This window comes from Sphingomonas sp. BK069, from assembly GCF_014193405.1.
In the GTDB taxonomy this organism is placed as follows: Bacteria; Pseudomonadota; Alphaproteobacteria; order Sphingomonadales; family Sphingomonadaceae; genus Sphingomonas.
Map to the genome: position 1 here is coordinate 226,179 of NZ_JACHZH010000003.1, position 223,555 is coordinate 449,733.

General features: G+C 71.0%; 213 protein-coding genes, 3 tRNA genes and 1 riboswitch (2 of these 217 only partly in view). Of the genes, 113 read left to right on the forward strand and 103 right to left on the reverse strand.

Features of this window, described 5'->3' with window-relative positions; all coding sequences use genetic code 11:
• The 3 genes from FHY02_RS12335 to FHY02_RS12345 all read right to left on the reverse strand — a co-directional run.
• Positions 1–1,173, reverse strand: partial view of a SulP family inorganic anion transporter gene (locus tag FHY02_RS12335; RefSeq protein ID WP_183922432.1) — the 5' portion only. It extends 381 nt beyond the left edge of the window; 1,173 of the gene's 1,554 nt are visible here — the first part of the coding sequence; its start codon is at positions 1,171–1,173; its stop codon lies off the left edge, out of view.
• A gap of 213 nt (positions 1,174–1,386) precedes the next feature.
• Positions 1,387–2,700 carry an ATP-binding protein gene (locus tag FHY02_RS12340; RefSeq protein ID WP_183922434.1) on the reverse strand — a complete coding sequence of 438 codons (1,314 nt, stop codon included), beginning with the start codon at positions 2,698–2,700 and terminating at the stop codon, positions 1,387–1,389.
• A gap of 11 nt (positions 2,701–2,711) precedes the next feature.
• Complete coding sequence (locus FHY02_RS12345) at positions 2,712–3,422, reverse strand: response regulator transcription factor (protein WP_132908299.1); 711 nt, start codon at positions 3,420–3,422, stop codon at positions 2,712–2,714.
• Between the two features lie 159 nt (positions 3,423–3,581).
• Here FHY02_RS12345 and FHY02_RS12350 point away from each other — a divergent pair.
• Positions 3,582–3,656: transfer RNA gene (locus tag FHY02_RS12350), tRNA-Gly, on the forward strand.
• 224 nt (positions 3,657–3,880) lie between these two features.
• On the opposite strand, the gene FHY02_RS12355 is transcribed toward FHY02_RS12350, so the two are convergent.
• The gene (locus FHY02_RS12355; RefSeq protein WP_260172873.1) at positions 3,881–4,240 is read right to left on the reverse strand and encodes a cupin domain-containing protein; all 360 of its coding nucleotides are present in this window, start codon (positions 4,238–4,240) and stop codon (positions 3,881–3,883) included.
• Positions 4,241–4,470: 230 nt separating this feature from the next.
• On the opposite strand from FHY02_RS12355, the gene FHY02_RS12360 reads away from it, so the two are divergent.
• Both FHY02_RS12360 and FHY02_RS12365 read left to right on the forward strand, forming a co-directional pair.
• Positions 4,471–5,184, forward strand: coding sequence for an HPP family protein (locus tag FHY02_RS12360; RefSeq protein WP_183922436.1), 714 nt, complete (start codon positions 4,471–4,473; stop codon positions 5,182–5,184).
• Positions 5,181–5,990 carry a DUF72 domain-containing protein gene (locus tag FHY02_RS12365; RefSeq protein WP_183922438.1) on the forward strand — a complete coding sequence of 270 codons (810 nt, stop codon included), beginning with the start codon at positions 5,181–5,183 and terminating at the stop codon, positions 5,988–5,990. The genes FHY02_RS12360 and FHY02_RS12365 overlap by 4 nt, the downstream gene beginning before the upstream one ends.
• A 340-nt stretch (positions 5,991–6,330) precedes the next feature.
• On the opposite strand, the gene ribH is transcribed toward FHY02_RS12365, so the two are convergent.
• From ribH to FHY02_RS12395, 6 genes are all read right to left on the reverse strand, one after another.
• Entirely contained in the window at positions 6,331–6,750 is a 420-nt protein-coding gene (ribH, locus tag FHY02_RS12370) for a 6,7-dimethyl-8-ribityllumazine synthase (RefSeq protein WP_183922440.1), read from the reverse strand.
• A gap of 341 nt (positions 6,751–7,091) precedes the next feature.
• Complete coding sequence (gene ribB, locus FHY02_RS12375; protein ID WP_183922442.1) at positions 7,092–8,225, reverse strand: 3,4-dihydroxy-2-butanone-4-phosphate synthase; 1,134 nt, start codon at positions 8,223–8,225, stop codon at positions 7,092–7,094.
• Positions 8,215–8,838 carry a riboflavin synthase gene (locus FHY02_RS12380; RefSeq protein WP_183922444.1) on the reverse strand — a complete coding sequence of 208 codons (624 nt, stop codon included), beginning with the start codon at positions 8,836–8,838 and terminating at the stop codon, positions 8,215–8,217. Before FHY02_RS12380 ends, ribB begins: the two co-directional genes overlap by 11 nt.
• Before the next feature lie 9 nt (positions 8,839–8,847).
• The gene (gene ribD / locus FHY02_RS12385; protein WP_221198615.1) at positions 8,848–9,795 is read right to left on the reverse strand and encodes a bifunctional diaminohydroxyphosphoribosylaminopyrimidine deaminase/5-amino-6-(5-phosphoribosylamino)uracil reductase RibD; all 948 of its coding nucleotides are present in this window, start codon (positions 9,793–9,795) and stop codon (positions 8,848–8,850) included.
• Between the two features lie 216 nt (positions 9,796–10,011).
• Complete coding sequence (locus tag FHY02_RS12390) at positions 10,012–10,359, reverse strand: hypothetical protein (RefSeq protein WP_183922448.1); 348 nt, start codon at positions 10,357–10,359, stop codon at positions 10,012–10,014.
• 17 nt (positions 10,360–10,376) lie between these two features.
• Positions 10,377–11,741 carry a glutamate--tRNA ligase gene (locus FHY02_RS12395; protein ID WP_183922450.1) on the reverse strand — a complete coding sequence of 455 codons (1,365 nt, stop codon included), beginning with the start codon at positions 11,739–11,741 and terminating at the stop codon, positions 10,377–10,379.
• A gap of 80 nt (positions 11,742–11,821) precedes the next feature.
• Between FHY02_RS12395 and FHY02_RS12400 the strand changes: the two genes are divergently transcribed.
• Positions 11,822–12,757, forward strand: a complete 936-nt coding sequence (locus tag FHY02_RS12400; protein WP_183922452.1) for a ribose-phosphate pyrophosphokinase — start codon at positions 11,822–11,824, stop codon at positions 12,755–12,757.
• Positions 12,758–12,777: 20 nt separating this feature from the next.
• On the opposite strand, the gene FHY02_RS12405 is transcribed toward FHY02_RS12400, so the two are convergent.
• Together FHY02_RS12405 and FHY02_RS12410 are read right to left on the reverse strand one after the other, a co-directional pair.
• Complete coding sequence (locus tag FHY02_RS12405; protein WP_311731826.1) at positions 12,778–14,142, reverse strand: sugar porter family MFS transporter; 1,365 nt, start codon at positions 14,140–14,142, stop codon at positions 12,778–12,780.
• A gap of 22 nt (positions 14,143–14,164) precedes the next feature.
• Positions 14,165–15,175, reverse strand: a complete 1,011-nt coding sequence (locus tag FHY02_RS12410; protein WP_183922456.1) for a histone deacetylase family protein — start codon at positions 15,173–15,175, stop codon at positions 14,165–14,167.
• A gap of 214 nt (positions 15,176–15,389) precedes the next feature.
• Here FHY02_RS12410 and FHY02_RS12415 point away from each other — a divergent pair, with 214 nt between their 5' ends.
• The 7 genes from FHY02_RS12415 (at position 15,390) to FHY02_RS12445 (ending at position 21,509) form a co-directional block, all read left to right on the forward strand.
• Entirely contained in the window at positions 15,390–16,064 is a 675-nt protein-coding gene (locus FHY02_RS12415; RefSeq protein ID WP_183922458.1) for a hypothetical protein, read from the forward strand.
• Positions 16,065–16,152: 88 nt separating this feature from the next.
• Positions 16,153–17,127 (forward strand): DMT family transporter, encoded by a 975-nt coding sequence (locus FHY02_RS12420; protein WP_183922460.1) that lies wholly within the window; start codon positions 16,153–16,155, stop codon positions 17,125–17,127.
• A complete protein-coding gene (locus FHY02_RS12425; RefSeq protein WP_183922469.1) occupies positions 17,127–17,804 on the forward strand; it encodes a COQ9 family protein in 678 nt (225 codons plus the stop codon). Before FHY02_RS12420 ends, FHY02_RS12425 begins: the two co-directional genes overlap by 1 nt.
• A gap of 65 nt (positions 17,805–17,869) precedes the next feature.
• Positions 17,870–18,175: a FeoA family protein gene (locus tag FHY02_RS12430; protein WP_311731827.1), complete on the forward strand. Its 306-nt coding sequence runs from the start codon at positions 17,870–17,872 to the stop codon at positions 18,173–18,175.
• 13 nt (positions 18,176–18,188) lie between these two features.
• A complete protein-coding gene (locus FHY02_RS12435) occupies positions 18,189–20,060 on the forward strand; it encodes a ferrous iron transporter B (protein ID WP_183922471.1) in 1,872 nt (623 codons plus the stop codon).
• Positions 20,061–20,169: 109 nt separating this feature from the next.
• Positions 20,170–20,745 (forward strand): single-stranded DNA-binding protein, encoded by a 576-nt coding sequence (gene ssb / locus FHY02_RS12440; RefSeq protein ID WP_183922473.1) that lies wholly within the window; start codon positions 20,170–20,172, stop codon positions 20,743–20,745.
• A 182-nt stretch (positions 20,746–20,927) separates the two neighbouring features.
• The gene (locus FHY02_RS12445) at positions 20,928–21,509 is read left to right on the forward strand and encodes a DUF4142 domain-containing protein (protein ID WP_183922475.1); all 582 of its coding nucleotides are present in this window, start codon (positions 20,928–20,930) and stop codon (positions 21,507–21,509) included.
• A 231-nt stretch (positions 21,510–21,740) separates the two neighbouring features.
• Here the strand turns inward: FHY02_RS12445 and FHY02_RS12450 are convergent, their stop codons facing one another.
• Positions 21,741–22,805 (reverse strand): spore photoproduct lyase family protein, encoded by a 1,065-nt coding sequence (locus FHY02_RS12450; protein ID WP_183922477.1) that lies wholly within the window; start codon positions 22,803–22,805, stop codon positions 21,741–21,743.
• Positions 22,806–23,042: 237 nt separating this feature from the next.
• On the opposite strand from FHY02_RS12450, the gene FHY02_RS12455 reads away from it, so the two are divergent.
• From FHY02_RS12455 to FHY02_RS12470, 4 genes are all read left to right on the forward strand, one after another.
• Positions 23,043–23,603, forward strand: coding sequence for an FxDxF family PEP-CTERM protein (locus FHY02_RS12455; RefSeq protein ID WP_183922479.1), 561 nt, complete (start codon positions 23,043–23,045; stop codon positions 23,601–23,603).
• 229 nt (positions 23,604–23,832) lie between these two features.
• Positions 23,833–25,500 (forward strand): carboxylesterase/lipase family protein, encoded by a 1,668-nt coding sequence (locus tag FHY02_RS12460; RefSeq protein ID WP_183922481.1) that lies wholly within the window; start codon positions 23,833–23,835, stop codon positions 25,498–25,500.
• A gap of 93 nt (positions 25,501–25,593) precedes the next feature.
• The gene (locus FHY02_RS12465) at positions 25,594–27,528 is read left to right on the forward strand and encodes a glycoside hydrolase family 127 protein (RefSeq protein WP_183922483.1); all 1,935 of its coding nucleotides are present in this window, start codon (positions 25,594–25,596) and stop codon (positions 27,526–27,528) included.
• Between the two features lie 481 nt (positions 27,529–28,009).
• Entirely contained in the window at positions 28,010–29,491 is a 1,482-nt protein-coding gene (locus FHY02_RS12470; protein WP_311731834.1) for a PAS domain-containing protein, read from the forward strand.
• Here FHY02_RS12470 and FHY02_RS12475 read toward each other — a convergent pair.
• From FHY02_RS12475 to FHY02_RS12485, 3 genes are read right to left on the reverse strand one after another with little or no spacing between them, the layout of a single operon-like run.
• A complete protein-coding gene (locus tag FHY02_RS12475; RefSeq protein ID WP_183922485.1) occupies positions 29,469–29,870 on the reverse strand; it encodes a response regulator in 402 nt (133 codons plus the stop codon). The genes FHY02_RS12470 and FHY02_RS12475 overlap by 23 nt on opposite strands.
• Positions 29,871–29,915: 45 nt before the next feature.
• Positions 29,916–30,515, reverse strand: coding sequence for a methionine biosynthesis protein MetW (gene metW / locus FHY02_RS12480; protein ID WP_183922487.1), 600 nt, complete (start codon positions 30,513–30,515; stop codon positions 29,916–29,918).
• Positions 30,512–31,642, reverse strand: coding sequence for a homoserine O-acetyltransferase (locus tag FHY02_RS12485; protein ID WP_183922489.1), 1,131 nt, complete (start codon positions 31,640–31,642; stop codon positions 30,512–30,514). Before FHY02_RS12485 ends, metW begins: the two co-directional genes overlap by 4 nt.
• A 103-nt stretch (positions 31,643–31,745) precedes the next feature.
• Here FHY02_RS12485 and FHY02_RS12490 point away from each other — a divergent pair, with 103 nt between their 5' ends.
• From FHY02_RS12490 to FHY02_RS12500, 3 genes are all read left to right on the forward strand, one after another.
• Positions 31,746–32,579 carry a formate/nitrite transporter family protein gene (locus tag FHY02_RS12490; RefSeq protein ID WP_183922491.1) on the forward strand — a complete coding sequence of 278 codons (834 nt, stop codon included), beginning with the start codon at positions 31,746–31,748 and terminating at the stop codon, positions 32,577–32,579.
• An 81-nt stretch (positions 32,580–32,660) separates the two neighbouring features.
• Positions 32,661–33,776 carry a histidinol-phosphate transaminase gene (hisC, locus tag FHY02_RS12495; protein ID WP_221198616.1) on the forward strand — a complete coding sequence of 372 codons (1,116 nt, stop codon included), beginning with the start codon at positions 32,661–32,663 and terminating at the stop codon, positions 33,774–33,776.
• A complete protein-coding gene (locus FHY02_RS12500) occupies positions 33,776–34,684 on the forward strand; it encodes a prephenate/arogenate dehydrogenase family protein (RefSeq protein WP_183922494.1) in 909 nt (302 codons plus the stop codon). Before hisC ends, FHY02_RS12500 begins: the two co-directional genes overlap by 1 nt.
• Positions 34,685–34,824: 140 nt before the next feature.
• Here the strand turns inward: FHY02_RS12500 and FHY02_RS12505 are convergent, their stop codons facing one another.
• From FHY02_RS12505 to ftsE, 4 genes are read right to left on the reverse strand one after another with little or no spacing between them, the layout of a single operon-like run.
• Positions 34,825–35,532 (reverse strand): 1-acyl-sn-glycerol-3-phosphate acyltransferase, encoded by a 708-nt coding sequence (locus FHY02_RS12505; protein ID WP_183922496.1) that lies wholly within the window; start codon positions 35,530–35,532, stop codon positions 34,825–34,827.
• Positions 35,529–36,068 carry a YdcF family protein gene (locus FHY02_RS12510; protein ID WP_183922498.1) on the reverse strand — a complete coding sequence of 180 codons (540 nt, stop codon included), beginning with the start codon at positions 36,066–36,068 and terminating at the stop codon, positions 35,529–35,531. Before FHY02_RS12510 ends, FHY02_RS12505 begins: the two co-directional genes overlap by 4 nt.
• Positions 36,065–36,937, reverse strand: coding sequence for a permease (locus tag FHY02_RS12515; RefSeq protein WP_183922500.1), 873 nt, complete (start codon positions 36,935–36,937; stop codon positions 36,065–36,067). The genes FHY02_RS12510 and FHY02_RS12515 overlap by 4 nt, the downstream gene beginning before the upstream one ends.
• Positions 36,934–37,644: a cell division ATP-binding protein FtsE gene (gene ftsE / locus FHY02_RS12520; protein ID WP_183922969.1), complete on the reverse strand. Its 711-nt coding sequence runs from the start codon at positions 37,642–37,644 to the stop codon at positions 36,934–36,936. Before ftsE ends, FHY02_RS12515 begins: the two co-directional genes overlap by 4 nt.
• 143 nt (positions 37,645–37,787) lie before the next feature.
• Here ftsE and FHY02_RS12525 point away from each other — a divergent pair, with 143 nt between their 5' ends.
• From FHY02_RS12525 to FHY02_RS12550, 6 genes are all read left to right on the forward strand, one after another.
• A complete protein-coding gene (locus FHY02_RS12525; RefSeq protein ID WP_183922502.1) occupies positions 37,788–38,615 on the forward strand; it encodes a zinc-ribbon domain-containing protein in 828 nt (275 codons plus the stop codon).
• Positions 38,616–38,707: 92 nt separating this feature from the next.
• Positions 38,708–38,794 (forward strand) — tRNA-Leu (locus FHY02_RS12530).
• Positions 38,795–38,906: 112 nt separating this feature from the next.
• On the forward strand, positions 38,907–39,962 hold the full coding sequence (locus FHY02_RS12535; protein WP_183922504.1) for a type III polyketide synthase: 1,056 nt from the start codon (positions 38,907–38,909) through the stop codon (positions 39,960–39,962).
• Positions 39,963–40,003: 41 nt separating this feature from the next.
• Positions 40,004–40,654, forward strand: a complete 651-nt coding sequence (locus tag FHY02_RS12540) for a methyltransferase domain-containing protein (RefSeq protein ID WP_183922971.1) — start codon at positions 40,004–40,006, stop codon at positions 40,652–40,654.
• A complete protein-coding gene (locus tag FHY02_RS12545) occupies positions 40,636–41,718 on the forward strand; it encodes an FAD-dependent monooxygenase (RefSeq protein ID WP_183922506.1) in 1,083 nt (360 codons plus the stop codon). Before FHY02_RS12540 ends, FHY02_RS12545 begins: the two co-directional genes overlap by 19 nt.
• A 281-nt stretch (positions 41,719–41,999) precedes the next feature.
• A complete protein-coding gene (locus FHY02_RS12550; RefSeq protein ID WP_183922508.1) occupies positions 42,000–44,189 on the forward strand; it encodes a transglycosylase domain-containing protein in 2,190 nt (729 codons plus the stop codon).
• Here FHY02_RS12550 and FHY02_RS12555 read toward each other — a convergent pair.
• Genes FHY02_RS12555 through FHY02_RS12565 form a run of 3 tightly spaced genes read right to left on the reverse strand, consistent with a single transcriptional unit; the run spans position 44,135 to position 45,886 of the window.
• Entirely contained in the window at positions 44,135–44,857 is a 723-nt protein-coding gene (locus FHY02_RS12555; protein WP_311731828.1) for a YgjP-like metallopeptidase domain-containing protein, read from the reverse strand. The genes FHY02_RS12550 and FHY02_RS12555 overlap by 55 nt on opposite strands.
• A 7-nt stretch (positions 44,858–44,864) precedes the next feature.
• Positions 44,865–45,308, reverse strand: a complete 444-nt coding sequence (locus FHY02_RS12560) for a YcgN family cysteine cluster protein (protein WP_183922510.1) — start codon at positions 45,306–45,308, stop codon at positions 44,865–44,867.
• Complete coding sequence (locus FHY02_RS12565; protein ID WP_183922512.1) at positions 45,296–45,886, reverse strand: SCO family protein; 591 nt, start codon at positions 45,884–45,886, stop codon at positions 45,296–45,298. Before FHY02_RS12565 ends, FHY02_RS12560 begins: the two co-directional genes overlap by 13 nt.
• A 75-nt stretch (positions 45,887–45,961) precedes the next feature.
• On the opposite strand from FHY02_RS12565, the gene FHY02_RS12570 reads away from it, so the two are divergent.
• On the forward strand, positions 45,962–46,567 hold the full coding sequence (locus FHY02_RS12570) for an ankyrin repeat domain-containing protein (protein ID WP_183922514.1): 606 nt from the start codon (positions 45,962–45,964) through the stop codon (positions 46,565–46,567).
• Between the two features lie 236 nt (positions 46,568–46,803).
• Here the strand turns inward: FHY02_RS12570 and FHY02_RS12575 are convergent, their stop codons facing one another.
• The gene (locus FHY02_RS12575) at positions 46,804–47,292 is read right to left on the reverse strand and encodes an MmcB family DNA repair protein (RefSeq protein ID WP_183922516.1); all 489 of its coding nucleotides are present in this window, start codon (positions 47,290–47,292) and stop codon (positions 46,804–46,806) included.
• A 104-nt stretch (positions 47,293–47,396) separates the two neighbouring features.
• On the opposite strand from FHY02_RS12575, the gene pdeM reads away from it, so the two are divergent.
• Entirely contained in the window at positions 47,397–48,074 is a 678-nt protein-coding gene (pdeM, locus tag FHY02_RS12580; RefSeq protein ID WP_183922518.1) for a ligase-associated DNA damage response endonuclease PdeM, read from the forward strand.
• Here the strand turns inward: pdeM and FHY02_RS12585 are convergent.
• Positions 48,036–48,755 (reverse strand): HAD family phosphatase, encoded by a 720-nt coding sequence (locus FHY02_RS12585; protein ID WP_183922519.1) that lies wholly within the window; start codon positions 48,753–48,755, stop codon positions 48,036–48,038. The genes pdeM and FHY02_RS12585 overlap by 39 nt on opposite strands.
• Positions 48,752–49,432 carry a YggS family pyridoxal phosphate-dependent enzyme gene (locus FHY02_RS12590; protein ID WP_183922521.1) on the reverse strand — a complete coding sequence of 227 codons (681 nt, stop codon included), beginning with the start codon at positions 49,430–49,432 and terminating at the stop codon, positions 48,752–48,754. Before FHY02_RS12590 ends, FHY02_RS12585 begins: the two co-directional genes overlap by 4 nt.
• A 52-nt stretch (positions 49,433–49,484) precedes the next feature.
• On the opposite strand from FHY02_RS12590, the gene FHY02_RS12595 reads away from it, so the two are divergent.
• A complete protein-coding gene (locus FHY02_RS12595) occupies positions 49,485–49,979 on the forward strand; it encodes a thiamine phosphate synthase (protein ID WP_183922523.1) in 495 nt (164 codons plus the stop codon).
• 7 nt (positions 49,980–49,986) lie between these two features.
• Here FHY02_RS12595 and FHY02_RS12600 read toward each other — a convergent pair whose 3' ends face one another.
• The gene (locus FHY02_RS12600) at positions 49,987–50,679 is read right to left on the reverse strand and encodes a dienelactone hydrolase family protein (protein WP_183922525.1); all 693 of its coding nucleotides are present in this window, start codon (positions 50,677–50,679) and stop codon (positions 49,987–49,989) included.
• A 121-nt stretch (positions 50,680–50,800) separates the two neighbouring features.
• Here FHY02_RS12600 and FHY02_RS12605 point away from each other — a divergent pair, with 121 nt between their 5' ends.
• Genes FHY02_RS12605 through FHY02_RS12630 form a run of 6 tightly spaced genes read left to right on the forward strand, consistent with a single transcriptional unit; the run spans position 50,801 to position 56,336 of the window.
• On the forward strand, positions 50,801–51,034 hold the full coding sequence (locus FHY02_RS12605; protein ID WP_183922528.1) for a DUF6489 family protein: 234 nt from the start codon (positions 50,801–50,803) through the stop codon (positions 51,032–51,034).
• Positions 51,035–52,309 carry a tRNA uridine-5-carboxymethylaminomethyl(34) synthesis GTPase MnmE gene (gene mnmE, locus FHY02_RS12610; RefSeq protein ID WP_183922530.1) on the forward strand — a complete coding sequence of 425 codons (1,275 nt, stop codon included), beginning with the start codon at positions 51,035–51,037 and terminating at the stop codon, positions 52,307–52,309.
• A 10-nt stretch (positions 52,310–52,319) separates the two neighbouring features.
• Positions 52,320–54,032 (forward strand): tRNA uridine-5-carboxymethylaminomethyl(34) synthesis enzyme MnmG, encoded by a 1,713-nt coding sequence (gene mnmG / locus FHY02_RS12615; RefSeq protein WP_183922532.1) that lies wholly within the window; start codon positions 52,320–52,322, stop codon positions 54,030–54,032.
• A complete protein-coding gene (gene rsmG, locus FHY02_RS12620) occupies positions 54,029–54,637 on the forward strand; it encodes a 16S rRNA (guanine(527)-N(7))-methyltransferase RsmG (protein ID WP_183922535.1) in 609 nt (202 codons plus the stop codon). Before mnmG ends, rsmG begins: the two co-directional genes overlap by 4 nt.
• Positions 54,637–55,419, forward strand: coding sequence for a ParA family protein (locus FHY02_RS12625; protein ID WP_221198618.1), 783 nt, complete (start codon positions 54,637–54,639; stop codon positions 55,417–55,419). Before rsmG ends, FHY02_RS12625 begins: the two co-directional genes overlap by 1 nt.
• On the forward strand, positions 55,416–56,336 hold the full coding sequence (locus tag FHY02_RS12630; protein WP_183922537.1) for a ParB/RepB/Spo0J family partition protein: 921 nt from the start codon (positions 55,416–55,418) through the stop codon (positions 56,334–56,336). The genes FHY02_RS12625 and FHY02_RS12630 overlap by 4 nt, the downstream gene beginning before the upstream one ends.
• A 179-nt stretch (positions 56,337–56,515) precedes the next feature.
• Here the strand turns inward: FHY02_RS12630 and holA are convergent, their stop codons facing one another.
• Genes holA through FHY02_RS12650 form a run of 4 tightly spaced genes read right to left on the reverse strand, consistent with a single transcriptional unit; the run spans position 56,516 to position 61,003 of the window.
• Positions 56,516–57,529, reverse strand: coding sequence for a DNA polymerase III subunit delta (holA, locus tag FHY02_RS12635; RefSeq protein WP_183922539.1), 1,014 nt, complete (start codon positions 57,527–57,529; stop codon positions 56,516–56,518).
• Positions 57,526–58,056 (reverse strand): LPS assembly lipoprotein LptE, encoded by a 531-nt coding sequence (gene lptE, locus FHY02_RS12640; RefSeq protein ID WP_183922541.1) that lies wholly within the window; start codon positions 58,054–58,056, stop codon positions 57,526–57,528. Before lptE ends, holA begins: the two co-directional genes overlap by 4 nt.
• Positions 58,053–60,554: a leucine--tRNA ligase gene (gene leuS / locus FHY02_RS12645; protein WP_183922550.1), complete on the reverse strand. Its 2,502-nt coding sequence runs from the start codon at positions 60,552–60,554 to the stop codon at positions 58,053–58,055. The genes lptE and leuS overlap by 4 nt, the downstream gene beginning before the upstream one ends.
• Positions 60,555–60,568: 14 nt before the next feature.
• Positions 60,569–61,003, reverse strand: a complete 435-nt coding sequence (locus FHY02_RS12650) for a DUF3576 domain-containing protein (protein ID WP_183922552.1) — start codon at positions 61,001–61,003, stop codon at positions 60,569–60,571.
• Between the two features lie 195 nt (positions 61,004–61,198).
• On the opposite strand from FHY02_RS12650, the gene FHY02_RS12655 reads away from it, so the two are divergent.
• The gene (locus FHY02_RS12655; RefSeq protein WP_311731829.1) at positions 61,199–61,924 is read left to right on the forward strand and encodes a hypothetical protein; all 726 of its coding nucleotides are present in this window, start codon (positions 61,199–61,201) and stop codon (positions 61,922–61,924) included.
• Between the two features lie 271 nt (positions 61,925–62,195).
• Here FHY02_RS12655 and FHY02_RS12660 read toward each other — a convergent pair.
• Positions 62,196–62,269 (reverse strand) — tRNA-Gln (locus tag FHY02_RS12660).
• A gap of 149 nt (positions 62,270–62,418) precedes the next feature.
• Between FHY02_RS12660 and FHY02_RS12665 the strand changes: the two genes are divergently transcribed.
• The 3 genes from FHY02_RS12665 (at position 62,419) to FHY02_RS12675 (ending at position 66,166) form a co-directional block, all read left to right on the forward strand.
• Complete coding sequence (locus FHY02_RS12665; protein ID WP_183922554.1) at positions 62,419–63,456, forward strand: Ppx/GppA phosphatase family protein; 1,038 nt, start codon at positions 62,419–62,421, stop codon at positions 63,454–63,456.
• 25 nt (positions 63,457–63,481) lie between these two features.
• Positions 63,482–64,159, forward strand: a complete 678-nt coding sequence (locus tag FHY02_RS12670) for an RlmE family RNA methyltransferase (RefSeq protein WP_183922556.1) — start codon at positions 63,482–63,484, stop codon at positions 64,157–64,159.
• 480 nt (positions 64,160–64,639) lie between these two features.
• Entirely contained in the window at positions 64,640–66,166 is a 1,527-nt protein-coding gene (locus FHY02_RS12675) for a peptide chain release factor 3 (RefSeq protein WP_183922558.1), read from the forward strand.
• A gap of 209 nt (positions 66,167–66,375) precedes the next feature.
• On the opposite strand, the gene FHY02_RS12680 is transcribed toward FHY02_RS12675, so the two are convergent.
• A complete protein-coding gene (locus tag FHY02_RS12680; protein WP_183922560.1) occupies positions 66,376–66,990 on the reverse strand; it encodes a class I SAM-dependent methyltransferase in 615 nt (204 codons plus the stop codon).
• A 151-nt stretch (positions 66,991–67,141) separates the two neighbouring features.
• Between FHY02_RS12680 and FHY02_RS12685 the strand changes: the two genes are divergently transcribed.
• Positions 67,142–67,477, forward strand: coding sequence for an antibiotic biosynthesis monooxygenase (locus FHY02_RS12685; protein ID WP_183922562.1), 336 nt, complete (start codon positions 67,142–67,144; stop codon positions 67,475–67,477).
• Positions 67,478–67,623: 146 nt separating this feature from the next.
• Here the strand turns inward: FHY02_RS12685 and FHY02_RS12690 are convergent, their stop codons facing one another.
• A complete protein-coding gene (locus FHY02_RS12690) occupies positions 67,624–69,918 on the reverse strand; it encodes a CDC48 family AAA ATPase (protein ID WP_183922564.1) in 2,295 nt (764 codons plus the stop codon).
• Positions 69,919–70,225: 307 nt separating this feature from the next.
• Here FHY02_RS12690 and FHY02_RS12695 point away from each other — a divergent pair, with 307 nt between their 5' ends.
• Positions 70,226–71,110 (forward strand): LysR substrate-binding domain-containing protein, encoded by an 885-nt coding sequence (locus FHY02_RS12695; RefSeq protein ID WP_183922566.1) that lies wholly within the window; start codon positions 70,226–70,228, stop codon positions 71,108–71,110.
• 255 nt (positions 71,111–71,365) lie between these two features.
• On the opposite strand, the gene FHY02_RS12700 is transcribed toward FHY02_RS12695, so the two are convergent.
• Positions 71,366–71,821, reverse strand: a complete 456-nt coding sequence (locus FHY02_RS12700; RefSeq protein WP_183922568.1) for a peptidylprolyl isomerase — start codon at positions 71,819–71,821, stop codon at positions 71,366–71,368.
• A gap of 113 nt (positions 71,822–71,934) precedes the next feature.
• On the opposite strand from FHY02_RS12700, the gene mgtE reads away from it, so the two are divergent.
• Entirely contained in the window at positions 71,935–73,338 is a 1,404-nt protein-coding gene (mgtE, locus tag FHY02_RS12705) for a magnesium transporter (protein ID WP_183922571.1), read from the forward strand.
• A gap of 17 nt (positions 73,339–73,355) precedes the next feature.
• The gene (locus FHY02_RS12710) at positions 73,356–73,763 is read left to right on the forward strand and encodes a DUF1489 family protein (protein ID WP_183922573.1); all 408 of its coding nucleotides are present in this window, start codon (positions 73,356–73,358) and stop codon (positions 73,761–73,763) included.
• 1 nt (position 73,764) lies between these two features.
• On the opposite strand, the gene FHY02_RS12715 is transcribed toward FHY02_RS12710, so the two are convergent.
• The 3 genes from FHY02_RS12715 to FHY02_RS12725 all read right to left on the reverse strand — a co-directional run bounded on the left by FHY02_RS12715 (position 73,765) and on the right by FHY02_RS12725 (position 77,577).
• Positions 73,765–74,574: a S1/P1 nuclease gene (locus tag FHY02_RS12715; RefSeq protein ID WP_183922575.1), complete on the reverse strand. Its 810-nt coding sequence runs from the start codon at positions 74,572–74,574 to the stop codon at positions 73,765–73,767.
• Positions 74,575–74,799: 225 nt separating this feature from the next.
• Positions 74,800–76,443 (reverse strand): S10 family peptidase, encoded by a 1,644-nt coding sequence (locus FHY02_RS12720; RefSeq protein WP_183922577.1) that lies wholly within the window; start codon positions 76,441–76,443, stop codon positions 74,800–74,802.
• A 123-nt stretch (positions 76,444–76,566) separates the two neighbouring features.
• Positions 76,567–77,577, reverse strand: a complete 1,011-nt coding sequence (locus FHY02_RS12725) for a ligase-associated DNA damage response exonuclease (protein ID WP_183922578.1) — start codon at positions 77,575–77,577, stop codon at positions 76,567–76,569.
• Between the two features lie 79 nt (positions 77,578–77,656).
• On the opposite strand from FHY02_RS12725, the gene FHY02_RS12730 reads away from it, so the two are divergent.
• Together FHY02_RS12730 and FHY02_RS12735 are read left to right on the forward strand one after the other, a co-directional pair.
• Positions 77,657–77,836, forward strand: a complete 180-nt coding sequence (locus FHY02_RS12730) for a hypothetical protein (protein WP_183922580.1) — start codon at positions 77,657–77,659, stop codon at positions 77,834–77,836.
• A gap of 83 nt (positions 77,837–77,919) precedes the next feature.
• Positions 77,920–80,328, forward strand: coding sequence for a ligase-associated DNA damage response DEXH box helicase (locus tag FHY02_RS12735; protein ID WP_183922582.1), 2,409 nt, complete (start codon positions 77,920–77,922; stop codon positions 80,326–80,328).
• A gap of 174 nt (positions 80,329–80,502) precedes the next feature.
• On the opposite strand, the gene FHY02_RS12740 is transcribed toward FHY02_RS12735, so the two are convergent.
• Entirely contained in the window at positions 80,503–82,809 is a 2,307-nt protein-coding gene (locus FHY02_RS12740; protein ID WP_183922591.1) for a DNA translocase FtsK 4TM domain-containing protein, read from the reverse strand.
• 116 nt (positions 82,810–82,925) lie between these two features.
• Here FHY02_RS12740 and FHY02_RS12745 point away from each other — a divergent pair, with 116 nt between their 5' ends.
• Positions 82,926–84,143, forward strand: coding sequence for a UbiH/UbiF/VisC/COQ6 family ubiquinone biosynthesis hydroxylase (locus FHY02_RS12745; RefSeq protein WP_183922593.1), 1,218 nt, complete (start codon positions 82,926–82,928; stop codon positions 84,141–84,143).
• 220 nt (positions 84,144–84,363) lie between these two features.
• On the opposite strand, the gene ribA is transcribed toward FHY02_RS12745, so the two are convergent.
• The 8 genes from ribA to FHY02_RS12785 all read right to left on the reverse strand — a co-directional run bounded on the left by ribA (position 84,364) and on the right by FHY02_RS12785 (position 91,218).
• On the reverse strand, positions 84,364–85,386 hold the full coding sequence (gene ribA / locus FHY02_RS12750; protein ID WP_183922979.1) for a GTP cyclohydrolase II: 1,023 nt from the start codon (positions 85,384–85,386) through the stop codon (positions 84,364–84,366).
• Between the two features lie 47 nt (positions 85,387–85,433).
• Positions 85,434–86,216, reverse strand: coding sequence for an exodeoxyribonuclease III (locus FHY02_RS12755; RefSeq protein WP_409322498.1), 783 nt, complete (start codon positions 86,214–86,216; stop codon positions 85,434–85,436).
• Positions 86,217–86,442: 226 nt separating this feature from the next.
• Positions 86,443–87,051, reverse strand: a complete 609-nt coding sequence (locus FHY02_RS12760) for an outer membrane lipoprotein carrier protein LolA (protein ID WP_183922597.1) — start codon at positions 87,049–87,051, stop codon at positions 86,443–86,445.
• 73 nt (positions 87,052–87,124) lie between these two features.
• Positions 87,125–87,841: a TerC family protein gene (locus tag FHY02_RS12765; RefSeq protein ID WP_183922981.1), complete on the reverse strand. Its 717-nt coding sequence runs from the start codon at positions 87,839–87,841 to the stop codon at positions 87,125–87,127.
• Positions 87,842–87,995: 154 nt separating this feature from the next.
• A complete protein-coding gene (gene rho, locus FHY02_RS12770) occupies positions 87,996–89,252 on the reverse strand; it encodes a transcription termination factor Rho (protein ID WP_183922599.1) in 1,257 nt (418 codons plus the stop codon).
• A gap of 158 nt (positions 89,253–89,410) precedes the next feature.
• Positions 89,411–89,866 carry a CopD family protein gene (locus FHY02_RS12775; RefSeq protein ID WP_183922601.1) on the reverse strand — a complete coding sequence of 152 codons (456 nt, stop codon included), beginning with the start codon at positions 89,864–89,866 and terminating at the stop codon, positions 89,411–89,413.
• Between the two features lie 15 nt (positions 89,867–89,881).
• A complete protein-coding gene (hemE, locus tag FHY02_RS12780) occupies positions 89,882–90,907 on the reverse strand; it encodes a uroporphyrinogen decarboxylase (RefSeq protein ID WP_409322527.1) in 1,026 nt (341 codons plus the stop codon).
• A gap of 38 nt (positions 90,908–90,945) precedes the next feature.
• Complete coding sequence (locus FHY02_RS12785) at positions 90,946–91,218, reverse strand: hypothetical protein (protein ID WP_183922605.1); 273 nt, start codon at positions 91,216–91,218, stop codon at positions 90,946–90,948.
• Between the two features lie 24 nt (positions 91,219–91,242).
• On the opposite strand from FHY02_RS12785, the gene FHY02_RS12790 reads away from it, so the two are divergent.
• From FHY02_RS12790 to FHY02_RS12835, 10 genes are all read left to right on the forward strand, one after another.
• Positions 91,243–92,073, forward strand: coding sequence for a pyruvate, water dikinase regulatory protein (locus FHY02_RS12790; RefSeq protein WP_132908428.1), 831 nt, complete (start codon positions 91,243–91,245; stop codon positions 92,071–92,073).
• Positions 92,074–92,078: 5 nt separating this feature from the next.
• Positions 92,079–92,666, forward strand: coding sequence for a nucleoside triphosphate pyrophosphatase (locus FHY02_RS12795; RefSeq protein WP_183922607.1), 588 nt, complete (start codon positions 92,079–92,081; stop codon positions 92,664–92,666).
• A complete protein-coding gene (locus tag FHY02_RS12800; protein WP_183922609.1) occupies positions 92,663–93,478 on the forward strand; it encodes a shikimate dehydrogenase in 816 nt (271 codons plus the stop codon). Before FHY02_RS12795 ends, FHY02_RS12800 begins: the two co-directional genes overlap by 4 nt.
• Positions 93,479–93,485: 7 nt before the next feature.
• Positions 93,486–94,079: a dephospho-CoA kinase gene (gene coaE, locus FHY02_RS12805; protein ID WP_183922611.1), complete on the forward strand. Its 594-nt coding sequence runs from the start codon at positions 93,486–93,488 to the stop codon at positions 94,077–94,079.
• Positions 94,080–94,087: 8 nt separating this feature from the next.
• Complete coding sequence (gene dnaQ, locus FHY02_RS12810) at positions 94,088–94,783, forward strand: DNA polymerase III subunit epsilon (RefSeq protein ID WP_183922613.1); 696 nt, start codon at positions 94,088–94,090, stop codon at positions 94,781–94,783.
• Between the two features lie 54 nt (positions 94,784–94,837).
• A complete protein-coding gene (gene hpf, locus FHY02_RS12815) occupies positions 94,838–95,428 on the forward strand; it encodes a ribosome hibernation-promoting factor, HPF/YfiA family (protein ID WP_183922615.1) in 591 nt (196 codons plus the stop codon).
• Between the two features lie 31 nt (positions 95,429–95,459).
• Entirely contained in the window at positions 95,460–95,930 is a 471-nt protein-coding gene (locus FHY02_RS23030) for a PTS sugar transporter subunit IIA (protein ID WP_183922617.1), read from the forward strand.
• A complete protein-coding gene (locus tag FHY02_RS12825; RefSeq protein ID WP_183922619.1) occupies positions 95,917–96,378 on the forward strand; it encodes a PaaI family thioesterase in 462 nt (153 codons plus the stop codon). The genes FHY02_RS23030 and FHY02_RS12825 overlap by 14 nt, the downstream gene beginning before the upstream one ends.
• Positions 96,375–96,710, forward strand: a complete 336-nt coding sequence (locus FHY02_RS12830; RefSeq protein WP_183922622.1) for a DUF1491 family protein — start codon at positions 96,375–96,377, stop codon at positions 96,708–96,710. Before FHY02_RS12825 ends, FHY02_RS12830 begins: the two co-directional genes overlap by 4 nt.
• Positions 96,711–96,882: 172 nt before the next feature.
• Positions 96,883–97,521: a cell wall hydrolase gene (locus FHY02_RS12835; protein ID WP_183922625.1), complete on the forward strand. Its 639-nt coding sequence runs from the start codon at positions 96,883–96,885 to the stop codon at positions 97,519–97,521.
• A gap of 202 nt (positions 97,522–97,723) precedes the next feature.
• On the opposite strand, the gene FHY02_RS12840 is transcribed toward FHY02_RS12835, so the two are convergent.
• The 8 genes from FHY02_RS12840 to FHY02_RS12875 all read right to left on the reverse strand — a co-directional run bounded on the left by FHY02_RS12840 (position 97,724) and on the right by FHY02_RS12875 (position 106,897).
• On the reverse strand, positions 97,724–99,133 hold the full coding sequence (locus FHY02_RS12840; protein ID WP_409322501.1) for a M20/M25/M40 family metallo-hydrolase: 1,410 nt from the start codon (positions 99,131–99,133) through the stop codon (positions 97,724–97,726).
• 61 nt (positions 99,134–99,194) lie between these two features.
• Positions 99,195–100,169, reverse strand: coding sequence for an aspartyl protease family protein (locus FHY02_RS12845; protein WP_183922627.1), 975 nt, complete (start codon positions 100,167–100,169; stop codon positions 99,195–99,197).
• 86 nt (positions 100,170–100,255) lie between these two features.
• The gene (locus FHY02_RS12850) at positions 100,256–101,938 is read right to left on the reverse strand and encodes an ATP-binding protein (RefSeq protein WP_183922632.1); all 1,683 of its coding nucleotides are present in this window, start codon (positions 101,936–101,938) and stop codon (positions 100,256–100,258) included.
• Positions 101,939–102,016: 78 nt separating this feature from the next.
• On the reverse strand, positions 102,017–102,781 hold the full coding sequence (locus tag FHY02_RS12855) for a TIGR02186 family protein (protein ID WP_183922634.1): 765 nt from the start codon (positions 102,779–102,781) through the stop codon (positions 102,017–102,019).
• Positions 102,778–103,692 (reverse strand): sulfite exporter TauE/SafE family protein, encoded by a 915-nt coding sequence (locus FHY02_RS12860; protein ID WP_183922636.1) that lies wholly within the window; start codon positions 103,690–103,692, stop codon positions 102,778–102,780. The genes FHY02_RS12855 and FHY02_RS12860 overlap by 4 nt, the downstream gene beginning before the upstream one ends.
• Positions 103,693–103,747: 55 nt before the next feature.
• Positions 103,748–104,779 (reverse strand): hypothetical protein, encoded by a 1,032-nt coding sequence (locus FHY02_RS12865; RefSeq protein ID WP_183922638.1) that lies wholly within the window; start codon positions 104,777–104,779, stop codon positions 103,748–103,750.
• Positions 104,776–106,101 (reverse strand): glycosyl transferase family protein, encoded by a 1,326-nt coding sequence (locus tag FHY02_RS12870; RefSeq protein ID WP_183922640.1) that lies wholly within the window; start codon positions 106,099–106,101, stop codon positions 104,776–104,778. Before FHY02_RS12870 ends, FHY02_RS12865 begins: the two co-directional genes overlap by 4 nt.
• 322 nt (positions 106,102–106,423) lie before the next feature.
• On the reverse strand, positions 106,424–106,897 hold the full coding sequence (locus FHY02_RS12875) for an outer membrane protein assembly factor BamE (RefSeq protein ID WP_183922642.1): 474 nt from the start codon (positions 106,895–106,897) through the stop codon (positions 106,424–106,426).
• A 132-nt stretch (positions 106,898–107,029) separates the two neighbouring features.
• On the opposite strand from FHY02_RS12875, the gene FHY02_RS12880 reads away from it, so the two are divergent.
• Together FHY02_RS12880 and FHY02_RS12885 are read left to right on the forward strand one after the other, a co-directional pair.
• Complete coding sequence (locus FHY02_RS12880) at positions 107,030–107,551, forward strand: ubiquinol-cytochrome C chaperone family protein (RefSeq protein ID WP_409314183.1); 522 nt, start codon at positions 107,030–107,032, stop codon at positions 107,549–107,551.
• The gene (locus FHY02_RS12885; RefSeq protein WP_183922646.1) at positions 107,548–108,075 is read left to right on the forward strand and encodes a DUF177 domain-containing protein; all 528 of its coding nucleotides are present in this window, start codon (positions 107,548–107,550) and stop codon (positions 108,073–108,075) included. Before FHY02_RS12880 ends, FHY02_RS12885 begins: the two co-directional genes overlap by 4 nt.
• Before the next feature lie 14 nt (positions 108,076–108,089).
• Here FHY02_RS12885 and FHY02_RS12890 read toward each other — a convergent pair whose 3' ends face one another.
• Positions 108,090–109,553 carry a S41 family peptidase gene (locus FHY02_RS12890; RefSeq protein ID WP_183922648.1) on the reverse strand — a complete coding sequence of 488 codons (1,464 nt, stop codon included), beginning with the start codon at positions 109,551–109,553 and terminating at the stop codon, positions 108,090–108,092.
• Positions 109,554–109,682: 129 nt separating this feature from the next.
• Here FHY02_RS12890 and FHY02_RS12895 point away from each other — a divergent pair, with 129 nt between their 5' ends.
• Positions 109,683–110,039, forward strand: coding sequence for a hypothetical protein (locus FHY02_RS12895; RefSeq protein ID WP_183922650.1), 357 nt, complete (start codon positions 109,683–109,685; stop codon positions 110,037–110,039).
• 19 nt (positions 110,040–110,058) lie between these two features.
• Here the strand turns inward: FHY02_RS12895 and FHY02_RS12900 are convergent, their stop codons facing one another.
• Entirely contained in the window at positions 110,059–111,528 is a 1,470-nt protein-coding gene (locus FHY02_RS12900) for a M23 family metallopeptidase (protein WP_183922652.1), read from the reverse strand.
• A gap of 202 nt (positions 111,529–111,730) precedes the next feature.
• On the opposite strand from FHY02_RS12900, the gene FHY02_RS12905 reads away from it, so the two are divergent.
• From FHY02_RS12905 to FHY02_RS12920, 4 genes are all read left to right on the forward strand, one after another.
• A complete protein-coding gene (locus FHY02_RS12905; RefSeq protein ID WP_183922654.1) occupies positions 111,731–114,226 on the forward strand; it encodes a helicase-related protein in 2,496 nt (831 codons plus the stop codon).
• A 14-nt stretch (positions 114,227–114,240) separates the two neighbouring features.
• Positions 114,241–114,531: an RNA-binding S4 domain-containing protein gene (locus tag FHY02_RS12910; protein WP_183922985.1), complete on the forward strand. Its 291-nt coding sequence runs from the start codon at positions 114,241–114,243 to the stop codon at positions 114,529–114,531.
• A 54-nt stretch (positions 114,532–114,585) separates the two neighbouring features.
• Positions 114,586–114,927, forward strand: coding sequence for a ferredoxin FdxA (gene fdxA, locus FHY02_RS12915; protein WP_183922656.1), 342 nt, complete (start codon positions 114,586–114,588; stop codon positions 114,925–114,927).
• Between the two features lie 65 nt (positions 114,928–114,992).
• Entirely contained in the window at positions 114,993–115,793 is an 801-nt protein-coding gene (locus FHY02_RS12920; protein ID WP_183922658.1) for a glutaminyl-peptide cyclotransferase, read from the forward strand.
• Between the two features lie 37 nt (positions 115,794–115,830).
• Here the strand turns inward: FHY02_RS12920 and FHY02_RS12925 are convergent, their stop codons facing one another.
• Both FHY02_RS12925 and wecB read right to left on the reverse strand, forming a co-directional pair.
• On the reverse strand, positions 115,831–116,610 hold the full coding sequence (locus FHY02_RS12925; RefSeq protein WP_311731830.1) for a sulfite exporter TauE/SafE family protein: 780 nt from the start codon (positions 116,608–116,610) through the stop codon (positions 115,831–115,833).
• A 116-nt stretch (positions 116,611–116,726) separates the two neighbouring features.
• Positions 116,727–117,869 (reverse strand): non-hydrolyzing UDP-N-acetylglucosamine 2-epimerase, encoded by a 1,143-nt coding sequence (gene wecB / locus FHY02_RS12930; protein WP_183922662.1) that lies wholly within the window; start codon positions 117,867–117,869, stop codon positions 116,727–116,729.
• Between the two features lie 92 nt (positions 117,870–117,961).
• Here wecB and gnd point away from each other — a divergent pair, with 92 nt between their 5' ends.
• From gnd to FHY02_RS12950, 4 genes are read left to right on the forward strand one after another with little or no spacing between them, the layout of a single operon-like run.
• A complete protein-coding gene (gnd, locus tag FHY02_RS12935; protein ID WP_183922664.1) occupies positions 117,962–118,951 on the forward strand; it encodes a phosphogluconate dehydrogenase (NAD(+)-dependent, decarboxylating) in 990 nt (329 codons plus the stop codon).
• Positions 118,951–119,757, forward strand: a complete 807-nt coding sequence (locus FHY02_RS12940) for a Cof-type HAD-IIB family hydrolase (protein ID WP_183922666.1) — start codon at positions 118,951–118,953, stop codon at positions 119,755–119,757. Before gnd ends, FHY02_RS12940 begins: the two co-directional genes overlap by 1 nt.
• Positions 119,758–120,510, forward strand: coding sequence for an HAD-IIB family hydrolase (locus FHY02_RS12945; protein ID WP_183922668.1), 753 nt, complete (start codon positions 119,758–119,760; stop codon positions 120,508–120,510). It begins immediately after the preceding gene.
• 25 nt (positions 120,511–120,535) lie between these two features.
• Entirely contained in the window at positions 120,536–120,862 is a 327-nt protein-coding gene (locus tag FHY02_RS12950) for a hypothetical protein (RefSeq protein ID WP_183922670.1), read from the forward strand.
• A gap of 186 nt (positions 120,863–121,048) precedes the next feature.
• On the opposite strand, the gene FHY02_RS12955 is transcribed toward FHY02_RS12950, so the two are convergent.
• A complete protein-coding gene (locus FHY02_RS12955) occupies positions 121,049–121,843 on the reverse strand; it encodes a 3'(2'),5'-bisphosphate nucleotidase CysQ (RefSeq protein ID WP_183922672.1) in 795 nt (264 codons plus the stop codon).
• Positions 121,836–123,182 carry a TldD/PmbA family protein gene (locus FHY02_RS12960; protein ID WP_183922674.1) on the reverse strand — a complete coding sequence of 449 codons (1,347 nt, stop codon included), beginning with the start codon at positions 123,180–123,182 and terminating at the stop codon, positions 121,836–121,838. Before FHY02_RS12960 ends, FHY02_RS12955 begins: the two co-directional genes overlap by 8 nt.
• Positions 123,183–123,429: 247 nt before the next feature.
• Between FHY02_RS12960 and FHY02_RS12965 the strand changes: the two genes are divergently transcribed.
• Genes FHY02_RS12965 through FHY02_RS12975 form a run of 3 tightly spaced genes read left to right on the forward strand, consistent with a single transcriptional unit; the run spans position 123,430 to position 124,978 of the window.
• Positions 123,430–123,741 (forward strand): hypothetical protein, encoded by a 312-nt coding sequence (locus FHY02_RS12965; RefSeq protein WP_183922676.1) that lies wholly within the window; start codon positions 123,430–123,432, stop codon positions 123,739–123,741.
• 14 nt (positions 123,742–123,755) lie between these two features.
• Positions 123,756–124,607, forward strand: coding sequence for a hypothetical protein (locus FHY02_RS12970; protein WP_260172874.1), 852 nt, complete (start codon positions 123,756–123,758; stop codon positions 124,605–124,607).
• Positions 124,604–124,978 carry a Rap1a/Tai family immunity protein gene (locus FHY02_RS12975; protein WP_183922678.1) on the forward strand — a complete coding sequence of 125 codons (375 nt, stop codon included), beginning with the start codon at positions 124,604–124,606 and terminating at the stop codon, positions 124,976–124,978. The genes FHY02_RS12970 and FHY02_RS12975 overlap by 4 nt, the downstream gene beginning before the upstream one ends.
• Positions 124,979–125,000: 22 nt before the next feature.
• On the opposite strand, the gene FHY02_RS12980 is transcribed toward FHY02_RS12975, so the two are convergent.
• The 4 genes from FHY02_RS12980 to FHY02_RS12995 all read right to left on the reverse strand — a co-directional run bounded on the left by FHY02_RS12980 (position 125,001) and on the right by FHY02_RS12995 (position 127,517).
• Positions 125,001–125,384 carry a hypothetical protein gene (locus tag FHY02_RS12980; protein WP_183922680.1) on the reverse strand — a complete coding sequence of 128 codons (384 nt, stop codon included), beginning with the start codon at positions 125,382–125,384 and terminating at the stop codon, positions 125,001–125,003.
• A gap of 131 nt (positions 125,385–125,515) precedes the next feature.
• Positions 125,516–126,466, reverse strand: coding sequence for a phytoene/squalene synthase family protein (locus tag FHY02_RS12985; RefSeq protein WP_183922682.1), 951 nt, complete (start codon positions 126,464–126,466; stop codon positions 125,516–125,518).
• A 10-nt stretch (positions 126,467–126,476) separates the two neighbouring features.
• Positions 126,477–127,058, reverse strand: coding sequence for a TIGR00730 family Rossman fold protein (locus tag FHY02_RS12990; protein WP_183922684.1), 582 nt, complete (start codon positions 127,056–127,058; stop codon positions 126,477–126,479).
• A 60-nt stretch (positions 127,059–127,118) separates the two neighbouring features.
• Positions 127,119–127,517 carry a hypothetical protein gene (locus tag FHY02_RS12995; protein ID WP_183922686.1) on the reverse strand — a complete coding sequence of 133 codons (399 nt, stop codon included), beginning with the start codon at positions 127,515–127,517 and terminating at the stop codon, positions 127,119–127,121.
• A gap of 106 nt (positions 127,518–127,623) precedes the next feature.
• Here FHY02_RS12995 and FHY02_RS13000 point away from each other — a divergent pair, with 106 nt between their 5' ends.
• Entirely contained in the window at positions 127,624–127,968 is a 345-nt protein-coding gene (locus tag FHY02_RS13000; RefSeq protein ID WP_183922688.1) for a hypothetical protein, read from the forward strand.
• A gap of 279 nt (positions 127,969–128,247) precedes the next feature.
• Here the strand turns inward: FHY02_RS13000 and FHY02_RS13005 are convergent, their stop codons facing one another.
• Positions 128,248–129,720 carry a phytoene desaturase gene (locus FHY02_RS13005; RefSeq protein ID WP_183922690.1) on the reverse strand — a complete coding sequence of 491 codons (1,473 nt, stop codon included), beginning with the start codon at positions 129,718–129,720 and terminating at the stop codon, positions 128,248–128,250.
• Positions 129,717–130,877: a lycopene beta-cyclase CrtY gene (gene crtY / locus FHY02_RS13010; protein ID WP_183922692.1), complete on the reverse strand. Its 1,161-nt coding sequence runs from the start codon at positions 130,875–130,877 to the stop codon at positions 129,717–129,719. Before crtY ends, FHY02_RS13005 begins: the two co-directional genes overlap by 4 nt.
• 367 nt (positions 130,878–131,244) lie before the next feature.
• Between crtY and FHY02_RS13015 the strand changes: the two genes are divergently transcribed.
• Together FHY02_RS13015 and FHY02_RS13020 are read left to right on the forward strand one after the other, a co-directional pair.
• The gene (locus FHY02_RS13015; protein ID WP_183922694.1) at positions 131,245–131,787 is read left to right on the forward strand and encodes a peroxiredoxin; all 543 of its coding nucleotides are present in this window, start codon (positions 131,245–131,247) and stop codon (positions 131,785–131,787) included.
• 164 nt (positions 131,788–131,951) lie between these two features.
• Positions 131,952–132,986 carry a GGDEF domain-containing protein gene (locus FHY02_RS13020; protein WP_183922696.1) on the forward strand — a complete coding sequence of 345 codons (1,035 nt, stop codon included), beginning with the start codon at positions 131,952–131,954 and terminating at the stop codon, positions 132,984–132,986.
• A gap of 272 nt (positions 132,987–133,258) precedes the next feature.
• On the opposite strand, the gene FHY02_RS13025 is transcribed toward FHY02_RS13020, so the two are convergent.
• Positions 133,259–134,476 (reverse strand): argininosuccinate synthase, encoded by a 1,218-nt coding sequence (locus tag FHY02_RS13025; RefSeq protein WP_183922698.1) that lies wholly within the window; start codon positions 134,474–134,476, stop codon positions 133,259–133,261.
• 117 nt (positions 134,477–134,593) lie between these two features.
• Between FHY02_RS13025 and FHY02_RS13030 the strand changes: the two genes are divergently transcribed.
• On the forward strand, positions 134,594–135,028 hold the full coding sequence (locus FHY02_RS13030; RefSeq protein ID WP_183922700.1) for an EF-hand domain-containing protein: 435 nt from the start codon (positions 134,594–134,596) through the stop codon (positions 135,026–135,028).
• A gap of 112 nt (positions 135,029–135,140) precedes the next feature.
• On the opposite strand, the gene FHY02_RS13035 is transcribed toward FHY02_RS13030, so the two are convergent.
• On the reverse strand, positions 135,141–136,367 hold the full coding sequence (locus FHY02_RS13035) for a cyclopropane-fatty-acyl-phospholipid synthase family protein (RefSeq protein WP_183922702.1): 1,227 nt from the start codon (positions 136,365–136,367) through the stop codon (positions 135,141–135,143).
• A 97-nt stretch (positions 136,368–136,464) separates the two neighbouring features.
• On the opposite strand from FHY02_RS13035, the gene thrC reads away from it, so the two are divergent.
• Both thrC and FHY02_RS13045 read left to right on the forward strand, forming a co-directional pair.
• A complete protein-coding gene (thrC, locus tag FHY02_RS13040) occupies positions 136,465–137,862 on the forward strand; it encodes a threonine synthase (RefSeq protein ID WP_183922704.1) in 1,398 nt (465 codons plus the stop codon).
• 8 nt (positions 137,863–137,870) lie between these two features.
• A complete protein-coding gene (locus FHY02_RS13045) occupies positions 137,871–138,740 on the forward strand; it encodes a class I SAM-dependent methyltransferase (RefSeq protein ID WP_183922706.1) in 870 nt (289 codons plus the stop codon).
• Positions 138,741–139,204: 464 nt separating this feature from the next.
• On the opposite strand, the gene FHY02_RS13050 is transcribed toward FHY02_RS13045, so the two are convergent.
• From FHY02_RS13050 to FHY02_RS13070, 6 genes are all read right to left on the reverse strand, one after another.
• Complete coding sequence (locus FHY02_RS13050; protein WP_183922708.1) at positions 139,205–139,363, reverse strand: hypothetical protein; 159 nt, start codon at positions 139,361–139,363, stop codon at positions 139,205–139,207.
• A gap of 181 nt (positions 139,364–139,544) precedes the next feature.
• Entirely contained in the window at positions 139,545–139,679 is a 135-nt protein-coding gene (locus tag FHY02_RS23035) for a hypothetical protein (protein ID WP_258046665.1), read from the reverse strand.
• Positions 139,680–139,948: 269 nt separating this feature from the next.
• Complete coding sequence (locus FHY02_RS13055; protein ID WP_183922710.1) at positions 139,949–141,370, reverse strand: ammonium transporter; 1,422 nt, start codon at positions 141,368–141,370, stop codon at positions 139,949–139,951.
• An 11-nt stretch (positions 141,371–141,381) separates the two neighbouring features.
• Complete coding sequence (locus FHY02_RS13060) at positions 141,382–141,720, reverse strand: P-II family nitrogen regulator (RefSeq protein WP_132908565.1); 339 nt, start codon at positions 141,718–141,720, stop codon at positions 141,382–141,384.
• Between the two features lie 358 nt (positions 141,721–142,078).
• Positions 142,079–142,279 carry a DUF2007 domain-containing protein gene (locus FHY02_RS13065; RefSeq protein ID WP_183922712.1) on the reverse strand — a complete coding sequence of 67 codons (201 nt, stop codon included), beginning with the start codon at positions 142,277–142,279 and terminating at the stop codon, positions 142,079–142,081.
• Entirely contained in the window at positions 142,279–142,830 is a 552-nt protein-coding gene (locus FHY02_RS13070; protein ID WP_183922714.1) for a pyridoxamine 5'-phosphate oxidase family protein, read from the reverse strand. The genes FHY02_RS13065 and FHY02_RS13070 overlap by 1 nt, the downstream gene beginning before the upstream one ends.
• A 52-nt stretch (positions 142,831–142,882) precedes the next feature.
• On the opposite strand from FHY02_RS13070, the gene FHY02_RS13075 reads away from it, so the two are divergent.
• Together FHY02_RS13075 and FHY02_RS13080 are read left to right on the forward strand one after the other, a co-directional pair.
• Positions 142,883–143,128, forward strand: coding sequence for a type II toxin-antitoxin system CcdA family antitoxin (locus tag FHY02_RS13075; RefSeq protein WP_183922716.1), 246 nt, complete (start codon positions 142,883–142,885; stop codon positions 143,126–143,128).
• Positions 143,128–143,424, forward strand: coding sequence for a CcdB family protein (locus tag FHY02_RS13080; RefSeq protein WP_183922719.1), 297 nt, complete (start codon positions 143,128–143,130; stop codon positions 143,422–143,424). The genes FHY02_RS13075 and FHY02_RS13080 overlap by 1 nt, the downstream gene beginning before the upstream one ends.
• Before the next feature lie 16 nt (positions 143,425–143,440).
• Here FHY02_RS13080 and tldD read toward each other — a convergent pair whose 3' ends face one another.
• A complete protein-coding gene (gene tldD / locus FHY02_RS13085) occupies positions 143,441–144,856 on the reverse strand; it encodes a metalloprotease TldD (RefSeq protein WP_183922721.1) in 1,416 nt (471 codons plus the stop codon).
• A gap of 319 nt (positions 144,857–145,175) precedes the next feature.
• A complete protein-coding gene (locus FHY02_RS13090) occupies positions 145,176–145,412 on the reverse strand; it encodes a zinc-finger domain-containing protein (RefSeq protein WP_183922723.1) in 237 nt (78 codons plus the stop codon).
• A gap of 97 nt (positions 145,413–145,509) precedes the next feature.
• Here FHY02_RS13090 and FHY02_RS13095 point away from each other — a divergent pair, with 97 nt between their 5' ends.
• The 6 genes from FHY02_RS13095 to FHY02_RS13120 all read left to right on the forward strand — a co-directional run bounded on the left by FHY02_RS13095 (position 145,510) and on the right by FHY02_RS13120 (position 149,867).
• Positions 145,510–146,451, forward strand: coding sequence for an ABC transporter ATP-binding protein (locus FHY02_RS13095; RefSeq protein ID WP_183922725.1), 942 nt, complete (start codon positions 145,510–145,512; stop codon positions 146,449–146,451).
• Positions 146,452–146,509: 58 nt separating this feature from the next.
• On the forward strand, positions 146,510–148,081 hold the full coding sequence (purH, locus tag FHY02_RS13100) for a bifunctional phosphoribosylaminoimidazolecarboxamide formyltransferase/IMP cyclohydrolase (protein ID WP_183922727.1): 1,572 nt from the start codon (positions 146,510–146,512) through the stop codon (positions 148,079–148,081).
• Positions 148,082–148,310: 229 nt separating this feature from the next.
• The gene (locus FHY02_RS13105; protein ID WP_183922729.1) at positions 148,311–148,613 is read left to right on the forward strand and encodes an alkylphosphonate utilization protein; all 303 of its coding nucleotides are present in this window, start codon (positions 148,311–148,313) and stop codon (positions 148,611–148,613) included.
• A 1-nt stretch (position 148,614) separates the two neighbouring features.
• Positions 148,615–149,304 (forward strand): uracil-DNA glycosylase, encoded by a 690-nt coding sequence (gene ung, locus FHY02_RS13110; protein WP_183922731.1) that lies wholly within the window; start codon positions 148,615–148,617, stop codon positions 149,302–149,304.
• Positions 149,305–149,346: 42 nt separating this feature from the next.
• Positions 149,347–149,601, forward strand: a complete 255-nt coding sequence (locus tag FHY02_RS13115; RefSeq protein WP_183922733.1) for a type II toxin-antitoxin system Phd/YefM family antitoxin — start codon at positions 149,347–149,349, stop codon at positions 149,599–149,601.
• 5 nt (positions 149,602–149,606) lie between these two features.
• Positions 149,607–149,867, forward strand: coding sequence for a Txe/YoeB family addiction module toxin (locus FHY02_RS13120; RefSeq protein ID WP_311721359.1), 261 nt, complete (start codon positions 149,607–149,609; stop codon positions 149,865–149,867).
• Positions 149,868–149,908: 41 nt separating this feature from the next.
• On the opposite strand, the gene thiC is transcribed toward FHY02_RS13120, so the two are convergent.
• The 3 genes from thiC to FHY02_RS13135 form a co-directional block, all read right to left on the reverse strand.
• A complete protein-coding gene (thiC, locus tag FHY02_RS13125) occupies positions 149,909–151,834 on the reverse strand; it encodes a phosphomethylpyrimidine synthase ThiC (RefSeq protein WP_183922737.1) in 1,926 nt (641 codons plus the stop codon).
• Positions 151,835–151,873: 39 nt separating this feature from the next.
• Positions 151,874–151,985, reverse strand: a riboswitch (TPP riboswitch).
• A gap of 98 nt (positions 151,986–152,083) precedes the next feature.
• On the reverse strand, positions 152,084–153,100 hold the full coding sequence (locus FHY02_RS13130; RefSeq protein WP_183922739.1) for a ferritin-like domain-containing protein: 1,017 nt from the start codon (positions 153,098–153,100) through the stop codon (positions 152,084–152,086).
• A 58-nt stretch (positions 153,101–153,158) separates the two neighbouring features.
• Entirely contained in the window at positions 153,159–154,181 is a 1,023-nt protein-coding gene (locus tag FHY02_RS13135) for a ferritin-like domain-containing protein (protein WP_183922741.1), read from the reverse strand.
• A 132-nt stretch (positions 154,182–154,313) separates the two neighbouring features.
• On the opposite strand from FHY02_RS13135, the gene FHY02_RS13140 reads away from it, so the two are divergent.
• The 3 genes from FHY02_RS13140 (at position 154,314) to FHY02_RS13150 (ending at position 157,124) form a co-directional block, all read left to right on the forward strand.
• Positions 154,314–154,892: a sigma-70 family RNA polymerase sigma factor gene (locus FHY02_RS13140; RefSeq protein ID WP_409322510.1), complete on the forward strand. Its 579-nt coding sequence runs from the start codon at positions 154,314–154,316 to the stop codon at positions 154,890–154,892.
• Positions 154,882–155,586: an anti-sigma factor domain-containing protein gene (locus tag FHY02_RS13145; protein WP_183922743.1), complete on the forward strand. Its 705-nt coding sequence runs from the start codon at positions 154,882–154,884 to the stop codon at positions 155,584–155,586. The genes FHY02_RS13140 and FHY02_RS13145 overlap by 11 nt, the downstream gene beginning before the upstream one ends.
• Before the next feature lie 101 nt (positions 155,587–155,687).
• Positions 155,688–157,124 carry an NAD-dependent succinate-semialdehyde dehydrogenase gene (locus FHY02_RS13150; protein ID WP_183922745.1) on the forward strand — a complete coding sequence of 479 codons (1,437 nt, stop codon included), beginning with the start codon at positions 155,688–155,690 and terminating at the stop codon, positions 157,122–157,124.
• Between the two features lie 250 nt (positions 157,125–157,374).
• On the opposite strand, the gene FHY02_RS13155 is transcribed toward FHY02_RS13150, so the two are convergent.
• The 3 genes from FHY02_RS13155 to FHY02_RS13165 form a co-directional block, all read right to left on the reverse strand.
• Positions 157,375–158,259, reverse strand: a complete 885-nt coding sequence (locus FHY02_RS13155) for a MipA/OmpV family protein (RefSeq protein ID WP_311731831.1) — start codon at positions 158,257–158,259, stop codon at positions 157,375–157,377.
• Between the two features lie 73 nt (positions 158,260–158,332).
• A complete protein-coding gene (locus FHY02_RS13160; RefSeq protein ID WP_311721357.1) occupies positions 158,333–158,701 on the reverse strand; it encodes a DUF2141 domain-containing protein in 369 nt (122 codons plus the stop codon).
• Positions 158,628–159,494, reverse strand: coding sequence for a sterol desaturase family protein (locus tag FHY02_RS13165; protein ID WP_183922747.1), 867 nt, complete (start codon positions 159,492–159,494; stop codon positions 158,628–158,630). The genes FHY02_RS13160 and FHY02_RS13165 overlap by 74 nt, the downstream gene beginning before the upstream one ends.
• 47 nt (positions 159,495–159,541) lie before the next feature.
• Between FHY02_RS13165 and FHY02_RS13170 the strand changes: the two genes are divergently transcribed.
• The gene (locus FHY02_RS13170; RefSeq protein WP_183922749.1) at positions 159,542–160,381 is read left to right on the forward strand and encodes an inositol monophosphatase family protein; all 840 of its coding nucleotides are present in this window, start codon (positions 159,542–159,544) and stop codon (positions 160,379–160,381) included.
• Positions 160,382–160,660: 279 nt separating this feature from the next.
• Here the strand turns inward: FHY02_RS13170 and FHY02_RS13175 are convergent, their stop codons facing one another.
• Positions 160,661–161,632 carry an NAD(P)H-dependent glycerol-3-phosphate dehydrogenase gene (locus FHY02_RS13175; protein ID WP_183922994.1) on the reverse strand — a complete coding sequence of 324 codons (972 nt, stop codon included), beginning with the start codon at positions 161,630–161,632 and terminating at the stop codon, positions 160,661–160,663.
• A 2-nt stretch (positions 161,633–161,634) separates the two neighbouring features.
• Positions 161,635–162,660: a tRNA (adenosine(37)-N6)-threonylcarbamoyltransferase complex transferase subunit TsaD gene (gene tsaD, locus FHY02_RS13180; protein ID WP_183922751.1), complete on the reverse strand. Its 1,026-nt coding sequence runs from the start codon at positions 162,658–162,660 to the stop codon at positions 161,635–161,637.
• A gap of 149 nt (positions 162,661–162,809) precedes the next feature.
• Between tsaD and hemC the strand changes: the two genes are divergently transcribed.
• From hemC to FHY02_RS13195, 3 genes are read left to right on the forward strand one after another with little or no spacing between them, the layout of a single operon-like run.
• Entirely contained in the window at positions 162,810–163,712 is a 903-nt protein-coding gene (hemC, locus tag FHY02_RS13185) for a hydroxymethylbilane synthase (protein ID WP_183922753.1), read from the forward strand.
• 6 nt (positions 163,713–163,718) lie between these two features.
• Positions 163,719–164,378 carry a uroporphyrinogen-III synthase gene (locus FHY02_RS13190; protein ID WP_183922755.1) on the forward strand — a complete coding sequence of 220 codons (660 nt, stop codon included), beginning with the start codon at positions 163,719–163,721 and terminating at the stop codon, positions 164,376–164,378.
• Positions 164,379–164,421: 43 nt separating this feature from the next.
• Complete coding sequence (locus FHY02_RS13195) at positions 164,422–165,258, forward strand: hypothetical protein (protein ID WP_183922757.1); 837 nt, start codon at positions 164,422–164,424, stop codon at positions 165,256–165,258.
• A 12-nt stretch (positions 165,259–165,270) separates the two neighbouring features.
• On the opposite strand, the gene FHY02_RS13200 is transcribed toward FHY02_RS13195, so the two are convergent.
• A complete protein-coding gene (locus FHY02_RS13200) occupies positions 165,271–166,878 on the reverse strand; it encodes a lysine--tRNA ligase (protein WP_183922759.1) in 1,608 nt (535 codons plus the stop codon).
• 50 nt (positions 166,879–166,928) lie between these two features.
• Here FHY02_RS13200 and FHY02_RS13205 point away from each other — a divergent pair, with 50 nt between their 5' ends.
• From FHY02_RS13205 to FHY02_RS13220, 4 genes are all read left to right on the forward strand, one after another.
• Complete coding sequence (locus FHY02_RS13205; protein WP_183922769.1) at positions 166,929–167,456, forward strand: sterol desaturase family protein; 528 nt, start codon at positions 166,929–166,931, stop codon at positions 167,454–167,456.
• 426 nt (positions 167,457–167,882) lie between these two features.
• Positions 167,883–169,139 (forward strand): efflux RND transporter periplasmic adaptor subunit, encoded by a 1,257-nt coding sequence (locus FHY02_RS13210; protein WP_183922771.1) that lies wholly within the window; start codon positions 167,883–167,885, stop codon positions 169,137–169,139.
• A 142-nt stretch (positions 169,140–169,281) separates the two neighbouring features.
• The gene (locus tag FHY02_RS13215; protein WP_183922773.1) at positions 169,282–172,461 is read left to right on the forward strand and encodes an efflux RND transporter permease subunit; all 3,180 of its coding nucleotides are present in this window, start codon (positions 169,282–169,284) and stop codon (positions 172,459–172,461) included.
• 26 nt (positions 172,462–172,487) lie between these two features.
• Positions 172,488–173,885, forward strand: coding sequence for an efflux transporter outer membrane subunit (locus FHY02_RS13220; RefSeq protein WP_183922774.1), 1,398 nt, complete (start codon positions 172,488–172,490; stop codon positions 173,883–173,885).
• A gap of 7 nt (positions 173,886–173,892) precedes the next feature.
• On the opposite strand, the gene FHY02_RS13225 is transcribed toward FHY02_RS13220, so the two are convergent.
• Complete coding sequence (locus FHY02_RS13225) at positions 173,893–174,318, reverse strand: DUF1810 domain-containing protein (RefSeq protein ID WP_183922775.1); 426 nt, start codon at positions 174,316–174,318, stop codon at positions 173,893–173,895.
• Between the two features lie 1,119 nt (positions 174,319–175,437).
• Here FHY02_RS13225 and FHY02_RS13230 point away from each other — a divergent pair.
• Complete coding sequence (locus tag FHY02_RS13230; RefSeq protein WP_183922776.1) at positions 175,438–175,635, forward strand: ParD-like family protein; 198 nt, start codon at positions 175,438–175,440, stop codon at positions 175,633–175,635.
• A 1-nt stretch (position 175,636) separates the two neighbouring features.
• Complete coding sequence (map, locus tag FHY02_RS13235; protein ID WP_183922777.1) at positions 175,637–176,404, forward strand: type I methionyl aminopeptidase; 768 nt, start codon at positions 175,637–175,639, stop codon at positions 176,402–176,404.
• 330 nt (positions 176,405–176,734) lie between these two features.
• Here the strand turns inward: map and FHY02_RS13240 are convergent, their stop codons facing one another.
• Positions 176,735–178,561 carry an ABC transporter ATP-binding protein/permease gene (locus tag FHY02_RS13240; protein ID WP_183922778.1) on the reverse strand — a complete coding sequence of 609 codons (1,827 nt, stop codon included), beginning with the start codon at positions 178,559–178,561 and terminating at the stop codon, positions 176,735–176,737.
• Between the two features lie 101 nt (positions 178,562–178,662).
• On the opposite strand from FHY02_RS13240, the gene FHY02_RS13245 reads away from it, so the two are divergent.
• Entirely contained in the window at positions 178,663–178,896 is a 234-nt protein-coding gene (locus FHY02_RS13245; RefSeq protein ID WP_183922779.1) for a hypothetical protein, read from the forward strand.
• 171 nt (positions 178,897–179,067) lie between these two features.
• Here the strand turns inward: FHY02_RS13245 and ubiG are convergent, their stop codons facing one another.
• Positions 179,068–179,820: a bifunctional 2-polyprenyl-6-hydroxyphenol methylase/3-demethylubiquinol 3-O-methyltransferase UbiG gene (gene ubiG / locus FHY02_RS13250; RefSeq protein ID WP_183922780.1), complete on the reverse strand. Its 753-nt coding sequence runs from the start codon at positions 179,818–179,820 to the stop codon at positions 179,068–179,070.
• Positions 179,821–179,872: 52 nt separating this feature from the next.
• Here ubiG and FHY02_RS13255 point away from each other — a divergent pair, with 52 nt between their 5' ends.
• Positions 179,873–181,153: an aspartate kinase gene (locus tag FHY02_RS13255; protein ID WP_183922781.1), complete on the forward strand. Its 1,281-nt coding sequence runs from the start codon at positions 179,873–179,875 to the stop codon at positions 181,151–181,153.
• Between the two features lie 213 nt (positions 181,154–181,366).
• On the opposite strand, the gene FHY02_RS13260 is transcribed toward FHY02_RS13255, so the two are convergent.
• The 3 genes from FHY02_RS13260 to FHY02_RS13270 form a co-directional block, all read right to left on the reverse strand.
• Positions 181,367–182,368 (reverse strand): glycosyltransferase family 2 protein, encoded by a 1,002-nt coding sequence (locus tag FHY02_RS13260; protein WP_183922996.1) that lies wholly within the window; start codon positions 182,366–182,368, stop codon positions 181,367–181,369.
• Between the two features lie 97 nt (positions 182,369–182,465).
• Positions 182,466–183,455 carry a M48 family metalloprotease gene (locus FHY02_RS13265; RefSeq protein WP_183922783.1) on the reverse strand — a complete coding sequence of 330 codons (990 nt, stop codon included), beginning with the start codon at positions 183,453–183,455 and terminating at the stop codon, positions 182,466–182,468.
• Between the two features lie 308 nt (positions 183,456–183,763).
• Entirely contained in the window at positions 183,764–185,884 is a 2,121-nt protein-coding gene (locus FHY02_RS13270) for a bifunctional (p)ppGpp synthetase/guanosine-3',5'-bis(diphosphate) 3'-pyrophosphohydrolase (protein ID WP_183922786.1), read from the reverse strand.
• Between the two features lie 197 nt (positions 185,885–186,081).
• Here FHY02_RS13270 and FHY02_RS13275 point away from each other — a divergent pair, with 197 nt between their 5' ends.
• Positions 186,082–186,465, forward strand: a complete 384-nt coding sequence (locus FHY02_RS13275; protein WP_183922998.1) for a helix-turn-helix domain-containing protein — start codon at positions 186,082–186,084, stop codon at positions 186,463–186,465.
• A gap of 18 nt (positions 186,466–186,483) precedes the next feature.
• On the opposite strand, the gene FHY02_RS13280 is transcribed toward FHY02_RS13275, so the two are convergent.
• The 5 genes from FHY02_RS13280 to FHY02_RS13300 form a co-directional block, all read right to left on the reverse strand.
• Positions 186,484–188,007: a lipopolysaccharide biosynthesis protein gene (locus tag FHY02_RS13280; protein WP_183922788.1), complete on the reverse strand. Its 1,524-nt coding sequence runs from the start codon at positions 188,005–188,007 to the stop codon at positions 186,484–186,486.
• A 217-nt stretch (positions 188,008–188,224) separates the two neighbouring features.
• Positions 188,225–191,005, reverse strand: coding sequence for a DNA polymerase I (gene polA / locus FHY02_RS13285; RefSeq protein ID WP_183922790.1), 2,781 nt, complete (start codon positions 191,003–191,005; stop codon positions 188,225–188,227).
• Between the two features lie 285 nt (positions 191,006–191,290).
• Complete coding sequence (locus FHY02_RS13290) at positions 191,291–192,418, reverse strand: serine hydrolase (RefSeq protein ID WP_183922792.1); 1,128 nt, start codon at positions 192,416–192,418, stop codon at positions 191,291–191,293.
• Positions 192,419–192,550: 132 nt separating this feature from the next.
• On the reverse strand, positions 192,551–194,134 hold the full coding sequence (nadB, locus tag FHY02_RS13295) for an L-aspartate oxidase (RefSeq protein ID WP_183922794.1): 1,584 nt from the start codon (positions 194,132–194,134) through the stop codon (positions 192,551–192,553).
• Positions 194,135–194,547: 413 nt separating this feature from the next.
• Positions 194,548–195,501, reverse strand: coding sequence for a DUF1080 domain-containing protein (locus tag FHY02_RS13300; RefSeq protein WP_311731832.1), 954 nt, complete (start codon positions 195,499–195,501; stop codon positions 194,548–194,550).
• A gap of 444 nt (positions 195,502–195,945) precedes the next feature.
• Between FHY02_RS13300 and FHY02_RS13305 the strand changes: the two genes are divergently transcribed.
• Positions 195,946–196,689 carry a dienelactone hydrolase family protein gene (locus tag FHY02_RS13305; protein WP_183922796.1) on the forward strand — a complete coding sequence of 248 codons (744 nt, stop codon included), beginning with the start codon at positions 195,946–195,948 and terminating at the stop codon, positions 196,687–196,689.
• Positions 196,690–196,723: 34 nt separating this feature from the next.
• Here FHY02_RS13305 and FHY02_RS13310 read toward each other — a convergent pair whose 3' ends face one another.
• Both FHY02_RS13310 and FHY02_RS13315 read right to left on the reverse strand, forming a co-directional pair.
• Complete coding sequence (locus tag FHY02_RS13310; RefSeq protein WP_183922798.1) at positions 196,724–199,018, reverse strand: bifunctional diguanylate cyclase/phosphodiesterase; 2,295 nt, start codon at positions 199,016–199,018, stop codon at positions 196,724–196,726.
• A gap of 256 nt (positions 199,019–199,274) precedes the next feature.
• Positions 199,275–200,933, reverse strand: a complete 1,659-nt coding sequence (locus tag FHY02_RS13315; protein WP_183922800.1) for a ShlB/FhaC/HecB family hemolysin secretion/activation protein — start codon at positions 200,931–200,933, stop codon at positions 199,275–199,277.
• 159 nt (positions 200,934–201,092) lie between these two features.
• Here FHY02_RS13315 and FHY02_RS13320 point away from each other — a divergent pair, with 159 nt between their 5' ends.
• The 7 genes from FHY02_RS13320 (at position 201,093) to FHY02_RS13350 (ending at position 208,721) form a co-directional block, all read left to right on the forward strand.
• Positions 201,093–203,090: a FecR family protein gene (locus tag FHY02_RS13320; protein ID WP_183922802.1), complete on the forward strand. Its 1,998-nt coding sequence runs from the start codon at positions 201,093–201,095 to the stop codon at positions 203,088–203,090.
• 64 nt (positions 203,091–203,154) lie between these two features.
• Complete coding sequence (locus FHY02_RS13325; RefSeq protein ID WP_183922804.1) at positions 203,155–204,981, forward strand: DUF885 family protein; 1,827 nt, start codon at positions 203,155–203,157, stop codon at positions 204,979–204,981.
• A gap of 99 nt (positions 204,982–205,080) precedes the next feature.
• Positions 205,081–205,515, forward strand: coding sequence for a ribose 5-phosphate isomerase B (gene rpiB, locus FHY02_RS13330; RefSeq protein ID WP_183922806.1), 435 nt, complete (start codon positions 205,081–205,083; stop codon positions 205,513–205,515).
• Positions 205,512–206,819, forward strand: a complete 1,308-nt coding sequence (gene glyA, locus FHY02_RS13335; RefSeq protein ID WP_183922808.1) for a serine hydroxymethyltransferase — start codon at positions 205,512–205,514, stop codon at positions 206,817–206,819. The genes rpiB and glyA overlap by 4 nt, the downstream gene beginning before the upstream one ends.
• A gap of 12 nt (positions 206,820–206,831) precedes the next feature.
• The gene (locus tag FHY02_RS13340; protein WP_183922810.1) at positions 206,832–207,026 is read left to right on the forward strand and encodes a hypothetical protein; all 195 of its coding nucleotides are present in this window, start codon (positions 206,832–206,834) and stop codon (positions 207,024–207,026) included.
• A 32-nt stretch (positions 207,027–207,058) separates the two neighbouring features.
• Positions 207,059–207,523 carry a transcriptional regulator NrdR gene (gene nrdR, locus FHY02_RS13345; RefSeq protein ID WP_183922812.1) on the forward strand — a complete coding sequence of 155 codons (465 nt, stop codon included), beginning with the start codon at positions 207,059–207,061 and terminating at the stop codon, positions 207,521–207,523.
• Between the two features lie 118 nt (positions 207,524–207,641).
• Positions 207,642–208,721 (forward strand): TrmH family RNA methyltransferase, encoded by a 1,080-nt coding sequence (locus tag FHY02_RS13350; protein ID WP_183922814.1) that lies wholly within the window; start codon positions 207,642–207,644, stop codon positions 208,719–208,721.
• Positions 208,722–208,730: 9 nt separating this feature from the next.
• Here the strand turns inward: FHY02_RS13350 and FHY02_RS13355 are convergent, their stop codons facing one another.
• Positions 208,731–209,612 (reverse strand): hypothetical protein, encoded by an 882-nt coding sequence (locus FHY02_RS13355; RefSeq protein WP_183922816.1) that lies wholly within the window; start codon positions 209,610–209,612, stop codon positions 208,731–208,733.
• 434 nt (positions 209,613–210,046) lie between these two features.
• Complete coding sequence (locus tag FHY02_RS13360) at positions 210,047–211,369, reverse strand: dicarboxylate/amino acid:cation symporter (protein WP_183922818.1); 1,323 nt, start codon at positions 211,367–211,369, stop codon at positions 210,047–210,049.
• Between the two features lie 261 nt (positions 211,370–211,630).
• Here FHY02_RS13360 and fumC point away from each other — a divergent pair, with 261 nt between their 5' ends.
• On the forward strand, positions 211,631–213,046 hold the full coding sequence (gene fumC / locus FHY02_RS13365) for a class II fumarate hydratase (RefSeq protein WP_260172875.1): 1,416 nt from the start codon (positions 211,631–211,633) through the stop codon (positions 213,044–213,046).
• A gap of 334 nt (positions 213,047–213,380) precedes the next feature.
• Here fumC and FHY02_RS13370 read toward each other — a convergent pair whose 3' ends face one another.
• Complete coding sequence (locus tag FHY02_RS13370) at positions 213,381–213,662, reverse strand: ETC complex I subunit (RefSeq protein WP_183922820.1); 282 nt, start codon at positions 213,660–213,662, stop codon at positions 213,381–213,383.
• Between the two features lie 187 nt (positions 213,663–213,849).
• Here FHY02_RS13370 and dnaK point away from each other — a divergent pair, with 187 nt between their 5' ends.
• The 6 genes from dnaK to FHY02_RS13400 all read left to right on the forward strand — a co-directional run bounded on the left by dnaK (position 213,850) and on the right by FHY02_RS13400 (position 222,624).
• The gene (gene dnaK / locus FHY02_RS13375; protein WP_183922828.1) at positions 213,850–215,757 is read left to right on the forward strand and encodes a molecular chaperone DnaK; all 1,908 of its coding nucleotides are present in this window, start codon (positions 213,850–213,852) and stop codon (positions 215,755–215,757) included.
• A 137-nt stretch (positions 215,758–215,894) separates the two neighbouring features.
• Positions 215,895–217,010 (forward strand): molecular chaperone DnaJ, encoded by a 1,116-nt coding sequence (dnaJ, locus tag FHY02_RS13380; RefSeq protein ID WP_183922829.1) that lies wholly within the window; start codon positions 215,895–215,897, stop codon positions 217,008–217,010.
• 5 nt (positions 217,011–217,015) lie between these two features.
• Positions 217,016–217,951 (forward strand): GTPase Era, encoded by a 936-nt coding sequence (era, locus tag FHY02_RS13385; protein ID WP_409314192.1) that lies wholly within the window; start codon positions 217,016–217,018, stop codon positions 217,949–217,951.
• A gap of 181 nt (positions 217,952–218,132) precedes the next feature.
• Positions 218,133–219,785 (forward strand): MFS transporter, encoded by a 1,653-nt coding sequence (locus tag FHY02_RS13390; protein ID WP_183922833.1) that lies wholly within the window; start codon positions 218,133–218,135, stop codon positions 219,783–219,785.
• Positions 219,782–220,930: an HlyD family secretion protein gene (locus tag FHY02_RS13395; protein WP_183922835.1), complete on the forward strand. Its 1,149-nt coding sequence runs from the start codon at positions 219,782–219,784 to the stop codon at positions 220,928–220,930. The genes FHY02_RS13390 and FHY02_RS13395 overlap by 4 nt, the downstream gene beginning before the upstream one ends.
• 254 nt (positions 220,931–221,184) lie before the next feature.
• Entirely contained in the window at positions 221,185–222,624 is a 1,440-nt protein-coding gene (locus FHY02_RS13400; protein WP_183922838.1) for an efflux transporter outer membrane subunit, read from the forward strand.
• 19 nt (positions 222,625–222,643) lie between these two features.
• Here FHY02_RS13400 and FHY02_RS13405 read toward each other — a convergent pair whose 3' ends face one another.
• Positions 222,644–223,555 carry the 3' portion of a hypothetical protein gene (locus FHY02_RS13405; RefSeq protein ID WP_183922840.1) on the reverse strand. It continues 69 nt past the right edge of the window, so the window shows 912 of its 981 coding nt (coding positions 70–981); its start codon lies off the right edge, out of view; its stop codon occupies positions 222,644–222,646.

Here is a 223,555-nt window from a genome sequence, read left to right on the forward strand (position 1 = left end):
GATCAGAACCGGCAGCGCGCCATAGTCGCGGAACAGGTGGGTGGCATGCTTGACGCTCACCAGCCGCACCCCGGTCACCACCAGCACCGCGCCCAGCGCTGCCATCGGGATGGCGGTGAGCACGAACGGCAGCGCGGCGACGAAGCCGAGGATCCACACGCCGTGCAGCATCGACGACAGTCGAGTCGCCGCCTGTGCCTGGACATTGGCCGAGCTGCGCACGATCACGCCGGTCATCGGCAGCGCGCCGGCGAGCCCGCACAGCAGGTTGCCGACCCCCTGCGCGCGCAGCTCCTTGTTATAGTCGGTGCGGACGCCGTCGTGCATCTTGTCGACCGCGGCGGCGGAGAGCAACGTCTCGGCCGAGGCGATGAAGGCGATCGCCAAGGCCGCGGCGAGGATCGAGGGGTTGAGCCAGCTCGCCAGCGCCGAGGCGCTCGGCGGCGCGATCGCGCCCACGATCGAGGCGGGGACCTGGACGCGCGCGACCTCGAGCCCGAGCGTCAGCGACAGCAACGTGCCGACCACGACGCCGACTAGCGCACCCGGCAGAAGCCGCAGCGACTGCGGGCGGAACTTCTCCCAGCCGAGCATCGCCAGGATCGTCGCGACGCCGATCGCGAAGGCGAACTCGGTCGCCTGCAGGTTGCTCGACAGGCCGAACAGCCGTCCCGGCGCCGCTGCCAGATTCTGCAGACCACTCGGCAGCGGGCGATGATCGAACAGCACGTGGAACTGGCCGACGACGATCAGCACGCCGATCCCCGCGAGCATGCCGTGCACCACCGCGGGCGAGATCGCCTTGAACCAGCCGCCGAGCCGGAACACGCCGGCGACGAACTGGACCAGCCCCGCGAGGATGAGGATCGGCCCGAGCGCGCCGATCCCCTGGTCGCGCACCAGCTCGTAGACGATCACCGCGAGGCCCGCCGCGGGGCCGCTGACCTGAAGCGGCGAACCCGCGATCGCGCCGACCACGATTCCGCCGATGATGCCGGTGATCAGGCCCTTCTCGGCCGGAACGCCCGAGGCGATGGCGATCCCCATGCACAAGGGCATGGCGACGAGGAAGACGACGATCGAGGCGGTGAGGTCGCGCCCGAGGAAGCGGATCGCGGGGATCGAGACGCCGGGACGGGCGACCGCGGCGGCGGGTTGCGCGAGGCTGGCCATCACGCCGCGACCCGGCGCTGGGCGGGAGGGAAGGCCGGCCGAGACGCCGCGACCTCTCGACTGAACACGCGTCCGCTGGCGTCGTCCACGGCGGCAACCTCCTGATGAGTAATCGTCCAGGGAGTAGCGCTACGTAGTGTCCCGCGTTCGGCCGAGACGTGTCGTTGTGTTGCTCGCGCGGCCACGCGCAGCTTCCGGCCGGCACGGAGCGCCTCAGCGCCGCGACAATACGATCTCGGCGCGCAGCCCGCCCTCGGCGCGGTTGGACAAGGTCAGCGTACCGCCTTCCGCGACGACGGCAAGCTGGACGATGGACAGCCCCAGCCCGAACCCCACCGTGTCGCGCCCGCGCGCCGGGTCGAGCCGGACGAAGGGCTCGAGCACGCGCGTGAGCTGGTCGTCGGGGATGCCTGGTCCGTCGTCCTCGACGCGGATCGTCAGTGCCGCGTCGCCGGGCAGCAGCGTCAGACGCGCGCGCTCGCCGTAATGCAGCGCGTTCTCCACCAGATTGACCAGCGCGCGCTTGAAGCCGAGCCGGCGCACGCTCCACTCGCAGTGATCCGGCCCGTCATATTCGGCGTCCGCCCCGCGGTCCTGCGCGTCGTCGATGACGGTGGCGCACATCACCGCCAGGTCGACCACGCTGGTCGGCTCGGGCTCCGCCTCGCCGCCGAGAAAAGCGAGCAAAGAAGTGATCATCGACTCCATCTCGGCGACGTCGTGCGCGATCGCCTCGCGTGCCTCGAGCTGCGGCAGCGACTCGGTGCGCAGGTGCAGCCGCGCCAGCGGCGTGCGCAGGTCGTGCCCGACCGCCGCCAACGCCTGCGTGCGCCCCGCGATCAACGCCTGGATGCGATCCTGCATGCGGTTGAACGCGCCGATCACGCGGCGCACCTCGCCCGGCCCGTCTTCCTCGACGGGGACGACCTCGCCGTGCCCCACCCGTTCGGCCGCCGCGGCAAGCCGGCGCAAGGGCAGCAGCACGCGCCGCAGCAGGATCCCGCCCAGCACCATCAGCGCGATCGCGGGCACCATCGCCAGCGCGATCCGCTCGAAGGCGAGGTTGATCGTCGCGACCGGCTCGAGCGTGCGAAAATACAGCCAGCTGCCGTCATCAAGCCGCAAGCCGCCGGTCACCACCGAGCGCCGCCCCGGGGTCTGCACGCGCAGCCGGAGGTCGGTCGCGGCGAGCGAGGGCTCCCACTCGATCACCTGCCGCTGCATCTCGTCGAGCGCCGGCGCGATCGGCGGCGGGGCGGGAAGCGCCTCGCTCCAGCGCAGCGCGTAGCGGTCGGTGGTGAGCTCGGCCGCCATGCGCTCGCGCTGCGCCGCAGGGCGCTCGGCGAGCAGGCGGCGGCTGATGACGAGATGCTCGGCGAGCCGGTTCGCCTCGTCGTCGCGTACCGCGAACCGGCTGGCGCGCTCGTACAGCAGGGTGCTGGCGCCGAACTCGATCACCAGAGTCAGCAGCAGGATCGCCAACACCTGGCCGAGCAGGCCGAGCGCGGGGCGGCGCAGCGAGCGCATCCGCGCGCGGGTCAGCCGCGCTCGACCGGCGCGTTGAGCATATAGCCGACGCCGCGCACCGTCACGATCGGCGCGGGTGCGCCCGCGCTGCCGAGCTTGCGACGCAGCCGGCTGATCAGCACGTCGATCGAGCGATCCGAACTATCGCCCAGCCGGGTACGGCTGAGCTCGATCAGCCGCTCGCGCGCGATCACGCGCTGCGCATGGTCGGCGAGCACGACCAGCAGGTCGAACTCGGCGCCGGTGAGATCGACGATCGCGCCGCTGGGCGAGCTCAGCTCGCGCCGCGGCAGGTTGATCGTCCAGCCGTCGAAGGTCAGCATGCCCTGGTCGCCCGCGCCGGCGCGGCGGTCGAGCGCGGGCCGGCGCAGCACCGCGCGTACCCGCGCCACCAGCTCGCGCGTGCCGAACGGCTTGGCGATATAGTCGTCCGCGCCCAGCTCGAGTCCGACCACCCGGTCGGTCTCCGAGGCGCGTGCCGACATGAAGATGATCGGCACGTCGCTCTTCTGGCGCAGCGAGCGGCACAGGTCGATCCCGCTGGTGCCGGGCAGCATGATGTCGAGCAGTACGAGGTCCACCGGGCCTGAATCGAGCGCCAGCCACATCTCGGGTGCGGCGGAGGCGGGGCGGACCGCGAAGCCGTTCTCCTGCAGCGCGCGCGCGGTGAGCATGCGGAGCGAGGGATCGTCCTCGACGAGCAGGATCGTTGGAGCGGTCATGCCAGCGGGACCTAAGGTCAGGGCTGATCGGGGTCAATTCGCGCGTGCGGCAGAAAAATGCGGTGGTGCGTAAAAAGCTGTTGCCGGGCGTCGGGGCCGCTGCTAGTGGCCGCGCCTCACCCAGCCGGTCCTCGTCACGAGGGCGGCACAGGCGCCAGAGCGGGCGTAGCTCAGGGGTAGAGCACAACCTTGCCAAGGTTGGGGTCGAGGGTTCGAATCCCTTCGCCCGCTCCAGTCGGCCTCGCCGACGCGACACATCTCAGCGACATTCCGAAGGGCGCCAAGCCTTCATAGCGCGATCGGGGGACCGCGTCGCTCCATGCCGTAGGAGCGCCCTTGTCCTGCGAGTAGCCGCCCGGCGTGAAGCCGAGCTGTTCCCAGGCGTTGAAGAAGGCCTCCATCTTGCCCGCGGGTGCGTAGCTCAGCAGCAACCGCCCCGTCCCTGCGCCGACGAACGTTCAGGCATGCGGCACCCCGCGCGGACCCAGGATACAGTCGCCCGTGCCGAGCGGGAACCGCTGATCGCCGACCTGGACGACATAGTCGCCTGCCAGGACGTAGAACAGTTCATCCTCGCCGTGATGGACGTGAAGCGGCGGTCCGCCGCGGCGCTGCTTAGCCTGCTCGACGACGAACAGCGCGCCCCCGGTCTCCCGGGTCACCACCTTGTAGGTGGTGGCGCTCACACCGATCCGGTGCGGCCGACCGTCATGGTCACTGCCCGCCCGCACCGCCCCAGCCGACGCCGGCGTCGCGGCGCCTGCTGGCTCGCCGAGCGACGTACTGCCGACCAGCGTGGCCAGCGAAAACCCCAGCATCGTCCGGCGTTCCATACGTCTCCCCTCCCGCTAGTAGTCGACCACGCGAAGGTGCTGGGCCGACTCGTCGGTGATGTCGGAGCCTGAGCGTATCACGGCGCCGGTCTTCGCTGGTCGCGCGATGATTTTACAGTCCGAGCGGGCGCCCGGCCGCGGCGCGGACGGGCGAATGATCGGCCGGGGCGGGGGTGAATTGACGTCATGTGCGTGCCACGCCACACCGTCGCGCGATGCCGTCACGCCTCTTCAAGCCCCTGCTCTCCGGCGCACACTTCCGCGAGCGGCTGATCGCCTGCGTCGGCGCCGCGATCGGCATCGCGCTCACCGCTTTGGTCTGTGCCGTGCTGCCGCTGGAGCGCGCCGACCTGCCGCTGATCGTCGCGCCGCTCGGCGCCTCCGCGGTGCTGGTGTTCGCGGTGCCGGCGAGCCCGTTGGCGCAACCCTGGCCGGTGATCGGCGGCAACACGCTCTCCGCGCTGGTCGGCGTGGCGGTGTACCGGCTCGTCCCCGGCACCGCGCTCGCCGCCGGCGTGGCGGCGGGCAGCGCGATCCTGGTCATGTCGCTGCTGCGCTGCCTCCACCCGCCCGGCGGCGCCGCCGCGCTCACCGCGGTGATCGGCGGCCCGGCGGTGCATGCCGCGGGCTTCGGCTTCGCGCTGCTGCCGGTCGCGCTCAACTCGCTGACGCTGGTCGGCGCGGGTCTGCTGTTCCACCGCGCCACCGCGCGCTCCTATCCGCATCGCGCCGCCGCCCCGGTGTCGGCGGGGCTCCACGCCGCCGACATCGACGCTGCGCTCGCCGACCTGCACGAGACGTTCGACATCGCCCCCGAGGATCTCGACGCCCTGCTCACCCGTGCCGAATGGCATGCGGCGCAGCGCCGCGCCGCGCCGGCGACGGCCGGCTCGACAGCGCGCGCGCGACGCGGCACGCCGGTGGCATGACAAGTACGGCACCCATCCGAGTCGGCATCGGCGGCTGGACCTACGAGCCGTGGCGCGGCACCTTCTATCCCGAGAAATGGCCGCACAAGCGCGAGCTGGACTATGCCAGCCGCCACGTCACCGCGATCGAGGTGAACGGCACCTTCTATTCCTCGTTCAAGCCTGCCACCTTCGCGATCTGGAGCGACGCCGCGCCCGAAGGTTTCGTCTTCGCGCTCAAGGCGTCGCGCTACTGTGTCACGCGCAAGGTGCTGGCTGAGGCGGGCGAGTCGGTGCAGCGCTTCGTCGGCCAGGGGATCACCGAGCTGGGCGACAAGCTCGGCCCGATCCTGTGGCAGATGGCGGCGACCCGAAAGTTCGACGCCGACGACCTGCGCGCCTTCCTCGCGCTGCTGCCGGCGAAGCAGAACGGGGTCGCGCTGCGCCACGCGGTCCAGGTGCGGCACGAATCGTTCGCGAACCCTGAATTTGTCGCATTGTGCCGCGCCGCCGGCGTGGCGATCGTCTACGGCGACTCCGCAGACTATCCCGCGCTCGCCGATCTCTCGGGCGACTTCGTCTACGCCCGGCTGGAGGACGCGCGCGAGGAGGAGCCCGCGGGCTATGCGCCGGCCGCGCTCGACCGCTGGGCGCAAGTGGCGCGTGACTGGGCGGCGGGGAAGAGCCCCGACGGGCTGCCCTATGTCGCCGAGCCGGCACCGGTGCGGCCGCGCGACACGTTCGTGTTCATGATCAACGGCGCCAAGGTGCGCGCGCCGCATGCCGCGATGGCGCTGCTCAACCGGCTGGGGTGGACCCCGGCGTAGCGCGAATGTTGCGAATGTTGAGTCACCGCGCGGTGTCACACGAACCGTACACTGCGCCCGCGAGGCACTCTGGGCGCGCGCATGTTGCGAATGTTGAGCCGCCGGCACGCATGCCGACGCAACCGGGCGAGGCGATCGACGGGCAAGGTCGGCGAGCATGCGGGCGTCCTGGACTCCGATACACCCGAGCCGATCCGTGCTCCGGCGAACGCCGGAGCCCAGGCCGGGAGGATGACGCTCGCCGCGCTGGGCTCCTGCGAACGCAGGAGCACGCTTCGGCTCAGACGATCAGGACGGAATGATAGCCGCACGCGCCGGCTGTAGGACAGCCGGCCCGCGCTCAGCCCAGCCGGTCGCGCAGGTCGAGCAGCGCCAGCGCCGCCTTGGCCGCGGCGCCGCCCTTGTCGAGCTGCGCCGGATCGGCGCGCACGATCGCCTGTGCCTCGTCCTCGGTGGTGAGCACGCCGTTGCCGATCGCCACCCCGTCCATCGTCAGCGCCATGATCCCGCGCGCGCTCTCGTTGGCGACGATCTCGAAATGATAGGTCTCGCCGCGGATCACCACGCCGAGCGCGACAAAGGCGTCCCAGCGCCCGCGCTCGGACGCCATGGCGATCGCGCCGGGCAATTCCAGCGCGCCGGGCACGGTGAGCACCTCGCAGCTATGCCCGGCGGCCTCGATCGCGCCGCGCGCGCCGGCCACGAGCAGGTCGTTGAGATGGTCGTAGAAGCGTGCCTCGACGATCAGGATATGCGCCACGCTGGTCTCCTCGATGTGGTCGTATGATGGTGCTGCCCACGCAGGGGTGCGCGCCGGCACTGCGCCCCTTCACGTCATCCCCGCGCAGGCGGGGATCCAGACGCGCGGTCCTCGCGCCTCTCGTCCTGAGCCGCGCCAGGTACGTGCCGTCGGGGGCCGCTGGCGCTGCACACCGCCACGCCCGCCAGCGTGTCTGGATCCCCGCCGTCGCGGGGATGACGAAAGGTGGTGGTGCGGCCGCGATCGGACGCGAGCCGAGGTCGAGGCGAAGGGGGTGACCGGCCACTCCGTCCCTCGCTCGCGCCTGGCAGGTCGCGCTCGGCTCACCCCGCCCACCCCGCTCAGTCGATCTCGCGCTCGCCGACGATCGACAGGCCGTAGCCGTCGAGCCCGACCAAAGTGTGGTGCGTGTTGGTCAGCAGCACCATGTCGTGGACGCCGAGCTCGGCGAGGATCATCGCGCCGACGCCATAGTCGCGCAGTTCCTCCATATCGACCGTCACCGCCTCGCCCGCCTTCATCCGCACCGCGGTGGTGAAGGCGTCGGCGCGCTGGCGGTTGATCACGACGATCACCCCCGCGCCGGCCTCGCCGATGAGCTCCATCGAGCGCGACAGCAGGTGGCTGCGCTGGCTGTCCTCGCCGAACATGTCGGCGAAGGGCGAGAGCGCGTGCATCCGCACCAGCGTCGGCTTGCTCGGATCGACCCGGCCCTTGACCAGCGCGATCTGCTCGGTGCCGGTCGCCTTGTTGCGATAGGCGCGCACCGTCCAGTCGCCGCCCCAGCGGCTGGTGAAGGGCGCCTCGCTGACCAGCTCGACGAGATGGTCGTGGCGGCGGCGATAGGCGATGAGGTCGCGGATCGTACCGATCTTGAGGTGGTGGAACTGCGCGAAGGTGACGAGATCGTCGAGCCGCGCCATCGTGCCGTCCTCGTTCATGATCTCGCAGATCACGCCCGAGGGGTTGAGCCCGGCGAGCCGCGCGACGTCGACCGCCGCCTCGGTATGGCCGGCGCGCACCAGCACGCCGCCGTCGCGCGCCACCAGCGGGAAGACGTGGCCGGGGGTGACGATGTCGTCGCGCGCCTTGGTCGAGTCGATCGCCACCGCGATCGTGCGCGCGCGGTCGGCGGCGGAGATGCCGGTGGTGACCCCCTCCTTCGCCTCGATCGAGACGGTGAAGGCCGTCTCGTGGCGGGTGCCGTTGTTGCGGCTCATCAGGTCGAGCCCGAGCTGCTCGACGCGGCCCTTGGTCAGCGCGAGGCAGATCAGCCCGCGGCCGTACTTGGCCATGAAGTTGATCTTCTCGGGCGTCGCCATCTGCGCGGGAATGACGAGATCGCCCTCGTTCTCGCGATCCTCGTCGTCGACCAGGATGAACATCCGGCCGTTGCGCGCCTCGTCGATCAGTTCCTCGGGCGAGGAGAGATAGCCGTGGCGCAGCCGCGCCAGCGCCGCCGGCTCAGCGACCACGATAATGCTCCATCCGCTGGAGATAACGCGCGAGCACGTCGATCTCGATGTTGACCGCCTCTCCCTCGGCCAGGGCGCCGAGCGTGGTGACTGCCTGGGTGTGCGGGATCAGGTTGACGGTAAAGCGCGTGCCGTCGGCCATGTCCTCCACCGCGTTGACGGTGAGCGAGACGCCGTCGACCGTCACCGAGCCCTTGGGCGCGAGGAACGGCGCCAGGTCGCCCGGCACGCGCAAGGCGATGCGGCGCGAGTCGCCGTCGGCGGTGATCGCCTCCACCGTCGCAACGCCGTCGACATGGCCGGTGACGATATGCCCGCCGAGCTCGTCGCCCAGCTTCATCGCGCGTTCGAGGTTGAGGCTGCGCCCCTCGGCCCATTGCGCGGGCGCGGTGCGGCTCCGCGTCTCGTGCGAGACGTCGACCGCGAACCAGCCGCCGACGCCGCTCTCGTGCGGCGCCTTGTCGACGACGGTCAGGCACACGCCCGAGCAGGCGATCGACGCGCCGAGCTCGATCGTGGCGACGTCATAGGCGGTGTCGATCACCGCGCGGGTGTCGCCGCGCTGCGCGATCTGGCGGATGGTGCCGATGTCGGAGACGATGCCGGTGAACATGATGACCTCTCAGCCGCGCTCGTAGACTTCGAGCCGATCGCTGCCAAGCTGGCGCGCGTCGGCGAGCCGCCAGCGCGCGTGCGCGTCGCCGAGCGCGGCGAGCCCGATGTCGGGCAGCGTGCGCCCGCCGCCGATCAGGATCGGCGCGCGGTAGAGCAGCAGGCGATCGACCAGGTCGGCGCGCAGGAAGGCGGCGGCGGTGCGCGCGCCACCCTCGACGAGCAGGTGGTCGGCGGGAAGGGAGGCGATTCGGGCGGGGGATTCGATCCAGCGCGGGTCGTCCTCACGCGCGGCCGACGCCCCCGACGACAGCACCACCCGGAGCGGCGCACGCGCCTCCAGCCCCGCGAGCCGGACATCGAGCCGCGGCCGGTCCGCTTCCCAGGTGCCGCGGCCGACCAGGATCGCGTCGTGGCGCGCGCGCTCGAGATGCGCGTGTGCGCGCGCCTCCGGTCCGGTGATCCACTGGCTGCGCCCGTCCGCCATCGCCGCGGCGCCGTCGAGCGACAGCGCCAGCTTGAGCGTCACGCAGGGCCGCCCGAGGGCACGCCGCGTAAGGAACCCCGCCATCGCGCGCCGCGCCGCCGCGGCGTCGACGCCCACATCCACCGCGATCCCCGCCGCGCGCAGCCGCGCCAGACCGGCGCCGTCGGTACGCGGGTCGGGATCGCCGAGCGCCACCACCGCGCGCGCGATCCCCGCCGCGGCGAGCAGGTCGGCGCAGGCGGGGCCGCGCGGGCTGGCGTGGGCGCAGGGCTCGAGCGTGACATAGGCGGTTGCTCCGCACGCGCGCGCGCCCGCCTGGTCGAGCGCCATCGCCTCGGCGTGCGGGCGGCCGCCGGCCTGGGTCCAGCCGCGGCCGACCACCGCGCCGTCGTGGACGAGGACGCAGCCGACGTTCGGATTGGGGTAGGTGCGCGCGCGCGTCCGCTCGGACAGTGCGAGCGCGGCGGCCATCCAGCGGGGATCGGAGGGGAGGTCAGCGCACATCGGCACGCCACCATCGGCTGGCCCTCGACAGAATGCGCTCAACTCGCCCTCCAACGTCACCCCGGCGCAGGCCGGGGTCCAGTTGCGGGACGTTAGCGGCACTCACTGCGCTCTTCCCATCTGGGCCCCGGCCTCCGCCGGGGCGACGGAGAGGGTACGGCATCACCGCCTGCCCCGCCCCGCTCAGATCCCCATCGCGTTGAGCTTGTCGTCGAGCCGCTTGAAGCCCTGGCGCAGCTTCTCCTCGCGCGCGCGCTGCTCGCGCTGGGCGATCTCGCGTTTGGCCTGGTCGATCTGCTGCTGCGCGACGATCTGCGCATCGGTGCGATCCAGCTTCCACTGCTCGAAGTAGATGATGTTCGGCTTATATTCCTTCTCGAAGTACGAATCGTGGAAGAACGCCCAGACGAGAAAGCCGGTGATCGCCACCGATAGTGCCAGGAACCCCCATTCGTAGCGCTCGCGCGTGTGGAAGAACAAGCGGAGGTCACGCGCGGCGCGCAGCGGCGACAGTCGGGCGAAGAACTGCATCGCGACGATATAGGGGGTTAGACGCCGCGGTTCGAGTCCGCCGCGGCATCGAGCCGCGCGAGCGCGCGGTCGCGCCCGATCAGCGGCAGCAGCGCGGCCATGTCGGGGCCGTGGTCGCGCCCGGTCAGCGCGCGGCGCAGCGGCAGGAACAGCGACTTGCCCTTGCGCCCGCTCTCCGCCTTGAGCCGCGCGGTGAGCGCGTGCCACGGATCGCCCGCCCAGTCGATCGCGCGCGCCGCGGCGGCGGCCTGGGCGAGATAGGCGCCGTCCTCGGCGGCGATCGCCGCCTCGATCGGTCCCTCGATCACACCCCACCAGTCGGCCGCCTCGGCGACGGTGGCGAGGTTGGGCCGCACCGCGTCCCACGCCGCGGCGTCCATCCCCGCTGGGAGCCGGTCGGCAACCGCCTCGAACGGCAGCTGGTGGACGACTCGCGCGCTCACCTGCGCCAGCTCGGCCTCGTCGAACCGCGCGGGCGCGCGGCCGAAGTGCGCGAAGTCGAGCGCCTCGATCAGTGGCGCCGGGTCGGCGAGCGGCTCGACCGGCTGGCTGGTGCCGATCCGGGCCAGCAGCGAGAGCACCGCTGCCGGCTCGATCCCGCTCTCGCGGAAATGGTCGACCCCGAGCGAGCCGAGCCGCTTCGACAACTTCCCCTCGCTCCCGGTCAGCAGCGCGGCGTGCGCGAAGGCGGGCGCGGGCGCGTCCATCGCGGCGAACATCTGCAGCTGGAGCGCAGTGTTCGAGACATGGTCCTCGCCGCGGACCACGTGCGTGATGCCGAGATCGGCGTCGTCGATCGCCGAGGGTAGCATGTACAGCCACGAGCCGTCGGCGCGGCGCACCACCGGGTCGCTCATCGTCGCCGGATCGAAGCGCTGCGGCCCGCGCACCAGGTCGTCCCACGCGATCGGCGAGTCGTGGTCGAGCTTGAAGCGCCAGTGCGGGCGCACGCCGTCGCGCTCCAGCGCCGCACGCTCGGCATCGGTCAGGCGCAGCGCGGCGCGGTCGTACACCGGCGGCAGCCCGCGGCCGAGCAGCACCTTGCGCTTCAGGTCCAGCTCCTGCGCGCTCTCATAGGCCGGGTAGATCCGTCCCGCCGCGACCAGAGCGTCGAAGCGCGCCTGGTAGAGCGCGAACCGCTCCGACTGGCGCACCTCCTGGTCGGGCACCAGCCCGAGCCAGGCGAGGTCGGCGCGGATCGAGTCGACGTAGCGCTCCTCGCTGCGCTCGGCGTCGGTGTCGTCGATGCGCAGCACGAAGCGCCCGCCGTCGCGCCGCGCCAGCATCCAGCTGTGCAGCGCGGTGCGGATGTTGCCGACGTGGAGCCGCCCGGTCGGCGACGGCGCGAAGCGGGTGACGGTGGGAGAGGAAGGGCTGGTCATGGCCCGCCCGCGCTTACGCGCCGCCCCTTCCCCTCGCCAGCCCCCCAGCCTAGAGCAACGGGCGCGAAAGGGTGTTCTCGATGAAATTGATGACCGGCAATTCCAACCTGCCGCTGGCGCGCGCGATCTCGGACTATCTCGAGGTGCCGCTGACCGAGGCGCTGGTGCGCCGCTTCGCCGACGAGGAGATCTTCGTCGAGATCATGGAGAACGTGCGCGGCGAGGACGTCTTCGTTGTCCAGTCGACCAGTTACCCGGTCAACGACAACCTGATGGAGCTGCTGATCATGATCGACGCGCTGAAGCGCGCGTCGGCCAAGCGGATCACCGCCGTGCTCCCCTATTTCGGCTACGCGCGGCAGGACCGTAAGCCCGGGCCGCGCACTCCGATCTCGGCCAAGCTGGTCGCCAACCTGCTGACCACCGCGGGCGCCGACCGCGTGCTCTCGGTCGACCTGCACGCCGGGCAGATCCAGGGCTTCTTCGACATCCCCACCGACAATCTCTTCGGCGCGCCGGTGATGTCGCAGGACATTCGCGCGCGCTTCGGCGAGAAGAACCTGATGGTGGTCTCGCCCGACGTCGGCGGCGTGGTGCGCGCGCGCGCGCTGTCGAAGCGGCTCGACAACGCCCCGCTCGCGATCGTCGACAAGCGCCGCGAGCGCGCCGGTGACTCCGAGGTGATGAACATCATCGGCGACGTCGAGGGGCGTTTCTGCGTGCTGATCGACGACATCGTCGACTCGGCCGGCACGCTCTGCAACGCCGCCGCCGCGTTGCGCGAGGCGGGCGCGGAGGGCGTGGTCGCCTATGTCAGCCACGGCGTGCTCTCGGGCGGCGCGGTGGCGCGGGTCGAGGGCTCGGCGCTGCACGAGCTGGTCATCACCGACTCGATCGGCAACCACGAGGCGATCGGCGGGGCGGCGAAGATCCGCCATCTCACCATCGCGCCGCTGCTCGCCGAGGCGATCCGCCGCATCGCCGACGAGTCGAGCGTCAGCAGCCTGTTCGACTGAGGCCCGCGACGGCGCGGGCGTCAGCCGACCCCCAGCCGCCGCTCCATTTCCTCGAGCGGCACGCCCTTGGTCTCGGGGAAGTAGAGCGCCACCACGACGAGCTGCAGCAGCATCATCGCCGCGAACACGTAGAAGGGCAGGCTCACCGACAAAGCCGCCACCGTCGGGAAGGCGGCGGCGATGATCGCGTCCAGCCCCCAGTGCGTCGAGGCGCCGACCGCGCTGCCGCGTCCGCGCACCGCGGTGGGGAAGACCTCGCTGATATAGACCCAGATCACCGCGCCCGTGCTCGGCGCGAAGAAGGCGATGAAGCCGATCAGCGCGGGCAGCACGATCCAGCCCGGCAGCGACCCGCCGAGCGCCAGCCCCGCCACGGTGAGGCTGGCCGCCATGCCGGCCGAGCCGACCATCAGCAGCGTCTTGCGCCCGAGCCGGTCGATCAGCAGCATGCCCACCGCGGTGAAGATGCCGTTCACGACGCCGATGATGATCGCCTGCACGTCGGCCGAGAGCGCGCCCCCGGCGGCCGCGAAGATGTCGTTGAGATAATAGAGCAAGGCGTTGATGCCCGAGAGCTGGTTGAAGCCCGCCACCAGCAGCGCCAGCATGATCGGCTTGCGGTGACGCCGCCACGACAGCTTCTCCCCGCTGGGCTTCGCGGCGAAGCCGGCGTGGATCGCGGCCAGCTCCTTCTCGGCCTGCTCCTCGCCCATGCCGACGCGGGCGAGCGCGTCGCGCGCCTCGGCGACGCGACCCTTGGCCATCAGCCAGCGCGGCGAGTGCGGGATGCGCAGCAGCAGCAGCAGGAAGACGATCGCGGGCGCAGCCGAGACGCCGAACTTCCAGCGCCAGTCGTCCGCGCCCAGCGCCAGCGCGGCGATGATCGCGTTCGACACATACGCCAGCAGGATGCCGAGGATGATGTTGAACTGGAACGCCGCGACCAGCCCGCCCCGGCGCGCGGGCGGGGCGATCTCCGAGATATAGACCGGCGCCAGCACCGACGAACCGCCCACCGCCAACCCCGCGATCACGCGGAAGAAGACGAGCGATTCCCAGCTCCACGCCAGCCCGCAGCCGATGCCCCCGGCGACGTAGAAGAGCGCGAGCACGCGCAGCGTGTCGCGGCTGCCGAAGCGGTCGCCCGGGATGCCCGCGAACAGCGCGCCGATCAGCGTGCCCCACAGCGCGGAGGAGACGGTCACGCCGAGCCAGAAGCTGTCGAGCCCGTAGGCGCGCGTCAGTGATACGGTCGTGCCCGAGATCACCGCGGTGTCGAAGCCGAACAGCAGCCCCGCGAGCGCGGCGGTGACGATGCAGGCGAGCAGCCCGGCGTTGAGCGGCGGCGCGCTGCCGCCCGATTGATCCGGGACTATCGCCGTCACCGCCATCCGTCCTGTCCTTCTCTCAGCTCGCGAACCCGCTCAGCAGCCTGGCGACATTGGCACCCAGCGCCTCCACCGCATAGCCGCCTTCCATCACGATCGCGCACGGCAGCCCGGTCGCGGCGATGTCGCCCGCCAGGACCGCATAGTCCGAGGTGGTGAGGCGGAAGTGGCTGATCGGGTCGCCCTCCCACGTGTCCGCGCCGAAGCTGAGCACGAGGAAGTCGGCGCCGAAGGCGGCGATCGCCTCGAGTGCCTGCGCCTGCGCGGCGCGGAACCCGGCCAGCACGGTGCCGCGCGGCAGCGGCAGGTTGAGCGTCGCGCCCGCCCCCTCGCCCTCACCGCGCTCGTCGGCATGGCCCCAGTAGAAGGGATAGTCGCTCGCCGGGTCGGCGTGGACCGAGGCGTAGAGGACGTCGCCGCGCGCGTAGAAGATGTCCTGCGTGCCGTTGCCATGGTGATAGTCGATGTCGAGCACCGCCACCCGCGCGCGCCCCGCGTCGCGCGCTGCCTGCGCCGCCACCGCCGCGACGTTGACGTGGCAGTAGCCGCCGCAATAGTCGCGCCCGGCATGATGGCCGGGCGGGCGGCACAAGGCGAAGGCGGCGCGCTCGCCGTCGAGCACCGCTTGGGTCGCGGCGAGCGCGGTCTGCGCGCTCCAGTAGGCGGCGTTCCAGGTATGGTCGGTGATCGGCGTGGTCGCGTCGAAGGCGTGCGCGCCGAGCAGCGCGTCGATCCGCGACAGCGCCAGCGGGCGCCGGCCGACGATCGGGAAGGCGTAGGGGATCGCGTCGCCCGGCCGCCCCGCCGCGCGCCACAGCGCGGGCGCGTCGCGGAGGAAGTCAAGATAGGCGGCGTCGTGCACCGCCGCGATCGGCGCGCGACCGCGGTCCGGTGGCGCCTCCGCCCCGCCGATCGCAGCGAGGATCATCGCGGCGCGCTCTGGCACCTCGGCGTAGGCGGTGAAGGCGCCATTGTGCAGTTCCAGCGCGGGCGCGTGCAGTGCCTGCTGCGGCGCGTAGAAGCGCCTCACCGGCGCGGGCGTTCGTGGCTGACGGTCAATCGGACTCTCGCGCGACCTCTGGACGATCTCCACGCCGTGCCGCCGGCACCGCGCCTTCGTCAAGTCGACGGGAGAATGTCCCAGATCCGATCCACTTCCGTTGCGATCCCGTTTGACCGCGGCGGGGCGCTCGGCGAGGTTCCGCCGCGGCCCGCGGGGGCGGGCCGAAACGGGGGTTCACATCATGGTTCTTGTATACGCCGCGGCCGCGGCGCTGTTGCTCGTGGGCGGCGCCGCCGGCGCGCAGACCGTCGCTACGCCGGCGCAGCCCGCGGCCGTCGCGCCGATCGCCGCACCGGTAACCGGGCAGGCGGTGCTGCGCACCGGCACCGAGGTGCCGCTGAAGCTCACCGAGGAGCTCACCACCAAGGGCAAGAAGCTCAAGATCGGCCAGCGCGTCCACCTCGAGACCGCCGAGCCGCTGCTGGTGCAGGGCACCACCGTCGTCCCGGCGGGCACGCCCGCGGTCGGCGAGCTCACGGAGGTCCGCAACAAGGGCATGTGGGGCAAGTCGGGCCATTTCGCGGCGCGGCTGCTCTACCTCACCGTCGACGGTCGCCAGGTGCGGCTGTCGGGCGGCTTCGACGACAAGGGGACCGCTGGGGGCATCGGGGCCACGGCGGTGTCGGCGCTGGTGTTCCTGCCGGCGGGCTTCTTCATGACCGGCACCAGCGCGCATCTCGCGGTCGGCACACCGGTGAAGGGCTTCGTCGACGAGGACGTGCCGCTCGCCTTCGCCGCGGCGGCGCCGGCCCCGCTGGCGGTGACGCCGGTGGCCGCCACGCCGATCGTCGCCGCCGCGGCGGCCGCACCGGTCGCCGCCGCCGTGCCCGTCGCCGCGGTGGCGCCCGCGAAGTGAGCCGCGCCCCGCGCCGCCCGGCCTGACCGGGTGGCGCGGGTCACCGCCGCGCTTTCCCGCGCCGTGAACGCGGCCTAAGGGTCACGCGATGGACCAGCCGACCAGCGCCACCTCGCTCGCCGCGGCGCGCGCGCACCCGGAGACGGGCGCGGCGGCGTTCGGCGCGCTGGTGGTCGCCAACAGCGCGCTCGCCTTCGGGCCGCTGTTCGTCCGGCTCGCCGACGTCGGCCCGGTCGCCGCCGCCTTCTGGCGCATGGCGCTGGCGTTGCCGCTGCTCGGCGGCGCCGCGCTGGTGGCGGCGCGGCGCACGCGCGGAATCGCTCCCGCGACACCCGCGCCGGCGCGGCGCACCTGGCTGCTCGCGCTCGCCGGGCTGGCCTTCGCCGCCGATCTCGGAACCTGGCATGCCGGCATCCTGCAGACGACCATGGCCAACGCCACCCTGCTCGGCAACTCGGCGACCTTCCTGTTCCCGCTGTGGGGCTTCCTGGTGGCGCGGACCTGGCCGACGCGGTGGCAGGGACTGGCGCTGCTGCTCGCCGCTGCCGGCGCGGCGCTGCTGATGGGCCGCTCCTACCAGCTCGACCCGCGCCAACTCGGCGGCGACCTGCTCTGCGTCTGCGCGGGGGTGCTCTACGCGATCTATTTCATCCTGATGTCCGACGTGCGCCGCGCGATGGCGCCGCTGCCCGCGCTGGCGCTCTCGTCGGCGGCCTCGCTGCTGCCGCTGCTGGTGATCGCGCTCGCGCTGGGTGAGCGGATCATACCGGGGAACTGGACCCCGCTGCTGGGCGTCGCACTGGTCAGCCAGGTGATCGGCCAGGGCTGCATGATCTACGCGCTGGGGCGCGCCGCGCCGCTGGTGATCGGGCTGGCGCTGCTGATCCAGCCGATGGTCGCCACCGCGGTGGGCTGGGTCTGGTTCGGCGAGACGCTCGGCGGGCCGGACCTGGTCGGCGTGGCGATGATCGCGGCGGCGTTGGTGCTGGTGCGGCGCGAGCGCGAGGGTGCTAGACCGGCGGAGACGTTGCCGGCGGGCAACCCGGTGACGGAGGAAGCGTGATGAGTGACGATGCCGCAGCGGTCGCGCCGCAGGACCTGACGCTCGACGAGGTGCGCGCGCTGCTCGCCCCCGCGATCGCCGCCAACGCCGCCTTCGACGGCTGGGGCGACGCCGCGCGCGACCTCGCCGCCGAGAACCACGACATCGACGGCGACGTGGCGCGGCTCGCCTTCGCGGACGGGCCCGTCGCGATGATCGACGCCTGGTTCGACCATGTCGACGCCGAGATGGCGCGCGCGCTGCCGCCCGAGCGACTCGGCGCGATGAAGATCCGCGAGCGGATCACTGCGCTGGTCGAGGCACGGCTGGCGCTGCTGGCGCCCGAGCGCGAGGCGCTGCGGCGCGCGCGCGCGGTGCTGGCGCTGCCGCAGAACGTCGCGCGCGCGGCGCGACTCGGCTGGCGCAGCGTCGACCGCATGTGGCGGCTCGCGGGCGACCGCGCCACCGACTACAACCATTACACCAAGCGCGCGATGCTGCTGGCGGTCTACGCCGCCACCACCACCGTCTTGCTCGACGACGAGAGCGAGGCGCATGCCGATACCCGCGCCTTCCTGGCGCGGCGGATCGACGGCATCATGCGCTTCGAGAAGAGCAAGGCGGCGTTCCAGCAGCGCGCCATGCGCCGCCCCAGCCTGAGCCGGTTCGTCGGTCGCCTGCGCTACCCCGTCGTCTGACCCGACGCGGCGATAGGGCATCGCAGCTTATTGATAATCAGTTGCATGCGCCCTATACCGGGGCCGTGACCGCGATCCGCTCCCCCCGCCATGCCGCCGCTCACCACGCGGCCGACTCGCTCACGCTCGAGACGCTGCCGCGTCGACGGTCGGCGACGGTGGGGGCGATCGAGTGGGCGCGGCTCGCCTCGCCCGAGGCGCGGCGGCTGCGTGAGCTCGGTTTCGACGAGGGCGTCGCGATCGAGGTGCTGCACCGCTCGCGGCTCGGCGGCGGGCCGATCGCCTGCCGTATTGGGCGGATGACGGTCGCGCTACGCCGCGCGGTGGCGCGCGCGATCAGCGTCTCGCCCGATCCGCTGCCGGCGGAATGACCCGCCGCTCCTGATGGAACTCCCGCCGCTGGTCGCGATGGTCGGCAATCCCAATGCCGGCAAGAGCGCGCTGTTCAACGCCCTGACGGGAGCGCGGCAGAAGGTCGGCAACTACCCCGGCGTCACAGTGGAGCGGCACTCCGGCCGGCTCGCGCTCGACGACGGCCGCCCGGTCGAATTGGTCGACCTGCCCGGCGCCTATAGCCTCGACCCCGCCTCGCCCGACGAGCGCGTGACGCGCGACGTCGTCACGGGCGCGCAGGCGGGCGAGCGGCTGCCCGACGCGCTGCTGGTGGTTATCGACGCCTCCAACCTCGACAACCACCTGCGCTTCGCGATGCAGCTGATCGCGCTGGGTCTGCCGGTGGTGGTGGCGCTCAACATGGTCGACCTCGCCGAGCGCGACGGGCTGGTGCTCGATCCCGCGGTGCTCGAGCGCGAGCTCGGCGTGCCGGTGGTGCCGACCGTCGCGGTGCGGCGCCGCGGCATCGATCTGCTGCGCGGTCAGCTCACCGCGCTGGTCGGCGGATCGCCCGCGGCGGTGGGGCTGCGCCGGCTGCGCGCCTCGGACGGCAGCGTCGACGACGATATCGTCACGCTCCAGCGCCGCGCGCGCGCGATCGCCGCCGCCGCGACGGTGAGCGAGACGCCGGTGCGGCGCTGGAACCACATGCTCGACTCGGTCGCGCTCCATCCCCTGTTCGGACCGGTGCTGCTGGTCGCGCTGCTGTTCGTGATGTTCCAGGCGGTGTTCAGCTGGTCGGAGGCGCCGATCGGCTGGATCGAGGGTGCTTTTGCCGCGGCGGAGGCGTGGTTGAAGGGCGTGCTGCCCGACGGCTTCCTGCGCTCGCTGCTGACCGACGGCGTGATCGCGGGGGTGGGCGCGGTGGTGGTGTTCCTGCCGCAGATCCTGATCCTGTTCCTCTTCATCCTGGTGCTGGAGGCGAGCGGCTATATGGTCCGCGCCGCCTTCCTGATGGACCGGCTGATGGCGCAGGTGGGCCTCTCCGGACGCGCCTTCATCCCGTTGCTCTCCAGCTTCGCCTGCGCGGTGCCCGGGATCATGGCGACGCGCACGATCGAGGACGAGAAGGACCGGTTGACCACGATCCTGATCGCGCCGCTGATGACCTGCTCGGCGCGGCTGCCGGTCTACACGATCATCATCGGTGCGTTCATCCCGGCGCGGCAGGTGCTGCCGTTCGTCGGGCTGCAGGGGCTGGTGCTGTTCGCGCTCTACCTGCTCGGCATCGTCGGCGCGTTCGTGGCGGCGCTGCTGCTGCGGCGCACCGTGACCAAGGGCGAGTCGTCCGGTTTCATGATGGAGATGCCCAAATATCAGATGCCGCGGCTGCGCGACGTCGGGCTGGGGCTGTGGAGCCGTACCGAGATCTTCCTCAAGCGCGCGGGCACCACGATCGCGATGACCACGGTGGTGCTGTGGGCGCTGCTCAGCTTTCCGCAGGCGCCGGCGGGGCAGAAACAGGTCGAATATTCGATCGGCGGTCGCATCGCGAGCGGGCTGGAAGTGATCGTCCGCCCGATCGGCTTCAATCACGACATCGCGCTGGCGCTGATCCCGACGATGGCGGCGCGCGAGATCGCGGTGGCGGCGATCGGCACCGCTTATGCGATCGACGATACCGAAGACGCCTCGGGCGCGAAGAGCCTCGTCGATCATCTGCGCGGGCGCTGGTCGCTGCCCACCGCGCTCGCCTTCCTGATGTGGTTCGTGTTCGCGCCGCAATGCATCTCGACGATCGCGGTGACGCGGCGCGAGACCAACGGCTGGCGCTGGCCGCTGTTCATGATCGGCTATCTGTTCGCGGCGGCCTATGTGATGGCGGGGATCACTTATTGGCTGGCGGTGGCGGCGGGGCTGTGACTATCTAGGCCATCGGTCGCCGACCCGCTCCTGGCGGGGGCGCCGCGGTACGCCGGCGTGGCCGGCACTCACCAGCAGGCGCCGGCGGTACCGGCGCGCAGAGGATTCGATGGCAGGCAGCGTCAACAAGGTCATTCTCGTCGGCAATCTCGGGCGCGACCCCGAGTCGCGCTCGTTCCAGAACGGCGGCAAGGTGGTGAACCTCCGCATCGCCACGTCCGAATCGTGGAAGGATCGCAACACCGGCGAGCGCAAGGAGAAGACCGAGTGGCACTCGGTCGCGATCTTCAACGAGGGGCTCGCCAACGTCGCCGAGCGCTTCCTGCGCAAGGGCAGCAAGGTCTATATCGAGGGCCAGCTGCAGACGCGTAAGTGGCAGGACCAGCAGGGCAACGACAAATATTCCACCGAGGTGGTGCTGCAGGGCTTCAACTCGGTGCTGACGATGCTCGACGGGCCGCAGGGTAGCGGCGGTGGCGGCGGTGCCCGCGACGATTTCGGCGGCGGTGACGACTTCGGCGGCGGCGGCGGCGGACGCGGCGGTTCGCGCGGCGGTGGTGGCTTCGGCGGCGGCGCGGGCGGCGGTGCCGGCGCTGGTGGCGGAAGCGGTAGCAGCGGCAGCCGGGGCGGTGGCAACTTCGGGGGCGGCTTCGCAGACGACCTGGACGACGACGTGCCCTTCTGATGCGAGGTCGCTCTAGGATCTGAAGCAGGGGCGTCGGTGCCGAGGCAGACCGCGAGGCTTGCTGAGATGGTGTTGGCGTGGCTCCACGATACCGCTGTTAAGCACCGGCGATCGGGTCTGTTTCCGGAACGTTGCGCGCGCGCAGGCGCTTACGCCGAGACGATTCGGAGAGGACCGACATGATGAGCCTTCGTACGACGATACTCGCCGCCACCGCCGTGCTGGCGCTCGGCGCATGCAGCCGCGGGAACGACACGACGCAGGCCGGCGCGGCGAACGGCAGCGACCTCGGCGCGACCGGGATGGCGACCGCCACGCCGACCGCTGCCGCGCCAGCCGCCGCCGGTCAGAGCTTCGCCAACACCGCGGCCGCCAGCGACGCGTTCGAGATCGAGACCTCGCGGCTGGCGCTCACCAACGCTTCCTCGCCGGCGGTCAAGCGCTTCGCCAAGGCGATGATCGACGCGCACGAGGCCTCCACCGCCAAGCTGAAGACCGTCACCGCCGGACTGTCGCCCGCGATCCAGCCGGTCGCGACGCTCAGCGCCGAGCAGCAGCAGACGGTGGAGAGCCTGCGCGCCGCCAAGGGCAGCGCGTTCGACAGCGCCTATGCCGCGGCGCAGTCGGCGGCGCACCAGCAGACGCTCGACGTGCTCAAGGCCTATGCCGCCTCGGGTGACGTGCCCGCGCTCAAGACGTTCGCGCAGGATCTGGTACCGACCGTTACCGCGCATCTCAACATGGCCAAGGGGCTCAAGGTCTAAGTCACGACTCGCGCGGGTGATCCCCGCGTCGCCGCCGGGCGCCCGCTCGGCTACGCCGCGTGCGATCACCGCCGCCTCCTGAGCGATCGGCGCTCCGGCGATCGCACTCCCGGACCCCGATGGAGCGCGCTAGGACTTGCGGCGTGGCGCGCTCCTTGGGAGGTGGCGCCCGGCGCCGTCGCTTGACGTTGAAGACGTCTATTCGCCGCCTGCGCTCATCCCGACGGGAGGTCAGAAAGCGTAGCGCACCGTGCAATAGGGCAGGGCTTCGCCCAGCCAGGCGAGGAAGCGATCGAGCCACTGCCGCTTCCATGTCGCCTTGTAGCGCAGGTTACGCATCCCCGACTGGCTCCACTTGCGCTCCTGCAGGTCGGGTCGCCAGAGCCATTCCTCCGCGCGCGGGTGCCACAGCAGATTGAGGTCGTGCAGCCCCTCATTGTGGGTGAGGAAGATCACCTCGCACTTCAGCTGCGCCCGCGCCGTCGGGGAGAGCGCGGCGTCGAGCTCGGCGAAGAGCGCCTTCCAGTCGGCTTCCCACCCCTCGTGGACGATCACGGGGGAGAAGTTGACGTGCACCTCGTAGCCCGCGTCGACGAAGTCGTTGATCGCGGCGATGCGCTCGCTCATCGCCGACGTGCGCACGTCGACCACCTTGGCGATCGTCTCGGGCATCAGGCTGAAGCGCACGCGGGTGCGACCCTGCGGGTCGTAGTCGAGCAGGTCGCGATTGACGAACTTGGTCGCGAACGAGCCCTTGGCGTTGGGGATGTCGCGGAACGCGGCGACGAGATCGCGCACATTGTCCGACAGTGACGCGTCGATCGAGAGGTCGCCGTTCTCGCCCAGGTCATAGACCCAGTCGACCGGGTCGATGCTGTCGGGGGCGGGCTTGGGGCCCAGCCTGGCGGCATGGCGCCCGATCGCCCGCGCGATCGCGTCGACGTTGACGAAGATGCTGATCGGATTGGCATAGCCCTTCCGGCGGCCGACATAACAATAGGCGCATGCCATCGCGCAGCCGTTCGACGAAGATGGCGCGATGAAGTCCGCCGAACGCCCGTTCGGCCGCATCGACAGGCCCTTCTTGACGCCGAGCACGAGGACGTCGCGCTTGACCCGCAACCAGTCCTCCGCGAGCGCGGGATCGGACAGCGCATCGATTTTCCAGTGGCTCGGCACCTCGATCTGTTCGGCATCGGGGAAACGGGCCAGCACGTCGCGCCCGCGCGCGAACTCCCGCACCGCCGGCTCCAGGTAGATCAGCCTCGGGTCAATAAGCGTGCGGGGCAGTGCCATGCGGGCGATATGGGGTGCCGTCGCGCCCGCACCATGCGCCTCGCCCGCGGTGAGACACGCATCACGCGATCACGCCGGCGGACCCGAGGCGATCGCGACCGTGCTTTTGAAGCCGCAGTGGCGCAGAAAGAAGCGACATAAGTTATTATTTAGTTAACCTTTCGCGAGGCGACTGGCAGGGACGCCGCTCCGCGGCCGAGCGCCGCGTCCTGCTGACGTGACGTAAGAGGAATCCGTATGAAGAATCTCGTGGCTATCGCCCTGGTGGCAGCCGCCTCGACCGGTGCGGCCTCCTCGGCCGCCGCCGCCACCTTCCCGGTGGGCTCGCGCAACTTCAAGGCGACTCCGGGCGCCGGCGGCTCCTTCTCGGGCGCCTTCTTCAACCGCGGCATCCGCGCGGGGGCGTTCACCGACACCTTCACCTTCACCTTGCCGACCGACGGCCTGGGCAGCGGCACGGTGACGACCAGCGTGACCGACCTCGGCTCGGTCAGCGACGTCGATTTTACCTCGGTGTTCATCAACGGCGTCGCCGCCGAGATCACGCGCACCGCCGGCGGCGCCTTCGAGGTCGCCTTCGTCAACAACGTGCCGATCGTCGCGGGTGAGCTGAACCGCCTCGTCGTCAACGGCATCTCGCGCGGCAACGGTGCCTATGGCGGCCAGGCGACGTTCGCGCCGCTGAGCTCGGCGGTACCTGAGCCCGCCACCTGGGCGATGATGATCATGGGCTTCGGCGTGGTCGGCTACGCGATGCGCCGCCGCCGCGTGACCTTCCGCCCGCGTCAGGCCGTCTGATCGAGCGGCTTCCGCCACTCATCGACCTGCTCGGGGGAGGGGCGCTTCAACGGCGCCCCTCCCCCTCGTCGTTTCGGCGGCTCGGTTGCGGGCGACACGTCGCCCGGGCGGGTCGTCGGCCGGGATCGTTCCACTCCGTCTCCGCCACCACTTGACGGCATGCCACCGCTTCCGCAGGCTGATGGTAACGATACCACCACGTCGGATGGCGGCCAAGAGAGAAGCGGAGATGACGCTACCACGTGTCACGATGGACCGGCGCGCGGCGCTGCTGGGCGGGGCGGCCGCCGGTGCCGCCCTTTCCGTCCGCGCGGAGGCCGCGACGCCGCGGCGGGACGATGCCGTTGCCGCCCGCTGTACCACGCCGCGGAGCGCGATCGCGCGCACCCGCTATGGCCCGGTGCGCGGCTACGTCTCCGACGACGTGCTGGTCTTCAAGGGCATCCCGTATGGCGACGACACCGGCGGCGGCAATCGCTGGCTGCCGGCCAAGCCGCCGACGCCGTGGCAGGACGCCTATCCCGCCCTCGCCTACGGTGCCAACTGCCCCCAGACGCCGCACAGCTTCCGCGCCAAGGAGCATACCTTCCTGCAGCAATGGACCGACGGCTTCCAGGGCGAGGACATGCTCAAGCTCAACGTCTGGACACCGTCGCTGAGCGGCAGCCGACCGGTGATGGTCTATTTCCACGGCGGCGGCTTCAGCTTCGGTTCCTCCTACGAGCTCGCCTCGCACGACGGGGCGCAGATGGCACGCCATCACGACGTGGTGCAGGTGACGATCAATCACCGGCTCAACGTGCTCGGCTTCCTCGACATGACCGAGGTCGGCGGCAGCGCGTACGAGGGGTCGGTCAACGTCGGCATGACCGACTGCGTCGCCGCGCTGCGCTGGGTGCAGGAGAACATCGCCGGCTTCGGCGGCGATCCCGACAAGGTGATGATCTACGGCCAGTCCGGCGGCGGATCGAAGGTCACCACGCTGCTCGGCATGCCCTCGACCCGCGGCATGGTCCACCGCGCCGCGATCCAGTCGGGCGGCGGCGGCAACATTCCCGGCCGCGACCAGTCGCGCGACTACGCCCGGCGCGTGGTGAAGGAGCTGGGCGTCGGCCCGCGCGACCTCGCGGCGTTGCAAGCGATGCCGTGGCAACGCCTGTTCGACGCGAGCAACAAGGTGGCGGGCGAGATCAACGGCCCGATGCGTCGCTCGTTCTGGTTCGCCATGGGTCCGGGTGCGGCGCCGCGCGTGGGCTGGGGCCCGACGCTCGACGAGGCGACGGTCACGCTGCGCTCGTTCCACGACGCCGCGCCGGAGCAGGCGCGCGACGTGCCGCTGCTGATCGGCTCGGTCAGCGAGGAGGGCATGTCGTACAGCTCCAACCCCAGCGAGGCGGAGTGGCGCGCGTCGCTTGCGAAGGATCTCGGCGCCGGAAAGGCGGACGCGCTGATCGCCGCGATGAGGCGCGCGCAGCCGAACAAGAGCATCCGGACGCTCTCCTACGGCGTGGGCGGCTACGCGCAGCGCAACAACGTGCAGCGCATGGTCAAGCTGCGCCACGACGCGGGCGGTGCGCCCGCCTACCAATATTGGTTCACCTGGCAGTCGCCCCAGCTCGACGGCCAGTGCGGCGCCTGGCACACCGCCGAGCTCGCCTTCTGCTTCGACAACACCGCGCTGTGCGATCAGGGGACCGGCAACACGCCGGCCGCCCGCGCGCTGGCGCGCCGGACCGCGACGGCCTGGGCGCAGTTCGCCCGCACGGGCAACCCCAGCCAGCCCGGCCTGGCCTGGGAGGCGACCGACCCGAACCGCTGCCAGACCATGATCCTCGACGATCACTGCCGCATGGCGGACGATCCGGACGGCGACGTGCGCCGGGTGCTGCTCGCCTGAGCGACAGGGCAGATGGACGTCACGGACGCCTTCGTGCGACGAGGGTGATCGTGGGGCGGTATTCGCGAACGAGCGGCAGGACGGAGCGCTAGGATGATCGACGTCAGAACCACGCGCGCGCTCTCGCGACGCCACTTCCTCACCAGTGCGGCGGTGCTGCCGCTGGCGGTACCCGCCCTCGATGCCGACGCGGCGCCGCTCGCGGCGGCCGTCCCGGACCGGCTTCGTGCCTTTGACCTGCGCGACGTCGATCTCGCGGACGGTCCCTTCCTCCACGCGCAACGGATGACCGAGGCCTATCTGCTGCGGCTCGAACCCGACCGGCTGCTCCACAATTTTCGCGTGAACGCCGGGCTGGCGGCGAAGGCACCGGTCTACGGCGGGTGGGAGTCCGAGCCGACCTGGGCCGACATCAACTGCCACGGCCACACGCTCGGCCATTATCTCACCGCCTGCGCGCTGGCGTGGCGCTCGACCGGTGACGCGCGCTTCCGCGCGCGGGTCGACTATATCGCGGACGAGCTCGCCGCCTGCCAGCGAGCCTCGGACAGCGGCCTGGTCTGCGCCTTCCCCAAGGGGCCGGCGCTCGTGGCGGCGCACCTGCGCGGCGAGCCGATCACGGGCGTGCCCTGGTACACGCTGCACAAGATCTTCGCCGGGCTGCGCGACGCGGCGCTGCTGGCGGACAGCCAGCGCGCCCGCGCGGTGCTGATCCGGTTCGCCGACTGGGCGGTGGTGGCGACGCGTCCGCTGTCGGACCAGCAGTTCGAGGCCATGCTCGAGACCGAGCATGGCGGCATGAACGAGATCTTCGCCGACCTCTATCTGATGACCGGCAACGCCGATTACCGCACCCTGGCGCAGCGCTTCTCGCACAAGGCGATCCTGGAGCCGCTGGCGCGCCAGCGCGATCACCTCGACGGGCTCCACGCCAACACGCAGATCCCCAAGGTCATCGGCTTCGACCGAGTCTATGCCGCCACCGGCGAGACGCGCTACCGCGACGCCGCCGCCTTCTTCTGGCGCACGGTCGCGCACACGCGCTCGTTCGCGACCGGGGGGCACGGCGACAACGAGCATTTCTTTCCTATGGCCGCCTTCGCCGAGCACGTCTTCTCCGCCAAGGGATCGGAGACGTGCTGCCAGCACAACATGCTGCGGCTGACGCGCGCGCTGTTCCTCCAGGAGCCCAGCGCCGATTACGCCGACTTCTACGAGCGCGTGCTGTACAACGGCATCCTCGCCTCGCAGGACCCGGACAGCGGCATGGCGACCTATTTCCAGGGCGCCCGCCCCGGCTATATGAAATTGTACCACACGCCCGAGGCTTCCTTCTGGTGCTGCACCGGCACGGGCATGGAGAACCACGTCAAATACCGCGACTCGATCTACTTCCACGACGATCGCTCGCTCTACGTGAACCTCTTCATCCCCTCCGCCGTGCGCTGGACCGAGCGGCAGGCGACGCTGACCCAGACCACCAGCTTCCCGGAGCAGCCCGGGACCGCGCTGCGCTGGACGCTCGCGGCCCCGACCGAGCTGACGCTCCAGCTGCGCCACCCGCGCTGGAGCCGCGAGGCGACCGTGCGGGTGAACGGGCGCGAGGTCATGCGCTCGCGCGCGCCGGGGCGCTATCTCGCGCTGACGCGGACCTGGCGCGACGGCGACCGCGTCGAGCTACGCCTCGCGATGGACGTGACGGTGGAGGAGGCGCCGGCGGCGCCGGGCATCGCCGCGATCCTGTACGGGCCGCTGGTAATGGCGGGCGCGCTGGGAAGCGACGGTCTCGCCCCGGGCGCCGACATCGTGGTCAACGAGCGCCGCTACGGCAGCTACAACGATGCCCCGTTCACCGCACCGACGCTCGCCGGCGACGCCACGTCGCTCGCCCGGGCAGTGCGGCCCACGGGGACTCCGCTGGAGTTCACCATCACGTCGGCGGATCGTCGCGAGGTCCGCCTCATCCCCTATCACCGCATCGCGCACGAGCGTTACGCGACGTACTGGCAGCTGAGTGACCCGTCGTAGCGCTTCCGTCCCCGCCGACGCGGGGGCGCCGTCGCGCGCCTCGCGACGCTCGCGCGGGCTCAGCGGATGTTTTTCCGCCGGTCTCAGGTCAGGGTCGGCGACGAGTCCAGCCGCTTCGGACTGAAACGCGGCAGCTCGGGCAATACAGACCAGGCGCCGTACAATATCGACGGCTGCGGCGTTTTCCCGCAACGAGCGTTGAAGAGAATGGTTGTCACCCGCGGAACGCTCGATAGGTGTTTTCCGGCGTGATAGCGTGACAGATAATCTCTAAGATTGTGACCAAGCCGATGCTTTATCTCTATGATCTAACAGCAGAAATCGGCGACATTTCCGTCCTTCACCGCAGTTCGTCGGTCTAGGTGCGAGCGTCGTGAGCCAGCAACGCGTGGACTCGTCGCCTGGCGGCGCGATCGAGCCCGGGGGGGCCGGGCTCGCCACGCGCGGCTGGCGGATCGACGAGGCGCGGCGCCGCGCCACGATCGACTCGCTCCATCTCGCTTCGCTGCGGCGCTCGGCCGCGCTGCGCCAGATCACCGACTTCGCCGCACAGCTGTGCGCCGCACCGGTGGCGCTGATCACGCTGATCGAGGAGGCCGACCAGACCTTCCTCGCGTCAACCGGTACCGACATGGAGGGGACCAAGCGCTCCGAGTCCTTCTGCGCGCACGCGATGTGGGAGGAGGACGTGACCGTCTTCCCCGATCTGACCGCGGACGAGCGCTTCCTCGGCAACCCCTTGCTGCGCGACCCCGGCGTGCGCTTCTACGCCGGGATGCCGCTGGTGGCGGACGACGGCGTCCCGCTCGGCGCGCTGTGCGTGCTCGACATGGTGCCGCGCCCGGACGGGCTGACGGCGTTGCAGCGCGACGGTCTGCGCGTGCTCGCCGCCAATGTCATGGCGCGGCTGCGCGGCTCACGCGACGACGCGGCGTGGCGCGAGGCCGCGGGCGAGGCACGACGCGCCGCCGCCGAGAGCGAGACGCGCTTCCGCACGCTGGCAGACACGATGCCGCAGATGGTGTGGTCGACGCTGCCCGACGGCTATCACGATTATTACAACGCGCGCTGGTACGAGTTCACCGGCATGCCCGAGGGCACGACGGACGGCGACGAATGGAACGGCATGTTCCACCCCGACGACCAGGCGCGCGCCTGGGCGGTGTGGCGCCACTCGCTCGAGACCGGCGAGGCTTATCAGATCGAGTATCGGCTGCGTTACGCCGACGGCACCTACCGCTGGGTGCTCGGCCGCGCGCTGCCGATCCGCGACCGCCACGGCGCGATCACGCGCTGGTTCGGCACCTGCACCGACATTCACGAGCAGAAGCTGGCGCTCGAGGAGCGTGAGGTGGTGAGCCAGGAGCTGAGCCACCGAATCAAGAACATCTTCTCGGTGATCTCGGGGCTGATCCACTTCGCCGCGCGTGCGCATCCCGAGCTGGCGACCGTCGCCAACGACCTGCGCCAGCGCATCATTGCGCTGGGCCGCGCGCATGATTTCGTCCGCCCGCACAGCAACGAGTCGCGACCGCATCTCGCGCAGGACAGCCTCCACGGCCTGCTCACCGAGCTGTTCGCGCCCTATCAGCGCGCGCCGGGCGAGCGGATCACGATCAGCGGCGACGACGTCGCGGTCGACGATCGCGCCGCCACGCCGCTGGCGCTGCTGTTCCACGAGCTCGCCACCAACGCGAGCAAATATGGTGCGCTGTCGGCTGAGCACGGCCGTATCGACCTCGCGGTGGCGCGCCGCGACGGCACGGTGCGGCTCGACTGGCGCGAGCGCGACGGTCCAATCCTCGACTCCCCCCCGCCGGGCGGCGGCTTCGGCAGCCAGCTGATCGAGCTCAGCGCGGTGCGTCAGCTCGGCGGCGCGGTGACGCGCACCTGGCATCCGGACGGGCTGGAGCTGGTGGTGATGGTGCCGCTGCCCGCGTTCAGCCGCGCCGCGGCCACCTGACGAACTCGGGCGGCGTCGCGGCATCGACCGGCGCCATCTCGGTCGCGGTCAGCGCCGCGCTGAGGATCGCCTCATCGTTGAAGGGTTTGCGTATATAGCCGAGCGCGCTGCCGGGGTCGGTGATCTGGCCGGGGTTGGCGGTGACGAACACCACCTTGACGCCGTGCTCGCGCGCGATCCGCTCGGCGATCACGGGACCGGTCGCGCCATCGCGCAGATTGACGTCGACGAAGGCGAACTGACAGCCCGGCGCGGCGCGATAGGCGCTCTCCGCATCCGCCGCGATCGCGGCGACGACGAATCCCGCGTCCTCGAGGATCCGCTCGAGGTCGAGCGCGACGAAGATCTCGTCCTCCACGATGAGCGCGGTCTGGGGCATGACGTCGCTTCGATGACTCCGCTGGTTGGCTCGGGTTAACCCCGATCAATCGGCGGGGTTCCGACGCAGCAGGAATACCGCATGCTCGGCGAGGAAGTTCGCCGCCGCGCCGCCGGTGCGCTTGTCGCCCGAGAGGAACCAGGCAGCTTCGGTGGCCACCCCGCGCTCGGCGAGATGCGCGCGGAAATCGTCCACGGTGAGGTGGTGGATGTTGGGCGTGTCGTACCAGCGCTCGGGCAGCAGCCGCGTCACCGGCATCCGCCCGCCCCACAGCAGCGAAAGCCGCACCCGCCAGTGCGCGAAATTGGGGAAGCTGACGAAGGCGTGGCGCCCGATCCGCAGCAGTTCGTCGAGCACGCGGTCGGGCGCGCGCGCGGTCTGGAGCGTCTGGCTCAGGATGGCATAGTCGAAGCTCTGGTCGGGGTAGCCGGCGAGGTCGGTGTCGGCGTCGCCCTGGATCACCGACAGACCGCGCGACACCGCCGCGGCGACGTTGCGCGGGTCGAGCTCGAGCCCGCGCGCGTCCACCCCCTTGGTGTCGCGCAGCGCTTTCATCAGCTCGCCGTCGCCGCAGCCGACGTCGAGCACGCGCGCGCCCGGCGGAACATGCGCGGCGATGATCGCGAGATCGGGGCGCAGGCTCATGCGCCGGTCCCGAGGAAGCCGCCGATCACGCGGTCGAGCTCGGGCGAGTCGAGCAGGAAGGCGTCGTGGCCATAGGGGCTGGAGAGCTCGACGAAGCTGGCGGGCGCGCGCGCCGCCACCAGCGCCTGGACGATCGCACGTGATTCGGCGGTGGGGTACAGCCAGTCGGTGTCGAAGCTGACGAGGCAGAAGCGTGCGCGCGCGGCGCGGAAGGCGTGCGCGAGCAGCCCGCCATGCTCCTCGGCGAGGTCGAAATAGTCCATCGCGCGGGTGATGTAGAGGTAGGAATTGGCGTCGAACCGGTCGGTGAAGGCCAGTCCCTGATGGCGCAGGTAGCTCTCCACCTGAAAATCGGCGTCGAAGCCGAACGACTTCTGCTCGCGCGCCTGGAGGCGGCGGCCGAACTTCTCGGTCAGCCCCGCCTCGGAGAGATAAGTGATGTGTGCCGCCATGCGCGCCACGGCCAGCCCGGCGGCAGGGGGCGCGCCGTCGTAATAGTCACCGTTCTGCCAGTTCGGGTCGGCCATGATCGCCTGGCGCCCGACCTCGTGGAAGGCGATGTTCTGCGCGGTGTGCCGCGCGGTGGACGCGATGACCAGACAGGCGTCGAGCCGCTCCGGGAAGGTCGCCGCCCAGCTCAGCGCCTGCATCCCGCCCATCGATCCGCCCACCACGGCGGCGAGCTTGGCCACGCCGAGATGATCGAGCAGCAGCGCCTGTGCGCGCACCATGTCGCGGATCGTGATGACCGGGAAGGCCATCGCATAGGGCCGGCCGGTGCCCGCGTCGGTACTCGCCGGACCGGACGTGCCCATGCAGCTGCCCAGCACGTTGGCGCAGATCACGAAGAAACGGTCGGTGTCGATCGGGCGACCCGGGCCGACCATGCGCTGCCACCAGCCCGGCTTGCCGGTGCGCGGATGCGCCGAGGCGACGTGATGGTCGCCGGTGAGCGCGTGGCAGATCAGCAGCGCGTTGCCGCCATCGGGCGCGAGCGTGCCATAGGTCTCATAGGCGATCTCGACCGGCGCGAGCAAAGCGCCGCCGTCGAGCCGCAGTGGCCCCGGCAGCACGACGTGGCGCGACAGGCCGAAGCGCTGGTCCAGCGAGGAGGGCGTGGTGAGCATCGGGCAGCCGCTTTACCCGCGCCGCCCCGCCCAAGTCGAGCCGGACCCGCGCGCGCCTGCGCCGCGTTGGCGTCGAGCGTCAGCCCGACGCGGGAGGCCCTTCATGGCGGACGACGCCGAGGCGCGCGAGCGCGACATCGACCTCGATCCTGACGAGCGCGCGGCGGTGAAGCAGCGTCAGGCGGCCAGCCCGCGCGTGATTCACGAGGTGATCCGCCGTGCCGGCGACGAGGAGCTGGAACGGCCGAGCTGGTCGCTGGTCTGGTCGGGGCTCGCCGGCGGGGTCGCGATCAGCGCCTCGATCCTGGGAAAGTCGCTGATCGCGCGCGACCTGCCCGAGGCAGGCTGGACGCCGCTGGTGACCAGCGTCGGCTACACGCTCGGCTTCCTCGTCGTGATCCTCGGGCGGCTCCAGCTCTTCACCGAGAGCACGTTGTCGGCGGTGATCCCGGTGGCGACCCATCCCAGCCTCGGCAATCTCGCGCGGCTGCTGCGGCTATGGGCGCTGGTGCTCGGCACCAACCTGCTCGGCACGCTCCTGATCGCGGGGCTGGTCCACTATCGCCTGATCGGCTCGCCCGAGGGCGGCGCGGCGATGCTGGAGACGTCGCGCGAGCTGCTCGCGCATGATTTCTGGGCGACGCTGCGGCTCGGCATCCCCGCCGGCTTCCTGATCGCGGCGGTGCCCTGGGCGTTGCCCTCGTCGCGCGGTCAGGAATTCTGGGTGGTGTTCGTCCTCACCTATTTCATCGCGCTGGGCGGTTTCGCGCATGTCGTCGCCGGCTCGGGCGAGGCATGGCTGCTCGCCTTCGCGGGCGAGGTGAGCTTCGCACAGGCGCTCGTCGGGCTGATCCTGCCGGCGCTGATCGGCAACGTGATCGGCGGCACCGGGCTGTTCGCGCTGCTCGCGCACGCGCAGGTGCGGCAGGAGCTGTGACGCCCCGCCCTCTTCCCCAGCCGCCTCACACCCGCTACCCGATCGCACATGAGTGATGCGCCGCGCCCCAAGTCCTGGATCATGGACATCGCCCCCTACGTCCCGGGGCGTTCCACCACCGATGACGGGCGCACGGTCGCCAAGCTCAGCTCGAACGAGAACCCGCTCGGCACCTCGCCCGCCGCGCGCGCCGCTTTCGCCTCCGCCGCCGACTCGCTCGAGCGCTATCCCGACGCCAGCGGCGCGATCGTGCGCGAGGCGATCGCGGCGCGCTTCGGGCTCGATTCCGCGCGGATCATCTACGGCAACGGCTCGGACGAGATCCTCCACCTCGCCGCGGGCGCTTTCGCCGGGCCGGGCGACGAGGTCATCTTCGTCCGCTACGGCTTCGCGGTGTACGAGATCGCGGCGCGGCGCGTCGGCGCCACCCCGGTGATCGCGCCCGACCGCGACTATGCCACCGACGTCGACTCGATCCTCGCCTGCGTCAGCGAGCGGACCCGCGTCGTCTATGTCGCCAACCCCAACAACCCGACCGGCACCTTCGCGCCGCGCGCCGAGATCGCGCGCCTCCACGCCGCGCTGCCGCGGACCGTGCTGCTGGTGCTCGACCAGGCCTATGCCGAATATCTCGCCGACCACGACGACGACGGCGGGCTCGAGCTCGCCGCGACCGTACCCAACGTGCTGGTGACGCGCACCTTCTCCAAGATCCACGGGCTCGCCGCGGAGCGCATCGGCTGGGGCTACGCGCACGCCGACATTGTCCAGGCGCTGCACCGCATCCGGCTGCCGTTCAACATCACCATCGGCGGCCAGCGCGCCGCGGTCGCCGCGATCCAGGATCGCGCGTTCGTCGAGCACACCCGCGCGCACAACGCCACATGGCGCGCCTGGTTCGCCGACGAGATCGCCAAGCTCGGCAACGGCGGACTGCGCGCGATCCCGAGCGAGGCCAATTTCGTGCTGGTCGTGTTCGAGGGCGCGCTGACCGCGGAGACGGCCTACAAGGGACTGATGGACGCGGGCTATATCGTCCGCTGGTTGCCGGGCCAGGGGCTCGCGCAGGGGCTGCGCATCACCATCGGCACCGAGGAGGAGACGCGCGGCGTCGCCGCGGCGCTGCGTGCGCTGGTCGAGCGCGACACCGCGCCCGCGCACGCCGAGGCGGCCGACGCCGGGATCGAGCGCGGCTGATGCTGCCGTTCAGCCGCGTGTCGGTCATCGGGCTCGGGCTGATCGGCTCGTCCGTGGCGCGCGCGGTGCGCCAGTATCTGCCGACCGTGCGGCTCACCGGACATGACGCCAGCGCCGCGGTGCGTGAGACCGCGCGCCGGATCGACCTGGTCGACGACGTCGCCGACAGCGCCGCCGCGGCGGTGACCGACGCCGATCTCGTCATCCTGTGCGTGCCGGTCGGCGCCATGGCCGCGGTCGCCGCCGAGATCGCGGAGGAGCTGCCCGCCGACGCGATCGTCAGCGACGTCGGCAGCTGCAAGACCGCGGTGGCGCAGGCGCTGGCCGCGGTGCTGCCGCCCGAGCGCGTCGTGCCCGCCCACCCGGTGGCGGGAACCGAGCAGAGCGGCCCGGAGGCGGGCTTCGCCTCGCTGTTCCGCGGGCGCTGGTGCATCGTCACCCCGCTCGCCGAGAGTGACCCGCTCGCGGTCGCGCGGGTCGAGGAATTCTGGCACCGGCTCGGCGCCGATGTCGAGCGGATGGCGCCCGAGCACCACGACCGTGTGCTGGCGGTGACGAGCCACCTGCCGCACCTGATCGCCTATACGATCGTCGGCACCGCGGACGATCTCGGCCAGGTGACCGAGTCGGAGGTGATCAAATTCTCGGCCGGCGGCTTCCGTGACTTCACCCGCATCGCCGCGTCGGACCCGGTGATGTGGCGCGACGTCTTCCTCGCCAACAAGGAGGCGGTGCTGGAGATGCTGCAGCGCTTCAGCGAGGATCTCAGCCAGCTGCAACGCGCGATCCGCTGGGGTGACGGCGACGCGCTGTGCGACCGTTTCGCGCGAACGCGCGCGATCCGCCGCTCGATCGTCGACCAGGGACAGGACGACGCCGCCGCCGACTTCGGGCGCCGGCACGACTGAGGAGGCTTTCTCCCGCAGACTGGCGTCCTGCTGGACTCGTTGCAGCATCCACCGGCCCGCGAGCGCTCCGGCGCCCAGGTATGCGGCACTGAGGATCCTGAGACGAGCTCAGGATGCCGCCAAACGGCTAAGATCGACGTCTAGGCCTCACCCGCACTCGCATCCCCCGCGTTCAGCGCGTTGATCGCGGCGTGCACGCGCGCCTCGATCTCGCGGCGCGGCAGCCCCGGCGGGATCGGCTCGCCCAGCCGGATCGTCACCTCTCCCGGCGTTACCGTGCCGCGGCGCAGTCCCAGCCGGCCGCTGTCGAGCGCGATCGGCACCACCGGATAGCCCAGCGCCTTGTACAGTCCCGCGAAGCCTGAGCGCAGTGGCGGCGCCTCGCCGTGCGGCACGCGCGTCCCCTCGGGATAGACGATCACCGATCGCCGTGCCTCGCGCGCCACCTTGGCGTCGCGCACCAGCTGGCGCAGCGCCGCGGCGGACGCGTCGCGATCGACCGGGATCCCGCCGTAGACCCGCGTCGCCCAGCCCCAGAAGGGGATGTTCCACAGCTCGCGCTTGAGCACCACCGCCGGGCCGCGCAGCAGCGGCTGCAGCTCCACCGTCTCGTACATCGCCTCGTGCTTGGCGGCATAGAGCACCGGGCCCGCGGGCAGCTCGCCCTCGAAGCGCGTGCGCACGCCGAGCAGAGCGCGCGCCGCCCAGCGATGATAGGCCGACCAGACATGCGCGTATGGCACCATCGCGCGCTGTCCGAACAGCGCCACGATCGGTACCACCAGCACGATCGGCACCGAGCCGGCGTAGAACACCAGCCGGAAGAGCCAGGATCTCAGCGCGTTCACCGTCTCACCCGCTCCCACCCCAGCACCACCGCACGCAGCAGCAGCTTGTTGTATTCGTTCACCGCCTGCGCCAGCGTCGGCTCGCTCGGCACGCCCTCGACCGCGACGCTCACCGACGTGCCCAGCGCGGCGGCGAGCTCGAGCGCGGCGCGGCGCGCGTGCCAGTCGGAGGTGACCAGCCGGATCGAGCGATACCCGTGCGCCTTGACCCAGGCGGCGGTCTCCTCGGCGTTGCCGCGCGTGTCGACCGCCTCGGCACCGAGGTCGACGCAGCAGGCGAAAGTGGCGGCATGGCCGCTGATCCGCGCGAGATCGGCGCGCGTCACGCCCGGCGCGGTGCCGGTCACCAGCATGCGCCGCGCGCGTTTCTGCTCGAGCAGGTCGAGCCCGCGCGCGATCCGCCCGGCCGCGCCGGTCGGCACCACGATCGCGTCGGTGCGCAGGCTCGCGTCGGGGATGCCCGGCAGCGCCAGCATGAACAAGGCGAAGCCCAGCGCCCAGCCGAGCAGCGCGAGCGCGATCAGCCGCTTGATCACAGCGTTCGTGCCAGCGCGTGGGTGACGGTGCGGCGTGCCACCAGCGCGGCGAAGCCGACGAAGACGAACGGGAGCGCCGCGAGCACGCTCCAGCCCTGCGCGCCGAGCGCGACGATGTCGCCGAGCGCGCCGGCGCCCACGGCAAAGGCGGGGATCAGCAGCACCGCGGTCACGCCGGCGGCCGCCGTCGCGACCAGCGCGGCGGTCGCGGCATCGCGCGCGACACGGCGCTGGAACAGACCCGCCACCTGGGCATCGGTCGCGCCGAGCCCGTGCATCACAGCGATCGTGGCGCGGTGGGCCTCCAGCCCCGCCCGCGCCGCCAGCACCACCACCGCGGCGCTGGCGCCCACCATCAGCGCCGCGACCGCGGCGGCGAGGATCGATGCGACGCGGAGCAGCCGCGCCAGCGGTGCCACCGCGGCGCCGCGCGAGTCGATCACGGCGCCGGGGGCGGCGCGGCGCAGCACCGCGCGCGCGGCCGGGAGCGCGTCGTCGCCGGGCGCGAGCTCGAGATCGATCAGCTCGGGCATCGGCAGGTCGGGGTCGTCCGCCGCGCTGCCGAGCCAGGGCGCCACCAGCCTCGCCAGCTCGGCGCGCGGCACCGCGCGCGCGCGCGTCACCGCGGGCGAGGACCGCAGCGCCGCCAGCGTGCGCGCCGCCGCCGCCCCGCGCGCGGCGGGATCGGCGTCGGTGAACTGCACCGTGGCGCGTCGGCTCAGCCGCGCGCCCAACGCCGCCGCGCCGCGCCCCGCGCCGATCCCCGCCGCCGCGGCGAGCAGCGTCAGGAACAGCATGATCGCGAGCACGCCCACCATCGCGCGCGTCGCGCGCGCGGGATCGAGCACGCGGGCGATCACCGCGCTCATGCCATGCTCACGCGGGCGGGCGGGAAGCGCAGCGCGCCGGTTGGGTCGAGCAGCCGCCCGTCCGCCAGCCGCATCAGCTGCGCGCCCTTCACCTGTCGCAGCAGCTGCGGGTCGTGCGTCGCTACCACCACGGTGGTGCCGAGCCCGTTGAGTGAGGCGAACAATTGCATCAGCCGGTCGGCCATGGGCTCGTCGACGTTGCCCGTCGGTTCGTCGGCCAGCAGCAGCTCGGGCCGCCCCGCCACCGCCCGCGCGATCGCGACCCGCTGCTGCTCGCCGCCCGATAGCGTCTCCGGCAAGGCCGCGGCGCGGTGCGACAGGCCGACCCAGGCGAGCATCTCGCGCACCGCCTCGGCAACCTCGGTCTCGTCGGCCCCGGCGATGCGCAGCGGCAGCGCTATGTTGTCGGCGACGCTGAGGTGCGGCACGAGGCGGAAATCCTGGTAGACCACGCCGATGCGGCGGCGGAAGCCGGGCAGGCGCGCGCGCGGCAGCGTCACCACGTCCTCGCCGAACAGCCGGATGATGCCGCGACTGGGGCGCTGCGCGAGGTAGAGCAGGCTCAGCAGCGAGGTCTTGCCCGCGCCGCTCGCGCCGGTGAGGAAATAGAATTCGCCCGGCGCGAGCGCGAAGCTGACGTCGCGCAGCACCTCCTCGCCCTGGCCGTAGCGCAGCCCGACATTCTCGAACTGGACGATCCCCGCCACCCGGCCGCTCACCACCTCTCGCCTGCGCATCGCCCCGCCGCCATCGCACGCGTGCCCCCGCGCATCAAGCAGGTGACGGGCCGCTTGCCTCAGGTGGCTCGCACGTGCTTAGAATCGCGATCAGTTCCTGCCGGTGGCCCGCCATGATCATCGAATGTCCCGAATGTCGCGCGCGCTATCAGGTGCCGGACGGCACGGTCGGCACGACCGGCCGCACCGTGCGCTGCGCCAATTGCCGACACAGCTGGTACCAGGAGCCGCGGGACGAACCGCTCATCGACGCGTTCGACGAGAAAGAGGCGTTCGCGCCCTCCAACGCCGCGGAGCCGGAAGGCTACCCGCCCGAGCCCGAGCCCGAGCCGGCGCGCCTCCCCATCTCGCGCGTCGCCGAGCCGGACGCTGCGATGCCGCCGGCCGCTGCGCCCGCGTCGCCCCCCGCCCCGCCCCCGCTGATCGCGCCCGCTTTCGTCGAGGCCGATCCCGAGCCCTCCGCCGTGGCCGCCGGCTACGACGCCTTCGCGCATCGCCCGCCGTTCCGCCCCGAGCGCAACACCGCGCGGATGCGTACCATCGCCAGCCTTGCCGCCGGGCTGCTGATGCTCGCCGCGGTGGCGGTGATCCTGTGGACCACCGCGCCCGGCCTGGCGCAGCAGGTCGGCCTCTCGGTCGGGCCGGCCGAGCTGCCGCTGCGCATCGTCGATCACCCGATCGAGCGCCGCAAGATGGCCAACGGCTCGGAGCTGTTCGCGGTCAGCGGGCAGATCACCAACCCGTCGCCGACGCGCCAGCGGGTCCCCGACATCCGCGCCGACCTGCGCGACGCGCAGGGCAAGATCGTGTTCAGCTGGACGATCACGCCGCAGCAGCGCACGCTGCTGCCCAACGGGGCGCTCGACTTCAACTCGGCGCAGGTCGACGTCCCCGCCACGTCGAAGCGGCTCGACCTCAGCTTCGTCGGCGAGGAAAGCTGAGCCGGGCGACGAAAGCGTGTTGCCAGCCCCTCAGGGCTTTGCTAGGGGCCCGCTCCTGCCAGCCGCCGGGCATACCCCGGCGGACATCACGTGCGGTCGTGGCGGAATTGGTAGACGCGCAACGTTGAGGTCGTTGTGTCCGAAAGGACGTGGAAGTTCGAGTCTTCTCGACCGCACCACCTTCCCGCCTAGGCGCGGGAGCCGCGGGCCGGCGAGCCCGCGCGGCTCGTCCCAAGCGGGAGCAGCCGGACGTCGGCGCCGAGCGCCGCTCCCAGGCGTTACGCCCCGAGCATGACCTGTACCGCGTATCTTCACGCGATCGGCACCGCGACGCCGACGCACGACATCCACACCGCCTTCGTCGACTGGGCACGCGACCGCCTGCCTGAGCGGCCCGCGCGCGTGTTCGAGCGGATGGCCGCGCGCGCGGGCATCGCGCACCGCTGGTCGGTGCTGCCCGAGAGCGCCGGCTCGCCGGTCGCCGCGGGCGGCTTCTACGCCGCCGAGACGCTGCCCGGCACCGGCGCGCGCATGGCGTTGTACGCCGCGGCGGCCCCCACGCTCGCGCTCGCCGCGGTCGGCGCTCTGGCCGAGCAGGTCGCGCTCGACGGCGTCACGCATCTCGTCGTGGCGAGCTGCACCGGCTTCGTCGCGCCGGGCGTCGACCAGATCATCGCGCGACGGCTCGGTCTGGCGGCGACCGTCGAGCGCACCCTGATCGGCTTCATGGGCTGCTACGCCGCGGTGGTGGCGCTGCGCACCGCGCGTCATATCGTTCGCTCCGAGCCGGCGGCGCGCGTGCTGGTGGTGACCGTGGAGCTGTCGACGCTCCACCTCCAGGCGAGCGACGAACTGGAGTCGCTGCTCGCCATGCTCCAGTTCGGCGACGGTGCCGCCGCCGCGCTGGTCACCGCCGTGCCGCGCGGGCTCGCGCTCGAGCGGCCGTTCAGCGCCGCGCTGGAGGAATCGGACTCGCTGATCCGCTGGGACATCACCGACCGCGGCTTCGCGATGCATCTCTCGGGCGAAGTACCCGGCCGCCTCGGCGGCGCGCTGCGCGATCCAGCGCTGGTCGGTTCGCTCACCGGCGGCGCGACGGTGGACCGCTGGGCGGTGCATGCCGGCGGCCGCTCGATCCTCGACTCGGTCGAGCAGGCGTTGGCGCTACCCCCCGAGGCGCTCGCCGACTCGCGGGCGGTGCTGCGCGACTGCGGCAACATGTCCTCGGCGACCCTGCTCTTCGTGCTCGCGCGTGTGCTGCGCGGCGAACCGGTGCGACACGGCGTGGCGCTCGCCTTCGGACCGGGCATGGCGGCGGAGGGGATCGCCTTCCGTACCGCGCCGTGAGCGCGCCCTCGCTCGCCGAGCGGCGGATCGCGGACGAGCTGATGGACGCGGACGACCTCGCGCCCGAGATCTATGCGGCGGTGGTCGCCGATCTCGCCCGGGTCAATGTCGTGACGCTCGCCGCTCGCCCCACGCTGGCTTTCCTGCGGCGCACCTGCCGCCCGGGCGGACGCTACCGGCTGCTCGACGTCGGTTACGGCGACGGCGACATGCTGCGGCGGATCGCGCGCTGGGGCGAGCGGCGCGGGGTCGCCCTCGAACTCGTCGGCGTCGACCAGAACGAGCGCAGCCGCGCCGCGGCGCTGGCGCACAGCCCGGCCGGGCTCGCGGTCGACTGGCGCGTCGGCGACTATCGCGCGCTCGGCGACGAGCCGTGGGACCTCGTCATCTCCAGCCTGGTGGCGCACCATATGACGCGCGACCAGCTGATCGCCTTTCTCGCCTGGATGGAGCGGCACGGGCGCGTCGGTTGGCTGGTCAACGACCTCCACCGCCACGCTGTCGCCTACCGCGCCTGGCCGCTGCTGGCACGCGGCTTCGGCTGGCACCCGATCGTGCGCCACGACGGCCATGTCTCGATTGCGCGCAGCTACCGACCCGACGAGTGGCTCCCGCTGCTCGCCGCCGCGGGCGTGCGCGACGCGCGCGTCTACCGCGCCTTTCCGTTCCGGCTGTGCGTCGAGCGCCGCTGATCCTGGGCGGCGGGCCCGCCGGTGCGGCGGCGGCGATCACGCTGGCGCAGGGCGGTACGCGCGCGCTGGTGATCGAGCGCACGCGCGAGACCGGTGACGCTTTGTGCGGCGGCTTCCTCAGCTGGCGCACGCTGGCGGCGGTGGAGCGGCTTGGGATCGACCCCGACGCGCTCGGCCCCGCGGTGGTTCGCCGCGTACGCCTCTTCGCCGCGGGGCGCGTGGTTGAGGCACCGCTGCCAGCGCCCGCGCGCGGCGTCTCGCGTCACCGGCTCGACTCGCTGCTGCTCGCGCGCGCAGTGGCGGCGGGCGCGGCGGTGGAGCGGGGGGTCGCGGCGCGCGCGGTGGAGGACGGTGCGGTGCGCACTGCCGACGGCGCGCTGCTGGCGAGCGAGGCGCTGTTTCTCGCCAGCGGCAAACATGACGTGCGCGGCAGCGCACGGCCCGCACCGAAAGGTGATCCGTCGCTGGGGCTGCGCACGCGCCGCGCCGACTCACCCGCGCTGGCGCGGCTGGTCGGCGACGCGGTCGAGCTCCACCTGTTCCGCGGCGGCTATGCGGGCGTGGTGCGCCAGGAGGACGGCAGCACCAACATCTGCCTCGCGTTACGCCGCTCGCGGCTGAGCGCGGCGGGGACGCCCGCGCGCCTGCTCGAGATGCTAACGGCAGAGGCGCCGGCGCTGGGCGAGCGGCTCGGCGACGCGGCGCACGGCGCGATCGAGGCGGTCGCCAACGTGCCCTACGGTTGGCGCGCGCGGCCAGGCGAGACCGGCCTGTTCCGGCTCGGCGACCAGGCCGCGGTGATCCCCTCGCTCGCCGGCGAGGGGATGGGAATCGCGCTGGCGAGCGGTATCAGCGCGGCGCGAGCGTGGCACGACGGCGGCGCGCTGGCGGCGGCATCGTGGCAGGCGCGCTTCGCCCGCCGCGCGGGGGCACCGCTCGCCGTGGCCGGGGCGGTGCGCGCGCTGGCGGAGCATCCGGTGCTCGCCGCGCCGCTGCTGGCGCCGCTCGCCCGCGCCGGATTGCTCGAGACGCTGGCGCGCTGGACGCGGATCGGGGGCGAGTAGGCGCGTGGCGGCGCTTCGAGACGAGGCTTCGACGAGCTCAGCCTCTCCTCAGCGCGGACGAAGAAATGTCTGGATAGGCAGAGTATAGGACGGCGCTGCCCTTCCCGTTTGTGCTGAGGAGGCGCTGAGCCTGTCGAAGCGCCGTCTCGAAGCACGCCGGACGCCGCAAGCGAGCGAGGCGCGCGTCGTCGCCGCGCTCCCCCGATCACCGCGGCGAGTTAATCGCGCGCCAATCCGCTTGTTAAGCCTGGCTCAAGCCACTATCCGCCAGGGCCGACGCCATGGCCCGCGCCCCCTCCCGCACTTCCCGCTCGCGCCCGGCGCGCTCCCCGTGGCGGCGGCGGCTGAGCGTCGCGCTCAAGACGCTGCTGGCGCTCGCCGTGCTCGCGGTGGGTGCGCTCGTCGTGGCGGTGTATATCGCGCGCTCGCAACTGCCGAGCTTCGAGTCGCTCAAATCCTCTCCCAACGGCCAGATGGTGCGCGTCCACGCCGACGACGGCAGCGTGCTGGTCTCGCTCGGGCCGAGCTACGGCCAGTGGCTGAGCTACGATCGTATTCCCGCGGTGATGACCGACGCGACGATCGCGGTGGAGGACCGACGCTTCCGCAGCCACGTCGGGGTCGATCCGATCGGGATCGCCCGCTCGGTCGGGGTGCGCTACGAGCGCGGCCACTGGGTGCAGGGCGGCTCGACCATCACGCAGCAGCTCGCGCGCACGGTCTTTCTCAACAACCAGAAAAAGTTCGGTCGCAAGTTCCGCGAGGCGATCCTGGCGCTCGCGCTGGAGCGCAAGTTCAGCAAGGACCAGATCCTCGAGCTGTACCTCAACAAGGTCTATTACGGCGGCGGCGCCTACGGCATCGACGCGGCGAGCCGCAAATTCTTCGGCCATGGCGCGAGCCAGCTGAGCCTCACCGAGGCGGCGGTGATCGCGGGGCTGGTCAAGGCGCCGTCCAATTACTCCCCCACCGCCGACGCCGAGGCCGCGGTCGGTCGCGCCGGCGTGGTGATCCAGCAGATGGTGCGCAACGGCTTCATCACGTCGAGCCAGGCCGCCGCCGCCGATCCCAACGACGTCCGCCTCGCGCCCGCGCCGCGGCAGAACAGCGTGCGCTATTTCACCGACTGGGCACTGCCCCAGCTGGAGCTGCTGATCGACGAGACCGAGCGGCCGCTCGAGGTCTGGACCACGCTCGACCCGGCGATGCAGCGCGCCGCCGACGAGGCGGTCCGCGCCAACGCTCCCGCGGGCGCGCAGGGCGCGCTGGTCGCGCTCGATCGCGACGGGTCGGTGCGCGCGATGGTGGGCGGCACCGACTATGTCACCTCCAACTACAATCGCGCCACCAAGGCGCAGCGCCAGCCCGGCTCGGCGTTCAAGCTGTTCGTCTATCTCTCCGCGCTCGAGGCCGGGCGTACGCCCGAAGACCGCGAGGTCGACGAGCCGGTGACGATCGACGGCTGGAGCCCGCGCAACGACTCGCGCCGCTTCTCGGGCGAGGTCACGCTGCGCACCGCCTTCGCCTTCTCGCTCAACACGATCGCGGCCAAGCTCGGCTATGCGGTCGGCTTCCAGACGGTGGCCGACATGGCGCGGCGCTTCGGCATCACTACCGCGGTCAACACCCATCCCTCGATGGTGCTCGGCACTTCCGAGGTGCGGGTGATCGACATGACCCGCGCCTTCGCCAGCGTCGGCAACAAGGGCGTGGCGGTGACGCCGTTCGGGATCACGCGGGTGACCGCCGAGGGCGAGGAGATCTACCGCCACGAGGTCGATCGCAGCCACGTGCTGGTCGCGCCCAACGTCGCGGCGCAGATGATCGACCTGCTCCAGACCACGGTCAATACCGGAACCGGCCGCGCCGCGCAGATCGGCCGCCCGGTGGCGGGCAAGACCGGCACCACCACCAGCAGCAAGGACGGCTGGTTCCTCGGTTTCTCCTCGGGGCTGACCACCGGCGTGTGGATGGGCCGCGACGACGCCAAGCCGGTCGGCGGGCTGCACGGCGGCACCGCGCCGGCGCGCGCCTTCGCGCAGTTCATGCGCCAGGCGGTGGCCAATCGCCCGATCGAGCAGTTCGACACGCAGGTGACGCTGCCCGAGGCGCAGCTCGAGCCCGACGCCGAAAGCTATTATGGCGCGCCCGACAACAGCAGCTTCGTCGGCGACGACGGCCTCGCGATCGATCCGGGTGCACCGGCCGAGCCGCAGGCGCCGGTGTTCGGCCCCGAGCGGCCGGTGGTGCAGCCGGTGCCGCGCGGGCGCGAGGACGATGCCGGACAGGATGACGGTGCCGACCCGCGTGACGCGCCGCCACAGGCGCCGGCGCAGCGGCTCGACCAGGACTGGCTCGATCGAGTGACCGGTCGGCCCCAGCGCGATCAGGGCCGCGACCGCGCCCCGCCGCGCGCTCAGCCGCCGCGCGCGACCTCAGGCGACCCGTCGGGCGATCGCCCGTACCAATGAAGCGCGGCGCCGTTGGCGCGTAGCCAGGCGCGCTCGGGCGCGGGGTCGCGTCCGTAGAGTTGGGCGACCAGAGCGTGGAAGCGCGGCGAATGATCCATGTGGACGCGGTGCGCCACCTCGTGCGCCGCGGTGGCGCGGCGCACCGCGCGCGGCGCCAGCACCAGCCGCCAGCTGTAGCGGATCGCGCCGTGGTGCGCGCAGCTGCCCCAGCGCCCGCGCGGGTCGCCGACGCTCACCGCGCTGACCGTCACGCCGGCGAGCGCGGCATAATGCGCGGTATCCTTTTCGAGCAGCGCCAGCGCGGCGCGCCGCAGCCATGCCGCGACGCGCCGCTCGACCATCTCGGCCGGGCCGCCGACGGTGAGCAGGTCGCCCTCGACCCGCGGCAGCCGCGGTGCTTTCTCTTGCCAGACGATCGTCAGCGCCGCGTCGTCGACCTCCAGCGTCGCGCCGGGCACGAACGGGCGCGGTCGCGGCAGCAGCGCGCGCTGCGCGTCGAGCCAGGCGCGTTGCCCGACCGCCCAGGCCAGCGCCTTGGCGGCGGAGGCGCGCGGCGGCAGCGTCAGCCGCACGCGCCCGCTGGTCGGATCGAACGAGAGCTTCGTCCGCCGCGCGCGCGCGTTACGGACCAGCTCGATCGAGTCCGCGGGGATCGTCGCGCCGGTCACCGCCGGATCACAGCTCCCGGTCGACGATATGATGCTCGAGGTCGCCCGCGTCGTCCTCGCTGATCGTCCAGCCGCGCACCGACTCGCCCGCACGGTGCACCGCCTCGCGGTCGCCGCTGACGAGATAATGCCAGTCGGGCAGCGCCTCGCCGTTGGCGCGCAGGCGATAGGCGCAGGTCGAGGGCAGCCAGTCGATCGAGTCGACGTTGCTCGTCGTCAGCCGCACGCACTCGCTCACATAGGCGCGGCGGTGGCGATAGTTGGAACATTGCCCGCTGCGTCGGTCGAGCAGGCGGCAGGCGACGTTGGTGGCGACCAGCTCGCCGGTGTCCTCGTCCTCCAGCTTGTGCAGGCAGCATTTGCCGCAGCCGTCGCACAGTGCCTCCCATTGCGCGCGGTCGAGCCGGTCGAGCGGCACGTCCTCCCAGAAACGCCCCGTCAGCGCGCCCATCGCGTCACCTCCTCGGCGATCGCCTGCGGCGGCCCCTCGGGCAGCAGTGCCAGCGGCTTGCCCTGCGGATCGAACAGATAGATCTGGCGGCTATGGTCCATCAGATAGCCGTCCTCATTGCCCTTGCCGCGGGCGTAATAGATGCCGAAGGTCTTCGTCGCGGCGGCGATCTGCTGCGGCGTGCCGGTCAACCCCACCAGCCGCGGGTGGAAGGCCGAGACGAAGCGCTTGAGCGCGGCGGGCGTGTCGCGCGCGGGGTCGACCGTGACGAAGATCGGCGTGATCCGCGCGGCCAGTGCGGGGTCGCTCTTCTCGATCAGCCGCAGCCCCGCGGCGATGTTCTGCACGTCGGTGGGGCAGACGTCGGGGCAGAAGGTATAGCCGAAATAGACGATGCGGTACTGGCCGGCGAAGTCGCGGTCGGTCCGCGCGCGCCCGTCCTGGTCGGTCAGCGCGAAGGCACCGCCGATGCGCGCGCCGGCGAGCGGCGGGGTCGCGGCCGGCTCACTCGAGCAGCCCGCGGCCGCTCCGGCCAGCCCGAGCGCGAGCGCGGCGGCGAGGTGACGACGCATGTTCATGGTGGCGGCAGATGTGATGCGTTATAGCGCTGCCCGCAACCCTTTCCGCTCCGCCGACGCGAGACCGCCCGACCCATGATCCGCCGCCTGCTCCCCGCCGCCGCGCTGTTGCTCCCGCTCGGCACCCTCCCCCTCCCCGCCGCGGCGCAGCAGCAGTCGCAGAGCTACAAATTCCTCGAATCGATCCGGAAGGGCGACGGCAATGCGGTGATCGCGACGCTCGACCAGCCCGGCCAGACGATCATCAACACGCGCGATGTCACCACCGGCGAGGGCGCGCTCCACATCGTGGTCAAGCGCGGTGACTCGGCCTATCTACGTTACCTGCTCGCCAAGGGGGCCGATCCCAATCTGCGCGATCGCGAGGGCGAGACCCCGATGATGCTCGCGGTCCAGGCCGGACAGCCCGAGATGGTGCAGATCCTCGCCAACGCCAAGGCCAATGCCAATCTCGCCGACGGCAGCGGCGAGACCCCGCTGATCCGCGCGGTGCAGCGCCGCGATCTGTCCCTGGTACGCGCGGTGCTGGCGGCAGGAGGCAACCCGGACCAGCCCGACAATGTCGCGGGCATGTCCGCGCGCGACTATGCCAAGCGCGACACGCGCTCGACCGCGATCGCCAAGGTGCTCGACGAGACGCCGGCCAAGACCCAGCGTGCGGTGGCCGGCCCGCGGATGTGAGCGGCGGAGCGGGGCGCGAGGGCGTTCGTCGGCCCATCGGCCGGGACGCGGCGCCGCCCCCGCCCTTCCCTCCTTGCGTCGTCCCGGACTTGTTCCGGGATCCACGGTGCCACGGACCCACCAGCCTGTAGGGGCGCGGACGGGAGGGCTTGGCACAAGTCGGGATGACGGAAGAGCGCGCGTGCGCTGAGGGTCGACGGCCGACCGGTGACGCTCGCGACCCCGGCATCCGCGGCTCAGAAGCCCTGCACCGCCTCGGGATCGTGCGCCGCGATCAGCCGGCGCGCGGCGCGGCGCGCGAAGGCGAGCGTGCAGCGCTTGCGCACGTGCGCAGGCAACGGCTCGGTCCGCGCCTCCCGCACGATCGCGGCGTCGTAGCGGTCAGCGACGATCAGCCCGGTACGCTCGGGCAGGAAGGCGGCGCCGTCGATCGGCGCGGCGTCGAACCCGGCCGGCACCGCCCAGTAGAAGCGGTCGCAGTGCGCGAGATAGTCCTGCCACTTGGCGTCGCCGAGCAGGTCGGCGCGCGACACCTTGATCTCGACGATCACCAGCTGCCCGCGCTGGTCGAGCGCCATCAGATCGGCGCGCCGTCCGCCATCCAGCGGCACCTCGGCGATCGCGGTGAGTCCGTGGCGCAGCAGCATCCGCGTCACGCCGCGCGCGACATCGGCGGCACACATCGCGCCGGGTGCGTCGACGCAGGATTCGGGTGTGGTGAGCATGCGCCCATGATAGAACATCCCGCGAACGCTGGCAAAGCCCCGAAGCGTGGGCGGGTGCATGCAAGTGGTTGAACGCGCGCGCCGCCTCGGGCATGGACGACGCGATGGTTCCCGTTCCGTTCGCCGCCCTCGCCTTCGCCGGGCACGACTGGTGCGCGCTGCCGCAAGGCGCGCTCTACTGGCCGGCGCGACGTGCGCTGCTGGTGGCCGACCTGCACCTCGAGAAAGCGAGCTGGTATGCGCGCGGCGGGCAGATGCTGCCACCCTATGACTCGATCGCGACCCTGACCGACCTGGCCGCGCTGGTCGACTCGCTCGCGCCGGCGGAATTGTGGTGCCTGGGCGACAGCTTCCACGACGTCGAGGGATGCGACCGCCTCCCCGTCGACGCCCGCGCCCTGCTCACCCGCCTCACCGCCGCGACGCGCTGGACCTGGATCACGGGCAACCACGACCGTGTCTACGTCGACCGCTGCGGCGGCGAGACGGCCGACGAGGCGCTGGTGGACGGGGTCGTGCTGCGCCACGAGGCGGCGCGCGGCGAGACGCGGCCCGAGCTGTCGGGCCATTTCCATCCGAAGCTGCGCGTGCGCGTGCGCGGCAAGCTGGTGGCGCGGCGCTGTTTCATCGCCGGCCCGCGCAAGCTGATCCTTCCCGCCTTCGGGGCGCTCACCGGCGGCCTCGACGCGACCCATCCCGAGATCGTCCGCGCCGCGGGTGGTCCCGCCGAGGCACTGGTCGCTCTACCCGATCGGCTGCTGCGCTTCCCGCTCGCCGCCTGAACGCAGCCGGGTCAGCAGCGCGGCGACCTCGTCATAGTCGCGTGCGATCGCGTCGACCCCGATCGCGCGGAGCCGCTCGGCGTGATCGGGCCCGCAATGCGACGCCGCGACCAGCCCGATGACATAGGCGCCGCTCGCCACCGCCCCGGTCGCGCCGACGGGCGAGTCCTCGATCACCGCGCAGCGCTCGATCGGCACGCCCAGCCGGGCCGCGCCATGCCAGTAAAGATCGGGCGCGGGCTTGCCGCGTGCGACATGCTCCGCGCCGGAATAGAGATGGCCACCGAACGACTCGAGCAATCCGAGATGCTGGAGGTGCGTGCGGATCCAGCGCACGCGGCTCGACGACACCACCGCACGCGGCAGCTCGGCGGGTAGCGACCGCACGAACGCCGCCGCCCCCGCTACCTCGGCGATCCCCTCGATCAGGCAACGCTCGTCCTCGGCCTGGCGCGCGGCGCGGAAGTCCGCGGGCAGCGGGCGCCCGATCCAGCGCTCCACCGCGCCGGTGAAGTCGGTGCCGGACAGACCCATGAACTGCGCCATCGCCTGCTCGGGCGAGGTCGGATGGCCAGCAGCGGTGAGATAATCGGCGAGGTGGCGGTTGCCACTCGCCTCGCTCTCGATCAGCACGCCGTCGAAATCGAACAGCAGCGCCTCGATCGGCGACGCGGCGCTCATCGCCGCGCCCCGAACAGCGCCGAGCCGACTCGCACGTACGTGGCGCCCAGCGTCACCGCGGTCTCGAGATCGTCGGACATGCCCATGCTCAGTCCCTTCAGGTCGAGGTCGCGCGCGAGCTTGGCACAGAGCGCGAGATAGGGCGCCGGCTCGATCTCGGCGGGCGGGATGCACATCAATCCGGCGACCGGCAGGCCGGCGTCGCGCGCCTGGCGCAGCAGCGCGGGCAGCTCCGCGATCGCGCAGCCGCCCTTCTGCGGCTCGGCGCCGATATTGACCTGGAGGAAACAGTCGGGCGCACGGCCCTGCGCCGCGATCGCGCGCGCCAGCGCCTCGACCAACGAGGGCCGGTCGACCGAGTGGATCGCGTCCGCCAGCGCGACCGCATCGGCGGCCTTGTTCGACTGCAGCTGCCCGATGAGATGGAGTCGCGCGTCGGGATAGTCCTCGCGCAGCCACGGCCATTTCGCCTGCGCCTCCTGGACGCGGTTCTCGCCGAAGTCGCGGACCCCGGCGACGAGCAGCGGGCGGATCGCCGCGGCGTCATGCGTCTTCGATACCGCGATCAGCATCACGTCGGCCGGCGCGCGTCTCGCGACGCGGGCGGCATGCGCGATACGGTCGCGCACCGCGGCGAGCCGCGCCTCGGCGTCGCGGGAGAGGTCGTCCTGGATCATGCCCCGCGCTATAGGTGGCGCGATGCGTGCCCGCCACCCCGACCGCTGGTTGATGACCGACGAGCGCCAGGGCGAGGCGTTATGGCGCGCGCTGGAGCGGCTGCCGCGCGGCGGCGGGATCGTCTTTCGCCATCACGCCACTCCCACAACCGAGCGAGCGCGGCTCTTCGCGCGGGTCGCGGCAGTGGCGCGCCGCCGCGGGCTGGTACTGGTGCGCGCGGGCGCGCCCCGCTTTCGCGGCGAGCGCGGACGTCACGGACGGCGCGGACCTGGGCTGGTGACCTGGCCCGCGCATACGCGTCGCGAAGCCATCGCGGCGGTTCGGGCAGGCGCGACGCTCGTCTTCGTCTCACCCGTTTTCGCCACGCGATCGCACCCAGGCGCGCGCGCGCTCGGTCCGCTCCGCGCCGCCGCCATCGCGCGCGGGCTGCCCGTCGCGGCGATCGCGCTCGGCGGGGTCGACGAGCGCCGCTATCACCGCCGGCTGCGCGCGCTCGGCTTCGCCGGCTATGCGGCAATCGACGCTTGGGGCAGGCCCACCGGCTGAGCGCGCCTTAGCCGATATGTTCGGCGAAGAAGGCGGCCGTACGCTCGTCCGCCCGCTCGGCGGCGGCGTTCGAGCGACGCCGGCCGAACTCGGTCGCGAAGCCGTGATCCTCGCCGGCATAGTCATAGAGCGTCACGCGCGGGTGATCGTCGAGCCCCTCGTGCATCGCCCGCTGGGTCGTCGCGTCGACGAACCCGTCCGCGCCGGCGATATGAAGCAGCAGCGGGCGTGCGATCGCATGCTTCTCGCCGAGCAGACCGTCGATCCCCACCGCATAATAGCCGACGCTGGCGTCGACGTCGGTGCGGGCCGCGGTCATGTAGGCCAGGCGACCGCCCAGGCAGTAGCCGACCGCACCGACCTTCCTGCCGCTCTCGGCGCGCGCGTAGCGGATCGCCGCCTCGATGTCGCGGACGCCACCGTCCTGATCGAAATCGCCCATCAGCGACAGCGCGCGCTCCATCTCGGGCGCGACATCGGGATCGAGCTCGATCCCCGGCGTGATCCGCCAGAACAGATCGGGCGCGACGGCGAGATAGCCGGCCTCCGCCAGCGTGTCGCACTTGCGGCGGATACCCGCGTTGATACCGAAGATCTCCTGGATCACGACGATCGCGCCGCGCGGCGTGCCGGCGGGATCGGCGCGATAGGCGGGCATGTCACCGCCGTCGAGCGCGGTGATGGTAGCGAGGGCGGTCATGCGGGGGCTCTCTCCTGGCGCCCGGCGCGCTGCCCCGCGGACATTGCGGAGCCTCGACGATCCCGGGCATAAGCGGCGCCACGCTATCGCGCCCATCGGGCGCGCTCAAGGAGCCGCGGCGATGAAGGTGACGATCGAGCTCGACTGCACCCCCGAGGAGGCGCGCCGGATGATGGGCCTGCCCGATCTTACTCCGTTGCACGATCTGTACCTCTCGCGCATGCGCGAGGCACTCGACGGCCGCGTCGCTCCCGAGACCGTGGCGGCGATGATGCGCAGCTGGACCCCCGTGGGCGACGCTGGAATGGATTTCTGGCGCCAGCTTTTCGTAGCCAACAACGGCAAGTCGGGCTGAGTGGGCGATGACACGATCTACGCGCTGTCGAGCGGCGCGCCGCCCGCGGCGATCGCGGTCATGCGAGTCAGCGGTCGCGACGCGCGGGCGGCGGCAGCGGTGCTGGCGGGGGCGCTGCCCCCACCCCGTCGCGCCGGCGTGCGAACACTGCGCGGCGGCGACGGCACTCCGCTGGACCGCGCGTTGGTGCTGGTGTTCCCCGGGCCAAACAGCGCGACGGGTGAGGACCTCGTCGAGCTACATCTTCATGGCGGCCGGGCGGTAGTCGCGGCCGTCGGCGCCGCGCTCGCCGCTCAGCCAAAACTCCGTCAGGCCAGACCGGGCGAGTTCACGCGCCGAGCCCTGACGAACGGTCGGATCGACCTCCATCAGGCGGAGGGGCTCGCCGACCTGCTCGAAGCAGAGACCGAGGATCAGCGGCGTGCCGCGCTGGCGGCAAGTGACGGCGGACTGGGCGAGACGCTCGCTCGCTGGATGCGCGCGCTCAGCGATGCAGCTGCCATAGTTGAGGCCGCGATCGACTATGACGAAGAGGCGGACGTGAGCGGCGGCCACGCCGATGCGTGGCGCGCGATCGTCATGGCCGTGCGTGACGAGATGGTCGGGTTGCTCGCGCAACCGACGGTAGAGCGGCTGCGCGATGGCTTAATGGTAGTACTTGCCGGGCCGCCGAATGCGGGCAAGTCATCCCTGTTCAATGCGCTCCTTGGTCGGGACGCGGCGATCGTGACGCCGATCGCCGGTACAACCCGCGACGTAATCGAGGCACAAGTGATCCGCGCGGGGATACCCTATCGTCTGTGTGACACCGCGGGGCTCACCGATGCCACTGAAAACGTTGTGGAGCAGATCGGTGTCGAACGCGCGCGCGCGCTGAGTGCTCGGGCCGACGTCATCCTGTGGCTCGGCGAAAGCGGTTCAGCGCCGCCAGGTGCGGTACGGGTGGCGGCCAAGGCCGATTTGGCGCTCAGCCGCAACGCAGACATCTCTGTGTCGACACACTGGCCTGAATCAATCGACCATCTGTGGGAGTTCCTTGCCGCGACGGGGCGCGAACAGCTGGCGTTCACTTCCGAGATTGCCTTACGAGAAGCGCAGCGAGGCGCAGTCAACGACATCGCTAGCGCGCTCACGCGCTCACTGCATCACACCGATCCGCTCGTAAGCGCGGAGGAATTGCGCGTTGCGCGACGGCGCCTCGCAGGTCTAGTGGGACTGGATGCGACCGAGGCGATGCTAGACGCGCTGTTCGGACGCTTCTGCCTCGGCAAATGAGTTGTTCCACGTGAAACACTATGATGTTGTGGTGGTCGGCGGCGGTCACGCCGGCACCGAAGCCGCCGCAGCCGCCGCGCGCCGCGGTGCAGCAGTCCTTCTCGTCACACAACGTGCCGCGCAGATCGGCGTCATGTCATGTAACCCGTCGATCGGTGGCGTCGGCAAGGGGCATCTGGTCCGCGAGATCGATGCCTTGGACGGCCTGATGGGCGTCGCTGCCGACGATGCCACGATCCATCGAAGAATGCTCAACCGGTCTAAAGGCCTCGCGGTACAGGGACCTAGGGTTCAAGCCGATCGACGACTATACCGAGGATCGGTCCAGGCGCAGCTTCGTGAGTACGCCTCGCTGACGATCATCGAAGACGAGGCGATCGAGTTGGAGACGATAGGCGGCTCGATCGCCGGCGTCCGGTTTGACAGCGGTCTTTCGGTACGAGGTCGCGCCGTGGTAATTGCTACCGGCACGTTCCTCGGCGGGCGGCTCTTTCGGGGGACCGAGCGGCTTGATGGCGGGCGCATCGACGAACGGCCGAGTCATCGGTTGAGCCAGCAATTCCGCTCGATGGATCTTCCGATCACGCGATTGAAGACGGGAACACCACCGCGGCTCGACGGTCGAACGATCGACTGGAGCCGGCTCGAACGTCAATCAAGCGACGAAGACATGTGGCGCATGTCGTTTCTGCCATGCCCTCGCCGGTCCCTGCCCCAGCTCTCCTGCGCGATCACGCGCACCAACGAGCGTGGGCACGACGTCATACGCTCAGGGCTTTCTGACTCTCCCCTCTTCTCCGGTGCGATCGAGGGTGGCGGCCCGCGGTACTGCCCGTCGATCGAGGACAAGGTGCACCGCTTCGGCGACCGCGACGGGCACCAGATCTTCCTTGAGCCTGAAGGGTTGGATGATCACGTCATCTACCCCAATGGCATCTCGACCTCGCTCTCGCGCGACATTCAGGAGCGGCTGATCGCGACGATCGCCGGGCTCGAGCGTGCCCGCATCACCACCTACGGCTATGCGGTCGAATATGATCATCTCGATCCACGCTCATTGGATCACCGACTGGGGCTGCACGACCTTCCCGGTCTGTTCTGTGCGGGTCAGATCAACGGGAGCACGGGATATGAGGAAGCCGCCGCACAGGGTTTGATCGCCGGACTCAACGCGGCGGCGCACGCGCTTTCGCTCGACTCCTTCGTCTGTGATCGCGCGGCCAGCTATATGGGAGTCATGGTAGATGATCTGGTGCTGCAGGGTGTAAGTGAACCCTACCGGATGCTCACCGCGCGCGCCGAGTACCGTCTCGCGTTGAGGGCGGACAACGCGGAGACGCGGCTCACCGGGCTCGGTGTCGCGGCGGGAGCGATACGGGAGCAGCGGCGTGCATCGTTCGAGCGGCGGCAGGAGATGCGCGTTCGTGCCAGAGCCGGAGACCGACGGGAGATCGATCCCGACGTGTATCGCGAGGTCGAGGAAGACGCGCGCTACGCACCCTATCTCGAGCGACAGGCCGCGGAGATCGCCAGAATGCGCGCTGATCGCGATGTCACCATTCCTTCGCCCGAGACGCTGCACGCCGTACCCGGCCTTTCTACAGAGATGATCGAACGCCTGAGCATCGCACGCCCAACGACCTTGGACGAGGCGTCCCGAGTGCGAGGTATTACACCCGCGGCGTTGTCGGCTCTTTGGCTGCACGCACGGAAAAGCGCATGACCGAGGAAGAAGCGCGGGCCTGGGTCGTCACCCGCTTTGACGAGGCCGCGGCGCGACGGCTTGATCGCTTCGGGGCGCTGGTGATCGAGGAAAACGCGAGACAGAATCTGATCGCCCCCTCGTCCGTGGCGACGACGTGGTCGCGCCATCTGCTCGATTCCGCCCAGCTTCTTCTCCTTGCCAGACGCACGGGCGACTGGCTGGACGTCGGCACCGGAGCCGGCTTCCCCGGTATGGTCATCGCGCTGCTGAGTGAGCGATCGGTCACCCTGGTCGAGCCGCGCGCCAGGCGCGTCGAGTTTCTCACCGCCGCCGTCAGCGAGCTTGGACTCACCAACGTGAACGTTGTGAGGGGTAGAGCCGAGACCCTCCCCCCTCACCTGTTCGCGGTGATCTCAGCGCGCGCAGTCGCCTCTCTCGAGGATCTCCTCGGCATGACCCGCCACCTCCGCGACGCGAGCACGCGGCTCGTTCTACCGCGTGGCCGCAGCGGTGCTGCCGAGATTGATCTCGCTCGCTCTCGATGGCAGGGTGTGTTCCACGTGGAACACAGTCTCACTGACGCTGAATCACTCATCGTCATCGCTGACGGAGTATCTGTCTGATGTTCTGCATCGCCATTGCCAATCAGAAGGGCGGCGTCGGGAAAACTACCAGCGCGATCAACGTCGCTACGGCCTTGGCCGCCTCTGGCCAACGGGTCTTGCTGATTGATCTCGACCCTCAGGGAAATGCTTCCACTGGGCTTGGCATCGCGCAGGCGCAGCGCGAGCGCTCGACCTATGACGTACTGCTCGACGACGCCGGGCTGGCCGAGGCAGCAGTACCGAGTGGTATCCCTCAGCTCGACGTCATTCCCGCGACCGTCGACCTGTCGGGTGCCGAGATCGAGCTCGTCGAGTCGAGTGATCGCACGCACCGCCTCCGCCGCGCGATCGATCGCGCCGACCGGAGCTGGGATGTCGTGCTGATCGACTGCCCACCCTCGCTCGGCCTACTCACGATCAACGCCATGGTAGCGGCCGACGCGCTCCTTGTTCCGCTCCAGTGCGAGTTCTTCGCGCTCGAGGGGCTCAGCCAGCTGCTCAACACGGTCGAGCGGATCCGATCGCGCTTCAATCCCTCGCTCTCGATCCTGGGCGTGGCGCTCACGATGTACGATCGTCGCAACCGGCTTACCGAGCAGGTCTCGGCGGACGTGCGGGCAGTGCTCGGCAAGGTTGTGTTCGACACCGTTATACCCCGCAACGTCCGCTTGTCGGAGGCGCCGAGCCATGGCCTGCCGGCGCTGATCTATGATCATCGCTGTAGCGGCTCGGAAGCTTATATCGCACTGGCGCGTGAGCTGATCCAGCGTCTGCCGCGAGAGGAGAATGTAGCAGCATGAGTGATGCAGGAGCGCGACGCGCGCGCAGCGGTCTCGGGCGCGGGCTGAACGCCCTGCTGGGTGACGTGGCGCAGGACGAGCGTGACGCCGGCGAGGCGCCGGCGCGTGGCGCGGTGCGGATGATCCCGGTCTCGGCGCTCGCGCCGCACCCGGAGCAGCCGCGACGCCACTTCGACGAGGCCGCCCTCGATGAGCTCGCCGCCTCGATCGCAGAACGCGGCGTTATCCAGCCGATCATCGTGCGCCCGCACGGTCACGACTATCAGATCGTCGCGGGCGAGCGCCGCTGGCGCGCGGCGCAGCGCGCCCGCCTGCATGAGGTGCCGGTCGTCGTCCGCGAATATAGCGACAGCGAGACGCTGCAGATCGCACTGCTGGAGAATATCCAGCGGCAGGATCTCAACGCGATCGAGGAGGCGCGCGCCTATCAGCGGCTGATCGACGAGTTCGGCCACACGCAGGACGCGCTCGCGCGCGCGGTGCACAAGTCGCGCAGTCACGTCGCCAATCTGCTTCGCCTGCTCGACCTGCCCGACGAGGTCCAGTCGCGCGTCGTGAGCGGCACCCTGACGATGGGGCATGCGCGTGCGATGGTCAGCGCAGAGGACCCTATCGCACTGGCCGATCAGGTCGTGACACAGGGTCTCTCGGTCCGCCAGACCGAGAAGCTCGCCAGTAGCGACAAGCGCGGTGGCAGCGCGGCGCCCCGCACGACCCCCGGCGGCGCGCGCGCGATGGCGGCGACGAGTGGGGGTAGCGCCGATATCGCCGCGCTGGAGAACCAGCTCGCCGACCTGCTCGGGCTCAAGGTGCATATCGCGTTCAACGAGGACGGCCGCGGCTCGATCACGCTCGATTATAGCTCGCTGGAGCAACTCGACATGGTGTGTCAGCGGCTGAGCGGCGAACGGATCTGATCCACCGGATCTGATACTGCTCTCTCGAACTCCGAGCGTGACGGCAGCTTGGGAAAGCCACGTCAGCACCAAGCGACCGTAGGCGCCCGCGCGCGCCGGAGCACGGTCCGGCCTGGATGGCGGGGTCGCCGGTGCAGCGGGCCCGCGATCTCCGCCCGCCGCCCCGGCCCACGCCTCCCCTAGCGCGCCACCCGCTGCGCGAGCCGCAGCAGGAAGGTCTCCATCACCACGCGTCCGGCCGGCCCTGCGGCGATCACCTCGCGCTCGGTGCGTCGGGCCGCCGCGAGCGCGGCCGCCAGCGCGGGCACGCGCCAGCGCCGCAACGCCGCGGCGGTGCTCGCCTCCTCGCGCCAGAAGACGCGGTGGCGCTTCATCACCTGATCGACGGCCTCGCCCGAGTCGATCGCCGCGCGCATGTCCGCGAGCGACAGCAGCCGCCGACCGAGCGCGCGCAGCAGCGGGATCGGCGAGCTGTCCGCCCCAGCCATCCGCCGCAGCCCCTCGACCAGCGCGGGTACGTCGCCGCCGGTCACGGCGAGCACCACGTCGCCGATCTCCCCCTCGGCGATATCGGCACCGATCGCGTCGAGCGCCTCCTCGTCGGCGTCGGCAGGGCGATCCGGCGCGGCGTCGAGGTAGAGCGCGAGCTTCTCCACCTCGCGCGCCATCACCGCGCGATCGCCGTCGCTCGCGCGGACGATGCGCTGCACGGCGGTGGGCGCGATCCGCAGCCCCTCCGAGCGGCCCAGCTCGGCCACGACCGCGGCCGCGTCGCGCGCGTTGGGGGGATAACAGGCGAAGGCGAGCGCGCGATCCGAGTCGATCGCTGCCTTGACCAGCTTGCCGGTCGCCTTGACCGACGGCGCGATCACCACGACCGGGTTGCCCGCCCGCTCGAGATCGAGCAACGCGGCGATCGCCTCGAGCACCTCCTCGCCCGCGCCGGTGACGCGGATGTAGCGAGGATCGCCGAACAGTGAGATCGCCGCCGCCTCGTCGCTGAGACGCGCCGGATCGCTGCGCAGCGTCGCACCATCGAGATCGACGCGCTCAGCGCCCTGCCCCAGGGCCCGCCCCAAGCGCGCGACATGGGCCTGGGCGGTCGCCTCGTCGGGACCGTGGAGTAGATAGAGGCGGAGGTCCGCCGGTGGCCGGTCGAGCGCGGCGATGAGCCGCGCCTCGGTCGCCTTCATGGTGCCGGCGGCTGCGTCCGCCGCGCATAGAGCGCCAGCCGCGCCACGATCTGGTCGGCCACCGTCTCGGACAGTCGCTCCAGCGCGGTGTTCTCGGCCGCGATCGTGGCATATTCCGAGCCGACCACGTCGATCCCCGCATCCGAGCCCGCGGTGGCGTCGACCACCACCGTGCCCTGCGCGGCGTCGATCAGCTGGTAGCGCGCACGCAAGGTCCGCCGCTCGCGCGCGATCGAATCGTCGGTCCGCGTGCCGAGGCCGACGATATCATCGTCGAGCCGTACGGTGAGCCGGTATCTGGCGGCGCTGCCGCCCTGCCCCATCGCCCCGAGCCGGTCGCGCAGCGCGTTGGCCATCAGCCAGCCCGATTTCCCCTGGATCGGCGCGACGTCGACGCTGCCCAGCGTCGCCGCGACCGGGCCGGACGTGCCACCGGCGTAGAGCGGCTTGAGCCCACAGCCCGCCAGCGCGAGCGACAGCGGCACGATCAGGCCGGGCAGGAAGAAGCCGGGCAGCGCGCGGGTCATGCGACGACGTTGACCAGCCGGTCGGGCACCACGATCACCTTGCGCGGCACACGCCCCTCGAGCAGTCGCGCCACCTTGTCGTTGGCGAGCGCCGCGGCCTCGACGTCCTCGCGCGCGAGCCCTTTCGGCAGCGTCAGCGTGTCGCGCAGCTTGCCGTTGACCTGGATCGCGACGGTGACCTCGTCCTCTACCAGCAGCGCGGGATCGACCGCTGGCCAGGGCGCGTCGGCGACCAGCCCCCCGCCGCCGAGCAGCGCCCAGGCCTCCTCCGCGATGTGCGGCACCATCGGCGCGACCAGCTGGACCAGCGTGCGCACCGCGGCGTCGCGCGAGGCCGACGGCGCCGCTTTCTCGATCGCGTTGACCAGCTCGTACAGCTTGGCCACCGCCTTGTTGAAGGACAGCGCCTCGACGTCGGCGGCGACCCCCGCGATCGTCTGATGCAGCTTTCGGTCGAGCGTCGCGTCGGCGCTCTCGCCCGACGCACCCTCGCCGAGCGCGTCGAACAGCCGCCACAACCGCTGGACGAAGCGCCACGCACCCTCGATGCCGTTCTCGCTCCACTCCAGGTCGCGCTCGGGCGGCGAGTCGGAGAGCATGAACCAGCGCACCGCGTCCGCGCCGTACTGATCCACGATCGGCGCGGGGTCGACCGTGTTCTTCTTCGACTTGGACATCTTCTCGACGCGCCCGACCGTCACCGGCGCGCCGGTGGCGAGCTCGACCCCGCCGCTGATCTCCTCGGGTGCCAGCCAGCGACCGTCCGCGGCCTTGTAGGTCTCGTGCGTCACCATCCCTTGGGTGAACAGGCCGGTGAACGGCTCGGCCAGGTCGATCAGCCCGACGTGGCGCAGCGCGCGAGTCCAGAAGCGCGCGTAGAGCAGGTGGAGGATCGCATGCTCGACCCCGCCGATATATTGGCCCACCGGCAGCCAGCGCTCGGCCTGCTCGCGGTCGAACGGCCGATCGTCGGGCTGGCTGGCGAAACGGATGAAATACCAGGACGAGTCCGCGAAAGTGTCAAGCGTGTCGGTGTCGCGCAGCGCAGCGCCGCCGCATTGCGGGCACGCCACGTGCTTCCACGTCGGGTGACGCTCGAGCGGATTGCCCGGCACGTCGAAGCTGACGTCCTCGGGCAGCGCGACCGGCAGTTGCTCGCGCGGCACCGGCACCTCGCCGCAGGCGGCGCAGTGGATGATCGGGATCGGCGTGCCCCAGTAGCGCTGGCGGCTGACCCCCCAGTCGCGCAGGCGGTAGACGGTGGAGCCCTGCCCCCACCCCTCGCGCTCGGCGCGCTCGATGACGACGCGCTTGGCATCCTCAACCGCGAGGCCGTCGAGGAAGTGCGAGTTCACCAGATGACCCGAGCCGGTATAGGCCTCGATGCCATCGAAGGCGGGATCGATGCGCTCGCCGTCGGCGACGACGCGGCGGATCGGCAGCGCATATTTGCTGGCGAACTCGAAATCGCGCTGGTCGTGCGCGGGCACGCCGAACACCGCGCCGGTACCGTACTCCATGAGCACGAAATTGGCGATGTACACCGGCAGCTCGCCCGCGCCGAGCGGGTGCGCCGCGGTGAGCCCGGTATCGTAGCCGAGCTTCTCCTGCGTCTCGAGCTCGGCTGCTGTGGTGCCGCCCTGCTTGCAGCGCTCGATGAAGGCGGCGGCCGCGGGATCGCGCGCGGCGAGCGCCTGCGCGATCGGATGATCCGCCGCGACCGCGACGAAGCTGGCGCCGAAGATCGTGTCCGGCCGCGTGGTGAAGACCTCGACGCTGTCGCCGTCGCTCAGCGTGAAGCGGAACTGCAGCCCCTGGCTCTTGCCGATCCAGTTCTCCTGCATCAGCCGGACCTTGTCAGGCCAATGCTCGAGCGCACCGAGGCCGTCGAGCAGCTCGTCGGAGAAGCGGGTGATGCGCAGGAACCATTGCGACAGCTTGCGCTTCTCGACCAGCGCGCCCGAGCGCCAGCCGCGCCCGTCGATCACCTGCTCGTTGGCGAGCACGGTCATATCGACCGGGTCCCAGTTGACCGCCGACTCCTTGCGATAGACCAGGCCCGCTCGATAGAAGTCGAGGAACAGCGACTGTTCGTGGCCGTAATAGCTCGGGTCACAGGTGGCCAGCTCGCGCGACCAGTCGAGCGCGAAGCCGAGCCGCTTGAGCTGCGCCTTCATCGCCGCGATATTCTGGCGGGTCCACTCGCCGGGATGGACCTTCTTCTCCATCGCGGCATTCTCGGCCGGCATGCCGAAGGCGTCCCACCCCATCGGGTGGAGCACCTCATGCCCCGTCATCCGCCGGAAGCGCGCGAGCACGTCGCCCATCGTGTAGTTGCGCACGTGCCCCATGTGGATCTTCCCCGAGGGATAGGGGAACATCTCGAGCACGTAGCTGCGCGGCTTGGGGCTGTCGTCGCGCGCCGCGAAGGTCTGCGACTCGTCCCACACCTGCTGCCAGTGCGTGTCGGCCTTGAGCGCGTTGAAGCGTGACGCCATCGTGGGTCGATGCCTCAGCCGGTGATCGCGCCGCGACGCAGGTCGCGCGCGCGGGTGAGGATAATGTCCTCGAGCTTCTGCGTCGTCGCGGCCTCGACCGGCGCCGCGATCCACTGGCCGCCGCGGCTGATCTCGCGCAGCGCGGCGACGCGGACGGCGTCGGCGCGCAGATCCTGGTCGAGGATCGAGACGGTCACCTTCATCCGCTCGGTCGGCACCTGCGGGTTGACGTACCAGTCGGTGACGATGACACCGCCGTTCGAGTCGGTCTGCAGCAGCGGCATGAAGCTGAGCGTGTCGAGCGAGGCGCGCCACAGGTAGCTGTTGACGCCGATCGTGGTGACCTTGGACGCGGCGAGGTCACCCTCGGGGCGCGCCGCCTTGCCGCCGCAGGCGGACAGGGCAAGGGCGGCGAACAGGCCAACCGCGAGGCGCGAGGGGCGGAGCATCGGCAAGGTCCTTCAGGGCGAAAACGGGGTATCGCGCCTGCTCTACCCGCCGCCCTGTCGCCGGGCAAGCGCGCCTCATTGTGGACATAGTGCAACAGAGTTTCCGAAAAGAGCCAGCGGCCCGATGGACAAGGAACGGAATCCTGTTACGCCCGCTCCAGAGGCCGGCGTGCAGACTCGCCGGGCATAAAAGGGGTGGACGAGGTCGTGGCCGCAGGACGCCACATCGCAGCATGTGTCTCGGGGGCCACATTGGTCGCCGCGCTGCTGGCTGTGCCCGCGTTGGGGGCTCCCGACGCGGCGCCCAAGTCGGCGCGCCGCGACGCCGGGCTGCCGCGACTCGCGGGATCGTTCACACCGTCAGCCGCCGACCCCAAGCTCGCGGCGCTGTTCGCGCGCGGCGGGCTCGACGCCAGCGGTTTTCGCTTCACCCCATCCGAGTCGCGCAGCGGCAATCGCGCCGTCACCGTCGCGGTCCGCGCGCGCTCGTCGGCGACCGCGCGCGACGAGGCAAGGCTCGTCTCGGCGACGCCCGCCACCGTCGGGGTCGCGCCAATCGCGTACAATCTCGGGGTCGCGGTGGGGTGGAAGCGCTTCGCCGTCTCGGGCGATCTCGCCAAGGTCGATCTCGGCGCGCTGCCGGGCGGGCGCGAGGCCGCCGACGTCGCGCTCAGCTACTCGGCGAGCAAGTGGACCGGGCGCGTCAGCGCCAGCAGCGACCGCGCCTTGCCGGGCGCCGCACGCGCCGTGGCCGAGCCGCAATCCTACTCGCTCGACGTCGGCGGCAGCTACTCGCTCACCCGCAACCTCGATCTGACCGCGGGCATGCGACTGAAGAGCGAGCGCGACCGGCTGACCCGGATCGACGACGAGCGCCGCGACAGCCAGGCGGTGTACGTGGGGACGGCGTTCCGGTTCTGAAGTGACCGATGGGGTCGGTTACGCGTCGGCTTGTGCTGCGCTCGAGCGTCGCCGTCCTTCCGCGCTGGCGATGAGCCGTCCGCTCGCAGGGCCACCATCCGACCGCCGTCGCATCCCGCGCCGCATCTGACCAGTAGCGAAGGGAGCCACGCGGCCGGGCTTGCTGATGTTGCACTCAAGCGCTGATGTTGCGTTAAGGCAACGCTCGATCGCTCGCGCGCTCGCCCTGAAAGGCGGTATTAGCGCATCATCACGTCGGCCGTCAGGTAACTGGATGCCCCGCGTGGATTCGAACCACGATTGACGGAGTCAGAGTCCGTAGTCTTGCCGTTAGACGACGGGGCAACAGGGGGGCGCAACTAGAAGGCGCACGCGGCGCTGTCAATGGCCGCCTTGCCGCTCGTCGCCGCAGCGTGTAGCGTTACCATCAAGCACCGGGTGATCGCGCGTCGCGCGCGGGTCGCGTCCGGAAGAGATGAGAGAGTCAGACGGCAATGGTGGACTTCCCCGCCCAATTGCCGCGCCGGCAGGGAGACGACCCTGCCCGTTCGGCCCGACCCCAGCCGCGTCCCGCGCGCGGCGGCGCGCGCCATTATGCCGCGCTCGACCTCGGCACCAACAATTGCCGGCTGCTGATCGCACGCCCGCACGGCGACGGCTTCGCGGTGGTCGACGCCTTCTCGCGCATCGTCCGACTCGGCGAGGGGCTGGCGCACAACGGCGCTCTGTCCGACGCGGCGATCGAGCGCACCATCGCCGCGCTGCGTGTCTGCGCCGACAAGCTCCGCCGCCGCAACGTCACGCTGGCGCGCTCGGTCGCGACGGAGGCCTGCCGCCGCGCCAGCAACGGCACCGACTTCATCGCGCGCGTCCGCGCCGAGACCGGCATCCACCTCGACATCATCTCGGCGGAGGAGGAGGCACGGCTGGCCGTGCTCGGCTGCCACGCCCTGCTCGAGCCGGGAACCGGCCCGGCTCTGGTGTTCGACATCGGCGGCGGCTCGACCGAGCTGGTGCTGATCGACGCCGACACTACCGTGCCGGTGGTGCGCGACTGGCATTCCGCGCCCTGGGGCGTCGTCTCGCTCACCGAGAGCGCGGGCGGCGGCGCGTCGGTCGAGGAGCGGGAGCGCGCCTACAAGCGGATGCGCGCGCTGGTGGCGGAGAGCTTCGCGCCCTTTGCCGCGCGGCTGCCGCGCCCGGCGACACCGCCGCGGCTGCTCGGCACCTCGGGCACGGTGACGACGCTCGCCAGCGTCCACCTGGGCCTGGAGCGCTACGATCGCTCGCAGGTCGACGGGCTGATCGCGCCGGCCGCGGCGATGCGCCAGATCAGCCAGGAGCTGGCGGCGATGTCGCTGGGTGAGCGCGCGCAGCTGCCCTGTATCGGTCGCGAGCGCGCCGACCTCGTGGTGGCGGGCTGCGCCATCCTCGAGGGAATCCTCGACCTGTGGCCGGCGGAGCGGCTCGGCGTCGCCGACCGCGGCATCCGCGAGGGTATCCTGCGCCGGCTGATGGAGACCGAGGCGTGACTCACGTGATGGGACCTAGCGACGCGTGAGGGGCACGGGAGCGGGACGCCAACGCGTCAAGACCGCGCGCAACCGCAGCGCGCAATCCACCCGCTGGCTCGAGCGCCAGCTCAACGACCCCTATGTCCGCCGCGCCAAGGCCGAGGGCTATCGCAGCCGCGCAGCCTATAAGCTGATCGAGCTGGACGAGCGGTTCGGGCTGCTCAAGGGCGTGAAGCGCGTGGTCGATCTCGGGATCGCGCCGGGGGGGTGGAGCCAGGTGGTGCGGCGCCAGGCGCCGGGCGCCGCGGTGGTGGGGATCGACCTGCTGCCGGTCGACCCGATCGACGGCGTCACCATCTTCGAGATGGACTTCATGGCCGATGAAGCGCCGGGCGAGCTGATGGCCGCGCTGGGCGGCGCGCCCGATCTGGTGCTGTCCGACATGGCCGCCAACACGGTCGGGCACCCGCAGACCGACGCGCTGCGCACCATGGCGCTGGTGGAGACCGCGCTCGCCTTCGCGATAGACGTGCTGCGGCCGGGCGGGACCTTCGTCGCCAAGGTGTTCGCGGGCGGCGCCGATTCGGCGCTGGTGGCGGAAATGAAGCGCAATTTCACCGCGGTGAAGCACGCCAAGCCGCCCGCGAGCCGCAAGGGATCGGTCGAGTGGTTCGTGGTGGCGCAGGGGTTCAAGGGTCGCGGCGAGCCGGCGGAGGAGTGAGGGTGGCGGCAGGCGCGCCCGTTCATCCGTGGGAGCCCCCCAGGCGCACAGCCTAAGCTCGCGCTCGTATCAGCGCGCGAAGTGCTTCGGGACGCCGCTTCGACGAGCTCAGCGGCTCCTCGGCACGAACGGGGGAGCGGAGCACGGAGAAGCGGAGCTGTGCCGCCTCAACATACGTGGCGACACACTCTGACCGTTCGCGCTGAGGAGAGGCTGAGCCTGTCGAAGTCTCGTCTCGAAGCGCCGCCGCGACGGAGACAAGCGCGCGCCAGCCATCCACCGTGCCGCCCCTGTCCCACATCGCCGCGCTTTGCTATCGAGACCCGCCGCGGGGCGCTCCCTCGCCTCACCGCCCCTTCCTGCCACCGCCGCCCATCCGCCACCGACTCAACATTCGCGCTTCCGCCAGAGCCCGACACCGTTCAGCGACTCAACTTTCTCAACATTCGCGCCGCGCGCGCCCCGATCCGGACCCCCGCAATGACCTCCCCCCGCCGCACCTTCGCGATCATCTCCCACCCCGACGCGGGCAAGACCACGCTGACCGAGAAGTTGCTGTACTTCGGCGGCGCGATCCATCTCGCCGGCGAGGTCAAGGCGCGAGGGCAGAACCGGCGCGCGCGCTCGGACTGGATGAAGATCGAGCAGCAGCGCGGTATCTCGGTCACCTCCTCGGTGATGACGTTCGAGCATGACGGCATCACCTTCAACCTGCTCGACACGCCGGGGCACGAGGACTTCTCGGAGGATACCTATCGCACGCTCACCGCGGTCGACTCGGCGGTGATGGTGATCGACGCGGCCAAGGGGATCGAGCCGCAGACGCGCAAATTGTTCGAGGTGTGCCGGCTGCGCTCGGTGCCGATCATCACCTTCGTCAACAAGGTCGATCGCGAGGGGCGGCCGGTGTTCGAATTGCTCGACGAGATCGCCGACATGCTCGCGCTCGACGTGTCGCCGATGAGCTGGCCGATCGGCATGGGGGGCGAGTTCGAGGGCGTGCTCGACCTCGCGTCGAACCGGATCAGCCGGCCAGAGGGCGACAGCCGGGCCTTCCTCGGCACGGTCGAGGACTCGCCCGCGCTGTCCGAGCGCTGGCAGGAGGAGATCGAGCTCGCGCAGATCGGCTATCCCGCCTTCGACCCCGAAGCATACCGCCACGGCGACCTCACCCCGGTCTATTTCGGCTCGGCGCTCAAGGACTTCGGCGTCGCGCAGCTGATCGCGGCGCTGGCCGAGCACGCGCCCCCGCCGCGTCCGCAGCCCGCCGAGCCAGCGCCGGTCGCGCCCGAGAACGACGAGGTCACTGGCTTCGTGTTCAAGGTCCAGGCCAACATGGACCCCAACCACCGCGACCGCATCGCGTTCATGCGGCTGTGCTCGGGCACGTTCAAGCGCGGCATGAAGCTGACGCCGACGGGCCACGGCAAGCCGATCGCGGTCCATTCACCGATCCTGTTCTTCGCGCAGAACCGCGAGGTGGCGGACGAGGCCTTCCCGGGCGACATCATCGGCATCCCGAATCACGGCACGCTGCGCGTGGGCGATACGCTGAGCGAGCGCGCCGACGTGCGCTTCACCGGGCTGCCCAACTTCGCCCCCGAGATCCTGCGCCGCGTTCAGCTCAAGGACCCGACCAAGACCAAGCAGCTGCGCAAGGCGCTCGACGACATGGCCGAAGAGGGCGTGACGCAGGTCTTCTACCCCGAGATCGGATCCAACTGGATCATCGGCGTGGTCGGGCAGCTCCAGCTCGAGGTGCTGCTGTCGCGGCTCGAGGTGGAATATAAGGTGGCGGCGGCGCTGGAGCCGGCGCCGTTCGATACCGCGCGCTGGGTGTCGGCGGAGGATCCTGCCGCGCTCAAGGACTTCATGGACCTAAACCGCGGTGCGATGGCGAAGGACCGCGACGGCAATCCGGTGTTCCTGGCGAAGAGCGCATGGGAAGTCGGCTATATCGCCGATCGTTACTCAAAAGTGCGCTTCGCCGCGACGCGGGAGCGGTGAGCGCGGCGCGTTCCACGTGAAGCCATCGTCGGCGCGGGGGCGTGCGTGATTCGGCGCGACCGCCCACGCCACCCGCCGCCATCGTGAGCTCGTCTCAGGATCCACCGCGCCGCATACTCAAGCACCGATGGCGCTCGCGGACGGGTGGATCCTGAAACGAGTTCAGGATGACGTCTTCGAGAGCAAAGGCTCGGGCGTGCCCGCCCGCGTCAGTCCTTCCAGCCCCAGTAGAGCTGCGCCGGCGGCACGTTCCACCATTCCATGTCGTGATCGATGCGCGGGAAGTGCGGCGCGATGAAGTCGCGGACCTTGGGGCTGAACTGGTACACCAGGAAGGCGCCGCCGGTGCGGATCACGCGCTGCGTCGCCGCCGCGATCGCGGGGCCGACTCCATCGGGCAGCGTCGAGAAGGGCAGGCCGGAGAGGACATAGTCTGCAGCCTCATGGCCGTGCTCGCGGACGATCGACTCGACATCCGCGGCCGACCCGTGGACCGCGACGAAGCGCGAGTCGGTGATCGTGTGGTTGAGATACCGAATGAAGTCGGGGTTGGTGTCGATCGCGATCAGCGTCGCGTCCGGGGCCATTTTCTCGAGGATCGGGCGGCAGAAGGTGCCGACGCCGGGGCCGTATTCGACGAAGAGCTTGCAGTTCGCCCAGTCGACCGGGCCGAGCATCTTGGCGATCAGCCGGTCCGATGAAGGGATGATCGACCCGACCATCACGGGGTGCTTGAGGAACCCGGTGAAGAACATCTGCCAGGGACCGGGCACGCCGGCGGCTCTGCTGCGGTTGCGCCGCATGGCGTTGGTCGAACTAGGCATGTGGAAAGATGTCGCTCCCGAACCCTGACGGTGACAGACGCGTGTCACCACGATGACGAACGCCTTGCAAGCGCGGCGGTTGCCATAGCGGGGTTGCGGCCCGCCCCCAAGCGCCTATTCGCCCGGCCGTTGGCGCAGCGGGAGCGGGCGAATGCGGGACGGCGGCGAGCGGGTCGGGCAGGTGGTGGTGACGTTCGTCTCGCACCGCAACGGCCGCGACGAGGCGGGCTATGCCGCGGCGGCGGCGCAGATGGACGCGCTCGCGGCGGCGCAGCCTGGCTATCGAGGAGTCGACAGTGTGCGCGACGCGGACGGGCTGGGGATCACGCTGAGCTACTGGGCCGACGAGGCGAGTGCGGTCGCGTGGCGCGACCATCCCGAACATGCCGCGACGCGTGAGCGGGGGCGGGAGCGCTGGTATGACGATTACGCGGTGACGGTAGCGACGGTAACGCGGGAGTATCGCTGGGCGGCAGCGAGCGAGTGAGATCCCCCCGCTCGGCGGGGAGGGGGACCGCGCCCGTAGGGCGTGGTGGAGGGGGCTGTCCGCGGCCGTCGCGCTGCTTGGAGAACCCCCTCCACCACCCGGCTGCGCCGGGCGGCCCCCTCCCCGTTCCGGGGAGGATTTATCCGTTAGTCCGTCCCTTTCGGCCCGCGCGGGGTGAGCTGGCCGGGCGCGATGAAGCCGATCGGCTGGATCGCATTCGCGTCCTGCTTCAGCCGGGACGCCATCTGCTCATAGTCGCGTTCTACCTCCGGCGTGACGCTGGCGCGGCTCTCCTCCAGCGCGCGGTCGAAGTGCGCCGCGGTGACCTGCCGCGACTCGAGCGACTCGCGCAGCGCGATCAGGCCGGCGCGACGCACCACATCCTCCAGATCGGCACCCGTGAAACGCTCGGTGCGACGCGCCACCGCGTCGAGGTCGACGTCGTCGGCGAGCGGCATCTTCTGCGTCTGGATCGACAGGATCCGCCGCCGTCCGGACTGGTCCGGCACGCCGACATAGATCAGCTCGTCGAACCGCCCCGGTCGCAGCAGCGCCGGGTCGACCAAGTTGGGCCGGTTGGTCGCGCCGATCACCACGACCGATTGCAGCTCCTCCAAACCGTCCATCTCGGCGAGGATGGTGTTCACCACGCGCTCGGTCACCTGCGGCTCACCCAGTCCGCCACCGCGCGCGGGGACGAGGCTGTCGAGCTCGTCGATGAAGATCACGCAGGGCGCCACCTGGCGTGCGCGCTGGAACAGCCGGGCGATCTGCTGCTCGCTCTCGCCATACCATTTGCTCAGCAGATCGCTCGACTTGGTGGCGATGAAGTTCGCCTCCGCCTCGCGCGCCACCGCCTTGGCGAGCAAGGTCTTGCCGGTGCCCGGCGGCCCGTAGAGCAGGAAGCCCTTGGCCGGGCGAATGCCGAGCCGGCGGAACGCGTCGGGATCCTTGAGCGGCAGCTCGACTCCTTCCTTGAGCCGCATCTGCGCGTCGTCGAGGCCGCCGACGTCGCTCCACTGCGTGGTCGGCGCCTGTACCATCACCTCGCGCATCGCCGAAGGCTGGACTCGCTTGATCGCGCCCATGAAGTCCTCGCGCGTCACCGCCAGCGTGTCGAGCACCTCGGGCGGGATGCTGCGATCCTCGAGGTTGAGCCGCGGCATGATCCGCCGCACCGCCTCGATCGCCGCCTCGCGCGTCAGCGCGGCGAGGTCGGCGCCGACGAAGCCGAAGGTAGTCCGCGCCAGCTCGTCGAGGTCGACCTTGTCGCCCAGCGGCATGCCGCGGGTGTGGATGCCGAGGATCTCGCGCCGGCCGCGCTCGTCGGGCACGCCGACGATGATCTCGCGGTCGAATCGGCCGGGCCGGCGCAGCGCCTCGTCGATCGCCTCGGGGCGGTTGGTCGCGGCGATGATCACCACGTTGGCGCGCGCCTCCAGCCCGTCCATCAGCGTCAGCAGCTGCGCGACGACACGCTTCTCCGCCTCGCCCGAGACCTGACCGCGCTTGGGCGCGATCGAGTCGATCTCGTCGATGAAGACGATCGAGGGCGCTGCCTTCGTCGCCTCCTCGAACACGCTGCGCAGCCTCTGCTCCGACTCACCATAGGCGGAGCCCATGATCTCGGGACCGTTGATCAGGAAGAACTGCGCGTCCGACTCGTTCGCCACCGCGCGCGCCAGCCGCGTCTTGCCGGTGCCGGGCGGGCCGTGCAGCAGCACCCCCTTGGGCGGATCGACGCCGAGGCGCTGGAACAGCTCGGGATAGCGCAGCGGCAGCTCGACCATCTCGCGAAGCTGGTCGATCGTCGCCGCCATGCCGCCGATGTCGTCGTAGGTGACGTCGGCGCGACGCGCCGCCTCGGGCTCCTCATATTCAGGCCGGAGCTCGATCTCGGTATTCTCGTCGATATGGACCACGCCCTTGGGACTGGCCGAGACCACCGAGAGGCGGATCTCTTGCAAGGCGTAGGCGGGCGCATTGATGTAACGCTCCATGCCCGGCGGCATGTTCGAGACGCGCTGATGCCCGGCGGTGGCGACGACGTCGCCCGCGCACAGGGGCCGGCCGAAGAAGGTGCGCTTGAGCGCCGTCGTCGAGCCCTGCAAGCGCAGGTTCTGCTGCGCCGGCGCGAAGACGACTCGGGTCGCGGCCTTGCTCTCGACGCGGCGCACCTCGACGAAGTCACCCGAGCCGACGCCGGCGTTGGCGCGCTGGAGTCCGTCGATCCGGATGATCTCGAGCCCCTCGTCCTCGGCATAAGGGCCGACGGCTCGCGCGGGGGTCGTCTTCTTGCCGACGACCTCGACCACGTCGCCGTCGGTCAGCCCCAGTGCGGAGAGCACCGAGCGCGGCAGATGCGCGATGCCGCGACCGCTGTCCTCGGGGCGTGCGTTCGCCACCTGCAATTTGATCACCCGGGGTTCGGCGTCCGCCATCCTGCTGCCCTTCCTCGCTCGCGCGGTCGAGCGCAGGAGATAGGGCCAGGGTTCCGGATTGCGAGAGCGACACTCGCCGCTACGGGCCTGACGCAGACGAAAAAAAGGCCGCTCAACGAGGAGCGGCCTATGAAAGTTTTTAGGAGAGGATGCCTGAAAGGCACGCTTTAAATGCGCGGCAACAAACCATTGTGCAAGTGCGAATGATAGCGCTATAGTTGCATAAAATGCATTCGAGCCCGTTCGCACGCTTGCGCCGAGGCGTGCGCGCCCCATCATCCGGCGCAGGACCGAAGTTGAATCGCCCATGCGCCGCCTGCCGCCCCTAACCGCGATCGAGGCGTTCGTCGCTGTCGCTCGCCTGGGCTCGATCAAGGCCGCGGCGCAGGAGCTGGCGCTCTCCCCACCCGCGCTCAGTCGCCGCATCCAGACGTTGGAGCGCTTTCTCACACGCCCGCTGTTCGACCGGCGTCACCAGGCGATGGTGCCCAATGCCGACGGTGAGCGGCTGCTGGCCGCGATCGCACCCGTGCTCGACGGCCTGTCCGACGCGATCGACTCGATGACCAGCGGCAGCGAGGTGCTGCGGCTGCGTCTCGGCGTGCTGCCGCTCTACGCGTCGCAGCGGCTGTTCCCGCGCCTGGGCGAGCTGCGCACCGCGCATCCCGAGCTTCACCTCGACATCGATACCGGCGGCAACGCGCTGGGGCGGCTGGGCGAAGGGCTCGACGCGGTGATCGTGGTGGCGCGCGACGTCGACCCGTTGCTCTACTCGGAGCGGCTCGACCGCAACATGGTCTATCCGATCGGCGCCCGCTCGCTGCTGGAGGGGCCGCGCCCACTGCGCTCGCCCGACCAGCTGGAAGGGCACACCATCCTGCTCCACCGCGACATGCCCGACACCTATGCCGCCTGGGCGCAGGCCGCCGGGGTGCCGGCGGTCGAGTCGGTCGCGATCGATTATTTCGACTCGGGCGCACTGATCCTCGAGGCGGCGGCGCAGGGGCTCGGCATCGCCTTCATGCACGAGAACCACTTCCAGGACGCCAACGATCCGCGGCTGGCGCGACTCTTCGACATCGATGTCACCAGCCCATACAGCTATTGGTTCGCCTGCCGCCCGCGCGCGCTGCAGACCAAGCCGGTGCGGCTGTTCCGCGACTGGCTGATCCGGACGCTGCGGCAGGAGTGAGGGGGGAGAGACTACGATAGAGGCGCTCGCCTCCCCCCCGATCATCATCTTAGGCACCCCAACCACCGTCATTCCTGCGAAGGCAGGAAACCAGATGCGTTATCGTCGCGGTCCGAGCCGCAACCGCAGCACGTCTGGATCCCCGCCTTCGCGGGGATGACGGAAAAGGGCGCAAGGAAGGGCGCCGCCCGACAGGACAGAGAGCGCGATGGCGCGTCACCGCCCATCACGCCCCCCTTTCGCGCGAAGAGGACCTTAGGCCGCCTTCATCGACACGATCTTGCCCGGGTTCGCCGGCGGCTCGCCCTTGGGCAGTGCGTCGATCAGCTCCATGCCCTCGGTCACCTCGCCCCAGACGGTATACTGGCCGTCGAGGAAGCGCGCGTCGTCGAAGCAGATGAAGAACTGCGAGTTGGCCGAGTTCGGGTCCATCGTCCGCGCCATCGAGCAGGTGCCACGCACGTGCGGCTCCTTGCTGAACTCCTGCTTGAGGTTGGGCTTGTCCGAGCCGTGCATGCCGGTGCCGGTCGGGTCACCGCCCTGCGCCATGAAGCCCGGAATGACGCGGTGGAACACGACGCCATCGTAGAAGCCGTCATTGGCCAGCTCGGCGATGCGCGCGACATGCTCCGGCGCCAGATCGGGGCGCAGGCGGATGGTCACGTCGCCGCCCTCGAGCGTCATCGTCAGCGTTGAGTAAGTATCGGCCATGGAAGATCCTTTCGGTACGATGCGGGCGCGTTAGTGGCTGGGCGCGCGGCTGGCAAATGGTGCGAGCGCGCGGTAGGGCGGTGCGGTCCGGCACGAACAGGAGACGGCGGCGCATGAGCGAGAGCGAGCTGGCCGATCCGATCGAGGCCGCCGACGACCGGATGGACGAGGACGACCGGCTCAAGCCCGAGTTCGTCCGCGCGGTGATCGACGCGGTGCAGGCCGGCGACGTCGCCGAAGCGCACGCGCTCGTCGAGCCGCTCCACCCCGCCGACATCGCCGACCTCTTCGAGCTTACCCCCGAGAACTGCCGCCGCGACCTCGCCGCCGCGATCGCCGACCTGGTCGACGCCGACGTGTTCGCGGAGATGAACGATTATGTCCGCGAGAGCCTGATCGACGCGCTCGACGCCCGCCAGGTGGCGGACATCGCGAGCGAGCTCGACACCGACGACGCGGTCGCGATCATCGAGGACATGGAGCCGGAGGACCAGCGCGAGGTCCTCCGCGCGATGGAGCCGGACGATCGCGCCGCGATCGAGGAGGCGCTGTCCTACCCCGAGGAATCCGCCGGCCGCCTGATGCAGCGCGACCTGATCGCAGTGCCGGAACATTGGACGGTGGGCGACGCGCTCGACTATCTGCGCCGCGACGACGGGCTGACCACCGACTTCTGGGAGATCTATGTCGTCGATCCGGCGCATCGCCCGGTCGGCACCTGCATGCTGAGCTGGGTGCTGCGCGCGCCGCGTTCGGTCGCGATCGCCGACGTGATGCAGCGCGAGCAGACGCTGATCCCGGTCGATATGGACCAGGAGGAGGTCGCGCTCCGCTTCCAGAAATATGCGCTGATCTCCGCCGCGGTGGTCGACGGTGCGGGGCGGCTGGTCGGCATGATCACCGTGGATGACGTGGTCCATATCATCCAGCAGGAAGCCGGCGAGGACACGCTGCTGCTCTCCGGCGCGGGCGAGGGCGACATCAACGAGCCGATCCGGCTCACCGTGAAAACCCGGCTGACCTGGCTGGTGGTGAATCTCGCCACCGCGATGCTGGCGGCGTCGGTGGTGGGGCTCTTCCAGGGCGCGATCGCGCGCTACGCGGTGCTGGCGGTGCTGATGCCGATCGTCTCCGGCATGGGCGGCAACGCCGGGACGCAGACACTGGCAGTGGTGGTGCGCGCAATCGCGACCAACCAGCTGACCGACACCAACACCGCGCGGATGATCGTGCGCGAATTGCGCATCGCCGCGGTCAACGGCGCGACGCTCGGCTGTCTCGTCGGGCTGGGCAGCTACATCGTCTACGGCGACGAGCAGCTGTCGCTGGTGATGGCGCTGGCGATGGTGATCAACAACCTGCTCGCCGGGCTCGGCGGCGTGCTGGTGCCGGTGACGCTGGACCGTTTCCGCATCGACCCCGCGGTGTCGTCCGCGGTGTTCGTCACCACGCTGACGGACACCGGCGGCTTCCTCTCCTTCCTCGGGCTCGCGACCTTGTGGGGGCTGGGCGGCTGACCCACATCGGCGAGAGAATGCCGCTCCATCTCACCAAGGTCGCGTTCGGCGCGGCGAGCGTTGACCTGCTCGCCGAGCGCCTTCGCGCGCGTGCCGCCGCCGGAGCCGTGTTTCTCACCACCCGGTACCTGCCCAAGCGCCACGAGGAAGTGGCGGGGCAGGGCTCGCTCTACTGGATCATCAAGCACCAGCTGGTGGCGCGCTCGCCGATCCTGCGCTTCGGCGAGGCCGAGGGTGGGCGCGTGGCGATCCACATCGATCCCGAGCTGCGGCTCGTGCTGGCGCTGCCGCGCCGCGCGCACCAGGGCTGGCGCTATCTCGAGGCGGGCGACGCGCCGGTCGATCTCGGCGGCGCGGCGGGGGAGGGGATCGCGGCGCTGCCCGCGGCGCTCGCGGCCGAGCTGAGCGCGCTGGCGCTGCTCTGAGTCAGCGGCGACGTGCGGCGAACAGCTCGTTGAGATAGGCGGCGAGCCGGACCCCGCCTTTCTCCAGCTGGAGCTCCATGCGCGGCGTGTTCTCGTAGACATAGGCGTAGGACAGCGTGTCCTGCCCCGCCGCGGGATAGATCCGATCGCGCAGCGCGGCGCTCTCGGCAATCCAGACGCGCGGATCGGTGACCGCCCAGGCGCGTGCGTCGGGCGGGGTGACCCGCGCACCGAGCCACGCCGACAGCTCGGTGAAAGAGAGCTGCTCATCGTCCACCAAAGCGGAGTCCCACACCGAGTGGAGGTTGGTAGCGCGGCCGAAGAAGGTGACCTTGCGATCGTTGCCGCCGCGGTCGGTACCGTCGCCGGTGTGGAGCGGCTGGTGAAGATCACCGACGATGTGGACGACGAAGCGCAGCGCGGCCTGCCGCTCGGCGAGCGCCGCGCGCGGGTCGCGCAGCGTGGCGCTGAAGCGGGTGAGCGCAGTGACCGCGTCGCCCTCTGGCGGGGCGCCGACGTCGGCGTAGATCTTGCCCGCGGGCACGGTGACGTAATGCCACGGCGACGCCTGGCGCTGCCAGAACGGCGACGGGTTCGACTTCATCGTGTCGGGCCAGTTCGCCGCCTCGGCGAGCGTCTCGACGCCCAGAATGGCCTTCACCGCCTGGCGCGTGCGCGGGGTGAGGCGCCCGTCGGCGATCTGCGCGACGACGCGATGGCCGGTCTTGCCCCAGGCGAGGGCAGGGCTTGGCAGGGTGGCCGCGAGCGCGGCGAGGAGCGCGACGAGCGCGCGCGAGGGCAGGGCAGGCATGCGCCGCCTCTGCCCATGGTTAAGAGCTTAGTAAATGTGCTTTGCGGGCGTGAGCAGGAGGTTAGCGGGCCAGTGCCGTGACTCGCCTCCTCCATGACAGCGTCAGTCCTGAGCTCGCTTCAGGATCCACGGTGCGGGGCACCCAGCGACCGCCGCTCGCGCGGCACGGTGGATCCTGAGACAAGCTCAGGATGACGGCAGCGGAACCTAGGGACGGCGCCCGCCTCAGTTGGGCGACGACCCGGGCCCCTCCGCCGCCGACACCGACCCGCGCGCCGGCGGCGTGTCCGAGCGCGCCACGGCGAGCGCGCGGTCGTACCAGGCCGAGAGATCGCGCTTCATCGCCACCAGCGCCTCGGGATTGAGATAGGCCATATGGCCGGAAGGGTAATAGGTGAAGCGCAGGTTACCGCGCTGTCCCGGCTCGAGCATCATATGGCCGAGATCGTTCTCGGTGCCGAAGAAGGGCGTGGCCATGTCGTACCAGCCGTTCATCGACAGCACCTGGAGATAGGGGTTGGCGCGCATCGCCGCGGCCAGGTCGATCGCGGTGTTGGGATTGTTCTGCGGCCCCGCCCCGCGCAGCGGCGACTCGTGCTTCCAGTTCCACGTCCAGCCCGCGGCGTCGCGCGCGGACAGACGGTAGGGCATGTCGGTCTTGTAGCCGAGCTGGTGGGTCACATAGTCGGTGAAGGTGGCGATGAACGCGCCCGAGATCGCGTCCGACGACACGTCGGTCTCCGGGCGCTCACCCGCGGCATCGCTGTCGGTGCCGATGTAGCGCGAGTCGAAGCGGCCGACCGTCTGGCGCGTGCCGCGCAGCAGCTCCTTCTGGAAGCGCGGCAGGTCGATCCGCAGGTTGGCCCGGCGGATGAAGTCGGGCGACAGGCCGATGAGCTCGCTCATCCGCTGCGCCACCTGGTCGCGCTCGGCGTCGGAGATGTTCTGCCCCTTGGCGAGCGCCGACATGTACGGCCCCACCGCGAAGTCGCGCGCCTGCTGGACGATGGTCGCCACGTCGGCGGGTCGGTTGGCCAGACGGTTATGATACCAGGCGGTGGCGGCGTAGCTCGGCAGGTAGTTGAGATAGACCTGGTCGAGCCCGGGCTGGCGATAGCCGTAGTTCATGATCGAGCTGAGCAGCACCACGCCGTTGAGCGCCATGCCGCGGTCCTGCAGCTGATAGGCCAGTGCGCCCGAGCGCAGCGTGCCGTAGCTCTCGCCGAAGATGAACTTGGGCGAGTTCCACCGGCCGTATTTGGTGGCGTAGCGCAGGATCGCCTTGGCGAAGGCGTCGGCGTCCTCGTCGACGCCGTAGAAGGCGCCCGGCTTCATGTCGCCGAGCGGGCGCGAATAGCCCGCGCCGATCGCGTCGAGGAAGACCATGTCGGTCTTGTCGAGCAGGGTGTAGGGGTTGGGGCCGAAGTCATAGGGTGCCGGGCGGATGAACTCGGGGTTGCCGGTCTGCAGCCGCACCGGCGCGAACGAGCCCATGTGGAGCCAGAAGGTCGGGCTGCCCGGCCCGCCGTTGTAGAAGAAGGTGATCGGTCGCTTCGTGCCCGGCTTGGTGCCGTCGAGCGTGTAGGCGGTGTAGAACATCGAGGCGGTCGGCTTGCCCTCCAGGTCGCGCAGCGTCAGCGTGCCGGCGGTGGCGGTATAGCCGAGCTTGCGGCCGCCGACCGTCACCGCGCCCTTGGAGCGCTCCTCGCGCTCGTCGACCGGCGCGTTGGCATAGGCTCCCTCGACCGCCGCCTTCTGCGCCTCGGCATTGGTCTTGGCGGACTGCTTGGAAGGAGCGGCATCCTTGTCCTGCGCGGCGGCGGGCAGCGCGACGGCGGCGAGCAGGGCGGTGGCGAGACCGAGGCGCATGATAATCCCCTAATTTTATGTGAGCCTCGCTGTCTAATCGGCAGAGGAGGGCAGGGGCAAGCACGAGCGGCTAGCGCGCGGCAAACCAGCGCCGAGACCTGCGAGCGCGCGGCCTGGGCCTCGTCAGTCGTCCTCGTCCTCGAAGCCGGAGAGGGCGAGCGCGCGCGCGCGGATCTGGCGCGTCATGCACCAGTGCACCAGCGCCTCCTCCCGGCCATGTGTCACCCACACCTCCTTGGGCGCGATCTCGGCCAGCGTCGCGGTCAGCTCGTCCCAGTCGGCGTGGTCGGAGAGGATCAGCGGCAGCTCGACGTTCTTCTGCCGCGCGCGCTGGCGCACCCGCATCCAGCCGCTCGCCATCGCGGTGATCGGGTCGGGCAGACGACGGGCCCAGCGGTCGTTGAGCGCCGAGGGAGGGCACATCACGACATGCCCCGCCATCTCGGCCTTCGACGTCCCGGTGGCGGGGCGCAGCTCGCCCAGCCGCACGCCCAGTTCCTCGTACAGGTCGCATAGCCGCTGGAGCGCGCCGTGCAGGTAGATCGGCGCCGCATGCCCGCGCGCGCGCAACTCGGCGATCACCCGCTGCGCCTTCCCCAGCGCGTAGGCGCCGACGACGATGCAGCGCTCCGGGTTGGCGTGGAGCCGCTCGAGCAGTTTGTCGATCTCGTCGCCGGTGTCGGGGTGACGGAAGACAGGCAGGCCGAAGGTCGCCTCGGTGACGAAGACGTCGCACGCCACCGGCTCGAACGCGGCGCAGGTCGGGTCGGCACGGCGCTTGTAATCACCGGAGACGACGACCCGCTCGCCGCGATGGTCGAGCACGATCTGCGCCGAGCCGAGCACATGGCCCGCGGGAACGAAACCAACCTCGACCTCGCCCAGCCGGATCGTCTCGCCGTAGGCGACCGGGCGCCCGATCTGCTCGCCGTAGCGCGCCGCCATGATCGCGAGCGTCTCAGGGGTGGCCCAGACCTCGCCATGGCCGCCGCGCGCGTGGTCGGCATGGCCATGGGTGACGAGCGCGCGCGGCTCGGGCGTGGACGGATCGATCCAGGCATCGGCCGGGCGCACGTAGATGCCGTTGGGGTGCGGCTCGAGCCAGTCGCCGAGCGTCGGTGCGCGGGTCGCCATGGCGGAACAACCGCGGCGGCGGATCGAAGTTCATCGCGGGGACGTTGGCGGGGGCAAGAAACAGCGGACGGAGAGTGACATGGCGGGTGATGGCCTGTGGAGCTTCGTGGTGATCGCCGGGCCGATCATCCTGGTCGCGGCATTGCTCTTTGCGATCCTGCGCAATCGTCGCAGCCGCCACGAGGAGGCGCGCACCGAGGAGGCGACGCGCGCGCTGTACAAGGAACAGTCGGCCGAGGATCGCGCGCGCACGCCATGATGCGGTGATAGGCGGCGGGGGGCAGGAGGCGGACCGCCCGAGCACCTTGCCCCACCCCCGCGCGTCGCTACATCTCACGGACCTTGGCCGCGCTCCCCCCGCTCCTCTCCGACTGGTTCGCGCGCCGCGGGTGGCATCCGCGCCGGCACCAGCTCGCCATGCTCGACGAGGCGCGCGCGGGCCGCCACGCGCTGCTGATCGCCGCGACCGGTGCGGGCAAGACGCTCGCCGGCTTCCTGCCGACGCTCGCCGAGCTGATCGAGTCGCCGAGCGAGGGGCTGCACACGCTCTACGTCTCGCCGCTCAAGGCGCTGGCGGTCGACATCCAGCGCAATCTGGTCACGCCGATCGACGAGATGGGCGCCGACATCCGCGTCGAGACCCGCACGGGCGACACGCCGTCCGACCGCAAGGCGCGGCAACGCGTGCGCCCGCCGCAGATCCTGCTGACCACGCCCGAGTCGCTGTCGCTGCTGCTGAGCTATCCCGACAGCTTCACCATGTTCGCCGGGCTGCGCACGATCGTGGTCGACGAGGTTCACGCCTTCGCCACCGGCAAGCGCGGCGACCTGCTGTCGTTGTGTATGGCGCGGTTGCAGACGATCGCGCCGGCGTGCCGCCGCGTCGCGCTCTCCGCGACGGTCGCTGACCCGGACGGCTATCGCGCCTGGCTCGCCCCCGACGGCGACATCGACCAGGTCGCGCTGGTCGAGGGCGAGCCCGGCCCCGACCCCGACATCGCCATCCTGCTGCCCGAGGACCGGGTGCCCTGGGCGGGCCATTCCGGCCGCTACGCCGCCGAGCAGGTGATGGCCGAGATCGAGACGCACAGGACCTCGATCGTCTTCTGCAACACCCGCAGCCTCGCCGAGCTGATCTTCCAGGACCTGTGGAAGGCCAATGCGATGCAGTTGCCGATCGGTATTCACCACGGCAGCCTTGAGAAGGAGGCGCGCCGCAAGGTGGAGGGCGCGATGGCGGCGGGGCGGCTGCGCGCTCTGGTGGCGACCGCCAGCCTCGACCTCGGTGTCGACTGGGGAGACGTCGACTGCGTGATTCAGATGGGCGCGCCCAAGGGCTCGTCGCGGCTGCTGCAGCGGATCGGGCGCAGCAACCACCGCCTCGACGTACCGAGCGAGGCGATCGTCGTGCCGGGCAACCGCTTCGAATATCTCGAGGCGCGCGCCGCGCTCGACGCGGTCGAGGCGGGCGAGCTCGACGCCGACGTGTTCCGCATGGGCGCGCTCGACGTGCTGGCCCAGCATCTGATGGCCTGCGCCTGCGCGGCGCCGTTCGACCAGCGCGCGATGCTGGCCGAGGTACGCTCAGCGCTGCCCTATTCCGCACTGAGCGACGAGCTGTTCGAGCGCGTGCTCGGCTTCATCCGCGACGGCGGCTACTCGCTCAAGGCCTATGACCGCTTCAAGCGGCTGACCCAGGACGCCGACGGGACCTGGCGCGTCAGCCACCCGCGCTTCGTCGCGCAGCACAGGCTGAACGCCGGGATCATCGTCGAGGCGACGATGCTCAAGGTGCGCTTCCGCAACGGCCGCGCGCTCGGCAAGGTGGAGGAGGGGTTCGCCGCGACGCTGAGCCACGGCGACACCTTCTTCTTCGCGGGGCTGAGCCTCGAGGTCGAGAAGATCGACACCGAGGACCTGATCGTTCGCGCCACCAGCCGCCCGGCGCGGATCCCCACCTACGGCGGCAGCCGCATGCCGCTCTCGACCAATCTCGCCTCGCGCGTGCGGCGCTTCCTCGCCGAGCCGGGTGAGTGGCACCGTTTCCCCGCCGACGTGCGCGACTGGCTCGAGATCCAGTCGCGCCGCTCGACCCTGCCCGCGCCCGAGCAGCTGCTGGTCGAGACCTTCCCGCGCGAGGGGCGCCACTATATGGTCGCCTACAGCTTCGAGGGCTGGAACGCGCACCAGTCGCTCGGCATGCTGGTGACCAAGCGGATGGAGACGCTCGGGCTCAAGCCGCTCGGCTTCGTCGCCAACGACTATGCGATCGCCTGCTACGGCCTGGAGCGCGTGACCGACCCGGCGGCGTTGTTCTCGGCCGATATCCTCGAGCATGAGTTCGTCGAGTGGGTCGAGCGCTCGCACCTGCTCAAGCGTGCCTTCCGCGAGGTGGCGGTGATCGGCGGGCTGGTCGAGCGACAGCATCCCGGCAAGCGCAAGACCGGGCGGCAGGTGACCTTCTCGACCGACCTGATCTACGACGTGCTGCGCCAGTATGAGCCCGGTCACGTGCTGCTCCAGGCGGCCTGGGCCGACGCGCGCGCGCGGATGACCGACGTCGGCCGGCTCGCCGACCTGCTCGACCGCGCCGCCGACACGATGGTCCACGTCGACCTGCCGCGCGTCACGCCGCTGGCGGTGCCGGTGCTGACGCTGATCGGGCGCGAGAAGGTGGCGACGGGCAGCGCCGACGACTCGCTGCTGATCGAGGCCGAGGCCCTAGCGGCGGAGGCGATGCGGGTAGATTGAGGGGGGAGTGGATAGGGAGAAGCCCTGCCGATCCTCCCCGCTCGCGGGGAGGGGGACCGCGTCGCGCAGCGGCGTGGTGGAGGGGGCTCTTCGCACGCGAACCGGCCCGTTCGCGGACCCCCCCTCCACCAGCCTACGGCTGGTCCCCCTCCCCGCGAGCGGGGAGGATCTCGCTCACACCTGGTTCCCGTCGGTATCGCGCAGCACCTCGCGCCGCCCGACATGGTCCGGCCGGCTCACCACGCCCTCCTTCTCCATCCGCTCGATCAGCCGCGCCGCCGAATTGTAGCCGATGCGCAGCTGGCGCTGGAGCCACGAGGTCGACGCCTTCTGGCTGCCGCACACGATCGCCACCGCGGCGCGATACTGCTGGTCCTCGGCCGAGTCCTCGCCGGTCGGCGCGCCCTCCAGCGCGAAGCTCTCGGCCGGCTCCTCGGTGACCGACTCGATGTAGTCGGGCTGGCCCTGTGCGCGCCAGTGATCGGTCACCGCGCGCACCTCGTCGTCGCTGACGAACGGGCCGTGGACGCGGACGATGCCCTTGCCGCCGGGCATGTAGAGCATGTCGCCGCGGCCGAGCAGCTGCTCCGCCCCCTGCTCGCCGAGGATCGTGCGCGAGTCGATCTTGCTGGTGACGTGGAAGGAGATGCGCGTCGGCAGGTTGGCCTTGATCACGCCGGTGATGACGTCGACCGAGGGGCGCTGCGTCGCCATGATCAGGTGGATGCCCGCGGCGCGCGCCTTTTGCGCCAGCCGCTGGATCAGGAACTCGACTTCCTTGCCCGCGGTCATCATCAGGTCGGCGAGCTCGTCGACGATGACGACGATCTGCGGCAGCACGTCATAGTCGAGCTGCTCCTCCTCGTAGACCGGCTGGCCGTTCTCGCCATAGCCAGTCTGCACGCGGCGACCGAGCGGCGCGCCCTTGGCCCGCGCCGCCCGCACCTTCTCGTTGAACGAGGCGAGACTGCGCACGCCGACCGACGACATCTGGCGGTAGCGATCCTCCATCGTCTCGACCGCCCATTTGAGCGCGCGCACCGCCTTGGCCGGATCGGTGACGACAGGCGAGAGCAGGTGCGGGATGTCGTCGTACATGCTCAGCTCGAGCATCTTCGGGTCGATCATGATCATGCGGCACTGGTCCGGCGTCAGCCGGTACAGCAGCGACAGGATCATGCCGTTGAGCCCGACCGACTTGCCCGATCCGGTCGTGCCCGCGACGAGCAGGTGCGGCATCGGCGCGAGATCGGCGATGACGGGATCGCCCGCGATGTTCTTGCCGAGGATCACGGGGAGCTGCGCCGACTGGTCCTCGAACGCCTGGCTCGCCACCAGCTCGTGGAGCGACACCATCTCGCGCCTGGCATTGGGCAGCTCGATGCCGATCACGGTCCGCCCCGGGATGGTCGCGACGCGCGCCGAGATCGCCGACATGTTGCGCGCGATGTCGTCGGCAAGCGAGATCACGCGAGTCGCCTTGATCCCCGGCGCGGGCTCGAGCTCGTACATCGTCACGACCGGGCCCGGGCGGACCTCGGTGATGTTGCCCTTGACGTTGAAGTCGTCGAGCACGGTCTCGAGCAGCCGCGCGTTGCGCTCCAGCGCGGCCTTGTCGATCGGGTTGCTCTGGTTGGCGGGGGCGGGGGTGAGCAGGTCGAGCCCGGGCAAGGTGTAACTGTCGCGCAGGTCGAGCCGCTGCTGCGGTTTGGGCGCCGCCGCGGAGGGTGCCAGCGTGCGCTCACTGATGACCGGGGCGGGGCGGTCGCTGGGCTCCGCCACGGCGCGCGGTGCGGGGCGACGCGCCAACGCCGGCGCCGCGGCGGTATCGAAGGGGGCGTCTGCCTCGTCGAATGCCTCGTCTGCGTCACCGCGGGCGCGGCGCAGCCCGCCGCGTGGGGCGAGCCGGGCGAAGTCGATCTCGAGGCTGCGGCCCCACAGAAAGGCGCCGCCGATGCCGCTCACCACGCCGAGCGCGACCACACCCCACCAGCGTACCGGCGCGTCGCCGACCAGTCCGAGCGCCCAGCGCGTCGAAGCGACCACGCCGAGCCCAACCGCGCCGCCCCAGCCGAACGGCAGCGCGGGCACCGCGCCGGGTGCGGCGCAGCCGAGCGCCACCGCCATCAGCGCCACCGCCACGGCGGTGCCGCGCAGCATCCGCGGCCACGCGCCCGCGGGCTGCTCGCGCCACAGCCGCGCCGCCACCAGCGGCGGCACCGGCAGCAGCAGCGCCACCGCGGGCCCGAACAGCGTGAGCGCGAGATCGGCGAACCAGGCGCCGGGCGCGCCCAGCAAATTGCCTGCGACGCCGCCCGCGGCGGTGTTGAAGGCGGCGTCGCTCGGGCGATAGCTGGCGAGCGCGAGCGCCATCGCCAGCGTCAGCGCGACCAGCGCCACCGCGACGATCAGCGCACCGCTGCGCAGCGCCCCCGCCTTCACCGTCTCGCGCCACAGCGGCGCGTCGGCCCTGCTCGCCATCTGTTCCCGTCCTCAGCGATGTCTGAAATGCCCAGCGTACATTGTCCGCCCAGCGCGAGTCCGCGTCAAGAGACCCGCCCTTCCCCGTCCGCGCGCGACCCTGTAGGGCGGGCGCCATGGACCATGCAGACGTGCTCATCCTCGGCGGCGGGCTGGTCGGCAGCGCGCTCGCGGTCGCGCTCGACCGCCACGGCCTTTCCGCGATCGTGGTCGATCCGGCCGACCCCGCCGTGATGCTCGCCGCCGGCTTCGACGGGCGTGCCTCAGCGGTCGCCAGCGCGAGCCATCGCATGCTCGATGCCATCGGGGTGGGGGAGGCGCTGCGGGGCAAGGGCTGCCCGATCCGCCACATCCGCGTGAGCGACGGGCTGGCGCCGGGCAAGCTCGACTTCGTCCCCGCTGCCGACGACGCCGCGCTCGGCACGATGTACGAGAACCGGCTGCTCCGCCGCGCCTTGTACGAGGCGGTGTCCGCCGCGCCGCTGGTCGACCTGCGCATGAACACGCGGGCGACCGCGGTGGAGCGCAACCAGGACGGCGTGCGCGCGACGCTGTCCGACGGGCGCGCTATCACCGCGGACCTGCTCGTCGCCGCCGAGGGGCGCCAGTCGCCGACGCGCGAGGCGGCGGGGATCGCGGTCGCACGGTGGCAATATAACCACGCCGCGATCGTCGGCGCGTTCCACCACGAGCGCAGCCATGAGAACGTCGCCTACGAGATCTTCTATCCCGCCGGGCCGTTCGCGCTGCTGCCGCTGCCCGACGACGAGGTCGGCCACCGCTCGGCGATCGTGTGGACGGTCGCGGCGGATCAGGCGGCGGGCATGCTCAAGCTCGGCGACCGCGGCTTCCTCGCCGAGGCGGAGCAGCGCATGGGAGGCTTCCTCGGCGCGCTGGCGCACGCCAGCCCGCGCGCGAGCTACCCGCTCGGCTTCCACCATGCCGCGCGTGTGACCGACACGCGGCTGGTGCTGGTGGGCGACGCGGCGCACGGCATCCATCCGATCGCGGGGCAGGGAGTGAACCTCGGCTATCGCGACGTCGCCGCGCTGGTCGAGGTGCTGGTCGAGGGCCGCCGGCTCGGGCTCGACGCAGGCGACGCGCAATTGCTCCGCCGCTACGAGGCGTGGCGCGGGCTCGACACCTTCATGGTGGCGGCGGCGACCGACACGCTGACGCGGCTGTTCGGCATCCCCGGCAAGGCCGCGAGCGCGGTGCGCCGCTTCGGGATCAGCGCGGTCGACCGCATCCCACCGCTTAAGGACCGCTTCATGAGCGAGGCGCGCGGCGAGAGCGGGGATCTGCCCAAGCTGCTGATGGGCGCGACGGTGTGAGCGGCTGCTGATCGGCTCATGCGAAGACGCGAAGGAGATTGGTTCACGCGGAGGCGCGGAGCTGCCTCGCGCGTCAGCGCAACCTGACCATCAACCTATGGTGTCGGTCTGGCCGCTGCGCGGCCGGGCGTGACCTCTCTGCGCCTCCGCGCCTCCGCGTGCGAACACCTAATTCCTCTTCGCGTCCTCGCGTGAATCAACTTGAACGCACCCTACACCGTCAGAACTGATGCCCGGTCCGATCGCGCTTGGTCGCGAGATAGCGCGCGTTGTGCGGGTTGGCGGGCAGTGCGTGCGGCACCCGCTCCACCACGCTCACCCCCGCCGCCTCGAGCCCCGCAACCTTCGCCGGATTATTCGTCAGCAAGCGCACGCGCTCCTGTCCGAGCAGCACCAGCATCCGCGCCGCCACGCCGAAGTCGCGCGCGTCCACCGCGAAGCCGAGCCGCGTGTTGGCGTCGACCGTGTCATAGCCCTGATCCTGCAGCGCATAGGCGCGAAGCTTGTTGACCAGCCCGATGCCGCGCCCCTCCTGTCGCAGGTAGAGCAGGATGCCCCAGCCGGCGTCACGGATGCGGTGGATCGCAGCATCCAGCTGAGGACCGCAGTCGCACTTCAGGCTCCCGAGCACGTCGCCGGTCAGGCATTCGCTGTGCAGCCGCACCAGCGGCGGTGCGCCGCTCGGCTGGCCGATCAGCAATGCGACATGCTCGTCGGCGCTCTCGGGCGAGCGGAAGGCGACGATCTCGGCGTCCTCGGCCTGCGCCACCGGCAGCCGAGCGCGCACCGCGATCGAGAGGCGGGTCGCATCCTCGTGCGCGTCGACCGCGGCGACGTCGATCGCCACCGCTGGCTCGACCCCGCCGGTGAAGAAGGCGGGGAGCAGCCCGGCCACCCGCGCCAGCCGCAGCGCCGCGGCGCCCGCGACGGGGCTCGCGAGCGCGGCGGTGCGGAACGGCCCCTTGAGCGGGGTGGCGAGATCGAGCTGCGGGTCGGCCAGCGCGGTGGCGAGCGCCATGTCGAACCACGGCGCTCGCTCGATCAGCACCGGCTGGTCTGGCGCTGCGGCGGCGCGCTGGTTGGTCAGCGTCAGCGTCTCCGCCCGCCCGGCTGAGATCAGCACGGCATAGTCCTCGTCGGGCGCGAAGGCGGCGAGCCGCGCGGCGTCGGCGGTCTCTATCGCGAGCAGCACCAGCGGCGGCTCGCCCGGCGCGTGGAGCGCGATCGGCCACCCACGCCGCATCGCGTCGATCGCGCGTGCGGCGTCGCGCGGGTCGGCGCTGGCCTGGCTCACCAAGCGAACTCGGTCATGATCGGGACGTGGTCGCTCGGCTTGAGCCAGCTGCGGCACGGCTCGAAGACAGTGTGCGCCGTGGCGGTGCGCGCGACGTCGGCGGTGGCCCACATATGGTCGAGCCGGCGGCCGCGGTCGTTCTTGGTCCAGTCGGGCGAGCGATAGCTCCACCAGGTGTGCAGCCGGGCCGGGGCGGGATGGAAGTGGCGGCCGAGATCGACCCAGTCGTTCGACTCGCGCAGCCGCTCGAGTGCCTCGACCTCGATCGGCGTGTGACTCACCACCTTGAGCAGCGCCTTATGGCTCCACACGTCACTCGGCAGCGGCGCGATGTTGAAGTCGCCGGTGAGGATGGTGGGCACGTCGATCGTCTCGGACCAGCGCGTCATGCGCTCGACGAAGTCGAGCTTCTGGCCGAACTTCGGATTGACCTCGCGGTCGGGAACGTCGCCGCCGGCCGGAACATAGACGTTCTCAAGCCGCACCCCGCCAGGCAGCTGCACGCCGAGGTGCCGCGCCTCGCGATTGGCCTGCCAGTCTAGCCGCTCGTCCGCCTCGATCGGCACGCGGCTGATGATCGCGACGCCGTGGTGCATGCGCTGCCCGTTGAGCAGGACATGGTCGTAGCCGAGCGCGTGAAATCCAGCGACAGGGAAATCGGCGTCGATCACCTTGGTCTCCTGCAGGCACAGAATGTCGGGGGCGGCCTCACGCAGGAAGCGCTCGACGATGTCGAGGCGGAAGCGGACCGAGTTGATGTTCCAGGAGACGATCTTCACGCCGCGCGACATAGGCGGTCGATCGCGTCGCGCAAACACCTCGCCGGCCGGAACGTGAAAGGCCCCCGCTCCGGGGGCATGGAGCGAGGGCCGACACAGCGTTCATCACGCAAGCGGGGGAGAAGGGCTCAGGGTAACAGGGGGAAAATCCCCGAGGCGTCCGCCCCCACAACCCTTATTTAGGACAATTAAGCTGTCAGTCAGATGAACGGATTGTAGAAATTTGTCAGCCGCTGCGACCCTGGCGGCGGGGGTCGGTCCAGCGGAACGCGCTGTCGCTCACCGGCGCGTTGAACTTCTGTCCGCTCAGCCGGATCGTCGTGCGACTGCCCTGGCTGTCGAGCGCGACCCAGCCCTGCAGCATCAGCCCCGCCGGCGCGGCGGCGTCGCGCGCGAACACCATCGTGATCCGCCCGAACTCGGGATGCTTGGGGTCGTTCGCTTCCACCGAGAGCACGTCGGGGTTGGGCGACGGCACGACCTTGGCATAGCGTGAGATATCGCGGCTGGGATCGATCAGCACGCCGAGGGGCGAGTTGCCGATCGGCCAGCGCTGCACCTGCTTCACCGAATAATCGATGAAGGTGAACGCCTTGCCATCGCTCACGATGAGCAGCGGCACGCCCTTCTCATATTGGAAGCGGATCTTGCCCGGCTTCTTGAGCGTCAGCACGCCGGTCAGCACGCGACCGTTGCGGTCGGTCTGGCTGAAATTGGCTGTCATCGTTTCCGCCGCGGCCAGGAAACGTTGCACCGCGGCGAGATCGTTGCCCTGCGCGGCGGCCGGTGCGGCGACCATCGCGATCGCGGTCAGCGGCACGAGGAAAGTACGCATCGTCACTCCGTTGTCAGACAGGCCCATGGTGCCGCGGAGGCGTTGAACGCGCCGTGAACCCGGCGCCATACGACTAGCCGAGCAGCGAGGCGATGCCCGGTGTGTTCTCGGCGCCGACCCAGCCCTCGTAGATCATCTTGCCCGCGACGAAGAGGATGACGGCCAGGCCGACATAGGCGATCCAACGGTAGCGATCGATGATCCGCGCGATGAAGTTCGCCGCCAGCCCCATCAGCGCGACCGACAGCAGCAGGCCGACGACGAGGATGCCGGGATGCTCGCGCGCCGCGCCCGCCACGGCGAGCACGTTGTCGAGGCTCATCGACACGTCCGCCACCGCCACCGCCCAGGCCGCGCCGACGAAGCTGCGCGCGGGCGCGACGGCGGCGTCGCCGTTGCCCTCGGCGTCCGGCTGGTGGCCGCCGGCGCGGATCTCGCGCCAGAACTTCCAGCTCACCCACAGCAGCAGCAGGCCGCCGGCGAAGATCAGCCCGACGATCCCCATCAGCCAGGTGACGATCAGCGCGAAGAAGATGCGCAGCACCAGCGCGGCGCCGATGCCGATCAGGATCACCTTCTTGCGCTGATCAGAGGGCAGGCCGGCGGCCAGCGCGCCGACCACGATCGCATTGTCGCCCGCCAGCACCAGGTCGATCATCAGCACCGAGCCGAAGGCGGCCAGCGCGGCCGGGTCGCTCAGGTTCGAGAAGTCGGCGACGATATGCTGCCAGATGTCGCCGAGCGAGCCGGGTCCTTGCGGTGCGACGGCCGCCCCCGCGGCGGCCAGCATGGCGATCAGGCTCACGACGTCACTCCCCTGAAGATACGAGCGGGCGGCACGTTGAACCAACGCACCGCCCGCGAAAAGTTACCGACTGCTGACCCGCCGGCGCTCCCAACCGCCTGTCACGCCCGCCGCTGAAGGCGGCGAGCGCGGGGGCGGTTCACTGGTTCATCGAGTCGAAGAAATCGTCGTTGGTCTTGGAATCCTTCATCTTCCCGAGCAGGAACTCCATCGCGTCGACAGTCCCCATCTGCATCAGGATGCGGCGCAGCACCCACATCTTGCTGAGCTTGTCCTTCTCGACCAGCAGCTCCTCCTTGCGCGTCCCGGACTTGCCGACGTCGATCGCGGGGAAGATGCGCTTGTCGGCGACCTTGCGGTCCAGCACGATCTCGGCATTGCCGGTGCCCTTGAACTCCTCGAAGATCACCTCGTCCATGCGGCTGCCGGTGTCGATCAGCGAGGTCGAGATGATGGTGAGGCTGCCGCCCTCCTCGATGTTGCGCGCCGCGCCGAAGAAGCGCTTGGGGCGCTGCAGCGCGTTGGCGTCGACGCCGCCGGTCAGCACCTTGCCCGACGAGGGCACCACGGTGTTGTAGGCGCGGCCGAGGCGGGTGATGTTGTCGAGCAGGATCACCACGTCCTTCTTGTGCTCGACCAGGCGCTTGGCCTTCTCGATCACCATCTCGGCGACCTGCACGTGGCGCGTCGCCGGCTCGTCGAAAGTGGACGAGACCACCTCACCGTTGACCGTGCGCGACATGTCGGTGACTTCCTCGGGCCGCTCGTCGATCAACAGCACCAGCAAGAACACCTCGGGGTGGTTGTGGCTGATCGCGCGCGCGATGTTCTGCATCATGATCGTCTTGCCGACTCGCGGCGGGGCGACGATGAGGCAGCGCTGGCCCTTGCCGATCGGCACGACGACGTCGAGCACGCGGCCCGACCGGTCTTTGATCGTCGGGTCCTCGATCTCCATCTTGAGCCGCTCATCGGGGTAGAGCGGGGTGAGATTGTCGAAGTTGACGCGGTGGCGGACCCGGTCGGGGTCCTCGAAATTAACCTGGGTGATCTTCACCAAGGCGAAATAGCGCTCGCCGTCCTTGGGCCCGCGGATCTCGCCCTCGACCGTGTCGCCGGTGCGCAGGCCGTGCTTCCGCACCTGATTGGGGCTGACGTAGATGTCGTCCGGACCGGCGAGATAATTGGCCTGCGCCGAGCGGAGGAAGCCGAAGCCGTCGGGCAGCACCTCGATCGTGCCCTCGCCCATGATCTGCTCGCCGTTCTCGGCCTGGACCTTGAGGATGGCGAACATCAGATCCTGCTTGCGCAGCGTCGACGCGCCCTCGACCCCGAGTTCCTCGGCGAGCTGCACGAGGTCGGCCGGGGCCTTCTTCTTCAAATCCTTGAGATGCATGTAGACGTGTCCGATGTGCTCGGGAGTGGGGGGAAGCTCGGCCGGCGAAGAATACGCTCGAGATACGAAGCTGTAGAGGAGGCGGGAGACCGGGACCGATCGCGCCGTAGCCGCGAGGTAAGAGTCGGGCGCGGCTTAGTCAAGCCGGCGCGCGCGGCTCAGAACGGCTTCACGATCACCAGGATGACGATCAGCACCGCGGCGATCGCGGGTACCTCGTTGACCAGCCGCAGCGCGCGGTTGGAGAGCGTGGCACGACCCGCGGCGAGCTCGCGCGCGTAGCCCACCGCCCAGCCGTGATAGCCCGACAGCAGTACGACCAGCGCGATCTTGGCGTGAAGCCAGCCGAGCCCCGGCGTACCGTCGGCGATGCCGGCGTTGAGCGCGAGCGCGATGCCGAGCACCCACACCAGGATCATCGCCGGGGTAAGGATGATCGCGCGCAGCTTGCCCTCGCGCTCGACCCAGCGCGTCGACTCGGCCGGATCGGCGAGACCCTCCTGATGGTAGACGAGATAGCGCGGCAGCATGAACATTCCCGCCATCCAGAAGATCACGAAGATGAGGTGCGCCGCCTTCACCCAATCATAGGTCGCGCCGAGAAAACCCGCCATGTTCATGCCTTGCCCTTACGCGCCGCGGACGCGCGCGACCAGATGCTCGACGTGCGCCACCGGCGTGTGCTGGCCGATGCCGTGGCCCAGGTTGAACACGTGGGGCCGCTCGGGAAAGGCGGCGAGCACGCGGTCGATCCCGCGGTCGAGCGCGGCGCCGCCGACGCGCAGCGCGAGCGGGTCGAGGTTGCCCTGCACCGGCAACCCGGGCGGCAGCACGCGGTCGGCCCAGGCCGGGTCGACCGTCTCGTCGAGCCCGATCGCGTCGACCGCGGTGCCCGCGGCATAGGCCGGGAGCTTGCCGCCCGCGCCCTTGGGAAAGCCGATGATCGTCGCGTTCGGCCGCCGCGCGCGCAGGCCGTCTACGACGGCGCGGTTGGGTGCGATCACCCAGCGCTCGAACTGTTCGGGCGAGAGGCTGCCCGCCCAGCTGTCGAACAGCTGCACTGCCTCGACCCCGGCGTCGACCTGCGCGGCGAGATAGTCGATCGTGAGCGCGACCACCGCGTCGATGATCGCGGTGAAGGCCGCGGGGTCGCGATAGGCGAACAGCCGGGTCTCTTCCTGATCGCGGCTGCCCTGGCCCGCGACCATGTAGGTCGCCACCGTCCAGGGTGAGCCGGCGAACCCGAGGAAAGTGGTCGCGGGCGACAGTTGCGCGGCAACGCGGCGCACTGTCGCGTAGACCGGGACGAGCCGCGCCGGTGCCGCCGCGAGCGAGCCCAAGGTGGCGTCGACCAGCGCGGGCGCGAGCCGCGGCCCCTCGCCGGCACCGAAGCTGAGCTCCTGTCCGAGCGCCCAGGGCACCATCAGGATGTCGGAGAAGAGGATCGCCCCGTCGAAGCCGAAACGGCGAATCGGCTGAAGTGTCACCTCGGCCGCGGCCTCCGGATCGGTCGCGAGCGCGAGGAAGCCGCCCTTCTCGGCCCGCAGAGCGCGATATTCGGGGAGGTAGCGCCCGGCCTGGCGCATCAGCCACAGCGGCGGTCTGTCCTGTCGCTCGCCGCGCAGCGTGCGCAACAGCGGTTTGATGGTCTCGATCGCGGGAGTGGGCACGGGTGAGATCGTCCTCGCCCCCTTCAGATAATAGAATCTCGAAGAAGGTTGTTGATGCGGATGGCGCGTGGGTTGCGGTGGCTTAATCCGCCGTCACCGGAAATGCCAACAGCTTGACCGCGCGAGACCGACGCGGCGTCAGCGATTCGGCACGCCTCGTCCCCGCTATCCACAGGCTGTGGAGGAACATCGCGGCTGCGGACGAGATTGTGGATGGAATCGGATTCATCCACCGCCGCCGCGCTCGCTTGGCGGCGCGAGCGAGTTGCGCTAGCGCCCGTCACCATGTTGTCCACAGTTCGATCCCCAGGCGGCTGAGGATGGTGCGCCTCCACCTCCATCTGCTCTCCGATTCCACCGGCGAGACGCTGGAGAACATCGCCAAGGCGGCGCTGGCGCAATATGACGACGTCGAGACGGTGCGGCACTTCTGGCCGATGGTGCGCACCGAGATGCACCTCGACCGCATCCTCCAGGAGATCGCACAGAATCCCGGGCTGGTGGTGTTCACGCTGGTGAACCCGGTGACCCGCGCCGCGCTGGAGAATCGCTGCCGCGCGCTGGGCCTGCCGACGGTGGCGCCGCTCGACCCGGTCAACGACGCGCTGTCGATGCTGCTCGGCCAGCAGGCCAAGGCGCGCCCGGGCCGTCAGCACGTGCTCGACGCCGCCTATTTCGCGCGCGTCGACGCGATCCAGTTCACCATCGCGCACGACGACGGGATCGCGCACGAGGACTGGGAGGAGGCCGATATCGTCCTCGCCGGGGTGAGCCGCTCGTCCAAGACGCCGACCTCGATCTATCTCGCCAACCGCGGCTACAAGACCGCCAATATCCCGATCGTGGTGGAGAGCCCGCCGCCCGCCTCGCTGTTCGCGCTCGACTATCCCTTGGTGGTGGGGCTGACCACCAGCGCCGACCGACTGATCCAGGTGCGGCGCAACCGGCTGCTCTCGCTCAACCAGGCGCCCGAGACCGACTATGTCGACCAGGACGCGGTGGCGCGCGAGATCGCCTTCGCGCGGCGCATCTTCGCCGACAATGGCTGGCCCGTGATCGACGTCACGCGACGCTCGATCGAGGAGACCGCGGCGGCGATCATCGCGTTGGTCAACGAGCGCCGCGGCACCGCCACGCGCACCACGGACTGACCGACATGCTGATCCTCGCCTCGCAGAGCGCCTCGCGCACCGCCATGCTGTCCGCCGCTGGCGTCCCCTTCACCGCCGAGCCGGCGTACGCCGACGAGGCCGCGCTTAAGGCGGCGATGGCGGGGGCGCGCCCGCGCGACCTCGCCGACGCGCTCGCCGAATTGAAGGCGCTGAAGGTCTCCGCCCGTCACCCCGGCGCGCTGGTGCTGGGTTCCGACAGTCTCGCGGTGCTCGACGACGGCAGCGTGCTCGACAAGCCGACGTCACGCGACGAGGCGCGCGATCATCTCCGCCGCATGTCGGGGCGCCACCACGATCTGGTCAGCGCCGCGGTGGTCGCGGAGAACGGCCGGCCGGTGTGGCGCGTGGTCGACGCCGCGCGGATCATCGTACGGCGGCTGTCCGACGCGTTCATCGAGACCTACCTCGACGCCGAATGGCCCGCGATCGCCGGCTGTGTCGGCTGCTACCGCATCGAGGGACCGGGCGTGCAGCTCTTCGCCAAGGTGTCAGGCAGCCAGTTCACCGTCCTCGGCATGCCGCTGCTGCCGGTGCTCGACTATCTCCGCACGCGCGAGGTGCTACCGACGTGACGACACCCTATGCCGAGGTGATCGGCGACCCGATCGCTCACTCCAAGTCACCGCTGATCCACCGTTTCTGGCTGGAGGCGCTGGGGATCGCCGGCGACTATCGTGCCGAGCAGGTGGTCGCGGACGATCTCGGCCGCTTCTTCGCGGCCCGCGCGCGCGATCCCCACTGGCGCGGCTGCAACGTCACCGTGCCGCACAAGGTGGCGGCGCTCGACCATGTGCCCGATCCCGGCGGGGTGCGCGGCTCGATCGGCGCCGCCAACACCGTGTTTCGCGACCAGTCGGGAGCGCTCGCCGCGACCAACACCGACGCCGCGGGATTCCTCTCGCCGATCGCCGACCTCGATCTCGCAGGCGCGCCGGTGACGGTGGTTGGCGCGGGCGGTGCGGCGCGCGCGGTATTGTTCGCCCTGTCCAAGGTAGGGGCAGGGCGGGTGACCCTGCTCAATCGTACCCCGCTCAAGGCCGCCGCGCTGCTCGCCGGCTTCGGTCTGAAGGGCGACGCACTGCCGCTTGAGGCGCGGCTGCGCCCCGACACCGCGCTGCTGGTCAATACCAGTGCGCTCGGCATGGCCGGCCAGCCGCCGCTGACGCTCGACCTGGACCCGCTGCCCGAGGACGCGATTGTCTACGACATCGTCTACGCACCACTGGAGACCCCGCTGCTCGCCGCCGCGCGGGCGCGCGGGCTCGATACGGTCGATGGGCTGGAGATGCTGATCGGCCAGGCCGCGCTCGCCTTCGAGCTGTTCTTCGGCGCCGCGCCGCCGCGCGAGAGCGACGACGAACTGCGCGACCTGCTGCTCGCGTGAGCGCGCGATGATCGTGCTCGGACTCACCGGCTCGATCGGCATGGGCAAGACCACGGTGGCGCGGATGTTCGCCGAGGCGGGCGTGCCCGTGTTCGACGCCGACGCGGTCGTCCACCGCCTGCAGGGTCCGGGCGGCGCGCTGGTCGCGGCGATCGCCGCGCGCTTTCCGGGGACCACCAGCGCGGCAGGGGTGGACCGAGCCGCGCTCGGCGCCGCCGTGCTGGGGGACGAAGTCGCGCTGCGCGACTTGGAGGCGATCGTCCACCCCGCGGTCGCGGCCGAGCGCGCCGCCTTTCTCGCGCGCCACGCCGACGCGCCGTTGGTGGTGCTCGACGTTCCGCTGCTCTTCGAGACCGGCGGCGATGCCGCGGTCGATCAGGTCGCGGTGGTGTCCGCCGCACCGGCGGTGCAGCGCGAGCGCACGCTGGCGCGACCGGGCATGACCGCGGCCAAGCTCGACTCGATCCTCGCGCGCCAGCTGCCCGACGCGGAAAAGCGCGCGCGCGCCGACGCGGTGATCGCCACCGACGTGCCGCTCGCCGAGACGCGCGCGGCGGTGCTGCGCCTGATCGCTTGCGCCCGCGCCGCGGTGGGTCGATAACGCTGCGCATGCGCGAGATCGTCTTCGATACCGAGACCACGGGGCTGAGCTTCGTCGGCGGCGACCGGATGGTGGAGATCGGCTGCGTCGAGCTGGTCAATCGCTGCGAGACCGGGCGCACCTTCCACGCCTATTTCCATCCCGAGCGCGACATGCCCGAGGAGGCCGCGCGGATTCACGGGCTTCGCATCGACTTCCTCTCCAAGCACCCGGTGTTCGCGCTCGGCGTCGAGGCGTTGCTCGAATTCATCGGCGACGCACCGCTGATCGCGCACAACGCGGGGTTCGACTTCTCCTTCCTCAACGGCGAGCTCGAGCGCTGCGGCCGCACCGCGGTGTGCCGCTCGCGCATGGTCGACACGCTCCAGCTCGCACGCACGCGCCACCCCGGCGCCAAGCACACGCTCGACGCGCTGTGCAACCGCTACGGCATCGATCGCTCGCACCGCGTGCTGCACGGCGCGTTGCTCGACGCGCAGCTGCTCGCGCAGGTCTATGTCGAGCTCCAGGGCGGGCGGCAGATCGGCCTCGGGCTGGTGAGCGAGCCGATCATGGTGACCGCCGCGACCGCCAGCAGCGCGCCGGCGCCGGCGCGCGCGCGTCCGCCGCGGCTCTTTTCGGCGAATGCGGCGGAACTGGCCGCGCATGCCGCGTTTCTGAAGGGGGTCAAAGAACCCCTGTGGGGGGCCGACGCGTCCGGATGACGCGCTTAGCACCAGCCGGGCAGGGGCTCGACCGGCAACGATGGAGAAGAAATGATGGATATCCGGATATCAGGTCACCAGGTGGCGATCGGCGACGCGCTGAAGGCCCATGTGCAGGACCGGCTCCAGGGTATCGCTGACAAATATTTCGCGCGCGCCATCTCGGCCGAGACCACCTTCGGCAAGGGTCCGCATGACAACGGCTTCACCTGTGACATCGTCGCGCATGTGACGCGCGGGCTGGTGCTGAAGGGGCGTCACGACGCGCATGACGCGCATCTGTCGTTCGACGGCGCCGCCGAGAAGATCGAGAAGCAGCTGCGGCGCTACGTCCGCCGGCTCAAGGATCGCACGCCTGCCCACGCCGCGGTCGAGGCAGAGCAGGAGCGCAACGGCTACGACAACGCCGGCTACACGCTGTTCGCCGAGTCGGCGGACGAGGAGGAAGCCGGCGACGCGCCGCTGGTGATCGCCGAGACCCGCGTCGATGTGCCCGAGGCAAGCGTCTCCGACGCGGTGATGATGCTCGACCTGCGCAACACCCAGGCGCTGCTGTTCCGCAACGCCGGCACGGGCTCGTACAACATGGTCTATCGCCGCGGGGACGGCACGATCGGATGGGTTGAGCCGCAGCGCGCTGGCTGAGGCGCGCGCGGCCACCTACCTCGCATCGATCATGGCGACTGACCTGAGCGACCTGCTCGTCCCCGAGCTCGTCGTCGTGGGATTGCCCGCGGCGACGAAGAAGGCCCTTTTCACCCAACTCGGCACGCTCGCCGCGCCCTGGGTCGGGCTGGACGCGCGCGCGATCGCGGAGGGGCTGGCCGCGCGCGAGAAGGAGGGCTCGACCGGGTTCGGCGGCGGCGTCGCGATCCCGCACGCGCGGCTCGCCGGCATGCAGCGGGTCGCGCTGATCGTGGCGCGGCTGGCGCAGCCGCTCGGCTTTGCCGCGGTCGACGACGTCGCGGTCGACGTGGTGGTGGCCATGCTGTCGCCGCCTCATGCCGGCGGGAAGCATCTCAAGGCGCTGGCTCGCGTGGCGCGGCGCTTCCGCGACCGTACCCTGGTCGCCAAGCTGCGCGGCGCGGGTTCGCCCGACGCGATCTACGCGCTGCTCACCGCGGACGATACGCGTGACGCCGCCTGAGGGGGCCGCAGCGCATCACCGCGCGCTCGAGTCGCTGTACGCGGCGGCCCCGATCAACCGTCTGTTCGAGTCGCGGCTCGAGATCCCGGAGCCCGGCGTGGCGCGGATCCGTTTCCGCGTCGACCAGCGCCACTTCCACGCCGCCGGCGCGGCGCACGGCACCAGCTATTTCAAGATGCTCGACGATGCCGCCTTCTACGCGTGCAACAGCCTGGTGACCGATCGTTTCCTGCTCACCACCCAGTTCAGCCTGCTGCTCACGCGCCCGCTCGGCGAGGGCGAGGTGGTGGCGGAGGGGCGCTGGGTCAGCGGGCAGCGCCGTGTCTTCGTCGCCGAGGCGCGATTGATCGCGGTCGACGGCGAGGAGGTGGCGCGCGGCACCGGTACCTTCATGCGCTCGCGGATCGCGCTCGCCAGCCTGCCCGGCTATGCGGCGCCGGCGGCATGAGCGCGCGGTTGCCTACCCATCTCGCGGTCGGCGCGCTGCTCAGGCGAGTCAATGACGGCGGCGGCATGGCGGTGGTGCGCGCCTCGGGCGAGGCGCAGTCGGGTGCGGTGCTGGTGCTGTTGTGCGAGGGCCGCTCGCTGCGCGCGGTGGAGCGGATGCGCGGGATCGACGACCGCGACGTGCTGATCGCCGCCGGTCCCAGCGACGGCGACTCGGCCGCAGTCGAGGACTATTGGCGTTTGCGACGGCGTCGTGACCCCGACCTGTGGGTGATCGAACTGGACGTCCCGGACGCCGAACGGTTCGTCGCTGAAACGATGCTGGTCGATTGACGCTGTTAACCCCTCGCCCGTAGCGAGATGGGATCGACAACAGGCGTTGTGCCGATGCGGGGTGCGATCCCGAACGGTGACGCAGTCGGGGGGGCACCCGGTCGGTCTTTTGAGCAGCTAACGCTGGTTCAGCGACCGTTCCCGCGTACCCACCGCACAGACAAGACGTGGAATGCCATTAGGTTCCCGCGCTGCCGCTTTCGCAGCGTTCACTGCCTCGATCGTCTCGCTGGCCCTGCAGAGCGCGCCCGGCCTCGCCGCCGAAGTGCCGACGCTCCCAGGGGTCACCGCGAGTCAGCTCGCCGTCACCGACGCGGTTCCCGCGACGGCGGCGCCGGCGCCCGATAGCGCCGACCAGATTCTCGACCAAGCCGCTGCCGAGCAGGCGGACGAGCAGGTCGCTTACCCCACCCTCGCCGCGGCGGTCGCGGATCAGTCGATCCCGTCGAACACCGACGAGGACATGCGCTGCCTCGCCGGCGCGATCTATTTCGAGTCGCGCGGTGAACCGCTGAGCGGTCAGCTCGCGGTCGCCGAGGTGATCCTCAACCGCACCAAGTCGCGCCGTTTCGGCGGCAGCGTGTGCGACGTCATCACCCAGAAGGGCCAGTTCTCCTTCGTGCGCGGCGGCGTGATGCCCGCGGCACCGTCGAACGACGACTGGCGCACCGCGATGGCGGTGGCCAAGGTCGCGATGAAGGACGCGTGGGAGACCGACGCGTCGAACGCGCTCTACTTTCACCACCGCAGCACCGGCCGCGCCGCCGGCCAGCGCGTCGCCTCGATTGGCAACCACGTCTTCTTCCGCTGAGCGCCGTCGCGCTTGCGAGTGATGGGGTGAGCGTTTCCGGACCTCGCTGATCGAGCCAGGTATTCCCCAACGACTTCGTCACCCCGGCGAAAGCCGGAGTCCAGCTACGGAACAGATGTGGGTCTCACCACGGCCCTCCCAGCTGGACCCCGGCCTTCGCCGGGGTGACGCGTTGACGGCGTGTCGCTTGCTCTTGTGGCCGTCAGCCCGCGTACGCCTTGGTGAGATCGAATAGATAGTCGCGCGCGGCATAGAGCGACTCGACGCGGATGCGCTCGTTAAGCCCGTGCACGCCGTTGAAATCGGGATCAAGGAAGGTCCCCGGCACGCCGTAGACCGGGATGCCGATCGCCTCGAGGAACACGCCGTCGGTCGCCCCGGTCGACATCGTCGGCAGCAGCGGCACGCCGGGGAAATGCTTTTTCGCGAGCGCCTCCATGGGGCCGATGATCTTCGGATCGAGCGTCGGCGGCACCGCGGTGGGGCGGATCGGCTGGTTGGCGGTGACGGTCACCTTGCTTCCCGCCAGCGCGCGCAGCTTGGCGAGTGTGCCGTCGACCGTCTCACCCGGGAAGATGCGGCAGTTGACGTTCGCGGTGGCGCGCTGCGGCAGCGCGTTCTCGGCATGACCCGCGCTCAGCAGCGTCGCCACGCAGGTGGTCCGAAGCGTCGAGTGCATCACCTTGTCGCGGCTGACGATCACGTCCGCGGCGCGGTCCTGCGGGTTGGCCAGCAGGCGCGTGATCGCTGCCGCCTGCTCGCCGCCGACCCGCTGCGCGGTCGCGGTGAAGTAGGCGCGGGTCGTATCGGTGAACCGCACCGGGAACTCGTAGTTCTGCACCGCCTTGATCGCGTCGGCGAGCTCGTAGATCGCATTGTCCGGCACCGGCGTGGAGCTGTGCCCGCCCGGGTTGGTCGCCAGGAAGGTAAAGTTCTGCGCCGCCTTCTCGCCGACCTGCACCGCCAGCAGCTGGCGCTTGCCCTGCGCGTCGAGCCGCCCGCCGCCGCCCTCGTTGAGCGCGAACTCGGCCGCGATCAGCTCGGGGCGGTGCTGTGCCAGCCACTGCGCGCCGTTGAAGGCGAAGGTGGTCTCCTCCCCGCAGGTCAGCGCCAGCTTGATCGTGCGCTTCGGGCGGTAGTTCTGCTGCCGGAAGCGCACCATCGCGTCGGCCCAGATCGCCGCCATCGCTTTGTCATCGACCGCGCCGCGCGCGTAATAATAACCGCCCTCCTCGACCAGCTTGAAGGGGTCGCGCTGCCAGTCGGCACGCTTGGCCTCGACCACGTCGAGATGGCCGAGCAGCAGCATCGGCTTCAGCGCCGCGTCGCTGCCGCGTAGCACCGCGACGACGCCGCCGTCCTTCGGGTGCTCCGGGGTGGAGAAGAGCGTCACGTCCGAGTCGGCATAGCCCGCGCGCTTCAGCCGCGCCGCGACCTGCTCGGCCGCCTGGGTGCAGCTGCCGACGTTGACCACCGTGTTGGTTTCGACCATCTCGCGGTAGAGATCGAAGAACGCCTTTTCGTCCGGTTGCGTTTGCGCCGCGACGGCGCCGCCTGTCGTTGTTCCCGCCAGCAGCCCGGCGAGCAGCGCCGCCATCCCGATCCCGCGCATCGATCCTCCCTCGTTCGTCCGCGGCCAGCCTCGCAGCGAAGCGGTCGGGGCGCAACGGGGCTCAGCCGCTGCGGCGCAGGTCGCGCGGCAGGAGCAGGCGCAGCTCGCGGTTGGCGAAATCGATGTGCACGCGGCGGAACAGCCGTAACGCGTCCATCCCCAGCATCAGCGCTGGCTTGTCGTCGATGCCGAAGACGCGGAATGGAGCGGCATCGGCGAAGGCGATCGGCAGCGCACGGATCTTGGCCGGCCCCAGCGTCATCTCGGGCAATAGCGCAAAGTCGGCAGAGATCTGCACGCCGAGCACGCTGGTCAGCACCGTGGTCTCGCCGCGCCGTCCCGCGAGCAGCCGGCGCAGCGCGAGATTGCCCAGGCTGACGCTGGTGCCGGTATCGAGCACTACCCGCACGCGCCGCCCCGCGACCGTGGCGCTGGTGACGACGAGCTGACCGAACAGGCTGCGCGCCTGGATCACGATCTCGCCGGGCTCGCGCTTGAGTCGCTCGCGCTTGCTCGAGGGTGTGACCTGCATCCGCTGCGCGTCGAAGTCGATCGTCAGCGCCTGGCCCTGCAACGTGTCGATCCCGAGCATGCCTGGAGCGCCGAGGTGACGCGCCTCGAACATCGGCGCCTCGATCCGTTCGCCGCCGACCCGCGCGACCGGCTTTGGGCTCACCGACAGGGTGGGGAGGATCGCGGTGTCGACGTCGCTCGTCCCCGCCATCGCGACCACGCGCACGCGGCGCCCGGTGGCGAGGCCGAGGTGCGCGGCGAGCTGGCGCGAGATCACGCTGCGCTGCGCGCCGGTGTCGATGATGAAGGGGAAGGGGCCCGCACCGGCGATCTCGACCGGCACGGTCATGCGATCCTCGGCGGTGAGAAAGTCGAGCGCGTCGCCGGCATCGGCGGGCAGGTCGTCGGGAAGCGTCACCGGGACGACCCCGAGTGCCGCCGTCGGCGCAGGGGCGGGCGCCCCCGCCTGCGCCGACGCCGGCAGGGCGATGCTGGCCAGCATGAGCGCGAGCCACCTCTCCATGGCGGCGATGGTACGCCCGATCCGGACGCAGCGCCAGCGGAGATACCGACGGCTGAGATGGCGCGGGGCAGCGGTCGCCCCGATGCTCAGCGTCCCTGTCCGCGCCAGCGCTGGATCGTGCGCGCGACGATCTGTTCCTCGCCGCCGCCGTCGCGCCACAGCTCCGAGAAGACCGGATCGTCGGAGGCGGGTCGCTTGCCCTCCTCCAGCGTGTCGAAGGCGACACGGATCGGGATGGCCACGCCCTCGCCGCACACGATCGCCTCGCGGTTGCGGAGCGCGGGCAAGGCATCGAGGAAGCCGCGCGCGCCCTCGGGCATCGCGGCGCGGACGAACGCCTGGTCGCGCTCGTTGTTGAGTCGCATCGAGATGATCGTGCCGCACTGCGAGAGCACGCCCTCGGCCAGGTCGGACGGACGTTGCGTCACCAGCCCGAGCGACACGCCGTACTTGCGCCCCTCCTTGGCGATGCGGCCGAGGATCCGGCCCACCGCGGTACGCTCCTCGCGCCCGGCGGGGACGTAGCGGTGCGCCTCCTCGCAGACGAGCAGGATCGGGCGCTGCGGCTCGGCCCGCGACCAGATCGCGAAGTCGAACACCATGCGGCTGAGCACCGCCACCACCACCGCAGTGATCTCGCTCGGCACGCCTGACACATCGATGATCGAGATCGGTTTGCCGTCGCCGCAGAAGCGGAAGATGCGCTGGACGAACGCCGCCATCGTGTCCGCCACCAGCATGCCGGAGAACATGAAGCCGTAGCGCGGATCGGCCTTGAGCTCGTCGAGCTTGTTCTTGAGTCGCAGATAGGGCGCGGTGTCGCCGGCACGGTCCATCTTGCCCATCTCCTGCTGCAGGATCTGGGTGAGGTCGCTGAGCAGATAGGGGATCGGCGCATCGACGGTGAGGCGCGCGATCTCCTGCCCGAGCCGGCTCTTGCCGCGCGCGGCGAGCAGGCATTTGGCGAGGATGTCGGCGTCGACCTGGCGCTCCGCTCCGGCGCTGGTGAGCAGCACCTCGCAATGCTCCTCGAAGTTCATCAGCCAATAGGGCATCTGCAGGTTCGAGACGTCGAACAGCGCGCCCTCGTCGGCGAAGGCGGCGCCATATTCACCGTGGGGATCGATCATGACCACGTGCGCCTGCGGCGCCAACCGGCACAGGCGGTGGAGGATCAGCGCCGCGGCGGTCGACTTGCCGGTGCCGGTCGAGCCGAGCAGCGCAAAATGCTTGCCGAGCAGCGAGTCGACGTACAGCGAGGCGCGCACGTCACGGGTCGGGTGAACGGTGCCGATCGCGATCGCAGCGCGACCCGAGGCGGCGTGGACCTGCTCGAGGTCGGCGCCGGTCACCGCGAACACCTCCGCGCCCGGCAGCGGGAAGGCGGTGACGCCGCGGCGGAAATGGTGGAGGTGGCCGGTCAGCCGCTCGACCTCGCCCTCGCCGATGAAGTCGATCGCGGCGATCACCTGGTCGGCCTGGCCGCGCGCCAGCCGCACCGTCCGCACCGTCGCCACCAGCCACATCGCGCCGGCGCGCACCTTGAGCTGACCGCCGACCTGTCCGGCGCTGGCGACCAGCGGGTCGGGGTGGCCGGCGAGCGCCGCGAGCGAGGGCGAATCGAGCACCAGCTCGCCCTGCCCGCCCGCGATCTCGAGCACATAGCCGAGCGGCTCCGGGCCCACGGGCGAGGGCGCCGCGAGCGGCGCATCCGGGAAGGCGGCGGCGAGCGCCGCGCGGAACTCGCCCTGGCCGACGATGTCGTTCATACGAAGCTGCTTTTCCCTGCGATTTCGCGGAGGCCAGCGGTACGGCAGCTTCGTAAAGATAGGATGGAGGCGGGGGTCTCAGGCGCGCTGCGCGAAGCGTCCCGCGGCCCATCCGAGCAGCACCGACAGCGCCACCGCCGCCAAGCCGTAGAGAATCTCGTGGCGCTGCGCCGCGGCGGCGACGAAGCGCTCGAAGCCCGATTTGCGGATGTCGATGTCGCGCACCGCGGCGGCGAGCACGCGGCCGTCGCGGATCAGGAAGGTCTCGGCGGTGAAGCGCCCGACCGGCACACGCGCCGGGATCGCGACTCGCGCGCGGTACAGCACGCCGTCGGTGATCTCGACCGCGCCCGGCGCCTCGTAGAACAGCCCGGCGCGGCGGCGCTGCTCGACCAGCCCGCGGGTGAAACGGTCCTGCACCTCGGTCGGCGCGGCGGAGGCGGGCGAGAGCTGCAGGCTGTCGAGCCCGAGCTCGTAGATCGCGCGGGTGCGCGCGTCGACCAGCTGGCCGAGCGGGCGCGACGATGCCAGCGCGTAGAAGGACGGCGCAGAGCGATAGCGCAGCCGCCCCGCGTTGACCCAGATGCCTGCCACCTTCTCCTTCTCGCGGATCGTGATCGACTGGGTCGGCCCCTTCACCACGATGACGATGTCGGCGGGGCGCTCGCCGGTCGGCACGCGGCCGCCGGGATAGAGGATCGCGCCGAACAGCAGCAGCTCGGCACCGGTGAAGCTGTACGCGATCTCGATGTCGCGCTGCGACACGTCGGGCACCAGCACCGGCTTGCTCTGCGCGGTGAGCAGCGGCGCGGCGAGCGCCAGCGCCCAGGTGGCGCGCCTCACGACAGCTCCACCGCGTAGATCTCGTCGGGGCGCCAGCCGAGCCCCAGCGCGATCCGCCCCGCTACCAGCAGCACCATGAGCGCCAGCGCGAGGCGGAGATATTCCGGCTTGGCGCGTGCGGCGAAGCGGGCGCCGACCTGCGCGCCGACCACCGATCCGACCAGCAGCAGCGCGGCGAGCACGATGTCGACCGCGCGCGTCGTGGTGGCGTGGACCATCGTCGCGGCGGCGGTGACGAACAGGATCTGGAACAGGCTGGTGCCGACCACCACCGAGGTCGCCATGCCGAGCAGGTAGATCATGGCGGGGACCAGCACGAAGCCGCCGCCGACCCCGAGCAGGATCGTCAGGATGCCGGTGAAGAAGCCGAGCAGCAGCGGCGCCAGCGGCGAGATGTAGAGGCCCGAGGCGTAGAAACGCATCCGGAACGGCAGCGACGCGACCAACGGGTGGTGGCGGCGGCGGCGCGGCGGCGCGGTGCGGCGACCGCGCGCCACCAAAATCGCGCTCACCGCCTCGCGCAGCATCAGCAGCCCGATCGACCCGAGCAGCAGCACATAGGTGATCGCGATCGTGGTATCGATCTGTCCCCAGCGCTGGAGCAGCCGGAACAGCCAGGCGCCGAACAGCGAGCCGAGCACGCCGCCGATCACCAGCACCGTGCCCATGCGCGTGTCGACGCCGTTGCGGCGGAAGTGCGCGAACACTCCCGAGACGCTGGCGCCCGTCACCTGGGTGGCGGCCGAGGCAGCGGCGACAGTGGGCGGGATGCCGTAGACGATCAGCAGCGGGGTGGTGAGGAAACCGCCGCCGACCCCGAACATGCCCGAGAGCAGCCCGACACCCGCGCCGAGCGCGATCATCACGAGCGCGTTCACCGACAGATTCGCGATCGGCAGGTAGATGTCCATGGCGCTCCCAGCCGCTAGCCGGTTCGACGCGTCGACGCCACCGCGCGTTCCCGCGCTAATGATCGATCCCGATCGTGAGCGCCGCGCCCGAGCCCGGCCGCGCGTCGCCGGCGACCCGCGCGCGCCACGCCAGCGTCGCGCGGGCGCGCCCGAGCCGCAGCGTCGCGGTCGGGCCGACGTCGAGCCGCTCGGCGGCGCGCTGCGCCGCGCCCCAGGCTCCCAGACCGAGCCGCAATGTCGCCTCGCCGCGCCGCGTCACGGGCTGCTCGAGGCTCACCGCACCGTCGGCGTAGCCGCCGCGCCGCTCGATCACGCCGGCCTGGACATAGCCGTCGAGCAGGGCGCCGTGACTCAGCGTCCTGTCGCTGACGCCGCCGGCAACGCCGAGACCCCAGCCGCCGCGCAGCCCGGCGACACCGACGCGGCGCTCGGCCAGCACCCGGAGCGGCAGCGCACGCGGATGCCACTCGATCGCCGCGATCGCCTCGCGTTCGTGCGCCTGAAGCGCCGACACCAGCCGCAGCGAGGCCGCGAGTCGTCCCTCGTCGTCGAGCCCCCGGGCGAGCCGAACGCCCAGCTGTGCCCCGCCCAGTTCGGGCGCGGCGGTGCTCGTCGTCGCACCACCGCGAAGCAGCAGCCAGCCGGTCTGCGACCAGCGAGGCGTCAGCGCGGCGTCCTCAGGGACGGCGCTGCCAACGGTGATCGGCGCTCTCCGTCGCTCGGACGACGGGCCGATCGCCATGGTGGATCCGGTGAGCGGCATCGGCCCTTCTGGTGTCGCACTCTCCGCGGCGGCGATCAGCCTCGATGGACGTGGTGGCCGAGGTGACGTCAGCGGCCGTGCCGCAGAGGCGTGGCCGGGGCGAACGTCGGACGCGGGTATCGGCGGGTGGGTCGCTACGCGCGCGGTCGCGGCTGCTCGTCGGTCGGCGAGGGACAATGCGCCGGGCGGGCGACTGCCCGTCGACGCCACCATCGCCGCCGATCGCCGCGGCACCACGCCGTCGCGCCACAGCCACGCCGCGCGCGCGCTCACCCAGAGCGCGAGCAGCAGACCCCAGCAGCGCAGCGCGCGGCCCTTTCTCATGGCAGGTCCGGAAATCGATGCGCGGTCTTGTCCCATCGCGGCGGCGCGCCGCGCAGGGCCGCGACGTGGAGCCGCAGCGCGCGCCCCGCGGACAGGATCAGCACCGCATTGGCGACCGCGATCCGCGGCAGCGCGCGCAGCCCCTCGCGCCAGCCATAGGCCGCGGTCGTGAGTCGAGCGCGTGCGATCAGCCGCCAGCCGAGCAGGACCGCGTTGACCGCGAGAAGCGCACGGAGACCATGGCCCGCCGCCGGCGGTGAGTCACCGCGCCAATGGTGACCTAGCAGGCCCACCGCGGCGAGCGTCGCCGCGAGGTAGCCCGTCGCCACCGCGGTGGCGGCGAGCGGCGCCCTGCGGTCGCGCCAGCGCATCCAGCGTTCGGCCGCGCGCGGTGCACCCCACCCGGTCCGGTCCCAGCCGGCGAGCGCGATGCCGCCGATCCAGCGCGCTTTCTGCCGCACCGCGTGCGTCAGCGTATCGGGGAAGTAGGCGCGGGTCGCGATCAGTCCGCCGCCGGGGTCGCGTTGGCGCACGAACCGCACCGCCATGCCGAGCGAGGCGGCGCGAAGCCCCAGCTCATAGTCCTCGGTGAGGCTGTCCGCCGCGAACGGCAGACCGGTGACGCCGGCGAGCCGCTCCAGCGCGTCGTGACGGATCGCGCAGCCCACCCCGGCGAGCGGCAGCGCGGCGCCGAGCGCGGCGCGCGCCACGAGGTCGCGCGCGTGCGTCTCGGCGAACTCGTCGGCGTAGTGGCCGGTCACCCAGTGCCGCGCCGGATCGATCAGCGGCAGCACCGGCAGCTGGACCAGCACCGCGCTGCGCAACGCCTGCTCGGCCACGCGCAGCTCGAGCGGGTGGACCATGTCCTCGGCGTCATGAAGCACCACCGCGTCGGGGCGCCACGCCGCCTCGGCGGTGAGCGCCTGCCACAGCTGATTGAGACAGTCGGCCTTCGTGGTCGGGCCGTCCTGGTCTCCCACCACCAGACGGACACGCGGGTCATCGACCGTTCGCACCGCGTCGGCGGTGGCGGGATCGTTCGGGTAACAGCCGACATAAAGGCGGTAACAAGGATGATCGTAGCGCGCGAGCGTCGCTCGCAGCATCGCCCCGATCACCTGTTCCTCCTGCCACGCGGGAATGAGCACCGCGAAGCGGAGGTGCCGCACGCCTGCCAAAGTGAGGACGGGCGCATCGGCGCGTCGTACCGACGCCGCGATCAGGTCGAGCAGCACATCGTCCAAGCCCAGCACGAAGAGCACGGCCGCGGCGAAGAACGTCGTCTCGACCGCGCCACGATCGATCAGGCCGAGCGCCGTCATCGCTGTCCCCCGACAGCGCATCCTTGATCTGCGGCAAATTTTCTCTCGGGCCTGTGGCCGATCGGCAACGCTCGCGAGAAAGCGTTAACCGTGGCGAACAAAGCGACCGGGCGCGCGTTAGCCGCCGCGGTCCCTTTCCCCCTTTCGGGACCGGTGCCGACCCCAAGCCGGTACTGGCCGCGTCGCGGCGTTCGTGGCGACGCGGCCGAACCGCGGGTGAGGGATGTCGGGCTCGTAGACTCGCTAGACACCCGAGTCTTGTAGGTGCCTCGCTCGACCATGGCGGCGCGGGATCACATGAGCGCAGCCCGCGACGGCGAGATCAGGGACCGGTGCTGCCGCCGCCCGGGCCGCCGCCGCCGCCCGCACCCGCCGCGCCGACCGTTCCGATATTGCCGAACAGGTCCTGGAAGAACCCGCGCTTGCGACCCAGGGTCGGGGTCGTCTTGCCGTCGGGCTTGAGTGAGACGACCTGGTCGATCCCCGACTTGCGCACCGTGGTCACGTTGCCGGCCTGGTCGAAGCTGATCTGCATCGTCAGCTGGTCGCGCGGCTTGGGCGGCGTGAACGCCAGGTTGCGGCTGTCACGCGACACGTAATACCAGTCGCCCTGGTTGAACTGGCTCGCGAAGCTGGGCGTACCGAGCGTGGCGAGCACCGACTGCCGATTGTCGACTCCGGGCTGGATCGAGTTCACCAGGTCGGCATCGACGATATAGCCCTGGTGCGAGCGCAACGGCGTGCACCCGGCGGCGAGGACGCCGGCAGCCAAAGCGAGAGAGAGAAGGGGGCGCATCGATACTCCGCGGAAACCCAGCCGCTTGTCCGCGCGGCACGCGCGCGTGGACATTGCGGCCTCGCGCCTCAATATGCCGCTGTGCGGGGCGAGACAAGCGCCGCGCCGGTCGGTCGAGAGGAAGAGCGTCAGGTGGGTTGGTTGAGTGGGTGGCTGCGGCGGCGCGGGCCGCGGGACGAGGCGTTGCCGCTGTACGACGCGGTGGTGGCGCGCGCGCGCCAGCCGCATTGGTATCTGGAGGGCGCGGTGCCCGACACGCTCGACGGCCGCTTCGACATGGTCGCGGCGGTACTGGCGATGGTGCTGCTGCGGCTCGAACAGGCACCCGACGGCACCGACGCCTCGGTGCGGCTGACCGAGCGCTTCGTCGACGACATGGACGCGCAGGTGCGCCAGATCGGCTTCGGCGACATGGTCGTGGGCAAGCACGTCGGCAAGATGATGGGCATGCTGGGCGGGCGGCTCGGCGTCTACCGGGAGGGGCTGGCCGCTCCGGAGGACGGCGCGCTGGACGCCGCGCTGGTCCGCAACCTCTACCGCGGCGCCGCGCCCGACGCCGCCGCGCTGGCGCATGTGCGCGGCGAGCTCAAGGCGCTGCGCCGCGACCTCGACCTGCTCGGCGTGCCCGAACTGATGGAAGGACGAATGGCGTGACGACCGAATTCTCGCGCTTGGAGCGGCTCGACACGATCGGCGGTGAGGATCGCACCGTGACGATCACGGCCGACGCCGAGGAGCGCGCCGCGCTGGCGCTCCGCTTCGACCTGGTCGGGGTCGAGCGGCTCGAGGGTGCGTTCGCGGTGCGGCGCGATCCCGCGGGCGTGCTGGTGCGCGGCACCGTGCGCGCCGCGGTGGTGCAGGCCTGCTCGGTCACGGGCGACCCGCTGCCGGCGATGATCGACGAGCCGGTCGCGCTGCGCTTCGTCGCGCCGGGTGCTGGCGGCGACGACGAGATCGAGCTCGGCAGCGACTCGATCGACACGGTCGAGCTCGAGGGCGGCGGGGTCGACCTCGGCGAGGTCGCCGCGGAGACGATGGCGCTGGCGCTCGATCCGTTCCCGCGCAGCCCGCGCGCCGAGCTGGTGCTGCGCGAGGCGGGCGTGCTGAGCGAGGAAGAGGCGGGCCCCTTCGGCGCGCTCGCCGGGCTCAAGGCCAAGCTCGCCGCGCCGAAGGACTGAGCCGCCCCGGAGGATCAGAACAGGCCGGGCTGGTCGCGCTGCGCCGCGTTCGGGTGTGCCACGGTCAACGGCCGGTTGGCCGGCGCGAACAGCTGAGTCGAGCGGCTCGCACTCGCGCTCGTGCCGATCGGGGTGCAGCTTCGCCCGGCGATATAGTCGAGCGCGGTGCGCAGCGAGAGTTCGGCGGGGTCGCCGAGCGCGTGGGAGACGTCGTCGTCCGCCTGGCAGCTCGCCTCGACCTTGGTCGCGAGGCCGTTGAAGTAATCGCCCTGTCGCGCGGAATTCTGCAGCGCGAGCGAAACCGCGAGCAGCCGGTCGTCGGTGCACGAGGGATTGTCGAACGGGATCTGGCCGACCGGCTTGCCGTAGGTATTGCTGCCGATGAGCGCGACGTTGCCGTGGAGGTAGGGGATCAGCGCGTTGATCACATATTCGCTCGCCGAGGCGGTCGAACCAGTGCCGATGAACGCGACGCGCGTGGGCGCGATCGCCTGCGCTTCCTGGCGGAAATAGCGGATCCGGTCTTGGCTCGACTTGGACGGACGATAGCTGGTGTAGGCCTGCACGTCCGAGGTCGAGCGTCCTCCGCCGAGCAGGTCGGTGAAGGTCTCGGCGGTGGCGAGCAGTCCGCCGCCGTTGTAGCGCAGGTCGATCACAAGGTCGGTCACGCCCTGCGAGCGGAAGGTGGCGAAGGCGCTGCGCAGCTGGTCGTCGGCGCTGGCGATGAAGGTGCGCAGGTTGATGTAGCCGACCTTGCGACCCCCCGAGTCGAGCACCTTCGCGCCGTAGCGCGATGACAACGGTGCCAGCGAGTAATTGGCGGTCGTTAGCGTCACCACCCGCGTTCCGGCGGCGTCGCTGACACGCAACACGCGCGCGCTGCCCGGCGTCGTGTCGTCGAACGGCGCGTTGAGCGCGTCATAATCGTTCTTGGCGATGATGTCGCTGACGTCGCGGAGGTTGGCGGTGGAAGTCCCGACCGCGAGGATCTCGGTGCCGCGATCGATGCCGGCGGCGAACGCGGGCGTGTCCTCGAACGCCTCGCGTACGAACAGCCGGTTGCTCGCGGTCAGCGCGAGCCGCACGCCGAGGCCGGCGGTCCTGCCCGAGGCATAATAGGCCGCATCGGCCGAGGCCGAGGTAACATAAGTGAAGTAACGATCGCGGTTCTGCGCCCGCGCCGGTGCGGTGAGCGCGTCGACATAGTCGTCGAGCGTGGTGTAGCTGCCCGGGTTGACGTTGCTCGCGAGCAGCTCGGGGTACCGATACCATTCGTTGAGGATGGAGAACGCCCAGTCCTGCCGCGCGCGCAGCGTGCAGCCGCCGGTGCTCCCGCTGCTCCCGCTGCTGCCGGTGCCGCCGCCCACGGCGGCCGATCCGCCGCCCGGCGCGGCAACGCTGCCACGATCATCGCCGCCGCCGCACCCCGCCAGCATCCCTGCCAGCGCGAGCGCCCCCACCCACCGCGGTGTACGCATCACTTACTCCTACGAACTTACGTCATTCGTATCGTGACGCCAGCTACTTGTATATGGCGCCGCCGGGCGGCCACGGTGGAGAACGCCCCAGACTGGCGCCATCGCGCCGCGATCTGCTAGCGTGCCGCCATGACCGCGCGCCCATTCCTCCCGCTCGCCCTCCCCGTCCTGCTCGCGCTCGCCGGTTGCGGCGGTGGCGAGACCGCCAACCAGGCCGCCGCGGCGCCGTCGCGCGGCGACTACGTCGCGAAGATGCAGGCGCTCAACGAGAAGGAGCGCAACGTCGCGCTGTTCCGTGCGATCCGTGACGCGGGCCGCTCGTGCCAGCAGGTCGACCGCTCGGTGCCGACCGACCCGATCGCGGGCAAGGCCGCCTGGGTCGCCACCTGCGACGACCAGTCCGCCTGGCTGATCACGCTGGACGATTCGGGCACCGCCACCGTGACCGACGTGCGCGCGATCGCGGGGCGCAGCGCGACCGGCTGAGCCGTCGGTCGGCGCGCGGCTATCCGATCAGCCGGGCGATCTTGGCGCGCATCGCGCGGATCGTCTCGGCCGGCAGCGTCTGCACGCTCGAGAGCGACAGCGTGCGCGGATTCACCGTCTGGCCGTTCTTCCAGACCTCCCAGTGGAGGTGCGGCCCGGTCGAGATACCAGTCGAGCCGACATAGCCGATCACCTGCCCGCGCCGCACGCGGGCGCCCTGCGCCACCGCGAAGCGGCTCATATGGCCGTAGCCGGTGACGAGCCCGCCGCCGTGCGCCAGCTTGATGAAATTGCCGTAGCCGCCGGCACGCCCGGCGAACTGCACGACGCCGTCGACCGCGGCGTAGATCGGGCTGCCGTAGGGCGCGCCGATGTCGGTGCCCTTGTGCATCCGCATGAAGCCGAGCAGCGGGTGCATCCGCATCCCGTAGGTGGAGGTGATCCGCCCCGCGACCGGCATCCCCATCGCGCCGCGCCGCTCGATGGTGCCCGAGGGATCGAGCATCTGCCCGCCTTCCCCGTCCTTGTCGCCCCAGCGCACCAGCCGCAGCTGGCGGCGGCCGTGCGCCAGCCCGGCATATTGCAGCTGACCCACCTCGACCTCGCCGGTGGCGGCGCGCGCCTGGTCGGCGACGATATCGAAGCGGTCGTCGCTGGCGAGCTGCCCGATCGGCAGCTGCGCCGCGATCGCCTTGATGTAGGTCTCGACCACGCGCGCGGGCACGCCCGCGGCGCGCGCCGAGCGGTAGAGTCCGGCGCCGACCGTGCCGGTGACGTGGAGCGGGGTACGGTCGATCGCGATCGACTGGCGGTCGAGCACCAGCCCCTCGCCGGCGCGTTGCACCACCAGCTTGAGATCGAAGGCCGCGCGGAAGGCGAGCCGCTCGAGCGGGCGCGGCTGGAACTTGGTCGGGCGGCGGCCGAGCGTCAGCGCCAGCACCGTGCCCGGCTTGAGCGAATCGATCGCCACCGCGTCGCCGACCAGACCCGCGATCCGCCCGGCCTCGCCGCCGCCGACCCCGGCGCGCTGCAAGGCGGTGCGCAGCGTGTCGCCGTCGGCGAGGGCTGCGCTGAGCTCGATCTGCGGGCGCTCGGGAGTCTCGGCGAGCGGGCGCACCAGCGCGGTCGCCGCCATGCGCCGCCCGGTGGTGGCACCGAGCGCGAGCGGCGCGATCCCCTGGGTGCGCGCCTCCTCCAGGCTGGCGCGGTCGCCCGGCACGGCGCGGTCACCGGTGATCGCGAGCAGGCCGGGGTTGAGCTGCCACGCCCCCCAGCACAGCGCCGCGCAGGTAGCGAGGCCGCGCCACCAGGTGCGGCTGCCGATGTCCTGGCCGAGGTCGGGGATCCAGTCGGTGTGCGCCAGCGCCACGCGGGCGCGATCGAGCGCGCCGCGCTCGGCAAGCGGTACCAGCTGGCGTCCGAACGCGCGACCGCTGCCGCGTCCGCCGGCGCCTGCCAGCTCCATGCCCTGATCGTCGCGCAAGAACACGCCGGCCGCCGCCTTCCGTCACGCGCCGAACCTACCCCCCGGCGCTTGGGTGCGAGCGTTGTGGAGAAGAGGTGCTAAAGTCAAATTAACCGCGCCCCGCCGCGGCGATCGCTGCGGCGGGCCGGTGGTGTCCGGCGGCGGGCCGCGCCGGAGACTGAGCGCGATTGCATACCGCCGGCACAGACCCGATGTAGTCTGGGTCATGTCGCTCACCCCTCGCCCGCACGACAGCTCGCGCGTGATCGCGGTGCTGGGTCCGACCAACACCGGCAAGACGCATCTCGCGATCGAGCGCATGTGCGCTCACGCCAGCGGCATGATCGGCTTTCCGCTGCGGCTGCTGGCCCGCGAGGTGTACGATCGCGTGGTCGCGATCAAGGGACCGGAGCGGGTGGCGCTGATCACCGGCGAGGAGCGCATCGTCCCCAGGGACGCACGCTGGTTCCTGTGCACCGCCGAGAGCCTGCCGCTGGAGCGCGACGTGGCCTTCGTCGCGCTCGATGAGGCGCAGCTCGGCGCCGACCGCGAGCGTGGCCATGTGTTCACCGATCGCCTGCTGCGCGCGCGCGGACGCGAGGAGACGATGATCCTCGGCTCGGAGGCGTTGCGCCCGGTGCTGCGCGCGCTGGTGCCCGAGGCGGAGATCGTCGAGCGGCCGCGCTTCTCCACGCTGAGCTACGCCGGCGCCAAGAAGCTGTCGCGGCTGCCGCGGCGCTCCGCGATCGTCACCTTCTCGGCCGAGGAAGTTTATGCCACCGCCGAGATGCTGCGCCGGCTGCGCGGCGGCGCCGCGGTGGTGATGGGCGCGCTGTCCCCGCGCACGCGCAACGCGCAGGTGGCGATGTTCCAGGCGGGCGAGGTCGACTACCTCGTCGCCACCGACGCCATCGGCATGGGGCTCAACCTCGACGTCGGCCACGTCGCCTTCGCCGGCCTATCCAAGTTCGACGGCCAGCAGCGCCGCCGCCTCACCGTCGCCGAGATGGCGCAGATTGCGGGCCGCGCCGGGCGCCACCAGCGCGACGGCACCTTCGGCGGGCTCACCGAGGAGGGGCCCGAGGCGTTCGAGCCCGAGGAAGTGGCCGCGATCGAGGCGCATCGCTTCCCGCGGCTCGACTGGCTCTACTGGCGCGACGGCACGCCCGACCTCTCCTCGATCGACGCGCTGCTCGCCTCGCTCGCGCGCCGCCCCGATCACGAGCGGCTGCGCGCCGCCCCCGAGGCGACCGACCTCAGGGTGCTCAGGCGGCTCGCCGAGGAGGCGGGCGTGCGCGACCGCGCGCGCGGCAATGTCGCTCGGCTGTGGGCGGCGTGCGGCATCCCCGATTTCGCCAAGCTCGGCATCGACCCGCACGCGCGCTTCGTCGGCCGCGTGTTCGGCTATCTCGCGCAAGGACACGTGCCGCACCAGTGGTTCGCCGACGAGGTGGCCCGGCTCGACCGCGTCGAGGGCGACGTCGAGACGATCGCCGGGCGGATCGCGGCGATTCGCAGCTGGGCCTATATCGCGCAGCGCCCCGATTGGCTGGCTGACCCACAGCACTGGGCGGCGCGGACGCTGGCGGTGGAGGAGCGGCTGTCCGACGCGCTCCACGAGAAGCTCACCCAGCGCTTCGTCGACAAGCGCACTACCGCGCTGGCCAAGAAGATCGGCAGCGGCGTGGGCGCGCTGCCGGTCGAGATCGACGCCGAGGGCGAGGTCACGATCGACACCCACGCGATCGGACGGCTGGAAGGCTTCCGCTTCGTCGTCGCGCCCGACGCCACCGCCTCGGACAAGCGGCTGCTGCTCGCCACCGCGGAGAAACGGCTGGGTGCCGAGCGGCGGCGCCGCGCCGACGCGCTCGTCGCGCGCGACGATACAGGCTTCGCGCTCGACGACGACGGCGTGATCCTCGCGGACGGGCTGGCGGTGGCGCGGCTCAAGCGCGGGGCGTCGCTGGCGCGCCCACAGCTCGCGCTCGACCCGGCGCTCGACTGTCTCGATGCCTCGGTGCGCGAGTCGATCGCGATCCGGCTACGCGCGTGGCTCACGGCGGCGATCGGTCGCGCGCTGCGCAGCGTCGCGGCGGCGGCGGAGGCGGCGCGCGCGCCAGCCGCGAGCCCGGCACTGCGCAGCGTCGCGGCGGCGCTGGAGAGCGGCGGGGGGTTCGCCGAGCGGCTGCCGCTCCGCGCCGCGATCGAGTCGCTCAGCGCGGGCGACCGCCACTGGCTGCGGCGCCAGGGCGTGACGATCGGCGCGCTCGACCTGTTCGATCCGCGGCTGCTCAAGCCCGGCGCGCAGGCGTGGCGCCGCGCCTTGCTCGCCGCGGCGGGGACGCCGCCGCCCCCGCTGCCGCGCGCCGGCGCGACGACGCTGCCGCGCGGCAGCGCGGGCGCGGTGCCGCTGATGGGGTATCGCCCGCTCGGCACGCAGGCGGTGCGGATCGACCTGGTCGAGCGGGTCGCGCGCGCCGCGCACGACGCGCGTGCCGTCGACGGCCGCGCCCCCTTCGCACCCGATCCCGCGCTGGCGGTGTCGATCGGGCTCGAGCCGGCGACGATCGCGCGGCTGATGGCCGAGCTCGGCTTCCGCCCGGCGCCGGTCAGTGCCGAGGGGCCGCCGCAGTACGTCTGGCGCGGCCGTGCCCGCGCGCGCGAGTCGCGGCCCGCGCCCGACAATGCCTTCGCCGCGCTCGCCGAGCTGGTGCGGCGTTGAGCGGCGGCGAGGCGATGCGGCTCGACCGCTATCTGTGGTTCACCCGACTCGCCAAGACGCGCGACGTCGCGCAGGCGCTCGCGTGCGACGGTCGGCTGCGCATCGACGGCCGCGCGATCGACCGCGCGCACGCGCCGGTCCGCGTCGGCAACATCCTCACCTTCTTCCACGCCGGGCGCGTGCGCGTGCTGCGCGTCGAGGCCTTGCCGGGGCGGCGCGGCCCCGCGCCCGAGGCACAGGCCTGCTACCAAGAACTGGTCACCGGCGGCGGCGAGAACGGCTCGCAACCGGCGCTGGAGCGTTGACGCGGGCGTGATGCGGCGCAAAAGCGGCGCGCGAGAAGCGAGGATATCCCGATCATGACCTACGTCGTCACCGACGCGTGCATCCGCTGCAAGTACATGGACTGCGTGGAGGTCTGCCCGGTCGACTGTTTCTACGAAGGCGAGAACATGCTCGTCATCAACCCGTCCGAGTGTATCGACTGCGGCGTGTGCGAGCCGGAATGTCCGGCCGAGGCGATCCTGCCCGACACCGAGAGCGGGCTGGAGCAGTGGCTCGAGCTGAACAACACCTTCTCGGCGCAATGGCCCAACGTCACGCGCAAGCTCGACCAGACCCCGCCCGACGCCGATTCGTTCAAGGGGCAGGACGGCAAGTTCGATAAATTCTTCTCGCCCGAACCCGGCAAGGGCGACTGAGTCGCGGCGAGCCCGAGGAACGTGCGCGATTGCCGGCCGCGACGCGCGCGCGTACCGCTGCGACGATGACCCGCTGGCCCGCCCCCGCGCTCCTCGCGCTGTTCCTCCCGCTCACCGCCGCGGCGCCTGCCGTGCCCGCGCCGCAGGCGGCGCCCGCCGTGGCCGAGGCGCGGCCGCCGGTGGTGGTGCCGACCGTCATCGCGCGCTTCCCACACGATCGTGAGGCTTTCACCGAGGGGCTGATCTGGCACGGTGGCGCACTCTACGAGAGCGTCGGCCTGGAGGGCCGCTCCGACGTCCGCCGAGTCGAGCTCGCCACCGGCAAGGCGGTGAAGCGCGCGGTCATCCCGCCGGCGCAGTTCGGCGAGGGACTGGCGGCGTGGAAGGACCAGCTCGTCAGCCTCACCTGGCACGATGGGATCGCGCATCGCTGGGCGGCGACGACGCTGCGACCGCTCGGCACCGCACGCTACAGCGGCGAGGGCTGGGGGCTGACGAGCGATCGCACCGCGCTGATCCGCTCCGACGGCAGCGCGACGCTGACCTTCCACGATCCGGTCACGCTGGCGGTGAGGCGGACGCTCAAGGTGACCTATATGGGTCAGCCGGTCGACCAGCTGAACGAGCTCGAGTGGGTCGAGGGCGCGATCCTCGCCAACGTCTGGCACCAGCCGATGGTCGTGCGGATCGATCCGGCGAGCGGGCGCGTCACCCAGGTGATCGACCTGCGCGCGATCGTCGCCGAGGTCGGCGCGCGCGACCCCGAGGCGGTCGCCAACGGGATCGCCTGGGACGCCGCCAAGCGCCGCCTGTTCGTCACCGGCAAGCGCTGGCCGACCCTGTTCGAGATCCGGCTGCCGCGCTGAGGGTCGGGCGCGTCGCCGCGATCGCCCGGAGCGCGGCTCAGGCCAGCAGGCGCACGCCCACGATCAGCAGCACCACCGCGAGCAGCGGCGTGACGATCCGCTCGGGCAGCCGATCGGTCAGCTGCGCGCCCAGGACCACGCCGGGGATCGAGCCGAGCAGCAGCGCGCCGAGCAGGTGCAGGTCGATGTTGCCGATCAGCGCGTGGCCGATCCCGCCGAGCAGCGCGACCGGCACGGCGTGGAGGATGTCCGTCCCCACCAGCTTCTTGGCGGTGAGCCGGAAGGGGTAGAGCAGCAGCAGCAGCGTCGCCCCGAGTGCGCCCGCGCCCACCGAGGTCAGCGTGATCAGCGTGCCGAGCAGCGCGCCCGCCGCGACCGTCAGCGCCGGCTGATAGCGCAGCAGCGCCTCGGTGCGCGCGCCCTCGCGCCGTGCGAAGCGGCGTGCCAGCGCGGCGCGAAAAGGGGTGAGCAGCGCCGAGATCACCAGGGTCGCGCCGAGCACGCGCACGATCAGGCCGCCGCTCTCGGCGCGCTCGTGATGGCTCCACAGCCACCACAGCGTGACCGCGACCGCGGGCAGGCTGCCGAGGCAGAGCCGACGCACCACCGTCCAGTCGGCATTGTCGCGGCGGTGATGCACCGCGCCGCCGACCAGCTTGGTGATCGCGGCGAACCACAGGTCGGTGCCGACCGCGGTGGCGGGCGCCACCCCGAACAGCAGGATCAGCACCGGCGACATCAGCGAGCCGCCGCCCACGCCGGTCAGTCCGACGATGGCGCCCACCAGGAAGCCCGCGAGCGTGCTCAGCCAGTCCACGTCGCGCGTACCCCCATCGCATGTCCCGGCGTCATCGCGCCCGATGTGCGACGCCGGAGGGGCGCGCGGCAAGCGCAGAAATGCTTGGGGCCGCCGTGGCGGCGGGCGCATCGGGGTTAGTCGCGCGCGTTGCCGGCGTGCAGGCGCGCGAGGATCGCCGCGATGCGCTCGCCGGCGCGGCCGTCGCCGAAGGGATTGCGCGCGCGCGCCATCGCCGCATGCGCGGCCGGGTCGTCGAGCAGTCGGGTCGCCGCCGCGACGATGTGCGCCGGATTGGTCCCGACCAGGCGCGCGCAACCCGCTGCGATCCCCTCCGGCCGCTCGGTGGTGTCGCGCAATACCAGCACGGGCAGGTCGAGCGCGGGCGCCTCTTCCTGCAGCCCGCCCGAGTCGGTGAGCAGCAGGTGGCTCAGGCCGAGCAACCGCACCATCGCGGGATAGTCGAGCGACGGCAGCACCGTCACCCCCGGCTCGCGCGCCAGCAGCCGCGCCAGCGCGAGCGCCTGTGGCGCCGGGTGCGTGGGCAGCGCCACTGCGACGTCGTCGCGCCGCGCCAGGAGCGACACCGCCCGCGCCACGCTGGCCATCGCGGCCGCATTCTTCTCGCGCCGATGCACCGTGACGATCACGATCCGGCGCCTGCCCGCTGCGGCGACGAAGGACGCCACCGAAGCCCCGAGCGACGGCGTCGCGGCGACGCGGGCGGCCATGGCGAGGAGCGAGTCGATACCGCTATTGCCGAAGACGTGTATCGCCCCCAGCGGCACGTTCTCGGCGGCGAGCGCGGCGGCGGCGGTGGCGGTGGGCGCGAAGTGGCAGTCCGCCACCGCGGTGATCGCCCTGCGCCAGCCCTCCTCCGGGCGCGGCGCGGCGAGGTCGCCGCTGCGGAGCCCCGCCTCGACATGCGCGACGGGCACGCCGCACAGGTTGGCCGCCATCGCCCCCGCCCAGGCGCTGGAGGTGTCACCCTGCACCACCAGCCGCGCCGGCTGCTCCGCCTCGAGCAGCGCCGCGACCGAGTCGATCATCGCCCCGAGCAGGGTGCGATGCGGTTGCCTTGCGCGCATCAGGTCGAGATCGACGTCGGGCACCAGTCCCAATGCATCGAGCGCCTGGTCGAGCAGCTCGCGGTGCTGGCCGGTCACCGCGACGCGCACCGTCAACGCCGCGTGAGGGCGCAGGGCAGCGATCACCGGTGCCATCTTGATCGCCTCGGGTCGGGTGCCGAATAGGAGCAGGATGCAGGGCGCCGCGCACATGTTTCCCCATTGTAGCGGGAGGCGGACATGCTGCGGCGCGGAACCTAGCGGCCGTGCCGCGCGATTCAGCGGCGAGCGAGGAGGGTAGCAGAATGCGACTGGTGATGATCGGCCTCGGCCGGATGGGCGGCAACATGGCGCGCCGCCTGATGCAGGCGGGGCATGAGATCGTCGCCTATGACCGCGACACCGACGCGGTCGCCAAACTCGCCGACGCCGGCGCGATCGCCGCCGCCTCGCTCGACGAGGCGCGCGCGCGCTGCCAGGAAGGCGGCGCCGCCGCGATCTGGTGGGTGATGCTGCCGCATGGCGCGGTGACCGACGGCGTGATCGAGCAGATCGCCGGCGGCGCGAGCGCGGGCGAGGTCGTGATCGACGGCGGCAACAGCTTCTACAAGGACGATATCCGCCGCGCCAAGGCGCTCGCCGAGAAGGACGTCCACTACGTCGACGTCGGCACCTCGGGCGGTGTCTGGGGGCTGGAGCGCGGCTATTGCATGATGATCGGCGGCCCCGACCAGGTCGTGCGCGATCTCGACCCGGTCTTCTCCGCGCTCGCGCCAGGCGCGGGCACGATCGAGCGCACGCGCGGCCGCGCCGAGGGGATCGATGATCGCGCCGAGCGCGGCTACATCCATGCCGGCCCCGCGGGCGCGGGCCATTTCGTCAAGATGATCCACAACGGCATCGAGTACGGCCTGATGCAGGCCTATGCCGAGGGCTTCGACGTGCTCAAGGGCAAGGCATCGGAGAAACTGCCCGAGGACGAGCGCTACGACCTCAACCTCGCCGACATCGCCGAGGTGTGGCGGCGCGGCAGCGTGATCTCGTCCTGGCTGCTCGACCTCACCGCGCAGGCGCTGGCGAGCGACCCGCACCTCGAGAAGTTCAGCGGCAACGTCGCCGATTCGGGCGAGGGCCAGTGGACGATCGAGGCGGCGATGGAGGAGGCGGTGCCGGTCAACGTCCTCACCACAGCGCTGTTCGCGCGCTATCGCAGCCGCGTCGAGCATACGTTCGGTGAGAAGGCGCTGTCGGCGATGCGCTTCGGCTTCGGCGGCCACGTCGAGATGCCGCAATAATGCCGATCCGATTGCTGGTGTCCGACGTCGACGGCACGCTCGTCGACAAGGAGAAGCAGCTCACCCCGGCGACCATCGCCGCGGTGAAGCAGCTGCGGGATGAGGGCGTCGCCTTCACGCTGATCAGCGCGCGGCCGATGTCGGGCATCCGGCCGCTGCTCGACCAGCTCGGCTTCGACGGCGACGTCGCCGCCTTCAACGGCGGCATCGTCTTTCGGCGGGACGGCACGATCGTCCACCACGAGACGCTGCCCGTCGATGTCGCGCGCGAGGCGCTGGCGATCGCGGCCGAGTTCGAGGTCGACACCTGGCTGTTCGCCGACGACCGCTGGTATGCCACCGACCCCGATGGGCCGCACACCGCCAGCGAGCGGCGCAGCTCGGCGCAGGAGCCGGTGGTGGCGGAGGATCTCGGCGCGCTGCTCGACCGCGCCGACAAGCTCACCTTCGTCAGTGACGACGAGGCGATGCTCCACGCGCTCTACGCGCGCGTCCACACCGCGATCGGCGATCGCGCCACGGTGGCGCAGTCGCAGGTCTATTACCTCGACGTCACCGCCAAGGGCGCCAACAAGGGCGACGGCATCGCCGCGCTCAGCGAGGCGCTCGGCATCGCGCTGGAGGACACGGCCGCGATCGGCGACCAGGCCAACGACGTGCCGATGCTTCGCCGCGCCGGCCTGCCGATCGCGATGGGCAACGCGCCCGAGGCGGTGAGACAGGCGGCGCGCGAGGTGACTCGCGCAAACGACCAGGATGGCGTAGCGCACGCGATCGAAACGATTGTTCTGCCGCGGAGACATTGAATGAAGAAGCTCGTCGCCTTCGATCTCGACGGCACCCTCGCGCTCAGCAAACAGGCGCTCAAGGACGACATGGGCGAGACGCTGGCGGATCTGCTGACGGTGGCCGACGTCGCGGTGATCTCGGGCGGCGACTGGCCGCAGTTCGAAAAGCAGGTGGCGAGTCGTCTGCCCGAGCGCGCCGACCGCGACCGGCTGTGGCTGATGCCGACCACCGGCACCAAGCTGTACGTCCACCGCGACGGCGCGTGGAAGACGATCTACGCCGAGCTGTTCGACGACGCCGAGAAGCAGAAGATCATCACTGCCTTCGGCCAGTCGCTTGAGGCGACCGGCTTCGTCCCCGAGCAGACCTGGGGCGAGCGGATCGAGGATCGCGGCAGCCAGATCACCTTCTCCGCGCTTGGCCAGCAGGCCCCGCTCGAGGCAAAGGAGAGCTGGGACCCCGACTTCGCCAAGCGCAAGGTGATCCAGGCGGACCTGCGGCAGCGGCTGCCGGGGTTGGCGATCAACATGGGCGGCGCCACGTCGATCGACATCACCCGCGAGGGCGTCGACAAGGGCTATGGCCTGCGCAAGCTGGCAGCGGAGAGCGGCATCCAGCTCGGCGAGATGCTCTTCATCGGCGACGCGATTTTCCCGGGCGGCAACGACTATCCGGCGCACGAGGCGGGCGTGGACTGCGTCCGCGTGCGCGACCCGCAGGAGACGATCAGCGTGGTGACCGCGATCGTCGCGTGCCAGAAGCAGGGCTGAGCGCGGCCTCCGCGGGACGCGCGCGATGATCGACGTGCCCGCGCTGTACGCGCGCGTCATCCAGTGGATCGGCGACGGCACCGGCACCACCGACACGGTGCTGCACATCCACGCCGGTATGGCGGTGCTGATCCTGGCCCGGTTGGTGACGCGACGCTCGCTCGGCACCTTCGTGCCGCTGACGGTGGTGGCGCTGGCCGAGCTCGGCAACGAGGTGCTCGACCGGCTCCACTATCATTCGTGGCGCTGGTGGGACACGATCCCGGACGTGATCAACACGCTGTTCTGGCCGACCGTGATCTGCGCCGCAGTACGCTGGCGCCCGATGCACCGGCGCGACCAGCGGCGGTAAGGCGGGCGAACAGGCGCGACCGTCCTCCCGCTTTCAACCGTCATCCCGGACTTGGCCCGGGATCCACCGTTCCGCGTGCTCTGCAGGGTTCGCTCTTGCGGAGGAGTGGATCCCGGACCAAGTCCGGGATGACGGCAGTGTAGGTCGAACCGTCTCGTCGCGCTTAGCGGACCAGCCCGACGGCCGTTACCCGATCACCGCGCGCGCCCGCCCGGCGAGATGCTTCACCGAGGCGGCGTGGATGCCCGGCGCGGTCACCAGCACGCCATAGGCGCGCGGGTCGGGCTTGTTGAACAGGATCGGCGCGCCGAGCGCGTCGCTCACCGTCGCGCCGGCCTCGCTCGCCACCAGCACCGCCGCGGCGATGTCCCATTCATTGCCCCAGCGCAGCGTCGCGACGAGATCGGCGCGGTCGCTCGCCACCATCGCGATGCGCAGCGCGATCGAGTTGGGCTTCTCCACCGCGACCAGGGTGCGATCGGTCTTGGGCAAAGCGTCCACCGGCACGCGCGCGCCCTCGAAGTCGCGGCGGTCGCCCGCCGCGAGGTCGAAGCGCTTGCCGTCGTCGCGCGCCACGGTCGCGCCCGCGCGGGCGCGCGCGCGCCACACCTCGCCGCGCGCGGGCGCGTCGAGCACGCCGATCACCGGCCGGCCGTGCTCGACCAATGCGACCGAGACGCACCAGCCGGCGCGCCCGCGGATATAGTCGCGCGTGCCGTCGATGGGGTCGACTACCCAGACCCGCTCGCGCGCGAGCCGGTCGGGGCGGTCGGCGGTTTCCTCGGAGAGCCAGCCCGCGTCGGGCAGCAGCGCGCCGAGCCGTGCGTGGAGCATGCGATCGACGTCGATGTCGACCTCGCACACCGGGCTGCCCGGCGCCTTCTCCCACCGCGCGAAATCGGTGCGCCAGCGCGCGAACGCCATCTGCCCGGCTTCGCGCGCGATCGCCGCGACCGCGTCGGCCAGCGCGGCGTCAGCCACCCGCCACCGTCATGCCCTCGATCCGCAGCGTCGGCACGTTGACGCCGTGGCGGAAGACGAGATCGTTCGCCGGCGTCAGCGCGCGGAACATGTCCTTCAGATTGCCCGCGATGGTGAATTCGATCACCGGCCGGCCGAGCGCGCCGCGCTCGATCAGGAAGCCGGCGGCGCCGCGGCTGTAGTCGCCGGTGACGGGGTTGACCCCCTGTCCGATCAGCTCGGTGACGTAGATCCCCTCGACGATGTCCTCGATCAGCGTCTCCACCGGCACGTGGCCCGCCTCCATGTAGAGGTTGCTCGTCGTCACGCCCGGCGCGCCGGCGATGCCGCGCGAGGCGTGACCGGTCGGCTCGAGCCCGAGCTGGCGCGCCGAGGCGCTGTCGAGCAGCCACGTCTCGAGCATCCCGTCGCTGACGATCGCCACGGGGGAGACCGGCAGCCCCTCGCCGTCGAACGGGCGCGAGCGCAGCCCGTGCGGGCGGTGCGGGTCATCGATCACGTTGATGCCTGCGGGCAGGATCGCGGTACCGAGCGAGTCGAGCAGGAAGCTGGTGCGCCGCGTCACCGCGCTGCCCGAGATGGCGCCGCTGAGATGGCTGAGCAGGCTCGCGCCGACGCGCGGGTCGAACACCACCGGCATGGCGCCGCTCGGCGCGCGCCCGGCGCCGACCCGCGCCGCGGCGCGCTCGCCCGCCAGCGCGCCGATCGCCTCGGGCGAGTCGAGGTGCGCGCGATGGCGGGTGGCGTGGAAGCCATAGTCGCGCTGCATCGCGCCGCCCGTGCCCGCGATCACGCTGGCGGAGAGCGTGTGGCTGGTCGCCTCATAGGCGCCGGCGAAGCCGTGGCTGGTGGCGAGCGCCCAGACGCTTCGCCCCCAGGCCGCGCCCGCGCCCTCGCTGTTGGTGACGCCGTCGACGGCGCGCGCCGCCGCCTCCGCGCGCGCGGCGGCGTCGCGCAGCGCGGGGGGATCGGGTTCGTCGCGATCGGCGAGGTCGAGCAGCGGCGCGGCGCCGTGCAGCAGCCGCGACTCGGGTGCGAGCCCGGCCCAGCGATCCTCCGGCGCCTCGCGCGCCATCGCCACCGCGCGCTCGACCAGGATGGTGAGCGACTCGGGCGAGAGATCGGACGTGGAGACGCTCGCCGAACGCTGCCCGACGAACACGCGCAGGCCGAGGTCGGCGCCCTCCGACCGGCCGACGTCCTCGAGCGCGCCGAGTCGCACCGACACCTCGCTGGAGGCGTTGGCGGCGAACACCGCGTCGGCGGCGTCGGCGCCCGCCGCGCGGGCGCGGCGGACGATGTCGGTGGCGCGCTCCTGCGCCTGATCGGGGGTGAGCATGAGAGTGATGTAGGTCCGCGATCCGCTCGGTGACTAGTCCTCGGCCAACGCCTTGTGCCGCGGAATGGATGCGAGCCCGCCGCCCGACTCATGTTGAACAGGTCGGCCCGACCCTCGTCACGGCACCTGTCCCGCCTCGGGTCACCGCGCCGTTTACCATCTATTAACGTTTCGTTCAGGCGCCGGAACGTTCTCCTGCTCGTGCGCATTCGCGCTATCTGTCCATTTTGGTACGAGAGGTAAGTAGATGCGTTCGAACCTTCCCCGCGTCACGGCCCTGACGCTGATCGCCGTCGGCGCCGTCGGGCTCGGCGGCTGCGCCTCCAAGGGCTTCGTCCGTGACCAGATCGCCACGGTAAACCAGCGTATCGACGGCCTCGACGGTCGCCTGCGCACGGTCGAGGGCACCTCGGGCCAGGCGCTCACCCAGGCACAGGCCGCTGCCGCCCAGGCGCAGCAGAACAGCCAGCGGATCGATCAGCTCGGCACCCGTGTCGACGCGTCGGAGCAGCAGATGCAGCAGCTCCAGCAGCAGCGCGCGCGTCGCCCGCGCGGCTGATCCACGACGATACGATGCGCGCGCGTCGCCGGGCGGCACGGCCGACCATCATCGATATGGCCGACCGTCCGTCCCGCGGCGCGGGTCGCATGATCGTCGCGGCCCTCGCAGCGCTGGCGTTGTCGGGTACGGCGTTCGCTGCGCCACAGGCATCGTCCGCGCGCAAGCAGGCGACCGCCAAGGCCGGAGCTTCCAAGCCGACGGCGAAGAAGCCGGCCCGCAAGGGCGCGAAGGTGGCCAAGCCCGTCGCGGTGCCGGTCGAGCCGCCACCGGTGATGCCGCGGTCGGAGAACGCCGAGCGGCTGATCGCCTGGGTCGGCGCCGCGCACGACAACGGCAAGCTGCCCTATGCGGTGATCGATAAGCCCGCGGCGACGCTGTATCTCTTCGCCGCCAACGGCGACTTCCTCGGCGAGACGCCGGTCCTGCTCGGCGTCGGCATCGGCGACGATTCTACGCCTGGGGTCGGCGCCAAGAACCTCGACGATATCGGCCCGGCCGAGCGCACCACGCCCGCCGGCCGCTTCGTCACCAAATTCGGCCGCGCCTTCGGGCGCCAGCGCGTGCTGTGGGTCGACTATGCCAACGCGGTGGCGATGCACGTCGTTACCAGCCTCCACAAGAACGAGCATCGCGTCGAGCGGCTGCTGTCGCCCTCGCCCGAGGACAATCGCATCTCGTTCGGCTGCATCAACGTCGGCGCGCGCTTCTACAACGGCAAGCTGCGCCCGCAGTTCGAGAAGCGCGGCGGCATCGTCTACATCACGCCCGACGTGAAGCCGCTCGACGAGATCTTCCCGCGCGTGCGGCTGCTACCCTACCTCGCCGCCGCTGGTGACGCGACCGGGGCGGGCGCCGCGCGATGAGCGCGCTGCTGCTCGCGGCGCTGCTGGCCGCGGCGGACCGGCCGGTGGTGGTCAGCTCGCTGACGACGCCGCAGCTGGTCGAGCTCTGCCGCGGCAAAGACGACGATCCCACCGCCGATTTCTGCACCGGCTATATGCTCGCCGCCTTCGACGCGTTGTCGAGCGCGCGCCAGATCTGCCCAGCGCCGGACCGCAGCTCCAACGTCGCGGTCACCGCGGCGGCGCGCAGATATCTGCGGAAGCAGGGGAAGAAGTCGAGCGCAGCGCCCGCCTTCGTGGTGCGCCAGGGCCTCAAGGAAGCCTTCCCGTGCAAGGCCGCGCCGAAACCCCAGCCCAAGTCGAAAGCCAAGCCGACCCGCAAGCGGCGGTGACGCGGCATGTGGCTGAGGCGTCTCAGCGCCGCTCATCGGCGGTGGGGGCCTCGGCTCGGTGATCCGCGGGCGCGTCGCGGTCGCGTAGCCGCTCGCCCGCGTCGTTGAGCGCGTCGCCGGCGCGATCGCGCGCACGGTCGGCGTGGCGGCGCACGTCGCTCTCGAGCCGGCGCGAGGCGTCGTCGATCCGGTCGGCGGCGCGGTCGAGCGAGCGCGCCGCGACGCCATCGACCTGGTTCGCCATCGTGTCGGTCAGCGAGTCGACGCTGGCGGCGACATTGTCCGCGGCGGCGCCGATTTCTCCTGCGATGGCGTTGCCGGTGCGGTCGGCATGTTGCTCGACGCGGTCGCCGCAGGCGGCCAGCGCGAGGGCAGCGACGGGGGCGATCAGGGCGAATCTCGTCATCGGGCGTGGTCTCCTCTCACCTCGATCAATGACCCGCGCCCGTGTTGGTTGCGCAACGGTAGGAGGGCCTTCCGCCTCGCGATGACGCACGTGGTTTTGGGCTCGAGCGTGCGTCGGAGCACGGCTCGGCGCTACGTGAGAGGCGATGATCGCGGCCGTGTCCACAGCCGCGGATCGCGCGGCGTGTCGGTGATCCGGTGCCGCCGCGCCGCCTGCCAGGCCGCGCGCGCGATCCATGCGAGCTTCTCGCGCTTGCTCGTGGTGACGCGATGGTCCCACGCATGCGCCCCCCGGGCCGCCACGCGCCGCGCGATGTCGCCGTAGATCCCCGCCGCCGCCAGCACCGCCCAGGCCGAGCGGTAGGACAGCGCCTTGGTACCCACCCGCGCGCTCGCCTCGTGCAGCTCGGCGCGAGTCGCCAGCCGCCGCGCCAGCACCACCAGGCGGTCGCGGAACGGCGGCTTCATGTGCTGCCCGGGCGGCACGTCCATCTCGGCGAGCCACTCGTCGGGGAGGTAGCAGCGCGCCACGCGATCGTCTTCCTCGATGTCGCGGGCAATATTGGCGAGCTGAAAGGCGAGGCCGAGGTCGCAGGCGCGGTCGAGCGTCGCCTCGTCCTCGGGCGGCACCCCCATCACCACCGCCATCATGCAGCCGACCGCGCCGGCGACATGGTAGCAGTAACGGTACAGGTCGGCCTCGGAGCGCGGGCGCCAGTCGTCGGCGTCGAGTTGGAAGCCGTCGATCAGATCGGTGACGAAGCGGTGCGGCAGCCGCGTCTCGCGCGCGACCACGCCGAGCGCGTCGAACGCGGGGTCGCCGGTCGGCTCGGCCGCCAGCGCGGTGGCGCTCAGCCGGCGGACCGCGGCGACTCGCGCCGGCGCGTCGGCGACCGCGTGGCGGTCATGGCCGTGGTCCTGCCCGTCGACGAGATCGTCGCAGCGGCGGCACCAGGCGTAGAGCAGCCAGGCGCGCTCGCGCACGTCAGGCGCGAACAGCTGCGAGGCGGCGGCGAAGCTCTTCGAGCCGCGCGCGATCGACTCGCGCGCCGTCGCCACCAGCGCGGCGCGCGAGTCGGTCACAGTCGGCCGCTCACAGGTCGCGGGCGGCCATGCGGACGATCGGCTGGGTCGGCGCGTGCGCCGCCATGGCGTCGAGCAGCTGCTCCAGCGTCTCGCCGACGATCAGCAGCTCGCGGTGCTGCGCGCGCAGGAAGCCGACCTCGCCCATCTTCGCCCAGAAAGCGACGAGCTCGTCGTAATAGCCGCGCGCGTTGAGCAGGCCCACCGGGTCGGCGTGATAGCCGAGCTGCGCCCAGCTCAGCGCCTCCCACAGCTCGTCCATCGTGCCGGTGCCGCCGGGCAGCGTCACGAAGCCGTCGGCGAGGTCGGTGAAGAGCTGCTTGCGCTGGTGCATGCCGGGCACGACGTGGAGTTCGCTGAGCCCGCGATGCGCCACCTCGGCGTCGACCAGCGCCTGCGGGATCACCCCGATCACCTCGCCCCCCGCCGCCAGCGCCGAGTCGGCGATCGCGCCCATCAGCCCGAGCCGCCCGCCACCGTAGACCACCCCGACGCCGCGCTCGGCGAGCATGCGGCCGACCTCGCGCGCGAGCTCGAGGTAGAAGGGGTCGGCGGGAGTGGCGGAGCCGCAATAGATGGCGAGGCGCTTCATGCCGCGAGCGCTAGGGGAAGCGCGGGCTAGGGGCAATGGCGTGCGCGGCCGGCACCGCGGTCAGCGGCGTGATGCCGTCGTGGCGAGCGGGGACGGGCAGCGATCACCCGCGCGCGCGACGTAGCGCGGCGGACGGCCTTCGGCGACGACGGGCACCAGCGTGACACTGTCCCACCGCGTGGCGATACCGCCCGACTCGTAGCGGACGACCCATTCGTCTCCCCGTCGCTCGGCGCGGACGAAGCGATGGCGCGGCACGCCGGGGTGGCGGACGTCGATCGCGTCATGGCGCTGCCCCGCGTCGGCGATGCCGCCGGGCGCGAGATGGCGCGACAGCTCGAGCCGCGCCGCCGCCGGCAGCGCGCGCATCGTCTCTACCGTGACGGCGTGCGCGCCGCAGCGCGGCGGCGGCGCGGCGGCGGTTGTCAGCAAGCCCGCGAGCAACAGGGTGGCGGGCATTACGATCTCCCTCATTCACGCAGCTAAGCAGATGCGGCGGCGCTCGTCACTGTGACGTCGCCAGATCGGGGCAGTCGGCCTATGTTTCGCCCGGGAGAGACGCGCCATGAGGGACTGGGACGATGTCGTCGCGACCGGGCTCGCGCTGCCCGGGGTGGTGCTCGGCACCAGCTACGGCAAGCCGGCGCTGCTGCTGCGCGGCAAGATGCTCGCGGCCACGACCGCACCCGACCGCGCGAGCTTCGTGCTCCACGTCGCGCTGATCGAGAAAGAGGTGCTGATCGAGACCGATCCCGCCACCTTCTGGGAGACCGACCATTATCGTGGCTGGCCGGCGGTGCTGGTACGCTACGGCACCGACGCCGACGCGCGGATCGCGCTGCTGCTCGATCGCGCCTGGTGGGATCGAGCGTCGATCACGCAACGAAGGACGCGCGGCGAGCGGCCGTGAGCGCTGTCCTACGCACAGATAGCCGCGTTACATCGCCGGGCGATGCTCCGTCCGGTCCACGATCTACCTGCTCCCACGCGGCAGCCGCGAGCCCCGGGCGCGGGCCTCGCTGAGCCGGGGCATGCGACTCAACATTCGACCGTCGCAGGCTCCCGGAGGCTCAACTTTCTCAACATTCGCGCGCGGCCGCTCGCCGCATCGAACCGCGGCGCGGCGCTCCGCACCATCGCGGAGCCGCGCTACTCGTCTGAGAAGCCGTCTACTTCGCCGCGCGACGCGCTACCGCCCCAGCATCAGCGCCGCCGTCGCCTTGGCGCTGCCCACCACGCCGGGGATGCCTGCGCCCGGATGCGTGCCGGCGCCGACGAAATACAGGTTGGGGATCGCGTCGTCGCGGTTGTGGACGCGGAAATAGGCGCTCTGCGTCAGCACCGGCTCGAGCGAGAAGGCGCTGCCGAGATGCGCGTTGAGGTCCGCCGCGAAGTCGGTCGGCGCGTAGCTGAACTTCGTGACGATGCGGTCGTGGATGTCGGGGATCAGCCGGCGCCCGACCTCGTCGAGGATGCGCTGCTCCAGGATCGGGCGCACCGTCTCCCAGTCGCCGGTGTACTTGCCCATGTGCGGTACCGGCGCGAGCGCGTAGAAGGTCGAGCAGCCCTCGGGCGCGAGGCTCGGATCGGTCACGGTCGGGTGGTGGAGATAGAGCGAGAAGTCCTCGCTCAGCACGCCGTGGTCGTAGATGTCGTCGAGCAGCCCCTTATAGCGCGGGCCGAACAGGATCATGTGGTGCGGGATGCCCGGCCATGTGCCCTTGATCCCGAAGTGCACCACGAACAGCGAGGGCGAGTAGCGTTTGCGCTCGAGCTTCGCCGCGGTCCGCTTCGCCGCGCCCGAGCCGGGCAGCAGGTCGCGGTAGACGTGGAGGATGTCGGCGTTGGCGGCGAGCATGTCGGTCGGGGTGTTCCAGCCGCTGGCGGTCTCCACCGCGGTGACGCGGTCGCCCAGCGTCTCGATCCGCGTCACCGCGTCGTTCAGCCGCAGTGTGCCGCCGAGCCGCTCGAACAGCGCCACCATGCCCGCGATCAGCCGGTTGGTGCCGCCACGTGCGAACCACACGCCGCCGTCGCGCTCCAGCTTGTGGATCAGCGCGTAGATCGCACTGGTCGTCATCGGGTTGCCGCCCACCAGCAAGGTGTGGAACGACAGCGCCTGGCGCAGCCGCTCGTCGGCCACGAACTTGGAGACGATCGAGTAGACCGAGCGCCACGCCTGGTATTTCGCCAGCGCCGGCGCCGCCTTGATCATCGACGCGAAGTCGAGGAAGGCGACATGGCCCAGCTTCTCATAGCCTTCGCGGTACACGCCCGCGGAATAGTCGAGGAAGCGCGCGTAGCCGGCGACGTCGGCCGGGTTGAGCTTGGCAATCTCGGCGTGCAGCACCTGATCGTCGTTGGTATAGTCGAAATTGGTGCCGTCGGGCCAGTTGAGCCGGTAGAAGGGCTGTACCGCCTCGAGCGCGACATCGCTCGCCATGGTCTGGCCAGAGAGCGCCCACAGTTCCTCGAGACAGGCCGGGTCGGTGATCACGGTCGGCCCGGCGTCGAAGGTGAAGCCGTCGCGCTGCCACACATAGGCGCGCCCGCCGGGCTTGTCGCGTGACTCCAGCACGATCGTCTCGACCCCGGCCGATTGCAGCCGGATTGCCAGCGCCAGCCCGCCGAAGCCGGCGCCGACCACCACCGCGCGCGTCATGCCGCCCCCCGCAGCGCGGCGATCGCGCGGCCGAGCGGCACGGGAGGCCGCCCGCTCAATACGCGCGCCTTGTCGAGCGCGGTCGAGCGCGCCGCGTAGAAGCGCGCCACCAACGGCGCTGGCAGGCGGTAGAAGCGTTCCAGCACGCGATAGCGCTGGTCGGGGTCGGCGGCCTTGAAGAGCATGAGGTCGAGCATCCGATAGAAGCGCCGCGCCGCCCACAGCCGCGCCGCATAGGAGTAAGTGAGGTCGTGGAGCGCCGCACCCGAGAAGTCGTGCTGCGCCGCGACCAGCTGCGCCAGCCGCACCGCGTCGGGCAGCGAATAGCCCGTGGTGGGATGGAACAGCCCCGCCCGAACGCCCGCCTTGGCCAGCTTGCTCCCGCCGCCGCGCCAATAAGCCTCGAAATCGCCACCGTAGACCACCGGCAGCACGCCCTGCTCGCGGTGGATCGTCTCGGTGACGCTCCACCCCTCATCGGCGGCGTAGCGCTCGACCCGCGCCGCCAACGCGGCGACGTCGAGCGCGGGCGAGTCGCTGTAATAGGTGTCCTCCACCAGCAGCCGGTCGGCAGCGAAGGGCAGCAGGTAGACGAAGCGATAGCCGTCGAGCTGCGCCACGGTCGAGTCCATCACCACCGGGCGGGTGACGCCGTGCGCCCCGGCGACGCGCAACTCGTGGCCGACGAACTTCTGCCAGCCGCAGTCGAGCGCGCTCAGGTCACCCGCGCCACGCGCGTCGATCACGCCCGCCGCGGTCAGCCGGTCGCCGTTGGCGAAGACCACCGCGGTGGGGCTGCACGCCAGCACGCGCCGCCCGGTCATCAGCGCTCGGCGCGGCAGCGTGGCGCGGACGTGCGAGTCGAGCCCGGTCGAGCGGACGGAATAATAGGCCTGCGCGAGGTGGCGCGCGTGCGCGGGGAAGCGCACGTCGTAGCTCGGCCAGGCATGCGCCACCAATGGCGCGATCAGGTGGCGGTCGGCGCGCGCGACGTCGCCGCCGAAGAAGGACCAGAGATGGTTGCCGCCGATGGCCTCGCCCGCCTCTATCAGCCGCACGTCGAGCAGGGGATGGCGCGCGTGGACCGCGAGCGCGATCAGCGCTCCGGCGAGCCCGCCGCCGACGATCGCCAGGTCACATCTGTGGGTCGCGGGCATGGTCCGGCGCTAACCTATCGCAGCCGCGCGGGGAAGCCCGGTGAGGTGCCGGGCGGGAGAGAAGCAGGCGGCGAAGGCAGGGGGTGGTGGTCATGCGCGCGCGCGCCGGCCGCACCGTCATCCCGGATTTGATCCGTGATCCGTTGTGCCGCGGCCGTCACCGGCTGCGGTCGCTCGCGCCGGGGCAAGCGGTGCAGAGGGACATCCTCGGCGAAACGAGGCTGTAGCCACGGCAACGCGTGTGAAGGGATGTATCCGGGTCAAGTCCGGGATAACGGATCTGACGGGAACAGCCCCGCCGCCGCCCCTGTCCTACCGTGCAGGAGCGCGCTACAGGAGACGCCTCATCCTGCTGGAGCCGACCGCCATGCGCCGCGCCGTTCTCACCGCCGTCACCGCCGCTCTCACAACCTTCGCCGTGCCGGCCGCGGCGACGCTCAAGCCCGGCGCCGCGGCGCCCGATTTCTCCACCCGCGGCGCGATCGCGGGCAAGGTGGTGCCGATCAGCCTGCGCGAGCAGCTCCGCCGCGGCCCGGTGGTGCTGTATTTCTTTCCCGCCGCCTTCACCTCGGGCTGCAACGCCGAGGCGCGCGCCTTCGCCGAGAAGGTCGACGCCTTCCGCGCCGCGGGCGCGACCGTGATCGGCATGTCCGCCGACAACGTCGAAGACCTGCAGCGTTTCTCGTCGAGCGAGTGCGCGGGCAAGTTCGCCGTGGCCAGCGCCGGCCCCAAGGTGGTGGCAGGCTATGACGTCGCGCTCGGCCGTGCGGTGAAGGGCAAGAGCGTCACCAGCCGCACCAGCTACGTCATCGGCCGTGACGGCAAGGTCGTCTTCGTCCACGACGACATGAACCCTGCCGAGCATGTCGCGCTGACGCTCGCTGCGGTGCAGAAGCTCAAGCAGGGCTGATCGCGCCTGACTCGGCGCGGTCAACGCCGAGTCACCATATCTTAGCGAGTCGGGCGCTAGCGTCCCGGCCCGGCGGGTCGCGACGGGCGACGCGCCGTCGGCGCGTGGGGGCGTGCCGGTCGGGACGAGGCGAGGCTCGACAGGAGCCGATCGGGGGCGAGCGGGTGGCGAGCAGGGCGGTCGACGGGCGGCAGGGGACGGCGGGCGACCGCCTGTTCACCCGCGTCGGCGCCTTCCTGTCGGCGCACCGGCTCAGCCCCGATCCGGCGCATTATGCCTTCGCGTATGCCGTGATCGCGCAGCCCGAGGGGCTGATCGCGCGCCGCGTCGCCGAGCTGACCGACGGCGGCGTGCGGCTGACCGCGCGCGACATCGAGCAGCTCGGCGGCACCGCGCTGGGCGGGGCGCCCGCGGCGCTCGCCGACGACGCCGAGATGACCGCCGACGCCGCCACGCAGGAGGCGATGATCGAGCGCGTGCTCCACCAGCTCGACGGCTTCGGCGACACGGTGCGGACCGCGCACGCCGAGGCGAACGACTTCGGTCGCGATCTGGCGCGGTCGGCGGCCGAGATGCGCGACGTCGGCGCCGACGCCGGGGTGGAGGAGATCAGCCGGCTCACCGCGGCGATGATCGAGCGCGTCCAGCACGCCGAGGCCAAGCTGGAGAGCACGCGCCGCGAGACCGAGGAGCTCCGCGCTGCCTTGGACGAGGCGCGCGGCTCGGCGCGCACCGACCCGTTGACCGAGCTGCCGAATCGGCGCGCCTTCGACGAGGCCTTCGCCGCGCTCGCACCGGGGGCGCGGGTGACCGTCGCGATGTGCGACATCGACCATTTCAAGCGCATCAACGACAGCTTCGGCCACCCGGTGGGCGATCGCGTGATCCGCACCGTCGCGCGCACGCTAGCGGACGAGGGCGGCTGCCTGGTGGCACGGTACGGCGGCGAGGAGTTCGCCATGCTGTTCGAGGGCGTGACGCCCGACGAGGCGGCGGCGCGGATCGATCGCGTGCGCGCGCATATCGGCGAGCGACGGCTGCGCGTGCGCGAGACCGGCGAGCCGATCGGCACCGTCTCCTTCTCGGCGGGCGTGACGGAAGGGGTGGTGAGCGAGGGTCGCGCCGCGCTGGTGGCGCGCGCGGATGCCGCGCTCTACCGGGCGAAGGAGCAGGGGCGCGCGCGGACAATCGTGAAGTAGCGGGGATTCAGCCTCGCTTCGTCGACGCTGCCGGCCTCTCGCTGTTCTGAAGTGGCCGTCGCAAGCCTCTCCTCACGCTCTTAATCGCTCAGGCACAACCGGAACGCCCCTCACCTGCCGTCATCCCGGACTTATCCCGGGATCCACCATTCCCTTCGAGCAACGCCGTCGAAGCGAGCGGCACGGTAGATCCCGGAACAAGTCCGGGATGACGGAGAAGTGGAGTGGCGAGAGGGAGGAACGCGCCTACCGCGCTCACCCCTCTCGTCCTGTCACCGATCGCGCCGACCGAGCAGGCGCAGCCGCAGCGCGTTGAGCTTGATGAAGCCAGCCGCGTCGCGCTGGTCATAGGCGCCCTGGTCGTCCTCGAAGGTCACCACCTTCTCCGAGTAGAGCGAGTGCGGCGAACGGCGCCCGGTCACCACCGCCTGGCCCTTGTACAGCTTGAGCCGCACCGTGCCGGTCACCTTGGCCTGCGAGTGATCGACCGCGGCCTGCAGCATCTCGCGCTCGGGCGAGAACCAGAAGCCGTTGTAGACCAGCTCGGCGTAGCGCGGCGCCAGCTCGTCCTTGAGGTGCGCGGCACCGCGATCGAGCGTGATCTGCTCGATGCCGCGGTGCGCCAGTGCGTAGATCGTGCCGCCCGGCGTCTCGTACATGCCGCGGCTCTTCATGCCGACGAAGCGATTCTCGACCAGGTCGAGCCGACCGATGCCGTGCTTGCGCCCGAGTTCGTTGAGCTTGGCCAGCAGAGTCGCGGGCGAGCAGGCCTCGCCGTTCACCGCCACGCCGTCGCCGCGCTCGAAGTCGATCGTGATCGTCTCGGGCTGGTCGGGCGCGTCCTCGGGATTGACGGTGCGCGAATAGACGTAATCGGGCACCTCGTCCCACGGGTCCTCCAGCACCTTCCCCTCGGACGAGGTGTGGAGCAGGTTGGCGTCGGTGGAGAAGGGCGCCTCGCCGCGCTTGTCCTTGCTCACCGGGATCTGATGCGCCTCGGCGAACTCGATCAGCTTGGAGCGGCTGGTGAGATCCCACTCACGCCACGGCGCGATCACCTTGATGTCGGGGTTGAGCGCGTAATAGCCGAGCTCGAAGCGGACCTGATCGTTGCCCTTGCCGGTGGCGCCGTGGCTCACCGCGTCGGCGCCGACCTGCGCCGCGATCTCGATCTGGCGCTTGGCGATGAGCGGCCGCGCGATCGAGGTGCCGAGCAGGTACAGCCCCTCGTACAGCGCGTTGGCGCGCATCATCGGGAAGACGTAGTCGCGCACGAACTCCTCGCGCAGGTCGTCGATGAAGATATGCTCGCGCTTGATCCCCATCAGCTCGGCCTTGGCGCGCGCTGGCTCGAGCTCCTCGCCCTGGCCCAGATCGGCGGTGAAGGTGACCACCTCGCACTGATATTCGGTCTGGAGCCATTTCAGGATCACGCTGGTGTCGAGTCCTCCGGAATAAGCGAGGACGACGCGCTTGATCTGGTCGGTCATGGGGCAGGCTCCTTTCGCGCGCGGGCGCTACGCGAGCGCGCCGCGCGAGGCAACCGCGGCGGTGCCGCGCACGACCGTTCACCGCGCGTACAAGCACCCGCCGCCAAGCCGCGGCGCATGCTGAGGACGCACACCACGCTCGCCGCCGCGCTCGTCGCGCTGCTCGCCACGCCGGCGCTGACGGTCGCCGCCATGGGGCAGGAGACGCGCGCCACCGCCACCGCCAAGCTCGATTCCGAGTTCGCCGCCTCGGACACCAACAAGGACGGCTACCTCTCGCTCGCCGAGCTGGAAGGGCGGATGGCCAAGATGAAGATCCGCGGCAAGACGCTCGACGCGGTCCACGCCAAGCGCGTCGCGGCGCTGGTGATGGCGCGCGGCGACCTCGACAAGGACGGACGGCTGAGCCGCGCCGAGTCGGATCAGCTGATGGGCGCCGTCTTCTCGGCCTATGACCTCAACCATGACGGGAAGGTCGACGCCGCCGAGGCCGCGCGCGCCCGCGCCATGGCGGACGGGGTGGCGAAGGGCGGGGCGGCGCCGAAGAAGTGACGCCGTCTCGTGCTCCTGCGGCCGCAGAAGCCCAGCGTCACGGGAGGTCACGCTTGCGGTCCTGGGCTCCTGCTTACGCAGGAGTACGACGGGTCGGACCTGGTGACCGCTCTCAACTTCCCCGCAGCCGCCGCTCCTCCTCGATCATGTAATCGCGCGTCAGCGGCAGGCCGAACCGGTCGCGGCTGAACTGGATCTGGTAGTTCACCAGCGGCCCGTTGGTGAAGGAGACGATCGCTCCCGCCAGGTAGAAGGTCCACATGCGGAAGAAGCGCTCGTCGTACAGCGCCACGATCGCGTCGCGCTCGGCGACGGTGCGCTCGTACCAGGCGCGCAGCGTCATGGCATAGTGCATCCGCAGCACCTCCACGTCGGTGACGAACCAGCGGATAAACTCGTTGGCCTGTAGTACCTCCGACAGCGCCGGAATGTAGCCGCCCGGGAAGATGTACTTGTCGGTGAACTTGTCGGTGAAGTTGGGGCCGTCGGCGCGCCCGATCGTGTGCAGCAGCATCACCCCGTCGGGAGTCAGCAGGTCGCGGCACTTGCTGAGATAGGTGCGGAAGTTGCGCACGCCGACATGCTCGAACATGCCGACCGAGACGATCCGGTCGAACGGCCCCTCCAGCGCGCGATAGTCGATCAGCTCGAACTTCACCTTGTCGGCGACGCCCGCCTCCTCGGCGCGGCGGCGCGCGACCTTGAGCTGCTCCTCGGAGAGCGTGATGCCCAGCACCTCGGCGCCGGTCTTGGCGTGGATGTAGAGCGCCATGCCGCCCCAGCCGCAGCCGATATCAAGCACGCGCATGACCGGCGTGAGTGCCAGCTTGGCGACGATATGCGCCTTCTTGTCGGCCTGCGCCTGCTCGAGCGAGTTGGTCGGATCGGTGTAATAGGCGCAGCTGTACTGTTTGTCGGCGTCGAGGAAGAGGTCGTACAGCCGATCCGACAGATCGTAGTGGTGCGCGACGTTGCGCTTCGACGCCTTGGCCTGGTTGCCGGTGAGGCGATGGCGGATCTGGCCCTTGAGCGTGCGCCAGCGATTGGCGGCCAGCCGGTTGACGCCATTCTCCCAGCGGCTGTTCGCGGTGGCGAGCAACAGCAGGTCGAGGATGTCGCCCTGCTCGAGGATCAGCTTGCCGTCCATGAACGACTCGCCCGCGCCGAGCGCCGGGTCGGCGACGAGCGCGCGGTACACCGATCGGTCGGTGATGCGGATCGCGACCGGCTTGAGCGCGGGATCGTCGCTGCCGAAGCTCGCGGTGGTGCCGTCTGGCTTGGTGAGGGTGAGGCGTCCGCGCTTGATCGCGCGGCTGAGGAAGACGTCGATGAGTGCCATGCGACCTCTGCTAATAAGGTTGCATCGCGCAATCCATAGCCTCGGTGAGTCGGCGAGCGTTGCGCCCGCGCGCGCCGCGCTCTAGGCGACCTTTCCCATGCGCTACGTCAGCACCCGCGGCACCGCCCCCACGCTCGACTTCGCCGGCGCGACGCTCGCCGGCCTCGCCGCCGATGGCGGTCTCTACGTACCCGAGAGCTGGCCGACGCTGTCCGAGGAGCAGATCGCCGCACTGGCGGGCAAGAGCTACGCCGAGACCGCGGCGGCGGTGATGGCGCCGTTCGTCGCCGGGGCGCTGAGCGAGGACGAGCTGCGCGCGTTGTGCGACACCGCTTACGGCCGGTTCGCGCACGACGCGGTGACCCCGCTGGTCCAGCTCGACCACGACCAGTGGCTGCTCGAGCTGTTCCACGGGCCGACGCTGGCGTTCAAGGACGTCGCGCTCCAGCTGCTCGGGCTGCTGTTCGAACGCTTCCTCACCGGCACGACCGAGCATCTCACGATCATCGGTGCGACCAGCGGCGACACCGGCTCGGCCGCGATCGACGCGGTGGCGGGGCGCGCGGGCATCGACATCTTCATGCTTCATCCCGAGGGCCGGGTGAGCGACGTGCAGCGCCGCCAGATGACCACGGTGGGCGCGCCCAACGTCCACAATATCGCGATCCGCGGCGACTTCGACACCGCGCAGGCGCTGGTGAAGGCGATGTTCAACGACGCCGCCTTCGCCGGACGCTTCCGCCTCTCCGCGGTGAACTCGATCAACTGGGCGCGGCTGATGGCGCAGGTGGTCTATTATTTCTACGCCGCGGTGCGGCTCGGCGCGCCGGCGCGCGCGGTGGCGTTCAGCGTGCCGACCGGCAATTTCGGCGACGTCTTCGCCGGCTATGTCGCCGCGCGCATGGGGCTGCCGGTGGCGAAGCTGGTGGTCGCCACCAACGTCAACGACATCCTCGCGCGCGCGCTCACCACCGGTGACTATTCCAGCCGCGAGGTCGTGCCCACCGCGACGCCCTCGATGGACATCCAGGTCTCGAGCAATTTCGAGCGGCTGCTGTACGATCTCGGCGGGCGCGACGGCGGCGCTCTGGCGACGCAGATGCGTGGCTTCGAGGCGGAGCGCGCGATGCGGCTGAGCAACGCTCAACGCGAGGGCGCCGCCGGGCTGTTCGCCGGCGAGCGAGTCGATCCCGACGGCATGGCGCTGGCGATGCGTCACGCCTGCGAGCGCGCCGGGCAGGTGATCGACCCGCACACCGCGATCGCGCTGGCGGCGGCGCGACGTCACCTCACCCCCGATGTCCCGATGGTGACGCTCGCGACCGCGCACCCCGCCAAGTTCGGCGACGCGGTCGAGCGCGCGACCGGGGTGCGCCCGTCGCTGCCGGCGCGCGTCGGCGACCTGTTCGAGCGCGAGGAGCGCTGCGTCACGCTCGACGCCACCTATGCCGCGGTGAGCGCGCACGTCGCGGCGCACGCCGTCCCGCGCGGCTGAGGCGCGGCGTGGAGCTGGTCACGCTCACCGGCGAGCCCTGGGCCGATTACGGGCTGATCGACTCGGGGAACGGACGCAAGCTGGAGCGCTACGGCCGCTTCCGCTTCATCCGTCCGGAGCCGCAGGCGCTCTGGGCGCCGGCGCGCGACGACTGGCGCGCGCACGGCGCCTTCGTGCCGGGCAGCGACGAGGAGGGCGGCGGCCGCTGGGACTTCAGCGAGCCGGTGCCGCGCGAGGGTTGGCCGCTGACGTGGAACAAGGTGCGCTTCACCGCCCAGACCACGCCGTTCCGCCACCTCGGCTTCTTCCCCGACATGGCGCCGGTGTGGGCGTGGATGCGCGAGCGGCTCTCCGGGAAGGACTCGCCCGAGTGCCTCAACCTGTTCGGCTATACCGGCGTGGGCACGCTGGCGCTGGCGAGCAAGGGCGCGCGCATGGTGCATGTCGACGCCTCGAAGAAGTCGGTCGAGGCGGCGCGCAGCAACGCGCTGCTGTCGGGGCTGAGCGATGCGCCGGTGCGCTGGATGATCGATGACGCCGCCAAGTTCGTCGCGCGCGAGGTGCGGCGCGGGCGACGCTACGACGGTATCCTGCTCGATCCGCCCAAATACGGCCGCGGGCCGACCGGGGAGGTGTGGCGGCTGGAGGAGGACCTGCCCGGCCTGATCGCCGACTGCCGCCGGCTGCTCGACGCCGAGTCGCGCTACCTCTTTCTCACCGTCTATGCCGTGCGCATGTCGGCGCTGGCGATCGGCGAGATGCTGCGCCAGGCCTTCGCCGACCTGCCCGGCACGGTGGAGGCGGGCGAGCTGGCGGTGCGCGAGGAAGCGCGCGGGCTGGCACTGCCGACCGCGATCTGGGCGCACTGGTCGCGGTAGCGAGTAGATCGCGGAGCGGATCGGACTAGAACGGACACCCGGCCACGCCGCATCTTACAAGTGCCGTGCGCCATCTCGCCTGACGAACGCGAGACCTCCTTTTTTCCGTCAATCCCGCGCCGGCGAGACCTCTTCGACATGGCGCCTTATCCGTGATGCTGGGCGGTGGCGGGGGGGCAGTTCTCTGGTCGGGTGCCTGGTTGGTAGGCGCGCGAGCTCGTGCGCGGAGAGCGTTGGGTCAGGCGGTAGCGCGTCGCAGGTTGTCGGCGAGAGCGGCGATGTCAGGAGCAGACCGCGGCGATGGAGGTTGCGGTATCGCATTCTGGTGAGCCCTGAGGGCCGGTCTCGAGGCGCGCGAAGCTGCGCGCGACGGCTGTACGGACACGGCCGCTCACCTTGTTGCGGTTTGCCAGTGCGGCAGCCGGGATCGAAATGCCCGTAGCATTGCTGGAGCAACTGCTCCTTCACCGTCGCCACCGCCCGTTACGGCGGACGATCCGTCGGCCCTGCCGCACCAGCGCCTCGATCGGTGCCCAGTCGAGCAGCCCGGCGATCCGCTCCAACCGCGCGTCGCGACCAAATCCCGGCAGTGGGAACGCCTCGGCAAAACCACGCTGATCCATCGCCATCCCCCCTCAACATCACAGGGAAAGAGTCAGATCAGTCGCGACCGGCCAGCTACTTCTCCAGAGGTCTCGCAGAGGTGGGGACGACGAAGAAGGGGCCCGCTGAGGAACCCGTGATGCACGCCTAACAGGCCGTTGCCCGAGCCTCGACTTCTCCCTACGCCCGACCGCGCGGCCCTCAGCGCAGCACCCACTCGCCCAGGAACACCACCGCGTCGGCGGCGAATTGCGCGAGATAGACGGCAGCGGTGAAGGCGGCCGCCGCCCCGACCACCACCGCGCCCTGCTCGCCGACATGTTTGATCGTCGTCATGGCACATCCTCTCCTCTGCAGAGCCGGGGCCACGATTCCCGGGGTCGCCCGGCTCACGCTCTTATATAGCGATCAGTCGTCAGCTTGACCATCGTGCGCCGCAGCATGGGTGCAGCATAGCTATGCTCATCGTGCTCCCGCGAGGGGAGGAACACGCCTGCTGCGAAAGCGAAAAAAAAGGCCCGGTATGTCGCCATACCGAGCCGAGGAGCGTCCGCAGGAGGAACGTCGTGGGCGGGCGGCGGCGTGGGGCGCCGCCCGCGATCTCATCAGTAATTGTAGGCGCGCTCGCCGTGCTCGTTGATGTCGAGCCCCTCGCTCTCGACCTCGAGCGAGGGACGCAGCCCCATCGTCGCCTTCAGTCCGAGGAACAGCACCGCCGAGACGCCGCCCGACAGCACCAGCGTCAGCACCACCGCCTTGATCTGGGTCCACACCTGCCCGGCGATGTCGTAGCTGCCCGCGACCGAGGGGAACTGGGTGTAGTCGATCCAGCCCTGCCCGCCGAGCGACGGCGCCGCGACGATGCCGGTCCCGATCGCGCCGACGATCCCGCCGACGCAGTGGATGCCGAAGACGTCGAGCGTGTCGTCGTAGCCGAGCTTGTTCTTCACCGTGGTGACGAAGAAGAAGCACACCGCGCTCGCCACCATGCCGAGGATGATCGAGGTCATCGGCGCGGCGAAGCCCGCCGCGGGGGTGATCGCGACCAGCCCCGCGACCGCGCCCGACACGCCGCCGAGCAGCGACGGCTTCTTGTGCACCACCTGCTCGATCACCGCCCAGGCGACCGCGGCGCCGGCGGTGGCGACGAAGGTGTTGATGAAGGCGAGCGCGGCGGCGCCGTTGGCCTCGAGGTTGGAGCCCGCGTTGAAGCCGAACCAGCCGACCCACAGCAAGGAGGCGCCGATCATCGTCATCGTCAGCGAGTGCGGCGGCATCGGCTCGCTCTTGTAGCCGTGACGCTTGCCGATGATGAGGCAGCCGACCAGGCCGGCGATGCCCGCGTTGATGTGGACCACCGTGCCGCCGGCGAAGTCGAGCGCGCCCCAGCCGTACAGCAGGCCCGCGTCGGTCGGCGCGTCGGCGAGGAAGTCCGGGCCGGCCCAGTACCACACCATGTGCGCCATCGGGAAATAGACGATCGTCAGCCACAGCACGACGAAGATCAGCAGCGGCGTGAACTTAACCCGCTCGGCGAAGGCGCCGACGATCAGCGCCGGCGTGATGCAGGCGAAGGTCATCTGGAAGCAGATGAAGGCATATTCGGGGATGTAGACGTTGTTGCTGAAGGTCGCCGCGACCGAGCCGGGGCCGACGCCCGCGAGGAATGCCTTGGAGAGCCCGCCGACGAAGGCATTGCCGCCGGTGAAGGCGAGGCTGTAGCCCCAGCTCACCCAGACGAGGCTGGCGACGCAGACGATCATCAGCACCTGCATCAGCACGCTGAGCATGTTCTTGGTGCGCACCAGCCCGCCGTAGAACAGCGCGAGCCCCGGCACCGACATCATCAGCACGAGCACGGCCGAGATCATCATCCAGGTGGTGTCACCCTTGTTGACCATCGTCGCCATCTGCTCGGCGTTGGGCGCGCGCACCGGTCCGGCGGCCTGCGCCAGCGCGGGCGCCGCGGCGAGCGCCGCGATCGTCGCCACCGCCCCCGCGGCGGCGATCTTGCGTGAAAGTGTCATCCCGTCCCCCCTCACAGCGCGCTGTCGTCGGTCTCGCCGGTGCGGATCCGCACCGCCTGGCCGACGTCGAGCACGAAGATCTTGCCGTCGCCGATCGCGCCGGTGTTGGCCGCGGCCTGGATCGCCTCGACCACGCGGTCGGCGATGTCGCTGCCGCAGACGATCTCGATCTTGATCTTGGGCACCATGTTGGTGCTGTACTCGGCGCCGCGGTAAATCTCGGTCTGGCCCTTCTGCCGACCGAATCCCTTCACCTCCGACACCGTCATCCCCGCCACGCCGACGCCGGTGAGCGCTTCCCTCACCTCGTCGAGCTTGAACGGCTTGATGATCGCTATGACCAGCTTCATCGCGCCCCCTCTGCGTTTACCCTGAAAGACGCTCTGCAAGGCGCGTGCCAGTTGGTGACAGAGGTGCTTTGGAGCGGGGGCCAACGGGGCGGCTGGCGGGCGGTTTGTCACGTCCATTCCCCGCCCTTCGTCATCCCCGCGGAGGCGGGGATCCATAAACGCTGACGTAGCGGCTCAATTTTCCAACGTCGGCTCTCCGACGTCGGCGTGTCTGGATCCTCGCCCGCGCGGGGATGACGATGGGAGTGGGATGAGGGTCGTCAGGAGAGCAGGCGAGGAGAAAGCGTCGGATAGGAGCTCACCCCGTGCCATTAATCACTGTTAAACTTTTGTGCACCGCCACAAGCGTGCCCAAAAATCAGGCACCGTCCGCCACGAGGCGCGCCGCGGCGAGATCGTCCTCGTCCACCATCACGCGCACCGGGATCAGCAGCCAGCTGCCGTCCGCGATCGAGGCGCCGCCGTCGAACGCGAGCGCGTCGATCCCCTCGGAATCGAGCCGGCCGACCAGGATGTTGGCGAGGTTGCGGTCGTAGCAGCCGAGCTCCACCAGCGCCATCAGGCGGGCACCACGGTGGGGTTGCGCACCGGCAGCCCGTCGATGCTCGCGGTGCGCACCGCATATTTGGCGAAGCGCGCCGAGTCGGGGTTGGCGGCGTGATACTTGTTGAGCGTGGCGCGCTCCTGCTCGAACGCCATGTGGGGCACGCCCCAGCCGCACGAGGTCTGCACCTGCGCGACCGCCACCACGAAGATCTGCCGCGTCCCGGGCAGCAGCGTGAAGTGGGGGGCGAGCGCATCCCACTCGGCGTCCTGCGGCAGCACCGCGCGCCCGCGGCCATAGATGCGGAAGATCAGCGCCGGATTGTCGAAGGCGCAGAACATGATCGTGATCCGGCCGTCGGCGAGCAGGTGCGCGTTGGTCTCGTTTCCCGACCCGGCGACGTCGAGATAGGCGACGGTGGCGTCGTTCAGCACGCGGAACGTGTCCATGCCCTTGGGGCTCAGATTGATCCGCGCACCCGCCGCGGCGGTGGCGACGAAGAACACCGGCTGGCGCGCGACGAAGGCGCGATGCTCGGAAGTGAGCGCGGGGAAGAACTCGGCCATGGCAAGCTGGCTCCGGTTTGACGCGCATCAGTCATGCGCATAGACCAGCCACATGAGACACGAGACCGTGCCAGCGGGCAAGCGCAAAGCGGTGAACCTCTCGATCGATGCCGAGGTGCTCGCCGCGGCCCGTGCCGCCGGGATCAACATGTCGCGCGTCACCGAACAGGCGCTCCGCCTGGCGACCAAGCACGAGTTGGAGGCGCGCTGGCGCGAGGAGAATCGCGACTGGATCGACGCGCACAACCGCTGGATCGAGGAGAATGGGATACCGCTCAGCCACCTCCCGGCACTGTGATGGCGCAGTTCGACGTCTATCGCATCGAGGGCGGCGGGCTGGTGCTCGACTGCCAGTCCGACCTGCTCCGCGACCTGGGGTCGCGCGTCGTGGCGCCGCTTCGCCCCGCGGACGACCCCGCGGTATCGCGCACCCGGCTGCACCCGCTGATCGAACTCGATCAGGGTAGCTACCGAGTGGCGACCCAGTTCCTCCGCGCGGTCGATCAGCGCCACCTCGGCACGCGCGTCGGCTCCGCGGCGAGTCAGGAGTGGGAGATCAAGGCCGCGCTCGACATGCTGATCTCGGGCTTCTAGCGCCGCACCCGACCGATCACGCCGTCCCGCCCACGGTCAGTCCGCCGATCAGCAGCGAGGGCTGACCCACGCCCGCGGGAACGCTCTGCCCGCCCTTGCCGCACATGCCGACGCCCTCGTCGAGCGCGAAGTCGGTGCCGACGCCCTGCACCTTGGTCAGCACGCTTGGCCCGTCGCCGATCAGCGTCGCGCCCTTGATCGGCGCGCCGATGCGGCCGTCCTCGACCAGATAGGCCTCGGTGCAGGAGAAGACGAACTTGCCCGAGACGATGTCGACCTGCCCGCCGCCGAACGACTTGGCGAAGATGCCGCGCTTGACGCGCGACAGCAGCTCGGCGGGATCGTCCTGCCCCGCCTTCATGAAGGTGTTGGTCATGCGCGGCATCGGCGCGTGCGCGAAACTCTCGCGGCGGCCGTTGCCGGTCGGCGCCACGCCCATCAGCCGCGCGTTGAGCCGGTCCTGCATATAGCCGCGCAGGATGCCGTCCTCGATCAGCAGCGTCTCGGCCGTGGGCGTGCCCTCGTCGTCGATGGTGAGGCTGCCGCGGCGATCCTGGATCGAACCGTCGTCGACGATCGTCACGCCCGGCGCGGCGACCCGCTCGCCGATCCGTCCCGAGAAGGCGCTGGTGCCCTTGCGGTTGAAGTCGCCCTCCAGGCCGTGCCCGATCGCCTCGTGGAGCAGGATGCCGGGCCAGCCGGCGCCGAGCAGCACCGTCATCTCGCCCGCGGGCGCGGCGACCGACTCGAGGTTGACCAACGCCTGCGCCAGCGCCTCGTCGATCGCGCGGTTCCAGGTCGTGGGCTCGAACAGCGAGTCGTAGAGGTAGCGCCCGCCCAGCCCGAAGCTGCCGGTCTCGCGCCGCCCGTTCTGCTCGGCGACGATCGAGACGTTGAGCCGTACCAGCGGGCGCACGTCGGTGGCGACGAAGCCGTCGGGGCGGACGATCTCGACCACGCTCCATGTCCCCGACAGCCCGACCGAGACCTGCGCCACACGCGGGTCGCGCGCGCGCGCCGCGGCGTCGATCGCCTGGCACAAGGCTACCTTGTCGGCGAAGGGGACGAGGTCGAGCGGGTCGGCGTCGGTGTAGCGGCGCTGGTTGGTGCGCGCGGGCGCGGCGGCGCGCGGCTGCGCCGAGGGATCGATCAGCCGCATCGTCGCGGCGGCGCGCTCGATCGCGGCGGCGCTCAGCTCGTTGGCGTGCGCGAAGGCGGTCATTTCGCCCGACACCGCGCGCAGCCCGAAGCCCGCGTGCGTGTCGTAGCTCGCGGTCTTGAGCCGGCCGTCGTCGAAGCCGAACGCCTCGGCGCGGCGGTATTGCAGGTAGAGCTCGCCGTCGTCGGCGCGGTCGAGCGCGGCGGCGGTGAGCCGCAGCGCCGCGTCGGGGTCGAGCGTGTCGCGGTAGAGGAAGGAGCGCGGGTCGGTCATCACGGTAAGATAGGGGCGCGGGCGGTCGGGCGCCACTCGTCAGGTGGTGCGATGCCCATTGACGATGATGGTTAGATGCTCGGGCTAGCCCCAGCCGCCTCACCCGCGAGATCGGTGCGAGACGCTTATAACGCGCATCATCTACCGTCATCCCGGACCTGTTCCGGAATCCACCAGGCCGCTCACGCCTAAGAGGTTGCTCTTGCGGACCTCTGGATCCCGGAACAAGTCCGGGATGACGGAACAGTGATGGTGGCGGCATCCAGCCAACAAAGAAGCGAGCGCTCTCGAAACGTCACGCCCGCGACACCGACCCCGCTTACTGCGGGCTGGCGCCTTCCGAGATGTCGGGCAGCTGCCCGTGGTCGGCGCCGTCGGCCGGTCCGCCGATCAGCACGAAGCGGCGGTCGCAATAGCCGCAGTCGACATAGCCGTGCTCGTCGATCTGGAGCCACACGCGCGGGTGGCCCAGCGCGGCGCCGCCGGGGATGTCGCTCGCGCCGTCGCAGGCGACGCGGGGTTGCGAGACGCGGACGAGTTCGGGCGGCGGCAGCATGGCCGAGCGATTAGCAAGCACCGCCGCCGGAGACAATCCCGCCGCATCCCTCCCATGCAGGATTGGCAAGCCCCGCGCGCGCGCCTACCTCGCGCGCATGACCGACGCCGCCATCGCCATCCGGGACTTGTGCAAGACCTACGCGGGCGTCGGTGGCGCGCCGGGCAAGCGCGCGCTCGACGGGGTCAGCTTCGAGGTGCCGCGCGGCTCGATCTTCGGGCTGCTCGGCCCCAACGGCGCGGGCAAGTCGACGCTGATCAACATCCTCGCCGGGCTGGTCAACAAGACCAGCGGCAGCGCCGAGATCTGGGGCTTCGACATCGATGCGCACCCGCGCAATGCCAAGGCCTCGATCGGGATCGTCAACCAGGAGATCCTGTTCGATCCCTTCTTCACGCCGGTGGAGACGCTGGAGATCCAGGCCGGGCTGTACGGCGTGCCCAAGCGGGAGCGGCGCTCGATGGAGCTGCTGCGCGCGGTCCACCTCGAGGACAAGGCCAATGCCTATGCGCGCACGCTGTCGGGCGGCATGAAGCGGCGGCTGATGGTGGCCAAGGCGATGGTCCACGCCCCGCCGGTGCTGGTGCTCGACGAACCGACCGCGGGCGTCGACATCGAGCTGCGCCAGCAACTCTGGACCTATGTCCGCAGCCTCAACGACGCGGGCGTGACGGTGGTGCTGACGACCCACTATCTCGAGGAGGCCGAGGAGCTGTGCGATCGCATCGCGATCATCAGCGGCGGCCGCGTGATCGCCAACGAGCCGACCGCCGAGCTGGTCGGCAGGGCGCAGGAGAAGGTGGTCGCGGTCACGGTCGACCGCGACGTCGCGGTGGTGCCCGAGAACGCCTGCTTCGGGAAGATCGCGCTGAAGGGCACGCGCACGCTGGAGATCACCTACGCCAAGGACCGCGTCAACGCGGGCGAGGTGCTCGGCGCGGTGCAGGCCGACGGCTACGGCATCGTCGACGTCTCGACCAAGGAGCCCGACCTGGAGGACGTGTTCCTCAACCTGACCCGCGCGGCGAGCGGGCGCTAGCAGCCATCACCCCCACGGACGCTTGAGCCACTGCGCCCGCCCGCGTAAGCGCGCGCGCATGAGCATCATCCCGATCCGCCGCGCGCTCCTGTCCGTCTCCGACAAGAGCGGCATCGTCGACCTCGCCACCGCGCTCGCCGCCAGGGGAGTCGAGCTGGTCTCGACCGGGGGCACCGCCAAGGCGCTGCGCGACGCCGGGCTCGACGTGCGCGATATCAGCGACCTCACCGGCTTCCCCGAGATGATGGACGGACGCGTCAAGACGCTCCACCCCAAGGTCCACGGCGGGCTGCTCGCGGTGCGCGACGACGCGGCGCACGCAGAGGCGATGCGCGAGCATGACATCGGCGCGATCGACCTCGTCGTCGTCAACCTCTATCCGTTCGAGCAGACCGTCGCCAAGGGCGCGGGGCGCGACGAGGTGGTGGAGAATATCGACATCGGCGGCCCCTCGATGGTGCGCTCGGCGGCGAAGAACCACGCCTATGTCGCCATCGTCACCGACCCCGCCGATTACGCGCTGGTGGCGCGGGGCGAGACCGACCTCGCCGAGCGCAAGCGGCTCGCCGCCAAGGCCTATGCGCTCACCGCGGGCTATGACGGCGCGATCGCGCGCTGGTTCGCGGGCAGCGATCAGGGCGAGACCTTCCCCGCCACGCTGCCGCTGACGCTGCGCCGCGCCGGCGAGGCGCTGCGCTACGGCGAGAACCCGCACCAGCAGGCTGCCTTCTACGCGTCGTCGGACGGCGTCGCGGGCATCGGCCAGGCCCGGCAGGTCCAGGGCAAGGCACTGAGCTATAACAATTACAACGACGCGGACGCGGCGCTGGAGCTGGTCGCCGAGTTCCGCGAGGCGGCGCCGACCTGCGTCATCGTCAAGCACGCCAACCCGTGCGGCGTCGCCTCGGCCGCGACGCTGGCCGAGGCCTATCAGGCCGCCTTCGCCTGCGACACGGTGAGCGCGTTCGGGGGCATCATTGCGGTCAACCGCGCGCTCGATCGTGCCACCGCCGAGGCGATCACGGGCATCTTCACCGAGGTGGTGGTCGCTCCCGACGCCGACGAGGGTGCGCTGGCGCTGTTCGCCGGCAAGAAGAATCTGCGGCTGCTGCTCACCGGCGCTTTGCCCGACCCGCGCCGCGACGGGCTGACCGCCAAGTCGATCGCGGGCGGCTGGCTGGTCCAGTCGCGCGACCGCGGCGCAGTGGCACGCGCCGACCTTCAGGTGGTGACCAAGCGCCAGCCGAGCGAGCAGGAGCTCGCCGACTGCCTGTTCGCGTGGACGGTGGCCAAGCACGTCAAGTCCAACGCGATCGTCTACGCCAAGGACGGCGCCACCGTTGGTGTCGGCGCGGGGCAGATGAACCGGCTCGAGTCGGCGCGGATCGCGGCGTGGAAGGCCAAGGACGCCGCCGACAAGGCAGGCTGGGCGAGCCCGCGCACGATCGGCTCGGCGGTCGCGTCGGACGCCTTTTTCCCCTTCGCCGACGGGCTGATGGCAGCGGTCGAGGCGGGCGCCACCGCGGTGATCCAGCCGGGCGGCTCGATCCGCGACGAGGAGGTGATCGCCGCCGCCGACGCCGCCGGGCTGGCGATGGTGTTCACCGGGATGCGCCACTTCCGCCACTGAGGTGGTGGGTAAAGGTGCTAGGTTCTAACGGCCCTCCGGCAGCGCTCCGTCGATCCTCCCCTGCAAGGGGAGGTGGCGCGCGCAGCGCGACGGAGGGGTGACCCGGCCGGCGATCGTCGCTGACCTCACCACCGGTGACACCCCTCCGTCAGGCCTGCGGCCTGCCACCTCCCCTTACAGGGGAGGAATAGGGGATCGTCGGTGGGGCGCTTCTCGCAGAGGACAGATGATGAGCGACGACGAATACGTCTACGACGAGGAGAGCGGCGAGTGGGTCAGCGCCGCCGCGCTGGCGGAGAAGCAGGCCGCGGCGGCGACGGTGGCGGTGCGCGATTCGGTCGGCAACCTGCTGGCGGACGGCGATCAGGTGACGCTGATCAAGGATCTCGACGTGAAGGGCGCGGGCCAGACGCTCAAGCGCGGCACGCTGATCAAGTCGATCCGGCTGACCGGCGACGCGCAGGAGATCGACTGCAAGTTCGACGGCATCAGGGGGCTGGTGCTGCGCGCCGAGTTCGTCCGCAAGCGCTGAGATGAGCTGGCCGCCGCGCCTCGATCCCAGCTGGGCGGCGCCGCTCGCCGCGGCGCTGGCATGCCCGACCATGGGAGCGCTCCAGGCGTTCCTGAGCGACGAGGCGGCGGCGGGCAAGGCGATCTTCCCGCCGGCGGCGGCCCGGTTCCGCGCGCTTGAGCTGACGCCTTTGTCGGCGGTGCGAGTCGTGATCCTGGGGCAGGACCCGTATCACGGGCCGGGCCAGGCGCATGGGCTGGCCTTCTCGGTGCCGCCCGGGGTCAAGCCGCCGCCCAGCCTCGTCAACATCTACAAGGAGCTGGCGAGCGATCTCGGCGCCGCGCCGCCGCGCGACGGCTCGCTCGAACATTGGGCGCGGCAGGGCGTGCTGCTGCTCAACACGGTGCTCTCGGTGGAGAGCGGCCGCGCCGCCTCGCACCGCTCGCGCGGCTGGGAGGCGTTCACCGACGCGGTGATCCGCGCGGTGGCGGCGAGGGACGAGCCCGTGGTGTTCCTGCTGTGGGGCGCGCACGCGCAGGCCAAGGTGGGGCTGGTGCGCGCGGTGGATGACGGCGGGCGCCACCTGGTGCTGTGCGCGCCGCATCCCTCGCCGCTGTCGGCGTACAAGGGCTGGTTCGGCGCGCGGCCGTTCAGCCAGGCGAATGCGTTCTTGGAGGCGCATGGGCGCGGGCGCATCGACTGGGCGGGGTGAGTGCACATTGCGGGTTTGTACAAAATGTTGTACGCCGCTGACATGGAAACACTCACCGTGTCAGAGACGCGCGCCAATCTGAAGGCCGTGCTTGACCGGGTCGTCGCCGACAAGGCCCCGCTGCAAATCGTCCGCCCGGCCGGAGAGGGCGTGGTGCTGGTGGCACAGAGCGAGTGGGAAGGCATGCAGGAGACGATGCACCTGCTTTCCTCTCCCGAGAATGCGAGGCGGCTGCTGGACGGGATCGCTCGCTTCACCGCTGGCGAGGGTGAGGAGCATGAGCTGCTCCGTCCTTGAGGATCGTGTTCGATCGTAACGCGTGGCTCGACTATATCGCGTGGCAGGACGAGGACGCCGCGACCGCGCGGCGGATCAACGCGCTGGTCGAGGATGCGAGACGCCATCCCTTCAAGGGGCTTGGCAAGCCGGAGCCTCTTAAGCAGAGCCTCAGAGGCTGGTGGTCACGACGGATCAGCGGCGAGCACCGGCTGGTCTACCGGGTAAGCGGTAGCGGCGCGACACAGGCGCTCGAGATACTGAGCTGTCGCTACCACTACCGATGACACCTTTCCGCGGCCGGACGCCATCCGGCCGCGCACCGGCATCAGTCGTGCTCGCGCCCGCCCGCGCCGACATACACCTCGCCACCCGTCTCCTTGAACCGCTCGCTCATCGCCGCCATCCCCGCCTCGGCGTCCTCCGCCGCGACGAAGCTCGCCACCGGCGCGTTCTGCTTCGCCGCGAAGTCCCGAGGTTCGGGATCGCGACCTGCTCCCAGCAGGTCGCTATTCGCCGCGCGGGACGCGGCGAAATCCCGAACCTCCTGCGTGATCTTCATCGAGCAGAACTTCGGCCCGCACATCGAGCAGAAATGCGCGGTCTTGGCGCCCTCTGCGGGCAACGTCTGGTCGTGGTACGATTCGGCCGTGTCGGGGTCGAGCGACAGGTTGAACTGGTCGCGCCAGCGGAACTCGAAGCGCGCCCGCGACAGCGCGTCGTCGCGCAGCTTCGCCGCGGGGTGCCCCTTGGCGAGGTCCGCCGCGTGCGCCGCCAGCTTGTAGGTCACCACGCCGACCTTGACGTCGTCGCGGTCGGGCAGCCCGAGATGCTCCTTCGGCGTGACGTAGCAGAGCATCGCAGTGCCGTACCAACCGATCATCGCCGCGCCGATGCCCGAGGTGATATGGTCGTAGCCCGGTGCGATGTCGGTGGTGAGCGGCCCGAGCGTGTAGAACGGCGCCTCGCCGCACGCCTCGAGCTGCTTGTCCATGTTCTGCTTGATCTTGTGCATCGGCACGTGGCCGGGGCCCTCGATCATCACCTGGACGTCCTGTGCCCAGGCGCGCTTGGTCAGCTCGCCGAGCGTGTAGAGTTCGGCGAACTGCGCCTCGTCGTTGGCGTCGGCGATGCTGCCCGGACGCAGGCCGTCGCCGAGCGAATAGGCGATGTCATACGCCTTCATGATCTCGGTGATCTCGTCGAACCGCTCGTACAGGAACGATTCCTTGTGATGCGACAGGCACCATTTCGCCATGATCGAGCCGCCGCGCGAGACGATCCCGGTGACGCGCTTGGCGGTCATCGGGATGTACGGCAGCCGCACCCCGGCGTGGATGGTGAAATAGTCGACGCCCTGCTCGGCCTGCTCGATCAGCGTGTCGCGGAAGATCTCCCAGGTCAGCTCCTCGGCGACGCCGCCGACCTTCTCCAGCGCCTGGTAGATCGGCACCGTGCCGATCGGCACCGGCGAGTTGCGGATGATCCACTCGCGCGTATCATGGATGTTGCGCCCGGTGGAGAGGTCCATCACCGTGTCCGCGCCCCAGCGGATCGACCAGACGAGCTTGTCGACCTCGCTGGCGACGTTCGACGCCACCGCGCTATTGCCGATGTTGGCGTTGATCTTGACCAGGAAGTTGCGCCCGATCGCCATCGGCTCGCTCTCGGGGTGGTTGATGTTCGAGGGGATGATCGCGCGCCCCCGCGCCACCTCGTCGCGGACGAACTCGGGGGTCACGTAATCCGGGATGGCGGCGCCGAAATCCTCGCCGTCGCGGACATAGTTCGCCAGCATCTCGCGCCCGAGATTCTCGCGCGTGGCGACATATTCCATCTCGGGCGTGATGATGCCGCGGCGCGCATAGTGCATCTGGCTGACGTTGGCGCCGGCCCTCGCGCGCAGCGGGCGCTTGTTGACGTTGGGGAAGGGCTGCACCCCGCCCGAGCGGTCCGGGCCGAGCTGGCCGTTGTCCTCGGGGCGCAGCTCGCGTGCGTCGTAGCGCTCGACATCGCCGCGCGCCTCGATCCAGGCGGTGCGGCGCGCGGGCAGGCCCGCCATGATGTCGATCGCCGCCGCCGGGTCGGTGTAGGGGCCGGAGGTGTCGTAGACGTTGAGCGGCGGCTCGCCGCAGCCGGGCTCGAGCTGGATCTGCCGCATCGCCACGCCGAGCGGGCCGACATGGATCTTGCGCGAGCCGCGGATCGGGCCGGTGGTGACACCGATTTCCGTACGGGCGGGGACGTCGGCCATGCGTCTTCTCCTCTCATCGTGGGGGAAGACGGTTGGCCCGAGGGGACGCCGCTCCACTCCCTACGCCGGTGTCAACCGGATCAGGTTCGGCGGGTCGAGGGTTGCCACCCTCCTCTCAACCGCGGCATCGGCGGTCCCCCGGGGAAGGCTCCGTCATAGCCGTATCGAGCGGACAAGCAAAGGGCCGCGTCCCACTCGCGGACGCGTCCCTCGCTCGCTCCGACCCCGCGATGCGCGGCGCCGTTCGCGTCAGGCGGTGGCGCCCGACGTGCGCAGCGCCTCGATCGAATTGTTCGTTCCCGCCGGGAAGAAGCCGCCGCCGATCCCCGCGGTGGTGCGCAGGTAGGCGATGTTGTGCACCTGCGCCGACGAGCGACTGTAGGCGATCGCGTTCGAGTCGGCCGGCACGAGATTGGCGGTGCCGTCGCTGTTGGCGATCCCGGCGTCGAGCGTGGCGCTGCCGTCGAGCGAGTCGCGTGCCGTGGCGATCGCGTTCGCCGCCGCGCGCGCGGTCTCGCCGCGCGAGAACAGCTCGGTGCGGATCAGTCCGGCGTGATAGGCTTCTGCCGCCAGGATGCCGGCGGCCGCCTCAAGATAGGTCGCGCTGGTAATCAGCGGTGACGCTCCCTTGTAGGCGGAGACGCCGACATCCTCGAACAGGAAGGCCGCGAGCAGGAAGTTTTGATCGCTCTCGTAGGGATCGAAGGTGCCGCTGCTCTTGTCGACCAGCCCGGCGGCGCGCGCCGCGGCGGTGAAGGCACCGGTGGCACCGCCGTCGATGTTGATCGCGGGCTGCGCGATCACCAGCGTCGATCCCGCCGCGGTGAGCACCGCGCGCAGCGCGGTGACGTGCGCGATCTCGTCGCCTGCGATCTCGCGCGCGTAGGAGGCGATCACCGGATCGGTGAAGGTCACCTGGCGGCCGCCGGTGACGTCGCCGCGCGTACCGACCGCGCCGGTCAGGCTCGCGTCGGGCAGCCGCCGGCCGAACGCCGCGATCGAGTAGAATTGCGCCTCGAGATATTCGAGGTTGAGCGCGAGCTGGAGGATGCCGACGTCGGTGGCGACGCCGCTGGCCGTGGAGGTCGGCGTGGGCGACGGCGTCGGGGTCGGCGTGTCGTTGTTGTCGTCGCTGCCGCAGGCGGAGAGCAGGCCGAGGCCACCCGCCGCGGCGGCACCGGCGCCGGCGAGCTTGAGGAAGCGGCGGCGCTCGGCGCGCCGCTCGTTGGCGAGCTCGAGCGCGGCGAAGACGGAATCCTTGATCATGATGACGGTCCCTCTGTCAGGGCGATACGGGAAAGGCGATCGGGGGCGCGCACGCGCCTCAGGCCGATGCCGCGCTCGTCTTGATGTTGCCGTTGACGCCGGCGGGGAAGAAGCCCCCGCTGCTCACCGCCGCGGCATTGAGGTAGACGATGTTGAGCGTCTGCCCGGCCGTGCGACTGTAGGCGATGCCGTTCTCGTTGAGCGGCACGATGTTCGACACGGTGCCGTCGCTCGTCGTGGTCGGCGCGATGCCCTGGTCGTCCTCGGCCGCGATGCCGCGCACCGCATCCGTGGTCGCGGTTTTGCCGTCGAGCGTGTCGCGCGCGTCGGAGATCGCCGTGGTCGCCTCGATCAGCTGGAGCGACGGCGTCGCCAGCCCCTTGCGGTACAGCACCGAACGGATAATCGCGGCGTGATAGGCCTCCACCGCGAGGATGCCCGCCGCGGCCTCGACGAAGACCTTGTTGCTGATCAGCGGCGCCGCGCCCTTGTAGGCGGTGACGCCGACGTCTTCGAAGATGAACGCGCCGAGCAGGAAGTTCTCGTCGGTGGCGTAAGGGTCGAAGCTCTGCCCCGCCTGGATCAGCCCGGCGGCGCGGGCGGCCACGCTGAACGCGCTGGTGGGGCTGACGCTGAGATCGATCGCGGGCTGCGCGGCGCGCGTGGTGTCGCTGAACTGGCTGCGCAGGAAGCGCACGTGCGCCAGCTCGTCGGCCGCGATCTCGCGCGCATATTGCGCCACGAGCGGGTCCTGGAAGCTCACCGCGCGTCCGCCCGTCGCCGTACCAGCGGTCCCGACGTTGCCACTGGTGTCGGCCGCGGCGAGCGCCGCGCCGGTTGCCGCGAAGGAGTAGAAGTTCGCCTCGAGATACTCGAGGTTCAGCGCGAAGTTGAGCACGTCCGCCTCGGTGAAGGTGGCGGTGGGCGTCGGGCTGGGCGAGGTCTGCGCCTGTGCCGAGGCGGCGAAGGCGGTGGCCCCGATCGCGGCCGCGCCGGCGACATGGGTGAAGAAGTCGCGGCGCGATTCGCGGCGCAGCGCGCGCGCCTCGAGCGTCTCCATCGACGGCTGGCGATCCGGCATGACAGGCCCTTTCCTAGTTGTCCCGACGCGCCGTGCTTGCCACACTTCCTAACCGACGTCAGGTTACGGCAGATACGACGGAGCGACGCGAAGGATGCAGCGAGTGGCGGAATATTCGGGCGCTGCCAAGCCGTGACCGCGGCGCCTTCCGACGCGGCGGCGCAGCGCGCCGAGCTGGTGCGTGTCCTGCTGGCCGTGGCGATGGAGGACCGCGACGCCTTCCAGCGGCTGTATCGCCTCACCTCGGCGAAGCTGTATGGCATCTGCCTGCGTATCTGCGGCGAGCGACAGGCCGCGGAGGACGTGTTGCAGGACGTCTATGTGCAAGTGTGGCGCCGCGCCGGCGGCTATGAGCCCGGTCGGGCGAGCCCGATCACGTGGCTGGCGACGATCGCGCGCCACCGCGCGATCGACTGGCGCCGCCGCCAGCACGCCACCGCGTCGCTGGCCGAGCCGGGCAGCGCGGCCGAGCCGGTCGACCCGGCCCCGCGCGCCGAGGCCGCGCTGCTCGCCGAGGAGGAGCGCGCGCGGATCGCCGACTGTCTCGAGGCGCTCGAGCCGAGGCCGCGCGACGCGGTGCGCACCGCTTTCTACGACGGTGTCACCTACGCCGAGCTGGCGGCGCGCGACGGCACGCCTTTGGGCACGATGAAGAGCCTGATTCGCCGCGCGTTGCTGCGGCTCCGCGAGTGCCTGTCCGATGACGCCTGACGATCAGGCCCTCGCTGCCGAGCTGGCGCTCGGCGTGCTCGACGGCGCCGAGCTGGCCGCGGCGCGCGCGCGACTCGCCGCTGACCGCGCCTTCGCCGCCGAGGTGGCGCGCTGGGAGGAATGGCTCGCGCCGCTCGCGCTGGCGTTCCCCGAGACGTCGCCGCCGGCCGGGCTGGAGGCGCGCGTGCTCGCCGCGATCGACGTTCCCGGCGCGGCGCCGCGCGCGGGTTGGCGCCGCCGGGGCGCGCTCGCGCTCGCCGGGCTCGCCGCCGCGGTGCTCGCGCTGGTGGTGGGCCCGCTGCGCGCGCCGCCGCCGCCGCCTGTCCCGGCGCCGACTCGCCCTGCTGCCGCGCCGCTGCTCGCCGCGCTCGTCGTGCCAGCGGGTGCCGAGGCGCCGGGCCGCGCGCCGCTCGCCGCCGCCGTCGACCGCACCAGCGGCGAGGTGCGGATCGCCGCCGCCACCGTGCCGCGCGGCCGCAGCGCCGAGCTCTGGGCGATCGCCGAGGGCGGCGCGCCGGTCGCGCTCGGGCTGCTCGATGGGGGGCGGCCGACCCGGCTGGTGGTCGCGCAGGCGCAGCGCGTGCTGCTGCGCGCGGGCACGACGCTGGCGGTGTCGATTGAGCCGCCGGGCGGGTCGCCGGGCGCCGCACCGACCGGCCCGGTGGTCGCGGCGGGCGCGCTGTCGGAAGGTTGAGCGGGGACGTCAGACCGAGCCGCGCCCCCGACGAGCTGGCCTGACCCGCGCGCGCCGCGACGCTATACCGCGCGCATCCTCTCACGCGGACGGAAGCGACCATGACCGACTCCCCCTACGACACCCCACTCGGCCTCTATATCGCGGGCGAGTGGATCACCGACGGGCGCGACACGCAGGAGGTGCTCAACCCCGCCGACGGCCGGGCGGTTGGCCACGTCCCGCTCGCCACCGCCGCCGACCTCGACCGCGCGCTCGAGGCGGCCGAGCGCGGCTTCCGCGCGTGGCGCTCGACCGCGCCGCAGGAGCGCGCCGCGGTGCTGTCGCGCACCGCCGCGCTGGTGCGCGAACGCGCCGACTCGCTCGCGCGGCTGGCCACGCTGGAGGAGGGCAAGCCGTTCGCCGAGGCCAAGGGCGAGGTGCTGGCGACCGCGGCGCTGCTCGACTTCCACGCTGGCGAGGCGGTGCGCATCTACGGCCGCGTGCTGCCGCGCCCGACCGGCACGCGCTCGCTGGTGCTGCACCAGCCGGTCGGCCCGGTCGCGGCCTTCTGCGCCTGGAACTTTCCGGTGATGAACCCGGTGCGCAAGCTGTCGCCCGCGATCGCGGCGGGCTGCTCGGTGATCCTCAAGCCGAGCGAGGAAACCCCCGGTGCCGCGGTGGCGATCCTGCGCTGCTTCCAGGACGCGGGGCTGCCTGGCGACGTCGCGCAGCTCGTCTTCGGCGTACCCGACGCGGTGTCGCGCCACCTGCTCGCTTCGCCGGTGACGCGCAAGCTGAGCTTCACCGGCTCGGTGCCGGTCGGCAAGCACCTGCTCAAGCTCGCCGCCGACACGGTGATGAAGAGCACGATGGAGCTCGGCGGGCACGGCCCGGTGCTGGTGTTCGACGACTGCGACCTGGAGCGTACGCTCGACACGCTGGTGGCGCACAAGTTCCGCAACGCCGGTCAGGTCTGCGTGGCGCCGACGCGCTTCCACGTCCAGCAGGGCATCTACGAGCGGTTCGCGCAGGGCTTCGCCGAGCGCACCAAGGCGCTGAAGCTGGGCGACGGGCTCGACAAGGCAACGCAGATGGGGCCGATGGCCAATCCCCGCCGCCCCGAGGCGATCGCCGGGCTGGTGGAGCAGGCGGTGAGCGCCGGCGCCAAGCTGCTCACCGGCGGCGCGCGCGGCGAGGGCGAGGGCTTCTTCTTCACGCCGACGGTGCTGGCCGACGTGCCGCTGTCGAGCAGCGCGATGAACGAGGAGCCGTTCGGCCCGGTAGCGCTGATCGGCTCGTTCGGCAGTGCCGACGACGCGATCGCGGAGGCCAACCGCCTGCCCTACGGCCTGGGCGCCTATTGCTTCACCGAGAACGGCCGCCTGCAGAACCGGCTCGGCGACGAGATCGAGGCCGGCATGGTCGCGATCAACACCGTGCGGCTGAGCTGGGGCGATGCGCCGTTCGGCGGCGTCAAGGACAGCGGCTTCGGCTCGGAGGACGGGCCGGAGGGGATCGCGGCGCACCTCATCACCAAGGCGGTGCACATCGCCTGATTTCCAGGGGACGTCGCACCCACGCACGCGGGAGCCCAGGGCGACCGAGCGCATCGATCGGGACTCCTGGGCTCCGGCATCCGCGTGACGGTGCAATATTCACCTGCCGTCATCCTGAACTCGTTTCAGAATACACCGACCCGCAAGCGCCTCTCGTCCTGGGCATGCGGTCGGGTTGATCCTGAAACAGCTTCAGGAGGACGCAGGTGAGAGGTGGCGGATGCGCATTCCCCGCAGAAGCCCGGCTGCCTCAGAAGGTGTAGCCGATCCCCAGCGCGGCGAGCCACTGGTTGCGCGAGCCCGCCACCGACACCACCGGCGTGTCGCCGAAGTCGTTGAGCATGCGCTTGTAGGTCACGCCGCCGATCGCCTTCCAGCCGCGCAGCAGGTTGCCGGTGAGCGAGTAGGTGCCCGCGATCCCGACGGTATAATGCTTCCACCCGCCGCGCGTGCGGTATTGCGGCAAGCCGCTCGCCACCGACTGCGCCGCGTCAATGTCGAAATAGGTCCGCGCGAAGCCGCGCTCGACCTTCTCGGCCGAGGCGAACAGGCCCACGCCGGCCTTCAAGCTGAGCGGGGTGAAATAATTGACCGACGGGCTCCAGATGCCGCTGTGGTGCACGCCGCTGACGTCGTGGCGATAGCTGAGCGAGGCGGAGAGCTTGTCGTACGGACTGGTGAGCACGCCGGTCTTGCCCAGCCCGACATAGCCGCCGAGCTCGATCGCGGTGTCGCGCTCGCCCAGCGCGCGGACGCGCGCGTCGTCGATCGACTTGTTGTTGCTGCGGTTGAAATTGACCACGCCGATCGGGCCAGCCTGCACGTCCCAGCTCGGCCCGCTCGGGTTGGGGATGAGGTCGACCGAGGCGCGGTTGCCGAGCACCGTGAACGAGAAATTGTGGAACGAGCCGATCGCCGCCGGACCAGGGACGAGGCGATAGTCGTTCGACCCCTCGTAATCGGGCAGATAGGCGCCCGCGACCGCCACCGTGATCGTGTCACCCACCACGCCCGGGTCGGGAGTCGGGTTGGGCTCGGCCGGAACGCTCTGCGCCTGGGCGAGCGCCGTCGGTGCGGCGAGCAGGCCGTTGCCGGCGAGCACGGCGGCGAGGACCGCGTGAGAGAGAACGCGCACGATGTGGAACCCCTGATGTTCTGATGTCGGGCGCGTAACTGATCGCGATCAGATTAGCTCCCGCACCGGATCGTCAGAGGATGTAGTGCATCTTCACCTGTTGCGCTTCTGCATCACTCGCCAGCGTGAAGCGCGCCGCCTTGAAGCGCGGCGGCCCGAAGCGGATCGCGGGATTGTTCGAGAAGCCGAAGCCTTCTTTGGGGATGCCCGCGAAGGTGTCGAGCTTGGCGTTGCCGTTCTCGTCGTGGATCACCGCCACCGCATAGTCACCGCGCGGCAGCGCCGCAAAGCGCAGGCTGTGCTGCCCGGCGGGGATCGAGCGGGTCACCGCGTCGCGATCGTCGACGCAGCGCGGGAAGTTCGCCGGGTCAGCGGTGAGGCACACGCGGATCATGCCCTTGGCCGAGCGCATCTGCGCGATCGACACGTCGAGCGAGCCCACCGGTGCCGCGCTCACCAGCGGTGTCGCCACCAGCGCCGCGAGCAGCGCGCGCGCGCGCCTGCTGGTGCGACCGCGTGAAATCACCGAGCCCGTCGTCCGTCCCGCAGAGACGGTCCCAGAAGCGGAAGTAGAGACCATAATTACACCCGTACCGCTCATGATGCCGCTGATGATGGCTGGCCGTGATGAGCCAGCCGCCGAGGCGCCCCCCCCACATGAACTTCGGAAAGATTTCCCAACCCATATGGTTGGTTACTCCCATAAGGGTCATGATCGTCAGCACCAGACCGAGCGCGGCGACATGGATCGGAATCACGAGGACCAGTAGCGGAATGGCAACAGCCCCGCTCACCGCCTCGATCGGGTGGAACGCCATCGCCGCCCAAGCGGTCGGCGGGCGGCTGGCGTGGTGGACCGCGTGCGCCAGCTTGAACACGCGCGGGCGGTGCATCCAGCGGTGCGTCCAGTAGAACCAGGCGTCGTGCGCGACCAGGTACAGCAGCACCGAGACGGGCAGGTACCAGAGCGGATAGGCGTGGACGTCCTCGTAGATCCGCGTCCAGCCATGCGCCTGCCATCCCCAGGCGAGCACGCCGGCGGGCACGCCGTAGATCGCGGCCGAGGCAAGGCTCCAGCCGATCTCGCGGCGGATCTGCGGGTCGAGCCCGGCGTAGAGGTCGCGGTGGCGCCACCGAGTCGCCAGCGCGAAGCCGCCGCTGGCGAGCAGGTAGCGCACCCCGACGATGAGCGTCATCGCCAGCGCCGACAGTGAGATAGCCACGATCGCGTCCATGGCCGTGGCTTCTAGCCTAGCGCCGCCGCGCGCGATAGGCAGGGTATATGCCCGTCCGCCCCGATGACATCGCGCTCGCCCACCGCCTCGCCGACGCCGCCGGCGCGGTGATCCGGCCGTATTTTCGCCAGCCGGCCGGGCTGGAGCTCAAGGCCGACCGCTCGCCCGTCACCCGCGCCGACCGCGAGGCCGAGGAGGCGATGCGCCGCCTGCTCGACGCCGAGCGCTCGGGCGACGGCATCGTCGGCGAGGAACACGGCACCAAGGAGGGCGTCACCGGGCGGCAGTGGGTGCTCGACCCGATCGACGGCACGCGCAGCTTCACCGCGGGGCGCGCGATCTTCGGCACGCTGATCGCGCTGGTCGAGGACGGCTGGCCGATCCTCGGCATCATCGACCAGCCGGTGCAGCGCGAGCGCTGGATCGGCGTCACCGGCCGACCGACGTTGCTCAACGGCGCACCCGCGCGCACCCGCGCCTGCGCCGCGCTGGAGGGGGCGATCGTCGCCACCACCAGCCCGCACCTCTTCGCCGAGGGCGACGTACCGCATTATATGGCGCTGGTGGCGGCGGCGAGTGGCGGCGCGCCGCGGCAGGGGCCGGTCTATGGCGGCGACTGCTACAATTACGGGCTGCTGGCGAGCGGGCACCTCGACGTGGTGTGCGAGTCGGGGCTGCAACTCTATGATTTCGCCGCGCTGGTGCCGGTGGTGGAGGGCGCGGGCGGGCGGATGTGTGACTGGAACGGCGACCCGCTCACCAGCGCCAGCGCCGGCCACGTGCTCGCGATCGGCGATCCCGCGCGTACCGACGACGTGCTCGAGGCGCTGCACGGCGTGCAGGAGCATGGGGATGGGCATGATCCCATGCATGGCCATGGCCACTAGTGCGGAATGCACGGTCTAGGCGCTCAGTCATTCCGCTGATCCTCCCCTGCAAGGGAGTGCGGGCTTTGGCTTGCCCCGGCAAGCTAAGATGGTGTCCGGGGCGCACCATCTGGCGCGCGCAGCGCGACGGAGGGGTGTCGCGGTTCGTGAGTCCAGCGACACTCGCCGGCCGGGTTACCCCTCCTTCAAGCCTACGGCCTGCCACCTCCCCATCCAGGAAAGAATCGATGCGCGCGCTTGATCCAGCCGCACCATCGCTTCACGAATGCAGCGCCCGCCTCAACCCTCCTCGCGGAGCGGCCGCGCCAGCAGCGCGTCGATCACCGCGCGCACCGGGGCGCCGTCGAGCAGCGCACACACCGCCGCGGTGATCGGCATCTCCACGCCCGCCGCCGCCGCGGCCTCGTGCAGCACCGGCGCGGTATGGGCGCCCTCCGCCACGGTGCGGCGCTCGGCCAGCAGCGCACGCACCGGCTCGCCGCGACCGATCCCCGCGCCGAGCGAGAAGTTGCGCGAGGCGGTCGAGGAGCAGGTCAGCACCAGGTCGCCCAGCCCCGACAGGCCCGCCAGCGTCTCGGCGCGCGCGCCCTTGGCGAGGCCGAAGCGCGTCATCTCGGCGAAGCCGCGCGCGATCAGCGCGGCGCGAGCGTTCTGCCCCAACCCCGCACCCTCGACCACGCCGCAGGCGATCGCGAGCACGTTCTTCACCGCGCCCCCGATCTCGGCGCCGATCACGTCGGCGCTGGCATAGGGACGGAAATGCGGCGCGGCGATCAGGTCAGCGACTCGCGCGCGCGCCGCGGCATCCTCGCCGGCCAAGGTCACCGCGGTGGGCAGCCCGCGCGCGACCTCGTGCGCGAAGGTCGGGCCCGACAGCACCAGCACCGGTGAGTCCGGATGCTCCGCGGCGGCGACCTCGCTCATCAGCAGGTGAGTGCTCGCCTCGATCCCCTTAGAGCAGACCACCAGCGGCTGCGCGCGGGCGGGCAGCGCCGTCAGAACCGAGCGCATCGCCTGCGCCGGGGTGACCATGAGGTTGACCTCGGCCTCGGCCACCCAGGCGAGATCGGTCGTCGCGCTGATCCGCGGCGACAGCGCGGCAGCGGGCAGATAGGCGGCGTTCTCGTGGGTCGCGTTGATCGCCGCCACCAGCGCGGGGTCCCGCGCCCACAGCCGCACGTCATGGCCGTTGCTCGCCGCCACCTGCGCCAGCGCGGTGCCCCAGGCGCCGGCGCCGATCACGCCGACCACGCTCACGCCTTCACCCCCGCGCCGCGCACTTTCTCGGCGTCCGGGTCGAGCGGCCAGCGCGCGCGCGCGGCGACGTCGAGCGGGTCGGTCAGTCCGGCGGCGAGGCGCTCGGCGCCGGCCCAGGCGATCATCGCGGCATTGTCGGTGCACAGCCACGCCGGCGGCGCGACGAAGCGCAGCCCGCGCTCGCCCGCGAGATCCTCGAGCGCCGCGCGCACCGCGCCATTGGCGGCGACCCCGCCCGCCACCACCAGCGCGGTGGCGTCCGCGGCGCGGTCCATCGCACGGCGGGTACGGTCGAGCAGACAGTCGACCACCGCCGCCTGAAAACTTGCCGCCACGTCCGCCGCGGGGTGGAGCGGCGCCATGCGCGCCACCGCCGCCTTCAGCCCGGCGAAGGAGAAATGCGGCTCGGCCGAGCCCTTGAGCGGGCGCGGCAGCGGCACCGCGCGCGGGTCGCCGGTGCGCGCCGCCGCCTCCACCGCGGGGCCGCCGGGAAAGCCGAGCCCGAGGATCTTGGCCGTCTTGTCGAACGCCTCGCCCGCGGCGTCGTCGATCGTGGTGGCCAACCGGCGGTAGCGCGCCACGCCCTCGACCAGCAGCAGCTGGCAATGCCCGCCCGAGACGAGCAGCAGCAGATAGGGGAAAGCGAGAGCAGCGTCGGCGAGCCGGGGGCTCAGCGCATGGCCCTCGAGGTGGTTGACCGCGATCAGCGGCTTGCCCGCGGCGTGCGCCAGCGCCTTGCCGGTGACGAGCCCGACCATCACCCCGCCGATCAGCCCCGGACCGGCCGTGGCGGCGACCGCGTCGACGTCCGCTAGCGTCACGCCCGCCTCGGCTAGCGCGGCGGCGACCAGCGGCTCGAGCGCCTCGACGTGCGCGCGCGCCGCGATCTCGGGCACCACGCCGCCGAACGGCCGATGCGCCGCCTCCTGCCCGGCGAGGCGATGCGCCAGCACCTGGCGGTCACCGGTGACGAGCGCGGCGGCGGTCTCGTCGCACGAGGATTCGAGCCCGAGGATCAGCATGCGCGCGCTCTAGCGGCTGCGCGCGCCGTTGTCGAAGGTGCGATGCCGACGACGTCGTATACCGCGGCTCGTCGCGATCCGCTTGTGAAGCCGGGCCGGGTTCCTCTAACGACCGCTTCTTCGAAGCTGCCGCCCGGATCACCGCTCCCTTGCCCCATGTCTTCAAGCTCGGCACCCGCGGCTCGCCGCTGGCGCTCACCCAGGCAGGGATGGTGCGCGACGCGTTGCGCGCGGCGCACGGCTGGGAGTCGATCGAGATCGTCGTGATCCGCACCACCGGTGACCGGGTGCAGGACCGCGCGCTCGCCGAGATCGGCGGCAAGGCCTTGTGGACGCGCGAGCTCGACCGCGCGCTATTGGCCGGCGAGGTGGACGCCTGCGTCCACTCGATGAAGGACGTCGAGACGTTGCGCCCGGCCGCCATCGCCGTGGCGGCGATGCTGCCGCGTGCCGACGTGCGTGACCGGCTGATCGGCGCCGCCAGCGTCTCGGCGCTGCGCGAGGGCGCGTCGGTGGGCACCAGCAGCCCGCGCCGCGCCGCGCAGCTGCGCCGGCTGCGTCCCGATCTGCGGCCCCTGCTGTTCCGCGGCAACGTCGACACGCGGCTGGGCAAGCTCGCCGCGGGCGAGGTCGACGCCACGCTGCTGGCGGCGGCTGGGCTCGAGCGGCTCGGGCGCCACGACACCGGCGCGGCGATCCCGCTCGACCAGATGCTGCCCGCGCCGGCGCAGGGGGCGGTCGGCGTCGAGACCCGCGCCGAGGGCGCCGCGCATGACGCCGTCGCCGCGATCGACGACGCCGCGACGCATCGCGCGGTCGACGCCGAGCGCGCGCTGCTCGCCGCGCTCGCCGCCGACTGCCACTCGCCCGTCGCCGCGCTGGCGGTGTACGACGGCGACTTGCTGCGGCTGCGCGCCGAGCTGCTCAGCCCCGACGGCGCCGAGCATGTGTCGGGCGAGGCGCGCGGCGACGATCCGGTGGCGCTGGGCGCGCGGCTCGGCGCCGAGCTGCTCGAGCGCGCGCCGCCCGCGATCCGCGCCTTGTTCGGCTGAGACGCGATGCCACGCGCCGCGCTGGTGCTTCGCCCCGAGCCGGGCAACGCGCACACGCGCGCCGCGCTCGCCGCGGCGGGGATTGAGGCGCGCGCGCTGCCGCTGTTCCAGGTCGAGCCGCGTGCCTGGGCGGTGCCCGACGTGCGCGACTATGACGCGCTGCTGATCACCAGCGCCAACGCGGTGCGTCACGCCGGCGCCGGGCTGGCGCGGCTCGCTACGCTGCCGGTGGTGGCGGTGGGCGCGGCGACCGCGCGCGCGGCGCGGGCGGCGGGGCTCACGGTGGCGCTGATCGGCAGCGGCGACGCGGCGGGCGCGGTGGCGTTGGCGCGGGCCTATCCGCGCCTGCTCCACCTCGCCGGTCGCGATCGGGCGGCCAAGCTCGCGCTCCCCTCGGTGACGGTCTACGCCAGCGTGGGGGTGACACCGCCGGCGGAGGCGCTCGCCGCCGCGCTCGACGCGGTGGTGTTGCTTCACTCGCCGCGCGCGGCGGCGCGTTTCGCCGCGCTCACCGCCGCGCTGCCGCGCGAGCGGGTCCGCGTCGCCGCGCTGAGCGAGGCGGTGCTCGCCGCGGCGGGGGCCGGCTGGCAGGCGGGTGCGGCGGCGCGTGCGCCGACCGACCTCGCGCTGGTGGAATGCGCCGCCGGGCTCGCGATTGACCCGTGACCCGCGCGCGGGGATAAGGATGCTCGGCGGCGAGGAAGCGCGAGTGAGCGACGGGATGGACACGGCGCAGGGCGCGCAGCGATCGCGGATGGGGCCGGTGCTGGTGATCGCGGTGATCGCCTTCGCGATCGGGCTCGGGCTGATGGCCTATGCCTCGCGCAACGCGCCCGGCCTGTTCGGCCGCGCCGGCGCGCCCGCCGTTGCCCCGGCCGCCGTGCCGACGGCGGCGCCGATCACCCCCGATGTCGCAACGCTGGCGCTGCGCGAGGCCGCGCTCGCGGCGCAACTTGCCAACCTCGAGGCGCGCGCGGCGCGCATCGACGGCGAGAGCGCGCAGGCGGAGAGCAATGCCGGGCGCGCCGAGGCGATCCTGATCACCTTCGCGGCGCGGCGCGCGCTCGATCGCGGGGTCGGGCTCGGCTATCTCGAGGGCGAGCTGCGCCGCCGCTTCGGCGCGGCCTTCCCGCGCGAGGTCAACGGCGTGATCCGCGACTCGCGCGCACCGGTGACGCTGGAGGACCTGCGCGAGGGGCTCACCGCCGCGGCGCCGACGCTGCTGGCGCAGAAGAGCGACTGGTGGGCCGGAATCGGCAGCGAGCTGCGCAGCCTGGTGGTGATCCACCGCGCCGGCACCCCCTCACCGCTGCCGTCCGACCGGCTGGCGCGCGCGAGGCGCCAGCTCGGCACGGGCAACGTCGAGACCGCGCTGGCCGAGGTCGAGCGGCTGCCCGGCGCGGGCGAGGCGAGCAACTGGGTCGCGGCGGCGCGGCGCTACGTCGAGGCACGCGCCGCGCTCGACACGCTCGAGTCGGCCGCGATCACGGGCGCGGCCGCCGCCGCCGCGGGCGCGGCGCGGGCGGAGGCGGCGCCGGCGGGGTAGCTCAGGCCAGCCTTACCCGAGCGCCAGCGCCTCGGCGATCAGCCGGCGACTGTTCTCCACGCCGTACAAGGCGATGAAGCTCCCCATCCGCGGCCCCTGGCTGGTGCCGAGCAGCGTCTCGTACAGCGCCTTGAACCAGTCGCGCAGCTCGGCGAAGCCGCCCGCCTCGCCGAACGAGGCCTTGCCGATCTCGTAGACGATGTTCTGGATGTCCTCCGCGCTGGCCCCCGCCGGCAGCGCGGCGAGCTCGGCGTCGAGCCGCTGAAGCGCGGGCACCTCCACGCCGACGGGCGTGCGGCGGTGGAGCGTCGGCGCCACGAAGTCGCGCGCATAGGCCAAGGCATGACCGATCAGGCGGTCGAGCGCGGGGTAGGTCGTGGGCGAGGCGTCGGGCACGTAGTTGGCGAGATAGCCCCACACCTGCTCGCGCGTCGCGTCACCGCCCATCACGCCGACGAGGTTGAGCAGCAGCCCGAAGGTGATCGGCAGCGTCTCCTCGGGCACCTTCCCGTCGTGGATGTGGTGCACCGGATTGCCGAGCCGCTGCGCGATCGGCTGAGTCGGGTAATTGCCGCGGAACTGCCAGTAATCGTCGACCGCGCGCGGGATCACGCCGAAGTGCAGCGCCTTGGCCTTCTTGGGCTCGCGATAGGCGAAGAAGGCGAGGCTCTCCTCCGGCCCGTAGGTGAGCCACTGGTCGAGGCTGAGCCCGTTGCCCTTCGACTTGGAGATTTTCTCGCCCTTCTCGTCGAGGAACATCTCATAGTTGAAGCCCTCGGGCGGGCGGCCGCCCAGCACGCGCGCGATCTTGGACGATTGCACCACCGAGTCGATCAGGTCCTTGCCCGCCATCTCGTAATCGACGCCCAGCGCGACCCAGCGCATCGCCCAGTCGACCTTCCACTGCAGCTTGGCCTGGCCGCCCAGCACCGACTGGACGATCCGCTCGCCGCTCGAGTCGGTGAAGGCGATCGTTCCCGCCGTGGCGTCGACCACCTCCACCGGCACCTGCAGCACCACGCCGGTGGTCGGGCTGACCGGCAGCACCGGCGAGTAGGTGGCGCGGCGCTCGGCCCGAAGCGTCGGCAGCATCACTTCCATGATGCCCTGATAGTGGCGCAGCACGCCCTTGAGCGCGTCGTCGAAGCGCCCGCCGGTGTAATAATCGGTCGAGGAGACGAACTCGTACTCGAACCCGAACCGGTCGAGGAACTGCCGCAGCATCGCGTTGTTGTGCGCGGCGAAGCTGTCGAACTTGCCGAACGGGTCGGGGATGCGCGTCAGCGGCTTGCCGAGATGCTCGGCCAGCATCGCGCCGTTGGGCACGTTGTCGGGCACTTTGCGCAGCCCGTCCATGTCGTCGCTGAACGCGATCAGCCGCGTCTTCTGGTCGGACAAAGCGTGGAAGGCGTTGCGCACCATCGTCGTGCGCAGCACCTCGTTGAAGGTGCCGATATGCGGCAGCCCCGAGGGGCCGTAGCCGGTCTCGAACAGGATCGGGTCGCCGCCTGGCTTGCCGTCGGGCCAGCGCTTGAGCAGCTTGCGCGCCTCCTCGTACGGCCAGGCCTTGGACTCGAGGGCGGCGGACGTAAGCGCGTCTGGGCGAAGATCGTCGGTCATGGTGCGCTGCGACGTAGCGAGACGCGCGCGCCATGGCTATATCGTCGCGCATGTCCTGGTGGGCTGCCCTTCTCCTGTTTCTCGTCACCGTCGCGCTGATGGAGGGCTTCGCCTATGCGATGCACCGCTGGGTGATGCACGGGCCGGGCTGGTTCCTCCACGCCAGCCACCATCGCGCGCGCCCAGGCAATTGGGAACTCAACGACCTCTACGCCGCGATCTTCGCGGTGCCGTCGTTCGTGATGATCCTGGGCGGGGTGCAGCTCGGCTGGTGGCCGGGCTTCACCTGGATCGGCGCGGGGATCGCGGCTTATGGCGCGATCTACTTCGGCTTCCACGACGTGATCGTCCACAAAAGGCTGCCGACGCGCTATCTGCCCAAGTCGGCGTATATGAAGCGGATCATCCAGGCGCACCGGCTCCACCACGTGGTCGAGACCAAACACGGCACGGTGAGCTTCGGCTTCCTCGTCGCGCCCCGCCCCGAGTCGCTCAAGGCCGAGCTCAAGCGTCGCGGCCGCGCTGGGGTGCGGCGCTCGACTGCCGCGGAGCTGGTGTCCGACCCGGCCGAACGCTGAGGCGGACGGCCCGGCGCGACGCGCACCCGCCGCCAGCGATCGCGCTCACAAGCCGCACATTGGGTCTCGACAAAGAAAACTACCGCGCGGTACAAAAAAGCCGGTTGACCCACGTCAGCTCGCTTTCTATACCAGACGGTATCGAAACGACGGTGGCCGCGTGCCCCCGTGCGATCGACGGAGCCGCCATGGATCCTCTTTCCATCATCGAGTGTGCCGCGTCCTGACCGGGACCGGCGTCGCGTACCGATCTTTCCCCAGCCGCTCGTCGGGCACCCGCCCGCGCGACCGGACACGTCCGCCCTCGCCCGACGCGCCGCGTACCCCGCGCGCCGGGACGCGGTCGGCCGCCCATCGCACAGGATTCGTCTTCATGGCCGATCGCGCCTGCCTGATCCGTCCTCCCCTCGTCGAGGAGACGCGCGCATGAACATGCACACCATCATCGACCCCGCCGCCTCGGTCGAGGCCGCGCCCGCCCAGCGCGCCAGCACCGCCCGGCGCGCCGCCTGGATCGGCGTCCCGCTCGTCGCGGTGATCGGCGCCGCCACCTTGCTCCACCGCGAGCAGCCCGCGGTTGCCGCGCCGCCGGCCCCCACCGTCACCGTCGCGCCGCCGCTCCAGCGCACCGTCGCCGAGTGGGACGACTACGTTGGCCGCTTCGAGCCGAGCCGCTCGGTCGAGGTGCGCCCGCGCGTCTCGGGTGCGATCAGCGCGGTGCATTTCACCGACGGCGCCATCGTCCGCGCCGGGCAATTGCTCTTCACCATCGACCAGCGCCCCTTCGCCGCCGCGCTCGCCGAGGCGCAGGCGGGTGTCGCCACCGCGCGCAGCGACCTGCTGCTCGCGCGCGCCAACCTCGACCGCGCCGGCCGGCTCGTCGCCGAGGACGCGGTCTCCAAGGGCGAGCTCGACCAGCTCACCGCGCGCGTCCGCGCCGCCAGCGCACAGCTCGCCGCCGCCGAGGCGCGGGTCCGTGCACGGTCGCTCGACATGGAGTTCACCCAGGTGCGCGCGCCGATCGCGGGGCGCGTCTCGGACCGGCGCATCGATCCGGGCAACCTCGTCGCGGGTGGGGACACCAGCGGCACGTTGCTGACCACGATCAACGCGCTCGATCCGATCTATTTCGCCTTCGACGGCTCGGAAGCGCTCTTCCTCAAGAACAAGCGCGCGCGCGCCGCGGGTGTCTCGGCGCCCGACGTCGACGTGCGGCTGCAGGACGAGGCCGACTATCGCTGGCACGGCCGGCTCGACTTCACCGACAACGGGCTCGACTCGCGCTCGGGCACAATCCGCAGCCGCGCGGTGCTGCGCAACCCGGACCAGTTCCTGACCCCGGGCATGTTCGGCAACATGCGGCTCGCCTCGGGTGCGACGACGCGCGCGCTGCTGGTCCCCGACGCCGCAGTGCAGACCGACCAGGCGCGCAAGACGCTGCTGACCGTTGCTCCTGACGGTACCGTCGCGGTTAAGCCAGTGACGCTCGGCCCGGTGCTCGCCGGGCTGCGCATCGTGCGCAGCGGGCTCTCGCCCAGCGACCGCGTCGTGATCAGCGGCACGCAGATGGCGATGCCGGGCACCAAGGTGCAGGTCCGCGCCGGCACGATCGCGCCGGCGAGCGGCGGCGACGCCCCGCCGGGCGCGGCGCCGATCACCGGCGAGGCGACCTTCACATCGTGAGTTAGCGGATCACCCTTACCTTTCCTTCTCCCAGTGGGAGAGGGACGCAGCGGCGAAGCCGCGGAAGGGTGAGGGCGACCATACCGACACGTTAGCCGCTCCCCAGCGGCCCCCATCCATCCTCGTACTCGGGGAGCCTGCCATGCGCCTCTCGCGCTTCTTCATCACCCGCCCGATCTTCGCCGGCGTCATCGCGGTGATCATCACCATCGTCGGCGCGATCGCCTACTGGGGCCTCCCCGTCGCGCAATATCCCGACATCGTGCCGCCCACGGTGACGGTCACCGCCAATTACCCCGGTGCCTCGGCCGAGACGGTGGCGGAGACCGTCGCCGCGCCGATCGAGCAGGAGATCAACGGCGTCGACAACATGCTGTACCAGTCGAGCCAGTCGACCGGTGACGGCAATCTGACGATCACCGTCACCTTCAAGATCGGCACCGATCTCGACGCCGCGCAGGTGCTGGTCCAGAACCGCGTCGCGGTCGCGGTGCCGCGGCTGCCCGAGGAGGTGCAGCGGCTCGGCGTGGTGACGCGCAAGACCAGCCCCGACTTCCTCATGGTCGTCAACCTGATCTCGCCCGACAAGTCGCTCGATCGTGGCTATATTTCGAACTACGCCTTGACCCAGGTGCGCGACCGCCTCGCGCGCATCGACGGCGTCGGCGACGTCCGCCTGTTCGGCAGCCGCGACTATGCGATGCGCGTATGGATCGATCCCGGCCGCGCCGCCGCGCTCGACCTCACCGCGGGCGACATCGTCGCGGCGCTGCGCGCGCAGAACGTCCAGGTCGCGGCGGGCTCGCTCGGCCAGCCGCCCTATGGCAACGGCAACGCCTTCCAGCTCAACGTCGAGACCCAGGGCCGGCTGGTCGACCCCAACCAGTTCGCCGACGTGGTGATCCGCACCGACGACAGCGGCCGCCAGGTGCGCGTGCGCGACGTCGCGCGGGTGGAGCTCGGCGCGCAGGACTATAATTCGAATACCTATCTCTCGGGCCAGCCGACCGTCATCGCGGCGGTGTTCCAGCGCCCCGGCTCGAACGCGCTCGCCGCCGCCGAGAAGGTGACCGCCGAGATGGAGGCGATGTCCAAGTCCTTCCCCAAGGGCCTCGAATATCGCGTGATCTACAACCCCACCGAGTTCATCGCGCAGTCGGTCGACGCGGTCATCCACACCCTGTTCGAGGCGATGGTGCTCGTCGTGCTCGTCATCCTGGTGTTCCTCCAGAAGTGGCGTGCCGCGATCATCCCGATCGTCGCCATCCCGGTCTCGCTGGTCGGCACCTTCGCGGTGCTCGCCGCCGTCGGCTACTCGCTCAACACGCTCTCGCTGTTCGGGCTGGTGCTGGCGATCGGCATCGTCGTCGACGATGCGATCGTCGTGGTCGAGAACGTCGAGCGCAACCTCGAGCAGGGGCTCTCCCCGCTCGAGGCGGCCAAGGTCTCGATGGACGAGGTCTCGGGCGCGCTGGTCGCGATCGTGCTGGTGCTGTGCGCGGTGTTCGTGCCGACATTATTCCTCACCGGCCTCTCGGGCGCCTTCTACCAGCAGTTCGCGGTGACGATCGCCACCGCCACGGTGATCTCGCTGGTGGTGTCGCTGACGCTCTCGCCCGCGCTCGCCGCGCTGCTGCTGCGCCCGCACGAGTCGCACGACTCGGGCAATCGCATCACCCGCGCGCTGCGCTCGGCCGGCGACTCGTTCAATCGCGGGTTCGAGCGGCTGAGTCTCAGCTATGCCAATCTCACCGCCAGGCTGGTGCGCGCGCCCAAGCGGATGATGGCGGTTTATGCGGGGCTGATCGCGGCGACCGTGGCGCTGTTCTGGGCGACGCCGACCGGCTTCATCCCGGCGCAGGACCAGGGTTATTTCCTCACCGTGGTGCAGCTGCCCGCGGGCGCCTCGGTCGAGCGCACCGACGCGGTGGTGCAGAAGGTCGCCAAGCGCATCCTGCCGCTCGCGGGGGTGAAGGGTGTCGTCATGCTCGCGGGCTTCGACGGCCCGTCGCAGACGCTCGCCCCCAACACCGCCGCGGCCTATGTGCCGCTCCAGTCCTTCGCCGAGCGCGAGAAGCTCGGCGTCACCTTCGCCGGCATCATGCAGAAGACGCGCGAGGTCACCGGCGACATCGACGAGGCGCGCATCCTCGTCGTGCCCCCGCCCTTGATCCAGGGCATCGGCTCGGCCGGCGGCTATCGCCTGATGGTGCAGGACCGCCAGGGTGCGGGCTACCAGGCGCTCGGCGCGGAGGCGGGCAAGCTGATCGGCGCCGCCAACCAGACCGAGGGGCTGGCGCAGGTCTACACCTTCTTCAACACCGCCACACCGCGCATCTTCGCCGACGTCGACCGCGCCAAGTCGGACCTGCTCGGCGTGCCCCCGGCGCGCGTGTTCGAGGCGCTCCAGGTCTATCTCGGCAGCGCCTTCGTGAACGACTTCAACCTGATCGGCCGCACCTACCGGGTGACCGCCCAGGCCGACGCGCCGTTCCGCTCGACCCCGGCGGACATCGCCAACCTCAAGACCCGCTCGGCCTCGGGCGCGATGGTGCCGATCGGCTCGGTCGCCACCTTCCAGGACCGGACCGGTCCGTATCGCGTCACCCGCTACAACCTCTACCCCGCGGTCGAGGTCGACGGCGACACCGCGCCGGGCTATTCCTCGGGCCGCTCGCTGGTGACGATGGAGAAGCTGGCGCACGACACCCTTCCCTCGGGCTATGGCGCCGAGTGGACCGGGATCGCCTTCCAGCAGAAGGCGGCGGGCAACACCGCGGGGATCGTCTTCGCGCTGGCGGTGGTGTTCGTGTTCCTGGTGCTCGCCGCGCAGTACGAGAGCCTGCTGCTGCCGCTCTCGATCGTGCTGATCGTGCCGATGTGCCTGCTCGCCGCGATGGCGGGAGTGAACCTGCGCGGCATGGACAACAACGTGCTGACGCAGATCGGGCTGGTCGTGCTGATCGCGCTCGCCGCCAAGAACGCGATCCTGGTGGTCGAGTTCGCCAAGCAGGCGGAGGAGCGCGACGGGCTCACCCCGGTCGAGGCCGCGGTGCAGGCGGCGCAGGTGCGGCTGCGGCCGATCCTGATGACCAGCTTCGCCTTCATCCTCGGCACCGTGCCGCTGCTGATCGCGACCGGCGCCGGCGCCGAGCTGCGCCAGGCGCTGGGCACCGCGGTGTTCTTCGGGATGATCGGGGTGACCGGCTTCGGGCTGATCTTCACGCCGACCTTCTACGTGGTGTGCCGCGCGCTCGGCGCGCGGCTCGCCCGCCGCCGGGCGGCGCGTCCGGACGACGCCGCGCTCCAGCCCGCCGAGTGACTCCTGCTACGGAAACGAGAGAGACGATGATCAAGCATTGGCTCGCCGCCACCGCCACGCTGGCGCTCGCCGCCTGCGCCGCCGGCCCCGACTACCGCGCCCCCGCCACCGCGGCGAGCGCGGCCGCCCCCTTCCTCGGCACCGGCGGCCCGACGCTCGCCGCCGCGCCCGACGATCACTGGTGGCGGCTGTACGACGACCCCGTGCTCAACGGGCTGGTCGAGGCGGCGCTCGCCGCCAACACCGACGTGCGAGTCGCCACGGCGCGGCTCGAGCGCGCGCGCGCGTCGCTGCGCGAGGTCCGCAACGACCGCACCCCGCAGGCGACGCTCGGCGCCAGCGGCACCTACAACCGCTTCTCGCAGGCGCAGCGCCCGGCCGGGGTGAGCGGCGAGACCTGGCTGATCGACGGCGGGCTCGACGTCTCCTACGAGGTCGACCTGTTCGGCCGCGTCTCGCGCGGGGTCGAGGCGGCGCGCGGCGACGTCGCCGCGGCGGCGGCCGACGCGGACGCGGTGCGGGTCGCGGTGGTCGCGGACACCACGCGGGCCTATGCCGATGCCGCCGCCGCGGCGGCGCGCATCGCGGTGGCGGAGCGGATCGTCGCGCTGCTCGACCGCCAGGTCGGCACCACCGAGCGCCGCGCCGAGGCGGGGCTGACCACCCCGCTCGACACCGCGCGGATCGCCGCGCTGCGCGACCAGCGCCGCGCCGACATCCCCTCGCTCGTCGCCGAGCGCCAGGCGGCGCTGTTCCGGCTCGCGACGCTGACCGGCCGCACCCCGCAGGAGCTACCCCCCGTCGCGGGCGAGCGCGCCACCGCGCTGCGGATCGAGCAGGCCATCCCAGTCGGCGACGGCGCGGCGCTGCTCGCGCGCCGCCCCGACGTGCGCGCCGCCGAGCGCCGGCTCGCCGCCGCCACCGCGCGGATCGGGGTCGCCACCGCCGACCTCTACCCGCGCATCACCTTGGGCGGCTCGGTCGGGCAGACCAGCACCGGCTTCGGCAATCTGTTCGGCGCGGGGCCGCTGAACTTCCTCATCGGGCCGCTGCTCAACTGGGCGGTTAACCCCGGCAAGGCGCGCGCGCGGGTCGCTGGCGCCGAGGCGGACACGCGCGCCGCGCTTGCCAGCTTCGACGGGACGGTGCTGACCGCTCTGGGCGAGACCGAGACGGCGCTGTCGAATTACGCGCGCTCGCTCGAGCGTCGTGCCGCGCTCCAGCAGGCGCTGGGCCAGGCCGATCGCGCCGCGCGGATCACGCGCGCGCAGCGCCGCGAGGGGCAGATCGACAGCCTGTCGCAGCTCGACGCCGAGCGCACGCTCGCCGACGCCCAGGCCGCGCTGGCGCTGCAGGATCAGCTGGTCGCGGACGCGCAGGTCGACCTGTTCCGCGCGCTCGGCGGGCGCTGGACCGCGGCATGACCTGAGGTCAGTGCTCGAGCAGCCGCAGCGTCGCAGGATCGGGTGAGTCGAAGAAGGCGTCGAGCGTCTCGCGCACCGCGGCCGGTGCGCCCGCGCAGTCGAACAGCGTCAGCGACGAGCGCAGCTTGATCGCGTCGATCCCGCCCATGATCGCGGCGGCGTCGCTGCCGCGATGCGCCAGCAGCGCCGCGGCACTCTCGGCATAGCGCGCCCCGAGCAGCGGGTGCGCGAGATAGGCGCGCGCCTCGGCCAGGTCGCGGATCGCGTAGCGCCGCGCCATGTCGCTGTGGCCGAGGCCGGCAATCTGCGGGAAGATGTACCACATCCAGTGGCTGCGCTTGGCGCCGGCGCGAAGCTCGGCGAGCGCCTGGGCATAGCTGGTCGCCTGCGCGGCGACGAAGCGGTCGAGGGTGGTGTCGGCGTCGCGATGCATGACGGGGCAACGCCTGGTGCGCGGCGCGGTGCCGTGATCAGGCGATCACGGCACTCGCGACGTCGACGTAGATCAGCAGCGCGGTGGTGGCGAAGCTGGCGGCGGTGAGCAGCAGCGCGTGCGGCAGCGAGGGCAGGCGGGTCATCGTCACGGCTCCGCTCAGGCGATCGGCAGGACGGGGACGGCGGCGCCGACCATCATCGCGGCGACGGTGAACGCGGCGACGACGGTGGCGAGCGGGCGGGCGAGATCGGCGAAACGAGCGGTCATGGTAAGTCTCCCTGGTGGGTCTCGGCCGGGCGATCCGGTCCGATGCCAGCCACTTTGCAGGGGGCGTGCCAAGCGAAAAAATCGGCAGAAATGCGCGGTTTTCTGATGATCCGGTCAGTGGGATGGCGGATTTCACCGGTGTGGTGCGGCGGGATTGGCCAAAGATTGGCAGGGTGCGGCGCCAACGCTGCTCCCGGCGCGCTTGGTCATGCCCGCGCCGGCGAGACCTCTTCGAGATGGCGCCTTAATCGGTTATGCTGGGCGGAGTAGTGGCAAGGGGGCAGTTTCTGGTCAGGTGCCTGGTTGGCAGGCGCGCGAGCTCGTGCTCGGAGAGCGTTGAACCAGGCGGTAGCGCGTCGCAGACTGTCGGCAATGGCGGCGAGGTTGAGGTGCAGACCGCCGCGATGAAGGCCGCGGTATCGCATCCGGGTGAGGCCGTGAGGGCCGGTCTCGGGGCGCGCGAAGCTGCGCTCGACGGCGGTACGGACGCGGCCGATCAGCTTGTTGCGGTCTGCCAAAGCGGCAGCCGGGATCGGAATGCCCGTAGCATTGCTGGAGCAAAAGCGCCTTCACCGTCGCCACCGCCTTCTACGGCGGACGATCCGCCGGCCCCTGCCGCATCCGCGCACCAGTCCCTCGATCGGTGCCCAGTCGAGCAGCCCGGCGATCCGCTCCAACCGCGCGTCGCGACCAAATTCGGCCTATTGGAACGAACGGCGGGGGACAAGCGAACACGATGTGAGGGTGGTTACGCCATCCTCGTTGGCGTGTCCGACCGTCACTTCCCTTCTCAAACGACGCTATGCCCCATATACGCTTCGTATAGCTTACCACCGAAGGACCGGATCGATGGGTATCGTCAAGATCGGGGACGAGCTGCACGCCGAGGCACGCCGTGCTAGCGCGGTGATGTGCCGCTCGATCAACGCCCAGGCCGAGTTTTGGATGACGATCGGCATGCTCGCCGAGGCCAACCCGACGCTCAGCTTCAACGAGATCGTGCGCCGCCAGTATGAGTCGGCGCAGTTGCGCGCGGTCGCCGCCTGAGATGGTCAAGACGCCCGACGAACTGGCGCTGATGCGGGTCTCCGGCCGGCTGCTCGCCGCGGTGTTCGAGATGCTCGACCGCCAGCCGCTCGCCGGCCTGTCGACGCTCGCGGTCAACGACCTGGTCGAGCGCTACATCACCGTCGACCTGCAGGCGCGCCCCGCGAGCAAGGGGCAGTACGGCTTCCAGTACGTGCTCAACGCGTCGCGCAACCAGGTGGTGTGCCACGGCGTGCCCGACGCCGCCGAGATCATCCGCGACGGCGACATCGTCAACTTCGACATCACGCTGGAGAAGAACGGCTATATCGCCGATTCCAGCAAGACCTACGCCGTCGGCGCGGTGGCACCCGCGGCGCGTCAGCTGGTGCAGGTGGCGCAGGCGGCGATGTGGCAGGGGATCGGCGCGATCCGCCCCGACGCGCGGCTCGGCGACATCGGCGCGGCGATCGAACGCCACGCCAAGAAGCACGGCTATGCGGTCGTGCGCGAGTTCTGCGGCCACGGCATCGGCCGCGAGATGCACGAGGAACCGCAGGTGCTCAACTTCGGTCGCCCCGGCACCGGGCCGATGCTGCGCGAGGGCATGGTGTTCACGGTCGAGCCGATGCTCAACCAGGGCAGCCGCCGCGTCGACACGCGCGACGACGGCTGGACCGTGGTGACGCAGGACGGCAAGCTCTCCGCGCAGTTCGAGCATACGGTGGCGGTGACCGCCAGCGGCGTCGAGGTGCTAACGCTGCGCGGCGACGAGCGCCGGGCAGCCTAGGCACTATCGACCTTCAGCGCAGCCGATCGATCCTGCCCTGCAAGGGGAGGTGGCGCGCGTAGCGCCACGGAGGGGTTGTCGCCGGTCGTAGGTCCGCCGGCGCTCGCCGAGCGGGTCACCCCCCCCCGTCAGCCCTGCGGCCTGCCACTTCCCCTCGCAGCGGAGGATGAAGGTGCAGGTCGATACGGCCTAGGTCGTCGCCGGCTTAACGGTAGCTCGTGCTCCGGCGAATGCCGGAGCCAGGGACGGACGCGGTACGCCTGTGACCCTGGACTCCTGCTCGCGCGGGAGCACGTCGGATAGCAGGCGGAGGATAGCGCGCCACGCAGCTCACGCCACGGCGACGGGCGCCTCCTCGGCCTCCTCGCTCTCGGCCGCCTGACGCGCCCACATCGCGGCGTAGAGCCCGTCGCGCGCGAGCAGTTCGGCGTGGCTGCCGCGCTCCACCACGCGTCCCGCCTCCAGCACCACGATCTGGTCGGCGTGGACGATGGTGGAGAGCCGGTGCGCGATCACGATCGTGGTGCGCCCGCGCTCGATCGCGGCGAGCGTCTCCATGATCTCGCCCTCGGTGCGGCTGTCGAGCGCGCTGGTCGCCTCGTCGAGGATCAGCAGCGGCGGGTCCTTGAGCAGGGTGCGCGCGATCGCGACGCGCTGCTTCTCGCCGCCGGACAGCTTGAGCCCGCGCTCGCCGACGCGCGTCTTATATCCCTCAGGCTGGCGCTCGATGAAGCCGGCGATCGCCGCGCCCCGCGCCGCGGCGGCGACCTCGGCCTCGCTCGCGCCCTCGCGGCCATAGGCGATATTGTAGCCGATCGTGTCGTTGAACAGCACCGTGTCCTGCGGGACGATTCCGATCGCGGCGCGCAGCGTATCCTGCCGCACGCGCGCGATGTCCTGCCCGTCGATCGTGATCCGGCCCTGGTCGACGTCGTAGAAGCGGTACAGCAGCCGTGCCAGCGTCGACTTGCCCGCGCCCGAGGGGCCGACCACCGCACAGGTGGTGCCCGCGGGGACGTCGAGGTCGATCCCCTTGAGGATCGGCATGCCCGCGTCATAGCCGAACGCCACGCCCTCGAAGCGGACATGCGCGTCGCGCACCGCCAAGGCAGGGGCGTCGGGTGCGTCGACCACCTCGGGCGCGGTGTCGATCAGGTCGAACATCGCGCCCATGTCGATCACGCCCTGGCGGATCGTGCGATACACCATGCCGAGCAGGTCGAGCGGGCGGAACAGCTGCGACAGCAGCGTCGACACGAGGACGACGTTGCCCGCGGTGAAGCGCCCCTGGCTCCATCCCCAAGCGACCCAGGCCATGCCCGCGCCGAGCATCAGGTTGGTGATCAGTGCCTGGCCGACGTTGAGCCAGGCGAGGCTGTTCTCACTCTTTACCGCGGCCTCGGCATAGGCGTGCATGGCGCGGTCGTAGCGTTTGGCCTCGCGCTCCTCCGCCCCGAAATATTTGACGGTCTCGAAGTTGAGAAGTGAGTCGACCGCGTGCGCCACCGCGCCGGTGTCGAGGTCGTTCATCCGCTCGCGCAGCGACGAGCGCCAGTCGGTGACGGCGCGCGTGAACCAGATGTACAGCACCACCATCACCAGCGTCGCGGCGACCAGCGGCCAGCCGAACTTGACCTGGAAGATGCCCAGCACCAGCGTCAGCTCGAGGATCGTCGGCGCGATGTTGAACAACAGGAAGTACAGCATCGTGTCGATGCTCTTGGTGCCGCGCTCGACCACCTTGGTGACCGCGCCGGTGCGCCGCTCCAGGTGGAAGCGGAGTGACAGACGGTGGAGGTGGCGGAACACGCGCGCCGCGAGCCGCCGCGTCGCTTCCTGCCCGACCTTCTCGAACACCGTGTTGCGCAGATTGTCGAACAGGGTGGTGCCGAAGCGCGCCGCGGCATAGCCAACCACCAGCAGCACGATGAGCGTCACCGGCGTGGTCGGGACCGCCATGCCGTCCACCGCGCCCTGCAACGCGAACGGCGCGCCATAGACCTGCACCAGCTTGGAGAAGACCACCAGCGTCAGCGCGCCCGCGACGCGCAGCTTCATCCCCGGCGAGTCGCTCGGCCAGAGATCGGGGAGGAAGCGGCGGAGCGTCGGCAGCAGCGGACGCTCCGTGCCGGGGGCGGCGGGACGATCGGGAGGCATGTGTCTGGGATGTCGTGTGCCGGAACGGGAGCGTCAACCGCCGCGTCAGAATCGGAACGCCGCGCCGCAGCGATCGTTTTTTACGACGGACGGAGGCGGTAATGGACGCGGTATTCTACGTGATGGCGATCCTGGGTTGCGGCGACGGCGCGAGCGCCTGCGCCGAGGCGCGCGTCGCGCCCGCGCATTACGCGACGGTACAGCAATGCGAGGCAGCGATGGCCGACGTGCTCGCGCGCAATACCGACCTCGATTTTCCGGTGGTAAGCGCGGCGTGCCGGCGTAGCGGGCAGCAGTGGGTTGCCCGAGGCGAGGCGGGCAAGCGGCGCGGGTAAGGTGAAATCGACGCCGTCGGTGTCTCAGATCCTCCCCGCTCGCGGGGAGGGGGGTCCAGCCGCAGGCTGGTGGAGGGGGGATTTCGCATACGAGCCGATGCGCGTGAGGAGAGCCCCCTCCACCACCGCGCTGCGCGCGGCGGTCCCCCTCCCCGTACCGGGGAGGATCGGCTACCTTACGGCCGTTACGAAATAATCGAGCGCGGTCGAACCACCCAGCGCGAAGCCCTTCGTCCCCAGCGTCAGCCCGGTCACATCGACCACCCGCAATCCAGCGTCCGCGATCATCGCGCCCAGTTCGTCCGGCGTCAGGAACTTGTCCCAATCGTGCGTGCCGCGCGGGACCTGGCCGAGCACCTCGGCCGCCTCGACCAGCGCGGCGCGTGACAGCCAGGTGCGGTTGGGCGTGCTCATCACCAGCAGCCCGCCCGGCGCCACCGCCCCCGCTAGCCCCGCCACGAACGCCCGCGCGTCGGCGACATGCTCGACCACCTCGAGCGAGGCGACCAGGTCGAAGGTCTCGCCCGCCACCGCCTCGATCCCGCCGACGCGATAGTCGATCGTCAGCCCCCGCCGCGACGCATGGTCGCATGCCACCGCGATGCTCTCCGCCGCGGCGTCGACCGCGGTCACCGCCGCGCCCAGCCGCGCCAGCGGCTCGGCGAGCAGCCCCGCGCCGCAGCCCATGTCGAGCGCGCTCTTCCCCGCCAGCGGCGCGAACGAGCGGTCGTCGAGGTCCCAGTGACGGTCGACCGCGGCGCGCAGGTAGCGCAGCCGCACCGGGTTGAGCCGGTGCAGCATCGCCGACGACCCAGACGGATCCCACCAGTCGCGCGCCAGCCGACCGAAATGGGTCGCCTCCTTGGCCACCACCGAGGCATGCAGCGGCGAAGTGGTTGCGGTTGTTACGCTTGCGTCGGTCATGCGCGCTTCCTATCAGGACGCCCCTCTTCACCCAAGGCGTTTGGACACGGCATTGGCGCGGATCGTCATGAAGTTCGGCGGCACCTCGATGGCCGGCATCGAGCGCATCCGCTCGGTCGCGGCGCGGGTGAAGCGCGAGGCGGCCGCCGGCAACCAGGTGGCGGTGGTGGTCTCGGCGATGGCGGGCGAGACCGATCGCCTGGTGGGCTTCTGCCGCGAGGCCTCGCCGCTGTATGACCCGCGCGAATATGACGTCGTGGTCTCCGCGGGCGAGCAGATCACCAGCGGGCTGCTCGCGATCGCGCTGCAGGCGATCGACGTACCAGCGCGCTCGCTGCTCGGCTGGCAGCTGCCGATCCGCACCGACACCGCCTTCGCCAAGGCACGCATCGACACGATCGACACCGACGCGCTGGAGGATAGCTTCTCGGCCGGCGCGGTGGCGGTGATCCCGGGCTTCCAGGGCGTCGCGCCGGGGCAGCGCATCACCACGCTGGGGCGCGGCGGCTCGGACACCTCGGCGGTGGCGGTCGCGGCGGCGATCCGCGCCGATCGCTGCGACATCTACACCGACGTCGACGGCGTCTACACCACCGATCCGCGGATCGTGCCGCGCGCGCGCAAGCTCGCCAAGGTGACCTACGAGGAGATGCTCGAGCTCGCTTCGGTCGGCGCCAAAGTGCTCCAGACCCGCTCGGTCGGGCTGGCGATGAAGGAGAAGGTCCGCGTCCAGGTGCTGTCGTCGTTCACCGACGCGGACGCACCGATGGCGGACACGTTGCCCGGCACGATGATCGTGGGCGAAGAGGAGATCGACGACGTGGAACGCCAGCTCATCACCGGCATCGCGCATGACAAGAATGAGGCCAAGATCACGCTGACGCGCGTGCCCGACCAGCCCGGCACGGTGGCGAGCATCTTCGAGCCGCTGGCGGCGGCGAACATCAACGTCGACATGATCATCCAGAACATCGCGCATCAGAGCGCGAGCAACGGCGCGAGCAGCACCAGCGCCACCGACGTGACCTTCACCGTGCCCGCCGCCGATTTGGCGCGCTCGATCGAGGCGCTCAACCAGGCGCGCGAGGCGATCGGCTTCGGCGAGCTGATCCACGACACGCGCGTGGCGAAGATCAGCGTCGTGGGCGTCGGCATGCGCAGCCACGCCGGCGTCGCGAGCACGATGTTCACCACGCTCGGCGCGCGCGGGATCAACATCCAGGCGATCTCGACCAGCGAGATCAAGGTCTCGGTGCTGATCCACGAGGACGAGACCGAGCTCGCCGTGCGCGTGCTCCACACGGCGTACGGGTTGGACGCCGAGGCGGCGTAGGGACGCTACACTCCTCCCCTGCAAGGGGAGGGGGACTTGCTGAACGTCGGACCGGGGACACCGTCACCTATTCTTTGCCGTCATCCCGGACTTGTTCCGGGATCCACCGTGCCGCGTACTCCCGAGCCGTTTTCGGCGCTGAACCGTGGATCCCGGAACAAGTCCGTGATGACGCAAGAGGTTGCGGTCTGGATCAAACCCATACCCCGCCCCTCACGCCCCCACCCGCTCCCCCGGCACCGTCGCCTGGAAGCCGAGCGTGGCGCGACTGCCCGGTGTGCCCGCGACGTCGGCGATGAGGTACAGTGGACGCCGCTTCGCCTCGATGTAGAGCCGGCCGAGATACTCGCCGATCATGCCGAGCACGAACATCTGGATCGCTGACAGCACCACCACCACCAACATGGTCGAGGTCCAGCCCTGCACCCGCTCGCCGCTGAAATAGCCATAGCCGATATAGACCAGCAGCAGCAGCGAGCAGCCTGCCAGCATCACCGACAGATGGCTCGCCCAGCGCAGCGGCGCGGTGGAGAAGCCGGTGACCGCGTCGAGCGCCAGCCGCATCATCTTGGCGAGCGGGTAGTTGGTCTCGCCGGCGTGCCGCTCGGCGCGATCATAGGCGAACGGCACCTGGCGGAAGCCGACCCAGGCGACCATGCCCCGGATGAAGCGCGCCTGCTCGGGCAGCGACAGCAAGGCGTCGAGCGCGCGCCGAGTCATCAGCCGGAAGTCCCCGGTATCGAGCGGGATCGGCGTGTCGGTGACGCGGTCGAGCACGCGGTAGAAGGCCGCCGCGGTCGCCTTCTTGAAGAAGGTTTCACCCTCGCGCTTGCGCCGCACCGCATAGACCACGTCGGCGCCGTCGCGCGCCATGACGGTGCGCATGTCGGCGAGCAGCTCGGGCGGGTCCTGCAGGTCGGCGTCGATGATCAGGATCTGCTCGCCCGCGCACAGGTCGAGCCCGGCGGTCAGGGCGAGCTGGTGGCCGTGGTTGCGCGACAGGTTGATGGCGACGACGCGCGGGTCCGCCGCGGCGAGCCGCTGCATCGCCGTCCAGCTGCCGTCGCGCGACCCGTCGTTGACCAGCACGATCTCATGGTCGTCGCCCACCGCCGCGCGCGCCGCGGCGCTGACGCGCGCGTGGAGCAGCGGCAGCGTCGCCTCCTCGTTGTAGCAGGGCACCACCACCGACAGTGCGGGGCGGGGCCGCGCCATCGCGAGCGACGGCGGTAGGTCGGGGAGAGCGGCGGCCGGCGGCGTGATCGCAGGCGGGGGCGCGGGCGGGAACATGGGTCCCCGCCATAGCTTACCGTCACTCCTTCGTCACGACCTTTACCAGCCGGCCCGGTGTGAGCCGGACGTCGTCGTCGAGCGCGTTGAGCGTCAGGAAGCGCTCGCGCCGGAGCGAGTCATACGCCATCTGGCGCGCGAACGTGTCGACCGTGTCCCCCGCCTTGACGGTGCGGATGCGGATGCGCTTGCCCGAGCCTTTCGCATCATAGGCGAGTCCGTCGAGCGCGCGCAGGAAGGCGGTGTCCTCGGGCGGCGGGTCGAGCATCGGCTTGCCGGTCTGCTGCGCGAGCTGCGCGGCGCGGCGGACCCGGTCGGCGCCGTTGGGGTGGGTCGACGCCCAGCTCGGCAGCTGCTGGCCGCTGCGCCCCGCCGCCGCGGACTGGAGCCCGGTCTCGGCGTCGAGCGAGGCGAGCATGTCGGCCGCGGCATAAGGGTCGTAGCCCGCCGCGGTGATGTAGCGTACGCCCAGCGCGTCGGCGGCATATTCCTGCTCGCGGCCGTAGCGCAGCGTGTAGAGCTGCGCGCCGCCGCGCGCGACCGTGCTGGCGAGCTGCCCCGCCGCGCCGTTGCCTGCCACCGCGCCGACCACGCCCGCGAGCACACCGCCGATCGTCGCGGTGCGGTTGCGCGAGGCGCTGTGGCGCGCCGCGACATGCCCTACCTCATGCCCCAGCACCGAGGCGAGCTCGGCCTCCGAGTTCATCAGCGCGAGCAGCTGGCGCGTGACATAGACGTACCCGCCGGGGATCGCGAAGGCGTTCTCGACCGGCGAGTCGAGCAACGTGATGGTGAAGTCGCTCTGCGCGTTCGAGAGGCCCGACTGCACCGCGACGCGCCGCCCGACGCGCTCGACCAGCGCCACCTGCGGGCCGCTGTAGCGCCCGCCGAATTCCTTGACGAGCTGCGGGTCGGCCTGCGCGCCGGTGGCGCGGTCCTGCTGCGAGATCGATTGCGCGGTCGCGGGTGCCGCGGCCACCAGCGCGGCGGCGAGCATGAGCTGTCGGTACATGGCTGGTCCTCCCGTCGCGGCATCAATGCCACAGCCGGCGCGCGGTTGCAGCGGGGAGGCGCCGGCGGGTGAACCGATCTGGGGAGATAGCGGGGCGTGTTGCTCCCGCGCCGAGTGGCCGGCAGCCCCGACGACGGCTTCTGCGCCACTCGCGCGCAGCTCTTACAAGCGTCATCCTAAACTCGTTTCAGGATCCACCCTTCCGCACACGCTCCGGCTCCGGCATGTGCGACGCGGTGGACCCTGAAAACGAGTTCAGGATGACGGAAGACGGGGTCGTCGTGCACGGGCTGTACGCCGCCCGACCCTCACACCCGCTCCGCCGCGTTGACCGCCTCGGCGGCGCGCAGCGCGGCGAGCAGCCGCATCAGCTGGTGCGCGTCGTGCACCTCGACGTCGATCACGTTGGTGTGGAAACGTGAGTCGCGGTTGTCGAGCCGCAGGTTGATGATGTTGGCCTTGTGCTGGCCGATGATCGTGGCGAGCATGCCGAGCGCGCCGGGCTCGTTGCGCACCTCGACCGAGATGCGCGCCGTCGCCCCCTCGGTCGCGTCGCCCCATTGCACGTCGATCCAGTCGGTCTCGTCGTCGGAGCGCTCGGCGAGGTCGGCGAGCACGCCGCAGTCGATCGCGTGCACCTCGATCGAGGCGTCGGGGCGGCGCAGTCCGATAATGCGGTCGCCCGGCACCGGGTGGCAGCATTCCGCGAGTTCGTACGCGACACCCGGGGCCAGACCCTCGATCGAGATCGCGCTCGACTGCGGCGGCGCCTCTGCCACGTCGGCGCCCGCCGAGCCGGGCATCAGCGCCTCCATCACCTGCGCGTCGGAGAGGTGGCGGCGCGCGATCTGCTGGAACAGTGCGGCCTCGTCCGGCAGCTTGAGCCGCTTGAGCGCCTCGTCGCGCGCGCTGTCCGCCAGCGCGGCAGGGAGGCGCTGAACGATATCGTCGAACAGCTTGCGCCCGAGCGCAATCGTCTGCTCGCGCTCGGTGTTGCGCAGATGGCGGCGGATCGCGGCGAGCGCCTTGGCGGTGATCGCCACCTTGAGCCAGGCGGGCTGCGGCGTCTGCGCCTTGGAGCGCAGCACCTGCACCTGGTCGCCATTCTCGATCACGGTCGACAGCGGCACGACTCGGCCGTTGATCTTGGCGCCCACCGCCTGGTCGCCGAGATCGGTGTGGACCGCGTACGCGAAGTCGATCGGCGTCGCGCCCTTGGGCAGCTGGATCAGCTCGCCCTTTGGGGTGAAGGCGAAGATGCGATCCTGGTACATCGCGATGCGGGTATGCTCGAGCAGCTCCTCGGGCGTCGCGGCGGTGTCGAGGATCTCGACCAGGTCCTTGATCCAGTCCTGCTGCGAGTCGGGGCGCAGCGCCGCGGCGCCGCCGACCGCCTGTTTGTACGCCCAGTGCGCCGCCAGCCCGAACTCCGCCTCGGCGTGCATCGCTGGGGTGCGCAGCTGGATCTCGATGCGGCGGTTCTCGGCATGGATCACGCTGGTGTGGAGCGAGCGATAGCCGTTGCGCTTGGGCGTCGAGATATAATCCTTGAACCGCCCCGGCACCATCGGCCAGCGCCGATGGATGATGCCGAGCGCGCGGTAGCAATCCTCCTCGGTCGGCACGATCGCGCGGAACGCCATGATGTCGGACAGCTGCTCGAAGCTGATGTGACGCTCCTGCATCTTGCGCCAGATCGAATAGGGATGCTTCTCGCGCCCCGACACCTGCGCCTCGACCCCGGCACGGCCGAGCAGCAGCTTCAGCCCCGAGCCGATCTTGGCGATGCGGTCGCCGCCCGAGCCTTCCTTGAGCTGCTCGAGCCGCTTGGTGATCGACTGATAGGCCTCGGGCTCGAGCTGTTCGAAGGCGAGCGTCTGCATCTCCTTCATGAACTCGTACATGCCGATCCGCTCCGCGAGCGGGGCGTAGATGTCCATCGTCTCCTTGGCGATGCGGCGGCGCTTCTCCGGCTTGGGGATGAAGTGGAGCGTGCGCATGTTGTGCAGCCGGTCGGCCAGCTTCACCAGCAGCACGCGGATGTCGCCCGACATCGCGAGGAGGAACTTGCGCAGATTCTCGGCGGCGCGCTCGTTCTCGGTCTGCGCCTCGATCTTGCTGAGCTTGGTGACGCCGTCGACCAGCCGCGCGACGTTGCCGCCGAAGATCCGCTCGATTTCCTCGGGCGTGGCGACCGTGTCCTCGACCGTGTCGTGGAGGATCGCGGTGGCGATCGTCTCGTCGTCGAGCCTCAGCTCGGTCAGGATGCCGGCGACCTCGATCGGGTGGCTGAAATAGGGATCGCCGCTGGCGCGCTTCTGCGTGCCGTGCGCGTTGACGGAGAAGACATAGGCACGGTTCAACATCGCCTCGTCCGCCTCGGGATCATAGGCGAGCACGCGATCGATCAGTTCATATTGCCTCAGCACCTATCCAATGTGCTTACATCCACGGTGACAATGCAACAACGATGCCGAAAAAAACGTGTCGGCGTGTTGCTTGCCACGTCGCGCGGCTATCGCGGGCGCGGCCGGCGGGTTAGCGTCGTGCGACGGAGTGGCGTGTGGAACAGCGGCGTTTGCGCGAGAATCTGACCGAATGCAGCCTGCCCGCCGCGCTGGAGGCGATGGGCGAGCGCTGGGCCTTCCTGATCCTGCGCGCCGCGTTTAACGGGCTGCAGCATTTCGAGGAGTTCCAGCAGGAGCTGGGGATCGCGCGCAACATCCTGGCCAACCGGCTGGCGCGCTTCGTCGCGCACGGCATCATGGAACGCGGCGCGGTGCCCGAGGATCGCCGAAAGGTGGTCTACCGCCTCACCGACAAGGGCTGGGCACTGCTGCCGACGATGGTGGCGCTGCGGCAATGGGGCGAGCGCTGGGAGACCGGCTACCCCGCCTCCCCGGTGCTGGTCGACGTGCGCGACGGCCGCCCGATCCGCCCCGTCGCGGTGCTGAGCCACGACGGCCGCGCGCTCGGCCAGGGCGAGCTGCACTGGGCGCTGCTGGAATAGCCCGGCCGCCACGCCGCGCTAGCGGATGAAGCTGCCCTCGTTGGGCAGGGTCGCTTCCTCGGCGGTCGGCATCTTGTTGAAGAGCGCGCGATCCTCGGGCCCGAAGGCGTAGCGCCAGATCACGAAGAGGTAGGCGCCCATCGTCGCCACCACGCCGACCGACACCTGCATCCAGCGCCATCCCGGCGGCAGCAGCGTGAACGCGCCGCCCACCGCGCCCCCCGCCAGCGCCGCCCACAGCAACGGCCAGCGCATCGGCGATACCGGGGCGCCGAGCAGCCGCCCCAGCACGCGCGCCTTCACGAAGGAGGTGAGCAGCAGCACCAGTAGGAGCGCCACCGGCGCGCCCGCGGCCTGCTCGGTGATGCCATAGCCGGCGTCGCGGATCAGCAGGATGAAGGCGAACGACAGAGCGATCTGGATCACCAGCATGGTCGCGGAGATCAGTAGGTTGCGGTGCCGCGCCAGGTACACCAGCGCGGACTCGGCGACCGCGCCGGTGGAGGCGCACACCTCGGCGAACAGCAGGAACACCATCGCCGCCGCGCCGCTGGTGAATTGCGGGCCGATCGTCGCCATCACCGCCTTGCGCGGGATCGAGGCGGTGAGCGCCAGCGCGAGCTGCGCGGCGATGATCCAGAACGCCACCTGACGCACCTGCCGCGCGATCGCGCCGAGGTCGCCGCGCGCGATGCTCCGCGTCACCACCGGCCCCAGGATCGGGTCGAAGCTGGTCTTGAGCCGCTGCGGCAGCGAGGCGACCTGCTGCGCCATGTAATAGATGCCGACGACGTTGGGCGCGAACAACGTGCCCAGGATCAGCCGGTCGACGTTGCGGCTGCCCCATTCCAAGGCGTCCGCCCCGGCGAGCGGCGTGTTGGCGCGCGCCATCTGCCACAGCACGCTGAGGTGCGGCGACCAGCCGCTCGGCACGCCGTAGCTGCGCAGCAGCGGCACGATGCTGGCGGTCAGCGCCGCCACCATCGACGCGACATAGGCGAGCACCAGCCCGTCCTTGAGCGTGAAGAAGGAGAAGAGGAAGGCGAAGATCGACAGCGTCCACGGCTCGACGATCGCGCGCGCGGTGACGCTGGCCTTCACGTCGTGCCGATAGGCCAGCGCGGCGAGGCTGACGTCGCTCAGCGCGGGGGCCAGGATGATCAGCGGGAAGAAGCGGTCGAGCCCGCCGATCGCCGAGTTCGGGTACATCGCCTGGGGAAAGGCGCAGAGGACCGCGCTGGCGATCAGGCTGGCGACCAGCGCGAGCGCGAGCGCGTCGAACACGACGTGATTGTGCGGCCGCTCGGCCGAGGACAGCGCCTGCGCCAGCCCGCGCTTGAGCCCGAGCGTCGCCACCAGCGCGGCGAGCTCGACGACCACCACCGCGATGGCGAACCGCCCCACCAGCGCGGCGCCGTAGAGATGGCCCGCGATGAACAGGAAGGGGATGCGCGCGCCGAGCTTGAGGATGAACCCCGCGACGTTGGTGCGCCCGCCCTTGGCGAGCGCGGCGATGTCGTCGGGCTGGTCGGGCGCGGTCATGCGGCGCCCGGCTGAGTGTGGGCGGGCGCTTGTGGCCGCGAGACGACACGCTCGGCTGTAAACGATCCTCCCCGCTCGCGGGGAACGGGACCGCTCGCCGAGGGCGAGTGGTGGAGGGGGCTCTCCGCGAGCGCACCGCCTGCGGCCACCCCCCTCCGCCAGTCTGCGGCTGGTCCCCCTCCCCGTGCCGGGGAGGATTGTTCGTCAACCCGCCCCCTCAATGCGCGGCCCCCCAGCTCGCGCCGACGCCGATCTCGACTCCGAGCGGCACGTCGAGCGTCACCGCCGGCTCGGCCGCGGACGCCATCACGCGCTCGATCACCGGGCGCGCCGCGTCGACGTCGCCCTCGGGCAGCTCGAACACGAGCTCGTCGTGCACCTGGAGCAGCATCCGCACATGGCCGAGCCCGGCCTCCGCCAGCGCCGGCTCCATTCGCGCCATTGCGCGCTTGATGATGTCGGCGCTGGTGCCCTGGATCGGCGCGTTGATCGCGGCGCGCTCGGCGCCCTGTCGCTCGTGCTGCACCTTGCTGCGGATGCGCGGGAAGTGCGTCTTCCGCCCGAACAGCGTGGTGGTGTAGCCGCGCTCGCGCACCTGCGTCAGCGTCTCGGCGATATAGCGGTTGATGCCGGGGAAACGCTCGAAATAGCGGTCGATCATCGCCTGCGCCTCGTCGGCGGAGATATCGAGCCTTCCCGCCAGCCCCCAGCGCGAGATGCCGTAGAGGATCGCGAAGTTGATCGTCTTGGCGGAGGCGCGCGTGTCGCGCGTCACTTCGCCGAACAGCTCCTGCGCGGTGAGGCTGTGGATGTCGTCGCCGCGCGCGAACGCTTCCTTGAGCTGCGGCACGTCGGCCATGTGCGCGGCGAGGCGCAGCTCGATCTGCGAATAGTCCGCAGCGAGGATGACGTTACCCGCGTCGGCGACGAAGGCGTCGCGGATCTGGCGACCGGTCTCGGTGCGGATCGGGATGTTCTGGAGGTTGGGATCGGTCGACGACAGCCGCCCGGTCTGCGCGCCGGTCAGCGAGTAGCTGGTGTGGACGCGACCGGTGTCGGGGTGGATCTGCTCCTGCAGCGAGTCGGTGTAGGTGTTCTTGAGCTTGGTGAGCTGGCGCCAGTCGAGCACGCGTGCGGCGATCTCGGCACCCGGCGAGTCCTTGTCGGCCGCCAGCCGCTCCAGCTCGTTGACGTCGGTCGAATAGACCCCGCTCTTGCCCTTGCGCCCGCCCTTGAGCCCCATCCGCTCGAACAGCACGTCGCCGAGCTGCTTGGGGCTGCCGATCGTGAAGGGGCCGCCCGCGAGCGCGTGCACCTGCGTCTCCAGGCCGGCGATCTGCTGCGAGAATTCGTCGGACAGCTGCGCCAGCCGCTCGCGATCGACCTTGATGCCGTGGCGCTCCATCCGCGCGATCACCGCCACCAGCGGCCGGTCGACCATCTCGTAGACGCGCGTCGAGCCCTCGATCGGCAGCCGCGGCTTGAAGCGGCGCCACAGCCGCAGCGTGACGTCGGCGTCCTCGGCGGCGTAGCGCGTCGCCGCCTTGAGATCGACCTCGTGGAAGCCGAGCGCCTTCTTCCCCGTACCGACCACGTCCTTGTAGGCGATGCAGCTGTGCGAGAGGTGGGTCGCGGCGAGCTCGTCCATGCCATGGCCGTGGCGACCGGCGTCGAGGTCGAAGCTCATCACGATCGTGTCGTCATAGGGCGCGAGCGTGACACCGCCGTCCGCCGCATAGGCGCGCCCGAGCACGATCAGATCATACTTCAGATTGTGCCCGATCTTGAGCACGCTCGCGTCCTCGAGCAGCGGCTTGAGCTTGGCCAGCGCGGCGTCGCGGTCGAGCTGCACCGGCTTCTCCGCGAACATGTCGCTCCCGCCGTGGCCGAGCGGGACATAGCAGGCGAGGTTTGGCGCGAGCGCGAGGCTGACCCCGACCAGCTCGGCCAACATCGGGTCCTTGGCGGTGGTCTCGGTGTCGATCGCGACCCAGCCCTGGTGACGCGCGACCTGGATCCAGCGGTCGAGCGCGGCCTCGTCGACCACGGTCTCATAACCGTCGTGGTCGCAGGCGGGCTCGTCGTCCTCGGCGGGTGCGCCGACCGTCTCGGGCTGGGTCGCCTCGGCGACCTCGCCGAGCCGGGTGAGCAGCGAGCGGAAGCCGTGATGCTCGAGGAAGGCGCGCAGCGGCGCCTGCGGGATGCCCTCGGCGGGCAGCGCGAGCGAGTCGAGCGTGTCGGGCAGCGGCACGTCGCACGCCAGCTCGACCAATTTGCGGCTCATCCGCGCCGCCTCGGCGTGCTCGATGAGGTTGTCGCGCAGCTTGCCCTTCTTCATCTCGGGCGCGGCGGCGAGCACCGCCTCGACGTCGCCGTGCTCGACGATCAGCTTGGCCGCGGTCTTGGGGCCGACCCCGGGGACGCCGGGGACGTTGTCGACGCTGTCGCCCATCAGCGCGAGGACGTCGCCGAGCTTGTCGGGGCCGACGCCGAACTTCTCCACCACCGCCTCGGGGCCGAGCCGGCGGTTGTTCATCGTGTCGAGCATGTCGACCGAGGGATCGGTCATCAGCTGCATCAGATCCTTGTCGGAGCTGACGATGGTCACCTGCCAGCCCTGCGCCAGCGCGGCCTTGGTGTAGCTGGCGATCAGGTCGTCCGCCTCCCAGCCCTGTTCCTCGATGCACGGCAGCGAGAAGGCGCGCGTCGCGTCGCGGATCATCGGGAACTGCGGGACGAGATCCTCGGGCGGCGCCGGGCGATGCGCTTTGTACTGGTCGTACAGCTCGTTGCGGAAGGTGGACGAGCTCTTGTCGAGGATCACCGCCATGTGCGTCGGCCCGTCGGCCTTGTGCAGCTCGTCGGCGAGCTTCCACAACATGGTGGTATAGCCGTAGACCGCACCGACGGGCTCGCCGTGCTTGTTGGTCAGCGGCGGCAGCCGGTGATAGGCGCGGAAGATGTAGCCCGATCCGTCGACGAGATAGAGGTGCGGCATCGCGCTGCCCTAAACCGGTTTGGCCGTGTGGGAAACCGGGGTTGTGGCGAGACCTCGTGTCGCCGGTGAAGGTCGGTGCTTCGGGGTAAGGCCCCGGTCTTCGTCGGCCCGGCTAAGGGCGGGACCTTTGCACGACCCTTCCGTCATCCTCCGTCATCCCGGACTTGTTCCGGGATTCACCGTGCCGCTTATCCCTAAGCCGCTGAGTTCGCGGCCGCCTGGATCCCGGAACAAGTCCGGGATGACGGTGGGTAGCGCGAGGATAGGGCGCCCTCCATTGCTCCCTCAGGTCCCGTCCTCGTCGCCACCCACTGCGCGCGGCTGCGCGCCGGTGAGCGCGGCACAGACGTTCTGGATCAGCTGCTGGCGCATCCGCATCGGCGCGGCGGTGTCGCCGATCATCACCGCGATGGCGTAGCGCCGCCCGTCCGGCGCGGTGAGCAGGCCGACGTCGTTGAAGCCCGCGTTGCGCGCGCCGAAATCCTGCCCCGTGCCGGTCTTGTGCGCCACCTTCCAGCCCGGCGGCGTCGCGGCGCGCAACCGCGCGTGGCCGGTGCGCGAGGCCGCCATCGTGTCGAGCAGGATCCGCGTCGAGGTCTCGCTGAGCAGCTCGCCGCGCGCCAGCCGCGCCAGCGCGCCCGCGATCGCCACCGGCGCGGCGCCGTCGGGCGGGTTGTCGATGTAGCGCTGGAGCGCGGCGCGGCGCACCGCCGGGTCGAGCCGGGCGCGCGCCGCCTCGAAGCCGCGCCCCATCGCCATCGACTGGCTCCAGGTCAGTCCCGCGGTGCCGCTCTGGAGCAGCCGCTCGCCGGGGCCGAACTTGATCGCGCCGAGCTGGTGCTGGGCGATGAAGCGCCGCACCGCGGCCGGGCCGCCCACTACCGTGAGCAGCCGGTCGTTCGCGGTATTGTCGCTCTGCGTCAGCGCGCGCGTCAGCAGCCCGCCCACCGTGGTGCGGTAGCCGTTGGCGCCGACCAGGCCGGCGATCGGCTGGTGGAACAGCGTGAGGTCGTCGCGCGTGACCAGCACCGGATCGTCGAGCGTGAGCCTCCCCGCGTCGCGCTGCGACAGCACCGTCATCGCCACCCAGGTCTTGCTGACGCTCTGCTGCGGCAGGCTGAGATCGCCGCCCTGCTGCACCACCCAGTCCTCGTCCACCGCGACGATCGCCGCGCCGGCCTTGCCCGGGAAATTGCGGATGAGCTGCTCGACCCGTGCCTGGAGCGCGCGCGGCGCGGCCGAGCGACGCGGCGGCGGGGGCGGCGGCACGACGGCGAGCGGCACCGGGATCGAGACGAGCGGCTTGGGCGGCGCCGCGGGGATGAGCGCGGAGCCTGCCCCGGCGCCGCAGCCCGCGATCAGCAGCGACCAGGCGATGATCGCGGCCCGGCGCCCGAAAGTCTTACTACCCATGTCCGCCGCCACCAACCCCGCTTGACTCGCGTCTGTGGACAATAATGGCGCGGACACAAAGTGCTGCGACTCGCCGCTGCGACGATCACCCTTGTCGGCGCGACGAACGGTGGGGCGCTCGACCGTCACGCGTCAGGCTCGCGGCACCAGCACCGTGTCGGCGGCCTCGGCGAGCGTGTCCGGCCAGTCCAGCGTGAAGTGCAGCCCGCGGCTCTCGTGCCGGTGCAGCGCCGAGCGGACGATCAGCTCGGCGACCTGGAGCAGGTTGCGCAGCTCGATCAGGTCGGGGGTGACGCGGAAGTGGCCGTAATAATCCTCCACCTCGCTGCGCAGCAGGTCGATGCGGTGCTGCGCGCGCTCAAGCCGCTTGGTGGTGCGGACGATCCCGACATAGTTCCACATGAAGCGGCGGATCTCGGTCCAGTTCTGCTTGATCACCACCTCCTCGTCGGAGTCGGTGACGCGGCTCTCGTCCCACGCGCGTACCGCCGGGGGCGGCGGCAGCGTGTCCCATTGCTGCGCGATATGCTGCGCCGCCGCCTCGCCGAAGACGAAGCATTCCAGCAGCGAGTTGGAGGCGAGCCGGTTGGCGCCGTGCAGCCCCGACTGGGTGCACTCGCCCGCGGCGTAGAGCCCGGGCAGGTCGGTGCGGCCGTCACGGTCCACCACGATCCCGCCGCAGGTGTAATGCTGCGCCGGCACCACCGGGATCGGCTGGGTCGTCATGTCGATGCCGAGCCCGAGCAGCTTCTCGTGGATGTTGGGGAAGTGCGCGCGCACGAAGTCGGCGGGCATGTGGCTGATGTCGAGATGGACGAAGTCGAGCCCGTAGCGCTTGATCTCGGCGTCGATCGCGCGCGCCACCACGTCGCGCGGGGCGAGCTCCAGCCGGTCGTCGTACCAGGGCATGAAGCGCCGCCCGGTGGTGGGGTTGATCAGATGCCCGCCCTCGCCGCGCACCGCCTCGGTGATCAGGAAGTTCTTGACCTCGAGATGGTACAGGCAGGTCGGGTGGAACTGCATGAATTCCATGTTCGCGACCCGGGCGCCGGCGCGCCACGCCATCGCGATCCCGTCCCCGGTGGCGCCGCGCGGCGCCGTGGAGAAGAGATAGGTCCGCCCCGCCCCGCCGGTCGCCAGGATCGTCGCGCGCGCGGTGTGCACCTCGACCGCGCCGGTGCGTCGGTCGATCGCGTAGACGCCCCAGACGTTGCCTGCGCCCGAGTAGCGTTCCTCGTGGCGGCTGGTGGCGAAGTCGATCGCGACCTGGTCGGGGACGAGCGTGATATTGGGGTGCGCCTCGGCGGCGCGCTGGAGCGCCTCCTGCACCGCCCAGCCGGTCGCGTCGGCGACATGGACGATGCGGCGATGCGAGTGACCGCCCTCGCGCGTGAGATGGAGCGCGCCGCCTTCCTCGGCGAACGGCACGCCCAGCGCGCGCAGCCGCGCGATCGCGGCGGGGGCGCGCTCGACCACGAACTCGACGATCGCGCGGTCGTTGAGCCCCGCGCCGGCGACCATCGTGTCCTCGACATGGTGCTCGAACGTGTCGCCGGGCTCGAGCACCGCGGCGATCCCGCCCTGCGCCCAGGCGGTGCTGCCCTCGTTGAGCGCGCCCTTGGCGAGCACGGTGACGGTGAAGCGGTCGGCCAGGTTGAGCGCCGCGGTGAGCCCGGCCGCGCCCGAACCGACGATCAGGACGTCGCTCTGTGTCATGCGCTTAGCCCGCGAATGTTGCGAATGTTGAGTCGCTGGCGCGAGTCGCGGCGGGTGTGAACGTTGAGTCGGCGGCGTGCGGGGCGCGGGTGGCGGTCGGGCTCGGGGAGGGGCATGACGCCCATGTGGCACAGCTGCGGGCGTTTAGGACAGCGTGAGTTGCGGCAACGATCCTCCCAGGCACGGGCAGGGGGCGCGCGGGCGAGATCGTATTCCCCGGACATGGTCTTGGCGTGCCGGGGGCGCGCCAAAGCCCCTACGCCGCGCGCTAGCGCGGTGGTGGAGGGGGGTTCCTCGCTCGCTGCGCGTCGTTGAGGAGACCCGCGGACGCCGGGATCCGCAGAGGACCCTCCTCCACCACGACGCGACGCGTCGCGGTCCCCTCCCCGCGAGCGGGGAGGAGTTACTGCGCCTCACTTCTTCGCCACGACCCTGGGCAGCCGGTCGATCGGCTCGACCGTGATATCGCGGAACCAGGTCTCGGCGCCCTCCGACTGGAGCTGCACGCTGCCATGCGTCAGCGCGGTCCGTTTCCCCGCGGCGTCGACCGTCGCCAGCCCCTCCACCACCATCACCGGCACGCCGTTGACGACGTGCACCGCGCGGTCGCCGAGCACGTAGAGGTCGAGCGTGTTCCACTGCCCCGCCGGCTTCTCCGCGTCGCGCGCGTTCTCGACGTTCCAGATCAGCGTGCCGTTGACGATCTCGACCGGCCGCCCGTCCTGGCGATAGCGCACCGGCGGCGAGACCAGCGACGGGTCGAGCGCGGCGGTGGTGCGCAGGCGCACGTCGCGCCCCACCGCCACCGCCATGCCGGTCGAGCCCTGCATGATCTCGAACTCGACCGAGGGCTGCCACGTGCCGAACACCGCGCCGGGTGTGCCATGGGTGTGGTAGAGCAGCCCGTTGTTGGGCGGCTGGCCGAGCCGCGGCGCCCAGCGCCTGGCACCCCAGCGATACTGTAGCCGCAGGTGGTAGTCGCGCAGGTCGGCGTCGTGGACGAGCGCGCCCCAGGTCTCGCCCTTGACCCACAGCGCGGGGCGGCCGTCGATGGGGCGGATCGCGAAGTCGCCGGCGGTGTCGCGCGTCGTGCCGATCGGCGTCGCGCCGGGCCGGTCGCGATAGGTCACCGACGGGTCGGGATAGCCCAGCCACGGGTGCCAGCCGGCGAGGTCGCGCCCGTTCAGCAGCGCGCGTGCCTTGCCGGTCGCGCGCGGCACGTCGGCGAGGACGATGGACTGCGGGCGCGCGACCGTGTCGCCGACGGCCGCGCGCGCCTGGGCGAGCTGCTCGGGCGTGGCGGGCGCCTGCGCGGCGGCGGGGGCGGACAGCGCCGCGACGGCGAGCCCCATCACAATCGGTCGCACGCTGTTCCCCTCCGCTGGCGTTGTTTGCGGGGAGGTATCGCAGGCGCACGCCGCGAGAACAATGGGATATGGGAACGTTCCCGGTGTGAGGGTCAGCTCACGTCCTTCGATCATGGCACGGCTGCGTACCATCTCGCTGTAAGTGTAGCGGCACGCGTGTTCTTGTCCTGCCGTCGGGCGCCTCAACGACGAACCTGGACAATGCCTCGACTTCCAAACTGCCGCCGAGGCATTCCACCGCGCGACGATCGGCGCACTTCAAGCGAGTATCCACGTCCCCGCCTTCGCGGGGATGACGAAAGAAGAGGGGTGAGGCAGCCCCGCGCCGCGTCCCGTGACGCACCTGCGCTGCGCGCTCACTGCGGCCACGCCACCCCCAACCCCGCCTTGCCCCGCCGCCGCCGCGCTGCCACAGCGGCGCGCCACAGCCAGGGGACAGCGACCATGATCGTGCGCAGCGACGAATATGAGGACGTGGCGGTGCCCGGCGCCGGCACGATGCGCACCCATCTGTTCCGCCCCGCGATCGACGGGCGCTTCCCCGGCGTGCTGTTCTTCTCCGAGATCTACCAGGTGACCGCGCCGATCCGTCGTTTGGCGACCCTGCTGGCGGGCAACGGCTATGTCGTCTCGGTCCCCGAGGTGTACCACGAGTATGAGCCCGCCGGCACGGTGCTCGCCTATGACCAGCCCGGCACCGACCGGGGCAACGCGCTCAAGTTCACCAAGCCGGTCGCACAGTACGACGCCGACTCGCGCGCCGCGCTCACCGCGCTGGCGGCGCACCCGGCGTGCGACGGGCGGCTCGCCACCTTCGGTGTGTGCCTCGGCGGGCATCTCGCCTATCGTGCCGCGCTCGACCGGCGCGTCGGCGCCGCCGCCTGTTTCTACGCCACCGACATCCACTCGGGCACGCTGGGCGAGGGCCGCGCCGACGACAGCCTCGCGCGCATGGACGCGCTCGAGGCCGAGACGATGTTCGTTTGGGGGCGGCAGGACCCGCACGTCCCGTTCGCCGGGCGCGAGGCGATCCGTGGGCGGCTGGAGGAGGTGGGCGCGCGCTACGAGTGGCACGAGGTCAACGCGCCGCATGCCTTCCTGCGCGACGAGGGGCCGCGCTACGATCCGGCGCTGTTCCGGCAGAGCGTGGCGTGGACGCTCGCGCTGTACCGCCGCGCGCTGGGGTGAGCGGTCGCCCCACCCGCGCGCCGCACCGCCCGCCTCACGCCGCGGCGCGCTGCTCCAGCGTCGCGACGAAGGCGTCCGCCACCATCGGGCGGCCGATCAGATAGCCCTGCACCAGGTCGCAGCCGGCGTCGCGCAGCAAGGCGAGGCAGCCGGGCTCCTCGATCCCCTCCGCCACCACCTTGAGCCCGAGCCCGTGCGCGAGGTCGATCGTCGAGCGCACCATCAGCGCGTCCGCCGGGTTGAGATGCGCATGCTGGACGAAGCTGCGGTCGATCTTGAGCTCGGACAGCGGCAGCTCGCGCAGATAGGTCAGCGTCGACTGGCCGGTGCCGTAATCGTCCATCGAGATCGCAACGCCCTTGGCGCGGAAGTGGCGCAGCTGCGCGGCGGCGCGCTCCGGATCGGCCAGCGTGGCGGACTCGGTCACCTCGAAGATCAGCCGGTCGGCCGGCACCGCGCCCGAGTCGAGCAGGGCGTCGACCGCGGCGCTGAACGCCGGCTCGGCGATCAGCATCGCGGAGAGGTTGATCGCGACCGAGACGTCGTGCCCGCGCGCGCGCCAGTCGGCGAGGTCGGCGACCGCGCGCGCGAGCACGTGGAGGGTCAGCGCGCTGATGCGGTCGGCCTGCTCGGCGAGCGGGATGAACAGGTCGGGCCGGATCATCCCGCGAGTCGGGTGGCGCCAGCGCACCAGCGCCTCGGCGCTGGCGACCCGGTCGGTCGCGAGGGCGAGCTTGGGCTGGTAATGCACCTCGATCTCGCCGTTGGCGATCGCCTGGTCGAGCTCGCCCATCAGCACCAGTCGCCGCTCCAGCGCATCGGCGTCGACGTGCGCGTGGCGCCAGAACGCGCCCGCCGCGGCGGCCTCGTCGGCGGCGCGGGTCGCGCTCACCAGCCGGTCATGGATCGTGCCCTCGCCCGCCGAGACGCCGAGATGCACCGCGGCGTCGGCGCGGCGGCCGAGGATCTCGACCGGCTCGATCAAGGTCGCGCGCAGCGCCGCGACCAGCGCCTCGATGTCCTCGCCCGGCGCGTTGACCGCGAGCAGCCGCTCGCCGACGCGATAGACGCTGGCGCCCACCGTCGCGTGCAGCCGGTCGGCGACGCGCAGCAGCAGGTCGTGCCCGGCGCGCTCGCCCAGCAGCGTGATGAGCGCGTCCGCGTTGCCGAGCGACGCCACCAGCAGCGGCGTCGGCGCGGCGGAGTCCCTGTCGTGGAGCAGCGCGCGGCGGTTGGGCAGGCCGGTGTCCTCGTCGACGCGGCGCTGGCGCTCGAAGCGGCGTGCGAGATCGAGCGCGACGCGCGCCAGCCCGGCCGCGACGACCAGCACCAGCGCCGGGGCCAGCGGGAACACCGCCTGGTCGGCGACCTGCGCCCGGACCGCGAGCGCGAACAGGACCACCGGAGCGGCCAGCGCCAGTCCCGCCGCGACCGGGCCGCGCCGCACCCACAGCATCGGTGCGGCGAGCAGCAGCGCGAGCAGCAGCGGCAGCGCGCTGCTCCATTCCGACGGCACGCCCGCGAGCAGCGTCTCGGCGGCGAGCGCCTGCACCACCACGCCGGGGATCACGCCCCAGTGCGGCGTGGCGTAGCGGTCACCCATCTCGATCGCGGTGGCGCCGATCAGTATGTCGCGCCCGCGCACCGCCGCCGGGTCGAAGCGGCCGTCACGCGCCGCGACGAAGCTCAGCCGCGGCAGCCGCGTCGGGTCGATCCCGCCGTCGATCGGGAAGAAGCTGTCGGCCGCGCCGGAGCGATGCGCGATCAGCGCGGAGAGCGACGGCCGCGGCGTGCCCGCGGTAATGGTGCCGAACGGCGCACGGCGGACGATGCCGTCGGCGTCGGGCTGCATGCTCACCGAGGCGAGCGCGGCACCGGCGCGCAGCGCGGGCAGCGGCAGCGAGTCGATCGTGCGGCGATCGCCCAGGCGCGCGCGCTGCGCGAAGGTGGGCAGCGCGACGAGGCCGGGCGCGCGCGCGATGGCCTGCGCCAGCGCGGCATCGCCCGCGCCGGGGCCGGCGGAGGAGAAGTCGACGTCAAAGGTGATCGAGGCGGCGCCCGCTTCGCGGAGCCGATCGACCGCGCGCGCATAATGGTCGCGCGACCAGGGCCACTCGCGGATCGCGGCGACGCTGGCGGCGTCCATCTCGACGACGACGACCTGCCCGCTCGGCGCGCGCACCCAGGCGGCGGCGCGCGGCGGGTCAAGCAGCCGATCGATCCGCGCGCCCAGCCCGCTGAGCGCGGTGAGCAGCGCGAGCGTGAGCGCCGCGGCGAGCGCGAGCGCGCGGCGGTGACGCAGCAGGGCGCGGGGGCGGGGGATCAGCATGCGGCGGCGGCTTGGCAGGTGATGAAGAGGGTCGCTCCATCCCCGCCCGCGAGAAGGGCAACTTGATCTAAGCGGTCCCCCCTCCGCCACGCACCACCCCGGCGAACGCCGCGGTCCAGTTGGGCGAACCGCCGTGACGTGCAAGCGACGTCACCCAACTGGACCCCGGCGTCCGTCGGGGTGGTAGCTGGGGCAAGGAGATGGTCCATCACCCCACGAGCCTTCAGATGCTTCTCGCGTCCCACCCCGCCCCGCATCAGAACACCCGCGACAGCCGCAGCGAGATACGCGGCCGGCGGTTGCCGGTGTCGAACCGATCGGCGTTGAGCGGGAAGGCGACCTCGACCATGCCGTCGAGCCGACCCGCCCCAGCGCGCACGCCCAGCCCAGTCGACGCCAGCGTCCCGCCGCCGAACCCGTCGCGCAGGTTGCTGACATGCCCGCCGTCGACGAAGGCATAGCCCTGCGCGCGGTCGATCACGCCGGGCAGCACGCGCCCGGCGTCGGCGCGGAGCTCGGCCGAGGCCATCGCGCCCTGGTCGCCGGTGCGCTCGGCATAGTCATAGCCGCGCGCGAAGCCGGGGCCGCCCAGCCCGATCTCGGCGGTGGCGAGCAGCGGGCGCGAGGCGAGCTGCGCCGCGCCTGCCAGCACCGCGCTGAACGGCCCGCCGAGCCGGCGCGTGTAGTCCATCTGCCAGGTCGCCAGCACGAAGCGCGCGTCGCCGTCGGCGCGCGACAGCAGCGCGTCGCCGGCATGGCTCACCCCGGCGAGCGGCAGCCCGACCACGCCTGCCAGCTCGCCCCGCAACGTGCCGCCGGCGACGGCCGCCTGGCCGTTGAGCGAGGCGGTGGCGGTGGCGAGCCGGTCGCGGCGCAGCCGCGCGCCCCGGAGCGTCTGGGTCACCGTCACCGCGCGCAGCTCGGCCTGGCCCCACAGGCTGCGTGCGCGGGTGCGCACCAGCGCGCGTGTGTAGCTCACCGACAGGTCGCCGCTGCGCCCGACCACGTCGAGCGGGGCCAGCGCCGCCCCCGGGTTGGAGCGCGCCACGGAGCCGGCCACCGCCAGTACCGAACCGGCCGAGTCGACCGGTGCGGCGTAGCGCGCGCGCAGGAAGGCGAACTCGCTCGGCTCGAACGGCGTCTGCGCGACGATCAGCGACAGCTCGTCGCCGTCCCCCGCGAGCCCGCGCAGGCTGGCGAGCAGGGTGGAGCGCACCGGGCCGACCTCGGCGCTGCCGCGGTTGTCGAGCTGCGCATAGGCGCTGGCGCGGTCGCTCGCGATCGTCACCAGCAGGATGCCGAAACCGTCCTGACGGACGTAGCGCGTGTCGGTCACGCGCACGCCGGGCACGTCGCCGACCAGCAGCAGCGCGCGCTCCAGCATCTTCTGCGTCACCGCGCCGCGCCCGGTGAGCGCGTGGACCAGCAGCGTGTCGGCGGCGGCACTGCGCGCGCCGATCACGCGCACCGCATCGATGCGGCCGAGCTCGACCTCCACCGCGAGCACGCCGTCGGTCATCGGCTGCGCCGCGACCGAGGCGGTGGCGAAGGGATAGCCGCGCGCGCGCACCGCGCCCGCCACCTGGCCCGCGAGCGTCGCCAGCGCAGCGCGGTCGAGCGTGCGGCCGATCACCGGCGCCATCGCGGCGGCATAGGCCGACTCGGGCACGCTCTCCGCGCCGAGCACGCGCACCGCGCGCACCGGCGGAGTCAGCGCCGTGCCCGCGGCGGCGCGGCTGGCGGCGTCGACCTCGGTCGGGCGCGCGCGTTCGGGCTGCTCGAGCGAGGGACGCGGCAGCGCGCGCGCCGCGATCGTCGGATCGGCGCGGTCGAGCGCGGTCTGCGCCGCGGCGGGTGCGCCCGCCAGTGCGGCGCTGCCCAGCAGCGCCAGGCGGATCGTGGATGTAGCTCGCATGCGGACGCCCCTGTTATCGCGGCGCGGCCTAGGCGGGGGCGGGTTCCGATTTGGTTACGATGACCGCGGCATTTCGCTAACCATTTGCTCTAAGTTGTTCGCAACGCTCTCCTTCTACTCGGCTGAGTCGGCGCGCCTGGCGGGCCGAGGGAGAATAACATGCGTAAGCCGATCCTGGCGCTGCTCGCCGCTTCCACCGCTGGGTTCGCGATGCCCGCGAGTGCCGGCCCCGCCGGCTGGCGGATCAGCGAGGCGATGGGTGACGTGCAGGTGACGCGGGCGGGCGTGTCGAAGGTCGCCACGCGCGGCAGCGCGATCGTCGCCGGCGATACCGTCACCACCGCCAAGGGCGCTCGCGCGGTGCTGGTGCGCGGCACCGAATTCATGCTGGTCGCGCCGGGCTCGCGGCTGACGCTGCCCGCCGCGACCGAGGCCAAGGGGATGACGCGGATCGTCGAGGAGTTCGGCAACGTCGTCTTCATGATCAAGAAGAAGATGACGCCGCACTTCGAGGTGCAGACGCCGTACCTCGCCGCGGTGGTGAAGGGCACGACCTTCAGCGTCAGCGTCGGCGGCACCGGCAGCGCGCTGCAGGTGATCGAGGGCGCGGTCGAGGTTGCCACCAGCGACGGCGGCGCCCACGAACTGCTCACCCCGGGAGCGGTGGCGCAGGTCGGCGCCGACGACCGCTTCCGCATGGCGATCGAGCGCGACGGCGTGCGCCGCGTGATCGAGTCGCCGGCGCGGCCGAAGGAAGCGCCCGTACCGGCGCTGCCGGTCGCGGCCGAGACCGCCGCGGCGTCGGAGCCCGCGGCCGCCCCCGTCGACCAGGCGGCGCCACCGGCGCTCGCCGCCGCCGCCCCCGCCATCACGGCGGAGCCGGCCGTCGCGAGCGTCGCGCCGGCGGCGGACGCGCCGACGGTCGTCGCGGTGAGCGAGACGGTCTATGCCGCCCCGGTGGCGCTGGCGGACACCACCGGCGGGCTCGTCCAGGGCACCACCGCCGCGGCGGGCGGCGCCAGCGCGGCGCTGGCGGCGGTGGCGAGCGCGACCCGCACCGCCACCGAGGCGTCCACTACCACGGTCAAGGCGGTCGAGATGGCCACCGAAGTTGCCGGCGCGCGTGCCGAACAGGCGAGTGCGAGCGCGGCGGCGGCGAAGAGCGCCGCGGAGAGTGCCGCTGCGGCTGAGGCCAAGGCCGGCGCCGAGCGTGCCGCGGTAGAGGCGGCGACACAGGCACGTGCGACCGAGGCCGCGGCGCAGTCCTCCGCGCTCGCGGCGGCCCAGGCCGGCGTGGAACAGGAGCAGGCCGCGGCGGCACGCGCCGCCGCCGCCGCGCAGGCCGAGGCGAGTGCGGAGGCGGCGCGGGCGGCACTGGCCGCGCAGCAGCAGGTCGCGGCGGAGCAGGCGGCGATGGCCGAGGCACAGGCCAAGGCAGTGGCCGAGCAGGCCGCGACCGCGGCGGCGCAGGTGCAGGCCGAGGCGACCGCGGCGGCGACCGCGCGCGCGGCCGAGGCCGCGCGGCAGGCGGCGGCCGACGCGGCGACCCAGGCGGCCGCGATGGTGGCGCAGCAGGCCGCGGCACAGGCCTCGGGCGACGCCGCGGCCCAGGCGGCGGCGGCGAGCCAGGCGCAGGCGGCGCAGGCCGCCGCCGCCGTGGCGGCGGCGCAGGCCGCACAGGCACAGGCGCAGGCGGAGAGCGCCGCCAAGGGCGCCGGCAACGCCGCCGCCGCGGCGCTGCAGGCAGCGATCGAGAAGGCCGCGCGCGACGCCGCCAAGGCTCTCTCCGACCTCGCCGCACAGAAGGCGGCGCAGGATGCCGCCAAGGCCGCCGATCAGGCGCAGAAGGCCGCCGATCAGGCCGCCAAGGCCGCCGCCGACAAGGCCGCCAAGGACGCGGAGAAGGCGGCACGCGACGCCGACAAGGCGGCCAAGGACGCGGACAAGGCGGCGAAGGACGCGGCCGACAAGGCCGCCAAGGCCGCGGCCGACGCCGCCAGGGAGCAGGAGAAGGCGGCACGCGACGCGCAGAAGGCCGCCGACGACGCGGCCAAGGCGGCGCAGAAGGCGGCGGACGACGCCGCCAAGAAGCCGCTACCGGGGCCGCTCGACCCGCTCAAGCAGGTGGTCGACCTGCTGCTGCCGAAGAAGCCCTGACACGCGACCGTTGCGCCGCCCGGGCGCGCGCGACATGAGGGCGTGTCGCACCGGGAGAGAGTGAATGCGCCTGAACGCCGCGCTGTTGTTGACGTCGACCCTCGCGCTGGTCGCCGCCGCGCCCGTGCCGCAGACGGCGCCGGCGGCGGCGCCCGCCGCTGCGACACAGGCAGCCGACCGGGCGCTGCTCGCCTTCCTCGATCAGAAGTTCGACGAGCAGCTCGCGCTCAGCCCGGAGGGCCAGACCCAGCTCGGGCTCAAGACCGGCGAGGACCGGCTCGACGATTATACCGACGCCGCGCAGGTGCGCGCGCGCGCGCTCGAGGAGCGCCAGCTCGCCGAGCTGCACCGGCGCTTCCGCCCCGAGCAGCTCGGCGAGTCGGCGCGGGTCAGCTATCGGCTGTTCGAGGAACAGGTAGCGCGCGACCGCGCCTCGTTCCGCTTCCGCCAGCTGCGCTTCCCGGTCTCGACCAACGGCAGCCCGGCGGGGGCGATCCCGGTGCTGCTGATCAACAACCACCGCGTCGACACCGTCGCCGACGCGCAGGCCTATGTCGCCCGGTTGCGCGACACCGAGCGCGTGATGCGCGAGGTCGCCGGAACGATGCGCGCGCAGGCGGCCAAGGGCATCATCCCCAACCAGGTCAATTTCGCCCCGGCCCGCGCCGACGCGCTCAAGGTGGTTACCGGCGCGCCGTTCGACGCCGGCCCCGACTCGACGCTGCTGGCCGATTTCCGCAAGAAGGTCGCCGCGCTCGACGCCCCGTCCGCGACCAAGGCGCAGCTGCTCGCCGACGCCACCGCCGCGCTCAAGGGCCCGTTCCGCCATGGCTATACCGTGCTGATCGCGGCGCTGGACGAGATCGCACCCAAGGCGACGGGCAATTACGGCGCCTGGCACCTGCCCGACGGCGCGGCCTATTACGCCGACCGGCTGCGCGAATCGACCACCACCGATCTCAGCGCCGAGCAGATCCACCAGCTTGGGCTCCAGCAGGTGGCGGCGATCCGCGGCGAGATGGAGGCGGTCAAGCGCCAGGTCGGCTTCACCGGCACGCTGGAGCAGTTCTTCGACAAGGTCCGTACCGACCCGTCGCTCAAATATCCCAACACCGCGGCCGGCCGCGAACAGTATCTCGGCGACGCGCGTGCGGTGATCGACGGCGTGATGACGGCGGCACCGCGCTATTTCCGCGTGCTGCCCAGGGCGCCGCTGGAGGTGCGCGCGGTGGAGAAGTGGCGCGAGGGCACTGCCTCCACCGCCTTCTACAACCCGCCCTCGGCGGACGGCACGCGGCCCGGCATCTATTACGTCAACCTGGTCGACATGAACCAGACGCAGAAGGTGCAGGTCGCGGGCATCGCCGCGCACGAGGGCGCGCCCGGGCACCATTTCCAGATCGCGCGCCAGCAGGAGCTGACCGACCTGCCCAAGTTCCGCAAGTTCGGCGGCTATGGCGCGTATATGGAGGGCTGGGGCCTCTATTCGGAGCGGCTGGCGGACGAGATGGGCGTGTACAAGACGCCATACGATCGCTTCGGCATGCTGTCGCTGCAGGTGTGGCGCGCGATCCGCCTGGTGCTCGACACCGGCATCCATGCCAAGCGGTGGACGCGCGATCAGGCGATCGCCTATTTCCGCACCAACAGCTCGGTCTCGGACACCGATATCGCGCGCGAGGTCGACCGTTATTTCAACTGGCCGGGGCAGGCGACCAGCTACATGGTCGGCCAGCTCAAGATCGCCGAGCTGCGCGCGCGCGCCGAGCGCGAACTCGGGCCGAGGTTCGACATCCGCGACTTCCACGAGGCGGTGTTGAGCCAGGGAGCGCTGCCGCTCGGCGTGCTGGAGGAGCAGGTCGACCGCTATATCGCGGCGAAGAAGGGGTAAGCCGCGCGCCGGTCCATTCGCGCTTGACTGCGCCGCGCCCGGGGGGCACCCGGCGAGGATCGCGGGCGATCGTCCGCCCGCGCCCGGAGGAGTGATCCCGTGCGAGTCGCCATCGCCACCGACCATGCCGGCTTCGCGCTCAAGCAGGAGCTCAAGGCCTGGCTCAACGAGCAGGGCCATGCCGTCACCGACCTCGGCACCGACGGCACCGCCAGCGTCGATTATCCCGACTATGGCCGGGTGCTCGCCGAGGCGCTCGCTTCGGGCCGGGTCGAGCGGGGCATCGCGCTGTGCGGCTCCGGCATCGGCATCATGATCGCGGCGAACCGCAACCCGGCGGTGCGCTGCGCCCTGGTGTCGGAGCCTTACTCCGCCGCGCTCGCGCGCAGCCACAACGACGTCAACGCCATCGCGCTGGGCGCGCGGCTGATCGGCCTCGACATGGCCAAGCAGTGCGTCGCCACCTTTCTCGCGACCGATTTCCTCGGCGGGCGCCACGCCGCCCGCGTCGACATGCTCAAGGAGCCCGTATGAGCACCAACCCCGCCCACCAGCTCAGCACGGCGCCGAGCGGTTTCTTCGATCGCGGCCTCGCCGAGGCCGATCCGGCGGTGTTCGCCGGCGTGGAGCATGAGCTCACCCGCGAGCAGACCCAGATCGAGCTGATCGCGAGCGAGAATATCGTCAGCCGCGCGGTGCTCGAGGCGCAGGGCTCGGTGTTCACCAACAAATATGCCGAAGGCTATCCCGGCAAGCGCTATTACCAGGGCTGCCACCCGTCGGACGAGGTCGAGCAGCTCGCGATCGATCGCGCCAAGCAGCTGTTCGGCTGCGGCTTCGTCAATGTCCAGCCGCACTCCGGCGCGCAGGCCAACGGCGCGGTGATGCTGGCGCTGGCCAAGCCGGGCGACACGATCCTGGGGCTCAGCCTCGACGCCGGCGGCCACCTCACCCATGGCGCGCGCGCGGCGCTGAGCGGCAAGTGGTTCAACGCGGTGCAGTACGGCGTCGACGCCGAGACGCATCTCATCGACTATGACGCGGTCGAGCGGCTCGCCGCCGAGCACAAGCCGCGCGTCATCATCGCGGGCGGCTCAGCCTATCCGCGCCACATCGATTTCGCGCGCTTCCGCGCGATCGCCGACCAGGTCGGCGCGACCTTCATGGTCGACATGGCGCATTTCGCCGGTCTGGTCGCGGGCGGTGTCCACCCGACCCCGTTCGGCCACGCGCACGTCGTCACCACCACCACGCACAAGACGCTGCGCGGCCCGCGCGGCGGCATGATCCTCACCGACGACGAGGCGATCGCCAAGAAGATCAACTCGGCGGTGTTCCCCGGGCTGCAGGGCGGCCCGCTGATGCACGTCATCGCCGCCAAGGCGGTGGCGTTCGGCGAGGCGCTGCGCCCCGATTTCCGCGGCTATGCCGCCGCGGTGGTGGAGAACGCCAAGGTGCTCGCGGCGACGCTGAAGGAGCGCGGCGCCGACCTGGTCTCGGGCGGCACCGACACGCACCTGGCGCTGGTCGACCTCACCCCGCTCGGCGTCACCGGCCGCGACGCCGACGAGGCGCTGGAGCGCGCGGGCATCACCTGCAACAAGAACGGCATCCCCAACGATCCGCTGCCCCCGGTGAAGACCAGCGGCATCCGGGTCGGCTCGCCCGCGGGCACCACGCGCGGCTTCGGCACGGGCGAGTTCCGCGAGATCGGCAACATGGTGGCCGACGTGCTCGACGGGCTGGCGCAGAAGGGCGAGGCGGGGGACCCGCAGGTCGAGGCGAGCGTTCGGGACCGCGTGCGTGCGCTGTGCGCGCGCTTCCCGATCTACCAATAAGGAGGTTCGCCGATGGCGTCGATCGACGAGAAGGCCCGCGAGGTGCAGAGCAACGTGCAGGGCACGCCCGGGCTGGGCAAGAGCATGGCCAAATGGGGCGCGCTCGGCGCGGTGGTGGCGATCCCGGTGCCCTTCATCGGTCCGGTGTTCGGCGCGATCGCGGGCGCGGCCTATGCCTATCACAAGGGTAAGAAAAGCGGACTGTGAGCGCCGCCTAGCGGGACGGGTGAAGGACTGAGATGCGCTGCCCGTTCTGCGGCCATGACGCGAGCCAGGTGAAGGACAGCCGCCCCACCGACGACGGGGCGGCGATCCGGCGCCGGCGTCAGTGCGAGGGTTGCGCCGCGCGCTTCACCACCTTCGAGCGGATCCAGCTGCGCGAGCTGACCGTGGTGAAGAGCGAGCATCGCCGCGAGCCGTTCGACCGCGAGAAGCTGCTCCGCTCGGTCGCGATCGCGGCGCGCAAGCGCCCGGTCGAGCCGATCCAGCTCGAGAAACTGGTGAGCGGCATCCAGCGCCAGCTCGAGACCAGCGGCGACGCCGAGGTCTCGGCCAAGCGCATCGGCGAGATGGTGATGGACGGGCTCAAGGGGCTCGACTCGGTCGCCTATATCCGCTTCGCCAGTGTCTACCGCGACTTCAGCGAGGCGCGCGACTTCGAGGAGTTCGCCGGCAGCGTCGAGGAGGCGGGGCGCGAGGGGTAAGGTCGGGAGCCTCCCGCCGCGGCCGAGAGCGATCGTTGCTCGGCCCGCTTCCCCTTTCCGTTCGGTTCGAGCAGCATCGAGCTTGCCGAGATGCGTCCGTCGAGAACATAGGCCAGCGATGAGCTTCCACGTCTACATACTGCGCTGCGCCGACCGCACCTATTACACCGGCCATACCGAGGATCTGGAGCGCCGCGTCGCCGAGCATCAGGCGGGCACGATCCCCGGCTACACGCACGACCGCCGGCCGGTCGAGCTGATGTGGTCGCAGGACTTCCCCACACGCGCGGAGGCGCTGGAGCGCGAACTTCAGGTAAAGGACTGGTCGCGGAAGAAGAAGGAAGCGTTGTTCCGCGCCGACTGGGAAATGATCGCGGAGGCGGCGCGTCCTCGACCACGCGTCTCGACTTCGCTCGACGCTGGCTCGGATCGAACGGACGAGGAGCAGGCGATGAACCAGGAGGACAGGCTTTCGACCTCCGCCCCGCCCCCCGTCATCGTCCTCGTCCGCCCGCAGCTCGGCGAGAATATCGGCAAGGCCGCGCGCGCGATGCTCAACTTCGGGCTGACCGAGCTGCGCCTCGTCGCCCCACGCGACGGCTGGCCCAATCCGCAAGCCGGCCCCGCCGCGTCGGGCGCCGACGTCGTGCTCGAGCGCGCGCTCGTGTATGATAGCGTCGCCGAGGCGGTCGCCGACTGCGCCCATGTCTATGCCACCACGGTGCGCAAGCGCGGCGTCACCAAGCCCGTCGTGACCCCGGAGGTGGCAGCGCGCGCGATCCACGCCGATGCGGGCCGGTCGGCGATCCTCTTCGGCCCCGAACGATCGGGGCTCGAGACCGATGACGTCGCGGTGGCGCGGACGATCGTCACCGTGCCGATCAACCCCGGGTTCGGCAGCCTCAATCTTGCCCAGGCGGTGATCCTGGTCGCCTATGAATGGTCGAAAGGGCAGGCGCTCGCCAGCCCGCCCGAGACCGAGCTCGCCCCGCCCGCGCCGCAACAGGAGCTGGACGGCATGATCGCGCAGCTCGACGCGCTGCTCGATGAGGCGGGCTACTTCTTCCCGCTCGACCGTGCGCCGGCGTCGCGGCGCACGCTGCGGACGATGCTGACCAAGCCCGGCTGGAACAGCCAGGAGGTCCGCACGATGCGCGGCGTGCTCTCCGCGCTGGCGCCGCGTCCGCCGCGCGGCTGAGCGCGCCGCTCAGTCGATCCGCGGGCTCTCCGGTCGTCCGCCCAGATAGGCCGAGGCGGGCGCGTGGAAGGGAAAGCCCGCCGCGGCGACGCGGTTGAGGATCAGCTGCATCGAGCCGTGACGCGCCTCGCATGCCATCGCGCTGGCACGTTCGAGCCAGGCCGGGTCGACCAAGGTGCCCGAGCGCGTGCGCATGAGCGGCCCGCTCGGGCCCGTCATCGCGGCGATGCGGCGGCGTACCGTGGTGTCGGGCAGCGACAGCGCGCGCGCGATCGCGGCGACGCGCACGGCATGGCTCTGGCGGAAGCTCGCGCCGCTCTCGCCGCGCGCCGCCAGCGTGCCGCCCTCGGCGGCGAAGCGCTGCGTGTTGGCGTGGAGGATCGCGGAGAAGATCGCGGTGTCGACCGCCTCGGGGAACAGGTTGCGGTTCTGATCGACCAGCGCCAGCACCAGGTCGAGCAGCCCGCACACCCCGTCGATCTCGGTGAAATGGCCGACTGAACGCATCGTCGGCAGCTCGACCGCGCCCGCGGCCGTCGCATCGGCCACGAAGCGGACGAAGCAATCGTGCGCGTAGCGCAGCTTGGCCTTAATGAAGCGGCTCCGCCAGAAGCGCGGCGACATGGTGACACCGGCATCGATCCGATGGCACAGCCCCGAGTCGATCAGCGCGGCGATGTGGCGGCGCACCGTCTCGAACGGTCGCCCCAGCGACAGCGCCGCCGAGTGGATCGAGATCGCGCCGTCGCGCTCGGGCTTGGTCAGCGCGGTGCGCATGAGCAGCGCCAGGACGAGCAGACGATCGACGTTGCCGCGCAGCGGCCGCAGCATGGCGACATTGATGCCGGTATGCAGCTCGGCGATCAGCCGCACCTTCTGATGAATGGGCATCGAGAGACGAACGCTGGCATGAGCCGGGGGCATGTCAGTCTGACGTCGCGCGGCCGTCGCGTAATTCGGCACCGTGCTGGTCCTTTCACCTTCAGTAACCATCGCCGTCAAGACAATCATTCCCGGAAAAAGACAGACGGGTGTCGGCGTTTTCCAATGGTTGCACGAGCTCCCTGCATAGCCCGCGCAACCCACCGACCCCCGCAAGGCCTTTTTCAGCGGAATGAGTACATTATACGGTAAGGTCCGACTGTCGCACAGGTGCCTTTTACCCAATATGGTTGGTAGCTGATCTTTTCGTCACCTGGAGTTCAGCTTAGCGGCAGTTGCCCGGCACGGTAATCACATTGCGCCCTCTGGCTGATCGGAGACGATATGTTGCTTCGCTTATGATGCAGATCAAATGATGTGGTTGGTAACCATTGGTCACACGATCACTCGGCGGCGAGCGGCGCCGTGCCTGACAGCGCCCCGTCCCCGCGCAACGCCGAGTCGAGTCGCATGCGGTCGAGCTTGTTCTCCCACCGCGCCACCACGATCGCGGCCACCGCGTTGCCGACGAAGTTGGTCAGGCTGCGGCACTCGCTCATGAAGCGGTCGACCCCGAGGATCAGCGCCATGCCCGCCACCGGCACGCTTGGCACGATCGACAGCGTCGCCGCCAGCGTGATGAAGCCGGCGCCGGTCACCCCGGCCGCGCCCTTGGACGAGAGCATCGCCACCGCGAGCAGCAGCAGCTGCTGGCCGAGCGTGAGGTCGACGTTGCACGCCTGCGCGATGAACAGCGCCGCCAGCGTCATGTAGATGTTGGTGCCGTCAAGGTTGAACGAATAGCCCGTCGGCACCACCAGCCCGACCACGCCGCGATCGCACCCGGCCGCCTCCAATTTCGTGAGCAGCCCCGGCAACGCCGGCTCGGACGAGGAGGTGCCGAGCACCAGCAGCAGCTCGCCCTTGAGATAGGCGATCAGCCGCAGGATCGAGAAGCCGTGCAGCCGCGCCACCACGCCCAGCACGCCCAGCACGAAGATCAGCGAGGTGGCGTAGAAGGTCAGCACCAGCCCGCCGAGATTGACCAGGCTGCCCGCGCCATATTTGCCGACGGTGAAGGCGATCGCGCCGAACGCGCCGATCGGCGCCGCGCGCATCAGGATCGCGACGACCTTGAAGACGACGAGGTTGAGCCGCTCGACCAGGTCGAGCACCGGCCGTGCCGGCTCGCCGACGAGGCTGATCGATACGCCGAACAGGATCGCTACCAGCAGCACCTGCAGGATATTGTCCTGCGCCAGCGCCGAGACGAGCGTGGTGGGGATGATCGCGAGCAGGAAGCCGATCAGCGAGGTCTCGTGCGCCTTGGCGGCATAGTCCTTCACCGCGCCGGTATCGAGCGTGGCGGGATCGACGTTCATGCCCGCGCCGGGCTGGACGACATTCGCGACGATCAGCCCGACGACCAGCGCCAACGTCGAGAAGAAGAGAAAGTAACCGAACGCCTTGAGCGCGATCCGCCCGGCCGAGCGGAGCTCGCCCAGTCCCGCGATGCCGCTCACCAGGGTGAGGAAGATGACGGGCGCGATCACCATCTTCACCAGCTTGATGAAGGCGTCGCCGAGCGGCTTGAGCGCGGCGCCGAGCGTCGGGTGGAAATGGCCGAGCAGCGCGCCCGCGACGATCGCGATCAACACCTGGACATAGAGATGCTGGTAGAAAGGGCGCGGCGCGGCGGGCGGCGCGGCGGCGGGGATGACGGTCATGGGCCTCTCCTGCGTCCGGCGGTCGGACGTCTCGTCATCCTAGGATAATCGCGTCGGGGGATCGCGCCAGCGTCGCGGCTGCCCGACCTCAAAGTCGCGGAAATGCTGGCGGATCACGCTCTCGGCGATGACATTACGGCGACCCGGCGTGCGGATTCCCGCGGCGGCGCGAGGCCGCCCGTGCCGAAGTTCGCGCGTCGCAGCGGGTCGGCGACGCTGACGTGTCGCGCAACGTCGCGGCCGCCGGCGAGTTGAGCCGCCATGACCGACGCCCGCAACGAACCCGCCGCCATGCGCACCGAGACCGACTCGATCGGCGCGATCGAGGTGCCCGCCACCGCTTACTGGGGCGCGCAGACCGAGCGCAGCCTGGAGAACTTCCCGTTCGGCGCGCGCGAGCGCATGCCGATCGAGATCGTCCGCGCGCTCGCCCTGGTGAAGCAGGCGGCGGCGCGGGTGAACCGCCGCCACGGGCTCGCCGCGGACAAGGCAGACGCGATCGAGGCCGCGGCGCAGGAGATCGCGCAGGGGCTGCTCGACGACCAGTTCCCGCTGGTGATTTGGCAGACCGGCAGCGGCACGCAGAGCAACATGAACGTCAACGAGGTGATCGCCGGTCGCGCCAACGAGATCCTCACCGGACAGCGCGGCGGCAAGTCACCAGTCCACCCCAATGACGACGTCAACCGTGGGCAGTCCTCGAACGACAGCTTCCCCACCGCGCTCCACGTCGCCTGCTCGCTCGCGGTGCGGCAGCGGCTGATCCCCGCGCTGGAGAAGCTGCACGCCTCGCTCGACGCGCGCGCGCGCGAATGGGCCGGGCTGGTGAAGATCGGTCGCACCCATCTCCAGGACGCCACCCCGCTGACACTCGGCGACGAGTTCTCGGGCTACGCGCACCAGCTGCACCGCTGCCTGCGGCGGATCGAGCCGGCGGTGGAGCAGGGCACCGACCGCCTCGCGCAGGGCGGCACCGCGGTCGGCACCGGGCTCAACGCGCCCAAGGGCTTCGCGCGCGACGTGGCCGCCGAACTCGCCGCGATCACCGGGGTGGCGTTCGCGCCGGCGGAGAATTTCTTCGAGGCGCTGGCGAGCAACGACCCGCTCGTCCACCTCTCCGGCGCGCTCAACACGCTGGCGGTGGCGTGCACCAAGATCGCCAACGACATCCGCCTGCTCGGCTCGGGGCCGCGCAGTGGCCTCGGCGAGCTCGACCTGCCCGCCAACGAGCCGGGCAGCTCGATCATGCCGGGCAAGGTCAACCCGACGCAGTGCGAGATGCTGACGATGGTGGCGGCGCAGGTGATCGGCAATCACGTCGCGGTCACCGTCGGCGGCGCGCAGGGGCATCTCGAGCTCAACGTGTTCAAGCCGATGCTGGGTGCCGCGGTGCTGCGCTCGATCGACCTGCTGGCGACCGGATGCGAGAGCTTCGCGCTGCGCTGCGTCGACGGGCTACGCGCCAACGAGGCGCGGATCGGCGAGCTGGTCGAGCGCTCGCTGATGCTCGTCACCGCGCTCGCCCCGGAGATCGGTTACGACAATGCCGCCAAGATCGCCAAGCACGCGCACGAGCGCGGGCTCACGCTGCGCGAGGCGGGGCTGGAACTGGGGCTGGTGGACGAAGCGACGTTCGACCGGGTGGTGCGGCCCGAGGCGATGCTGGGTGAGCAATAAGAAGGTTGCGGTCGCGTTTGCCTGGCACGACGGGACAGGTGGTGACCTAGTGCTCGACCACTTCCTAAGCGCCGAAGGAACCAACTTTTCCGTCATCCCCGCGAAGGCGGGGATCCATAAACGCTGAGGTCGCGCCTCTATCGAGAAGTCCGCGCGTCTGGATCCCCGCCTTTGCGGGGATGACGGTCGGTTGGAGGAGGGCGGCAGGGAAGCGAGGATGATGGAGAGAGAAGCGCGCCGCTTTCGACGATGAGGCCGCCCGCATCGAACTAGACGTTAGATACTTCCCAGTCGCGGGAGGGCGCGAGCAGCGAAGCAGAGCTAGCCCCCGACCCTACCGGAAGTTGTCCGCGTAGCTCTGCAGCTTCAGCGTCTTGGTCGGCGTCGGAATGACCACGTAGCGCAGCCCCTGCTGCTCGGCATAGGCCACCGCCGCCTCGCAGGTCGGGAAGCCCAGCTTGATCTGGTCGCGCGTGTCGCCGCTGCCGGCCCAGCCGGTCAGCGCGTCGGCCTTCTTGGGCTCGCCCGGCTCGAACTCGAGCTGCCAGTGATCGGTGCGGGCCTTGCCCGACTGCATGGCGTTCTTCGGGCGCTGGTAGATGCGGGCGGTCTGCATGATCGGGTCTCCCTACGTGACACGCGCGAGTCAGGCAATCGTTCCCGGCCCCGCCCGCCACGCCGCCGCCGCAATCTTGCGGGGCGCGACCGCGCACCTATATCGCGCTTCGTCATCGCGGTTGCGCTGCCGTAACGGGGCGCCGCCGCAACATTACACGTCAACGCAGGGGCTAGGCAAAGCACTCATGGCAAAAGTTATCGGGATCGACCTCGGCACCACCAACTCGTGCGTGGCCGTGATGGAAGGCGGCAAGGCCAAGGTCATCGAGAATGCGGAGGGCGCGCGCACCACGCCGTCGATCGTCGCCTTCGCCAAGGACGGCGAGCGGCTGATCGGCCAGCCCGCCAAGCGCCAGGCCGTGACCAACGGCGACAACACGATCTTCGCGGTGAAGCGCCTGATCGGCCGCCGCTTCGACGATCCCGTCACCAAGAAGGACACCGAGCTGGTCCCGTACAAGATCGTGCGCGGCTCGAACGGTGACGCGTGGGTCAACGCCGGCGGCAAGGATTACAGCCCGTCGCAGATCAGCGCCTACACGTTGCAGAAGATGAAGGAGACCGCCGAGTCCTACCTCGGCGAGACGGTCACCCAGGCGGTGATCACCGTCCCCGCGTACTTCAACGACGCGCAGCGCCAGGCGACCAAGGACGCCGGCCAGATCGCGGGCCTCGAGGTGCTGCGCATCATCAACGAGCCGACCGCGGCGGCATTGGCGTACGGGCTGGACAAGCAGGACGGCAAGACGATCGCGGTCTATGACCTCGGCGGCGGCACGTTCGACGTGTCGGTGCTCGAGATCGGCGACGGCGTGTTCGAGGTGAAGGCCACCAACGGCGACACCTTCCTCGGCGGCGAGGATTTCGACAACAAGATCGTCGACTATCTCGCGCAGGGCTTCCAGAAGGACGAGGGCATCGACCTCACCAAGGATAAGCTCGCGCTGCAGCGCCTCAAGGAGGCTGCGGAGAAGGCGAAGATCGAGCTGTCGTCGGCGCAGTCGACCGAGGTCAACCTGCCCTTCATCACCGCCGACCAGAACGGCCCGAAGCACCTGGTCAAGACGATCACCCGCGCCGACCTGGAGCGGCTGGTCGAGGACCTGATCAAGCGCACGCTCGACCCGTGCAAGAAGGCGCTGGCCGACGCGGGCGTCTCCGCCAGTGACATCAGCGAGGTGGTGCTGGTCGGCGGCATGACGCGCATGCCGCGCGTGCGCGAGATCGTGAAGCAGTTCTTCGGCAAGGACCCGCACACCGGCGTGAACCCCGACGAGGTGGTCGCGATGGGCGCGGCGATCCAGGCGGGCGTGCTCCAGGGCGACGTCAAGGACGTGCTGCTGCTCGACGTCACCCCGCTGTCGCTCGGCATCGAGACGCTGGGCGGCGTGTTCACGCGCATGATCGACCGCAACACCACGATCCCGACCAAGAAGACCCAGGTCTATTCGACCGCCGACGACAATCAGCAGGCGGTGACGATCCGGGTGTTCCAGGGCGAGCGCGAGATGGCGGCGGACAACAAGCTGCTCGGCCAGTTCGACCTGGTCGGCATCCCGCCGGCGCCGCGCGGCGTGCCGCAGATCGAGGTGACGTTCGACATCGACGCCAACGGCATCGTCAACGTCTCGGCCAAGGACAAGGGCACCGGCAAGGAGACCCAGATCCGCATCCAGGCCTCGGGCGGTCTCTCCGACGCCGACATCGACCAGATGGTGCGCGACGCCGAGTCCTTCGCCGAGGAGGACAAGAAGCGCCGTGCCGCGGCCGAGGCGAAGAACAACGCCGAGTCGCTGATCCACACCACCGAGCGCCAGCTCGCCGACAATGGCGACAAGGTCGATGAGTCGCTCCGCGGTGAGATCCAGGGGGCGGTCGACGCGGCCAAGAAGGCGGTCGAGTCGAACGATCCCGAGCAGATGAACGAGAAGAGCCAGGCGCTCGCACAGGTCGCGATGAAGCTGGGCCAGGCGATCTACGAGAAGCAGCAGCAGGGCGAGGCCGCGCCGCAGGGCGAGACCGCGCAGGCCGATGCGCCCAAGGACGACGTGGTCGACGCCGAATTCTCGGAAGTCGACGATCACAAGGCGTGATCCGCGCCGGAGTGAACTGACATGAACCTTTCCCGTCATACCGGCGCAGGCCGGTATCCAGCGCCGCAGACGAGACCGCGCGCGGCACTGGACCCCGGCCTGGGCCGGGGTGACGGCGACGGGCGCGGGGGCGTTGCATGACCGAGATCGACTATTACGAGCTGCTCGAGTGCGAGCGGACCGCGGACGCGGCGACGATCAAATCGTCGTATCGCAAGCTCGCGATGAAATACCATCCGGACAAGAACGCCGGGTGCAAGGACAGCGAGGCCAAGTTCAAGGCGGTCAGCGAGGCCTATGACTGCCTCAAGGACCCGCAGAAGCGCGCGGCCTATGATCGCTTCGGCCACGCCGCCTTCAGGAACGGCGGTGGCGGTGGCGGTGCGCAGGATTTCTCCGGCTTCTCCGACATCTTCGAGAGCGTGTTCGGCGAATTCATGGGCGGCCAGCGCGGCGGCGGGCGGCAGGTGCGCCGCGGTGCCGACCTGCGCTACGACATGGAGATCACGCTGGAGGAGGCGTATCACGGCAAGGAGACGGAGATCACCGTCGACATCTCCGCCGCGTGCGACACCTGCAACGGCACCGGCTCCAAGCCGGGCACCCACGCGCACACCTGCCAGCACTGCCACGGCCACGGCAAGGTGCGCGCGCAGCAGGGCTTCTTCGTGGTCGAGCGAGCCTGCCCGTTGTGCCACGGCTCGGGCGAGGTGATCACCGACCCGTGCGCCGACTGCCGCGGCGAGGGCCGGGTCGAGAAGACCAAGACGCTCGCGGTCAACGTGCCGCCCGGTGTCGACGAGGGCACGCGCGTGCGGCTCACCGGCGAGGGCGAGGCGGGCGCGCGCGGCGCACCGCCGGGCGACCTCTACATCTTCCTCCACGTCAAGCGGCACGCGATCTTCGAGCGCGAGGGGACGACGCTGTTCGCGCGCGCGCCGATCAGCTTCACCACCGCGGCGCTGGGCGGGACGCTGTCGATCCCCGGGCTCGATGGCAAGCGCCACGAGGTCAAGATCCCCGCGGGCATCCAGTCGGGCAAGCAGCTGCGCCAGCGCGGCGCGGGCATGCCCGTGCTGCAGGGGCGCGGCACCGGCGACCTGGTGATCCAGGTCGAGGTGGAGACGCCGACCAAGCTCAGCACGCGCCAGCGCGCGCTGCTGGAGGAGTTCCGCGAGACCGAGACGGGTGACGAATGCCCGCAGAGCCAGGGCTTCTTCTCGCGGCTCAAGAGCGCGATCGCGGGCGAGTGAGCGGCGTGGACGACAACGCGCCGGTGACTCAACATTCGCAACATTCGCCCGCCACGCGCTGCGGCCTGGTCGCTGTGGTGGGCGCGCCCAACGCCGGCAAGTCGACCTTGGTCAATGCCTTGGTCGGTCAGAAGGTGGCGATCGTCAGCCCCAAGGCGCAGACCACGCGCGCGCGGCTGATGGGCGTGGCGCTGGAGGGCGAGACGCAGCTGCTGCTGGTCGACACGCCCGGCATCTTCGAGCCGCGCCGCCGGCTCGATCGCGCGATGGTGGCGGCGGCCTGGGGCGGCGCCGAGGGCGCCGACGTGATCGCCTTGGTGGTGGACGGCAAGGGCGGGCTCGGCCCCAAGGTGACCGAGATCGTCGAGTCGCTCAAGGAGCGGCGCGAGCCGATCTATCTCGTGCTCAACAAGGTCGACCTCGCCGACAAGCCCAAGCTGCTGATCCACGCGGAGAAGCTCAACGCGCTCCTGCCCTTCGCCGAGACCTTCTTCGTCTCGGCGCAGACCGGCGACGGGCTGCCCCAGCTCAAGCGCGCATTGGCGGCGGCGATGCCCGCGGGGCCATGGCATTATCCCGAAGACCAGGTATCCGACGCGTCCGAGCGCGCGCTGGCGGCCGAGGTGACGCGCGAGCAGCTCTACCTCCAGCTCCACGCCGAGCTGCCTTATGCCAGCGTGGTCGAGACCGAGAAGTTCAGCGAGCGCGAGGACGGCTCGGCCGAGATCCACCAGCAGATCCTGGTCGAGCGCGTGACCCAGCGCGCCATCGTGCTGGGCAAGGGCGGCGCGCGCATCCGCGAGATCGGCGCGCGCGCCCGGGCGGAGCTGGCGGTGCTGCTCGACCGGCCGGTGCACCTCTACCTCCACGTCAAGGTGAAGCCGGGCTGGGACGAGGACCGCGGCGTCTATCGCGACATCGGGCTCGACTGGGTGGAGTGAGGCGCGCCGCGGGCGGCGGTCAGGTCCGTCCGCGCCTCTTCTGCCGTCATCCCGGAACACGTCCGGGATCACGGACAGAGTGGAGCAAGGTCTTCGCCTCGGATGAACTTGCCGGCGCCCGATGCGTCCTACCCGTTATCGGCCGGCCACAGGCCGTGAAGGGGGTGCACGGGACGACGCCATGGCGGTGCTGACGCGGCTGCGCGACTTCGTGAGCGAGGAACGCTGGGAGTTCGCCCCGCACGAGCGCCCGGCGATGCCCGGCTCGCCCGGCTCGCCCGAGCACCCGCTGCGCCGCCGGCTGACCTATGCGCTGGTCGGCACGCTGGTGGGGCTCACCGGGGGGTTCGGCAATGCGCTGGTGGCGGCCAACACGACGACGCTGGCGGGCGCGCTGGGGCTCGACCCGTCCGAGATCGCCTGGCTGCCGACGGTCTATGTGATGACCAACGTGAGCATCAACCTGCTGCTGATCAAGTTCCGCCAGCAGTTCGGGCTCCGCCCGTTCGCGATGCTGTTCATCGGCATCTATGTCGCGGTGACCTTCGCGCACCTGTTCGTCCACGGCTTCGCCTCGGCGATCGCGGTGCGCGCGGCGAGCGGGCTGGCGGCGGCGCCGCTCTCCACCTTCGCGCTGTATTATTTCATGCAGGCGGTCCCGGCGAAGTGGCGGCTGCGCGCGATCGTGCTCGGCATCGGCGCGCCGCAGTGCGCGACCCCGCTGGCGCGGCTGTTCTCGCCCGAGCTGCTGGCGATGAGCCAATGGCGCACGCTGTATCTGTTCGAGCTCGGGCTCGCCGCGCTGAGCCTCGCCGCGGTGACGGTGTTCCGCCTGCCGCCGACGACGCGCCAGCCCGCCTTCGAGAAGCTCGATTTCGTCACCTTCGCGCTCTACGCCGGGGCGATGGCGCTGTTTGCCGCGGTGCTCGGGCTCGGCCGCTACGTGTGGTGGACCGAGGCGCGCTGGATCGGCTGGGCGCTGCTCGCCGCGATCCCGATGCTCGCCGTCGCGCTGGTCATCGAGCACCACCGCGCCAACCCGCTGATCAACACGCGCTGGCTCGGCAGCGCCGATATCCTGCGCTTCGCGGTGGTCACGCTGATGGCGCGGATCGTGCTGTCCGAACAGACCTATGGCGCGGTCGGGCTGCTCACCGTGCTGGGGCAGAACAACGACCAGCTGGGAACGTTTTTCACGATCATCTTCCTCGCCACCGCGGCCGGCTTCATCGTCAGCGCCGTGACGCTCGACGTCGAGCGATTGGCGCATCCGGTGATGCTCGCGATCGGGCTGGTGGCGGTGGCGGCCTGGGTCGATTCCTCCTCAACCAGCCTGACGCGCGCGCCGCAGCTGTACCTCACCCAGGCGGTGATCGCCTTCGCGGGCGCCTTCTTTCTCGGCCCATCGCTGCTGTTCGGCATGACCCGCGCGCTGAAGGAAGGGACCGGGCACGTGATCAGCTTCATCGCGCTGTTCGGCGTGCTCAACTCGATCGGCGGCCTGGCCGGAGCGGCGATCCTCGGCACCTATCAGATCGTCCGCGAGAAGGCGAACAGCGCCGCACTGGTGCAGTTGGTCGATCCGACCGACCCCCAGGTCCAGGCGCGGCTCGCCGCCGGGGCAAGCGGGGTGGCGCGCGTGGTCGGCGATACGGGGCTGCGCTCGGCCGAGGGCGGCGCGCTGCTCGCGCAGGCGGCGACGCGCGAGGCGAACGTCCTCGCGTATGACGACATGTTCCGGCTGATCGCGGTCCTCGCCGCGCTGACCTTCCTGTACCTTCTCTTTCTCCTGCTGCGCCGCGAGTGGCGCGCGCGCCGCGTGAGTATCGCATGACCGACCCCCGCTCGCCCGTCGCTGCCAGCCCCGTCACGGAGGAGCGCGCCGCCGAGGCACCTGCCGCGGCCGTGCCGTCGGGCTCGGGCTGGCGCCCGCCGCGGCTGTCGCGCACCGCGACGCTGCTGATCACGCTGCTCGCGGTCGCGGGCGTGCTGGCCGTGCTCGCGGCGTGGCGGATGTGGCCGTTCACCAGCGACTATGAGTCGACGGACAACGCCTATGTCCGCGGCCGTACCACGGTGATCGCGCCGCAGGTATCGGGCTATGTCACGCAGGTGCTGGTGCGCGACTTCGAGTCGGTCCGCGCCGGACAGCCGCTGGTGGTGGTCGACCAGCGCATCTACGCGCAGCGCGTCGACCAGGCACAGGCGCAGGTCGAGAACGCGCGGGCGACGCTGGCCAACAGCGTCCAGGCCGCGGCCAGCCGCGAGGCGAGCTTCGGCGGGCAGGAGGCGGCGCTGGCCAACGCGCGCGCGCAGCTGCTCCGCGCCCAGGCCGACATGAACCGCGTCAACGACCTCGTCACCGACGGCTCGGTGAGCTTGCGCGAGCGTGACCAGACGCTCGCCACGCTGCGCCAGGCACAGGCGCAGCTCCAGCAGGCGCAGGCCGCGCGCGAGATCGCGCGACAGGACATCCGCACCGTCGCGGTCGGCCGCGGCGGGCAGGAGGCGGGCGTGTCGGGCGCGCAGGCGGCGCTGCGGCTGGCGCGGATCGACCTGGCCAACACCGTGATCCGCGCGCCCGAGGCGGGGCGGCTGAGCGAGGTCGGGGTGCGCGTCGGCCAGTACGTCACCGCGGGCTCGCAGCTGATGTTCCTGGTGCCCGCGGAGACCTGGGTGATCGCCAACTACAAGGAGGCGCAGACCGCGCGCATCGCGGTGGGCCAGCGTGCCAGCTTCACCGTCGACGCGCTCGCCAATGCGCGGCTGTCCGGCCGGGTGGAGCGCATCTCGCCCGCGGCGGGGAGCGAGTTCGCGGTGCTCAAGTCGGACAATGCCACGGGCAATTTCACCAAGGTGCCGCAGCGGATCGCGGTGCGGATCCGGATCGATTCGGGGCAGGCGCTGGCAGCGCGGCTGCGCCCGGGCATGTCGGTGCAGGCGCGCGTCGACACCGCCGGCACGCCGGCGCCGCGATGAGGGGCGGTGGCCCGAATGAGGACGGTGCGGACGTGGCCGACGATGGCGGGGGCGTTGGTGCTGGTCGCTGGGCGCCGCCGTCACCTTGCGCTCCTCCGTCATCCCGGACGTGGTCCGGGATCCACGGTCCCGCGCACTCGGCGGCCGGCGATCGCGCGGACCGGTGGATCCCGGACCAGGTCCGGGATGACGGCAGGATGGAGGAGAGGCAGTGCAACCGCGCGCCGCGGCATGAATCCCCGGTCGAGCCCGGGATGACGACGGGGGCGGGGCAAGCCGCATACAGCCTATCCCCCCGTAGCGTCGCCCGCGCGCTGCTCCTCCCGCTCCTCCTCGCCGACTGCGCGCTGCCCGGTCCGCGCCGTGCCGCCCCGCCCGACGCCACCGTCACGTCGCCGCCGGCGTGGCGCAGCGCGCTGACCGCGCCCGACGCGTCGACGGTGAACGCGGCGTGGTGGCAGGGCTTCGGCGACCCGGTGCTTACCGCGCTGGTCGAGCGCGCGCTGGCGAACAATCTCGACGTGCTCGCCGCCGCCGCGCGGGTGGAGGAGGCGCGCGCGGCCGAGGCGCTCGCGCGCGCGCAGCTCACGCCGCAGCTCGGCGGCACCGTGCCCGAGACGCAGGGCCAGTCGATCAGCGCGCTCGGCACCACCGCGCGCTCGGCCGCGGTGCAGCCCGGCGTCCAGCTCAGCTACGATCTCGACCTGTTCGGGCGGCTGCGCCAGGCGAGCCGCGCCGCGCGCGCGCAGCTGCTCGCCACCGCGGCGGCGCGCGACACGGTGCGGCTCGCCACCGCCGCCACCGCCGCCTCGGGCTATGTCACGCTGCGCGCGCTCGACCAGCGGCTGGCGATCGCGCGCGAGACGCTGGCGGCGCGCGCCGAGGCGCTGCGGATCGCGCGGCGGCGGTACGAGACCGGCTATGCCTCGCGGCTCGAGTACCGCCAGGCGCAGGCGGAATATGCGGGCACGCAGCAGCTTGTCCCTGCCGCCGAGCTGGCGATCGCGCGGCAGGAGAATGCCCTGGCGCTGCTCACCGGCGACTCGCCGCGCGCGGTGGCGCGCGGGCTGGCGCTCGACCGGCTTGCGACGCCGCCGCTGCCGGGCGGGCTGCCCGCTCAGCTGCTGCGCCGCCGCCCCGACCTCTACCAGGCCGAGCAGACGCTGGTGGCGGCGGATCGCACGCTCGACAGCCAGCGCGCCGCGATGCTGCCCAACCTGTCGTTGACCGGCGCGGGCAACCTCGTCCTCTCGACCGCGCTGGCGCAGCCCGAGGTGATCTTCTCGCTCGGCGCGAGTGTGCTGGGGCCGATCTTCGACGGCGGGCGGCTGCGCGCGCAGGAGCGCATCGCCACCGCGCGGCGCGACCAAGCTGCTTATGGCTATCGCCGCGCCGCGCTGGTGGCGTTCCGCGAGGTGGACGATTCGCTCGTCGGGGTGCGCCGCACGGGAGAGCAGGCCGACGCGTTGGCGGCGCAGGCGGCGGCGTCGCGCGGCGCGCTGGAGAATGCGACCAACCGTTATCGCGCCGGCTATTCGGCGTATCTGGAGCAGCTCGACGCGCAGCGCACCCTGCTCACCACCGAGCTGTCGCTGGTGCAGGCGCGCGCCGACCGGCTGACGAGCTATGTCGCTTTGTACCAGGCGATGGGCGGCGGCTGGACGCCGGCGGAGGTGGCGGCGGTGGGGCGCTGACGACGGCAGGCGCGGCGAGCTAGGCCGTCCGCTCCTCCTCTTCCTCCGCCGCCAGCGCCTCGCGGCTCTCCACCTCCGGCTGCTTCCACAGCGCGGTCAGCAGATAGAAGACCAGGTTGCTCCCCTGCGTCAGCGCGCCGCCGGCGAGCAGCAGCCCCGCCATCGCCTCGCGCGGGCCGTTGATCGTGCCGCTCATCTCCAGCGCGGCGCTGAGGAACAGCAGGTCGCGGTTGGGCACGATCGGCAGCCGCGAGATCACCATCTGCGCGGTGAGGAACACCAGCCACACGCTCCACGGCTCCTGCGGCAGCACCACGGCCCATTGCGTCGCCTGGAGCAGCACCACGCCCGCGATCCGCGCGACGTGGATCGCCAGCACGCGCGCGGCGAGCGCCAGCGGCATCGCGATCAGCTGGCGCCGCAGGCGGAACAGCAGCGGCGCGAGGAACACCGCGCCGACGCCGCCCGCGATCAGCAGCGCCGGGCCGGGGTCGAGCCACGCCGCGATGCGCCGCCCGTTGCCCGCCGCGGCGAAGCCGAGCAGCAGCAGCAGCGTCACCAGCCCCGACGACACCGCCGAGAGGATCGCATTGTCCTTGAGCCCGATCGCGATCGTCTTGCTGCGCAGCCCGATGACTCGCCGCAGCCACACGAACAGGTAGAGCTCGCCGGAGTAACCGACCAGCGCGCTGTTGAGGATGCGCTTGCGCACCAGCACCGGGAAGGCGCCGGGCAGCGGGCGCGCGAAGATGGTGCGGAACACCGCGATCTCGGACGCGGGCAGCACCAGAAAGGTGACGACGAACAGCAGGTAGAAGAGCGGGTTGGTCGGCAGCGAGCGGGCGACCTGACTCCAGCCGATCGCGTTCACCTTGAGCACCATCCAGGTGACCATGCCGGCGAAGAACAGCAACCGTGCGACCCAGCCAAG

Bases quoted from the DNA above. Each gene is read 5' to 3' on its own strand.
- FHY02_RS12340 (WP_183922434.1), bottom strand. From the start codon at position 2,700: ATGCGCTCGCTGCGCCGCCCCGCGCTCGGCCTGCTCGGCCAGGTGTTG.
- FHY02_RS12345 (WP_132908299.1), bottom strand. From the start codon at position 3,422: ATGACCGCTCCAACGATCCTGCTCGTCGAGGACGATCCCTCGCTCCGC.
- FHY02_RS12355 (WP_260172873.1), bottom strand. From the start codon at position 4,240: ATGCTGGGGTTTTCGCTGGCCACGCTGGTCGGCAGTACGTCGCTCGGC.
- FHY02_RS12360 (WP_183922436.1), top strand. From the start codon at position 4,471: ATGCCGTCACGCCTCTTCAAGCCCCTGCTCTCCGGCGCACACTTCCGC.
- FHY02_RS12365 (WP_183922438.1), top strand. From the start codon at position 5,181: ATGACAAGTACGGCACCCATCCGAGTCGGCATCGGCGGCTGGACCTAC.
- FHY02_RS12380 (WP_183922444.1), bottom strand. From the start codon at position 8,838: ATGTTCACCGGCATCGTCTCCGACATCGGCACCATCCGCCAGATCGCG.
- ribD (WP_221198615.1), bottom strand. From the start codon at position 9,795: ATGGCCGCCGCGCTCGCACTGTCCGAGCGGACGCGCGCGCGCACCTAC.
- FHY02_RS12390 (WP_183922448.1), bottom strand. From the start codon at position 10,359: ATGCAGTTCTTCGCCCGACTGTCGCCGCTGCGCGCCGCGCGTGACCTC.
- FHY02_RS12395 (WP_183922450.1), bottom strand. From the start codon at position 11,741: ATGACCAGCCCTTCCTCTCCCACCGTCACCCGCTTCGCGCCGTCGCCG.
- FHY02_RS12400 (WP_183922452.1), top strand. From the start codon at position 11,822: ATGAAATTGATGACCGGCAATTCCAACCTGCCGCTGGCGCGCGCGATC.
- FHY02_RS12415 (WP_183922458.1), top strand. From the start codon at position 15,390: ATGGTTCTTGTATACGCCGCGGCCGCGGCGCTGTTGCTCGTGGGCGGC.
- FHY02_RS12420 (WP_183922460.1), top strand. From the start codon at position 16,153: ATGGACCAGCCGACCAGCGCCACCTCGCTCGCCGCGGCGCGCGCGCAC.
- FHY02_RS12425 (WP_183922469.1), top strand. From the start codon at position 17,127: ATGAGTGACGATGCCGCAGCGGTCGCGCCGCAGGACCTGACGCTCGAC.
- FHY02_RS12435 (WP_183922471.1), top strand. From the start codon at position 18,189: ATGGAACTCCCGCCGCTGGTCGCGATGGTCGGCAATCCCAATGCCGGC.
- ssb (WP_183922473.1), top strand. From the start codon at position 20,170: ATGGCAGGCAGCGTCAACAAGGTCATTCTCGTCGGCAATCTCGGGCGC.
- FHY02_RS12445 (WP_183922475.1), top strand. From the start codon at position 20,928: ATGAGCCTTCGTACGACGATACTCGCCGCCACCGCCGTGCTGGCGCTC.
- FHY02_RS12450 (WP_183922477.1), bottom strand. From the start codon at position 22,805: ATGGCACTGCCCCGCACGCTTATTGACCCGAGGCTGATCTACCTGGAG.
- FHY02_RS12455 (WP_183922479.1), top strand. From the start codon at position 23,043: ATGAAGAATCTCGTGGCTATCGCCCTGGTGGCAGCCGCCTCGACCGGT.
- FHY02_RS12460 (WP_183922481.1), top strand. From the start codon at position 23,833: ATGACGCTACCACGTGTCACGATGGACCGGCGCGCGGCGCTGCTGGGC.
- FHY02_RS12465 (WP_183922483.1), top strand. From the start codon at position 25,594: ATGATCGACGTCAGAACCACGCGCGCGCTCTCGCGACGCCACTTCCTC.
- FHY02_RS12475 (WP_183922485.1), bottom strand. From the start codon at position 29,870: ATGCCCCAGACCGCGCTCATCGTGGAGGACGAGATCTTCGTCGCGCTC.
- metW (WP_183922487.1), bottom strand. From the start codon at position 30,515: ATGAGCCTGCGCCCCGATCTCGCGATCATCGCCGCGCATGTTCCGCCG.
- FHY02_RS12485 (WP_183922489.1), bottom strand. From the start codon at position 31,642: ATGCTCACCACGCCCTCCTCGCTGGACCAGCGCTTCGGCCTGTCGCGC.
- FHY02_RS12490 (WP_183922491.1), top strand. From the start codon at position 31,746: ATGGCGGACGACGCCGAGGCGCGCGAGCGCGACATCGACCTCGATCCT.
- hisC (WP_221198616.1), top strand. From the start codon at position 32,661: ATGGACATCGCCCCCTACGTCCCGGGGCGTTCCACCACCGATGACGGG.
- FHY02_RS12500 (WP_183922494.1), top strand. From the start codon at position 33,776: ATGCTGCCGTTCAGCCGCGTGTCGGTCATCGGGCTCGGGCTGATCGGC.
- FHY02_RS12515 (WP_183922500.1), bottom strand. From the start codon at position 36,937: ATGAGCGCGGTGATCGCCCGCGTGCTCGATCCCGCGCGCGCGACGCGC.
- FHY02_RS12525 (WP_183922502.1), top strand. From the start codon at position 37,788: ATGATCATCGAATGTCCCGAATGTCGCGCGCGCTATCAGGTGCCGGAC.
- FHY02_RS12535 (WP_183922504.1), top strand. From the start codon at position 38,907: ATGACCTGTACCGCGTATCTTCACGCGATCGGCACCGCGACGCCGACG.
- FHY02_RS12540 (WP_183922971.1), top strand. From the start codon at position 40,004: ATGGACGCGGACGACCTCGCGCCCGAGATCTATGCGGCGGTGGTCGCC.
- FHY02_RS12550 (WP_183922508.1), top strand. From the start codon at position 42,000: ATGGCCCGCGCCCCCTCCCGCACTTCCCGCTCGCGCCCGGCGCGCTCC.
- FHY02_RS12560 (WP_183922510.1), bottom strand. From the start codon at position 45,308: ATGGGCGCGCTGACGGGGCGTTTCTGGGAGGACGTGCCGCTCGACCGG.
- FHY02_RS12565 (WP_183922512.1), bottom strand. From the start codon at position 45,886: ATGAACATGCGTCGTCACCTCGCCGCCGCGCTCGCGCTCGGGCTGGCC.
- FHY02_RS12570 (WP_183922514.1), top strand. From the start codon at position 45,962: ATGATCCGCCGCCTGCTCCCCGCCGCCGCGCTGTTGCTCCCGCTCGGC.
- FHY02_RS12575 (WP_183922516.1), bottom strand. From the start codon at position 47,292: ATGCTCACCACACCCGAATCCTGCGTCGACGCACCCGGCGCGATGTGT.
- pdeM (WP_183922518.1), top strand. From the start codon at position 47,397: ATGGTTCCCGTTCCGTTCGCCGCCCTCGCCTTCGCCGGGCACGACTGG.
- FHY02_RS12585 (WP_183922519.1), bottom strand. From the start codon at position 48,755: ATGAGCGCCGCGTCGCCGATCGAGGCGCTGCTGTTCGATTTCGACGGC.
- FHY02_RS12590 (WP_183922521.1), bottom strand. From the start codon at position 49,432: ATGATCCAGGACGACCTCTCCCGCGACGCCGAGGCGCGGCTCGCCGCG.
- FHY02_RS12595 (WP_183922523.1), top strand. From the start codon at position 49,485: ATGACCGACGAGCGCCAGGGCGAGGCGTTATGGCGCGCGCTGGAGCGG.
- FHY02_RS12600 (WP_183922525.1), bottom strand. From the start codon at position 50,679: ATGACCGCCCTCGCTACCATCACCGCGCTCGACGGCGGTGACATGCCC.
- FHY02_RS12605 (WP_183922528.1), top strand. From the start codon at position 50,801: ATGAAGGTGACGATCGAGCTCGACTGCACCCCCGAGGAGGCGCGCCGG.
- rsmG (WP_183922535.1), top strand. From the start codon at position 54,029: ATGACCGAGGAAGAAGCGCGGGCCTGGGTCGTCACCCGCTTTGACGAG.
- FHY02_RS12625 (WP_221198618.1), top strand. From the start codon at position 54,637: ATGTTCTGCATCGCCATTGCCAATCAGAAGGGCGGCGTCGGGAAAACT.
- FHY02_RS12630 (WP_183922537.1), top strand. From the start codon at position 55,416: ATGAGTGATGCAGGAGCGCGACGCGCGCGCAGCGGTCTCGGGCGCGGG.
- holA (WP_183922539.1), bottom strand. From the start codon at position 57,529: ATGAAGGCGACCGAGGCGCGGCTCATCGCCGCGCTCGACCGGCCACCG.
- lptE (WP_183922541.1), bottom strand. From the start codon at position 58,056: ATGACCCGCGCGCTGCCCGGCTTCTTCCTGCCCGGCCTGATCGTGCCG.
- leuS (WP_183922550.1), bottom strand. From the start codon at position 60,554: ATGGCGTCACGCTTCAACGCGCTCAAGGCCGACACGCACTGGCAGCAG.
- FHY02_RS12650 (WP_183922552.1), bottom strand. From the start codon at position 61,003: ATGCTCCGCCCCTCGCGCCTCGCGGTTGGCCTGTTCGCCGCCCTTGCC.
- FHY02_RS12665 (WP_183922554.1), top strand. From the start codon at position 62,419: ATGGTGGACTTCCCCGCCCAATTGCCGCGCCGGCAGGGAGACGACCCT.
- FHY02_RS12675 (WP_183922558.1), top strand. From the start codon at position 64,640: ATGACCTCCCCCCGCCGCACCTTCGCGATCATCTCCCACCCCGACGCG.
- FHY02_RS12680 (WP_183922560.1), bottom strand. From the start codon at position 66,990: ATGCCTAGTTCGACCAACGCCATGCGGCGCAACCGCAGCAGAGCCGCC.
- FHY02_RS12685 (WP_183922562.1), top strand. From the start codon at position 67,142: ATGCGGGACGGCGGCGAGCGGGTCGGGCAGGTGGTGGTGACGTTCGTC.
- FHY02_RS12690 (WP_183922564.1), bottom strand. From the start codon at position 69,918: ATGGCGGACGCCGAACCCCGGGTGATCAAATTGCAGGTGGCGAACGCA.
- FHY02_RS12695 (WP_183922566.1), top strand. From the start codon at position 70,226: ATGCGCCGCCTGCCGCCCCTAACCGCGATCGAGGCGTTCGTCGCTGTC.
- FHY02_RS12700 (WP_183922568.1), bottom strand. From the start codon at position 71,821: ATGGCCGATACTTACTCAACGCTGACGATGACGCTCGAGGGCGGCGAC.
- mgtE (WP_183922571.1), top strand. From the start codon at position 71,935: ATGAGCGAGAGCGAGCTGGCCGATCCGATCGAGGCCGCCGACGACCGG.
- FHY02_RS12710 (WP_183922573.1), top strand. From the start codon at position 73,356: ATGCCGCTCCATCTCACCAAGGTCGCGTTCGGCGCGGCGAGCGTTGAC.
- FHY02_RS12715 (WP_183922575.1), bottom strand. From the start codon at position 74,574: ATGCCTGCCCTGCCCTCGCGCGCGCTCGTCGCGCTCCTCGCCGCGCTC.
- FHY02_RS12720 (WP_183922577.1), bottom strand. From the start codon at position 76,443: ATGCGCCTCGGTCTCGCCACCGCCCTGCTCGCCGCCGTCGCGCTGCCC.
- FHY02_RS12725 (WP_183922578.1), bottom strand. From the start codon at position 77,577: ATGGCGACCCGCGCACCGACGCTCGGCGACTGGCTCGAGCCGCACCCC.
- FHY02_RS12730 (WP_183922580.1), top strand. From the start codon at position 77,657: ATGGCGGGTGATGGCCTGTGGAGCTTCGTGGTGATCGCCGGGCCGATC.
- FHY02_RS12740 (WP_183922591.1), bottom strand. From the start codon at position 82,809: ATGGCGAGCAGGGCCGACGCGCCGCTGTGGCGCGAGACGGTGAAGGCG.
- FHY02_RS12745 (WP_183922593.1), top strand. From the start codon at position 82,926: ATGGACCATGCAGACGTGCTCATCCTCGGCGGCGGGCTGGTCGGCAGC.
- ribA (WP_183922979.1), bottom strand. From the start codon at position 85,386: ATGCGGCGTGGGTGGCCGATCGCGCTCCACGCGCCGGGCGAGCCGCCG.
- FHY02_RS12760 (WP_183922597.1), bottom strand. From the start codon at position 87,051: ATGCGTACTTTCCTCGTGCCGCTGACCGCGATCGCGATGGTCGCCGCA.
- FHY02_RS12765 (WP_183922981.1), bottom strand. From the start codon at position 87,841: ATGCTGGCCGCCGCGGGGGCGGCCGTCGCACCGCAAGGACCCGGCTCG.
- rho (WP_183922599.1), bottom strand. From the start codon at position 89,252: ATGCATCTCAAGGATTTGAAGAAGAAGGCCCCGGCCGACCTCGTGCAG.
- FHY02_RS12775 (WP_183922601.1), bottom strand. From the start codon at position 89,866: ATGGCGGGTTTTCTCGGCGCGACCTATGATTGGGTGAAGGCGGCGCAC.
- FHY02_RS12790 (WP_132908428.1), top strand. From the start codon at position 91,243: ATGGTGCGCCTCCACCTCCATCTGCTCTCCGATTCCACCGGCGAGACG.
- FHY02_RS12795 (WP_183922607.1), top strand. From the start codon at position 92,079: ATGCTGATCCTCGCCTCGCAGAGCGCCTCGCGCACCGCCATGCTGTCC.
- coaE (WP_183922611.1), top strand. From the start codon at position 93,486: ATGATCGTGCTCGGACTCACCGGCTCGATCGGCATGGGCAAGACCACG.
- dnaQ (WP_183922613.1), top strand. From the start codon at position 94,088: ATGCGCGAGATCGTCTTCGATACCGAGACCACGGGGCTGAGCTTCGTC.
- hpf (WP_183922615.1), top strand. From the start codon at position 94,838: ATGGATATCCGGATATCAGGTCACCAGGTGGCGATCGGCGACGCGCTG.
- FHY02_RS23030 (WP_183922617.1), top strand. From the start codon at position 95,460: ATGGCGACTGACCTGAGCGACCTGCTCGTCCCCGAGCTCGTCGTCGTG.
- FHY02_RS12830 (WP_183922622.1), top strand. From the start codon at position 96,375: ATGAGCGCGCGGTTGCCTACCCATCTCGCGGTCGGCGCGCTGCTCAGG.
- FHY02_RS12835 (WP_183922625.1), top strand. From the start codon at position 96,883: ATGCCATTAGGTTCCCGCGCTGCCGCTTTCGCAGCGTTCACTGCCTCG.
- FHY02_RS12840 (WP_409322501.1), bottom strand. From the start codon at position 99,133: ATGCGCGGGATCGGGATGGCGGCGCTGCTCGCCGGGCTGCTGGCGGGA.
- FHY02_RS12845 (WP_183922627.1), bottom strand. From the start codon at position 100,169: ATGGAGAGGTGGCTCGCGCTCATGCTGGCCAGCATCGCCCTGCCGGCG.
- FHY02_RS12850 (WP_183922632.1), bottom strand. From the start codon at position 101,938: ATGAACGACATCGTCGGCCAGGGCGAGTTCCGCGCGGCGCTCGCCGCC.
- FHY02_RS12860 (WP_183922636.1), bottom strand. From the start codon at position 103,692: ATGGACATCTACCTGCCGATCGCGAATCTGTCGGTGAACGCGCTCGTG.
- FHY02_RS12865 (WP_183922638.1), bottom strand. From the start codon at position 104,779: ATGAGAAAGGGCCGCGCGCTGCGCTGCTGGGGTCTGCTGCTCGCGCTC.
- FHY02_RS12870 (WP_183922640.1), bottom strand. From the start codon at position 106,101: ATGACGGCGCTCGGCCTGATCGATCGTGGCGCGGTCGAGACGACGTTC.
- FHY02_RS12875 (WP_183922642.1), bottom strand. From the start codon at position 106,897: ATGCGCCCCCTTCTCTCTCTCGCTTTGGCTGCCGGCGTCCTCGCCGCC.
- FHY02_RS12890 (WP_183922648.1), bottom strand. From the start codon at position 109,553: ATGCGTACACCGCGGTGGGTGGGGGCGCTCGCGCTGGCAGGGATGCTG.
- FHY02_RS12895 (WP_183922650.1), top strand. From the start codon at position 109,683: ATGACCGCGCGCCCATTCCTCCCGCTCGCCCTCCCCGTCCTGCTCGCG.
- FHY02_RS12905 (WP_183922654.1), top strand. From the start codon at position 111,731: ATGTCGCTCACCCCTCGCCCGCACGACAGCTCGCGCGTGATCGCGGTG.
- FHY02_RS12910 (WP_183922985.1), top strand. From the start codon at position 114,241: ATGCGGCTCGACCGCTATCTGTGGTTCACCCGACTCGCCAAGACGCGC.
- fdxA (WP_183922656.1), top strand. From the start codon at position 114,586: ATGACCTACGTCGTCACCGACGCGTGCATCCGCTGCAAGTACATGGAC.
- FHY02_RS12920 (WP_183922658.1), top strand. From the start codon at position 114,993: ATGACCCGCTGGCCCGCCCCCGCGCTCCTCGCGCTGTTCCTCCCGCTC.
- wecB (WP_183922662.1), bottom strand. From the start codon at position 117,869: ATGTGCGCGGCGCCCTGCATCCTGCTCCTATTCGGCACCCGACCCGAG.
- gnd (WP_183922664.1), top strand. From the start codon at position 117,962: ATGCGACTGGTGATGATCGGCCTCGGCCGGATGGGCGGCAACATGGCG.
- FHY02_RS12940 (WP_183922666.1), top strand. From the start codon at position 118,951: ATGCCGATCCGATTGCTGGTGTCCGACGTCGACGGCACGCTCGTCGAC.
- FHY02_RS12945 (WP_183922668.1), top strand. From the start codon at position 119,758: ATGAAGAAGCTCGTCGCCTTCGATCTCGACGGCACCCTCGCGCTCAGC.
- FHY02_RS12950 (WP_183922670.1), top strand. From the start codon at position 120,536: ATGATCGACGTGCCCGCGCTGTACGCGCGCGTCATCCAGTGGATCGGC.
- FHY02_RS12960 (WP_183922674.1), bottom strand. From the start codon at position 123,182: ATGCTCACCCCCGATCAGGCGCAGGAGCGCGCCACCGACATCGTCCGC.
- FHY02_RS12965 (WP_183922676.1), top strand. From the start codon at position 123,430: ATGCGTTCGAACCTTCCCCGCGTCACGGCCCTGACGCTGATCGCCGTC.
- FHY02_RS12970 (WP_260172874.1), top strand. From the start codon at position 123,756: ATGCGCGCGCGTCGCCGGGCGGCACGGCCGACCATCATCGATATGGCC.
- FHY02_RS12975 (WP_183922678.1), top strand. From the start codon at position 124,604: ATGAGCGCGCTGCTGCTCGCGGCGCTGCTGGCCGCGGCGGACCGGCCG.
- FHY02_RS12980 (WP_183922680.1), bottom strand. From the start codon at position 125,384: ATGACGAGATTCGCCCTGATCGCCCCCGTCGCTGCCCTCGCGCTGGCC.
- FHY02_RS12990 (WP_183922684.1), bottom strand. From the start codon at position 127,058: ATGAAGCGCCTCGCCATCTATTGCGGCTCCGCCACTCCCGCCGACCCC.
- FHY02_RS12995 (WP_183922686.1), bottom strand. From the start codon at position 127,517: ATGCCCGCCACCCTGTTGCTCGCGGGCTTGCTGACAACCGCCGCCGCG.
- FHY02_RS13000 (WP_183922688.1), top strand. From the start codon at position 127,624: ATGAGGGACTGGGACGATGTCGTCGCGACCGGGCTCGCGCTGCCCGGG.
- FHY02_RS13005 (WP_183922690.1), bottom strand. From the start codon at position 129,720: ATGACGCGCGCGGTGGTGGTCGGCGCCGGCTTCGGCGGGCTGGCGCTG.
- crtY (WP_183922692.1), bottom strand. From the start codon at position 130,877: ATGCCCGCGACCCACAGATGTGACCTGGCGATCGTCGGCGGCGGGCTC.
- FHY02_RS13015 (WP_183922694.1), top strand. From the start codon at position 131,245: ATGCGCCGCGCCGTTCTCACCGCCGTCACCGCCGCTCTCACAACCTTC.
- FHY02_RS13025 (WP_183922698.1), bottom strand. From the start codon at position 134,476: ATGACCGACCAGATCAAGCGCGTCGTCCTCGCTTATTCCGGAGGACTC.
- FHY02_RS13030 (WP_183922700.1), top strand. From the start codon at position 134,594: ATGCTGAGGACGCACACCACGCTCGCCGCCGCGCTCGTCGCGCTGCTC.
- FHY02_RS13035 (WP_183922702.1), bottom strand. From the start codon at position 136,367: ATGGCACTCATCGACGTCTTCCTCAGCCGCGCGATCAAGCGCGGACGC.
- thrC (WP_183922704.1), top strand. From the start codon at position 136,465: ATGCGCTACGTCAGCACCCGCGGCACCGCCCCCACGCTCGACTTCGCC.
- FHY02_RS13050 (WP_183922708.1), bottom strand. From the start codon at position 139,363: ATGGATCAGCGTGGTTTTGCCGAGGCGTTCCCACTGCCGGGATTTGGT.
- FHY02_RS23035 (WP_258046665.1), bottom strand. From the start codon at position 139,679: ATGACGACGATCAAACATGTCGGCGAGCAGGGCGCGGTGGTGGTCGGG.
- FHY02_RS13055 (WP_183922710.1), bottom strand. From the start codon at position 141,370: ATGACACTTTCACGCAAGATCGCCGCCGCGGGGGCGGTGGCGACGATC.
- FHY02_RS13060 (WP_132908565.1), bottom strand. From the start codon at position 141,720: ATGAAGCTGGTCATAGCGATCATCAAGCCGTTCAAGCTCGACGAGGTG.
- FHY02_RS13065 (WP_183922712.1), bottom strand. From the start codon at position 142,279: ATGGCGCTGGTGGAGCTCGGCTGCTACGACCGCAACCTCGCCAACATC.
- FHY02_RS13070 (WP_183922714.1), bottom strand. From the start codon at position 142,830: ATGGCCGAGTTCTTCCCCGCGCTCACTTCCGAGCATCGCGCCTTCGTC.
- FHY02_RS13075 (WP_183922716.1), top strand. From the start codon at position 142,883: ATGAGACACGAGACCGTGCCAGCGGGCAAGCGCAAAGCGGTGAACCTC.
- FHY02_RS13080 (WP_183922719.1), top strand. From the start codon at position 143,128: ATGGCGCAGTTCGACGTCTATCGCATCGAGGGCGGCGGGCTGGTGCTC.
- tldD (WP_183922721.1), bottom strand. From the start codon at position 144,856: ATGACCGACCCGCGCTCCTTCCTCTACCGCGACACGCTCGACCCCGAC.
- FHY02_RS13090 (WP_183922723.1), bottom strand. From the start codon at position 145,412: ATGCTGCCGCCGCCCGAACTCGTCCGCGTCTCGCAACCCCGCGTCGCC.
- FHY02_RS13095 (WP_183922725.1), top strand. From the start codon at position 145,510: ATGACCGACGCCGCCATCGCCATCCGGGACTTGTGCAAGACCTACGCG.
- purH (WP_183922727.1), top strand. From the start codon at position 146,510: ATGAGCATCATCCCGATCCGCCGCGCGCTCCTGTCCGTCTCCGACAAG.
- FHY02_RS13105 (WP_183922729.1), top strand. From the start codon at position 148,311: ATGAGCGACGACGAATACGTCTACGACGAGGAGAGCGGCGAGTGGGTC.
- ung (WP_183922731.1), top strand. From the start codon at position 148,615: ATGAGCTGGCCGCCGCGCCTCGATCCCAGCTGGGCGGCGCCGCTCGCC.
- FHY02_RS13115 (WP_183922733.1), top strand. From the start codon at position 149,347: ATGGAAACACTCACCGTGTCAGAGACGCGCGCCAATCTGAAGGCCGTG.
- thiC (WP_183922737.1), bottom strand. From the start codon at position 151,834: ATGGCCGACGTCCCCGCCCGTACGGAAATCGGTGTCACCACCGGCCCG.
- FHY02_RS13130 (WP_183922739.1), bottom strand. From the start codon at position 153,100: ATGATCAAGGATTCCGTCTTCGCCGCGCTCGAGCTCGCCAACGAGCGG.
- FHY02_RS13135 (WP_183922741.1), bottom strand. From the start codon at position 154,181: ATGCCGGATCGCCAGCCGTCGATGGAGACGCTCGAGGCGCGCGCGCTG.
- FHY02_RS13145 (WP_183922743.1), top strand. From the start codon at position 154,882: ATGACGCCTGACGATCAGGCCCTCGCTGCCGAGCTGGCGCTCGGCGTG.
- FHY02_RS13150 (WP_183922745.1), top strand. From the start codon at position 155,688: ATGACCGACTCCCCCTACGACACCCCACTCGGCCTCTATATCGCGGGC.
- FHY02_RS13165 (WP_183922747.1), bottom strand. From the start codon at position 159,494: ATGGACGCGATCGTGGCTATCTCACTGTCGGCGCTGGCGATGACGCTC.
- FHY02_RS13170 (WP_183922749.1), top strand. From the start codon at position 159,542: ATGCCCGTCCGCCCCGATGACATCGCGCTCGCCCACCGCCTCGCCGAC.
- tsaD (WP_183922751.1), bottom strand. From the start codon at position 162,660: ATGCTGATCCTCGGGCTCGAATCCTCGTGCGACGAGACCGCCGCCGCG.
- FHY02_RS13190 (WP_183922755.1), top strand. From the start codon at position 163,719: ATGCCACGCGCCGCGCTGGTGCTTCGCCCCGAGCCGGGCAACGCGCAC.
- FHY02_RS13200 (WP_183922759.1), bottom strand. From the start codon at position 166,878: ATGACCGACGATCTTCGCCCAGACGCGCTTACGTCCGCCGCCCTCGAG.
- FHY02_RS13205 (WP_183922769.1), top strand. From the start codon at position 166,929: ATGTCCTGGTGGGCTGCCCTTCTCCTGTTTCTCGTCACCGTCGCGCTG.
- FHY02_RS13210 (WP_183922771.1), top strand. From the start codon at position 167,883: ATGAACATGCACACCATCATCGACCCCGCCGCCTCGGTCGAGGCCGCG.
- FHY02_RS13215 (WP_183922773.1), top strand. From the start codon at position 169,282: ATGCGCCTCTCGCGCTTCTTCATCACCCGCCCGATCTTCGCCGGCGTC.
- FHY02_RS13220 (WP_183922774.1), top strand. From the start codon at position 172,488: ATGATCAAGCATTGGCTCGCCGCCACCGCCACGCTGGCGCTCGCCGCC.
- FHY02_RS13225 (WP_183922775.1), bottom strand. From the start codon at position 174,318: ATGCATCGCGACGCCGACACCACCCTCGACCGCTTCGTCGCCGCGCAG.
- FHY02_RS13230 (WP_183922776.1), top strand. From the start codon at position 175,438: ATGGGTATCGTCAAGATCGGGGACGAGCTGCACGCCGAGGCACGCCGT.
- map (WP_183922777.1), top strand. From the start codon at position 175,637: ATGGTCAAGACGCCCGACGAACTGGCGCTGATGCGGGTCTCCGGCCGG.
- FHY02_RS13240 (WP_183922778.1), bottom strand. From the start codon at position 178,561: ATGCCTCCCGATCGTCCCGCCGCCCCCGGCACGGAGCGTCCGCTGCTG.
- FHY02_RS13245 (WP_183922779.1), top strand. From the start codon at position 178,663: ATGGACGCGGTATTCTACGTGATGGCGATCCTGGGTTGCGGCGACGGC.
- ubiG (WP_183922780.1), bottom strand. From the start codon at position 179,820: ATGACCGACGCAAGCGTAACAACCGCAACCACTTCGCCGCTGCATGCC.
- FHY02_RS13260 (WP_183922996.1), bottom strand. From the start codon at position 182,368: ATGGCGCGGCCCCGCCCCGCACTGTCGGTGGTGGTGCCCTGCTACAAC.
- FHY02_RS13265 (WP_183922783.1), bottom strand. From the start codon at position 183,455: ATGTACCGACAGCTCATGCTCGCCGCCGCGCTGGTGGCCGCGGCACCC.
- FHY02_RS13275 (WP_183922998.1), top strand. From the start codon at position 186,082: ATGGGCGAGCGCTGGGCCTTCCTGATCCTGCGCGCCGCGTTTAACGGG.
- FHY02_RS13280 (WP_183922788.1), bottom strand. From the start codon at position 188,007: ATGACCGCGCCCGACCAGCCCGACGACATCGCCGCGCTCGCCAAGGGC.
- polA (WP_183922790.1), bottom strand. From the start codon at position 191,005: ATGCCGCACCTCTATCTCGTCGACGGATCGGGCTACATCTTCCGCGCC.
- FHY02_RS13290 (WP_183922792.1), bottom strand. From the start codon at position 192,418: ATGGGTAGTAAGACTTTCGGGCGCCGGGCCGCGATCATCGCCTGGTCG.
- nadB (WP_183922794.1), bottom strand. From the start codon at position 194,134: ATGACACAGAGCGACGTCCTGATCGTCGGTTCGGGCGCGGCCGGGCTC.
- FHY02_RS13305 (WP_183922796.1), top strand. From the start codon at position 195,946: ATGATCGTGCGCAGCGACGAATATGAGGACGTGGCGGTGCCCGGCGCC.
- FHY02_RS13310 (WP_183922798.1), bottom strand. From the start codon at position 199,018: ATGCTGATCCCCCGCCCCCGCGCCCTGCTGCGTCACCGCCGCGCGCTC.
- FHY02_RS13315 (WP_183922800.1), bottom strand. From the start codon at position 200,933: ATGCGAGCTACATCCACGATCCGCCTGGCGCTGCTGGGCAGCGCCGCA.
- FHY02_RS13320 (WP_183922802.1), top strand. From the start codon at position 201,093: ATGCGTAAGCCGATCCTGGCGCTGCTCGCCGCTTCCACCGCTGGGTTC.
- FHY02_RS13325 (WP_183922804.1), top strand. From the start codon at position 203,155: ATGCGCCTGAACGCCGCGCTGTTGTTGACGTCGACCCTCGCGCTGGTC.
- glyA (WP_183922808.1), top strand. From the start codon at position 205,512: ATGAGCACCAACCCCGCCCACCAGCTCAGCACGGCGCCGAGCGGTTTC.
- FHY02_RS13340 (WP_183922810.1), top strand. From the start codon at position 206,832: ATGGCGTCGATCGACGAGAAGGCCCGCGAGGTGCAGAGCAACGTGCAG.
- nrdR (WP_183922812.1), top strand. From the start codon at position 207,059: ATGCGCTGCCCGTTCTGCGGCCATGACGCGAGCCAGGTGAAGGACAGC.
- FHY02_RS13350 (WP_183922814.1), top strand. From the start codon at position 207,642: ATGAGCTTCCACGTCTACATACTGCGCTGCGCCGACCGCACCTATTAC.
- FHY02_RS13355 (WP_183922816.1), bottom strand. From the start codon at position 209,612: ATGCCCATTCATCAGAAGGTGCGGCTGATCGCCGAGCTGCATACCGGC.
- FHY02_RS13360 (WP_183922818.1), bottom strand. From the start codon at position 211,369: ATGACCGTCATCCCCGCCGCCGCGCCGCCCGCCGCGCCGCGCCCTTTC.
- fumC (WP_260172875.1), top strand. From the start codon at position 211,631: ATGACCGACGCCCGCAACGAACCCGCCGCCATGCGCACCGAGACCGAC.
- FHY02_RS13370 (WP_183922820.1), bottom strand. From the start codon at position 213,662: ATGCAGACCGCCCGCATCTACCAGCGCCCGAAGAACGCCATGCAGTCG.
- dnaK (WP_183922828.1), top strand. From the start codon at position 213,850: ATGGCAAAAGTTATCGGGATCGACCTCGGCACCACCAACTCGTGCGTG.
- dnaJ (WP_183922829.1), top strand. From the start codon at position 215,895: ATGACCGAGATCGACTATTACGAGCTGCTCGAGTGCGAGCGGACCGCG.
- FHY02_RS13390 (WP_183922833.1), top strand. From the start codon at position 218,133: ATGGCGGTGCTGACGCGGCTGCGCGACTTCGTGAGCGAGGAACGCTGG.
- FHY02_RS13395 (WP_183922835.1), top strand. From the start codon at position 219,782: ATGACCGACCCCCGCTCGCCCGTCGCTGCCAGCCCCGTCACGGAGGAG.
- FHY02_RS13400 (WP_183922838.1), top strand. From the start codon at position 221,185: ATGACGACGGGGGCGGGGCAAGCCGCATACAGCCTATCCCCCCGTAGC.